This window comes from Streptomyces sp. NPDC002566, from assembly GCF_042889585.1.
Lineage (GTDB): Bacteria > Actinomycetota > Actinomycetes > Streptomycetales > Streptomycetaceae > Streptomyces.
On sequence record NZ_JBIARD010000002.1, the window covers coordinates 835,026 to 1,065,711 of the forward strand.

Sequence of the window (230,686 nt, forward strand, 5' to 3'; positions counted from 1 at the left end):
CCGAGGGACAACACGGCCACCCTCGCCAAATGCGAGCAAAGCTTCGCCGGAGTGCTGGCCGACATCGTCGGCACCGACCACGTATCGGTCGACAGCCACTTCTTCGACGACCTCGGCGCCGACTCGATGCTCATGGCCCGATTCTGCGCCCGAGTACGCAAGCAGCCCGACCTGCCCTCGGTATCCATGCCGGACGTCTACAAAAACCCGACGATCCGAAAGCTCGCAGCCGCCCTCACCAACAGCAAAAACAACACCAAAACCGACAGCAAAACCATGCCTGCCTCGCAGCAAGCAACTCCGGCGACTCTCAGTGAGACGCCGAGGCGGGCGCGCAATGGTGAGTACGTCCTCTGCGGGGCGTTGCAACTCCTGTTCCTCCTCGGCTACCCCGCCCTCACCACCATCGTCGCGGTGAAGGGCTACGAATGGGTTTCGGCCGGCCCGCACCCGATCGACATCTACCTGCGGGCGGTCGCGTACGGCAGCGCGATGTTCCTCGGCCTCTGCTGCCTTCCGATCATGCTCAAGTGGCTGCTTGTCGGCCGGTGGAAGCCCCAGCAGATCCGCGTCTGGAGCATGGCGTACTTCCGCTTCTGGCTCGTCAAGACCCTGGTCCAGCGGAACCCGATGGCGCTGTTCGTCGGTTCACCGCTCTACGGGCTCTACCTGAGGGCACTGGGCGCGAAGGTCGGGCGCGGCGCCGTCATCTTCTCCAGGAACGTGCCCGTGTGCACCGACCTGCTCAGCATCGGCGAGGGCGCGGTGATCCGGAAGGATTCGTTCTTCAACGGCTACCGGGCCCACAACGGCATGATCCAGACGGGCACGGTCAGCCTCGGCAAGGACGCGCTCGTCGGCGAGATGACGATGCTCGACATCTGGACCTCGCTGGGCGACGGGGCCAAGCTGGGGCACTCCTCCTCGCTGCACGCCGGACAGGCCGTGCCCGACGGGGAGCGCTGGCACGGCTCCCCCGCGCAGCCGACCGACGTCAACTGCCAGCGGATCCCCACGATGGACGTCAGCACCCGGCGACGGGTCGTCTTCTCGACCGTGCAACTGGTGAACCTGCTTCTGGTGGGTACGCCGCTGATGTTCGTCGTCGCGGTCCTCGCGCTCACGAAGATCCCGCAGCTCGTCACGCTGACGGCCGCGGGATCGGTCTCCTTCACAAGCTGGGCGTTCTACCGCGACGACGCGCTGGTCATATCCGCCGTGTCCTTCTTCGGCGCCTTGCTCGTCGGCCTCGTGTTCGTGGGAACCGCTCCGCGCGTGCTGAACCTCTTCATCAAGCCGGACAAGGTCTACCCGCTGTACGGGTTCCACTACTGGATCCACCGCGCGATCGCCCGTATGACCAACAGCAAGTTCTACCTGAATCTCTTCGGTGGCACCTCCTACGTCATCCACTACCTGCGTTGGCTGGGCTACGACCTTCGCGGGGTGCGGCAGACCGGTTCGAACTTCGGCGAAATGGTCAAGCACGACACCCCGTTCCTCAGTGCGGTCGGCAGCGGAACGATGGTCGCGGACGGGCTTTCCATCATCAATGCCGATTTCTCGAACACGTCGTTCCGGCTGTCCCGCGTGTCGATCGGGGCAGAGAACTTCCTCGGGAACCTGATCGCCTATCCGGCGCAGGGCAAGACGGGCGACAACTGCCTCCTCGCGACGAAGGTCATGGTTCCCGTCGACGGACAGGTGCGGGAAGGCATGGGCCTGCTGGGCGCGCCCAGCTTCGAGATCCCGCGGTCGGTCAAGCGTGACAAGCATCTGGACGTGGAGAGCAAGGACGAGCTGCGCCGCCGCCTCCGGGCCAAGAACGTCTACAACACCATCAGCATGGCGCTGTTCCTGCTGGCGCGCTGGCTTCTCATCTTCCTCGTCACCACGTTCTACCTGGCCGCCATCGACCTCTGGGCCTCCCTGGGTGCGTTCGCGTTCGCACTGGCCACCGCCGGGGTCTTCGTCGGCACCGTCGTCTACAACGTCCTGGTCGACCGGATGATCATTCCGCTGCAGGCCTTGCGGCCGCAGGGCTGCTCGATCTACGACCGCGCCTTCTGGCGGCACGAACGCTTCTGGAAAGTGACCACCCTCGGCTATGTCCTCCTCTTCAACGGCACCCCGCTCAAGAACGTGATCTGGCGGCTGCTGGGTGTGCGAATCGGCCGCCGGGTCTTCGACGACGGCCTCCGCATACCCGAGCGGACGTTCACCACGATCGGGGACGACTGCACCTTCAATGTGGACACCGTCATTCAGTGCCACTCGCAGGAGGACGGAGGATTCAAGTCGGATCACATCGTGATCGGTGCCGGCTGCACGCTCGGTGTCGGCACACTCGTCCACTACGGCGTGACGATGGGCGACGGCGCGGTGCTCGCCACCGGATCCTTCCTCATGAAGGGCGAGGAAATGCCACCGCACGCCCTGTGGGGCGGGAACCCGGCCAAGAAGATGCGTGAGCAGTCGGCTGACCTTCAGCTGCGCAGGAACGGTCTCGACGACCGCGCCGACGTGCTCGTCCGCGGCGACTGACACCCGGCAGACGTGGAACGTTGGGACGATTCGATGGACGATCGGATTGAGGCCGGCCGGGAGTTCTCGCGGGCTGTCCTGCGCACGGGCGGCGCGACCGCGATCCCGCGGTGCACGCTCGACCCGGCACAGGGCGTCGCCGAGCACATCGCGACCCTAGCGCGGCATGCGTGCGCCGGCCGGCCTGTGAGCTGGAGCTGCCGCTGCGCTGGGTGGCGCCGGCCGCGGACCTGGAACGCGCAGTCTCCTCGAGGACCTCACCACCACCCGGTCCTCGCCGACCTGGCCTGCCGGTCACGACAGGCTCGAGACGGCACCTTGCGGGCAGTGTGTCAACGAATCGGTGGCTCCGGCTCCTTCCCGAGTGGACATCGAGGAATCAAGGAGAAATGAGATGTCGACCTCTTCTCAGACGGCGCTGCTCGAGGTGGACCTGCAACCTGGCAAACCGCCGATCCTGCACACCGGGCCTGCCGGCGACGCGGTGCGCTGGGCAGCCGAGCACCGGACGGCGCTGCGCGCGGTGGTCACCGAGCACGGATCGGTCCTGGTCCGCGGCCTCGGGCTGCGCGACGCGGCCGAGACCGTCGCCGTCTTCCACCAACTGGCCCGCACCGGTCTGATGACCGAGAGAGAGGCCTTCGCCTCCCGGCGGACCTACGCGGAGGGCGTGTACTCCTCCTCGAAGTGGCCGCCGAACCAGCCGATGTGCATGCACCACGAACTGAGCTACCGGCTCGAGTTTCCCGGCCTGATCCTCTTCGCGTGTCTGTCCGCGCCCACCGAGGGCGGGGCGACCGGTGTGGCGGACTCGACGGCCGTGCTCGACGCGCTGCCCGGTGACCTCGTCGAACGACTAGAGCGGGAGGGCTGGATGCTCGTCCGCAACTACAACGAGGAGATCGGCACGTCGGTCGCCGAGGCGTTCGGCACCGAGGACCGTGGCGCGGTCGAGAGCTACTGCCGCGCCAACGCCATCGAGTTCGAGTGGCGACCCGATGGAGGGCTGCGCACCTGGCAGCGCCGCAGCGCGGTGGTGCGGCACCCGGTCACCGGGCGGCGGTGCTGGTTCAACCAGATCGCCTTCCTCAACGAGTGGACGCTCGACCCCGAGGTGCACGAGTTCCTGGTCGACACCTACGGCGCCGAGGGGCTGCCGTTCACCACCCGCTTCGGGGGCGGCGACCCGAAAGGCAGGGACGTCGTGCAGCTGCTCAACGAGGTGTACGAGGCCGAAACCATGCGGGAGCCCTGGCAGGTGGGCGATCTGATGCTCGTCGACAACATCCGCAGCGCACACAGCAGGGAGCCCTTCACCGGACCGCGTGAAGTCCTGGTCGGGATGGTCGACCCGGTACGCCTGGCCGACTGCTCGCCGACCGTCAAGGTGAACGCCGGATGACCACGTCGGACCAGCAGGGCAGGGGGTTGGGATTCGTCGGCTGTCAGGCAGAAGCGACGGAAAGGAATCCGCCGAAATGATCATCCGAGTGCCGGACCTCGTTGCGAGGTCCGCCCAGCGGAACCCCGGCGCACCCGCCCTGACCGCACGAACGACCACGATCTCCTATGCCGATCTGCACGAGCGGACGGAGCTCGCGGCCGTCGGCCTGCGCGACCTCGGCCTCGACGGTGGCGAGCGCGTCGCGGTCTTCCTCGACAAGAGGATCGAGACCGTCGTGGCGCTGCTCGCCTGCTCGCGGGCCGGTGGTGTGTTCGTCCCGGTGAATCCCGTGCTGCGGGCCAGGCAAGTGAGGCACATCCTCGACGACTGCGCCGTGCGGGTACTGGTGACATCCTCGGACCGGCTGCGGACCCTGCGCCCCGAGCTCGCCGCCTGCAAGTCGCTCTCCCACGTCCTGGTGCTGGGCGACTCGCTCGGGGAGGACGAGGAAGCCCCTTACCGCGTGCTCCCCTGGTCGAAGGTCGCCGAACCCGCGAGCCAGGCCGTGTGTCCTCCGACGGGCGGCGTCGACACGGATGTGGCCGCGATCCTCTACACGTCGGGGAGCAGCGGGGCCCCGAAGGGCGTCGTGCTGTCGCACCGAAACCTCGTCGTCGGCGCGGAGAGCGTCAGCACTTACCTGAACAACACGGCAGAGGACCGGATCCTGGCCGTTCTCCCGCTGAGCTTCGACGCGGGGCTGAGCCAATTGACGACCGGCTTCTGCGTCGGCGCCCATGTGGTGCTCTCCGACTATCTGCTGCCGGGGGATGTCGTCCGGCTGTGCGCGAAGCACCGCATCACCGGGCTGGTGGGCGTACCGCCGCTGTGGATCCAGCTCGCAGCCCAGACGTGGCCGTCCGAGGCCGTGGCCGGGGTGCGCTACTTCGCGAACACCGGGGGGCGGCTCCCGCGCGTCACCCTGCAACGACTGCGAGCGATCTTCCCGAACGCGAGGCCATACCTGATGTACGGCCTCACAGAGGCGTTCCGCTCCACCTATCTCGACCCGCGGGAGGTCGACCGGCGGCCCGATTCGATCGGCAAGGCGATCCCGAACGCCGAGATCCTCGTGGTCCGGGAGGACGGCGGCCTGTGCGGTCCGGGAGAGCCGGGTGAACTGGTGCACCGAGGTCCGCTTGTCACGTTGGGTTATTGGAACGACCCGGAGCGCACGGCCGAGCGGTTCCGGCCACCGCCGAACCGTCCGGCCGCGCTGTGTACGCCCGAACTGGCGGTCTGGTCCGGCGATGTCGTCGTCCGCGACGAGGAGGGCTTCCTGTACTTCGTCGGACGGCGTGACGACATGATCAAGACATCGGGGTATCGGGTCAGCCCGCAAGAGATCGAGGAAGTGGCCTACGAGACCGGCCTGGTCCAGGATGCCGTCGCGCTCGGTCTCGAGGACGAGGCACTCGGCCACCGGATCGTCCTCGTCGTGACGCCCTGCGATCCCGCCGGATTCGACCCGGCCGCGGTGACCGCACGCCTGCGGCAGGAACTACCCGGCTACATGGTGCCCGCCGAGGTGATGGTCCTTGATGTCCTGCCCCGATCGCCGAACGGCAAGTTCGACCGGGCATTCCTTCGCCACGAGCTCACCGCCTCCCGCCCGCAGGAGCCGGCATGACGTGCTCGCACGTGATGTCCGCGTGCCGAGTTCGGCGAGCGTCTGGCGGTCTTACAGGCCCGCGCCTACGGGATCACGGCCAGTCACACAGCGCCCCTCGGCCATCCGACGCCGACGGAGGTGATGGTGTAGATCCTAGGCCGCCGTATGTGTACGACGATGAGGAGAAGCCATATGACTCGCTCGCCAGAGATCTCGCAGGCTGTTTTCGAGGACGTCAAGGCCGTCGTAGTGGTCACGCTGGACATCGAGGACCGGGCCGACGACCTCGGGCCGGAGACGGAACTGTACGGCAATCTCCCTGAGCTCGACTCGCTCACCGTCGTCAAGCTCATCGTCGCATTGCAGAAGCGGTTCGGGATCGAGATCGGGATCGAGATCGTCGGTGAGACCTTCGAGACCCTCGGACGGCTAGCGGCCTTCGTGGAGTCGAAGGTGCGCTGAGAGCCGCACCGCCAGGCCGCTCTGTTCTCTGTCAGTGCAGTCCGCTGTAGGCGGCCATGATGATCTCCATGCCGCGGTTGTCCTCCTGCCGGTCCCGGTCGATCATCTGGTTCATGACATAGGCCACCGTCATGCGTGAGTCGGGGTCGCTCGCGACCAGCGAGCCGCCCCAGCCGCCCCAGCCGAAGGTGTTGCCGAACTTGCCGAAGCCCGCCGTCCAGGACATCGGGGTGCCGAGCACGCGGTCTCCGCCGCGGAACTCTTCCTGCCAAGCGGGCTCGCAACCCTGGGGGGACAGCAGGCGCACGCCGCCGGCCGAACCCCGGTTCGCCAGTACCGACTGGACCAGGGCGACGGAACGAGCGTTGCCGAAGCCGTTCACCGCAGGGATCTGCGCACGGCGCCAGGCCGCGGAGTTGGCGTCCTTGACCCGGATCGCGGCACCGGTGTTCTCCCGGGGTGCGCCATCCGGTCCGGGCGGTGCGGTGGCGGCGTACTCGTCGGTCAGTGACGGCGGCGGGATGAGCGGTGTGACGCGGTGGTCATGTTCGGGGGAGAGCCCGATATGGAAGTCCGCGCCGAGCGGTTCGGCCACTTCCTCGGCGAAGAACTCACCGAGGCTGCGGCCGGTGACGCGACGGACGATCTCGCCGACAAGGAAACCGAAGGTGAGCGCGTGATAGCCGGCGGACGTTCCCGGCACCCAATCGGGCGCCTGCGCTGCCAGAGCTGCGCACACGCTCTCCCAGTCGTAGAGCTCCTCGACCGCCGTCAGCCCGGACACGTCCGGCAGCCCTGCGGTGTGCGACAGCACGTGTCGCACCAGCACGTTCTCCTTGCCGGCCGTGGCGAACTCGGGCCAGTAGGCGGCGACCGGGGCGGACAGATCGAGCTCGCCCCGGTCGGCCAGGATCAGCGCGCACAGGGCGGTCATGTTCTTGGTCGTCGAGTTCACGCCGGTTATGGTGTCGCGCTCCCAGCTGACGGAGCGGTCGGCATCGGCGTACCCGCCCCAGATGTCGACCACCGGTTCGCCGTTGACGTAGACGGCCGCCGAGGCACCCACGTCGTCCTTGTCGAGCAAAGCTCCAAGAGCCGCCCGGACCGCCTCGAACCGCGGCGCGCAAAACCCCTTAACATCAGTCACGGGCGTAAGCCTCGTGCCAGGTCAGGGCTTCCTGCCCGACAATTCCCGCACTGGTTTTGTCGGGTGGGGCGCGATCCCGTCTTCTCTACTCCAGCAAGGCGGCCGCGAGCGCAGCGAGTCGCTCCGCCGTGGGTGTTCTGTGGCGGAGACAAGAACGGAGGGCGGATACGCGTGCTGGAGCGGCTGAATCAGGCGCTGGACCACCTGGAGGCCTGCCTCGACCGTGAGATCGACATGACGGAGGTGGCCCGGATCGCCGCGGTGTCGGAGTACCACTTCCGGCGGCTGTTCTCCGCGCTCGCCGGGATGCCGCTCCCGGTCTACGTGCGGCGCCGGCGGATGACGCTCGCCGGGGCTGAGGTGCTGGCCGGGGACCTGACGCTGCTCGATATCGCGGTGCGGTACGGGTACGGCTCGGGCGAGGCGTTCGCCCGGGCATTCCGTTCGGTGCACGGCATCGGCCCGGGCGAGGCCCGGCGCAGGGGCGCTGTGCTCACGGCACAGCCACGCATGTCGTTCCGTGTCGTCGTCGAAGGCAGCACGACCATGCGCTACCGGATCGTCGAGAAGGAGTCGTTTCGGGTCGTCGGCAGGAAGGCCCGGCTCCCACTCGTGTCGGAGGGGCTCAACACGGCGGCTGCGGCGCACTTGGAGAGCCTGGACGAGTCGGTGATCATGCGGATGAAGAACCTGGCCGGCCGGGAGCCGGACGGGATCCTGTCGGCGGTGGTGTACCTGACCGACAGCCGGGAGGAGGGCTCCGAGGCGGACTACTGGATCGGCGTGGTGACCGGTCCCGAGATGGCCGCCGAGGAGCTTGACGCCCTCGACGTTCCGGCCGGGACCTGGGCGGTCTTCGACAATCGCGGGCCCTATCCGAGTTCCCTCCAGGAGCTGTGGCGAGACGTGTTCACGCATTGGTTCCCCTCGAATCCGTACACGAGCAGACCAGGTCCGGAGCTCTTGCGGACGCAGCCGGTGGAGCTCGGCGCGGAGACCGACTCCCAACTGTGGATCCCCGTCGAGCGGGAGCGCGGCAGCGCCGGGGCCTGACGGCCTTGGCCTTGTCGACGCCGGTAACCCGCCCGTGGTTCAGCGGTCACCCCTCTTCTCGCAATCCGCTCGGAGTCCTTCGAGCGCGATGCAACGACAAGGCCTCGGATCAGGCGTTGTGCCGAAGCCTCAAACGCCCGGCGCTCACCCGCCGTCATCGCGCCCGACACCGAGCGACGAATCACGCTCAGCCCGTCCGCAGACCGACGACGTTTATCTCGGGGCATTCGCGGCCAAACTGGGTTGATGTCCGTCTCAGCGGACACCTACCGGGCGGGTGATGGCTTCGAGTGGGGAGGCTGCAGAGGCGTGGTCGAACTTATCGCGGCGGAGGGCGCGTCAAATCTTCCCTACGCGCGCCACCAAATGGCCCTGACGCTGGGCTGGCACATCATTTTCGCCTGTTTCGGCATCGCGTTCCCCGCGATCGTGGTGTTCACCGAGTGGCTGGGCCACCGGCGGGGCGACGAGGTACTGACGGGCCTCGCGCACACCTGGGCCAAGGCCATGGGCGTGCTGTTCGCGGCGGGTGCGGTCTCGGGAACGCTGTTGTCGTTCGAGATGGGCATCCTGTGGCCGGGCCTGATGGACCGCTTCGGTGAGGTGTTCGGTTTTCCGTTCGTACTGGAGGGATTCGCCTTCTTCGTGGAGGCGATCTTCGTCGGGGTGTACTTGTTCGGGTGGACTCGCCTGTCGCCGCGGGCGCACATGCTCAGCGCCCTGCCGATGGTCGTCGCGGGAATCGCGGGCGCGTTCTTCGTGGTCTCGGCGAACGCCTGGATGAACAACCCGACCGGGTTCCGGCTGGACGCCGAGGGGAACGTGGTGGGTGCCAGACCGTGGGCAGCGATGTTCGGCCCCTCCACATGGCCGCAGTTCACCCATATGTGGCTGGCCGCGTTCATGGTCACCGGCTTTCTGATCGCCTCGGTGTATGCCGTCGGGATGCTGCGCGGCCGACGCGACCGCCACCACCGGATGGGGCTGCTCATCCCGCTCACCGTTGCCGCGATCATCACACCGGTCCAGATCGGTGTGGGCGACTGGATCGCCAACACCGTCGCCGACAATCAGCCCGCCAAGCTGGCCGCCATGGAAGGCCTGTACAAGACCACTGCGGGCGCCGACCTGTCGCTCGGTGGGGTCTACGTCGACGAAGAACTGCGCTATGCCCTGGAGATCCCTCACGGGCTGTCGCTGCTGATCCACCATGACCCCGACGGCGTGGTGCCCGGCCTGGAGGAGGTGCCGCCAGACCAGCGGCCCCCGGTCAACGTCGTCCACATCGCCTACAACGCCATGGTCGCCATGGGCACCGCGCTGCTGGGGCTCGCCGCCTGGTTCGGCCTGGTGTGGTGGCGGCGACGGCGGCTGCCGCGCACCGCCTGGTTCTTGCGCGCCGTGGGCGTTTCCGGGGTCGCGGCCGTGGTGGCGATGGAAGGCGGGTGGGTCACCACCGAGGTCGGCAGGCAGCCGTGGATCGTCTACGGGCTCATGCGCACCGAGGAGGCGGTCAGCCCGGCAGGTGGTCTGGCCTGGGGCCTGGCGGCGGTGGCTGTCGTGTACAGCATGCTGACCTTCTTCACGGTGGTCGTCCTGCGCAGGCTGGCGCGCGGCCGGGACACCCTCGCGCCGCAGGAAGAGGGAGCGACACGATGACCCTCGCGTACGCGGTGCTGGGTGCGGCGTTCGTCGGCCTGATCGCCTACTCCCTGTTCGGCGGTGCCGACTTCGGCGGCGGCATCTGGGACCTGCTGGCCGGTGGCACCGAACGGGGGCGTGCCGTGCGAGAGCGGGTCGAGCACTCGATCGGCCCGGTGTGGGAGGCCAACCACGTGTGGCTGATCTTCGTACTGGTGGTCCTGTGGACGGGGTTCTCCGGAGGGTTCGCCGCCGCCGTCACGACCCTCTACATCCCGCTCACCCTCGCCGCGTTCGGGATCATCGCCCGCGGTGCGGCGTTCGCCTACCGCAAGAGTGTGGGAACCCTGCAGATGTGCCGCTTCTTCGGGGCGGCGTTCGCTCTGTCCTCCCTGCTGACCCCCTTCTTCTTCGGGGCGGTCGTCGGCGGGGTCGCCTCCGGCCGGGTGCCGCCCCGCATCGCCGGCGGTGACGTGGTGACCAGTTGGGCCAACCCGACCTCGATGCTCGGCGGCACCCTCGCTGTTCTGGTCTGCGCCTACCTGGCGGCGGTGTTCCTGTGCGGGGACGCCCGCCGCGACGGCGAGCCCGAGCTGGCCGAGGCGTTCCGCCGCCGCGCCCTGGCGACCGGCTTGGTCACCGGCGTGGTGGGTCTGGCCGGCATCGCGGTGCTGCGGGCGGACGCCCCCGTGCTTTTCGACGGGCTGACCGGCCGCGGCCTACCGGCGATGCTGCTGTCGGTCGTCGCCGGGCTGACCGCGCTCGGCCTGCTGCTGACCCGCCGCTACATCGCCGCGCGGCTCACCTCCGCGCTCGCCGTCACCGCGATCCTGGTGGGCTGGGCAGTGGGCCAGTACCCGTATCTCCTACTGCCCTCGCTGACCGTCGAAGAGGCCGCCACCGGCCGTTCCACCCTGCTGGCCCTGCTGGTCGCCCTGATCGTGGGCACGGTCATCCTCGTCCCGGCTCTGGTCTTCCTGTACACGCTGTTCCAACGCCCCCCTTACGCGCCCGAACCCCTGGACCGTTGACACCGTCAGAGACGCCAGGCCGAGGGCCACCCCAGCCTGACCGAGCCGCGAACCGGCGCCGATCTCGACGAGGACCGGAGGCCGGTTGGCCGGCCGACACCGACGGCCCACGCGCGTCGTCCCGCCCGCCGGTGTCACACAGTGCTGAGCGGGTGGGCCGCCGTGGCCGATCGTGGGGGCCAGGCGTGGGGCGCGAGTATGCCCAGGACGTAGGCGCGGGCCACGAGGGCCGGACGGGTGGCGGCGCCCAGCAGGTGCCGCAGGCGACTGAGGTGGTAGTCGAGCGTCTGCCGCGACAGTTTCAGCGAGGCGGCTATGTCGCTGTTGCTGCTGCCCTGCGCCAGCAGCGACAGGATGCGGATCTGCGCGGCGGTCAGCGGCGGATGCGCCTCATGGGCGAGGCTCTGATGGGTGATCACCGCCCAGACGTGCCGAGCCCGACTGGCGGAATGGCCGATAGTCGTCAGGTGGAGCTCCGCCCGCCGCTGCAGTCCGTGGGTGTCGACGAGCACGGCGGTGGTCTCGACACGTCGGGTGCGGCGGGCTATCAGACTGTTCCAGCGACGGTGCAACTGTTCGAGATCGGATCCCGGTCCGGGGGCCAGCAGTGTGTGGGCGCGGCGGCCCACGAGGTCGGTCAGGCCGAGGTGGAAGAGTTCGGCGGCCGCCACGCTCGCCTCGATCACGCGCCCGTTCGCCGACAACAGGGCGCAGGGCAGGCCGCTGTGGTCACGCAGGGCGCTGAGGTTCTCCTCGGCCTCCTGGCGCTGCGCCGTGGCCCGCACATGGTCGGTGATGTCCACGTAGATGCCGGCGATGCACGTACGGGACTGTCCCCGCACCGGGAAGCGGTGGCCGACCGCGCGGCCCGTGGTGCCGTCCTGACGCACGTAGCGCAGGGTGTGGCGGACGGGCGTGCCCCTGGTGAGTATCTGCTGGTCAAGTGCCCTGAACCGGTCGGCCTCTGCCGGGGCGTCGAAGTCCTCGATGTATCTGCCGACCAGCTGTTGCGGCACGGTGCCGTAGAGGTGCGCGTAGGCGTGGTTGGCCCACAGGTAGCGCCCGTGGCGGTCCCGGATGAAGGCGGCCGCCGGAGCGAGGTCCACGAGGTCCGCGAAGGCGGCGTAGCCGGAGGGCACCGCGAGTCCTGGTCCCTGCTGCCGCGGGTCCGGGGCATGCCGTGAGCCGCCCGGGTCGGCCAGGCCGCCGGTGTCGTCCGACCCACCTGTCCGTAAGGGCCCGTCGGCGTCCCCCTCCCCCGTCTGCCACGGCTCGTCGGCTTCCCTCCAGAACACGGGAAGGTTCTCGAGCAGTGTCTTGAGGCTTGGGTCGCCCACAACGGTCTCCGTTCGCATACGACTGTTTGACGCACAGTCACATGTCGTGGATATACCGCCCGGTAGAGAACACAAGCTCGATTCCCGGCCGACTTGCCGGGAGCTGCCCGGGCCTCGTCGCCTTACCGCTCGGGCCTGGTTCCGGGGACGAAACCCTGCGAATCACTTCGGCGACTCAGGCATTTGCCTGAGTCGTGAGCGCCCTCTGCGGCGATATGGACGGGTACAGCCTGGTCCCCTGGAGTGTGCGGGCGGACACGCCGGACGCCGTTCCCCGCCCGCGATCCCCGGGCCCGTCACCGCACCACCGGTGCCGAGGAGGGCCTCTGCCGACCAGGTGAATGGAGACGAATTCCTGTGAGCACGGTGCTGTTGGTGCATGCCAAGGGTGGTCCGCCGCTCGGCCATGTCCTGTCCCGGACGGCTGCGAGGGCGGACGTGCACCTGCTGGCGCTCAGCGCTCTTCCCGACGCCGTGGCGGGTTCCGCCGCCGGACTGTGCGCCTCGGTCACGACGCCGGACGACGCCGACCGCCGCGACCTGGTCTCCCTGATCGTCTCGCAGGCCCAGGAGGTCGGCGCGGACGCCGTGCTCACCTTCTCCGAGTACGCGGTCGTGGCCGTCGCCGAGGCCTGCGAGAAGCTCGCTCTGCCGGGCGCGGGCGCGGCCGCCGCACTCGCACGCGACAAACGGCTGATGCGCGGCACCTGGCAGCGAAGCGGCCTGCCGCAGCCCGCGTTCCGCCCGGTCGCCACGGAGGCGGATCTGCAGGCGGCGGTGAACGCCCTGTCCTGTCCGCTGCTGCTCAAGGCGGCCTGGAGCGCGGGATCCACCGCCCACCAGATCATCACCTCCCCCGATGAGGCGTCCGCCGCCTGGGCCCGCTCGCGCCAGGTCATGGCGGAGTCCGCCCGGTTGGGATACGCGGAGCTGCACGTCGCCGAGGCGAACGCCCACTTCGTGGTCGAGGAGATCGTCAGCGGCACCGCGGCGGACTGGTTCGACGAGCCCGGCTGGGGCGACTACCTCAGCGTCGAGGGCGTCGTGGCGAACGGCGTCTTCCACCCCGTCTGCCTCAGCGGCCGGATGCCCACCGTCGAGCCCTTCACCGAGCGCGCCGGCATCACCCCCGCCCTGCTCTCGCCGGACGCGCAGGAGCGCGTCGTGGACCTGGCGCGCCGCGCCGTCGACGCGCTGGGCCTGCGCGACTGCGGGACGCACACGGAGATCAAGCTCGGCCCCGACGGCACCATGTGGCTCATCGAGACCGCCGCCCGGTTCGGCGGCGCGATGACCGTGCCGCAGATCGAGGAGGTCTTCGAACTCGATCTGGTGGGCATGCTCGTCGACCACCTTCTGGGACGCCCGGTCGCCTGGCCGGAGCAGGCCCTGACACCGGCGCAGGCACGAGGGGCGGCGGGCTCCCTCGTCGTCCTCGCCGTGGACGGCCGCGGCGAGGCCTGGCGCGACCGCAGGTTCTGGGACTTCCCCGTGGTCGCGTCGGGCGTCCCGCTGAGCCCGGACAGCGAACTGTCGGTGGTGGCGGAGAGCTCCCTGCCCGACGGAAGTGTCGTGCCGGTCTACGACCCCGCCGCGGGCGCCAACACCATGGCGGCCCTGTGCCTGCTCTCCGCCGCCGACCCGCGGACGGTGCTGCGGGACTTCGAGACCCTGGTGGACGCCCTGCCCCGGGTGCTGCCCGCCGCGCAGTCCGAGGAGGTCCCCGCATGAGCACCCACCTGGCCACCGGAGCCGCCGAGACCGCCACCGACCGCACGGTCGTCGGCGAGAACCTCTCCCTGCCGCTCTTCCGCACGCTGTCGGGGGTCCTGGCGGGTCACCCCTACCTCAAGGTCGTCGTCGACCGCGCGGAGAACACCTGGCACCTGCTCGACACCGACGCGCACCCCTTCCACGTCAACTACATCGCCACCCGGGTGCTGGGGATGGACCTGGACGCGCTGGACGCGCAGCTGGACGCGTTCAACGCCTCCGTCTACACCGATCCCGAGCGCCGGTTCCTGCTCGGTGTGCTGTCCCTGCACACCGAGCAGGACGACGGCAGGGAGCGGCCGTTCCTCGTCCTGGAGACGACCGAGGCCGACACCATGCACGGCGAACTGCTCGCCCTCTTCTACGAGTTCGTCCGATCCCGGGTCGACAGCAGTCTCCCGCTGCTGCTCAAGCCCGCCAACCACGGACAGGAGGAGGAGCTGTCGGCGATCAGCGAACAGCGCGTGCCCCGCATCCTCAGCCACGAGCTGTTCGGCTCCCGGGAGCGCACACCGCTGAACCCCGGCGAGGCCACCGGGCGGCTGCGCTTCTTCCGGACGGCCGAGGAGTACAGGGCGGCGGAGTCCGGCCTGGGCTGGACTGACATCGTCGCGATGCCCTGCCTGCCCGACGACGTACCGCGCGTGGCCGGCTTCATCAACACCGCGCCGATCACACCGCTTTCGCACACCAACGTCCTCGCCTCCGGCTGGGGCATCCCCAACGCGATCGTCCGCGACCTGGGACAACTCGTCGACAACGACGGCCTCGACGACGCGTGGGTGCGCTACCGGGTCGGCGAGGACGACATATCCCTGCAGCGCCTCGACCACGAGCCCGACCTGCGGGCGCCGGCCTGGCACCAGCAGCGCATCCGACTCGAACCGCCGCTGCTCGAAGACGCCCCCGTGCTCTCCCTGCACCGCCTGCGCAGCGCCGACCGCGACCGCTACGGCACGAAGGCCGCCAACCTCGGCGAGCTGCACCACGTCCTCGACAGCCGCACGGTGGACCTGACCTCCTTCCACGGCCGGCCCCGCCCGCCGCGCGAGGACCTCTACGGCCACCTCGCCACCCGCCTCGGTCTCAGCGCCTTCACCGTGGAGCAACTGCGGTCAAGGGCGGCCGAGTTCGTCGCCGAGTCCGTCGGCGCCCCGGAGGGCGTCGCCCTCCCCTTCGCGCTCCAGCAGCAGTTCCTCGCCTCCTCTCCGGCCCTCCAGCAGGGCATCGGCAAACTGAAGATGGCGCTCGAACTCGACGCCACCGACGTCCTCGACTCGCTGTGCCTGCACCTGCAGCACCTGATCCGGCACGTCCCCGTCCCCGAGTCGGTCACCCGGCAGATCGACCAGGCCTTTCCCGCAGCGGCGGCCACGCGCGGACGGCTGGTGGTGCGCTCCTCCTCCAACGCCGAGGACCTCCCCGGGTTCTCCGCGGCGGGCGTCTACGACTCCGTCACCACCGTCCATGGCACGGGTGAACTCCTCGACGCCGTACGGCAGGTGTGGGCCTCCCTCGTGTCGCCGCGCAGCGTGCGGCTGCGCCACCAGGTCGGCATCTCCCTCGACGACACCTACATGGGCGTGATCATCCAGGAGTACGTGCCCGCCTCCCTGGGCGGCGTCCTCGTGACCTGCAACCCGACGCGCCGGGAGGACTTCCGCAACGTCTACCTCAACTGTTCCCCGGGCTCGCCGGAGCAGGTGGTCGACGGGACGGTGCTGCCGCAGCAGTACCTGTACAACACCGTGGAGGGCGGCGGCCGTACCGTCGCGCTGGGCTCGTGGAACCAGGGGCTGTCCGCCGCCGTCCGCGCCCGGCTCGCCGACCTGTCCCTGACCGGACGGCTCCTGCAGTCCCACTTCAGCGAGGCCGACGTGGACAAGCCCCTCGACATCGAGTGGCTGATGACCGAGCAGGGCGACTTCCGGCTGGTCCAGATCCGCCCCTACGCGCTGTGAGGGCGCTTCCCGGCCGGCCCCGCCCCGGCACCGCAGCGGGCACGGGTCTGACCGACACCGCCCGCCGGATCATCCGGCTCAACTACGGCTTCCAGCTGCTGTTCAACCTGCTGTGGTGGATGCCTGTGTTCTACGCCTACCAGAGGGCGGCCGGCCTCTCGGACGGGCAGATCTTCGGCATCCAGAGCATCTACTACGTGGCCTTCTGCCTGCTGGAGATCCCGACCGGGCTGATCGCCGACCGGATCGGCACCCGCAACTGCCTGCGCGCCGGCGCGGTGGTGATGACGGCCGCGAACCTGGCACCGGTCGTAAGCGCCTCCTACACGGGGTTCCTCGTCCACTTCCTGGCCATCGCCGCCGGCCGGTCGCTCACCTCGGGCGCGGCGAGCGCCTACCTGTACGACGGACTGCGGGCGGAACGGTGCGACGAGCACTATCTGCGCGCGGAGGGCACCGCGCGGGCACTGGGGCTGGCGGCGAAGGTGCTGTGCTGGCCGCTGGTCGGACCGTTGATGGCTCTCGCGCACCCGGCCCCGTACGTGCTCAGCGCCGTGAGTGCGGCGGGCTCCCTCGTCTGCGCCCTGCTGCTGCCCCGGCTCGCCGGAGCGGAAGCCGGAGCGGAGACAGGCCGGGGTGGCGGCGGGCGCCGGGGCGGCGCCTTCCTGCGGGACGCGGGAACCGCGCTGCGCTGCATCGCCTCCTCACCGTGGCTGGCCCTGGTGATGGTGCAGGGCGTGGCGGTCTTCACGCTGTCGCGCATCTGCCAGGTCAACCTCTTCCAGCCGATCCTGCTGGACCACGGCATCGGCGAGGCCTCGCACGGTGGGGTGCTGGCCGCGATGACCGTGGCGGAGGCGGTGGCGTCCGCCCGACCCCAATGGCTCAGCCGCAGACTGCCGCCGGTCGCCTGGGTGTCCGTCCTCAGCCTCGCGCTGGCGGGCGCCCTGGCGGCCATGGCCCTGGGCGGGCCGTGGACCGTCGTCGTGCTGCTCTGCCTGTTCGCCGCCGCCACCGGGTTCGCGTTCCCCGTCCAGCGCAAACTGGTCAATGACGCGATCCCCGCGCACGCACCGCGGGCCACCTTGCTGTCGGTGGAGAGCATCGTGGACCGCGCCGTGTGTGCGCTGGCCGCGATCGCCGCGGGCGCGTACCTGTCGGCCGGGCGTCTGGACGCCCTGCTGTGGCACAGCGCGCTGGCCACCGCGGTGTTGCTCGGGGTCTTCCAACTGCTGCTGCACAGCGGGGTGGTCGACCGTTCCGGCCAGGGCGGGAATCGGGCGATGCCGTCGCATCCGGGCGGCCGCGCGGGAGTCGGCACCGCGTCAGCGGGGGTGGGCGACGGTGCTCCCGACCCGGCGGACGCGGGCGCGACGGGAGAGACCGGCCGCGAGGGGGCCCTCGAACCGGACCAGGCCGCCCGGAGACCACGTACGACGTGACCGCCGGGTGATCGGACCCGTCGAACCCACACCGGGCCACCGGCCGACCAGACCCGCAACGGCCGCCTCCGAAACGGCAACCGTGGTGCAGGCGCCGATCCGTCGTCGTACGCCCGGACCAAGGGCGTACGACGACGGGGTATCTGCCCACCCCCGGCCGCCCTCCCTGCTGCGGCTACGGGCACAGCAGGACCGGGGCTGTGATCAGCCGGGGCGACGGCCGAGGAGTTCGACCAGTCCCGCCGGCAGGAACACGGGCCGGTTCGGCCGACCGACCTGGTACGACACGAAGCCCAGCGAGGAGGCGACGGACACCTCCTGGGCGGTCTCCGCCTGGTAGACGACCCGGCAACCGGCTGAGTCGTCCTTGGCCCGCTGCCACAGGACCGGGGACGGCTTGCGTTCGGCCTCGGTGCGCGGCGTACGGATCCGGTCGCCGAAGTCCGCCCAAGCGAAGGGCACCGGACCCCGCCATGTCGCGTCGACCTCGGTCCGGAGCCGGGCGGCGCGTTCAGCGTCGGTCGTGCCCCAGGAGGGCGGGACGTTGGTGATCAGGCCGACCCTGATGTGGCGTCCCCGCAGGCTCCGCAGGTACGAGGCCGCCCCGGGCAGGTAGGTGGTACTGCCGTCGTCGGCGGTGTGCACCAGGGTCTCCCCCAGGTCGAAGTACACGACAGGACAGGCCCGTTCCGCGTGTGCGGGCGTGGTGGCGGCCGCACCCAGGCCCTTGCCGGCCTCCTCGGGCGCAGCCGCGGTCGCCGGCGTGCAGAGCATCGCCGACACCAGGGCTGCGCCCAGTGCGAGGCCCGCACGGGCCGGCCTGTTGGAGGCGGATCCGTTCATGTGCACCATCACCCCTTCGCTGTCATAGACATGACACGCTAACGCTCCTGTGGTCCCTCGGTGGGCCGAGCACACGACTGGCTTGAACCCGCCCCTGGTCCGGGGCGGGTCTTGGACTGGCGCTGCTCCTGCGAGGGCCTCGGATGCAATGTCCAGCGGAAACAGCAGTACCTGGGTCGGTGGGCTGACGGCCCCCGGCCCAGGTACGGCCACTGCGGGTGCGCTATCGGGCCACCGCGCCGGTCGCCCTGCTCACCGCCGCCCCGTCCAGGTGCCCGGTACGGCGCGCGACCACCCGCACGGTGATCTTCTTGCCCTTCTGTGCCGACGCCAGTACGAGCGAGGACCTGGTAGCCCCACTGATCGCCGTGCCGTTCGCGTACCACTGGTACGCGAACGACGTGGCCGCCGGACTCCAGGTCCCGTTGACGGTCTTCAGCGTCCTGCCGACCTTCGCCGTGCCGCTGATCACCGGTGCCTTGGTCGCCCTGGGCGCGTCACCCTTGGTGACGGTGACCGCCGCCGAGGTCGCCGTCGCACCTGTCCAAGCGCTGCGGGCCGCGGTCACGGTCACCGTGAGTTTCTTGCCGAGCAGCGCCGGGGGCAGGGTGTACGAGGCGGCCGTCGCTCCCGCGATCGCCTTGCCGTCGGCCTTCCATTGGTAGGTGTAGGAGGAGGGGACCGCCGACCAGCCGCCCGGGGCGGCGGTGACCTTTGCGGCCACCCTGGCGGTGCCGGTCACCTTGGGGGCGGCGGTGTTCCTCAGGGCCGGCGGGGTCACCGTGAAGGCGTTCAGCTGGTACTGGACGCCGTGGGCGATGACGCTGACGCTCCAGGTGCCCGGGCTCACGCCGCTCAGGTCGACGGTTGCCGTCAGCGTGCGGTTGTCCGCGGACACCGACTCGGTTGTGGCCACCAGCCTCGTGCCGCCGTTGTCCAGCCGGACCACGGCATCCGGGCCGAGCGCGGTACCGGTGACCTTCAGGGTGACCTTGGAGCCGGCGGCGCCTGTGACTGGAGCAACCGCGGTTGCGCTCGGCCGGTCCGGGCCGCACGGCGCCCGAGTACAGGCCAGGCGCGCGCTGTAGGCGGTGCCGGACGCCTTCTCGGGAAGTCCGAGCAGGAACACGGTCGGAGTCGCAGCGGAGGACGAACCGCCGGCCGAGCACTGGTAGCCGGTGGGGTTGTGAAGCACGCAGCCGTTGCTCCACCGGCTGTTGTAGAGCACCGGCACCGCCGTGGTCGCGGCGCCGCCAGTGTCCGAGACCGTTGCGTCGAAGCTGTCGAACCCGGCGGTCGGCAGTACCGCGCACACCGCGCTGTGCGCCTCATCGAGGGTGCCGGTGACCGGCCCGTAGCCGTAGGCGACCGACGGGACCCGGGTGCACTCGGGAGCCGGACCTTCCGCCGTCGCTACGCGGAGCGCGTCCAGGTGGTACTCGGCTGCGGGCTTCTGCGTGACGGGGGTCTGCACGAGCACCTGGTGGGTGGTGGATCCGGTTGCGGTGCAGGAGGCGTTGCGAAAGGCGCATTCCATGACCCCGTCGCCGTTCAGCACCGCCGAGTTGGCGGTACCCAGCGCGTCCCGCACGTTGATGTGCAGGACGTCGGTGGCAGCACCGGTGGTGACTCGGTGACAGGAGATCGTGCCCGGGACGCCGGCCACGCCCTTCACGGACGCGCCGCCGACCTTGGCCGCCGCGGTCTTCACGCAGCCCGCCGAAGAGGCGGTGGCGGTGACGTCGCGCCGGGTCAGGGTGTACGTGGCCGCCTGGTCCCGGCCGGTCACCAGCACGGTGTGGGCGGCGCCCGGGGTCAGCCCGCAGACCGTCCAGCCGTTGGTGGTGGCCGCGCGGTCGCAGACCTTCCTGCCGGTGTCGTCGACGACCGAGAAGTTGGCGGTCGCGGTCCCGGAGGTGGCCACCAGCTGGAAGAGTTCGGCGGCCGAGTGGGCGTTCGCCGGGATGCTCAGGCACTGCGAGAAGACGCCACCGCCCGTGCCGAACGCGGCCTTGGCGCCGTCGGCGGCGAAACTGCCGGCGGGCAGCGCGGGGCAGCCACCCGGGGTGTCGGTGCGGTGGAAGGCGACGGCGTACGCGCCGGTGGCGTCGTCACCCTCGTCCTCGGTGTGCACCAGGGCTCGGTAGGGGGCCGTGCCGGTGAGGGCGCAGTCGCCGCCGGCTAGCCGGGACGCGTCGCACTGCCCGGTTCCGTTCCGGTCGACGACCTCGACGTCGGCGTCGACTCCGGCCGAGGAAAGGGGGGTGAGCGCCGCGATCCGGGCACCCTGTGGAGCGGCCAGAGTCAGGCAGTCGTACTGCCCCGCCGCGCTCAGCTCGCCCCTGTACAGGCCCGTTGAAACCGCCGCGCAGCCGGTGTCCGAGGCACGGTCGATGACGACCAGCCCGGCCCGGGTGTCCCGGAAGGGGTAGGTGCCGTCGAGGACGGCGGTGTACGTGCCCGGCGCCTCGACGGCGCACGGATCGGCCTCGTACCGGCAGACGCTCAGACCGGCCGCGTCGTACACCCGGGCCACCGCGACCTCGCGGTTCTCGGTCACCGAGTGCACCGTGTACGGACCCGCCGCACCGGCGGTGAAGGTGAAGCAGGGGTTGGCTGTGAGGTCCTGCCGCTCCAGCGGGCCGAACGGCCGGACCGGGGCGGTGGTGCAGCCCTGCGGGTCGTTGAGCCGGCGCACCTTCACCGCGTACGCGGCTGGAAACCCGCCCTCCGCACGCCAGACGGTGGAGACCACCCGGTAGGGGCCGTCGCCGGGCAGGACGCAGCTGTCCTCGCCGTCCTCGGGGAACCGCTCGCAGATCCGGGCGCCGGACGCGTCGGTGATCCAGGCGAGGGAGTCGCCGTACGTTTTCGAGCCATAGGTGAGCCGTACGCGGTCGCCGTGCTTGCCCTCGAAGGGCTGGCAGTCGACCTCCACGCGGCTCTGTGTCGTACGGGTGACGTCCGGCTGGTCCCAAGTCGTGCCGACCGGGTCCGCGCAGCCCGCGACCGAGCTGAGCGGCACCAGGGTGACGGACGTGGCCTTGTCCTCCCAGTCGTTGTTGACGACCTGCAGCGTGTAGGCACCGGCCGCGGGCACCGCGCACATGCCGTGCGTGGCGTACGCGTCGCCGTAGCAGTCCACATGGGAGCCGTCGGCGGCGAGCAGCCGACTCGTCACCGCGTTGCCGCTGTCGTCCCTCGCCGACGCCAGATACAGGCCGGGTGACCCGAGGGTGACGGTGTAACAAGCACTCGTGCCGGGAGCGACGGTCGCCCTGCCCACGGCATCCCCCGGATCACCGAACGGCGCCGTCGCGAGCGGCGCGCACGCCGGGTCGACAGGATCGTCGGCCCGCGCGGTGCCCGCTGCGGTGAGGCCGAGCAGCGAGGCGAAAAGCGGGACGGCGGCGAGCAGCGCGACGGCCCGCCGCCGTCTCGCAGGCGGACAGGAATCCGCTTCGGTCATCTGAATCCCCCCTGAAACAACGGTCGTTGAGGCGATGATCGCACACAGGTACGACACACCACTCGCGGGTTTCCCAGAGGGAGAGGGAGTCGAGGGCGGGTGGGTGCGCTGACGCTTCAGTGGCGGCCCGCCACCCGGTCGGTGATGCGGGCCAGGCGGGACGACGCCGTCGCGTGGCGGTCCGTCTCCCTGCGGTCCGCCGTTCGACGGATCGCACATAACTGGTCCTCACCAAGCCTCTGGACGTGGCGGTGAGTGATCAGGCAGACGACGAGACCGCCTCACCACGTAGGACACGGTCTTAAGGGCTTGCCGGTAATCAACACGTCGATTTGATCTTGGCGTTATCGGCGTCGAGGAATCTGGCGATATCTTCCGCCGTGCGAAAGCGGGCTGTTGAGGCGGGGAGACAGACACCGTTGGCTTCCAGCAGCGGGCGGACATCTTTCACTGCCCGGCTGATGGTCATGGCGGTGGTGTTGAACAGCTGGCCGAGAAGCTCCTGGAGAGAGTGTTTCCGCATGTAGAGGACGGTGACCAGGATCTGGTCGGCGGGAGTGAGTGTGGGTTTGCGGCCGGTGCCCGGGGCGACGCGGCGTGGTCCGCCGCGGGCTGCGTGGCGGACCTGCTCGCGACGCTCTTCCAGCCTGGGGATCAAGGAGTGGGTCAGTTCGCTGAGCTGCTTGCGGGCCATGCCGGTCAGCTCGGGGTGCTGCAGGTCGTGGAGTGTGAGTGGGCGAGAGCCCTCGGCTGACCATCCGCGTTGGCGGGGAAGGACTGGGCCCGGTTGGTGATCTGCGGGGTAAAAGGTGTAGTTCCAGTCTCCGTGGAAGCGGTGGCGTGTCATCGGCAAGGCGGCGATGGCTTGGTCGCTGACCCGGATGCCGGTGGGGTACTCACCGCGGTCGAGTTCGGCATGCACTGTCAGACCGGTGCGACTGGTAGTCGCGGAGATGGCCCGAAGCATGACTTCATGGCTGGTCAGGGGCCTGCCGCGCCAGTTCATGGTGATGTGGGAGAACAGCCGGTGTTCGATCTTGTTCCACTTCAACGTGCCCGGCGGCAGGTGACACACGGTGATCTCCAGGCCGGCCGGTCTCGGCGGCGAAGTCGGCCAGGTGGGTCTTCCAGCCGCGGGTGCGGTAGCCATTGGAGCCCCCGCCGTCGGCGGTGATCAGCAGTCGGCGGGCGCAGGGGTAGTCGTGCCGGCCCCGGGCCTGCCACCAGCGCTTGATCGAGGCGACGGCGAACGCCGCCGTGTCGTGATCGGTGCCGATGGTGACCCAGCCGGTGTTCGCCGCCATGTCGTAGATCCCGTACGGGATCGCCTTCTCTGCCTGGCCCGGGAAGTCGTGCGTGTTGACCCTGACGGGCTGCCCGGCAGGCCGCCATTCGTGCCCGGCGTTCTTGTACTCGCCGATCAGTTCCCTTTTCTTGGTGTCCACGCTGATCACCGGGTCCCCGGCGTCCCGGTGGTCGCGTGCCTGCTCGTTGAAATAGCGGAACTGGGCGTCTCTGTCTAAGTGTTGGGTGCCTTCGATGGTCTTGGCGTTGGCCTGCAGGCTGAAGCCTTCCTCCCGGAGCAGGCCGGCGACCGTGTCGGCGGAGACGCGATGGCCCCGCCGGGTCAGCTCCGCTGCCAGCTTCCGGGTCGACTTCGTCGTCCAGCGCAGCGGCGACATCGGATCGCCCCGCTCGTCGGGCTCGACCAACGCAAGCAATGCAGGCCGCAGCCCCGCATCCAGCTCGGTCGCCTTCTTCCTGCCTCCGCCCGCTCGGCGGACCCGTCCCAACGGTGCCTGGCCGGAATCCAGTTCCGCCACCCCGCGCGAGACCGTGCCCTCACGGACCCCGGCCGCAGCGGCGACGAGCCTGATCCCGCCATGCCCCAGCGACCGCGCTTCCGCTCCCATGGCCAGCCGCCGCTGACGCTCGTCCAGATGCGGTAACAGGGCCTGGAACTTCGCGGCCAGGATGGCCTCGATCCCCTCCGGTCTCCCCATACCAGAACAACGATCCCCGCTGCTGGAAGCCACGACTTGTTTCCCGGCAAGCCCTTACTGCCGGTGCGCAGAAAAGGCCTGGTCATGGCGACCGTGCTGTCCGCCCGCAGTCGCTCGGCTGCTCGGGCGAGTTCCGCGGGTCCCGCTGGGTCCACCGCGGTGCCCTCGTCCGCGAACGCCAGGCAAGGCAGGGCGAGTACGGCCGGCAGGGAGGGATCGTCGGCGTCCACGGCACGGACGGTGACGCCGTCGGGGACGGGCTGGGGCGACGGTCGGCGGTCCGCATCGATCACCATCAACGGCCTCTCCGACACCGGGAGTCCGGCCGCCTCGACGCGCTCGCGCAACGACGGCGTCACCTTCCTTCTCTGGACATCCGATGTCTGGCTAAGGGTCAGCATGCCGATCAGAAGCACATCCCGGAGTAGCCAATATTCTGTGTCGCACGACTGGACAGGGGCATCGTTCGTATCCGTTAATCCATCCCATGTATCTGTTGACGCGGCTGATGCGGTCGAGACCCCGACGCGCCCCAGCCGCGTTGCGATGCAGGGCTGCGCCGCGTCCGCCGCTGACGGCTCCGCCGGTCATGTCGCCGGCCTGTCACCTGAGGCGCCGCATCGGCAGCAGACGCCCCGTGGCGCATGGCACCCCACCATGGGACAGCGAACGCATCGACGATCAGACAGCACCCTTCCCTCACCGAGAGGTTGAAGATGTCCTCCTCCTTAAGCAGGCGACGCCTGCTGCAAGCAGCCGGGGCCACCGCCGCCGCCTCTGCCACCGGGTCCCTGGTCGGCGCATCTCCCGCCCACGCGGCGGCCGTCCCTCCCGCAAGGACCGACATCGGGGTCTCCGCGCACCCCTTCACACTCGGTCAGGTCCAGCTCACCGCGAGCCGGTGGCTCGACAACCAGAACCGTACGCGGAACTACCTGCGGTCCGTCGACGTCGACCGACTGCTGTACAACTTCCGAGCCAACCATCGGCTGTCCACCAACGGCGCTGCTGCGAACGGAGGTTGGGACGCGCCGACGTTCCCTTTCCGCACCCACGTGCAAGGGCACTTCCTCACGGCATGGGCACAGCTGTACGCAGTGACCGGGGACACCACCTGCCGGGACAAGGCGACCACCATGGTGGCGGAGTTGGCCAGATGCCAGGCCAACAACAGCGCCGCCGGTTACAACGCCGGCTACCTCTCCGGCTATCCGGAGTCCGACTTCACCGCGCTCGAACAACGGACCCTGAACAACGGCAACGTGCCGTACTACACCATCCACAAGACCCTCGCCGGTCTGCTGGACGCATGGCGCCACATCGGCAGCACGCGAGCACGTGACGTGCTGCTCGCCCTGGCGGGGTGGGTCGACCTGCGCACCGGCCGGCTGAGCAGGCAGCAGATGCAGGCCATGCTGGGAACCGAGTTCGGCGGCATGAACGCGGTGCTGACCGACCTCCAACAGCAGACAGGCGACGCGCGGTGGCTCGCTGTCGCCCAGCGGTTCGACCACGCCGCGGTGTTCGACCCACTGGCGTCCGGCCAGGACCAGCTCAACGGACTGCACGCCAACACCCAGGTGCCCAAGTGGATCGGGGCCGCACGGGAGTACAAGGCCACCGGAACGACCCGCTACCGGGACATCGCGTCCAACGCCTGGAACATCACCGTCGCCGCACACACCTACGCCATCGGCGGCAACAGCCAGGCGGAGCACTTCCGCGCCCCGAACGCCGTCGCCGGCTACCTGAGCAAGGACACCTGCGAGAGCTGCAACACCTTCAACATGCTCACCCTCACTCGGGAACTGTTCGCCCTGGACCCGAACCGAGCCGCGCTGTTCGACTACTACGAGCGGGCATGGCTCAACCAGATGATCGGCCAGCAGAACCCGGCCGACGAACACGGCCACGTCACCTACTTCACCCCGCTCAACCCGGGAGGCCGACGCGGTGTGGGACCGGCGTGGGGCGGCGGCACCTGGAGCACCGACTACGGCACCTTCTGGTGCTGCCAGGGCACGGGCCTGGAGATGCACACCAGGCTGATGGACTCCATCTACTACCGCAGCGACAACACGCTGATCGTGAACCTCTTCGTGCCCTCGGTGCTCAACTGGTCAGAGCGCGGAATCACCGTCACGCAGACCACGTCGTACCCCGTCAGCGACACCACGACCTTGCAGGTCACCGGCAACGTCAGTGGAACCTGGGCGATGCGCGTCCGCATCCCGAGCTGGACCGTCGGGGCCACCGTCAGCGTGAACGGCACCGCGCAGAACATCACCACCACGCCCGGCAGCTACGCCACCCTGACCCGTTCCTGGAGCTCCGGCGACACGGTAACCGTCCGCCTGCCCATGCGAGTGGTCATGCGAGCGGCCAACGACAACGCGAACGTCGCCGCGATCACCTACGGCCCGGTGGTCCTGTCCGGCAACTACGGTGATACCGCGCTCAGTTCACCCCCGTCGCTCAACACCTCCTCGATCTCACGGACCAGCAGCAGTTCGCTCGCCTTCACCGCCACCGCCAACGGCTCCACCGTCAACCTGGGACCGTTCCACGACGCACACGGCCACAACTACACCGTCTACTGGAACATCAGCGACACCAGCACTGTGCGTCTCGCCAACGCGGGCAGCGGTCTCGTTCTGGGCATCCAGGACATGTCCACGGCCGACGGCGGCCGCGCACTGCAGTGGAACGACTCGGGTACCCCAGACCACAACTGGCAGATGATCCCCGACGGAAACGGATTCCGCTTCCGCAACGCCAACAGCGGCAAGGTACTCGGCGTCCAGAACATGTCCACGGCGGACGGTGCGACGGTCCTGCAGTGGTCGGACAACGGCACGACCGACCACGTATGGACGCTGCTCGACCAGGGAGACGGCACCTGCAAGATCCGCAACGCGAACAGCGGCAGGCTGCTCGCCATCGCGAACAACTCCACCGCCGTCGGCGCGTTCGCGGTCCAGGACTCGGACAACGGCACGGCCGACAACCGGTGGCGCATCGTGCGGAACTGACGTCAACCGCACGGTGCCGACAGGGAACGCACGCCGCCGCCCACGCCGACCGTTCCTCCGCAGCGCGTGCTCGCGCTGCCGCTCCGGAGACGACGTGGCCGGCGTCATTCGCGACAGCCGTCGCGCGCCGGGCAGACACTTCCCGGACCCGCCGCAAGCGGGGTCGATCATGTTCGGACCCGGGCCGAGTACGGAGGACCGGCGGCCCGGCCCGGCTCAGCCCAGGAAGCTCAGCCGGACCTGACGGTTGACGTTGTCCTTGTTGGTGTCCACCAGGCAGACCGACTGCCATGTGCCCAGTTGCAGTCTTCCGTTGACGACCGGCAGGGTCGCATGGGGTGGGACGAAGGCCGGTAGGACGTGGTCGCGGCCGTGGCCGGGGCTGCCGTGGCGGTGTTGCCACCGGTCGTCGGCGGGGAGCAGGGTGTGCAGGGCGGCGAGGAGGTCGTCGTCGCTGCCCGCGCCCGTCTCGATCACCGCGATGCCGGCGGTGGCGTGCGGGACGAAGACGTTGAGCAGGCCGTCGCGGCCGGCCGCCTCCTCCCGGAGGAAGCCCTCGCAGTCACGGGTGAGGTCGACGACGCTCTCCTGTGAGCCGGAGGCGATGTGCAGGACTCGTGTGGTGAACGCTTCTGGCATGTTCCCATCCTGACCCGGATGCCGGATTCCACACCCGGCCGGCGGTGCGGCGAGTGGAACGGCAGTCCGATCCGCGAGACGGCGTTGACCATGGCCGGGCCGTCTGGCTACGTTCAGTGGCATGTTGCGTTCAGCCTTCCTCACCACGCGCGGTCATATCGACCTGCTGCGGGTGGCCTCCGCCGCGTGTCGTCGCGGCTGCTGACGCCTTCCCCTCTCCGCCTTCACGGTCTCTTCGCCTCCGCCCTCCTCTTCAGCTACGCCCTCGCGTGAGCCGGTCGGCCATGCCCCCGTGCCGGATGTGCGGGATTCACCCTCTCGGCCGTGCTTGCCGTCGCCCATCCGGTCGCGGTTGAAGTCGTCGATCCGATCGGGTTGCGCCCTGACGTGACCCGGCGGCACGGAGGCATGCCCCCCCACTGGTCGCCCCTCCTCCTGTGGAGCCCCCATGAGCATCAGTCACGCCCCACCCGAGTCTTCCGAATCCGATATTTCGCCTTTGTCGACCTCATCGTCTGCCGTCAAGTCGAGCGAGGCCCCTTCCGGGCGCGAAGACTCCCCCGAGCTCGAACCACTCCTCCCCCGCTCCGCTCGCCGCACCCGCGTGCCGCGCTGGCTACGCCGGACCACCGGACCGCTCGCCCTCCTGGCGTTGTGGCAACTCCTCAGCAGCACAGGTGTGTTGACGCCCGACGTGCTCGCCTCGCCTGGCCGGATCGCGCAGGTCGCCGGCGAGCTGGTCTCCGACGGCTCGCTCCCCTCCGCCATAGGCACCTCGCTTCAGCGCGTGGCCGCCGGGCTCGCGCTCGGCATCGTGGTCGGCACCGGACTCGCCCTGCTCTCCGGGCTGTTCCGGATCGGCGAGGACCTCGTCGACGCGCCGGTCCAGATGCTGCGGACGGTTCCCTTCGTCGGTCTCATTCCGCTGTTCATCATCTGGTTCGGCATCGGCGAAGCCCCGAAGGTCGCGATCATCACGCTCGGCGTGACCTTCCCGCTGTACCTGAACGTCTACGCCGGTATCCGCGGCGTGGACGACCAGTTGATCGAGGCCGGGGAGTCCCTCGGGCTGTCGCGCTGGGGTCTGGTGCGGCATGTCGTGCTGCCGGGCGCGCTGCCCGGGGCCATGACCGGCCTGCGCTATTCGCTCGGCATCGCCTGGCTCGCCCTCGTCTTCGCCGAGCAGGTCAACGCCGACTCCGGCATCGGGTTCCTCATCGGGCAGGCGCGGGACTTCCTGCAGACCGACGTGATCGTGGTCTGCCTCATCGTCTACGCCTTCCTCGGCCTCCTCGCCGACTTCGTCGTCCGTTCTCTCGAAAGGCTGCTGCTGCAATGGCGACCGACGTTCACCGGCCGGTGACCCCCACCTCGGCCGTGCGGGTCGAGGGACTGACCCGCTCGTTCGACGGCCGCGCCGTCATCGACGACCTCCGACTCGACATCCGGCCGGGCGAGTTCGTCGCGCTGCTCGGCCGCAGCGGCTGCGGCAAGTCCACTCTGCTGCGCATCCTCGCCGGGCTCGACCGCGACATCGAGGGCACCGTGCTGGTGCCGCGCCGCAAGGCCGTCGCCTTCCAGGCACCGCGTCTCATGCCGTGGAAGAAGGTGTGGCGCAACGTGCTGCTCGGCCTGCCGGGCCGTCCCGAACGCTCCGTCGCGGAGCGGGCGTTGGAGGAGGTGGGCCTCGGCCACCGCACCGACGCCTGGCCGAAGACCCTCTCCGGCGGCGAGGCCCAACGCGCTTCGCTGGCCCGCGCCTTGGTCCGCGAGCCCGATCTGCTGCTGCTCGACGAGCCGTTCGGCGCGCTCGACGCCCTCACCCGGATCAAGGCCCAGCGCCTGGTGGACGAGCTGTGGCGGCGGCGCGGGTGCGCGGTGCTGCTGGTCACCCACGATGTCGAGGAGGCGGTCCTGCTCGCCGACCGCGTCCTGGTGATGGACGACGGTGTCATCGCCCACGAGCAGCACATCGACCTCGAACGCCCGCGCGACATCGCCGACCCGCGCTTCGCCGAGCTGCGCGCGGAGCTGTTGCAACGGCTCGGGGTCGACGCCACGGCCGCCGAGGCTCCGGATACCGCCCAGGCCGCACAGGTCGCCAGGGCCGACGAAGCCGCCCGAGCCGCCGCCTGACCGGAGGAAGCGGCTCCGAGCGCCGCATCCTCCTGCCTCGCCTCCTCACCTGCCCGTCTCCTGTTCCCCTCCCCCCACGTCCACGAATCTCCCCAGTCCACGAAACGGATCCCCCATGCGACGCCCCCTCGCCCCCGCTGCCCTGCTGCTTCCCCTCGCTCTCCTGCTCACCGCCTGCGGTGGCGCCTCGTCGGCCAGCACGGGCACCGACGGCGGCACCGACGGCAAGGGCTCCGTCACTCTCAACGTCGGAGACCAGAAAGGTGGTTCCGAGGCCATCCTGCGGGCTGCCGGTGAACTCGACCATCTGAACTACAAGATCAAGTGGTCCACCTTCACCTCGGGGCCGCCCCTTCTGGAAGCCGTCAACGCCAAGGCCGTCGACGTGGGCGGCGTCGGCAACACCCCGCCCGTCTTCGCGGCCGGCGCCGGATCCGACATCTCGGTCGTCGCCGCCTGGCACGGCACGTCCAAGGGCGACGCCATCCTCGTCCCGAACGGCTCGAAGTTCACGCAGACCTCCCAGCTCAAGGGCAGGTCCGTCGCCGTGGCGCAGGGCTCCTCCGCGCACTACCAGCTGGTCGCGTCGCTGAAGGCGGCCGGGCTGAGCCTGAGCGACGTGAAGGTCAAGTACCTCCAGCCGGCCGACGCGCTCGCCGCGTTCACCTCAGGCAAGGTCGACGCATGGGCGGTGTGGGACCCGTACACCTCGCAGGTGCTCCAGGCGAAGCAGGGCCGGGTGCTCACCACCGGCGACGGCATCACCAACGGGCTCACCTTCCAGGTCGCCGCGCCCGCCGCGTTGAAGGACGCGAAGAAGGCCGCCGCCATCAAGGACTACCTGGACCGGCTGCGGCGGGCCACCGCCTGGGTGTACGACCACCAGGAGGAGTGGGCGAAGGTGTGGGCGAAGGACACCCGGCTGCCGTACGAGGTGGCGCTCGCGTCGGTGCGGCGGACGAACGCCACCCGGGTCGCGGTCGCCGTCGACCAGCCGCTCATCGCCTCCGAACAGAAGATCGCCGACGCGTTCACCGAGTTGAAGCTGATTCCGCGGAAGGTCGACTTCGGTGAGTTCGTCGACCGTCGGTACAACGGGAACCTGCCCGCCTCGACGAGCGCCCCGCACGCGTCGTCCTGACCCGCGGACACCTCGACGGGGTGCCGTCGTCGGCCGAGCAGGCGCTTCACACCTGGCGGAGGCGATCCCGCCCGCGCCGGGGAAGATCCACGCCCTCGGCACTGTTGGCAGAGGCGTGAACGACATACGCGAGGTCGAGGTGGTCGTGATAGGCGCCGGGCAGGCCGGCCTGTCCAGCGCCTATCACCTGCGGCGCACCGGGTTCGTCCCGGAGCGCGACTTCGTGGTGCTGGACCACTCCCCCGGCCCCGGCGGCGCCTGGCAGTTCCGGTGGCCCTCACTGACGTACGGCAAGGTGCACGGGATGCATGCCCTGCCCGGCATGGAGTTGACGGGCGCGGACGCTGCGCGGCCCTCGTCCGAGGTCATCAGCGAGTACTTCGAGCGCTACGAGCGCATGTTCGACCTGCGGGTGCGCCGGCCGGTGGACGTGCGGACCGTGCACTCGACGAGCGTCGACGCCGGCGCAGGCGGCGCGCAGGACGGGTCAGCGCCCCGGGGGCGGCTGCTCGTGGAGACTTCCGACGGTACGTGGTCCGCCAAGGCCCTGATCAACGCCACCGGCACCTGGGACCGGCCGTTCTGGCCGCGCTACCCCGGCCAGGAGACGTTCCGGGGACGGCAGTTGCACACCGCGCAGTACCCGGGGCCTGAGGCTTTCGCCGGCCTGAGCGTGGTCGTGGTGGGCGGGGGCGCGTCCGGCACGCAGCATCTGCTGGAGCTCGCCCCGTACGCGGCCGACACGACCTGGGTGACACGGCGGCCGCCCGTGTTCCGCGAAGGCCCCTTCGACGAGAACTCGGGTCGTGCGGCGGTCGCGCTCGTGGAGGAACGCGTACGACAGGGGCTGCCGCCGAAGAGCGTCGTCTCCGTGACCGGCCTGCCGCTCAACGACGCGATCCGCCGGGGGCTGGCGGACGGCGTGCTCGACCGGCTGCCCATGTTCGACCGGCTCACCCCGGACGGGGTGGAGTGGAACGACGGGCGGCACGTGAGCGCCGACGTCGTCCTCTGGGCGACCGGTTTCCGGCCCGCCGTGGATCACCTCACGCCGCTGAGGCTGCGGGAGCCGGGTGGCGGCATCCGCGTCGAGGGCACCCGCGCGGTCGCCGATCCCCGCGTCCACCTCGTCGGCTACGGTCCGTCCGCGAGCACCATCGGCGCCAACCGGGCCGGACGCTCGGCGGTACGGGAGATCGCCCGGCTGCTCGCGCAGGGCGGGGAAGAGCTGGAAGCGGCCGCTGCCGCGTGATGTTCTCTCGCGAGACCAAGACAACGCCGCGTTCGGGTCACCGGACCTTCGACGGACTCGGCGCGGCCTGTGCGCTCTGGTTCCGGTTGAACTCCGCGACGTTGCGCTGGTGTTCCTCGTAGCTCGCGGTGAAGCGTGTGTCGCCCGGCTTGACCGTGACGAAGTACAGCCAGTCGCCCGGCGTCGGGTTGATCGCCGCCTGCATCGCCTCCTCGCCGGGATTGTCGATCGGCGTCGGAGGCAGCCCCATGCGCTGGTAGGAGTTGTAGGGGCTCGCGATGCGGGTGTCCTTCTCCGTGGTTCTCACCGTGAAGCGGTTCAGGGCGTAGTTGAGGGTGGAGTCCATCTGCAGCGGCATGCCGCGCTCCAGACGGTTGATGACGACGCGGGCCACCTTGCCCATGTCGTCCTTGGTGGCCGCCTCGGCCTGGACGATGCTGGCGATGGTGACCGCCTGATAGACGTTCATGGCGTTGCGCTGCGCTCCCGCGGCGATCGGCGCGCCGTTGAACTTCTTGTTCGCCGTGTCGACCATCGACGCCAGGAGGGCTTGCGGGGTGGTCTTCTCCTCCAGCGGGTACGTCGCCGGGAAGAGGTAGCCCTCCGGGTTGCCCTCGGCGTCGTTCGGCAGTCGCAGGTCGGCGGCGGGCAGGGTCTTCCTGGTGGTGCCGGCGGGCAGGGCGAGGGCCTTGTCGACGGCCTCGTAGATCTGGTTCGCGCGCCAGCCCTCGGGGATGACCAGCGAGGTGGGGCGCTTCTCCTCCTTGTGGTCGTCCGGGGTCAGCAGCGGCACCGCCACGGCGGTGCCGGCCACGACGGCTCCGGTCGCGATGAGGGTGAGACGGCCCCGGCGGGTCAGTCGCATCGTTCTCCGTGACGGAGTGTTCCTTTGCATGCGGGCACGGTAACCCGCACATCGTCACAAACCTGACATCACCGGCCATATTTTCATCTTGTCGGCTCCAGTCGCGCGTCGCGCCGCACCAGGGCCGCGTACCGCCCTCCGCTCGCCAGCAACTCCTCGTGCGTGCCGCGTTCGGCCACCCGGCCCGCGTCGAGCACCACGATCTGGTCGGCGCTGCGGATGGTCGACAGTCGGTGGGCGATGGTGAGGGTGGTGCGGTTGGCGGAGAGCGCGTCGATCGCCTCCTGGACGGCGTGCTCGGTGCGGGTGTCCAGGGCGCTGGTCGCCTCGTCGAGGATGAGCACCGGCGGGTCGCGCAGGATGGTGCGGGCGATGGCCAGGCGCTGTTTCTCGCCTCCGGAGAAGCGGTGGCCGCGCTCGCCCACGACGGTGTCGTAGCCGTCGGGCAGTGCGGCGATGTGGTCGTGGATCTGGGCCGCCCGCGCCGCCGCGTGCAGTTCCTCGTCGGTGGCGTCCGGCTTGGCGAAGCGCAGGTTCTCGGCGACGGTGGCGTGGAAGAGGTACGTCTCCTGCGAGACGACGCCGACCGCGCGCGCGAGGGTGTCGAAGTCCAGGTCGCGGACGTCGACGCCGTCGAGGGTGACCCGGCCGCCGGTCACGTCGTACAGACGGGGCACCAGATAGCCGAGCGTGGACTTGCCCGCGCCGGTCGGTCCTACGACGGCGAGGCTGCCGCCGGCGGGGACGGTGAGGTCGATGCCGTCCAGCACGGGACCCGCCGTCCCGCCCTCGTTCCGCACGTCGCCGTCGGTCGTGCCACGCGCGTCCTCACGGCCACGCGCGCCGTCGTCGTACCGGAAGGACACGCTCTCGAAGCGGATCTCCCCCTTCACCTGGTCCAGGTGGACCGGGTCCTCGCGTTCGGTGATGTCGACGGGGAGGTCGAGGTACTCGAAGATCCGCTGGAAGAGCGCGAGGGAGGTCTGGATCTGCACACCCGTCGACAGGAGACTGACCGCTGGGCGGAACAGGCCCTGCTGGAGCGAGACGAACGCGACGATGGTGCCGAGGGAGACGTCGGGGCCGCCGAACTGGAGGGCCATGCCCGCAGTCCAGTAGATGAAGGCCGGCATGGCCGACATGACGATCCCGATCACGGCCATGCGCCAGCGGCCGGCCATGTTCGACCGGACCTCCAGGTCGACCAGGCGCTCGGACTCGTCGGCGAAGGACCGGGTGAGGGAGTCGGCGCGGCCCATGGTGCGGCCGAGGAGAATGCCGCTGACCGACAACGACTCGGTGACCGTGGCCGCCATTGCCGCCATCTGCTTCTGGCGCCGGGTGGTGATTCTGCGGCGCTCGTCGCCCACGCGGCGGCTGATCCACACGAAGACCGGGAGCAGCAGCAACGAGACGACGGTCAGGCGCCAGTCGAGGGCGATCATGGCGACGACCGTGGCGACGACGCTGGTGAAGTTCGAGACCAGGGAGGTCGCGGTCGAGGTGACGGTGGCCTGCATGCCGCCGATGTCGTTGGCGATGCGGGACTGCACCTCGCCGGTACGCGTGCGGGTGAAGAACGCGAGCGACATCCGCTGGAGACGGCCGAAGACGGCTGTGCGCAGGTCGTGCATGACGCGCTGGCCGACCGTCGTGGAGATCAGGGTCTGCAGGACGCCGAACACGCCGGACAGAACGGCGCTGAGGATCATGCCGAGGGCGAGCAGGCTCAGCAGGCCGGTGCGGCCCTCGGGGATGGCGACGTCGAGGATCTCCTTGAGGAGGAACGGCGTGGCCACGGAGACCAACGACGAGGCCGCGACCAGCACGCCGACGACCGCGAGGCGGGCTCGATAGGGGCGGAACAGCCGCAGTATGCGGCGCACTTGCCGGGGCTGCTGTGCGTCTGCCTCGGCGGGCGGGGACCAGAGCTCTGGCGTGTCGGGACGCATGGGCTCCTTCGAAGGTGAGTCGGGCGGATTTTGAGAGCGTAGCTCATTGTTACCTATACTCACAATGAACGGCGTCCTGATATTGTTCCCGCATGACCACCCCTGATCCCGAAGGCGCGCTCGCCGAGCAGCTGTTGCGGTTCACCCGCCGGGTGCACCGCATCCAGAAGCGCCATCTGGAGCTCTCCGACCTGGGCGTCACCCCGGCCCAGTCACGCCTTCTGCGCACGCTCAACCACTTCGGCGCGCCCCCGCGCATGGCCGATCTCGCGGAGCGGCTGGAGGTGGTGCCCCGCGCGGTGACCACACTGGTCGACGGTCTGGAGGCGAACGGCAAGGTGCGCCGGGTCCCTGATCCGACGAACCGCCGGGTCATCCGCATCGAGCTCACGGACGAGGGGCGCGAGACGCTCCGCGAACTGCACCGGGCGCGGCAGTCGGCCGCGCGGGAGATCCTGGCTCCGCTCACCGGCCTGGAGCGGGCGGTGCTCGGGGAGCTGCTGGACACGCTGGTCGACGGGGCCCCCTCCGCCCACTGTGGGATCCCGGAAAACGGCTGAATCCGGGCCCCAACGGGCCCGGACCAGCCTCGGTCGCACTTCCGTCAGAAGACCTCGGCAGCGGGCTCCTTGGCCGACGGCTGCGCCGGGATGCCCCCTCCGGCCGTCGCTTCCGCCTCGCCGGCGAGGGTCCTCTTCGTCTGCTCGATGTCCAGCGCGCCCTCCCACCGGGACACGGCGAAGACCGCCACGCAGTTGCCGAGGAGGTTCGTCACGACGCGCATCGCGTCCATGACGCGGTCCACGCCGAGCAGCAGGGCCACGGCGCCGGCCGGGACGACCCCGAGCGACGAGGCGGTCGCGGACAGGGCGAGAAAGGCCGAACCGGGAACGCCCGCCATGCCCTTGCTGGTGAGCATGAGCACCAGGACCACCGTGATCTGCTGGCCCAGGCTGAGGTCCACACCGACGGCCTGGGCGATGAACAGCGTGCCGATCGACAGATAGAGCGAGGCGCCGTCGAGGTTGAAGGAGTAGCCCGTCGGCAGCACCAGGCCCACGGCGTCGTCACGGGCGCCGGCCCTGCGCAGCTTCTCCATCACGCGCGGCATCACCGACTCGGTGGAGGCCGTGCCGAGGGCCAGGAGCACCTCCTCCCGGATGTAGCGCAGGAACTTCCAGAGGCTGATCCCGGTGAGCGCCTTCAGCACCAGGGCGAGCAGCGCGACGAAGAACGCGGCGGCCGCGTAGCACAGGATGATCAGTTCGCCGTAGGTCTTGATCACGCCGAGGCCGTACTGGCCGATCAGGACGCCCATCGAGCCGAACACCGCGAGCGGGGCGAGCCGCATCACGAAGCCGACGATCGCGAAGACGACCTCCTGGGCCTGCTCGACGGCGGGCAGGACCTGGGGCACCTTGGTGTGCCCGAGGTGCAGCAGCGCCGACCCCACCAGGCAGGCAAGGACGAGCACTTGGAGCAGCGAGTTCTCCGCGAAGGCGCCGACGAAACTGGTGGGCAGCGCGTCCAGTGCGAACTCCGTCGCCGAGGGCAGCGCACCGCCGCCCGTCTTGGCGTCCACGGCCGAGGCGTCGAGCGTGGAGGGATTCACACGCATGCCGGAGCCCGGCTGGACGACGTTGGCCGCGAGGAGGCCGATCAGCAGGGCGAGCGTGCTCGCGACCTCGAACCAGATCAGCGCCTTGAGTCCGATCCGGCCGAACGCCTTCAGGTCCCCGGCCTTGGCGATGCCGACGACGACCACGCAGAACACCAGCGGGGAGATGATCGTCTTGATGAGCCGGAGGAAACCGTCGCCGAGCGGCTGAAGGTCCGCGGCCACGCCGGGCCACAGCTTGCCGAAGACGATTCCCAGGACGAGTGCGCAGGCGACCTGGGCGAAAAGCGAGGTACGCAGCAGGCGTAGAACGCGCCGCGGCGGGGACGGGACGGACGGCGACACGGGCACTCCTCGGGGGACGGAGACGCGCGGAGGCACGACGAGACGATGAGGGGGGACGACTTCTGCGATACGGAAAGCGGCTTCCGTACCGTCACTCTGGAGGCGTCGTTGATCGCCCCTGAAACCACCGTGTTGCGACCGCGTAAAACCAGCCACGAGTGATGTCGTCTGATGCCGCCGCCCCTGGCGCCGCACACCTTCACTGCCGCGACAGCGTCGCTCGACGACACTCGAACTGCCGTGCTGCCGCTGGAAAAAACAGGTTGATTCCGAGCGCCCGTCAACGCGAACCTTTCACGGTTTGCTGCGAAGCCCGCGCGGACCCGTGCGTCCGCCTTCCTCTCCCCCACCTGACACGAGCCACTGGGACGTCATGCAGATCCAAGACCTTCCGTATCCCGACCCGGGTGTGCCGGACGCACGCTCGGGTCCCCGCTTCCTCTGGTGGCTCGGCCGCAACCAACTGGGCGGCCAGTTCAAGGCTTTGGCCTGGGGGCTGCTCCACTTCGTGTCCGTCTCGGCGCAGCCCTTCTGCGTCGGATACGCCGTCGAGGCCGCCGTCGACCGCTCGGGCTCCCGACTCGCCCTCGCCGGCGGGCTGATGCTCCTGCTCGGGGCCGCCATCGCCATCGGCGACACCTTCCTGCACCGGACCGCTGTCACCAACTGGATCACCGCGGCCGCCCGCGTCCAGCAGCTCCTCGCCCGCAAGGCCGCACATCTTGGCTCCGCGTTGAGCCGTCGGGTCGCCGCCGGGGAGGTCGTCGCCGTCTCCACCGGCGACGTCGAGAGGATCGGCTGGTTCGTGGAGGCGGTGTCACGCTTCACCGCCGCCGCCCTCACCGTCGTGCTCGTCTGCGTCGGCCTGGTCGTCTACCAGCCGGCCCTCGGGATCGTGGTCGCCGTGGGCCTGCCCGTGCTGGCGCTCGCCGTGCTGCCGCTGCTGCCCCGCGCCACACGCCGGGCCGACGACCAGCGCGCGAAGGCCGGACGTGCCACCGAACTGGCTTCGGACACCGTGGCCGGACTGCGTGTGCTGCGCGGCATCGGCGGCGAGGAACTCTTCCTCGACCGCTACCGGCGCGCCTCCCAGGAGGTCCGGCACGCGGCCGTCCGCAGCGCCCGCATGTGGTCCCTGATCAGCGCCATCCAGGTACTGCTGCCGGGCCTGCTCATCGTCGTCGTGGTCGTCTACGGCGTTCACCTGGCCCGCACCGGCAGCATCACCATCGGTGAACTCGTCGCCGTCTACAGCTCCGTCATGGTGCTCACCTATCCCCTCAGGCATTTCGAGGAGATCGCCATGGCCTACTCGTTCTCCCGACCGGCGGCGCAGCGCGCCGCCCGCGTCCTGTCGCTGCAACGGGCGACGGACACCGACGGCTCACGCGACGCCGACCTCCCCGGCGGCGACCTGTTCGACCCGGAGACCGGGCTGCTCGCCCCGGCCTCCCGGCTCACCGCCGTGGTGTGCGGCGACCCGGACGCGGCCGGTCTGCTCGCGGAACGCCTGGGCGGGCACTCCTGGCAGGACGGCCCGTCCGCACTGCTCGGCGGGGTCCCGCTGGACGAGCTGCCGCTGCACTGCGCGCGCACCGCCGTCCTCGTCCAGGACAAGGACCCGGTGCTGCTGTCGGGGTCCCTCCGCGACCTGCTGGACGTGCCCGCCTCGGGCGCCGTCGACGCGGCCGACGCGCTGGCGGCCGCCCAGTGCGGTGACGTGCTCGACGCACTCGTGCAGGGCTCGCTGGAGGCCGACGATCCCCTGGACGCGCGCATCACCGAACGCGGGCGCTCCCTCTCCGGCGGGCAGCGACAGCGGCTCGCACTCGCACGGTCGCTGTTCACCGACCCGGAGGTCCTCGTCCTGGACGAGCCCACCTCCGCCGTCGACTCGCACACCGAGGCCCGTATCGCCGAAGGGCTGCGCGCCTTGCGGTCCGGCCGGACGACCGTCGTGTTCACCTCTTCGCCGCTGCTCCTGGACCGCGCGGACCGCGTGGTCCTGGTGCACGAGGGCCGGGTCGAGGCGGTCGGCACCCACCGCGAACTGCTGGACACCGAAGCGCGATACCGCGCTGTGGTGACCCGGGAGACCGACGAGGACACCGCGCTGAGCGGCGCCCTCAAGGGACTCACCAACGACGAACTGCGAGAGATCGAGGAGACGGCATGATCGGCGTGGCGCCACCCGCCTACGACCCGGCGGCCCCCAGGACGGCGAGCACCCTGCCTGTCGGCGCCCCCGCGACCGTACGCGCCTACGTGGCCGAACTGCTGCGCCGGCACCGGCGCGCGTTCCTGCTTCTCGTGACCGTCAACACGGTCGCCACGATCGCCTCCATGGTGGGGCCGTGGATCCTGGGCGACCTCGTCGAACGGCTCTCCCAGGGGACGCGCGACCTCCGGCTGGAGCTCAGCGCCACCCTGTTCGTGCTCGGCCTGCTCCTGCACGCCACGTTCGTACGACAGGTGCGGCTGCGCGGCGCGATGCTCGGCGAGCGGATGCTGGCCGACCTGCGCGAGGACTTCCTCGTGCGGTCGGTCCGGCTGCCGCCGGGCGTGCTGGAACGGGCCGGGACAGGCGACCTGTTGTCCCGCATCACCACGGACATCGACCGGCTGGGCAACGCCATGCGTGAGGCCGTTCCCCAGCTGACGATCGGCGTGATGTGGGCGGCGCTGCTGCTCGGCGGACTGGTCGTCACCGCGCCGCCCCTCGCCGCTGCGGTGCTGGTGGCGGTGCCGTTGCTGGTGGCGGGCTGCCGCTGGTACTTCAAACGGGCGCCGGCCGGCTACCGCTCGGAGGCCGCAGGGTACGCCGCCGTGGCCGCCGCCCTCGCCGAGACCGTGGACGCCGGACGCACCGTCGAGGCCCACCGCCTCGGCGAGCGCCGCGTCGCGCTGTCGGAGCTGCGGATCGAGCAGTGGACGGCCTGGGAGCGGTACACACTGTGGCTGAGGTCGGTGCTCTTCCCGGTCATCAACATCGTGCACGTCACCGTCCTCGCCTCGGTGCTCATGCTGGGCGGGGTGTTCGTGCTGAAGGGCTGGATCGGCGTGGGCCAGCTCACCACGGGCGCGCTCCTCGCGCAGATGCTCGTCGATCCGGTGAACCTGATCCTGCGCTGGTACGACGAGCTCCAGGTGGCGCAGGTGTCGCTGGCCCGGCTCGTCGGTGTCCGCGACATCGCCTCGGACACCGGGGAGCCAGGGCTGGAACCGGCCGGGCGGGACGTGCTCGCCGACCGCGTCCACTTCGGCTACCGCGAGGGCGTCGACGTGCTGCGCAAGGTCTCCCTCGAGGTCGCCCCGGGGACCCGGCTCGCGCTGGTCGGCCCCTCGGGGGCGGGCAAGTCGACGCTCGGCCGGCTCCTCGCCGGGATCTACGCCCCGCGCGAGGGGCGGGTCGCCCTCGGCGGCGCGGAACTGTCCCGGATGACCGCCGAACGGGTCCGCTCGCACGTGGCACTGGTCAACCAGGAACACCACGTCTTCGTCGGCTCGCTGCGCGACAACCTCCGGCTCGCCCTGCCCCACTCCCGGCTCAGCGCTGAGGACGGCACGCCGGTGGACGGCACGGACACCGCGGCCACTGCGGACGCCGCCGACGCCGAGCTGTGGGCCGCGCTGGCCGCGGTCGACGCGGACGGCTGGGCCCGGGCGCTGGAGGACGGCCTGGACACCGAGGTCGGCTCCGGCGGGCTCGCGCTCACCCCGGCTCAGGCCCAGCAGATCGCGCTCGCCCGCCTGGTGCTGGCCGATCCGCACACGCTGGTCCTCGACGAGGCGACCTCTCTCCTCGACCCGAGGGCCGCCCGCCATCTGGAACGGTCCCTGGCGCGCGTCCTGGACGGCCGTACCGTCGTCGCCATCGCGCACCGCCTCCACACCGCCCACGACGCCGACGTCATCGCCGTCGTCGAGAACGGCCGGATCACGGAGCTGGGCAGCCACCCGGAGCTGGTCGCAGCCGACGGGGCGTACGCGGCGCTCTGGCGGTCCTGGCACGGGTGACGGGAGGCCGCCGCGCATCCGGCGCGCGCCCGGGGGCCGGGGAGCAGGCGGCACCGACGCCTGCTCCCGGGCCCCCGCCGCCTCTGCCGTTGCGCGCCACCGAACCGGGGTGGAACGCTGGAAAGCGGTACCCGCGCGGAGGGCAGCCGGACCGGTCCGTCCGGAGGGCGCCGCGCCCGGCCGGGGCTCCGTGCGGCTGTCTCCCGCAGCCCGCCCCGGTGAGGACGGGTCCGTCACCCCTTGGAGGTACCCGTGAACAGCGCCGACGGATGGGGGGACGACGTCTACCAGCCCGATGCCTCCGACATCCAGGACGACGCGGGACTGCTCGACGCGGAGGACACCCTGCTGGACGACGGGGTCGCCGACCCGCTCGACCGGGGCTGGTCGCCTCCGGAGCGGCCGTGGGCCGTCGAGCACCTCGGTGTGACGGCCGCGGAGCGCCGGCAGGGCGAGACCCTCGACCAGCGGCTCGCGGAGGAGTTGCCGGACCTCGCGCCGCAGGACGGCGACGGCATCGGCGACTGCGACGGCACCGACGGGGAACTCCTGGACAACGAGGTCGGCTCCGCCCGCTCCGGCCGGCTCCTGGCGCCGGACGAGGGAGCCCACGAGGACGAGGAGAGCGCCCTGATCGCCACGGACGTCGGCATCGACGGCGCGGCCGCCTCCGCCGAGGAAGCCGCGGTGCACATCGTCGACGAGGACACTCTGTACGGCTGACCCGGCCACCGCCGGCGTGACGACGGCCGGGGGTGGCGGCAGGACCGCCCCGCCCCGGTCCCACGACCCGGTTCCGCTCCCGCGCCGGGAGCGGCCCCCTCCGTACGAGGAGTACGCATGCAGCAGGACAAGCACCCCGACTACCACCCGGTCGTCTTCCGGGATCGCGCCGCCGGATACGCCTTCCTGAGCCGGTCCACCGCGACCAGCGATCAGACCATCGACTGGGACGACGGCGAGACCTACCCGGTGGTGGATGTGGAGATCTCCTCGGAGAGCCACCCCTTCTACACGGGCAAGGCTCGCACAGTGGATTCGGAGGGCCGCATCGCACGGTTCGAGCGGCGCTACGGCGAAGGCTCGACGACGGCCTGAGCCGGCGACTGCCGCGGCGCGCCTCAGTGGAGTCAGATGAAGTTGAGCGCCGCCGCGCCGCCCACCCCGCCGAGCAGTATGAACACCGGCATCAGCACCTTCAGTTCGACCCAGCTGCCTGCCCGGAACCGCAGCGCCTTGGGCGGGCCGATCGGGTACCAGCGCTTGCGCCCGATCGGGATGGGCCACAGCACCGGGCAGCCCGAGACGGTCAGCGCGTCCCCGATGTCGTGCACCAGCGCGCCCAACAGGATGGGCAGGCCCAGCCACAGGTACTCCTGGCCGGGGTCGGTGAAGAGCCAGTCGGAGCCGTTGCCGGGCTTGTCCAGGATCCCGGCGACTATCCACGCGCTGGTGGCCGCCAGCAGCCACACCAGCACGTCGCTGCTGGATCCGCGCGTCGCCCGCCACAGCAGGCCTTCGATGGCCAGCACCAGGTGCACGAAGAGAATCGCCAGCACCGCCCAGCGGCCGCCGGTGATCGCCAGCGCCGAGGCGCCCGCGCCGATCAGGACCGCCCACAGCCAGGTGTGCGTCAGGGTGCGGTGCCCGCCGGAGCGGCGCGGGTCGCCCTGCTTCCTGGTGGCCTTGTAGACGGCGTAGGAGAGCTTGTCGACGATCTCGCACACCCAGCGCGATACCGGCCCGAAGGCACGGGAAATCGTCGCGGCCTTGTGGTCGAGGTCCGGGGCGAGCGCGGCCCCGGCGCAGATCAGCGCGCCCGACAGCAGGACCGGCCAGGGCATCGTGTGGCCGGAGGCGGCCGCCGCCGCTCCGACCCCGAGCCAGGCGGCGGCGCCCGACAGTGAGTGTGCTGGTCCCATCATGGCCGTTGCCCGCCCTGTTCCTCGTGTGCCGCTGTCCAGTTGACCGGGTGCGATGACGCTCCGTCGGCGACACAGAGTATCGGCCGTGATCTTCGGTCCGGCAGCCGATTCCCGCCTCGGGCACCTGGGCAGGCAAGATGGGGGCGTGACCCTCATCGATCAGCTGCCGCCGACCGCAGATCCCGACGCCCTGTACGAAGCCTTCGAGTCCTGGGCCGAGGAGCGGGGTCTCACGCTCTACCCCCACCAGGAGGAGGCGCTGATCGAGGTGGTCTCCGGGGCGAACGTGATCGTTTCGACGCCCACCGGCTCCGGAAAGAGCATGATCGCGGCGGCCGCGCACTTCGCCGCCCTGGCCCGGGACGAGGTCACCTTCTACACCGCCCCGATCAAGGCGCTGGTGTCGGAGAAGTTCTTCGAACTGTGCAAGATCTTCGGCACGGAGAACGTCGGCATGCTCACCGGCGACGCGTCCGTCAACGCCGACGCCCCGGTCATCTGCTGCACCGCGGAGGTGCTCGCCTCGATCGCGCTGCGCGACGGCAAGGACGCCGACGTCGGCCAGGTCGTCATGGACGAGTTCCACTTCTACGCGGAGGGCGACCGCGGCTGGGCCTGGCAGATCCCCATCCTGGAGCTGCCGCAGGCGCAGTTCGTCCTCATGTCGGCGACGCTCGGCGACGTCTCCTTCTTCGAGAAGGACCTCACCCGCCGCACCGGCAGGCCCACCGCGGTGGTCCGCTCGGCCACCCGGCCCGTGCCGCTGTCCTACGAGTACCGGTACACGCCGCTGACCGAGACGCTCACGGACCTGCTGGAGACCAAGCAGGCCCCCGTGTACATCGTGCACTTCACGCAGGCCCAGGCGGTGGAGCGGGCGCAGGCGTTGATGAGCATCAACATGTGCTCGCGGGAGGAGAAGGAACAGATCGCCGAGCTGATCGGCAACTTCCGTTTCACCACCAAGTTCGGCCGCAATCTCTCGCGGTACGTGCGGCACGGCATCGGTGTGCACCACGCCGGCATGCTACCCAAGTACCGGCGGCTGGTGGAGAAGCTCGCCCAGGCCGGCCTGCTGAAGGTGATCTGCGGAACGGACACGCTGGGCGTGGGCGTCAACGTGCCCATCCGCACCGTGCTGTTCACCGCGCTCACCAAGTACGACGGCAACCGTGTGCGCACGCTCCGGGCGCGCGAGTTCCACCAGATCGCGGGCCGCGCCGGCCGGGCCGGGTTCGACACGGCGGGCTTCGTGGTCGCGCAGGCGCCGGAGCACGTCATCGAGAACGAGAAGGCGCTCGCCAAGGCCGGCGACGACCCGAAGAAGCGCCGCAAGGTGGTGCGCAAGAAAGCTCCGGAGGGCTTCGTCGCCTGGACGGAGAACACCTTCGAGAAGCTGATCGACTCCGAGCCGGAGCCGCTGACGTCCCGGTTCCGGGTGACGCACACGATGCTGCTGTCGGTGATCGCCCGCCCCGGCAACGCCTTCCAGGCCATGCGGCATCTGCTGGAGGACAACCACGAGCCGCGCAAGCAGCAGTTGCGGCACATCCGGCGCGCCATCGCCATCTACCGATCGCTGCTCGACGGCGGCATCGTGGAGAAACTCGACGAGCCGGACGCCACGGGCCGCGTCGTACGTCTCACCGTGGACCTGCAGCAGGACTTCGCGCTCAACCAGCCGTTGTCCACCTTCGCACTCGCCTCGTTCGAGCTGCTCGACCCGGAGTCGCCGTCCTACGCCCTCGACATGGTCTCGGTCGTGGAGTCCACCCTGGACGACCCGCGCCAGATCCTGGCCGCGCAGCAGAACAAGGCGCGCGGAGAGGCCGTCGCCGCGATGAAGGCGGACGGCGTCGAGTACGAGGAGCGCATGGAGCGCCTCCAGGACATCACCTACCCGAAGCCGCTGGAGGAGCTGCTCTTCCACGCGTACGACACGTACCGCAAGAGCCACCCGTGGGTCGGCGACCATCCGCTGTCGCCGAAGTCGGTGATCCGCGACATGTACGAGCGGGCGATGTCGTTCACCGAGCTGGTGTCCTACTACGAGCTGGCCCGCACCGAAGGCATCGTGCTGCGCTACCTGGCCAGCGCCTACAAGACCCTCGACCACACCATTCCGGACGACCTGAAGTCCGAGGACCTCCAGGATCTGATCGAGTGGCTGGGCGAGATGGTGCGCCAGGTCGACTCCAGCCTGCTGGACGAATGGGAGCAGCTGGCCAACCCGGAGGAGATGACCGCCGAGGAGGCTCAGGAGAAGGCCGACGAGGTCAAGCCGGTCACCACGAACGCGCGCGCCTTCCGTGTACTCGTCCGCAACGCGATGTTCCGCCGCGTCGAGCTCGCCGCCCTGGACCGCGTGGACGAACTGGGCGAGATGGACGCCGAGTCCGGCTGGGACGCCGACGCGTGGGGCGAGGCGATGGACAAGTACTGGGACGAGTACGACGACCTCGGCACTGGCCCGGACGCCCGTGGCCCCAAGCTGCTGGTCATCCAGGAGGAGCCGCAGAACGCGCTGTGGCGGGTCCGTCAGATCTTCGACGACCCGAACGACGACCACGACTGGGGCATCAGCGCGGAGGTCGACCTCACGGCCTCGGACGCCGAGGGTCGCGCGGTGGTCCGCGTCACCGGCGTGGGCCAGCTGTGAGCACCGGACCGGCCGCCCGCCGGGATGTGGGGGCACGCGTCGGAACACGGTCAGGAACAAGGTCGCAAGCAGGCGCGGAACAAGGCGCCGGAGCAGGCACAGGAGAAGCACACCGATGACGAATCCCGCCGAGAGGCTCGTCGACCTGCTCGACCTGGAGCAGATCGAGGTCAACATCTTCCGCGGCCGCAGCCCGCACGAGTCCCTCCAGCGGGTCTTCGGCGGCCAGGTGGCCGGCCAGGCGCTGGTCGCGGCCGGCCGCACCACGGACGGGGACCGGCCCGTGCACTCGCTGCACGCGTACTTCCTGCGTCCGGGCCGGCCGGGCGTGCCGATCGTGTACCAGGTCGAGCGGGTGCGGGACGGGCGGTCGTTCACGACGCGCCGGGTCACCGCCGTGCAGCAGGGCCGCACGATCTTCAATCTCACCGCCTCCTTTCACAAGCCTGAGGAAGGTCCTTTCGAGCACCAGCTGCCGCCGGCCCGGGAAGTCCCGGACCCGGAGTCCCTGCCGACGGTCGCCGAGGAGGTCCGGGAGCATCTGGGTGCGCTGCCCGAGCAGTTGGAGCGGATGGCGCGCCGCCAGCCCTTCGACATCCGGTACGCCGACGGGCTGCGCTGGAAGCCCGAGGAGATCAAGGACGCCGAGCCGCGCAGCGCGGTGTGGATGCGCGCTGTCGGTCCGCTGGGAGACGACCCGCTCGTGCACACCTGCGCGTTGACGTACGCCAGCGACATGACGCTCCTCGACGCCGTGCGGCTCCCCGTCGAACCGCTGTGGGGGCCGCGGAACTTCGACATGGCGTCTCTGGACCACGCGATGTGGTTCCATCGGCCGTTCCGCGCGGACGAGTGGTTCCTGTACGACCAGGAGTCGCCGATCGCGACGGGCGGGCGCGGTCTGGCCCGCGGGCGGATCTACGACGTTCAGGGGCGCCTGCTGGTGTCCGTCGTGCAGGAGGGCCTCTTCCGCGCTCTGTAGGCCGACGGTCTCAGCGTGGTGGGTTTGTTCATGCGCCTCTGCGGCGAAGCCACCCGAGCAGACCGCCGCGCGCGTTCCACCGCTCGTCGGGCGTCGTCACTCGCTCCACCGATGTGGGTGCCGGAGTGACGACGGCCGGGTCGGCTTCCGATGGGGTCGCCTTCGCCGGGCGTGGCGCCGGATGGTGGGTTCGGGCCTCCTCCAGTGCCCGGGCCAGGTCGGACCTCAGCCAGCCGATCTCGTCGGGATCGTCCGCTGTCGTGATCTTCTCGACGAGATGCGCGGCCGGTGATCCCGGCACCCCGTGTGCCGGCGGCGCGGGCCGGAAGCGGTTCAGGTGGCTGCGTTCGTAGGGATCGCTGACGATCTTCGCGACCTGCGCCGGGTCGAGGAACGCGGCCAGTGCTCCCGCCTGCTGCCACGGGCCCTCGGCCTGCCGCAGGAGGAAGCCCAGATGGCGTCCTCGCCAGTTGCGGGGCCGCAGGTCCTGCCCGGCCGCCAACTGCCCCCGGATCCAGTCGGGCGTGCGCCCCGAAAGCAGGAACGCGTTGTCCCCGTCCTGCGCGAACTGGCGAAGTTCCTCGGCCAGATACAGCCAGACGACAGCTCGATAGCGGTTGAGGTAAAACTTCACCGGAACCACCAGCCCCACCTTTGCCAGGCGGGTGAAACGAGCGGGCGGCACCCCCACGATCTGAGCGCCCTCGGTGGTGCCGACGGCCTGGACACTGTCGGCCAACGTCTCGGGAAAGCCGGGCGACCGCAGCAGCCGGTCGATCTCGGCGCACGCCACCCGGCGGCCCCCGCCGCCCTCGTCGGGCACGGTCCTGATACGCCCGAGGTTCACGGCGAGATCGAACTCGCTGCGCTTCAGACCCAGTTCTCGTGCCGCACGGCTGAAGCTGCGGGCCGGAGCGTGCGCCGGCATGACGGTGTGACCGGACATGGTCGTCTCCCCCGTGGAGTACGGTGCCCCCGCGCCGTCCGCGGTGGCCTGGGAAAAACCGTATCCGGATTCACGCAGAGCGTGGCAAGCCTGTGGATAACTAAGAAAACTTCCCGAAAGTCGCGGAAAGTGCAGGTCAGAGGTCCGTGTACGGTGCCGACCCGGGTCGGCGGGCGTCGACGGTCAGGTGTTCTCCGACCCGATTGACGAGCAGAGCCATCTCGTAGGCGATCTGTCCCATGTCGGCCTCCGCGCCGCTGAGCACGCACAGGCAGCTTCCGGTGCCGGCCGCCGTGACGAACAGCAACGCGTCGTCGAACTCGATCATCGTCTGACGCACCTGGCCCGCCCCGAAGTGCCTCCCGGACCCCTTGGCCAGACTGTGCAAGCCGGACGAGACCGCCGCGAGGTGCTCGGCGTCCTCGCGACGCAGCCCCGTACTCGCGCCCGCCACCAGCCCGTCGTTGGAAAGGACCAGCGCGTGACGGACGTGACCGACCCGTTCGGTCAGGTCGTCCAGCAGCCACCCCAGCCCTTGCTTCTGCGCCATGTCAGCGTCTCCCCGTGTCACGTTCCCCGTGTCGTGTCCCCCTGCCGGAGCGCGGGCACGCCCTCGGCCCCGAGAGCCTGTCCGCCAGCCTTCCCCACCATCGGCCGACGGGCAAGGAGTATGGGGTCATGGCACACAAGATGACCGATGAGGAATGGCGGGCGTTCGTCTCACACGGCACCCGCACCGGAAAACTGTCGACGGTCCGTGCGGACGGCAGTCCGCACGTGGCGCCCATCTGGTTCCTGCTCGACGGGGACGAGGTGGTGTTCAACACCGGCAAGGGCTCGGTGAAGGGGCGCAATCTGGCGCGGGACGGCCGGGTCGCGCTGTGCGTGGACGACGACCGCCCGCCGTTCGGCTTCGTGGTGCTGCGGGGCAACGCCAGCATCTCCGAAGATGTCGACGAGGTGCGCCACTGGGCGACCCGTATCGCGGGGCGCTACATGGGTGAGGAGCGCGCCGAGGAGTTCGGCGCGCGCAACGGCGTCCCCGGCGAACTCCTCGTCCGGGTCACGATCGACAAGGTCCTGGCGCAGTCGGCCGTGGCCGACTGAGAGCAGCCGTGGCCGACTGAGACGGCCGGACACGCGGTCGTACGTGGCGTGGGTCGTCAGCTGACGGAGTCGAGCAGCCGGGCGGCGTGCATCCGCCCGGCGTACTCGACGAGTTGGATCAGCACCTCCTTCCCCGAGGCCCGGTCACGCGCGTCGCACATCACGACGGGGGTGCCCTCGTCGAGGTCGAGGGCGCGGGAGACCTCGGGGGCTGCGTAAGCGCGCGCTCCCGTGAAGCAGTTGACGGCCACCACGAACGGGATGTGCCGGTGCTCGAAGTAGTCGACGGCCGGGAAGCAGTCCGCCAGGCGTCGCGTGTCGGCGAGGACCACCGCGCCCAGCGCCCCCTGTGACAGTTCGTCCCACAGGAACCAGAAGCGGTCCTGGCCCGGGGTGCCGAACAGGTACAGGGAGAGCCCGGAGCGAATGGTGATCCGGCCGAAGTCCATGGCGACGGTCGTCGTGACCTTCTGGTCCACGCCGTCGGTGTCGTCAACCGACTGGCCCGCTTCGCTCAGGAGTTCCTCGGTGCGCAGCGGCTTGATCTCGCTGACCGCGCCCACCAGCGTGGTCTTGCCCACGCCGAAACCGCCGGCGACCAGGATCTTCAGCGCCAGCGCGGCCGTGTCGCCGCCCGTGGCCTCGGAGTGCTCGGGGACCATGGATCACTTCTCTCAGGACGGTGTCGGTCGGTGGGTTTCGGGATGGAGCGCCGCGTTCGTCTACAGGGCCCGCAGCCCCGCGATGACCTCGCGCAGGATCCGCTCGTCGGGAAGTTGCGCCGGCGGCACCGGGCGGCTGACCGTGACGCGGCCGCGTTCCAGCAGGTCGCCGAGGAGGACCCGTACGACGCCCACGGGCAGGTCGGCGCCGGCGGCGAGTTCCGCGACGGACTGCGTCTCCGCGCGGCACAGGTCGACGAGGGTCCGGTGCTCCGGGCCCAGCCCTGTGTCACCGGCGTCGGCTCCCCCGGGAGTCGGGGTGATCAGGGCGATCAGGTCGAAGTCGACTCCGGCGGGTCCGGATCTCGTCCGTCCGCCGGTCATCGCGTAGGGGCGGACGATCGGCCCGGCCTCGCTGTCGTACCATCGGCTGCCCTGTTCGTTCAGCGCGGCGGCTGGGTCCTCGGTCATCCGCACGGGTCGCTCTCTCGCCTCAGCCGGCGGTGTGCGGCCGCGAGGAGAGTCGCGGCGGCGTGTAGAGGTGCTCGCCGACGCGTTTGACCAGCCGGGCCATCTCATAGCCGACCAGGCCGATGTCGGCGGTCACGGCGGTGAGGACGGCGAGGCAGGAGCCGTCGCCCGCGGCGGCCACGAACAGGAAGCCGTCGTCCATCTCGACCATGGTCTGCCGGACGCCCCCGACCCCGAAGTGCCGGCCGGCGCCCTTGGCGAGGCTGTGGAATCCGGAGGCTACGGCGGAGAGGTGTTCGGCGTCCTCGCGGCTGAGGGCGCTGGAGGAGCCCACGGCGAGGCCGTCGTTGGACAGCACGACCGCGTGCCGCACCTCGCTGACGCGCATCACCAAGTCGTCCAGCAGCCAGTCGAGTTCACCGGAGCGGCCGGCCGGTCTCGTGCTCGGGTCCTGGATCATGCGGAATCTCCTTCGCTGCTTTCGCTGCCCGGTTCGGGGTCCGGGGTGGCATCGCTGCCGGGTCGCCTGCCGCCGCCGCGCGCCCAGCCGTCCTGGTAGGCGGCCATCCGGTCGCGCACGAGTTCGGGGGTGCGCCGCTCGCCGCTGTGTCGGCCCGGTGCCGCCCCGGCGGGGCCCTCGGTCGGTGACCTGCGCAGTTGCGGGGCCAGACTCGCCTGCCGTACCCGGCGCGGGAGGTCGTCCGATCCGGCGGGTTGTCCTCCGGACGGTCCGGCGGCGGGTGGTTCGGCCTGGCGCCCCGGGGTCGGGCGCGCGGGTGCCCCGGCATGAGGTCCGTCCGACGGCCTCGCGGGGGGCCCGGCGTGAGGTCCCCTGAACGGTCCGGCGGGCGGTTCGGACCGACGTCCCCCGGAGGGTCTCGCGGGCGGTTCGGACTGACGTCCCCCAAAGGCTCTGGCGGAAGGCCCGATCGGGCGCTCTCCGGAGTGTCCTGCGGCCGGTCCGCCCCGTCCGTCCGGGGCGCCCGAGTCGTCCGGTGGGCGGTGCAGGCGCAAGGCGGTGACTCCGGAAGGTGGGGTGTCGGCTTCCGCCGGCCCGGCGGCGGCCCGGACGGCGGGACCCTCCGCGGGGGCGGCCGGCGGGGGAACCGTCTGGGCGGAGGCCGTCTGGGCGGAGGCCGTCTGGGCGGAGGCCGTCTGGGCGGAGGCCGTCTGGGCGGAAGCTGTCAGAGCCGGTCGGTCGGCGGTCGCGGGCACGGCCTCCCGGTGCCGGTCGGCACCGGGCACACGTGCGTAGGCGCGTTCTTCCGGTTGTCCCGCGTCGGCCCCCTCGTGGGCGGGGCGTTCCGGGTTGCCGCCGTGCAGAAGGGCGGTCGGCAGCAGGACGACCGCCGTGGTGCCGCCGTAGGGCGAGGTCCGCAGGTGCACCCTGACGTCATGGCGGGCGGCGAGCCTGCTGACCACGAACAGTCCGAGCCGGTCGCTGTCGAACAGGTCGAGGGCCTGGGACTGGGCGATGCGCCGGTTGGCCTGCGCGAGGGTCTCCTTGCCCATGCCCAGTCCCCGGTCCTCCACCTCCAGGACGTAGCCGTTGCCGACGGGCTCGCCGGTGACGCGTACGCGTGTGTGCGGGGGCGAGAACTGGGCGGCGTTCTCGACGAGTTCGGCCAGGAGGTGGGTGAGGTCGGCGACGGCGGCGCCGTCGACGGACGCCTCCGGGAGCCGGCCCACCTCCACGCGCGCGTAGTCCTCGACCTCGGAGACGGCGGCACGGACGACGTTGGTCAGTGACACGGGCATCCGCCAGGCCCGGCCGGGGGCCGCCCCGGAGAGGATGATCAGGCTCTCGGCGTGACGCCGCATGCGCGTGGTGAGGTGGTCGAGCCGGAAGAGGTCGCTGAGCTCGTCCGGGTCGTCCGAGCGGCGCTCCATGCTGTCCAGGAGGCTGAGCTGACGGTGGACGAGGATCTGGCTGCGGCGGGCGAGGTTGACGAACACCCCGGAGATGCCGCTGGCCAGCTCGGCACGTTCCACGGCGGCCTCGAGGGCGGCGCGGTGGACGGTGGCCAGCGCCTCGGCGACCTGGCCGGTCTCGTCCTCTGCGGGCGCCCCGGGCGGCACCTCCGCACGCACGTCGATCTCCTCGCCGGCGCGGAGTCTGCGCATGGCCTCGGGGAGTTTGCGCCGGGCGATCTCCAGGGCGCTGTTGCGCAGGCCGACCAGTTCGACGACGAGGGCGCGGCCGATGCGCACCGAGATGACGAGCGAGGCGGCGACGGCGGCGAGACCGAGCAGCACGGCCGCGCCGGCCGGGGTGAGCAGGCCGCGGGTGAACGGGTCGGCACGCTCGGCGACCCGGCGCGCGGCGTCCGCCTCGACGGCCCGCATGCCGTCCTGTACACGCGCGTGTGCCTGGCGCCAGGCCGTCTCGGGTGCGGCGGCGACGGCCGGGGCGCCGGGCTCCGCCGCGAGCACCCTGTCCTCGGCGGCGTTCACGACGGTGTACGCGCCGCTGGTGGACAGGTTTCGCCAGGCAGCGCGCTCAGGGCCGCCGAGGTCGGCCGTGGCCGACTGGGTGAGGGCGCGGCGCGTATCGACGGCGCCGGTGAACAGGCGCAGGCGGGCGCCGTCGAGGCCGCCGGCCAGACGTGCGCTGCCGAGGACGACGTCCTCCTGGGCCAGCGCCTCTCCGGCTCGGCCGAATTCGAGGAGCACGCGCGCGTCGGAGCCGAGTTCGGCGTCCTGAATGCCGGAGAGGGAGCCGCCGACGGAGAAGGCCGCCGAGATCGTCCGGGTGTAGGTCCCGTAGACCTCGTCCCAGTCCGCGTCGCCGTCGATCACGGCGGTCCGCAGGGCGGGCAGCGCCTCAGCCCCGGAGACGAACGCCGCCAGACGTCGGGCGACATCGGCGGGCAGCTCCTGACCGTCGGCCACGGTGCTGTCGTCGCCGAGCCTGAGCCTGGCCACCGCGCGGTCCGTCCGCTCCCCGAGCTCCTTCAGCTCGGCCTCCTGCTCGGCGGCCGGGCGGGTCGCACGACGCACGGCGGCGGCCCGCTCGGTCTGCAGCGCCGCGACCGCGTCCGTGACGGGCGTACGGAGCTGTGCGTCCACGCGCTGCACCTGGCGCAGTCGGGCGATGTCCTGGGCGGTGCTGACGGTGGCGTACCCCCACAGTGCCAGCAGGGAGACGACCGGCACCATCAGCAGGCAGACGATCTTGGCGCGGACGGTGCGCGGGCGGAGCCGTCGGCGTCCCGCGCGCGTGAGGGCCGCGGTCGCCGGTGTTCCCGCCTGCCCGTCCGGGCCTTCGTCGGCGGGCGGTCCGGCATGGGCGCGGCGGCCGCGCACGGGGGGTGGCAGCTCGGCATCGCCCGTGGAGGTGCTCCGGGGTGTGCGCATGGCCTCCTCGCTCGGAGTCGTCGGGACGTGCGGTCCTGTGCGGATCCGGCCCCGTGCGGTACGTGCGGTCGTGTGCGCGGACCACGGGCCCCATACGGGAACTGGCGGTCCGTTGTCGGAGGTGCGGTGGGTTGGAGGACGCGCGGTCCGGCGGTGGGCCGCGCGGGTCGTACGGGAGTCACGGACGTGCCGGTGATGAGGGCAGCCGACGGCACGGCCCTCCGCGGTCACACGGCCCGGGTCTGCCGACCGCCGCCGGTGACGCGGTCGGGAAGCTGCTGGGCCGAGGCGGACGCCTCGCGTTCCCCCGTGGTGGGCGACAGGGCGACGAAGGCCGAGGTGAGGAAGAGGTAGGACCCGAGACCGACGGCGAGGGGGAAGATGAACTGCATCGCCGTGGCCCCGGGCAGCGCCTCGCCGGACGGCGTGACCCGCACGTGCACGGCGAACATCGCCGTGTAGTGCATGCTGCTCACCGCCGCGCCCATGACGAGGGAGGCCAGGGTGACGGCGACCGGGGACCTGATGTTCAGTGCCGCCCAGAGTGCCGCGGTCGCCGCCACCACGGCGATCAGGACGGAGAGCCCGACGCGCGTCGGGTCGTACGTCACGTCGCCGTGCAGCCGTACGGCGGCCATGCCCAGGTAGTGCATGCTCGCCACGCCCAGGCCTGTGGTGAGTCCGCCGATCAGCAACGCGCGCGTGCGGCCGCGGCCGTAGCCGACGGCGAAGACGCCGGCGCAGACGACGATCATGGCGACGAGGAGGCTGAGCACGGTCAGCGGGACGTCGTAGCGGATGTCGGTGCCGCTGACGGCGAAGCCGAGCATGGCCACGAAGTGCATGGTCCAGATGCCGGTGCCGATCGAAGAGGCGGCCGTCACCAGCCAGTTGCGGCGCGAGCGGCCTGCGGTGCCCAGCGCGCGGACCGTGCAGCGCAGCCCGAGGGCGGCGCCGACGCAGGCCATCGCGTACGACAGCACGGGGGTCAGCCAGCCGAAGGCGGCGTGGTCCAGGTGTCCCATGAACCCGGGACGCTAGTGGGGGCACAGGAGCGCAATGGGGGCGCATTTCGAAAGGTGCCGCAATCTGACATGGATGTGCACCGGCTCGATCGCCCCACGCTCGAACATGCGCGCCGTCATCTCCTCCTCGGGGGTGAGGAATCATGCGGTGCATGAGCGACGACCACACACGCGTGCAGGAGTTCTTCACCACCCGTGCCGCGGACTGGGACCGCAGGTTCCCGGACGACGGCCCCGCCTACGCGGCCGCCGTCACCGAACTCGGTCTGCGCGAGGGCGACCGCGTACTGGACGCGGGCTGCGGTACGGGACGGGCCCTGCCGCCCCTTCGCGCGGCCGTGGGGGCCTCGGGAGCGGTCGTCGGAGTCGATCTGACGCCGGCCATGCTGGAGGCCGCCGTACGCGCCGGACGCCACCGCGACGGGCGACTGCTGCTGGCCGACGTCGCCGCGCTCCCTCTGCGCTCGGGGTCGCTCGACGCCGTGTTCGGGGCGGGCCTCATATCGCATCTGCCTCAACCGGCGGCGAATCTGCGGGAGTTGGCCCGGGTGGTGCGCCCCGGCGGCATGTTGGCTCTGTTCCACCCGATCGGCAGGGCAGCGCTCGCGGCTCGGCACGGCCGGAAGATCACCGCGGACGACCTGCGCGCGGAGGCGAACCTGCGTCCCCTGCTGGCCGGTTCCGGGTGGCGCATGACGTCATATGTCGACGAGGACACCCGTTACCTGGCCTTGGCCGTGCGGGAGGCCTGAGGCCGCCGCGCACTTGCACACCCTCGCGCGCGGGACGACCCCGGGCCTCACGCTTTTCCGGCGACCGCCTCGACGAAAGCGTCGGGGTTGTCGAACATGACGTTGTGCCCGGCGTCCGGGACCGTCACCACGCGCACGCCCGCGCGCTCCAGGGCGTCCGCCCCTTCGAGCGCCCCGCTGAGTTCGCCCTGCAGGTAGACGCGGTTTACGGCGGTCAGCCCCGTCAGCATCTCCCGCATGACCGGCTCGGATCCGCGCCTGAGCCCCACGGCGCTGCGGTGCAGGGCGCGCGGGTCCGCGAGCCGCATGGTCGCCGCCCACAGGGGGCCGACGCTCTCCAGCACGCGCGCGTGGCCCCCGTCGACGAACTCGTCCTCGGAGTGGCTCGCGATGCCGCTGCTGCCCGCGGTCGGCGGCGGGAAGGCGTCGAGGTTGGCCTCCGTCAGGACGAGCCGGGAGACCAGGTCGGGACGGCGGTGGGCGAGCACAATGGCCACCGAGCCGCCCATGCTGTGGGCGACGAGTTCGGCCTCGGCGACGCCCGCCGAGTCCAGCGCGGCGGCCAGCGCGTCGGCGTGCTCCTCGAGCGTGTAGCCGAAGTCCGCGGGCCGGTCGCTGATGCCGTGTCCGGGCAGATCCACGAACAGGCTTCGCCGGCCCGCGAGTTCGGGCCGGGACGCCACGTGCGCGTGGTAGACGGCCGAGGTCGCGCCCAGCCCGTGGACGTACACGCGCGCGGGCTCGGCGCCCGGCGTCTCCGTCCACCGGATGTGGCTTCCGCCGCCGAACTCTGCCTGCCGCATGACTGCCTCCTCGGAACATCTGCTCGGCCGACTCCGCGATGACCATACATCGGTTACGAGGTACCACGTCAACGTAATACCCGAGCTCCGAGATACCGCGGACGTGCGGCAGAATGCGGGCATGCTGGAGCTCTCCATCCTCGGTTTCCTGTACGACGCCCCCCTGCACGGCTATGAGCTGCGCAAGCGCATCACGGCCCTGACCGGGCACGTACGTCCCGTCGCCGAGAGCACGCTGTACCCGGCGATCAAACGCCTGGAGAACGCAGGCCTCCTGGTGCGCACGACGGAACCGGGCGCCGCGGCAGCGCCCCGGCACGTGCTGAGCCTCACCGAGGAGGGCCGGCGCGAGCTGCGCCGGCGGCTCGCCGAGCCCGGCGACCGGGACGTCACCGACGAGAACCGCTGGTTCACCCTGCTCGCGTTCCTGCGGCACCTTGACGACGCCGAGGCCCAGGCGGCCGTGCTCCGCCGTCGGCTCGCCTTCCTGGAGGAGCCGGCGAGCTTCTTCTACGACGGCGACCGGCCGCTGCGCGCGGAGGAGCTGGACGACCCCTTCCGACAAGGGATGCTGACGATCGCGCGCGCGACCTCTCGTGCCGAACTCACCTGGCTGCGCGGCACACTGCGCTCACTGGGCGGCTGACCCGTCCTCACCGAGGCCGACATGGCGCACCGGGCACCCTCGCACGCCGGGCACCGGCCGGGTGCCCAGGTCCGCGAGCCGGTAGCCCTGCGGGTACCCCTTGATCTCCCGGTTCTGGCGCGCGAAGTGCGGCGCTCGGCGCGGCGGCAGCAGGCGGACGGCGCGCCCACGCGCGCGGACCGCCCGACGCACCAGCGCGCGCGTGAACGGGCCGGGCGGGGTGTAGCGGAAGGCCTTCAGCAAAGGCCCGTCGAGCAGGGCGAGGGTCGTGGCGCGCAGCACGGGGGCGAGCGGCCGCGGGTACCAGGAGGCCATCAGCGCGAGCGTCGCGTCCGAGACCCGCCTGGCCCCCTCGTCCCACCCGAAACGGGCCTCCTCGTAGGCGTCGAGACAGGCCTCGAACTCCTCGTAGGTCTCGGGGATGTCCTTGATCCCCATGCGCTGCCCGAGGGTGCGGTAGTGGACGGTGGAGGCGACGATCTCGTGGCGCGACAGCCGGCGCCATCCGTAGGCGTCGATCCAGCGCTTGGGCATCACGACGAACGTGCAGAGCACGTAGCGCATGTCGTCGTCGGCGATGTCGTAGCCGCGGTGCATCTGGTTGATGCGGCGGACGGCCGTGCGGCCCTCGTCGCTGCCGAAGCCGTGCTCGACGATGGCGTCGAGGAGCAGCGAGGTGTCGTCGTAGCGTTTCTGCGTGCGGTCCGTGAGCTCCGCGGTACGCGCGAGCAGGCTTCCGATGCTGGGGACCGCGTAGGTGCGGTACAGGGCCAGTTCCAAGGCGCGCGCGAAGTCCCAGGGGAACTCGTACGCCACGGAGAGCCGGTAGATCTCGGAGGCGTTCTCGTAGGGGTCCATACGCCGGATCTGTGCGAGTCGCTCGTAGCGCTTCACCACGCTGCCCCCTCCGCCCCGACAACCCCGGCTTCCCCGACTTTACGTCGCCGAGCGGGAGATGAACGCCTCCGGATGGGGGAATCACGCAGGGGAAGGGCGGTGGAGCATGTCAGAGGGCATACGCAAGACCTGGGGAAGAGTCCTCGCCGGAACGCGTGCGCAGGCACGTCGGGACGGAGGGCGAACCGACGGCGGGCGCGACGAGGGTGAGCGGCGCCCCGGCCGGAAGCGCGCGCACAACCTCTTCGAAGCGGCCGCCGTGTACGTCTCGGGCTGCGCGGAAAACGATCAGGACCGGGTCGATGAGGCGGCCGGCTGGGTGTCTCCGGAGGCGCTGTCCTTCGGGGTGAACGAACTGGCGTGCCGGGCGGTCATCGCGCTCGCGCGGGAGCGCGGCGAGTCCCCTCGGACGGTGGCCAGGGAGCTGCTGGGGCTGCCGCCCGCCTGACATTCGCCGACAAGCGAGGCGATTCGCCCCGTCGGAGGAAAACTGCAGCTCCGGGTATGTCCCGGGGTCGTGACAAGCGCCTTCCCGCCGCACTAGGGTGCGCGCGATTGGACGAACCCTGGGGAGGCTGGGATGGCCGGGACGGACGAGGACGCCGTCACCGCCGCGGACGAGGCGCTCTACGTGCTGACGGCGGTACTGCTGACGCCGGCGAAGTTCCCGAGCGTGCTGGGCGACGACTACCCGGAGGCCTGTGCGGCGCTCGGCCTGGCGCCGCTCGCCGACGGGTACGGCCTGGTGCTGGGCCAGGACGGCGAGGGCGCGCGGTGGACGGTCGTCATCGACGACGTGTCGCTGGTGGCGGTCGCCATCGCGTCGTGGGACTGCGGCATGGAGTACGACCTGTCCCCCGACGACCGGACGGTGGTCGCGGCGCTGCCCGGATGGCCGCTGGCGGTCGCCGTGGCCGCCCCCGGGGTGCCCGCGCCGCACGACCCTGACCCCGAGGTCGCGGACCGGCCCCCTCTCTCGCCGCCGGACACGACGGTCTGGGGCCCGGCCCAGCGGAGGCTGGGAGCCGACGAGATCGCGCTCCAGTGGGCCCAGTGGCGCGAGCAGATCGACGACTCCAAGTTCCCGCCCGCGCGGGACGGATCCGAGTCCGCCGAGGCCGCGGAGGGGACCAAGGACGCCGAGGCCGCGGTAGGGGCTGAGAAGCCTGCGCCGCGGGGGCACAGTGGCGTCCGGCGCGTCCTCGCGGAGGCCCGCACCTATGTGGACACCCCGCCCCCGCTGGGCCGTGTGAGGTCCTCGTTCGCCCCGGGTGACGCGCGCACCCTGCGCGCCGACGGCCCCGGCTGGTCGCTGGTGGCCCGCACCGACGACATCGCGTTCGTCCTGCTCGACGACGAGCCCGGCGAGGTGCTGCCGGTCGGCCGGGGCCCCGAACTGCCGGGCCTGCTCGAAGCGCTCGACAAGATGGCTGTGCGCCCGATCTGAGCCCCTGAGGGGAGCGGACGACGGGGCCGCGCCGCGGCCCCGTCCGTCAGCGCCCGAGTTCCTTGCGGGTGACACGGCGCAGTCTGCGCCGCTGCGAGGGGTCCAGCGTGAGGTACGCCGCTGCGGGAACCCCGAGCACGATCAGAAGAGACGCCCACCAGGGCAGCCAGATCAGCAGAAGCAGCCCGACCGCCACACCTCCCGCGGCGATCTTCGCGTTCTTCGACATGTGCGTCGCCTCCTTCGCGGCCGTTGCCGCTCTCCGTCTGCGAAAACCGCTTCTTGTCTGTGAAACGGCTCCCCGCGACGCGCGGTTCCGGGCTCGTCCCTGAGCCTTCCCTGATCCGCGTCCCCTAGGTACTCACCAGGGAGAGGTCATCCAGGGGAAATCCGGTGCTCGTTCCCCCGCGGAGTGCTGTACCCTCGGCGATCGACCTCCAGTAGTCAAATTTGAGGAGTGAGTTCATCACAGTGCGCCGGGTCCCCGCGGAAGCACCGCCCGAGAGCTTCGAACTGCTTTGCCGTCCTGCCGTCTTCCTGCCCGGCGCCCCCTCACGCACAGGCGAGTTCGCCTTCTGGGAGCCGGCCGGGAGCGCCGCCCCGCCCGACGGCACACCATGGCCGCCCGCCGGCGCGTCGGGGCCGCCCACTCTCACGTCGGCATCGTGCCGCGCGCTGTCCGTCGTCAGCCTCGCGGACGACGGCGGCGTGGAGCACGTACGCGTGCCCGCGGTCCATGTCCCCCTGGGCGAGGCACTGTCCTTCCTCACGCGCGCGTGGGCCGCGTCGGGCGCGCACCGGGCCGTCGCCTTCTGGGGTGCGGCGACGCTGACCGCCCTGGAGTTCGTCGCCCGCGGCCTGCTGTTGCCGGGCCTGTCCGAGGACGATCACGACGCCTGGCGTGCGGGGCCCCTGGGCCCCGACGACGTCGACCGGGTGCGCCGTCTGGCCGCGGCGATGCCGCCCGAGGCGCATGCCGTGCCCCTTGACGACGGCCCGTCCTTGCGGCTGCCCGACCCGGAGCGCTTGCTGCGCGCCTTCCTCGACGCGGTCGCGGACACCCTCCCCCGCTCCCCCGCCGCCGCCCTGCTGACGGGCGGACCGGCCTACTCCGGACAACAGCCCGTACACGCACCGCAGTTGCGCGCGTGGGCCGCCGACGTCGCCGCCGGACACGACGCCGGGGTGCGCGTCTCGTTGCGCATCGAGGTGTCCGGGCTGTCCGCCTCGGCACCGAACGAGGCGGCGCCGGTGTTCCGGGCCGTGCCGCAGGTGCACGGCGTCGGCGATCCCGCCCTCGTCGCGGACGCCGCCGAGGTGTGGCGGGAAAGCGGTCCCGCGCACCGGGCGTTCGGTCCGCACGGGCGCATGGACACGTTGCTCGCGCTGCGCCGTGCCGCACGCGCGTGGCCCGCACTCACGCCCTTGCTGTCGGCGGCCGTCCCGGACGCCGTGGAGCTCCATGACGAGGAGGTCGCGGAACTCCTCGGGGAGGGCACGCGCGCGCTGGCGGGCGCGGGTGTCGAAGTGCACTGGCCGAAGGAACTGGCCCGCACATTGACGGCTCACGCCGTGGTGGGACCTCCGGAGGACGGCGAGAGCCCGGACAGGTCCGGCTCCGCATTGCCGTCGTTCCTGTCCGCCGACGCCCTGCTCTCCTTCTCCTGGCGGTTCGCGCTGGACGACAGGGGCATCACGCGCGAGGAGCTGGACCGTCTCGCGGAAGCCCATCGCCCGCTGGTGCGGTTGCACGACCGGTGGGTCCTGATCGACCCCGAGGAGCTGAGTCGGGCCCGGGCACGACAGGACCTCGCGATCACCCCGATCGACGCGCTGGCAGCCTCTCTGACGGGCTCCGCCGAGGTGGACGGCCGCCAGGTCGAGGTTGTTCCCACCGGCTGGCCGGCGACCCTGCGGGAGCGGCTGGCCCGCACCGACGGGCAGGAGCCGGTGGCACCGCCAGCCGCGCTCGACGCGACGCTGCGCGACTACCAGCGGCAGGGACTCGACTGGCTGGCCCGGACGACGTCGTTGGGGCTCGGCTGCTGTCTGGCGGACGACATGGGCCTCGGCAAGACCGTCACGCTGATCGCCCTGCACCTGCACCGCCAGACGGACTCCTCGGCCGCCGGGCCGACCCTGGTGGTGTGCCCGACGTCGCTGATGGGCAACTGGCAGCGGGAGATCGAGCGGTTCGCGCCCGGCACCCCGGTGCGCCGCTTCCACGGGCCGCGACGCGACCTGGAGGCCCTGGCCGACGCCGAGTTCGTGCTGACGACCTACGGCACCCTGCGGCAGGACGCGCCTCGCCTCGCCTCCGTGCCATGGGGCCTGGTCGTCGCGGACGAGGCACAGCACGTGAAGAACCCGTACTCGGAGACCGCACGGGCGCTTCGCACGATCGGGGCACGCGCACGCGTGGCGCTCACCGGCACTCCGGTGGAGAACAACCTGTCGGAACTGTGGGCGATCCTGGACTGGACGACGCCTGGCCTGCTGGGGCGGCTGGGTGCTTTCCGCGCGCGCTACGCGCGTGCCGTCGAGGCCGGCGGGGACCCGGCCGCAGCCGAACGTCTGGCGCGACTCGTGGGCCCGTTCCTGTTGCGCCGCCGCAAGTCCGATCCGGGCATCGCCCCCGAACTCCCCCCGAAGACCGAGACCGACCGGCCGGTGTCCCTGACACCGGAGCAGACGGGTCTGTACGAGGCCGTGGTGCGGGAGACGCTGGCGGCGATCGCCGAGGCCGACGACATGGCACGGCGCGGTCTGGTCGTGAAACTCCTGACCTCGCTCAAGCAGATCTGCAACCACCCGGCGCAGTACCTCAAGGAGGAACGGCCGACGACCTCCGGGCGTTCGGGAAAGCTGGAGCTCCTGGACGAGCTGCTGGACACGCTCCTCGCCGGGGAGGCGAGCGTCCTCCTCTTCACGCAGTACGTCGGCATGGCACGCATTCTCGAACGGCACCTGGCGGCACGCGGCGTGCCCACGCAGTTCCTGCACGGCGGGACGCCCGTGGCCGAACGCGAGGCGATGGTCGCCCGCTTCCAGGCGGGTAAGGCGCCGGTGTTCCTGCTGTCCCTGAAGGCGGCGGGCACCGGCCTCAACCTCACGCGCGCCGAGCACGTCGTGCACTACGACCGCTGGTGGAACCCCGCTGTCGAGGCGCAGGCCACCGACCGGGCGTACCGCATCGGCCAGACCCGGCCCGTGCAGGTGCACCGGCTGATCGCGGAGGGGACGGTCGAGGACCGCATCGCCGCCATGCTGCGCCGCAAGCAGGATCTCGCGGACGCCGTGCTCGGCGCGTCCGGCGAGGCGGCGCTCACGGAGCTGACGGACGCCGAGCTGGCCGAACTGGTGGAACTGCGAGGGGGAACGCCGTGAACCGGTACGAGGACTACGAGAACTACGGGGACTACGGGGACGCCGAGAGCGGCGACCTGGATCGCCGTCACCACAGCGCCCACGACGGCGACGGGGAGCGCACGTTCGCCGCGCTGCCTCCCGCACCTGGGAGGGGGTTCGCGCAGACCTGGTGGGGGCGTGCCTGGCTGGCGGCCCTGGAGGACGGGGCGCTGGACGCCGAACAGGTGCGGACGGGGCGCAGGTTCGCGCGCGCGGGAGGCGTGGGCGCGATGTCGGTGCGGCCGGGTCGCGTCACCGCCGTCGTCCAGGGCCGTGACGGCGCGTCGCACCGGGCCGACGTACTGCTCGACGTCCTGTCGGACGCGCAGTGGGACCGGTTCCTCGACCTCACCGTGCAGCGCGCCGGTCATGTCGCCGCCCTGCTCGACCGCGAGATGCCGTCGCATCTCGTCGAGGACGCGGAGACGGCCGGCGTCGATCTGCTGCCCGGCCTGGGCGATCTGGAGGCGCGGTGCGACTGCGGCGCCTGGGACCACTGCGGTCACACGGCGGCGCTGTGCTACCAGGTGGCGCGGCTGCTCGACCAGGACCCGTTCGTCCTGCTCCTGCTCCGGGGACGCCCCGAACAGGCTCTGCTGGGCACTCTCCAGGCTCGCGCCGCCGCCCCGACCGGGGCTGCCTCCGCACCGCCGGAGGGGGTGGACGCGGCGGAGGCGTACCGCGACGGGCGTGCCCTGCCTCCGCTGCCCGCCGTGCCCGAGCTGCCGGCGCGGGCGGGCATGCCGCCCTCGTGGGACGCGGACGTTCCGCCCCCTGCGGACGTGGATCCGGCGGCGCTGCGAGCCTTGGCGGCGAGCACGGCGGCGGAGGCCTGGCGTCTGCTGGCGGGGGCGTTGAGCGAGGGGCCCGAACGGCACGCGTGGGCAGCGGGGTTGACGACTGCTCAGGACGCCGTGCGGCTGGCGGCGATTCGTGCCGACGACGCCGTTCCGCCGGACGCCGTGACCCAGCGCCTGGCCGTCGGCTCGGGGCGCAGTCCCGAACAGCTGGCCTCGGCGGTGCGGGCCTGGCGGCTCGGGGGCGTGGCCGCCCTCTCGGTGCTGGAAGAGGAGTGGAGCGTCAAGGGCGAGACGCTCGCACGCGTGCGTGCCGCTCTCCGGTCCGCCTGGGACGACGACCAGCGGCCACCGCTGACGGCGAGGGCCAACCGGTGGACCGTCACCGGGACGTCCTCACAGTTGAGGCTGGGCCGCGACGGCCGCTGGTGGCCCTACCGCAAGGAGCACGGACGCTGGACGCCGGCGGGCGCCCCCGCACTCGACCCGGCCACGGCACTGGCTTCGATCGGCACCGAGGGCGAGGACGGCGGGTGAGGCGGAGGGCGGGGCCGGACCTCGGGTGACGACGGAACCGGGACCCCACGCGTGCCCGTCGGGCAGGGAGCCGTGGACAGGGCGAGATCGACCGACAGTCGCCGCTCGTACCCGCGACCGACGTCGGCCGGGATCGCGGGCGCCGGTGGTCCGCCGCCCTGGCCGAGGGGCCGTTCTACGTATCGTTCACGTTGATCACTATGGTCATGCTTCCGCTGACCGCGGAACGAAACGATGCATCACGAGAACGGGGAACCGATGACGCTGACCGGCTTCGACAAGTGCGAACGGCTGATATGGGCGGGCCGTGGCGCCGCCTACGCCGCCAGTTACGCCAAGCTGTGCGCCCATCCGGTGCCACTGCTGCTGGACGCCGTGGAGGCGGGGCCCGGCGTGCGGCTCCTGGACGTGGGGACCGGGCCGGGCACGGTGGCTGCCGCCGCCTGTTCACGAGGCGCGACGGTGACGGCCGTCGACGCGGAGCCCAGCATGATCGAGCTGGCCGAGCAGGCAGCGCCGACCGCACACGTACGCGTGGCCGCCCTGCCCGAGCTGCCCTTCGCCGACGACGAGTTCGACGCCGTGGTGGCCAACTTCGTGTTGAACCACGTGGGCCGACCCCAAGTCGCCCTGGGAGAGTTGCGCCGCGTCCTGAAGCCCGGGGGCAGGATCGCGCTGACCATCTGGGCCGCGCCGCCTGCACCGGGGCAGGCCCTGCTCGGCCGCGCGATCCAGGCCGCGGGTGCGGAGCGTCCGCCCCACCTGCCCACGGGGCTCGCCGCCGAGGACGACTTCCGCCGTGACGAGAGCGGCCTGGCCGACCTGTTGACGGCGGCGGGGTTGCGGGAGGCGGACTGCGAGACCTTGCGCTGGGACCACCGCACGAGTGTCGACGAGTGGTGGAGCGGTCCCGCGAGCGGCGTGGCGTTCGGCGGCCAGATGGTGCAGAGCCAGACCCCTGAGGTCCGCGCCGAGATCAGGCGCCACTTCGAGCTCTTCGCTTCGGAGTTCGCCGACGACACGGGCGGCCTGACGCTGCCCCACGCCGCGCTTGTGGCTCGCGCGCGCCGCTGACGTCGTAAGGCAGCACGCATACGCTCGGGGCACGCGTACGCGTACGGCAGCCGCACGCGCGCCACGCGTGCGTGCGGGCCTCGCATGGCACACACGTGCGCGTGCCGCGTGGTGCACCGGACGGCACTCGGCTACGGCAGTGATCCGCCCAGGGAGGGCAGAAGCGATTCGAGGTCGCTCGGCAGCTCGCTCGGAAGCTCTGTGGGCAGCTGTGTCGGCAGCTCGGTGGGGAAGCCGGACGGCAGCCCGGTCGGGAGGCCTGAGGGCAGTTCGCTCGGGAAGCCGCTCGGCAGTTCCACCGGGAGGCTGGCCGAGGGCGCGGGAGAGGAACTGCCGCTCGCGGGAGGGCCGTCGTCCGGCGAGTCGCCGCCGCCGGTGGCCATCACCACCACGGCGACGACGGCCACGGCGAGGGCCAGCAGCGCCAGCACGGCGATGAGCGGGTTCCTCCGCCTACCCGGGTCGCTGGGCGGGTCCGGCGGCGAGGAGGGCGGCCCGAAGCCGCCCCAGGGCGGCGTGTCGTCGGGCCCGGAAGGCCCGGGCGGTCCCGACGACCAGGGCGGACCAGGAGGGCCAGGGGGGCCGGGAGGGCCCGGCGGCTGGGGCGGTACGGGCGGCGTGGCCATGCGTCCAGCGTCGCCGCGCACCGCCCGGCGCGCGACCTCCGCACGGAAGTTGGTACGCGCTCATGCCACGGAAGGCATGATTCCGGCGTATTCCGTGCGGAGCCCGCACCTTTCCGTGCAGAGGCCGCCATGACGGGCATCCGCCTCGCGGCCGGCTCACTGCGGCCGGCACGACCCCTCGACCGACCGGCCGACCGGCCCGCACGCACACGCGTGCGTGATCAGCCCCTGGCGCCCAGCAGATGGTCCATGGCCAGCTGGTCAAGCCGCTCGAAGGCCATCCCGCGGGTGGCGGCCGCGTCGGCGTCGAAGTCCTCGAACGCCGTGCGGTCGGCGAGCAGGCCCTGCAGACCGTCGGCGGCGGTGGCCTGGGCCAGCTCGTCGAGGCGGGAGGCGCGCAGGGCCTCCTGGACCTCGGGGTCGGCGCGGAAGGCGGCGGCGCGCTCCTTGAGGATCAGGTAGTTGCGCATGCAGCCCGCGGCCGACGCCCACACGCCGTCCAGGTCCTCGGTGCGCGGCGGCTTGAAGTCGAAGTGGCGGGGGCCGGTGTAGCCGGCGCTCTCCAGCAGGTCGACGAGCCAGAAGGCGGAGCGCAGGTCGCCGGCGCCGAAGCGCAGGTCCTGGTCGTACTTGATGCCGGACTGGCCGTTGAGGTCGATGTGGAAGAGCTTGCCCGCCCACAGCGCCTGCGCGATGCCGTGCGGGAAGTTCAGGCCCGCCATCTGCTCGTGGCCGACCTCCGGGTTGACGCCGTACAGCTCGGGCCGCTCCAGACGCTCGATGAACGCGAGCGCGTGGCCGACGGTCGGCAGCAGGATGTCGCCGCGGGGCTCGTTCGGCTTGGGCTCGATGGCGAAGCGCAGGTCGTAGCCCTGGGAGGTGACGTACTCGCCGAGGAGGTCGAACGCCTCCTTCATGCGGTCGAGGGCCGCGCGCACGTCCTTGGCGGCGCCGGACTCCGCGCCCTCACGGCCGCCCCAGGCGACGTAGATCTTCGCGCCGAGCTCGACGGCCAGGTCGATGTTGCGGATCGTCTTGCGCAGGGCGTAACGGCGTACGTCACGGTCGTTCGCGGTGAACGCGCCGTCCTTGAAGACGGGGTGGGTGAACAGGTTGGTGGTGGCCATCGGCACGGTGAGGCCGGTGGTGTCCAGGGCCTGGCGGAAGCGCTTGACGTGCTCCTCGCGCTCGCTGTCGGAGGACCCGAACGGGATCAGGTCGTCGTCGTGGAAGGTCACGCCGTAGGCGCCCAGCTCGGCCAGGCGCTGCACCGTCTCGACCGGGTCGAGGGCACGCCGCGTGGCGTCGCCGAACGGGTCCCGTCCCTGCCAGCCGACGGTCCACAGACCGAACGTGAACCTGTCCTGCGGGGTGGGCTGGTAGCTCATGCCACGGCTCCTTGCTCGAAGACTGTCTCGCCACTGTCTCGACGACTGTTCGCCGACTATTTCGTCATGGCCGTTTACAAATTAGTATGCGGACGCATCTCTGGGAAGACAGATCCCGCAGAGCCGCGCAAAAACTTGAGGAGAGCCCGATGTCAGCAGCCGAGGGTCCGCTCGTCGTCGGCGTGGACACGTCCACCCAGTCCACCAAGGTGCTGGTCGTCGACGCGGCCACCGGGCAGGTCGTCGCGAGCGGCCAGGCGCCGCACACGGTGACCTCCGGCGCCGGCCGGGAGAGCGACCCCCGCCAGTGGTGGGACGCGCTGCGGGAGGCGCTGCGTCAGTGCGGCGACGCGGCGCACGAGGTGGCCGCCGTGTCCGTCGGCGGCCAGCAGCACGGGCTGGTGACACTGGACGAGCACGGTGAGCCGGTGCGTCCCGCACTGCTGTGGAACGACGTGCGCTCGGCACCTCAGGCGAGCCGGCTCGTGGAGGAGCTGGGCGGGGCGAAGGCGTGGGCGGAGCGCACCGGTTCCGTCCCGGCGGCCTCGTTCACGGTGACGAAGTGGGCGTGGCTCGCCGAGCACGAGCCGGACTCCCTGCGGGCGACGAAGGCCGTACGGCTCCCCCACGACTACCTCACCGAGCGGCTCACGGGCGAGGGCACGACCGACCGGGGCGACGCCTCCGGCACCGGCTGGTGGGCGTCCGGGACGGAGGGCTACGACGAGGAGATCCTCGCCCATGTGGGTCTCGACCCCGCGCTGCTCCCGCGTGTGGTGCGGCCCGGCGAGGTGGCGGGCACCGTACGCGACAGCCACGACCTGCCGTTCTCCAAGGGCACCCTGGTGGCTCCGGGCACCGGCGACAACGCGGCGGCCGCGCTCGGCCTCGGGCTGCGTCCCGGCACCCCGGTCCTGAGCCTCGGCACCTCGGGCACGGTGTACGCGGTGTCGAAGCGGCGTCCCGCCGATCCCACCGGCACGGTCGCCGGCTTCGCCGACGCCCACGGCGACTGGCTCCCCCTGGCCTGCACCCTGAACTGCACGCTCGCCGTCGACCGCGTCGCGGCCCTGCTCGGCCTGGACCGCGAGGCCGTCGAGCCCGCCGCCGGACTCACCCTCCTCCCCTACCTGGACGGGGAACGCACGCCGAACCTGCCGAACGCCTCCGGCCTCCTGCACGGCCTGCGCCACGACACCACCGCCGGCCAGCTCCTCCAGGCCGCCTACGACGGCGCCGTCCACTCCCTGCTCGGCGCGCTCGACCTCGTCCTGGAGGAGGACGCGGACCGCTCGGCGCCGCTGCTCCTGATCGGCGGCGGCGCCCGGGGAGCGGCCTGGCAGCAGACGGTGCGCCGGCTGTCCGGGCGGCCTGTGCAGATCCCCGAGGCCAAGGAGCTCGTGGCGTTGGGCGCGGCGGCGCAGGCGGCCGGACTGCTGACCGGCGAGGACCCTGCCGCGGTCGCCCGGCGCTGGAACACCACGCGGGGCCCGGTCCTGGACGCCGTGGAGCGGGACGAGGCGACGCTCGCGAGGATCGCCGGGGTACTCTCCGACGCGTCCCCGCTGCTGGAGCGGTCCGAGCGGAGCACGACCGTCCGCTGAACATCAGACTCACCGGTGAAGCGACAGACACACCGGTAAAGCGATAAAGGTATGTCGGTATGACCGCACCGCCACACGACGCCCGCCCGACCGGCCGCGCCCGCGCGCTGCCCGACACGCAGCAGGGCATGCGCCGGCGCAACCTGGCCCGGGTGATGCACGCCGTCAGCGCCGAGGGGTCGCTCTCGCGGGCCGCGGTCGCCTCACGCATCGGTCTGACCCGGGCGGCGGTGTCGACCCTCGTCGACGAGCTCATACGCTCCGGCCTGATCGAAGAGCTGGGCCCGGAGCGGCCCGGACGCGTGGGCCGGCCGGGCTCGGCGCTCGCCGTGAGCGGGCACGGCCCGGCGGGCATCGGCGCCGAGGTCGGCGTCGACCACCTGGCGGTGTGCGCCGTCGATCTGCGCGGGGAGGTCCGTGCGCGTGCCGTGCGGCACGGCACGAACCGGGGCCGGGCCCCCGAGCCGGTGATCGGGGAGCTGACCGGCCTGGTGCGCCAAGTCGTCGCGGAGGCGGAACGCGAGGGGCTGTGGCCTGCCGGGCTCGCCGTGGCCGTCCCCGGCCTCGTCGCCCGGGACGGCCGCACGGTCGTCCGCGCGCCGAACCTCGGCTGGAACGACGTGGATCTCGGACCGCTGCTGCCCGACGCGTACCCGCTGACGGTGGACAACGAGGCCAACTTCGGCGGGCTGGCCGAGCTCTGGCTGGTCGAGGACACCCCGCGGGACTTCGTGCACGTGTCGGCCGAGATCGGCATCGGCGCGGCGCTGGTCGTGGAGGGCAGTCTGCTGCGCGGCACACGCGGGTTCGCGGGCGAACTGGGCCACGTACCGGTCCGCCCCGACGGCCCCGCGTGCGTGTGCGGGGGGCGGGGCTGCCTGGAGCAGTACGCCGGCGAGGAAGCGGTGCTGCGCGCGGCCGGCCTGGAGCCGGGCGGGGACCGCGTGGGCCTGCTCGCCGGCCGGGCGACGGACGGCGACGAAGACGTACGGCGCGCCCTGCGCGAGGCGGGCACGGCGCTGGGCATCGCCCTGACCGGGGCGCTCAACCTGCTCGACCCCGAGGGCGTCGTGCTGGGCGGCGCTCTGGCGGGGCTGGCGCCGTGGCTGCTGCCGTCACTGGAATCGGAGCTGGCCCGGCGCACCGCAGGCCCCCCGTGCCCCGTCCTGGTCTCCCGGCTGGGCCCGGAGGGACCACTGCTGGGAGCGGCGCACTCCGTGGTACGGACCGTGCTGGACGATCCGGCGGCGCTGTCGGGGCGGTGACGGGCTCCTCCGCCCCCTCCCACCCGTCAACGGCACCTGCCGTGACGTGAACCGCGTAACGCAGTTGCAACCCGCGCCGCACACCCCCGCCCCGAACGGTTGTCTCGGCGCGCACTCGGAGTGACGATGTCCCCAGCATCGCCTTCGGGAGGCCGACTTGACCGATCCCTGGGTGGCCCTGGAGCCGGGGGCCGACCCCGCCGAGCGGGTACGGACCCTGCGGCGTGCCCACGAGACGTTCACCGCGGCGGGCACGGTGCCCCGGCCGGTGCGGGCCGTCGTGGCCGACTCGTGGCGGCGTTCGGCGCGAGCAGGCGTGGGCCCCGACGGTACGGCGGACGTGGAGTTGACCGACGGCGACCTCGGCGCCCATCGGGCCGAGCATCCGCTGGCGCGGGTGATGCCGCTGTTCCGCGAACTCATGGGCACGTTCGCCGCCGACGGGGAGCACCTCCTCGCGGTGTGCGACGCACACGGCCGGCTGCTGTGGGTCGAAGGCCACCCGGCGACGCGACGGCAGGCGGGGCGCATGAATTTCGTGCCGGGGGCGCGATGGGCGGAGAACGCGGTCGGGACGAACGCGCCGGGCACGGCCGTCGCCGTGGACCGTCCGGTTCAGGTGTTCGCGGCCGAGCACTTCATCCGCCGGGTACAGCCGTGGACGTGCGCCGCGGCCCCGGTGCACGACCCCCGCACCGGGCGGGTGCTGGGCGCGGTGGACATCACCGGAGGGGACGGGCTGGCGCACCCGCACAGCCTGGGTTTCGTCCAGGCGGTCGCGCGCGCCGCGGAGTCCCAACTCGCGTTGCTCGCGCCGGAGCGTCCACGGTCCACCATGCTCGAGCTGGCCGCGCTGGGCCGGGAGGAGGCGCAACTGATCTTTGCCGGAAGGACGTTGAGGCTGAGTCCCCGGCACAGTGAGATCGTGGTGCTGCTCGCGCACCATCCGGAGGGTCTGACCGGGGACGAGCTGCTGTGCGCGCTGTACGAGGACGAGTCGGTGACGCCGGTGACACTGCGCGCCGAACTCGCCCGGCTGCGCGGGGTGTTGGGTCCAGGGCTGTTGGCCTCCCGCCCGTACCGACTGACGGCGGCCGTCGAGTCGGACGTCACGGCCGTCGAACGGCGCCTGGCGGCAGGAGCGGTGACGGCGGCCGTTTCCGCCTACGCGGGGCCGCTGTTGCCGGCGTCGCGGGCGCCGGCGGTCGTACGGCTCAGGCGTCGCCTCGCCGAAGCCCTGCGCGCGGCGCTGATCGCCCGCAGCGACCCAGATCTGCTGGCGGACTGGGTGTACACGCCGTGGGGCGAGGACGACCTCGCCGTGTGGCGGGCGCTGGCGGCGGCCCGTCCCACGGCGGCGATCCGGGCGCGCCTGTGCGCGCTGGAGTCGGAACTCAGGGCGCCGGGGCACTGGCCGCGCGTGTAGACGTGCCGCTGCCGCGGGAGCACGGCGACCGCCGCCGCCCTCGCAACGTCCCTGCAACCTCCGCTTCCCTAACCTCCGGCGGAGAGCTGCCCGACGGCGGGCAGCGCTGCTGAGGGAGGCAGGCCACCATGACCCGTTTCGCGGCGCCCGGCACCGAGGGCGCGATCGTCTCCTACCAAGCGCGTTACGACCACTTCATCGGCGGCGAGTACGTACCGCCGGCTCGAGGGCGGTACTTCGAGAACCCGAGTCCGGTGAACGGGCAGCCTTTCACCGAGGTGGCGCGCGGTACGGCGGAGGACGTGGAGCGGGCGCTGGACGCGGCGCACGCGGCCGCGCCGGCCTGGGGCCGCACCTCGGCGACCGTGCGGTCCGACGTCCTGCTGAAGATCGCCGACCGCATGGAGGCGCATCTGGAGTCGCTCGCCGTCGCGGAGAGCTGGGAGAACGGCAAGCCGGTGCGCGAGACGCTGGCCGCGGACATCCCGCTGGCCATCGACCACTTCCGCTACTTCGCCGGCGCGGTCCGCGCCCAGGAGGGCGCCCTCAGCGAGGTGGACGACGACACGGTGGCGTACCACTTCCACGAGCCGCTGGGTGTCGTCGCCCAGATCATCCCGTGGAACTTCCCGATCCTGATGGCCGCTTGGAAGCTCGCTCCCGCGCTGGCGGCGGGGAACGCGATCGTCATCAAGCCGGCCGAGCAGACTCCCGTCTCGCTCCACTACTGGATGAGCCTGGTGTCCGATCTGCTCCCGCCGGGCGTCGTGAACATCGTCAACGGCTTCGGGGAGGAGGCGGGCAAGCCGTTGGCGTCGAGCCCGCGGGTGGCCAAGGTGGCCTTCACGGGTGAGACGTCCACGGGCCGGCTGATCATGCGGTACGCGGCGGAGAACCTGAAGCCAGTCACCCTGGAACTGGGCGGCAAGTCGCCGAACATCTTCTTCGACGACGTGTGGGACAAGGACGACGACCTGCGCGACAAGGCCCTCGAAGGGTTCACGATGTTCGCGCTGAACCAGGGCGAGGTGTGCACCTGTCCGTCGCGCGGCCTGATCCAGCGTGGCAACTACGGCGACTTCCTGCGCGCGGCCGTCGCCCGCACGGAACTGATCAAACCCGGCCACCCCCTCGACACCGACACGATGATCGGCGCCCAGGCCTCCGGCGACCAGCTCGCGAAGATCCTCTCCTACATCGACATCGGCAGGCAGGAGGGCGCGAAGGTCCTCACAGGCGGCGAACGGGCTGAGTACGACGGCGAGTTGAAGGGCGGTTACTACGTCCAGCCGACGGTCTTCGAGGGCCACAACCGCATGCGCGTCTTCCAGGAGGAGATCTTCGGCCCGGTGGTATCCGTCGCCTCCTTCGACGACTTCGACGACGCCATCGAGATCGCCAACGACACGTCGTACGGCCTCGGCGCCGGCGTCTGGACCCGGGACATCAACACGGCGTACCGCGCGGGCCGGGCGATCCAGGCGGGCCGCGTCTGGACGAACTGCTACCACGCCTACCCGGCCCACGCGGCCTTCGGCGGCTACAAGCAGTCGGGGATCGGGCGCGAGACGCACAAGATGATGCTGGAGCACTATCAGCAGACGAAGAACCTCCTGGTGTCGTACTCGCCGAAGAAGCTGGGCTTCTTCTGAGACGCGAAAGAGGCGCCTGAGCTGGGCCTTTGCCCGTCAGGCGCCTCGCTCTCGGGGCGGTCGGCATCGAGCCTGGTTTGCGAGGCGCGCCTCCCGATGTCTCCGACAGCTGAGGTGGAGTCAGGTGAGGTTCCACTTCTGGTTGGTGCCGCCTGTGCAGGTCCACAGTTGGACCGGGGCGCCGTTGGCGGTGGAGGCGCCGGTGACGTCCAGGCACAGGCCGGACTGCACGCCGGTGACGGTCCCGTCGGCGTTGAGGTTCCACCGCTGGTTGGCCCCGCCGTTGCAGGGCCAGGTCACCACCTTGGTGCCGGCGGTGGTCTGGTGGTTGTAGGCGTCCAGGCACAAGGTGGTCCCCGACACGGTCGCCGTCAGCTGCCCGGATGCGGTACGGGTCCAGATCTGGCCGGCCCCGCCCTGGCAATCCCGGATCTGCAACTGCGTACCCTCCGTCGTCGATGCGTTCGGCACGTCCAGGCACTTGCCCGCGCCCATCGCACGCAGCGCACCGGAGGTGCTGGGTGGCGGGGTGGTGCCGCCGCCGTCGAGACCGAGGAAGGTGACGGCGTAGGCGAGCATGCCGGGCTGCGGCAGGGTGTGACCCGTGCCCGCGATGCTGATGCCTTCGACCGGGGACTGCGGGCCGGTGCCGCCGTAGCGGGTGCGGGTCCAGGAGGACCGCGGCTGATCGGTGACGGCGGGTGTCTGGCTCAAGGCGTGGAGGTTCGTCCACTGCTTGATCTCCTCGCCGAAGTTGGGATAGGCGAGGGTCGTGTCGGTGGTCCCGTGCCACAACTGCATGCGCGGGTAGCGACCGGTGTAGCCCGGATACATGGAGCGGGCCAGGTCCCCCCACTGCTGAGCCGATTTGACGACGTTTCCGCCGGAGCACTGGCTGTTCCACTGGGAACCGTCCCTGGTGGCGAAGCAGCCCGCCGGCACGCCGGAGAACGCGGACGCGGCACTGAAGACGTCGGGGTACTCGGCGGCCAGCACATTCGCCATCATGGCTCCCGACGAGAATCCGCTGACGACGATGCGGGCCGGGTCGACGTTGTAGTGCTGCCGCGTGTAACCGACCATCGACATGATGCCGGTGGAGTCGCTGCCGCCGTTGCGCTTGAGTGCCGCCGGTGACGAGACGTCGAAGCAGTGCCCGCTGCGGGTGGCCTCGGGCAGGACGACGATGTAGCCGTACCGGTCGGCGGCGCTGACGTAGTCGTGTCCGTTGCCGCCGAAGATCGCCCCCGCCGAGCCCCCGCAGTAGTGGACCAGGACCAGCACGGCGGGCTTGGAGGCCAGGCGGTCGGGCACGTAGAGGTACATGCTGAGGTTGGTGGGATTGTTCCCGAACCCGGTGATGTGGGTCAGGCTCGCCGCGGCCGCGGGTTGGGGCACAAGAAGCGTGAAGGCCGCGGCCAGTGGCAACAACAGCATCGCCAGGACCGCGCGCAGAATGCGTCTCACGAGTGACCTCGTTTCGGTGATCGGTATGGGCACGGTCTTGCCTGCCTGGAGCGGCACGATGGCGCCGTAGACGCGCAGAAGGTGCCGACGCTGCGGGTTGCGCCCCGGTTCGTATGCGGGGCCAGGCCCGTTGGATGCCGTGCCTGGCCCCGGGGTGTGTCAGTTCTCCAGGCGCCACCGCTGGTTCGCGCCGCCCGAGCAGCTCCACAGCTGGATCTTCGTCCCGTTGGCGGTCGCCTGGCCGCTGGCGTCCAGGCAGAGTCCCGACTGCGCCGCGGTGATCGTGCCGTCGGGACTGATGTTCCACTGCTGGTCCGCCTGACCGTTGCAGTCCCAGATCGCCGCCGGCGTGCCGTTGCCCGCCGCCTGGCCCACGCCGAGGCACTTGTTGCCGTAGACCACCAGCTGCTTTCCGGTGCTGTAGGTCCACCGTTGGTTGGAACCGCCGTTGCAGTCCCACAGTTGTGCCTGCGTGCCGTTGGTCGTGGTCAGGTTGTTGATGTCGAGGCAGCGCCCCGACTGCTGGCCGATGATCTTCTGGTTGCCGGAGGGCTGCGGATCCGGCGGCGTCGTGCCCGAGCCGAACTGTGTGAAGAACTGCCACACCGCCGCCGACGTCCAGGTGCGCCAGCCGCTGCCGGTGGAGCCCTCCACGGGACCGGGGTCATGGCCGCCGTCGAACGCGGCCCAGACGACCGGGTATCCGGACCGGCACCCGGAGTACGTGGTGATGATGTGCGTCAGGCTTCCCTGACGGGGCTCGGGCGGGTTCTGCCGGGTGCAGCCGTTGTTGCGGACGAAGGTGTCGCGCAGTTCCCGTCCCAGCGAGATGGGCAGCACGTTGTCCCTGATGCCGTGCAGACCCATGTAGGCGATGGGCTGTGTGCCGCCGTTGCACCCGCTGAGGTTGGCGCCGGAGTAGACCGCGACCGCGCGGAAGACCGTGGCCCGGGAGCAGGCGAGAGCGTACGACATCCCGCCGCCGTAGCTGAAGCCGCCGGCGAACACCTGGGTGGTGTCGACGCACAGGCCGGCTTCGATCTGGTTGACCAGGGCGTCGACGAAGGCCAGGTCCTGGCCGCCGGGGTTGGCCCAGCCGTTGCCGTTGCCCTGAGGTGCGACGAAGATCGTGCCGTTGTTCGCGTTGTCCGCCAGGCGCCTGAGGCCGTAGTAGGACCAGTTGTACCCGTCCGTTCCGCCCGAGTCGACGTCGTTCGCGGTGCCGCCCCGCCAGTGGAAGCCGAAGATCAGCCGGTAGGGGCGGTTGCTGTCGTAGCCGGCGGGGACCCGCAGGATGTAACTGCGGTTCTGGCCGCCGCTCTGGATCGTGTGGTTTCCACTGGTCAGCGCCGGGGGCTTGCCACAGCCGGGGCTGGCCGCGGCGGCCTTCGTCACCGACGCGGGTGCGCCGAGGCCGCTGCTGAACGACGTGCCCGCGGCCGCCAGGACGAGAAGCAGCGCGGCCACGAGGGACATCAAGAGCGGTTTGCGTTTCATGCTCTCCTTCTTCCGTGGTCAGGGGAGTGACAGGGAGCGCCGGTGCTCATAGGGGGGTGATGGTCCACTGGTTGTTGGTGCTGGAGTTCGGCGTCCACAGCACCGTGGTCGAGCCGGACGTGGTGCTGCCGCTGCCGTCGAGGGCGGTGCCGGTGGCGCGGTTGACGATCTGGTAGCGGTTGTTGCCCAGGCTGCCCAGCGACCACTGCTGGTTGTTGCCGCCGTTCCACGCCTGCTGACGGGCGGGAGCACCGTTGGCGGAGTTGCCGTAGCTGTCGGCGACCATGCCGTTGGTGCGGTTCACGATGCGGTAGTAGCCGTTGCCGAGGTCGATCAGCTGCCACTGCAGGTTGGGGCTGCCGTCCGGGTTCCACTGCTTGAGGTTGGATCCGGAGGCGACGTTGCCGCCGCTGTCGAGCAGCAGCCCGCTGGTCACGTTGGTGATCGTCACCCAGGTGGTGGAGCCGCCCGGCGCGCCCAGGACGGGGATCTCCCCGGAGAAGGTGAGCTTGACCGTGTACGCCAGGGCGCTGAACGGCGGGTTGGACGAGGGCATGGTGAGGTGCAGGCCCGAGGCGTCCTGAGTGGGGGCGGGCAGGTCGATGTAGGCGCCGGCGGTGTTGCCCAGCAGTTGCGCGCGCGTCAGGCTGCTGAGGTTGATCTGGTTGGAGTTGAGCGTCGTGATGTTCATGGTGCCGCCCTGCCAGCCCAGCGCGGTCGCGTAGAGAACCTTGTTGTCCTTGCTGCGGGTGAACCGGATGTCCTGCGGTTTGCCGGCCACCGGTCCGCTGAACGAGCCTCCGCCCATCTTGGTCGGGCCCTCGCCGTAACTGGACCAGGAGCGGGTGGAGTAGACCGCCTCCCCGAAGCGGCCGAGCCAGTCGCCCATGGCGAGCAGGATGGACTGCTGCCCGGAGGGGATGGTGCCGTCGGCCATGGGGGCGATGTTCAGCAGCATGCTGCCGCCCTTGCTGACCCGGTCGATCAGCGAGTGGAGCATGGCCTGCGTCGAGTAGTAGCCGATGCCGACCGTGTAGCACCAACTCGATGACGAGATGCTGTCGTCGGTCAGCCAGTAGGGGGTGAGCAGCCCCGCCGGGCCGCCGCGCTCGAAGTCGAAGACCTCACCCTTGTTGTTGAAGCCGTCCTTGTAGGTGGCGACGACGTCCTTGTTCCACGCGACCGCCTGGTTGTAGTAGTGCGCGAGGAACTGGAGCCGGTAGGACTCCTGCACCTGGTTCAGGGCGAAGTCCTGCCAGACCAGGTCCGGTTGGTAACCGTCGACGACCTCGATCAGCTTGTCGTACCAGAGCTTGTTCTCCGCGGACGCGCCCTGCTGGCCGTACAGGATGCGGAGCGTGGGGTTCGACTGGTACGGCACCTGGTCGTAGAAGCCGGTGAAGTGATAGGCGTGGTGCAGCGAGGCCATGAACTTCAGCCCCTGCGCGCGGATGGCCTGAGCGTGCAGCCCCACCAGGTCGAGCCGGGGACCGTGCTGGACCGAGTTCCACGGGTTGGAGCGGCTGTTCCACATGGAGAAGCCGTCGTGGTGTTCGGCGACCGGGCCGGCGAACCTGGCGCCCGCGGCCTTGAACAGACGCGCCCAGGCGTCCGGGTCGAACCTGCCGCCCTGGGAGGCGAGTTTGGGCGCGAACTGCACGAAGTTGCCGGCCTTGTCGCGGGCGCCGTCGATGAAGTTGTGGTACGGCCACGCCGAGGGGTCGCCGTAGGTGGCGATGTGGTGCCGGTTCTCGGCTGAGCCGCCGATGTACATGTTGCGCGGATACCACTCGTTCCCGAACGCCGGGACGCTGAAGGCGCCCCAGTGGTAGTAGATGCCGAACTTGGCGTCCTGGAACCAGGCGGGGGCCGGGGGGTGCTGGTCCACGGAGGACCAGCTCGGGGTGTAGCTCTGGGGGCCCTCGGTCGCGGCGGCGTCGGGTGCGAACCGCAGCAGGCCGACGGCTGTCGCAGCGCCGGCCGCCGCCAGCAGACGGCGCCGGCTGAGCGGTGAGGAAGGTGAGGACATGCGGGTGCCTCTCAGGGGGAGTTGACGGAGGTGGGGCGGGAGTCGGCGAGTGTGGCGGTCACCGGATCAGTCGCGCGTCCACTTCTGGCTGCTGCCGCCGTTGCAGGTCCACAACTGCAGCGGCGTGCCGTTGGCCGTTCCGGCGCCGGTGGCGTCCAGGCAGAGACCGGACTGGACACCGGTGATGGTGCCGTCGGCGTGGAGCGTCCACTTCTGGTTGGCGCCGCCGTTGCAGCCCCAGATGGTCGCCTTGGTGCCGGGGCTGGTGCCCTGGCCGGCCGCGTCCAGGCAGTCGCTGCCGTAGACCCGCAGCTCACCGGCCGAGGTGTTCGTCCACTGCTGGTTGCTGCCGCCGTTGCAGTCCCACAGCGCCACCTGGGTGCCGGCCGTGTGCGACTGGTTCGGTACGTCCACGCACCGGCCGGAGGCGGCCCCGACGAGCGCGCCGGTCGTACCGCCGTCGTTTCCGCCGCTGCCGGGGGTGATGGACAGGTTGTCGAACTGCGCCGTCTCGCCCTGGCTGGTCCCGTAGCCGATCTGCCCGGTCGCCCAGGTGCTGTCGTTCGCGGACCCGACCGTGGCACCGTCGACGACCGCGGTGATCGTGGTGCCGGAGAAGCTGAGGCCCAGGGTGTGCCACCGGTTGGTGCCCAGCGCGGCGGTCGTGCCGCGGGCCAGGGTGGAGACGGTGCCGTTGGTGTTCGAGTTGAGGATCGACCAGGCCCCGGTGTCGCTCACCCGCAGCCGGTAGGCGTTCTGCCCGCCGGTACGGTCGTAGTCGTGCCCTCCCGCACGGCCGATCAGCTCGACGTAGCCGGGCTGTTCGAGCAGCACGTCCGACGAGAGCGTGTAGTTGCCCCAGCTCACGTCGCCGAGCAGGGCGTGCGGATCGGTCAGCGTGTCCCAGGTGATCGGCTTCTGCGGGCTCATCTGGCGCACGCACATCCCGCCGCGGCCGCCGCCGCAGCCCACCGCCTCGAAGGCACCCTGCCAGTCCATGAGGTACTTCGCCTCGGTGCCGGTGGCGTTCCTGTCGAAGGAGTCGCTGTACGGCAGCTTCAGCGGGGCCTTGGCCGGGCCGGTGGCGGTGCCCTTGCCCTGTCCGGTCGTGGTGGTCAGGGTGTACATGTGCCCGGGCCGGACGGTCAGGCTGAAGGTGCCGCCGGACGGGGTGATGTCGGTGGCGTGCACGAAGTGGTCGGCCGTGTTGCCGGACCTGACGTCGGTGGACCAGACGTGGACGGTTCCGGTGGACAGCCCTCCGGCGACGTTGAAGTTCAGCGTCTGGTCGCCGCCGGCGTCCATCGTCTCGATGACCGTGGAGTAATCGGAAGTGTTGGGTGACTTCAGCGACACAAAGCTTCCGTTGGCGCGGTTGCCGCCGATGTAGCCGCTGGAGGAGTCGAGGTAGCGCCATCCCGGGGCGGTGAACTGGCTGGTGTGTGCCATCACCCAGGCGTTCTTGCCGATCGAGTAGGCGCCGGACCACGGCTGCGAGGCCAGGGCGAGACCCATCGTGGGGTACGGCAGGTTGGGCGTGAGGGCGGCGACCACCGGCCAGTTGAGGTAGGCGGTCATCCGCCCGTCGATGTACCCGCGGTTGATGCCGCGGGCCACGGCCTGCGCTCCCCCGTTGTAGTCGTCGGAGCCGTTCTCGCTCGCCCACAGGGGCTTGCCGGACGCCAGGGCCGCCGACGGGACCGAGCAGTTGGACTGGGCCGACCGGTAGCCGCAGGGATAGTGCGTGCCGATGGCGCTCACCCCGGCGGCGAACGCCGGGTTGGAGTTGACGTCGTTCGCCACGGCCCAGTCCGAGTCGGCGGCGACGATCTTGACGCTGCCGTAGCCGTTGCTGTTCAGCGCGCCGCGCAGCTGCTGGTACCAGGAGACGTTGTAGCCGCGCTCGTTCCAGCCGCCGAGGTAGTCGATGCTGAGCCCGTGCTTCTTGGCGCAACCGAGCCAGGACAGCGTGTAGTTGACCATGTCGGTGGACCAGAAGTTCCCGCCGCCGATCCAGCCGGGCGCGCCCCAGGCGAGCCCGTACAGCTTGAGGTTCGGGTTGCGTGCCTTGGCCTGCTCCATCAGCCACCATTCGTAGCCGCGGTCGCAGTTGAGGTCGGACCGGGTGTGCTGGTGACTCGGTTCGGCCCCCGAGGTGGAGTTGGTGTCGCCGCCGATCTCCGCCTTGAGCATCTGGAGGGAGGCGCCGTAGCCGGGCCGGAACAGGTAGTCGAGGATCTGGCCGCGCTGGGGCTCGGGGTAGTCGATCAGGAGCCTGCTGTTGCCGCCCCCGCCGCTGATCGCGCCGACGCCGTCGAAGGTCCGGCCGCCGGACGCGCCGTTGATCGTGACGGAGGTGGCGGCCTGGGCCGGCGCGGCGGCCGTGCCGACGATGCCGCCGGCGGTCAGGAGGAGGCCCGCGAGCACGGCCGCTCCGGCGCGCAGGCGCCGTAACGGCCGTCGGAATGCTGACACGGTGGGGTTCCTTTCGCAGGTGGGATGGTCCGTGGCCGGTGGTGGCGGGTCCGGCCGCAGGGTGCGACGGCTGTGCGGTCAGCGGACGAAGAAGTCCTGGTTGGAACCCGGCGTGTTCTTGCACTGCCACTGGTCAAGTCGCCGGCCCGGGTTGCCGCCGGCGCCGTGGACGTCCAGGCACAGACCGCTGTTCCTGTTCCGGAACGCGTAGGAACCGTCGGACTGCCGCACGGGCAGCCACAGGCTGCTCGCCGTCGTGCCGGGAGCCTGCTGGACGATGTTCGGGACGCCCGCCGCCGTGGAACCGCCGGCCACCGCGATGTCCAGGCCGGAGTGCCGGGCCCGCAGCTCGCCGTAGCCGCCCGAGGCGGGCACGAACCGGAACTGCTGGTTGCCCTGCCCATTGCAGGTCCACTGGTCGATCGCGGCACCCGGGTCGACGGAGTCGCCGTACACGTCCATGCACAAGTTGTCGTGCGCCACCACGAGTTGGTGGTATCCGTCCGGGAAGCCCCCGCCGCCGGACGAGGCGGGGGTGAGATACACGGCGAAGGCGTCGTGCGGGCCCTGGAACATGAACGGCACGGTGATCGAGCCACCGGCGGTGCTCACGTCCTGGTCGTACACGGTCTGGGGAGCTGCGAGGGGTGCCTGGTCCGGGATGCGGTGCACGGCGACGTGCACGCTGCCCTCGTTCGTGAGCCAAGGGACGGACGACAGCCCGTTGAAGGCCACGGACGAGGCGCCGGTGTACCCGTCGGAGTCGCCGACGACCGCGACCGCTCGCCTGGCGGAGGCGTCCACGGCGGCCGAGATCGCCGTCGAGCCGATCTGGCCGGAGGTGTCGACGAGGGTCCCGGTCATGTCGGCGTAGTCCCGGAGCGCCCACCAGTTGCCGGTGGGCTGCCAGCTGCCCCCGCTCTGGGTGAGGACGCCGGTCAGGTTCGGCGTGACGCAGCACACCCAGTTGCCGCGCATCGCGTTGGTGTACCCGGACTGTGCGAACCGGGCGAGGTACCAGGCCGTCACCCCGGCGGTCTGCCGGTCGGCGGGCTGGTACTCGTTCGAGGACAGCGGCAGCGGGCCGATGCCCGCCGAGGTCAGGGCGCCGTTCAGAGCGCGCGCGACGGTGACCGGGTCGTCGACGTCGCCCTCGTTGTGATTGGCGATCATGTCCGGCACCGTCCCGGCCGCCTTCACGTGCGCGAGCCAGGTCCGCCATTGCCCCGGGTTGCGTTCCGGGGTGAACGCGAATGACGGGCCCACGATCTGAGCCCCGGGGGCGACACGCCGGATCTCGCGGTAGGCGGTGTCCCACATCTGGAAGTACTGGGCGCTGTTCACACCCCGGGTCCAGAAGGCGGAGATGTCGGGCTCGTTCCAGATGTCGTAGGAGAACGTGAGCCCCGAGGCCTGCAGTGCTCCCACCGTGGAGTCGATGAAGCGCACCCAGTTGGAGCAGTCGCCGTTGTCGCACGGGTACCTCGTGTTCGACGGCTGTCCGCCGTTGGCGCCGTAGATGTCGCTGATCAGCACCTGGTACTGAGCGTGGTAGGGCGGCCGGGTCAGGCGTTTCCCCTGCGCGACGATGGAGTCGAGGTCGGCCCGGGTGGCCGGGCCGTTCTGGTAGCCGTCCCTGATCCAGCCGCCGGAGAACCATCCGCCGCCGCGGAAGGCGTTGATGCCCAGCGGCTGGAGGAACTGGTCCACCGGCTTGCTGCCGTCCTCGCTGATGCCGTAGAGGAACCCCTCCCCCACGCCCGTCGACGGCCCGCGGGTCGACGCCAGGTTCACGCTCAGCGCCTTGCCCTCGGCGGCCTGACTCACGGGCGTCGACAGCAGCGGCAGCACGAGTGCCAGGACGATGCCGGCAACCAGTACCCGAAGACCCCGTCTCACTGTCGTCCTCATGCGCTCCTCCTGCGATGGGGCGTGAAATGAGCTCAGCGGTAGCCGGCCGCGGTGATGCTGGCCTGTACGGCGTTGTCGGTCGCGTCGGAGGGGTAGCCGGCGACGATGGCTCCTTCATAGAAGGTGCCGGCGCTCAGGTTGGCGCCGCCGCCGGGCTTGCAGCAGTCGCCGCCGCTCCCCAGGACGATGGCCCCTTGCTTCTTCATGGGGCTGTATCCGCCGGGAAGTGCGCCGTCCCACAGCGTGGTCAGACCGCCGGACTGCGCGTTGCCGCCCTTGAGGGCGAATCTCGACGTGCCGTTGTTCTTCAGCATCGCCGTCACGAACTTGCTGGTGAACGCCCGCTGGTTGGGGTTCCAGGACTGGCTGCCGCCGGGGTACAGGCCCCACTCGAGATCGGCCTGCACCCAGGGGCCGCTGCCGGCGCACCCGCCGAACCAGCACTGGGTGCCGAAGTTGATCGCGTCCATCGCGCCGGCGGCGTCGGCCTTCCGGGTCGTCTCGCTGTTGCCGTAGTCGAAGCAGCAGCCATTGTTGACGTGGGTGCCGCTGGTCACCATGTACGCCCCTTCGGGTGCGGCACCGGTCGGCACGCCCGTCAGGTGGCCGTCCCGCCAGTAGCTGTTCCCGGGGTTGATGTACAGCGAGTAGGCCTTGGTGCCCCCGGCCGTGAGCGACTCGGAGGTCGCCTTCGCGGGGCTGCTCTGACTCGACCCGGGAACCTGGGCCGATCCCTGGTACCACAGGTCGTTGCCGTGTCCGGACTGGTCGCGTACGACGGTGATCACGCACGAGGTGCCCGCGCAGAACGAGTCCTGCGCCGCCGCGTCGGCGAAGCCGCCGGGCGCCAGCACGCCGATGTCCCTGGTGGCGTTGTCCGAGGAGCGCCTGACCTGGTACAGGGAGCCGTTGTACGAACGCTGCAGTGCCCGCACCGTGCTGTGCGCGGCCACGCACGGCGTGCCGCCCGCGGCGTAGATGTCGCAGGGACCGGACCCGCCGGGCGGAGGCGGGGGCGGAGGCACCGGGGTGCTCCACTTCTGGTTGCTCTGGCCGTTGCAGGCCCACAGGATGACCGCGGTGCCGTTGGCCGTTCCCGCTCCGCTGACGTCCAGGCAGAAACCGGATGCCGCACCGGTGACGGACCCGTCGGAGTTCCGTCGCCACACCTGGGCCGGCCGGCCGTCGCACGCCCGGATGACCACCGGGGCTCCGGGAGTCGTCCGGTTGTCGTAGGCGTCCACGCACCGGGTGCCGCCCATCGTCCTCAGCTCACCCGCCGACGTGAACTCGAAGGCCTGATTGGCCTGGTCGTTGCAGTCCCAGATGTCCAGCGCCGTTCCCGCCGTGTCGACGTTGCCCTTGACATCCAGGCACCGCCCCGACGCCGAGCTCACCAGGGTCGCCGCAGACGCCGCTGACGGCCAGGACGGCGCAGTCGCGAGCAGGATGGCCAGCAGTGCCATGACGCATACGGTGGCGGCCGCCGGTAAGCGTCGTCCGAGAGCCGCGGGGCTCCGGGGCGGGACGAATGAAGGCTGCATTCTGTTCCTTGAATATGTGGGGGAAGGGGACAGAGAGTGCCGTGCCTGTCCGAAGGGGCCAGGACGCTCTGGAGCATCCACAGGGAACCCTCAGACATCCCATGTCGATAGTGATTCCACACGCCTCTCGCGCTGTCAATAGACGTGTCGCCCTACGTCAGAACCCCATCCATCCCATGTATACGCGGGGCTGACCCGCTGTCAGGGCATGGCGAAACCCGCGTCCGGCGACGGCCGCCGTGCCGGGCGCGGGTGGTTCGTTCACCTCACCTGAGGTTCACCGGGTCAGGAGACCGGCAGAGCCGTCCACTGCTGGTTGGCGCCGCCGTTGCAGTCCCACAGGACCAGTTGCGTTCCGTCGGCGGCGGACCCGCCGGGGATGTCGAGGCAGCGGCCGGAGACCGGGTTGCGGTAACCGCCGCTGTACGCCTGCCACTGCTGGTTGGTGCCGCCGTTGCAGTCCCAGACGGCGATTCTCGTTCCGTTGGCGGTACCGCGGCCGGTGGCGTCGAGGCACTTCCCGAGGGCCCGCAGGGTGCCGTCGGAGCGAGCGGACCAGAGCTGGGCGTCGGAGCCGTTGCAGGACCGGATGTCCACCGCGGTCCCGTTGGCGCTGTTGCCGCCGTCGACGTCCAGGCACTTCCCGGCGATCCCCGAGCGCACCTCGCCGCCCGCGGAAGCCGGCGGCTTGATCCAGCCGGCCGCGTCCGCGGCCTGGATTCCGGCGTTGAAGGCGTCCGCCATCTTGCGGTAGCCGGTGTCGTTGGGGTGCAGGGCGTCAGCCAGGTCGGCTCTGGTCAGGGCGCTCATGTCCACCAGGCGTACGTGCTTGCCGGCGGCCTGCGCGGCCTGGACGATCCCGGGGATCCTGGCGTTGAACGCGGGCCGGTTGGCCTCCTCCGTGCCACTGGTGGAGATGATCACGGTGCCGACCAGGACGGTCGCGTCGGGGGCGGCTCTGGTGATCCGGTCGATGAGCGCGCGCAGTCGGTCGGGGGCGGTCGGGATCTGGTAGTTGCCGTTCAGGTCGTTGGTGCCGATCTCCAGAGTGACCACGTTCGGGCGGTACCTGGCCAGCACGGAGTCCGCGATGCCGGTGATCTGGTCGATCCGCCAGCCGGAGTGGCCTTCGTTGTCCGGGTCGGACATGGTGCCGTTTCGACCCGAGCCGACGAAGTCCGGTGCGTGTCCCTCGGCCGCGAGCTGGTTCCGCAGGAAGCTGCGGTAGCCGTTCCCCGACGAGCTGCCGACGCCCCAGGTGATGGAGTTCCCCAACGGCATCAACCGCAGGGCGGTGGGCGCGGCGGCCCGTACGGCTGAGGGCGGCGACTCGGTGCCGGTGGCGGCCGCAGCGGGCAGGGCGGCGCCCAGGCCGAGCGCGGTCGCCAGCGCCGCGACCCAGGGTGCCAGGTACTTCTTCATCAGCGTTCCTCACTGGTGCGGGTCAGTGGGTGGGGGTGAACGAGCACGCGGGCCGGTCAGCGGGGCGTGAAGTCCTGGTTGCTGCCGGCCGTGTTCTTGCAGGGCCACTGGTCGAGCTGCTGGCCGAGGTTGCTGCCGCCGCCGTAGACGTCGAGGCAGAGGCCGCTGTTCTTGTTCTGGAAGGAGTACGAGCCGTCGGACTGCCGCACCGGCAGCCACAGACCGCCGGCCGCTCCGTCCGGGGCCTGCTGCACGATGTCGGGCGTACCGGCGGTCGTGGAGCCGCCCGACACCGCCACGACGTGTCCGGAGTGCTGCGCCCTCAGCTGCCCGTAACCGCCTGAGACCGGCACGAACTCGAACTGCTGGTTGCCCTGTCCGTTGCAGGTCCACTGGTCGATCGCGGCGCCCGCGGCGGTGGAGTTGCCGTACACGTCCAGGCACAGACTGTTGCTGCCGATCACCAGCTGGCGGTAGCCGGTGGGGAAGCCGCCACCGCCGCCCGTCGGCTGGACGCCGGCCTGCTGGATGACCTGCCTGGCGCCCTGCGGCCAGTTGGTGCCGCTGACAAGGACGTTGCCGGTGAGGACGTTGTTGTGCGGCGGACCGGTGGCCACGTAGGTGTTGCCGCCGTTGTACCAGTTGCCGGAGAAGGTGCTGTCGTCGGTGTGGTTGTTCGCGTTGGCGTTGGTGAGCGCCCAGTTGCCGGCGTCCTGCACGACATTGTCGGCCACCCTCAGGTACCGGGAGCCCTCGTCGAGGTACAGCGCGGTGGTGCGGTTGTTGTCGTACATGTAGTTCTCGGAGATCACCGAGCCGGGCATGGCGGACAGGGCGTAGATGCTGCCGCCGTCGTGCATCGCGTTCTTGGTGTCGAAGACCAGGTTGTGGGAGACGGTGTTGTTCTTCAGCGTCGTGGGAGTGCTGTAGACGGGCTGGTAGTTGTACGTGCCCCGGTTGGCGTAGTCCTGGCTGCCGCCGGGGTCGTTCATCCCCCAGCCCCAGCCGATGTCGATCCCGTCGTAGGGCAGGTGGTCGCACTGGTTGTGGGTGATCGTCGCGTTGGTGACGTAGGTGGACAGGATTCCCGCGGTCTCCTTGTAGTCGGTGCCCACCCCGCTGACCCTGTTGTTGCTGATGGTGATGTTCTGGTTGGTCATCTGCGGGTTGCCGGGGTGGTGCGCGTCCGGCTGGATCCCGCCGACCTGGATCCCGCTGCCCGCGATGTCGGTGAACGTGTTGCCGGTGACGGTGACGCCGTTGGCGCCGAGTCCGATGCCGGACGCCGTGGCGACGCCGTCGTTGCCCACGCCCAGTCCGGCCTGCCCGAGTCCGGAGAAGGTGTTTCCGGAGAACGTGATGCCGGTGGCGGCGGAGACCTGTACGGCCGCGGGCATCTGCACCCAGTGGTTGCGGGTGGCCTCGAACTGGGTGCACCCCGACTTGCAGGTGCTCAGCCAGTTGGCGGGCATCGCGAAGGCACCGGTGATGTGCGCGCCGCTCTGCTGGTCCGCGTAGCCGTCGGGTCCGCTCGGGCCGAGCCAGGAGGTTCCCGTGAACCGGATGCCGGTGAACTTCAGGCCGGCCGCCGGTGAGCCGTAGCTGCCGCTGATGCCGAGCAGGCTCTGCAGCCGGGGCAGCTCGACGTCGAGACTGTTCGGGTTCTGCCCCGGCTGGGCCCGGTAGTACAGGTCGCCCGTGGACGAGTCGAGGTACCACTGTCCGGCCTGCTTCAGGAACGCGTAGTTGTTCTCCAGGTACATCGTCCCGCCGGCGAACGGCGCGTTGATGGTGTCGTAGCCCCAGGAGTTGTTGTTCCATGCGGGCTGCTGCATGGTGATCGTTCTGCCGCTGATCGACTTGACCGGCGCATAACGGTCGGTGAAGGAGTTGAGGCTCTCGACTTCCATGTGGCTCTGGTCCGAGAGGCCGGCCAGGTAGTCGAGGGAGGAGTCGGTGATGGTCAGGCCGGTCTGGGTGAAGGTGAAGCCGGCGCGGGGCACCTGGATCGCCGCCCGCGGCGCCTGCTTGCCGTTCACGTACAGCTGACGCGTGTTCACCCCCGTACCGACATGGGCCGACCAGATATTGCTGTTTTGATCATGCACCTGCCAACCCGATACGCGTTGGGCGCCGCTCAGGACCGGCTGCGTCCCGGCCATGGCCTGGTAGGTGACGGTGTGGCCGTTCTGGCCGCTGTCGCCGGATCCGAACGTCAACGGCTTGGACAACCGGTAGGTGCCACCGGCCAGGTGGACCACGACGTCCGTATCCGCCGAGAGCCGGTGCGCGGGCTGCCGCGCCTGCTCGATCGTCGCGAACGGCTGCTCGGCGGTGCCGGTCCCGCCGGGGGCCGCACCCGGATCCACGTACAGGGCGGCGGCACGCGCCTGGCGCTCGGCCGGTACCGCGAACGCGTCCGGGGCTGTGGCCAGGCTCCCGGCCAGTAAGGCGAGCAGAGCTACCGGGGCGGCCCACCGGCCGCGGAGCACTTCGGCTCTCGACATGGTCATCCTTCAGTGATGGCGCGTGAGGGCCCCGCCGCACGGTTCTCGTCCGATCTCCTACCGTGCCGGCGCAACCCGGTCGGGTCGTGCGGTGACGCTGGGGGCCGCGAGATTGCAGAGAGGTTTCGGGGGGAGACGGTGCTCCCGGCTCCGCGGGCTGTCAAGGTCGCGGGACGGTCTGTCGCGAACCTTGTCGCGGAATCGATTCGACGGCTGATTCTGCCGGTCGGAAGCGTTCGGCAGCTCGAAAGGTTTCGCGTGAACGCGCATCGGTTCGCGTCCCGCCGTCCGGTGTCCGGAAGAGGGCGACGCGCACCCGCGCCCGGCTGCGGACCCGTGGTCGCGGGCTATCCTGTCGGCCTCCGGGTGGGTTCTTGGGGGCGGCATGAACATCGGGGAGATCGCTCGGCGCGCCGGCGTGTCACGCAGCACGGTGTCGTACGCGCTCAGCGGCAAGCGACCCGTCGCGAGCAGCACCCGAAGACGGGTCCAGGACGTGATCAACGAGTTGGGATATCACCCCAACGCGACCGCGCGGGCCCTCAAGGAGGGCCGGACCCGGACGATCGGTCTCGTCATCCCGCCGGCCGGCAACAGGCTCACACACATGCAACTGGACTTCGTGGCCAGCGTGGTCGACGCCGCCGCCCGGGTCGACCTGGATGTGCTCCTGTCCCCCTCCGGCGCGGACCACGACCGCTCCTTCGAGCGGTTGGTGTCGGAGAGCCGCGTGGACGGCGTCATCCTGATGGAGATCCGCCTGGAGGACCCTCGCGTGGATCGCCTGCGGGATTCCGGACTGCCCTTCGTCGGCATCGGGCACACGGCCGGCGACCAGCAGATGTCCTGGATCGACGTCGACTACGCCGGCCTGGTCCGGCACTGCGTGCGGCACCTCGCCGATCTGGGGCACCGCCGAGTGGCTCTGATCACGCGTTCCGCCGAACTCGTCGCGGCGGGCTACGGCCCGGCGCGCAGAGCCAGAGAGGGCTTCGAGGCCGCCGTGGCCGAACGCGACCTCGACGGCATCGAAGTGCCGTGCGGGGACGACGCCCGCTCAGGTCAGGAATGCGTCGAGGCACTGCTGCGCAGATGCCCGGACCTCACCGCCGTGACCACCATCAACGAGGCCGCCCTGCCCGGCATCCAGCGCGCGCTGGCGGACACCGGCCTCGACGTGCCGTACGACTTCTCCATCACCGGCGTGGCGGCCAGGACCTGGGCCGAGGACTTCCGCCCGCCGCTCACGGCGGCGGACGTACCGGCCCTGGAAATGGGTGAGAAGGCCGTTGCCCTTCTGGTGGAACGCATCACCGCGCCGGACGCCCCGCCACGGCACATCCTGTTGACCCCACCGATCTCGCTGCGCTCCAGCACAGCCGCCGCACGCACCGGCCGGCAGGCGTCACCCGACCGCGGGGCGCGCTGAGCCGTACGGGCACCGCGATCCCGTCCGCAGGACGCCCTGCTCCCCTCGTGGCGCCGGGCGGCCGGCCAGTCCCAGGGACCCCATCGGTCGGGGGTGGAGCCAGGATGATCCTGGCTCCACCTCATGGTGCCGGCGTGTCACTGGAACTGTGCGAAGAACCTCCAGACCCCATCAGGTGCGGGTCCAGCGCTGGTTACTGCCGTTCGAGCAGGAGTACAGCTGGATCAGGGTGCCGTTGGCGGTGCCGCTCCCGACGGCGTCGAGGCAGAGGCCGGACTGGACGCCGACGATGGATCCGTCGGAGTTGAGGCGCCATTTCTGGTTGTCGCCGCCCCAGCAGGCGTAGATCTGGACCTTGACGCCGTTGCCGGTGCCGGCGGCGTCCAGGCACTTGTCGCCGTAGACCCTGAGCTCGCCGGCGGCGGTGTACGTCCACTGCTGGTTGGCGCCGTTGTGGCAGTCCCACAGATTGAGCTGCGTGCCGCCGGTGGTACTGGTGCCGGGCACGTCCAGGCAGCGGCCCGAACCGACGCCCCTGACCGGTCCGGAGTCCGAAGGCGTGGGGGGATTCGGGGTGGAGCCGCCGTTGAGGGCGTTGAGGACGGCGGTGTAGGCGGGCTTCTTGCTTCCGTTGCCGTTGAACAGCAGCGGCGTCTGCTCCGACCGCCAGGAGTCGGTGTCGCGCACACCCCAGACGGTGATGCCGAGGCAGCGCGAGACGGCCAGGCAGTCGTTGGTCACGTTGGCGTAGGTCGTGGCCGAGGCGCCCTGGATGTCGAGCTCGGTGATGGCCACATCGACGCCGAGGGCCGCGAAGCTCTGCAGGGTGGTGCGGAAGTTGCTGTTGTACGGGCTGTCGTTGTTGAAGTGCGACTGGAAGCCGACGCAGTCGATCGGCACGCCGCGCTGCTTGAAGTCGCGGACCATGTTGTACACGCCCTGGGTCTTGGCCCAGGTCCAGTTCTCGATGTTGTAGTCGTTGTAGCAGAGCTTGGCGGCCGGGTCGGCGGCGCGCGCGGTGCGGAAGGCGACCTCGATCCAGTCGTTGCCGGTGCGCTGCAGGTTGGAGTCGCGCCGACCTCCTGAATTGCCGTCGGCGAAGGCCTCGTTCACGACATCCCACTGGGCGATCTTGCCCTTGTAGTGGGCCATCACGCCGTTGATGTGGTTGATCATCGCCTGGCGCAGTGTGCTGCCGCTGAGGCTCTGCATCCAGCCGGGCTGCTGGGAGTGCCAGGCCAGAGTGTGGCCGCGCACCTGCTTGCCGTTCTGCACCGCCCAGTTGTAGACACGGTCGCCGGCGCTGAAGTTGAACTGGCCCCGCTGCGGTTCGGTGGCGTCGATCTTCATCTCGTTCTCGGCCGTCACCGAGTTGAACTCACGGCTCGCGATCGTCGTGTACGCCGAGTCGCCCAGCCTGCCCGAGGCGATAGCGGTGCCGAAGTAGCGGCCGCTCTGCGCCGCCGCGGCGCCGAGCGTGTTCTCGGCGGCGTGTGCGGTCGGCGGCGCGACCAGGGCGGCGACCACTCCGAGGACACCGACGACCAGCGCCCACAGCAGGCCGCGGACCTTCCTGACAACGGGTCTGGCAAGGGCATACGAACCCATGAATGTGCCTCCAGGGTAGGCGTCGAAGAAGGACTGAAACGCGGCGGCCAGCACACGGTCCGCCGCATCGCGAGGGAATGCGTCGCCGCTCCCCCTCGCGGACGGACGGGGCGGTCCGAACCCCGGGCAGCTCGGAACCACCGGACACCGCGCTCAGGGGACGGGGACGCTCTCGACCGGCACGGACGGCACGCGGCCGGTCGTCGGGTGACGTACGGCGGGTGGAACGTGAAGGGGTCACGGGCTTTGGTGTGCGGATCTGTCGTGCAGCTGTGCCTGGATCTGCTCTGCAGCACTGAATCGGTTCGACGGCGCGAACTATGAGCGGCTCCTCAGCCAGGGATGATTGAGGCATTGACGATGCGACGTCAATACTCACCGCAGAAGAAGTTTCGGTCCCTCGACCGAAACTTCCGGGACCCCGGCAAGCCGAGTGGCGAACCCAGGGCACCGCCGTCGACAGCTGCCGCCGGGCCGGGGCCGCGTTGCCGGCCGGTTCGACAGCTTGCCCGTCCCGAAAAGAGGCGCTGTTTGTGGACAGATCGGTGACAGGCCTTGACCAGAGGGCCCATCATTTCTAGCTTGTGGCGTCAAAGCTTCCGGGAGGTTTTCGAATGTTTCGAGATCCCCCCTCCTCTTCCCGGAACGTCAGCTCCGTCGTTCACCGGGGTCACCTCACCCCGCCCCCCACAAAGGAGGCGCCCTCTTATGTGGTTTCGCCACCCACCACCGGTCCGCATGAGGCGATTACTCGCCGTTCTCGCGCCTTTGCTGCTCGTATCCACCTTCCTCGGCGCCCAGCCCGCCGCCGCGGCGACCGTGGACCCCAACGCCTCGTATGTGCTGGTCAACCGCAACAGCGGCAAGGCCCTGGATGTGTACAACATGGCGACCGGCGACGGCGCCCGCATCACTCAGTGGACCAGGAACGATCAGAACCAGCAGCAGTGGCGGTTCGTCGATTCCGGGGGCGGCTACTACCGCATCGTGTCCCGCCACTCAGGCAAGGTCCTGGACGTCCAGAACAGGTCCACCGCGAACGGGGGCCCGATCGTCCAGTGGGCCGACCTGAACGGCGCCAACCAGCAGTGGCGGCTGTCCGACAGCTCGGACGGCTACGTGCGGCTCGTCTCGCGCCACAGCAACAAAGCCCTCGAAGTACAAGGCGCCTCCACCGCCGACAACGCGAACATCGTCCAGTACGACGACTGGGGCGGCACCAACCAGCAGTGGCAGCTCGTCAAGGTCGGCGCCGACACCCCCGGCCCGTGCGATCTTCCGTCGACGTACCGCTGGACATCGACGGGCGCGCTGGCACAGCCCAAGCCGGGATGGGTCTCACTCAAGGACTTCACCGTCGTCCCCTACAACGGCAGGCAACTCGTCTACGCCACGACGCACGACACGGGGACGCGTTGGGGTTCCATGAACTTCGGCCTGTTCACCAACTGGTCGGAGATGGCCTCAGCCGGCCAGAACACGATGTCGGCCTCCACCGTCGCGCCCACGCTCTTCTACTTCGCACCGAAGAACATCTGGGTGCTCGCCTACCAGTGGGGCGGGACCGCCTTCTCCTACCGGACGTCGAGCGACCCCACCAACCCCAATGGCTGGTCGGCCCAGCAGGTGCTCTTCTCCGGAGGCATCTCCGACTCCGGGACAGGACCGATCGACCAGACGCTCATCGGTGACGGGACGAACATGTACCTGTTCTTCGCCGGTGACAACGGCAAGATCTACCGGGCCAGCATGCCGATCGGGAACTTCCCGGGCAGCTTCGGGTCGACCTCGACCGTGGTCATGAGCGATTCGACGAACAACCTGTTCGAAGCCCCGCAGGTCTACAAGCTGCAGGGCCAGAACCGCTACCTCATGATCGTCGAGGCGATCGGCGCGCAGGGCCACCGTTACTTCCGCTCCTTCACGGCCACCAGTCTGAACGGCTCATGGACACCCCAGGCCACGACCGAGAGCAACCCCTTCGCCGGCAAGGCCAACAGCGGCGCCACCTGGACCAACGACATCAGCCACGGCGAACTGATCCGCACCAGCCCCGACCAGACCATGACCGTCGATCCCTGCAATCTGCAGTTGCTCTACCAGGGCCGCAGCCCCGACTCCGGCGGCGACTACGGCCTCCTGCCCTACCGCCCGGGTCTGCTGACACGGCAGCGCTGACGGCGTGACACGAGTTCGGCTTCGGTAGGGAGCCGACCCGGGCGGGCTCCGCGCAAGGCCGAGCCCGCCCGGGTCGGCAGACTTCTCGACTGGGGTTGGGCATCCCGGTCGGGTTGCGGTTCGGAATCCGGCGTCGACATCAGCCTTCTGGTTCTCTACGAGCTCGTCTCCGGGAGGCGGGGACGCTCGCTGATCATCAGGGAAAACTGGTGGACGCCGTCGGGATACTGCCGTCATGGCCGTCACTCAGCAACTCGCCCGCGTCCCGGCGGAGTATCTCGCCTCCTGTCGCCAGTCAGCAGACGCATCGCCGGACGGAGATCCTCTCTGGGATCCACCGTCGACGGATGTCCTGGACCTGGACTGGGCGCCGTTCCTGGTCGAACGGGTCTGCGAGCTGGGAGGTCTCGACGACGTCCGTCGGAGTGCTCTCCGGCAGGCTCTCGACGGCGACACTGCCATCGACCTCGGCTTCCTCAACACCCATCCGCATGCCATCGGCTCCTTCGGGCCGGCCCCCACGGCCCTCTCAGCGGCTCAAGTGGCTCGCGCCGCGGAACTGCTCGGGCAGATCGACTTTCCGGCTCTTCTGGACGCCCTGCCGACAGACGAAGCAGAAGCCGCTTCCTTGATCGGCAGCGGAGCGGACAAAATCGTCGGTGGCCCGAAGAAGTACGTGCTGAGGCACTTCACCGCCCTGCGCGAGTTCTACCGCGGTGCCTCCCGACGGCAGCTTCTCGTCGTGCTCTGGTGGGACTGACACGGACTGCCTCACCGCCGGCTCGACCGGTCCGGCCCGCCCGAGGGCGAACGGATACAGTGCGCGGGACGGCAGACTCGTCAGGGAGGGCAAGCGTGACCGACACCAGCAGCACCCGGCCCGGCGAGGGTGAGACGCAAGCGCTGCGGAAGAGCCGACTGCACCGCCTGATGCGCTACATCCCCCTGATCGCCCCCGTCCTGCTGTGGGCCGTGCCCTGCTGGGTGCTCCTGCACTCCGGCCAGCACTGGCCGCTCCCCGTCACTCTGACCGGCACAGCCCTGTTCGCACTGGGCCTCGTCGGTATGCCGTTCGCGATGGCGCGCGGCCACGGCCGGCGCCAGCAGGACCGGGACGCGATCATCGGCGACACCCTGCTCGGCACCAGTTGGATCCTGTTCACCTGGTCCGTTCTGCTCGGCGTCTTCCTGCGGCTCGCCCTGACCGTGGCCGGCGTCGGCGAAAGCCAGGACCGGGCCCGGATCGTCACCTGGGCCGTCCTCGGCGTGACCGCCGTGTTGCTCGCATGGGGGTACGCCGAGGCCCGCCGCGTGCCACGCGTGCGCCGGCTCGACGTGCGACTCCCGCGGCTGGGCCCCGGGTTGGACGGCCTCCGCGTCGTCCTCATCACCGACACCCACTACGGCCCACTCGACCGCGCCCGCTGGTCGGCACGGGTGTGCGAGACGGTGAACACCCTGGAAGCCGACCTGGTCTGCCACACCGGCGACATCGCGGACGGGACGGCCGAACGACGCCGGGCCCAGGCCGCCCCACTCGGTACCGTGCGGGCGACCCGGGCCCGGGTGTACGTCACCGGCAACCACGAGTACTACAGCGAGGCCCAGGGCTGGGTCGACCTGATGGACGAGCTGGGCTGGGAGCCGCTGCGCAACCGCCATCTGCTGCTGGAACGCGGAGGCGACACCCTCGTGGTCGCCGGCGTGGACGACGTCACCGCCGAGTCCTCCGGCCTGGCAGGTCACCGCGCCCACCTCGCCGGAGCGTTGCACGGCGTCGACCCCGACCTGCCCGTCCTGCTCCTGGCGCACCAGCCCAAGTTCGTCGACCGGGCGGCAGCCGCCGGCGTCGACCTCCAGCTCTCCGGTCACACCCACGGCGGCCAGATCTGGCCTTTCCACCACCTGGTCCGCATCGACCAGCCCGTCGTCGCGGGCCTGAGCCGACACGGCGCCCGCACCCTCCTCTTCACCAGCCGCGGCACCGGCTTCTGGGGCCCGCCGTTCCGCGTCTTCGCCCCCAGCGAGATCACCCTGCTCGTGCTCCGCACGCAGCTGCCCACCTCGCCGTAGCGCCAGGTGTGCCACGCAAGTGGCCGGGCAGGGACGGAAGTCGGTAGAGGCCTTGTCAGCCGCTCTGTTACGGTCCTGTCGCCGGCCGCGGGACTCCGGTGCGACTTCCGGAACCTGCCTATGAAGCAATGATTCGCAGCTCGTGCCCCCATTCCCCGGCCGGCATCGCACGCGTGAGGAAGATTCGGATGGATTCGTACGGGGACCTCGTCGCGGCTGAGGACGTGCTGCTCTTCGTCAACGCGGCGATCACCTCCACCGGCCAGCGTGAGTTCCACAGCGACGCGGACGAGCAGCGGCTGTCCTTGGATTTTCTCCACGCGTACATGCTGGGCAACTACCGCGACCTCTACGCCGGAGTCCTTGCCCTCGACATCAACGACCACAACGCGGGCCTCATCATCCGGCGTCTGCTGGAGACCGCCCATGAGGCCACCGCCGGCCAGCGTCGCAGCGAGGGCCGTCTGATCGCGGCCCGTCTGGCGACGCTGCCGCCGCAACGCGTGTACCGGCTGTTCGACGCACTGCGCCGGGCCAGGGTGAACAACCGCCGCACCCGCGCGATCATGCGTGACTGGCTGTCCGCCCGCCCGGACCTGGCGTTCGACGCCGTGAAGTACCGCAGCGGGCTCAAGCGGGCGCTTCGCCACGCCCATCTGGCCCCCGCCGCCGAGGAGTTGGGACCGTTCGTCTTCGCGCCGCTGACCCGCACGCGCTATGCGACACCCCTCCTGGAGACATGGCGCCGCGCGCACTACGAGAAGGCTGCGCTGTACGAGCTGCCCTTCACGGCCGCCGAGGGCTTCGCCGCCCAGCACGGCATCCCCCGGGACGTCTTCCTGCAGCGCATGGCTCCCCGCATGACCCGGCTGGAGACGCTGCGGCTGCAGGAGTCCGCGCACCAGCGCGGGGCCACAGGTGTACAAGCGGACCTGACCCGGATGCCCCTGACCAGGCTGGCCGCCTATGTGCTGTCGCTGCCGGTCGCGGACCGCCTGCGCCGACGCCATGAGCTCACCCACGCTCTGGAGTCGGCCGCGGCTCGGGTGGCCGGCTCACACAGAGGGAGCTGGGGCAAGGTCACCGCCGTCCTCGACGACAGCTTCTCCGCCTCCGGCTCGGCCCCCAAGCGTCGTCGACCGCTGGCCGTTGCCCTTGCCTGCCACTATCTGCTCGCAGCCCTCGCCGACGACTACACCGCGCTGTGGACATCGGGGCGGACCGACGCCCTGCTGACCCATCCGAACGGGCCCACGCCGCTGGGGCGGCGGATCCTCGACGCGCTGGACACCGCCCCGTCCAGGCTGGTGATCGTCTCCGACGGATGGGACAACGCACCCCCCGGCCTGGCGGGCGAAGTGCTGCGCATCTGGCGGACCCGGCTCGACCCCGAGCGTCGCACCAGCGTCGTGCACGTCAACCCCGTCCATGACGCGGCCGACTTCGACGTGCGCCGACTGTCCGCGACGGTGCCCACCGCGGGCATCCGTGACGCCGAGGACCTTCCCGCTCTTGTGGAACTCGCCCAGTTCACGGAAGGCCGGACGGGTCTGGCCGAACTGATCACTTACATGGACACCCGTGCGGCCCGCATGCTGAGCGGCCACGACCACGAGCAGGCGCGATGACCACGCTGGACCTGACCGGACTGGAAACGCGCCCCTCCCAGGTCTGGGGCGCCGTCCGCCTGGTGCCGCTCGTGCGCGACGAACCTCTCCACGATCTCCGTCTGCGCCCGGAGCTCTACGGCGACGTGGCAGGTCTGGTCGAGGTCGGCCCACGCCACGCCTACGTCTCCTACATCCCGCACGGATTCGTCGCCACGTGGACCGACGACGGTACGCCGGCAGCCGCCTACGGCACTCAGATGTCCGCCGGCGGCAACGAGGCTCCCGCTGCCACGATGCGCCTGCGTTTCCACCGCAGAATGGCCCGTCGGCAGGCCAAGGACCGGCTGCGGTTCCTCCCCGTGCACCTGGCGCTGGAGGGTTACCTGGCACTGCACTTCGGCGGACCGTCGATCGCCTGGGAGGAGTGGTCGCAGCGGGCGATCCGCCAAGGGCTCTCCCCTCGCGTCGAAGAAGCGTACGTGGGCGCCGAAGTACACGGACTCGGCGACGCACTGCGCGTCTTCGAGATCCACCCCGGCCAGTGCGGCGTGATGCTCTACGTCGCCGACGCACTCGCGGCCGTGTTCGCGGTCCCGCATCCCGACGACTACCGCGCGCTCCACCCGACCCTCCTGCAGGATCTGTACGGCGAACTGATCCACCACTACGCCACGCTGATGCCGCCGGTGCAGGAGTTCCGGGCGCGCATCCCCGACGCGCGGATCCGCTCCCTGGCCCACCTGCGCAGGGCAGTCGCCGACCAGGAACGCGCCTGGACGCGTTTTCACGACACGACCATGGCCACCGGCCTGCTGGAGCACGCGTACACCTGGCAGACGGTCCACCGGATGGAACGCTTCACCCTCTCCCGCTTCCTGCCGACGTTCCGTCCCAAGCAGGAGAACCACATCGGTGAGGCCATCACCGACGACAGGGGCAGGATCGCCTACCTCAAGACGTTCCGGCTGTCGGAGAACCAGGTCCGTCGCGGCCACCTTCTCAGCCGGCTGGCGGCCAAGGACTGGCATCCGGCGGACACCGCAGCCGACTTGGGCATCGACGAGGCCCAACTGGGCCTGCGGCTGGAGTCCGCGGGCTTCGGCTTCCTGCTCCGCCAGGACGTCCTGGACGCATACCGCAAGCGGGAGCGGACCCGGTCGCGCTGATGGGTCCTCAAGTGAGTTGTGCGACAGTGCCGTTGCCGCCCAATCGATCCCGTGCGGCAGCAGTGCCCGGCATCCGATGTCAGGACTTCGCGCCGGGGGAAGGGGCGGTCCGGGAGCGGAAGGTGCGGCGGTAGGTGTCCGGGGGCACGCCGAGGGTGCGGTTGAAGTGCCGGCGCAGGGTCGTGGCCGTGCCCATGCCGGTGGCCGCGGCGATGGCGTCGATGCTCTCGTCGGTCTTCTCCAGCAGTTCCTGGGCGTGGCGGATGCGTTGGGTCAGCAGCCATTGCAGGGGCGTGGTTCCGGTCGCCGCCTGGAAGTGGCGGCCCAGGTGACGTGAGCTCATCCGTGCGTGGCGGGCCAGGTCCTCCACGGTCAGCGGCTGGTCGAGCCGTTCGATGATCCAGGGGAGCAGGGCGGCGAGCGGGTGGTCGTCCTGGGTGGGCACCGGGGCGGTGACGAACTGGGCCTGGCCGCCGGCTCGGTGCGGTGGTACGACGAGGCGGCGGGCGACGGCGTTGGCGATCGACGAGCCGTGGTCGAGGCGGACGAGGTGCAGGCAGAGGTCGAGTGCGGCGGCCTTGCCCGCTGAGGTGAGCACGCTGCCGTTGTCCACGTAGAGGACGTCCGGGTCGACCTCCACGTCGGGGTGGCGCGCGGCCAGGACGTCGGTGTGCGCCCAATGGGTGGTGGCGCGCCTGCCGTTCAGCAGACCCGCGGCGGCCAGCACGAACGCACCCGTGCACAGGGAGACCACGCGGGCGCCCGCGTCGTGGGCCGCGCGCACCGCCTTGACCAGTTCGACGGGCGGGGCCACGTCGACGTCGGCCCAGCCGGGGACGATCACGGTGTCGGCGCCCCGGAGCCGGTCGAGGCCGTGGTCGGGCTCCAGCCGGAACCGGCCGAACCGCACCGTGCCCGGCCCGCAGACGGAGACGTCGTACCAGGGGACGGTGACTCCGGCCGGGGCGGAGCCGAAGACTTCGTGCGCCACGGACAGTTCGAAGTGCAGCATCCCGTCGGTGACGGCCAGCGCGACAGTTTTCATGTCCGGAATTGTATGGGGCATGTCGTTCCAGACACTCACGGTTGCGTCTTCGAACCCGCCAAGATCGTCGCAGTGGATCGGTTCGAGCACAGGGGAGACGTCATGGCGACGGGGCAGACGGTGACGGTGTACGGCGCGTACGGGCACACCGGACGGTTCGTGGTGGCACATCTTCGGGAGCGCGGGTTCGTCCCGGTGCTGTCCGGCCGCGACGCCCGCAAGCTGAAAGGGCTGGCGGACGAGTACCCCGGGGTCGAGGTCCGCCCTGCTTCGGTCGACGACCCGGCGTCCCTCGACCGCGCGCTGGCGGGTGCGGCAGCCGTCATCAACTGTGCGGGTCCCTTCGCCACGACGGCCGCCCCGGTGATCGAGGCGGCCCTTCGTGCGGGGATCCCGTACGTCGATGTGGCGGCCGAGATCGAGGCCAACGCCGACACGTTCGCGCAGTTCGCGGACCGTGCCCGCGCCGCGGGGACGGCGATCGTGCCCGCGATGGCCTTCTACGGCGGTCTCGGCGACCTGCTGGCCACCGCGGCGATGGGCGACTGGACCGAGGCGGACGAGGTCCACATCGCGTACGGGCTGAACGGCTGGGCGCCCACGGACGGGACGCGCGCCGCAGGCAAGGTCTCCGTCGAGCGCCGCAACGGCCGCCGTGTCCGTTTCACGAAGGGGCGGCTGGAGTACCACAACGACGACCTGCCCACCCTTCAGTGGCCTTTCCCCGACCCGCTGGGGCCCCGAGACGTCATCGGCGAGTTCACCATGGCCGACGTCGTCACCGTCCCCAGCCATCTGCCCATCGCCGAAGTGCGCACCTACATGACGACCGAAGCGGCCAGGGGCGTATCGGCCCCGGACACGCCGACTCCCACCGCGGTCGACGAACACGGGCGGTCCGCGCAGACCTTCCTCGTCGACGTCGTCGTGCGCCTGGGCGTCAGGGAACGGCGCGCCGTGGCCGGCGGGCAGGACATCTATGCCGTCACCGCACCCCTCGCGGTCGAAGCGGTCGACCGCATCCTCACGGGCCGGACGAGGACCGTCGGCGTCGCCTCCGCCGGCGAGATGTTCGACGCGACCGACTTCCTCCGCGCGCTGTCCCCGCACATCGCCTTGAAGCCGGCGCCCTAGGTGTATTGATCATGAGCGTTGTTGACAGTCGCGGTCGTTCGACCGGTCAGCCGTACATCGCCGCGTGACAGAAGGCCGCGAGCGCGCCGTCGATGGGGTGGGGCTGTGGCATGCCCGAGGGGTCGAGCCTGTTCCACCTCTGCAGGTTCACGGCGACGGCCATCTGCCGCTCGCCGTCGGCGCGGATCGTGGCCAGCGTGGTTACGCCGTATGCCTCGTCGAGGAACTCCTTGCCATGGAGGTTCCGTCACGCCACCGCGCCGGGCCGTGCACCGTCCCCCACGGGCGCTGTACAAGGTCACGCCTCGCCGCGTTGCCCCTTGGCGATGGCCACGAGGTCGGAGTAGCGCACGACTGATCCGCTCGCGCCCCAGGTGCCGTCGGGCTGCTCGTGCACCAGGACCCACACCCGCGACGCGTCGGACTCGGCAAGCCCGGCGGCGGACAGCACGGTCTCGGTGGAGTGCTTCACCAGGTCGGCCTTGCCCTGCTCCGACAATGCGCCCAGGGGGACCGTGACGTCGATGAGGAAGCGGGGGGCGTCGTCCTCGGCGGTGGTCTGCGCTCCTTCGGGCAGTTCGACGAGGTAGCTCCACAGCTGGGCGCGGAAGAACGACGTGTCGGGCGCTCCTTCCGCACGCAGCAGGACGCCGGCGAGGTCACGCTGGACGGTCTTGCGCCCTTCCTCCGTGAGGCAGCCGGACGGAACGGTGAGCCGGATCATCGACATGCCGAAGTCTCCTTTGTCCGCCGCACGCACCATCGTTGTACGAACGGCCACGTTGCGCCGTCGCGCGGCAGAATCGTAGCGCTTTCAACTTCCCTGCCGGCGGGGGCTGCCGCGGTGGAGCGGTCACGACAGAGGCCCGGTCAGGGGGAGCCGAAACCCTGTGGAGCCCAACCTGCGTGGCGTGGAATGCTCTTGGGCGACTGCTGACGGAAGGGAAGGTTGAGAAGGTGTACGTCCCGTCATCTGCACGGCCTCTCGACGATGACGAGCGTGAGCTCGTGGAACTGGCACGCCGCACCATCGACGCGCAGACCGATGCCGGGCCGAACGAAGACGGGATCCACACGATGGGCGCCGCGGTCATGGCCGCCGACTACCGGATGTTCGCCGGCGTGAACCTTTACCACTTCACCGGCGGACCCTGCGCCGAACTCGTGGCTCTGGGAGCCGCGCGAGCCCAGGGCGCCCGCCAGATGCGCTGCATCGTCGCCGTGGGAAACCACGGGCGCGGGGTCATCGGCCCGTGCGGGCGCGATCGGCAGGTGTTCGTGGACTACTACCCCACCATGCGCGTCATCGTGCCCACGCCTGAGGGGCTCAGGTCCGTTCTCGCCGCCGACCTGATGCCGCTGGTTCAGCGATGGACCCCGGAGGCGGGCATGAACGGTCTCGACCCGTCTCTCTACCAAGACCCCGAGACAGCAGGTCCGCCGATCATTCGGTTCAACCCCCGCTACCTCGACGTCGTCCGCTCAGGCGCCAAGACCAAGACCACCCGCTTCCGTGACCCGGCCCGGCTCGGGCCGGCACGGCTGGTGTTCGAGAGCGACCCCGAAGTCGTCCTGTCGGCAGAGGTGACCGACATCAGGCACTGCCCGGTCAGCGACCTCACCGACCAGGACGCCCAAGCCGAGGGCCTGACGACCGCAGCCGAGCTCCGGGACGTCCTCAAGGGCCACTACCCGGATCTGGCGGGAACCGACGAAGTCGACGTCATCACCTTCCAGGTCAACGATCAGACGGGCGCTGCCTGAATCCGTCCGTGGAAGGCTATGAGGCCGACTGGGGCGGGCGTCACCCGGGCGGTGGAACCTGCGGCTCGAAATACACGCCTTTGCGGGTCAACGGCGCAAGGCTGTCTCTGTCGGTCGTCGACACGGCGGCCGCTTCGCACCGCGTACCCCCACGGCCTGATGGAGCTGAGATGTCCCACGTGCCCAGCGATCTCAAGTACACCGACGAACACGAGTGGGTCCGCACCGAGGGCGGGACCGTCACCGTCGGCATCACCGATCACGCCCAGAAGACCCTCGGCGACATCGTCTTCTTCGATCTGCCCTCCGTCGGCAAGGTGGTCGAGGCGGGGGACCCCGTCGGCACCGTGGAGTCGGTCAAGGCGGCTTCCGACCTGTTCAGCCCGGTCGGCGGGGAGATCGTCGCGGTCAACGAGGATGCCGTGGACAATCCCGAGGAGGTCAACAGCGACCCGTACGGGACGTGGCTCTACAAGATCAAGGCCACTCCGGGCCCCTTCGAGAACCTGCTCGACGCCAAGGCGTACCAGAAGCTCGTCGGCGGGGAGTGACCCCCCCGCGGTGTCCGCGTCCGGCGGCCGGCGCCTCTCAGCGCCGGCCGCCCCAGGCGCAGCCCGCCGTCCGGAGCTGCCGTCGAGGTCCGTTCGGCTCCAGGGTCAGCGGATCGTCGTGCCGTCGGGCTCGTCGAACAGGCCGAGTTCGTCCCGTGTCGGCAGGCCCTCCCAGTCGCCGCGGGTGGCGACGGCGAACGCCGCGGTGGTGACGGCGCGGTGCAGACGGGCGGGGACGTCCGCTCCGTCGAGGAGGGCGGACAGGTATCCGGCGACGAAGGCGTCGCCGGCGCCGACCAGGTCGACCGCGTCGACCCGGCGGGCCTCGCGGTGGGTCGGCCCGTCAGCGGTGTAGGCGGTCGCGCCGCGTGCGCCACGCTTGAGGACCACCTCGCCGACGCCTTCGGCCAGAACACCGCGCACCGCCGCCGCCTCGTCCGCTCCCGCGCGGGCCGGCACCAGCGGCAGTTCGTCCTCGGAGGCGATGAGGAGATCGATACGGGCCAGCAGCGGCCGGAGCGCCGCTCGGGCGTGGTCGGCGGTCCACAGCCGGGAGCGGTGGTTGACGTCGAGGCATACGGTGATGCCGGCGTCGTGGGCGGCGATGGCGGCTGCCAGGACTGCCTCGGCCGCCGACGCGCTGAGCGCCGGTGTGATGCCGGTGAGGTGCAGAAGGCGGGTTCCGGGGGTCAGCGCCGGCAGTACGTCGGCCGGTGAGAGGGCCGAACCGGCGGAGCCGGAGCGGTAGTAGCTGACGCGGGTGAGGGTGCCCAGGCGGGGTTCGGTCAGCAGAAGTCCCGTGGGGCGGCCGGTGTCGTCGGTGATCGCGTGGCCGGTGTCGACCCCCTCGGCGCGCAGCGTGCGCAGTACCAGGGCGCCGAGTTCGTCCGCGCCGACCCGGCCGGCCCAGCGCACCCGGTGTCCGAGCCGGGCGAGGCCGATGGCGACGTTGGACTCGGCTCCGGCCACGGACAGGCCGAGGCTGCCGCCGAGTCGCAGCGCGCCCTGCGCGCGGAGCGCCGCCATCGTCTCGCCGAAGGTCACCACCTCGGGCGGGGCCTGGGTCTCCGGCGCGGTCATGCCCCCTCCCCCGCGACCGCCCTGCGGAACTCCGCTGCACGGGCACGGAGTTGCTCCAGGTCGCCGCCGTCGGCCGCGTCCCCGACGAGGGGTGAGCCGACGCCGACGGCGATGGCGCCGTGGGCCAGGTGGTCGCGGGCGGCCGAGGCGTCCACTCCACCGACGGGCACGAAGGGCACCTCGGGGAAGGGGTCGCGCAGGGCCCGTAGATAGCGGGGGCCGCCGAGGACGCCGGGGAAGAGTTTGATCGCGGCCGCGCCCCGGGCGAGGGCGAGTTCGATCTCGGTCGGTGTCAGGGCTCCCATCAGCACGGGCACGCCGTAGGGCTCCAGTCCGTCGACCAACGCCGGGGTGACGAGGTACGACGCGCCGGCCTCGACGGCGTGGGCCGCGTCCGCCGCCGAGCGCACGGTACCGGCGCCGAGGAGGGCGTCGGGGCCCAGTTCGGCGCGGGCCCGCCGGATCACCGTGAGGGCGTCGGCCGTGGTCAGCGAGACCTCGACGGCCGCGATGCCCTCCTCGGTGAGGGTGCGTACGGTGCGCAGGGCCGCGGCGGGGTCCTTGCCCCGCACGATCGCGAGCAGGCGGTGGGTTCGGAGCGATTCCACCAGGTTCATGGGAGCGGGTTCCCCTCGGAGGTGGCTCGGGTGTGCGGGTCGGGGGCAGGGCCGGCGGTGGTCGTCATTCGGTGAACGCCCCGCCGGGCGGCGTGACCGGGTCGCACGGTGGTCACCATTCGGTGAACGCCCCGTCCGGGCCGCGCCAGACGGGGTTGCGCCAGCGGTGTCCGGTCTCGGCGGCGTGGCGTACCGCCTGCTCGTCGATGTCGACCCCGAGGCCGGGGCGGGACCCGGCCACGGCGTGTCCGTCCTGGAAGCGGAAGGGCTCGGGGTCCATCACGTACTCCAGCAGGTCGCACTGCCGGTTGTAGTGGATGCCCATGCTCTGCTCCTGGATGAGGAAGTTCGGCACGGAGAAGGCGATCTGCAGGCTGGCGGCCAGCGCGACGGGGCCGAGGGGGCAGTGCGGGGCCAGTGCGACGCCGTACGTCTCCGCCATGGCGGCGATGCGGCGGACCTCGGAGATGCCGCCGGCGTGCGAGACGTCGGGCTGGGCCACGGCGATGCCGCTGGCCATCACCTCGCGGAAGTCCCAGCGGGAGTAAAGGCGTTCACCGGTCGCGAGCGGGATGTTGGTGGACTCCACCAGGCTGCGCAGATGGCCCGAGTGTTCCGGTGCGACGGGTTCCTCGACGAACAGGGGGTGCAGCGGTTCCAGCAGGGGCAGCAGCCGGCGGGACATGGCGGGAGAGGCCCGGCCGTGGAAGTCGACGGCGATGTCCCGTTCGTCGCCCAGGACTTCGCGGACGGCCGCGACCCGCTCCAGCACCTCGGCGGTGCGGGCCGGGGTGTCGACGGGGGCGAGTTCGGCCGAGCCGTTCATCTTGACGGCGGTGAAGCCCGCCTTCATCTGCTCCCCGGCCAGCGCCGCGACATCGCCGGGCCGGTCCCCGCCGATCCAGGCGTACATCCGGACGCGGTCGCGTACGGGGCCGCCGAGGAGACGGTGGACGGGGACGCCGTAGGTCTTGCCGGCGATGTCCCACAGGGCCTGGTCGATGCCGGCGACGGCGCTGGACAGGATGGGGCCGCCCCGGTAGAAGCCGCCCTTGGTGAGCACCTGCCAGTGGTCCTCGATGCGCAGCGGGTCCCGGCCGACGAGGTGGTCGGCCAGTTCGTGGACCGCCGCGCGTACGGTCTCGGCGCGGCCCTCGATCACGGGCTCGCCCCAGCCGATGACGCCCTCGTCGGTGGCGACGCGCAGGAACAGCCAGCGCGGGGCGACCAGGAAGGTCTCAAGTCCGGTTATCTTCAAGCAGGTTCCTCGGGGAGCGGACGGGTCGCGCCGTCGTCGTGGTCCTCCCGGGCCTGTACGGCCGCCAGGTCGTGGGACGCCTGCGCCAGCAGTGACTCGACGGCGGTCACGGCCGCGTCGGGGTCGCCCGCCTCCACCGCCTCCAGCAGTTCCTGGTGCACGGGGATGGAGTCGGAGAAGTGCCGGGCGCCGTGCACGATCCGGTCGCGCACGCGCAGACCGGCCTCGATGACGACCTCCATGCGGCTGAGCAGTTCGTTGTGCGCGGCGTCCAGCAGGGCGCGGTGGAAGGCCAGGTCCGCCTCGACCATCGCGTCGGCGTCGGTGCCGGCCGCCGCCATCGCGTCCAGTGCCTGCCGCATGGCGTCCAGGTCGGCCGTGGTGCGGCGGGACGCGGCGAGGCGGGCCCCGGCGGGCTCCACTATCGCGCGGACCTCGGCGAGGTCCTCCAGGAAGCCGTCGGTGGGGGCGCTGCTCCCCTGCCAGCGCAGCAAATCGCTGTCGAGCAGGTTCCAGTCGGCGCGGGGCCGGATGATCGTCCCGCGTTTCTGCTTCGACTCCAGGAGCCCCTTGGCCGCCAGCACGCGCAGCGCCTCACGGACGACGGTCTTGCTGACGCCGAGTTCCGTCTCGAACTTGACCGGGTCCACCACGGAACCCGGGGGGTAGTCGCCGCGGATGATGCGCCGGCCCAGTTCCTCCACCGCCTGGCCGTGCAGCCCCCTGCCGGGATGGGTCACCACGTTCTCCGTTTCCGTTCCGTTCCTGTTCGCGCGTGCCGGGTACGGCTCGCCGCGGGGTGCGCGGCGCTCACGAGGACTCCTTCTTGACGCTCCATCCTCCATCGACGACCAGGCTCGCTCCGGTCACGTACGAGGCGTCCGCCGACGCCAGGAAGGCGACGGCCGCGGCGACCTCCGCCGGCTGCCCGAACCGCCCGGCCGCGGTGGCGGCCACGCTGCGCGCCCGCTCGGGCTCCGGGATGCCGTCCCAGGCGGCGGTGAGGATGGGGCCGGGGAGCACGGTGTTGACGCGGATGTCGGGCCCGTACTCGACGGCCAACTGCCGCCCCAGGGAGCACAGGGCGCCCTTCGCGGCGGCGTAGGCGGCGTGGCCGGGCAGGCCGATGACCGCGTGCACGGAGGAGGTGAGGATCACCGCGCCCTTCGCCTCGCGCAGCGGGGCCGCGAAGGTCCTCATGCCGCGCCAGGCCGGCTTGAGCAGGACGGCCATCTGACCGTCCCACTCCGCCTCGCTGAGCTCGTGCGCGGGCTTGTTCAGCTGGGCGAAGGCGTTGCTGTGGAGCACGTCCAGCCGACCGTGGTGTTCGCGGACGTGGCCTGCGAGGTGCTCCCAGTCGGCGGCCGAGGTCACGTCGCACCGCACGTACCGCGCCCGTCCGCCCATGTCCTCGATGCCGGCGGCGAGCGCCTCGCCCGCGGCGTCGTCGACGTCGGTGACGACGACGCTCGCGCCCTCGTCGGCGAGCCTCCGGGCCGTGGCCGCGCCTATCCCGTGCGCCGCGCCGGTGATCACCGCCACGCGTCCCGCCATCCTGCGGCACTCCGTCATCGTGCGCGTCTCCCGTCTGAGGCCTGCGCCCAACCTAGCTGTTTCAATTAATTATGAATATATCTTGACCGGGTGGCGATGCCGATCCAAGACTGACCGGCATGACTCAGGCACCCTCCGTACCGACCGACGCCCGTCGGCGCCTGCGCCCCGCCGGGATCGCCTTCGGCGCCGACTACAACCCGGAACAGTGGCCGGAGGAGGTGTGGGCCGAGGACGTCGCGCTGATGAAGGAAGCCGGCGTCTCCATGGTGACGGCCGGGATCTTCTCCTGGGCCAAGTTGGAACCGAGGCCCGGGGACTACGACTTCACCTGGTTCGACCGGGTCATGGACAACCTCGCCGGAGCGGGCGTGGCCGTGTGCCTGGCCACCATGACGGCCTCGCCGCCGCCCTGGCTGTCCCGGCTGCACCCGGAGATCCTCCCCGAGACCGCCGACGGCCGGCGGATGTGGCCCGGCGGACGCCAGCACTACTGTCCCTCCAGCGCGGTGTACCGCGAGTACGCCGCGCGTCTGGTCGAACGGCTCGCCACCCGCTACGCCGACCATCCGGCGCTGGAGATGTGGCACATCGGCAACGAGTACGGCTGCCACACCCCGCAGTGCTGGTGCGACGAGTCCGCCGCCGACTTCCGCCGCTGGCTGGCCGACCGGTACGGCCACGTCAAGGCACTCAACGACGCCTGGTCGACGGCGTTCTGGGCGCAGCGCTACGACAGCTTCGACGAGGTGCTGCCGCCCCGGCTCGCACCGACCTTCCCCAACCCGGCCCAGCAGCTGGACTTCGCGCGGTTCTCCGACGACGCGCTCCTTCGGTGCTGTCTGACGGAGAAGGAGGTGCTGCGACGGATCACGCCCGACGTGCCCGTCACCACCAACTTCATCGGCGTGCACAAGGCCGTCGACTCCTACCGCTGGGCCGCAGAGGAGGACGTCGTCTCGGTCGACGTCTACCAGGACCCGCACGACGAGGCCACGCACGTCTCGGCCGGGTTCATCTTCGACGTCACCCGTTCCGCCCGCTCCGGCCAGCCGTGGATGCTGATGGAACAAGCCCCGAGCGCGGTCAACTGGCGTGAGCGCAACGGGCCCAAGCCGCCGGGTCGGATGCGGCTGTGGAGCTGGCAGGCGGTCGCCCAGGGCGCGGACGCGGTGCTGTACTTCCAGTGGCGACAGTCCCGGGGCGGTGCCGAGAAGTACCACTCGGCGATGGTCCCGCACGGCGGCACCGACACGCGCATCTTCCGTGAAGTGAGCGAGCTAGGGCGGGAGTTGGCCTCCCTGCCGCAGATCGCCGGGACCCGCTCGACCGCCCGGGCCGCCCTGGTGCTGGACTGGAACAGCTGGTGGGCCCTGGAGCTGGACTCCCATCCCTCCACCGCGCTGAACCAGACGGACATCGCGCTCGCCCACTACCGGCCCCTGTTCGAGGCGGGGATCGCCTGCGACGTCATCCCCCCGGACCGGGATCTGAGCGGCTACCGCCTCGTCGTCGTGCCCAATCTGTGCCTGCTGAAGGAGACGGACGCCGAACGCCTCACCGGGTTCGTGCGCGACGGCGGCCGGCTGCTGGTGTCGTTCTTCTCCGGCATCGTCGACGAGTGCGACCGGGTGCATCTGGGCGGGTATCCCGCACCTCTTCGCGAGGTACTGGGCCTGCGCGTCGAGGAGTTCTGGCCGCTGGCGGAGAACGCGACGGTGGACGTACGGCACTTGGGCGGCGACGTCAGCCGCGCCGACCTGTGGTCGGAGGTCATCGTGCCCGAAGGGGCCGATGTGATCGCCGAGTTCGGCTCCGGGCACCTGGCAGGGATGCCGGCCGTCACCCGGCACTCCTTCGGCGAGGGAGACGCGTGGTACGTCGCGACACGCCTCGCCCCCGAGGCCATGCGCGCCCTCGTCGACGACGTGTGCCGTGCGGCGTCCGTAGGCCCCGTGCTTCCCGGACTGCCCGAACACGTCCAGGCGACCGTGCGCGAGGGCGACGGCGGGCGGTTCGTCTTCCTGCTCAACCACGGCCGCGAGGAGGCGGTGGTCACGCTGCCCGAGCCGATGACCGACGCCCTGAGCCCGGGCGGGACCCCGTCCGACCGCATCACGCTGCCCCCCGCCGGAGTGGCCGTACTGACCGCACCGTAGACCAAGCAGAAGGGCCGCACATGAGGTCCGTACTGCGACGGGGCGCAGGGGCGTTGGCCACGCTCCCCGCGCACACGCCTGCGGCCAGAGGGCGTCAGTCGTCGCCCTTCGTGGCGACGACTGACCAGGCGCTGTGCGGCGCGGTGGCCCGTGGTCGGCTGCCTGGACGGCACGGAGGAGGCCGTCCCCCGTGCCGTCCCGGCCGGCCGCCCCGGTCCCGCCCGTGGGCGGTACTCGCGGCGATGCCTAGTCGTACTCGGGACACTCCCGGGTGCTTCCGCCGTCGGACAGGACGTCGTCGCGGACCCATCCGTACGTGTCCGGGCTCCGGGTGTCGTTGCGCAGGTAGGTCCAGGTGTAGCCGTCGCTGCCGTAGGTGTAGCAGTGGTAGTCCAGCCGATCGCCGGGGCGGGCGGTGCTGTTGATCCTGGTGCAGCTCGTGCTGGAGCCGTTGCGCATCCGGCTGTCGCTGCCTGTGGCGTTCCAGGCGCTGGAGTCGTGGTCCCCGGGCGCGGCCGAACCGCATGGAGCGTGGGCCGATGCCGTGCCGGCCCCCGTGAACCCCAGCACGGTGGGGACGACGAGCGCGGCAACGCCCAGCATCAAACGTTTCCTCATGAAGCCTCCTCGGCATCGTGACGGGTGCGCCGGCGCGAAGCGCCCTACGGCTCCACATCGGCTTGATGTCAGGTTCTGTTCAAGCGGCGGCTCTGTCACGCTCCTTTGAGTCAGGTGAAAAGTCCTAGGTGGGAGAGGCAAGAGGGACGGGATGCTCCGCTTTCACTTCACGGCCGAAGACCTGACCAGGATCCGGGTGGCGACGGCACCCCATCCGTTGTGGGAGATCGCTCTCAGCCTGCACCGATTGCAGACCAGGGACGGCCGCTGGGCCTACGCGCACTGGCACCGCACCGCCCGGGTCCGGCTCCGGGACGCCGGCCTCGACCAGGTGGTGCAGGGCTTCCTCCTGCCGGTCTTCCCGCGGGCCAGTTACTTTCCCGACTTCCTCACCCCGGCAGAGGGCGCGGAGGGTCTGGACGCCGGTCTGAACGCCGTGCTCGCGGCCCGCCGACGGCAGGTGGCCGAGGAGACGGCCATGCTCGCCGGAAGGGTCGGCGCCCCGAGCTGGGTCACCCGCCTCGTCGGCAGCGACACACGGGGCCAGTTGGTGCGGGCTCTGCGCGCCTACCACGAGGCCGTGATCGCCCCTCATGAAGAGCGCATCGGCGAGTGCGTGCAGGCGGAGCGGATCCGCCACTCCCGGTCCCTGCTCGACCATGGCACCGGGGGGCTGCTCAGCAGCCTCGGGCCCACGATCCGCTGGCGCCACCCCGTGCTGGAGATCGCTCACTATCCCGAGGAGCGCGACGTGCGTCTCGAGGGCAGGGGGCTGCTCCTGATCCCCTCCTACTTCTGCTGGGGCAACCCCGTGACCTTGGCCGATCCCGAGCTGCCGTCCGTGATCGTGTACCCGCTCCAACGGGACCCGGGCCCGGACCCGGTCAGCGAAGGGCAGCCGCTGGAGGCCCTTCTCGGCCGCACCCGCGCGAGCATCCTCCAAGTCACCGCCACCGGAGCCACCACGACGGAGGCCGCCCAGCGTGCCGGGGTCTCCCCGGGCACCGCCACCCACCACACCACGGCCTTGCGCAACACCGGACTGATCAGCAGCGCACGCTGGGCCAACACCGTCCTGCACACCGTCACACGCCTCGGCGCCGCTCTCCTCACCGGCAGCTCACCGGATCGGCCGTGAGCGCCTGAGCGGTCGCGTCGTACGCCCGCCCGGCGCTCACGCCGTCTCGCAGGAGTCAGCCGGTCACCGTGAGCGTGGAGTTGCCGCTGCTCCGATAGCCCTCGGTGGCGAGGATCATGTAGTACCGGAAGCTGCCGAGAGGCATCCCGGCCCTGGCCCAGGCGTCGAAGTGGTTGCCGGTGGTGATGCTTCCGCCCGTCCTCCTCGACTGGCGGACGCTCCAGTACTGGTCGAACGTGCGGACCCCCTCCACCGAGGGGGCGTTGTAGCGCGTCGTGCGGTAGATGTCGTACGTGCCGCCGTCGCTGGTGACGGTGCCCCGGTAGGTGCCGGTCGGCCGGTAGGAGCCCCAGTTGTCGACGATGTAGTACTCGACCAGCGGGTTCGACGTCCAGCCGTAGAGGGCGAGGTAGCCGTTGCCGGACGGGGAGAAGCCGCCCGAGTAGCGGACCGTCCTGCGTCCGCCGTTGCTCCAGCCCTTGCCGCAGACGAAGTTGCCGCAGTTGGTCCACGAGGTCCGGTAGGCGCCCCCGGACGACAGCGTCATGGAGACGGCGCCACCGCCGTCGGTCCAGAACGAGTAGTAGTAGCCGTTGTCGAAGCCCGTCCGGTTGGTGGTGATGGTCGTGTCCGCGCGGGCCGTGCCGGGCAGGATCAGTCCCGACGTGACGGCGAGCGCGGCGGCTCCCGCGCCGCCGATGAATCGCCTGCGGCCCAGCCCAAGAGGCGGTATGTCACCGTTGTGCATATCTGCTCCTCGTGAAAGCCGACGGAGGACACGGCCCGACGGAGTTGATCGTGGATCCAGCCGCGGCTGCGCCGATCCGGCGGTCGGTGGGGGGTCTGTCGCCGTCGCCAGTGTTGGACCGGCCTGATGGACTGTCAACACTTTCGACGCGGGGACCGAATGTTTCGAACCGGCTCAGCGACTCCGTACGGCGCCGACGGCCCTGAGTGTGCGCACCGCCGCCCGCTTCAACGACGGGTGCTCCCGCACGAGTCGGTGCGCGGCCCTCGTCGGTTCGCTGCGGAGCCAGTGCAGGGTGCCGCCGGGGCCGGTGGTGCGCAGGGCCCCCTCGTGGACGAGGAGGTCGCCGGTCTTGAAGGAGTTCTTGTAGGCGGCGTCGCCTCGTCCGAAGTCGAACAGGCGGATGCCGGACGCGGCGGCGGCTTCGATCATGCGGAGGTAGAGGACGCGGCCGGGCGAGTAGGTGGCCAGGCTGCGGTCGTAGGAGGGGAACCAGCAGGAGAAGACGGTCTGCGAGCGCAGGCCGAAATGTGCGGCGACCGGTCTGTCGGCCGCGTACAGCACGGAGAGGATGCCGGTGCAGTGCGGTGAGGCGGTGTGGGCGAGTCGGTCGACGAGGTCGGTGATCCAGGGCTGGGCGAAGGGATCGCGGCGGCCCGTGCGCCGGTAGTGGGCGGACTTCCAGGTCAGGAGTGTGCGCAGGGCCTCGGGGTCGCGTTCGTCGTGGACGAAGCGCAGGGGCCCGAGTTGGCGGCTCATCCGGCGTTCCTGGGCACGTGCCGCCTTGAGGAAGCGGCGCGAGTGCGTGCGCAGATGGTCCTCGTACCGTGCGAAGCCGTGCGTGAGGTCGACGACCGGTGAGGCGAACTGGCCTGTCGCATAAGGGAGGAAGAGGTCCTGGCCGCTTTCGAGGTGGTTGAACTCCCAGGCGTTCAGGGAGCAGGCGCGCATGAGGTGCAGCGGGTCGAGCTGGGTGTCGGGGTGCAGCACGGCGCCCTGGCAGTCGGAGACGCCCAGACCGACCGCACGGCCGTGGCCCCATCTGCTGCGCTGGTAGGGGAAGTAGCCCAGCCGTTCTCTTCTGCGGTGCAGGACGGCCACCCGTGTGTCGGGCCGGACCTGGCCCATGGCACGGGTGAACTGCGCGCTCATGAAGGGGTTCACCGCGTCCGCGGTGGCGGTGCTCAGTTCGCCCCACAGTTCGAGGTCCCCTGGTGTCAGGTCGTCGGGGTGCACGACGTGGATGCGCGGGAGGCGGGGTGTGGACATGTGGGCTCCTGGTTCGGCGGCAGAGCGAGTGGTGCGGCTTCGCCGGGGGAGGTGCGCCGGCGGCCGCCGCCGAGGGCGGCTGCGGGCGCGCGAGGGTGCCCCGTGTCGAGCACGGGGGAACGCCGGCAGACGCCGAGGGGCTCGGCGGTGTGCGGAGTCGCTCGCGGCAGGACGGGCGCGGTCAGCGCTCGGTGACCTGCCCGGGTGGTGCGGACGCGCTGTGCTTCGGGGGAGGGCCCCGACGTGCCGCCGCACCGGTCGGCAGCGCCTCGGGAACGGGCGTGTCGTGGCGGTCGCCGCCGGCGCCGGTGAGCGGGCCGCTCCGGGCGCCGGGTGCCGGGGTCCGTGCGGACGCCAGGGCGCAGAGCCGGTGGGCGAAGGCTCTCAGCGCTTCCTGCATCCTGACGGACAGCGGCGGCCCGGAGGGCGCGGCGGCGCGCAGGGCGCCGGTGGTCACCAGCGTCATCACCAGGTAGAGGGCCGCTCCCATCTCCCCGTGCAGCGCGGCGGCCGCGGGGGTGGGGTCGCTGAGACACGCCAGCCAGCAGCAGGCGGACGCCTGCGCGAGAAGCATGGCTCCGAGATCCGCGGCGAGGGACCGTTCCCTGGGCGGGCGCAGCAGACGGCCCACGAAGAGCACGATCGCCACGGCGAGGTGTCCTGCGACGGGGGCCGTGCTCGCGAACGCCAGGTGGTGTCCGGCGGCTGCCAGGGGTGTCGCCAGCGCCGCGAAGGAAGCGGCCCCCAGCACTCGGGTCCGGGCCGCTCCGCTGGGCAGCGGGCGGCTCGGCCGGGTGAGGAGGCATGCGTGCGGGCTCATGACGTGACCATCGTCCGTGAGATGTCGGGTCGGCGTTCCTGAACGGAAAAACTTCCCCACGCGAACGTCCGATCGAAGGCTCACCTGTACGGGTGAGCCTCCCGGCCGTCCGGATCCGCTTGGGGCGGAGGGTGTGCAGGCGCCCGCCTCACCTCTCGGTGCCCGCCTCACCTCTCGGTGTTCGTCACTTCGCGCCGGTTCCCTGCACCGTCCGCTCCCCCGCCCGGGCCTCTCGGCGCCGGCAGTGGTCGCGGGCCAGCAGGAGGTAGCTGCTCGCGGTCCAGGTGTAGGCGCGGTCGCGGAGGCCCTGGCCGGTCAGGGCGTCGAAGTTCTCGGCGAAGCCGGAGGTTTCGCACAGGGCGCGGAAGCGGGCGCTGATCTCGTCGGCGAGGCGTTCGTGGCCGGCGCGGCGCAGGCCGTCCTCGACGAGGACCGTGGCCGGCGCCCAGATCGGGCCGCGCCAGTAGCCGTCGGACTCGTAGTGAGGGGAGCCCGGTTGTTCGGTCGCCAGGCCGAACTCGGTGAGATGGGTCTCGATCCGCTCGGCGAGCCGGTCGCGGACCTCCGGGGGAAGGCGGTCGCCGAGCACGACGGGCATCAGGTCGAGCAGGCCGGCGCTGTAGGAGGGGGGTCCGCCGTCGGCCGGGCGGCTGGTGAACCGTTCGCCGTCCCACAACTCCTCCACCAGGGCGGCCTGGAGGGCGTCGGCCGTCCCGGCGCGACGCCCGGCTTCGTCGTGGAATCCCAACTCCGCTGCCATGGAAGACAGTTCGTCCAGCTGGAGGATCAGCACGGCGGCGAGGTCGGCGGTGACGGCCACGCGGGCGGGGTCGAAGGTGGTGGCGTTGTCCCAGCCGCTGTCGTTGCCGTGCTGGTAGTGCGGGAGGGCGGCGGAGGGTGCGCGCCGCGCGGTGAGCCAGAAGTCGGTCCAGCGCGCCAGCCTGCCGTACGCCTCGGTCAGTTCGGCCGGACCGAGGGGCGCGGGGAGCCGGTCGCGCAGGCCGCGCAGGGCCCAGCCGTGGATGGGCGGTTTGACGAAGTTGTACAGGACCTCGGAGTGGGTGACGGAGTCGGGCAGCGCCCCCGTCTCGTCCTGGTGGTCGAAGGGCAGGGCGAACTGGTCCCAGGCGAGCCCGGGGCAACCGGGGGCCAGGGCGAGGGCGTTGAAGCAGTGGTCCCAGCTCCAGACCTTGTCCATCCAGTGCTTGGACATCAGTACGGCGGGCCGGGTGACCAGTCCCGCCGGGGCCACGGTCGCGGACCACACCACGTAGGCGGCGAGTTCGGCTGCCGGGGTGTCGGCCGAGCGCCAGGGGGCGACCGCGTCGGCGAACTCGGCGAAAGACCGCCGGGCGGTCTCCGTGATCTCGGCGAACGTCGCCGACGGGCGGTGGGGCGGTCGTGCGCTGTCCAGTTCCTCGACCGCGATCTCCCACGGGCCGCCGGACTCGGCGGTGACCGTGAGACCGCGGTCGCCGGCGCCGAGGGCTTGGGAGCCGGACACCTCGGCGACCGCGCCGGACAGCACGGTGATGCGGTAGCGGCGGCCGGTCTCGTAGGAGGTGAACGTGTGGGCGCCGTCGACCGGGTCCCGGAAGAAGTAGGTCCCGCTGAAGGGGGTGAGGGTCCGCGCCGCCGCGGTGACGCGCAGGCCGAGCCCTTCGCCGCGCACGCGTACGGTGTCGGGCGAGGCGTAGGCGAGGTCGATGCGGCCGCCCGCACCGGTCCAGGTGAGCAGGCTCGGGGTCGCCCGCACATCGGTGTGCGCCCGCCCTGCGGTGGCCGGGTCGAGGGGGACGAGGCGCAGGACGGCGTGCATGCCGTTCTGGTGCGAGACGAGGTGGAGGTCCTCGGCGCGGGTCTTCTCCGCCAGCACGGGTGAGATGCCGAACCAGGAGCCGTGTGTGCTGAACGGGATGTCGTGGACGGAGAAGGCCGGGCCGGACGGGGCGGCGGTCATGGCGCTGACTCGTTTCTCGAGCGGGGGCGGGGCACGGTGGGCGGCTCAGTCCTTGACGGCGCCGGTGGTCACTCCGGCGGCCACGTAGCGCTGGGCGAGGACGAGGATCACCGCGGCGGGCAGTGAGGCGACGACGGCGGTGGCCATGATGGCGTTCCACTCCTGGTTGTTGTTGCCGATGTAGTGGTAGACGCCGAGCGTGATCGGCTCGTGGGCGCCGCCGTTGACGAGGGTGTTGGCGAAGACGAAGTCGGACCAGGACCACCGGAAGGCGAAGAGCGAGACCGTGACGACGGCGTTGCGGCTCATGGGCAGGACGACGGACCAGAAGACGCGCCCGGCTCTCGCTCCGTCCATCTGCGCGGCCTGGAGCAGTTCGCCGGGGATGCCGGACATGAACGCGGTGAAGATCAGGACCGCGAACGGGACGGCCAGGGTGGAGTCGGCGACGATGAGGCCGGGGACGGACTGGAGCAGGCCGAGCCGGAGGTAGACGGCGTAGAAGCCCATCGCCATGATGATGCCGGGGATCATCTGCGCGGCCAGCAGGAGGAAGCTGAGCAGACCGCCGCCGCGTGGGCGCAGTCTGGCCAGGGCGTAGCCGGCGGGTGCGGCGAGGGCCACGGTCAGCGCGACGGTGCCGAGGGCGACGACGAGACTGGTGGCGAGGTAGGGCAGTTGCTCGTCGAGGACGGTGCGGTAGCCGGCCAGGGTGCCGTGCAGGGGCAGCAGGTCGGGCGGGCTCTTGCGCATGTCCTGGTCGCGGGTGAGGGACACGTTGATCATCCAGTAGACCGGGAAGAGCATGATCCCGGTCAGCAGCAGGCCGACGGCGGTCTTCCATCCCGTGCGGCCGGGGCCTCGGTTCATGACAGCGCCTGCTTTCGCTGGATGCGGAGGTGGATCAGCCCGAAGACGAGGGCGGCGACGACGAGCAGGTTCCCGACGGCCGCGCCCGGGCCGAAGGCGGGCAGGAGGTTGCCGAAGCCGAGCCGGTAGGACCAGGTGGCGAAGGTGGTGGAGGCGTCCGCGGGGCCGCCCTTGGTCATGATCCAGATGATGTCGAAGACCTTGAGCGTGTACACGAGTCCGAGCAGCAGGGTGATCGCCGAGACCGGGCGCAGCAGCGGGAAGGTGATGCGCCAGAAGCGCTGCCACGCGTTCGCCCCGTCGAGGGCCGCGGCCTCGTACAGCGCCGCGGGGACGGACTGCAGGCCGCTGTGGAGCACGACCAGGTTGAAGGGGACGCCGATCCAGATGTTCGCGATGATCACCGAGGTCAGCGACCAGGTCGGCGAGGTGAGCCAGTCGACCGGGCCGACGCCCACGGCGTGCAGGGCGGCGTTGACGATGCCGGAGTCGCTGTTGAGCATCCACGACCAGGTGGAGGCCGACACGATCAGCGGCAGCAGCCAGGGCACCAGGAACAGGGCGCGCAGGGTGGCGGAGAGCCGGAAGTGCTGGTGGAAGAAGACGGCTAGGGCCAGTCCGATGGCGTACTGGAAGACCAGGCACACGGCGGTGAAGACGACGGTGTGCAGCAGGGCCGGCGCGAAGGTCGGGTCGGCGAGGACCTTGCGGTAGTTGTCCAGCCCGGTGAAGGGCGCGTCGCCCTGGACGAAGGAGCGGACGGTGTAGTCGCGCAGGCTGAGGTCGAGGTTGCGGTAGAGCGGATAGGCGTAGAAGCAGGCCAGGTAGAGGGTCACCGGGGTGAGGAAGGCCCAGGCGGTCCACTGGGGGGAGGCGGGGCGTCGCGGGGGTCGCGTCCGTGCCCGGGTCGGGGCGGCGGTGGCCGCCTCGGTGGGACGGTGTGCGGGCCGTCGTCGCGGCAGCTGTGTCGTGTGGTTCATCCTGGGGCCGCGATCCCGGATCACTTGACGGCCGACTGGGCCTCGGCCAGCGCGTCCTTCGGCGACCGGGCGCCGCTGAGCGCGGACTGGACGGCCTTCCACATCTGCTCGGAGATCTTGGGGTAGCGGGTGCCCAGGTCGTCGCTGGTGCGGCCCCTGGCTCCCTTGACGGCCTGCACCCACGGCTTCAGTTCGGCGTTCGCCGCGACCTGCTTGTCCTGGACCTCGCCGGTGGGCGCCACGTACGACAGGGTCGTGTCGGTGTCGTAGAGGTTGTCGGAGCTGGTCAGGCAGGTCACCAGTTTCCGCGAGGCGGCGTAGCGGGCGGTGTCGCCCTGGACCGGCAGGGTGACGAACTCGCCGCCGGTCGGGGCCGCCGCGGCGCCGCCGGTCTGGGCGGGGACGGGCAGGACGCCGTACTCGAAGCCGGTCTTGTGGGCGGCCGCGAGCTGCCAGGTTCCGTTCTCCGCGAAGGCGTAGTCGCCACTGGCGAACTCCTGCCAGCTGGTCGTCTGGGTGTTGTTGAGCACGGAGTTGGGGGCGTAGCCGCTCTTCAGCCAGTCCTTCCACAGCGACAGGGCGGACACGGCCCGGGCGGAGTCGAGTTCGGTGAGTTTCGCGCCCGAGCCCCAGAACCAGGGCAGGAACTGGAAGCTGCCCTCCTCCGTGCCGATCGCCGAGAAGGTGATGCCCTTCTTGCCCGCCTTCTCGACCTTCTCCAGCGCGGCCGTCAGCGACTTCCAGTCCTTGACCGAGGCGATGTCCACCCCGGCCTCCTCCAGCACCTTCTTGTTGTAGTAGAGGGCGAGGGTGTTGGCGCCGATCGGCGTGCCGTACGTCTTGCCGCCCGCCCGGCCCGCGGCGAGCAGGTTGGGGTCCACCTTCGAGGTGTCCAGCTTGTTGTCGTCGGTGGTGGTGAGCACGCCCGCCTCGGCCAGGGTCGACACCACGGGGTTGTCGACGATGAGGACGTCGGGCGAGTTGCCCTGCTGGGCCGCCAGCAGGGTCTTGTTGGCCAGGTCGCCGGTGTCGAAGGCGGTCCGCTTGACCTTCACGCCGGCCTGGGCGCCGCACCGGTCCAGCAACCGCGTCCAGGCCGACCCCTTGGCGAACTGCGGGTAGGGGTCCCAGACGGTGTACGTGCCGCTGTCGGCGTTCTTCGACCCGGCGGCGCCCGAGCCGGAGGAACAGGCGGTGGCGCCGGCGGCCACTGTCAGGAGGGTCAGGGCGGCGGCGGTCAGACGGCGCTGTCCGGAAGTGCTGGGCATGGCGGATCCTTCACTTCTGGGCACGGATGTGCCGCGGGAGGGTGACGGACGGCAGGAGGAGGGCGCGGCGAACCGCGGCGGGGGCAGGGGGTGCCGTAGGGCTGTGCGGTCGGCCCCCGAAGCGGTGGCGGTGGCTGTGAGTCGACCCCCGAAGCGGTGGCGGTGGCTGTGAGTCGGCCCCCGAAGCGGTGGCGGTGGCTGTGAGTCGGCCCCCGAAGCGGCGGCCGTGGCTGTGAGTCGGCCCCCGAAGCGGTGGCGGTGGTTGTGGAGTCGGCCCGGAGCGGAGGCAGTAGGGCTGTGGGCCGGCCCCGGAACCGAGGGCATGGAGCCGGCTGTGCGGTCTGTCCTCGCGGCGCGGATGCGAGGCGCGGTGTGAGGCCGCGGGGCTCGGAGGGGAGTCGGGCGTCGTGCGGACTTCGGGTCTCAGGCCGTGCCGGCGGCGGGGCCGGTGCTGCCCCGCAGTGAGATGGGCGGGGTGAGGAGGTGGTGCCGGGGCGGTGCGTCGGGGTGGTCGAGCCGTTCGACGAGGAGGTCGACGGCGCGGCGGCCGAGCTCCCGCGCCGGCACGTCCGCCGCGGTGAGCTGCGGGGTGACCGTCTCCGCCCACCGGCCGGCGACGACTCCGGTGACGGAGAAGTCGCGCGGCACATGGCGGCCCGCCCTGGCGAGCCCCCGGTACAGACCGCCGAGGGCGGCCTCGTTCAGGGTGACCAGACCGGTGGTGGCCGGGTCGTCCCGCAGGATCCGCTCCACGCACGCCTGGCCCGACGCGGCGTCGTCCCCGCAGGTGTACGTACGTACCGTCAGCCCGCGTTCGGCCGCGGCCTTGGTGAAGCCGTCCAGGCCGCGGTGCGCCGACTCGTATCCGGCCCGCAGGAGTTGCTCGGGCCGGTTGACGAGGGCGACCGTGCGGTGGCCGAGGTCGGCGAGGTGGTGGACGCAGGCCGCCGCGAGCGCGGTGTGGTCGAGGCTCACCCACCAGCCGCCCTCGGGGCGGGCGGTGCGGCCGATGGTGACGGAGGGGAAGTCCAGGGCGGCCAGGTGGTCGGCCCGGTCGTCCTCCAGCCTGATCTCCATGAGGATGGCGCCGTCGACGCGCCGCTCCCCCAGCATCCGCTGGAACGAGCGGTCGCTGTCGACGCCGCTCGGGGACAGCAGCACGTCGTAGTCGCGGGCCGCGGCGGCTTCCACGACGCTGCCGATGAAATCCAGTTGCATTCCGGTGTAGTGGTCGCCAGCCGGCGGGAAGACCAGGCCGATCGTGCTGGTCCGGCCGTTGGCGAGGGCGCGGGCGCTCGCGTTGGGCCGGTAGCCCAGCTCGTCGATGACCCGCTGGATCTTCCGCCGGGTGCCGTCCGACACGGGGCGTTTGCCGCTCAGCGCGTAGGACACGGTGCTCCGCGAGACACCGGCCCGCCGGGCGATCTCACCGATGTTCACGGATGACTCCTTCGTCGCACCGGTTCGTCCGCGACCGGCCGTCGAACCGGTTCGCGTGAAGTGAACGTAGGAACAAGCCGGGCGGCTGTCAACATCCGCGACAGCACTCCCCCCGCATCTTGCCGAGAGCGCTCCACCACCGGACTCGGCTCGTGTCCGGGGTATTGCTGAGGGATTTTCCCGGGTGCTAGCTTCCAGCGAACCGGTTCGATGAAGTGATCGTTCCGGCGGCCCCGGAACCCTCCTCGCCGACGGCGGCACGCCGATGCGCGGCCGGCCCCGCGGGCCGGCCGGACCCGTTGCTCAAAGGATTGAGGACGCACTCCATGTCATCCGCTGACAGTTCCGCCCGCCGCCGGAAGGCACCGGCCGCCGTGGCCATGGCTCTCGGCGCGGGGGTGCTGGCCGCCCCGGCCGTCCCCGCGCAGGCGGCCGGCGCGCCCCCGCCCACGGTCCGCTACACCTTCGACCAGGACGACCTCGCCTCGGGAAGGATCGTCGACAGCTCCGGCAACGGCCTGACGGCGAGCCTGGTGAACGGGGCCACCGCACGGTCCGTCGAGGGCATGGACGGCGGCAGGGCGCTCGCCCTGCCCGGCGGCGCGCCCACCTCCGACGGGGCGTACGTCCGGCTGCCGCGCGGGGTCCTCGCGGACGCCACCGACCTGACGGTGTCCGCCCGGGTGCAGTGGGGCGACGACCGGTCGCCCTGGCAGCGGATCTTCGATCTCGGCACCGGCACCGGCAAGTACCTGTTCACCACCCCGTCCCACGACGGTGGTGTCCTGCGCACGGCGGTGACCACCGGCGGAGGGGGCGGGGAGGCCCGGGTCTCCGGGTACGCGGCGCTGCCGGCCGGCGCCTGGCGGACGGTCACCGTCACTCTCGACGCCTCCGCGGGCCGGGTCACGACCTATCTCGACGGTGTGGCGGTGTCCTCCGCCGCGACGACCGTCAAGGCCGGTGACCTGCTGGACGGTTCGGCCGCGGCCGCCGGATACATCGGCAGGTCCTTCTACCCGGACCCGCTGCTCAAGGGCGCGATCGACGACTTCACGGTCTGGCACGCGGCGCTCACCCCCGAGCAGGTCGCCGGCACGGTCGCGAACCCGCCCGGGCTCCGGGAGCTCTCGCGGACGTCGTTCGCGGTCCGTACGACGGCCGGTACGGCTCCCTCGCTGCCGGCATCGGTCCGCGCGTCGTTCTCCGACGGCTACGACCGTGACACGCCCGTCGTCTGGGACGCCGTGCCGCCGGAGAAGTACGCGCGGCCCGGCACGTTCGGCGTGGCGGGGACGGCGGCGGGGCGGGCGGTGGAGGCGTCCGTCACGGTGGTCCGCGAGGGGCAGTTGACCGTCGACCTCGGCTCGGACACCGGCGCGTTCCACGGCGGCGCGTCCGGCACGCTGTACGGGGTGTACGGGCCGGACGTCCCGACCGGCAACCTCATCGAGGGGATGGGCCTGCGCACGGTCTCCACCAAGGCGCAGGACGGCCCGCAGCATCCGGGGGCGGACGCGCTGGAGGTGGTGAGGCCGCTGGCCGACTCCACCGACGGCGACGTGTACATCTACATGACCGACATCCACCGCGGCTTCCCGTACGAGTGGCCCGGCGGCACCCCCGCGGAGAAGCTGAGGCTCTACCAGGAGAAGATCGCCAAGCAGGTCGACCATGTGCTGAAACTGCCTGCGGAGTACCAGGACAACATCGTCTTCGTGCCGTTCAACGAGCCCGAGGGCAACATGTTCGGTACCGGACAGTGGAGTTACGACAAGGTCAGCTGGCTCGACGACCCCGACGACTACTTCGCCGCCTGGGACAGCTCCTACCGGATCGTCAAGGACAGGATGCCCGCCGCCCGGATCGCCGGGCCCAACACCAGCATCCTCTACGACCAGGTGAAGGGCTTCCTCTCCCACGCCCTGGCCGCCGGCACCCTCCCGGACGTCATCACCTGGCACGAGCTGAGCCACCCGGAGGCGGTACGCGACAGCGTCGCCAAGTACCGGGCGTGGGAGCGGGAGTTGTTCGAGGGGACGGACAGGGAAGGCAGCCGGCTGCCCGTCAACATCAACGAGTACGCCTTCAACTACCACACCTCCGTGCCGGGTCAGATGATCCAGTGGGTGTCCGCGATCGAGGAGTCCAAGGTGGACGCCGACATCGCGTACTGGAACATCGACGGCAACCTCTCCGACTCCGCCGTGCAGTCCAACCGCGGCAACGGCCAGTGGTGGCTGCTGAACTCGTACGCCTCGATGAGCGGCCACACGGTGCGGGTGACCCCGCCGTTCCCCGGCGAGAACTACACCATGCAGGGCGTGGCCACGCTCGACGCGGCGAAGAGGCAGGCGCGGCTGATCTTCGGCGGCTCCACCGGCAAGGGGCACATCACCTTCGCGGGCGTTCCGCGCGAGCTCTTCGGTGACCGCGTCCACGCCTGGGTCCGCGAGATCGAGTGGACCGGGCAGGTCGGCGACTCCACCGGCCCGAAGCTGCTCAAGGAAACGAACTTGACGGTCGATCAGGACGGCGCTGTGGTGGTCGATTTCGGTGACGGGGCGCTGCCCGCGCTGGAGGAGTCCTCCGCGTACGAGATCGTCCTCAGCCCGGCCGGTTCGGCGAAGGCGGCGCAGGCCGCGCCCGTGCGCTGGAAGGGGTCGTACGAGGCGGAGGACGCCGCCCACACCGGGTCCGGCCGTTCGAAGAACGGCCCGGAGGGCTCCCCGCGGGACGTGTCGAAGTTCTACACCTCCGGCGGCTACGACGTGGGCGGCCTGCGCACCGGCTCCGACCTCACGCTCGACTTCGCCGTGGACGTCCCCGAGGACGGCGTGTACGACCTGAGCGTCTTCGCCAACTCCCTCAACACCTATGACAAGGTCGCCGAGCAGGGCCCCACCAACGTGTTCCTGCGGGTGGACGGGCAGGCGGACAGCGAGCAGGAACTGCATCTGCCGCTCGGCTACAAGTGGGTGGTGTGGGACCACACCGACACCAAGGTGCGGCTCACCGAGGGCAGGCACACCCTGACCCTCGCCGCGAGGAGCGCCGACGGGAGCCGCGCCACGAAGGGCGACGCCATCGTCGACCGTGTCACCCTCGCTCTTCCCGAGGCGTCCGCGGACACGCGGGTGTACGAGGGCGAACTCGCCTGGCTGGGCGGCGGAGCACGGCCCGTCTACGACCTGCCGGAGAAGGCCGACAGGCCCGCCACCGGCTCGGGCGGGGCCCTGATCGCGCGGGACCAGAGCGCCACGTTCTGGGTGTACTCCCCCGCCGACCGCGAGGCCACGCTCCGGGTCGACACCCTGGACGGCGGCAAGGGCGCCCGGCTCTCCGTCAACGGGCATGAGGTGCTGCGGCCGGCCAAGAGCCGGACCAGCGTGGCGGTTTCGCTCTCCGGCGGCGTCAACAAGGTCACGTTGACGGGAGGTTCGTCCGCCACGCTCGTCGACCGGCTGACGGTCACGCCCACCGACGGCGTGCTCGGCTCACGGACGTACGAGGCTCAGGACGCGCGGCTCGCCGGCTCGGCGACGCTGATCCCGCTCTCGCTCGCCACGAAGGGCAGCGCGATCACCGGCGTCGGCGGCGACCCGGGCAACGGCAACACGGCCACGTTCACCGTCACCGCGGACAAGGCCGGTCTGCACGCGCTGCGCATCCGCTACTCCAACCCCGAGCAGTCCCCGGCCACCCACTACAACCCGGACCCGCTGGCCCGTTACGCCGACCTCACCGTCAACGGCGGCGCGACACGGCGCGTGGGCTTCCCGCACACCTTCCACCAGAACAACTTCTGGGAGCTGACCGTCCCGGTCCAGCTCGGAAAGGGACGGAACACGCTCGTCTTCCGGGGCGAGGAACTGCCGAACTTCGACGGCACGACATACGCCTCGGACACCTTCCCCGGGGTCCTGCTCCGCTCCCGCTACGCACCCCTGATCGACCGCATCACCGTCACGCCGTTCGCGAAGGAGGTGCGGTGAGGTGATCCGCGGGCACGGCGGCCGTCCTCATCCCTCGCGCAGCGCGGGCCCGAGCGCCTTCAGCCAGGTGTCGCGGACGGCGGCCCACTCCTCGGCGCAGCCTCGGGCACGGGCGAGGGGGAGGACGTCCGGGCGTACCAGGTCCTGATGCCGGCCGGGAGCGGAGCCGTAGAGGTGGCAGAACGCGCTGACGGCACGCTCCCGGTCCGGGGAATGCTCGTCCTCGGCGTCGCCGTCGGCGTTCTCGGCCGTCGCAGCCAGCAGGCTCCACGCATCGGCGGCGGCGCGCAGGCGCCGCTCCCCTGCGGCGCCCTGCCGCAGCAGCATCAGGGCGGCGAACTGGTCGGCGAAGTCCTCCTCCCGGCCCGTCGTCCGCACGTCGAGGGCGTCGACGACGGCGTGGGCGGTCTCGTGGAAGACCGTCTCCTGGAGCACCGCCGCGACCGCGTCGTCCGTGTCCTGCCGCCCGGCCCGCGCGAACAGGGCCTGCGCTTCGGAGACTTCCTCGTAGCAGATGTCGATCCGGCGGGATTCGGGGTCGTAGGAGGAGCCGTCACCGTCGCAGGACCGGACGACGAGGGGGACCGGCCGGTCCAGCGTGAGGAGGTCGGTGACCGCGGCGGCGGCCTGTGTCACCGGTCCGCGCTCCCGCAGGAAGGCGGCGGACGCCCGGTCGGAGGGTGCCGGTTCCTCGAACCGGACCACGACGGCCGGGTCTTGGGCGCCGGGACCGGGCACCGCGGCGTTCCCGCACGCGGCGCCTCCGGTCAGGGCGGCCAGCGCCACCAGCCACGCGCGCGACCGGCCCGTCAGGGTGGCCCGGCTCCCCTGTGCTCTCGCTCCCGTTCGCACGGCTCCCCCGACTCCCGGTCCCGGACGGTCCGTTCGCTCAGCCGCGCTGTGCGGTGTCGTAGAGGGCCTGGGCGGTCTTGTCGAAGGCCGGGCCGTACATCGGGGAGCCGCCGTCGCCCGCGCCGTGGCTGTTGACCGAGACCAGGGTGCCCTTGCCGGTGGCGGAGTCGAAGCCGGCGAGCCAGGGGCCGCCGCTCGCGCCGCCGCCGAGGTCGCAGGGGACGCGCTGCTCGTTCTCGGGCGCGACGGCGGACGTGCCGACGCAGTACAGGAGTTGCTCGCCCCGCTGGGGCGTCGTCCCCGGGTAGCCGAAGGTGACGATCCGCTCGCCGGCCGCGCGGCCGAAGGCGATCTTCTGCTCCCCCACCGCGTCGGTGAGCCGCTTGCCGCCGGCCGGGGTGGCGACGACCATCGCCGCCACGTCGCCGACCGTGTTCTCGACCCAGGAGCGCGGTGTCATCGTCGCCTTGACGGCGTAACGGCCGTACGGCGTCTTGCCCTTGGCGTAGCCGGGGGCGAAGACCATGTCGGTGAAGGTGTTGAAGGACGACGAGCCGACGCGTGCGCAGTGGGCGGCGGTCATGATCACCGAGCGGTTGCCGCTGGTGACGGCGCTGGCCGTGCACCAGCTGTCGTCGCCGCGCGAGTTGACGAAGAAGAGCCGGCCGATGCTGGGGATCGCCTTGCCGGTCCAGGTCTTGGTGAGCGGCCCGGTGGCGCCCAGGTCTACGGTGCGGCCGGCCTGCGCCATCCGCGCGGGCGTCCAGTACGACAGGGCGGCGCTCTGCTCGGCCGCCGTGTAGGCGACCGTGCTGACCTGCCCGGTTCCGGCGGCGGCCGCGGCCGGCGCGGCCGGGACCGCCAGCGGTCCGGCCAGGGCCAGCAGGGCGGCGGTGGCGAGACCGGAGACGGCGCGGCGGACGCCTCGGGACGGGGTGTGCGGCATGGATGTCCTCTCGGGTGATCAAGATCGTGCGATCACCCGGGAGGACGTCATCCGGGCGGGCGGGGTGCATCCGCCGGGGGTACTTTTCGTGGGGGTCACGTGGGATCGGGGACGAAGAGGGACACGCGGTAGAAGGCCGGCTGCGGCGGGCGTCCGCACGCCTTGTCGATGCGGACCGTGGTCAAGTCGACGGGTTCCGCCCCCGTGCTCAGGCGGCGCAGGTGGTCGCGCAACTCCGCCGCGTCCTGCGTCTCGAAGACCGCTTCCCGGCGTCCCGGTCCGTTGGTCGGGGACCGTCGCCTGGCGTCTTCCTGCTGTCGCTTCCTCTTCCGTCGTCCCGGCACGGGCCCACCCTGGCCGAACGGGGCCGCAGGGGCGAGCAGTCCGGTCCGGACCCGGGCGTCGACGGCGGCCCGTCCGCTGGCGGGGGCGCTTCGGGGGCGGGATCATGAAGATCTCGTGGGTCTGGTGGTGAGAGGCATGGCGTCTGCGGACCGGCAGGAAGCGTTCGGGCCGGCGACGTCGGCGATCGGCGGCCCCGGCGCCGTCGAGCCGACGGAGGCGACCGCCGTCGTCACCGCCGCCGGCGAGGTCATCGGCTGGACTCCGGGCGTGGAGGAACTCCTCGGGTACGCACCGGAGGAGGTCGTCGGCCGCTCGGGGGCGTTCCTGTTCGCAGGGTCCGAGGACCGCGCCCGGACGGCGAGGATCCTCGAGCGGTGCCGCACGGGGCCGGGGTGGAGCGGCGTGACGACGGCCCGCCGCCGCGACGGCCGGAGGATCGAGGTCGCCGTGCAGGTCTCCGCCGCGTTCCGGCTGGCCGGCCAGGAGTGCTTCCTCGTCTCCGGCCGGGAGCGGCGGCCGGAGTGGACGATCGGCCAGTCCGTGCTCGACGGGTTCCTGACCCGCTCCCCGATCGGCATGGCGGTCATGAGCCCGGACCTGCGGTACGTCTGGCTGAACGACACCCTGGAACGCTTCGGCGGGGTGCCCCGCGAGCAGCGGATGGGCTGCCGGCTCAGCGAGGTGGTGCCCGGTCTGGAGGCCGAGGCCATCGAGGCGATCATGCGCCGGGTGATGGACACGCGCGTGCCGGTGGTCGACTACGAGTACCAAGGCTGGAGCTGGGCCGACCCGCACCGCCGGCACGCCTACTCCACCTCCTTCTTCCCGCTGGTGGACGCGCAGGACGTCATCACCGGCGTGTGCTACATGGTCACGGACGTCACCGACCGCTGGAACGCCCAGCAGCGCCTGGCCCTGATGAACGACGCCGGGGCCGGCATCGGCAGCACCCTGGACGTGATGCGCACGGCTCAGGAGCTCGCCGACGTCACCGTGCCGCGCTTCGCCGACTTCGTCGTCGTCGACCTGCTGGAGTCGGTGCTCAGCGGCGAGCCCACGGCCCCCGCCGCCCTCGGGGACGAGCCGCCCGAGAGCACGCCGAGGATGCGGCGGGCCGGGATGAGGTCGATCCACGAGGGCTGTCCTGAGGCGGTCGTCCAGATCGCCGAGCCCGTCGACTTCACGACCCCGCGGTACGACGCCAGCCACATGTTCCACGGCGAGGCCGTGTTCATACCGACCCTCGACCCGCTGGACGAGGCCTGGGCGACCGAGCAGCCGGAACGGGCCGCCAACATCCGCCGGTTCGGTCTGCACACGCTCATCTCGGTGCCGCTGCGGGCGCGGGAGACGGTTCTGGGCGTGGCGACGTTCATGCGGTCGGAGAACCTGGCCTCCTTCGAGCGGGACGACCTGCTGCTCGCCCAGGAGCTGGTCGCCAGGGCGTCGGTGTGCATCGACAACGCCCGCCGCTACAGCCGGGAACACGCCACGGCCCTCGCGCTGCAGCGCAGCCTGCTGCCGCGGACCCTCGCCGGCAGTCCGGTGATGGAGGTCGCCTCGGCCTACCTGCCCGCGGACGCGAAGGACGGCGTCGGTGGCGACTGGTTCGACGTACTGCCGCTGTCGGGCGCGCGGATCGCCCTGGTCGTCGGTGACGTGGTCGGGCACGGCATCACCGCCGCGGCGGCCATGGGACGGCTGCGCACCGCCGTGCACACGCTCGCCGACATGGAACTGCCGCCGGCGGAGCTGCTGGCCCACCTCGACGACCTGGTGCTGCGCCTGACCGACGAGGAGCCCGAGGACGAGCCCACCCGCACCGCCGTGCTCGGCGCGACCTGCCTGTACGCGGTCTACGACCCCGTCACCCGGCACTGCGAACTCGCCCGCGCCGGGCACCCGCCGCCCGTCCTGGTGGGCCCCGACGGGACGGCCGGCTTCCCCGACCTGCCGTTCGGCCCGCCGCTGGGCCTGGGCGGTCTGCCGTTCGAGGCGGCCGATATGGAGGTGCCCGAGGGAAGCACGATCGGCCTGTACACCGACGGTCTCATCGCGGCCTCCGGCCAGGACGTCGACGCGGGGATGGCCCGCCTGGGGCAGGCCCTGGCCCAGCCGGGTCTGGACCTGCGGGAACTGTGCGACGCGGCGGTGGGACGACTGCTGCCGGGCCCGCAGCCCGACGACGTGGCGCTGCTGCTCGCCCGGCCCCACCCGCTGACCCCCGAGCAGGTGGTCACCTGGGACGTCCCCGCCGATCCCGCCGCCGTGGCGGCCGCCCGGTCCCTGGCCGCGCGCCACCTGGACGGCTGGGGCCTGGGCGAGCTGGCCATGACGACCGAGCTGATCGTCAGCGAGCTGGTCACCAACGCCATCCGCCACGCCACCGGACCCGTCCGGCTCAGGCTGCTGCGCCAGCCGCTCCTGATCGTCGAGGTGTCGGACGCCAGCAGCACCTCGCCGAGGCTGAGGCATCCCCGGACCACCGACGAGGGCGGCCGCGGTCTCTTCCTGGTCGCTCAGCTCGCCCGCCGCTGGGGCACCCGGTACACCGACAACGGCAAGATCATCTGGGCGGAGCAGGACCTTCCGGCCGGCGCACCCACGACCGACGCGCTCAGCTCCGGCCCACTGCCCGCGAGGCATCCCCTGTCCGGCGGCGAACCGGCCGCCGCCGTGCTGTAGCCGAGCCGGGGATCGCCGCCCGCGTACGCACGAAGCCGCACGTGAAACGCGCAGACCGTGCATTGATGGGATTCATTCAGGGGCGGGTGCGGTACAGGCCGGGTACACCCGGGGAGCCGAGTGCCGTTTTTTCAGGGCTTCTCCCGTCGGACATCTAGACAGCCCGTCCGCGCTGCCCCTATAAACATCCCATCTCTCCATGAGCGACATCCCACCGTCGCACCGTGCACCACGCCGCTTCGGGACCAGCGCGAGGAAGTACCGATGAGACTCAGAACAGTCCTCTGCTCCACCGCCTCCGTAGTCTCCGCCCTGGCGCTGCTCAGCGCCTGCGCCGGCGGCTCCCCAGCCGCGTCGTCGGGCGAGCCGCTCGTGGGCGTCGACTACCCGCGGTCCGACACCGACTTCTGGAACTCGTACATCAAGTACACGCCCCAGTTCGCCAAGGAGCTGGGCCTGAACCTGAAGACCACCAACTCGCAGAACGACGTCGCCAAGCTGACCGCCGATGCCCAGACGTTCATCAGCCAGGGCGTCAAGGGCGTGGCGATGGCCCCGCAGGACACCGCCGCCATCGCGCCGACCCTCGCGCAACTGGAGGCGAAGAAGATCCCGGTGGTCACGGTGGACACCCGCCCCGACACCGGCAAGGTCTACATGGTCGTACGCGCCGACAACCGCGCCTACGGCGAGAAGGCCTGCCGGTTCCTCGGCACGAAGCTGGGCGGCAAGGGCAAGGTCGTCATGCTCCAGGGCGACCTCGCGTCCGTCAACGGCCGTGACCGCACCGAGGCGTTCAACGACTGCATGAAGAAGGAGTACCCGGACATCAAGGTGTTCGGCGAGGCCACCAACTGGGACGGGGCCGTCGCCGCGCAGAAGCTCCAGACCGACCTGACCGCCCACCCGGACATCAAGGGCGTCTACATGCAGTCCAGCTTCGCCCTGTCCGGCACCCTCCAGGTGCTCAAGCAGAAGGGCCTGCTGGTCGGGCCGCAGGACGAGAAGCACGTGTTCGTGGTCTCCAACGACGGCATCCCCGAGGAGCTGAAGGACATCGCCGCCGGCAAGATCGACGCCACCGTGTCCCAGCCGGCCGACCTCTACGCCAAGTACGCCCTGTACTACCTGAAGGCGGCGATCGGCGGCAAGACGTTCCAGCCCGGCAGGACCGACCACGACAGCACCATCATCCAGGTCCGTGACGGACTGCTGGAGGACCAGCTCTCCGCGCCGCTCGTGACGGCCGACGGCGCCACCTACGGCGGGGTCGCCAGCCTCAAGAGCGACGACAAGTCCCTGTGGGGCAACAACCTCGGCTGACCCGCTCCCATCAGGCAGCCAACGGCTATGGAGAACAAGGCGGTTGAGATGAGCGACGGGGAGCGGGAAGTCACCCCCGCGTCCGCCCCGGCGGACGGCGGACGGGCCCCGGTGGACCCGGCCGTCGTCGAGGCGGCGGGCATAGTCAAACGATTCGGTCCGACGGTGGCCCTGAACGGCGCACGGATCACCATCAGGCCCGGCGAGACCCACGCACTCGTCGGCCGCAACGGGGCCGGCAAGTCGACCCTGGTGTCCGTGCTCACCGGACTCCTGGCCCCCGACGAGGGCACGGTCTCCTTCGGCGGCGTCCCGGCGCCGCGGCTCGCCGACCGCGACGGCTGGCGGCGACGGGTGGCGTGCGTCTACCAGAAGTCCACCGTCATCCCCACGCTGACCGTCGCCGAGAACCTCTTCCTGAACCGGCACGACCACGGCCGGGGCCGCCTGATCAGCTGGCGGGGCGTACGCGGCCGCGCCCGGGACCTGCTGGCCGCATGGTCGGTGGACGTCGACCCGCAGACCCTCGCCGGCGATCTGGACGTGGAGCAGCGGCAGTTCGTGGAGATCGCCCGGGCGCTGTCCTTCGGGGCGCGGTTCATCATCCTCGACGAGCCGACGGCACAGCTCGACGCGGCGGCCATCAACCGCCTCTTCGACCGCATCCGCGATCTGCAACGCCAGGGCGTCACCTTCCTGTTCATCAGCCACCACCTCCAGGAGGTCTACGAGATCTGCGACATGGTGACGGTGTTCCGCGACGCACGGCACATCGTGACCGCGCCGGTCGCGCAGCTGCCCCGCACCGACCTGGTCGCCGCGATGACCGGCGAGGCTGCCGCCGGCCGGCGTGAGGACCGGGCGAGCAGTCATGTGCCCGCCGCCGAGGCCGCGTTGAGCGTGCGCGGGCTGAGCGGCGAGTCCTACGGCGACGTCGGCTTCCGGGTCGGCGCCGGTGAGATCGTCGGGCTGGCGGGGGCGGCCGGCAGCGGACGCACCGAGGTCGCCGAGACCGTCGTGGGGCTGCGTTCGGCGGCGGCGGGCGAGGTGGAGATCGCGGGGACGCGGCCCCGGCCGGGCAGTGTGCCCGCCGCGCTCGCGGCCGGGGCGGGGTTCGTCCCGCAGGACCGGCACCACCAGGGCTTCGTCCCGGACATGTCGATCGCGGACAACGCCACGCTGTCCGTGCCGAAGCGGCTGGGCCGCGGCGGGCTGCTGGACCGCGGCCGCCGGGACCGGCTCGCCGAGGTCATGATCGAGAAGCTGGCGATCAAGACGCCCGGCCCCGATCTGCCCGTCTCCGCCCTGTCCGGGGGCAACCAGCAGAAGGTCGTGATGGCCCGCGCCCTCGCCGACGACCCACGGCTGCTGGTCCTGATCAGTCCCACCGCGGGCGTGGACGTGCGCTCCAAGGAGTTCCTCCTCGGCAAGGTCGAGGAGATCGCGGACACCGGGACCGGGGTGCTCATCGCCTCCGACGAACTCGACGACCTGCGTATGTGCGACCGGGTCCTGGTGATGTTCCAGGGCCGGGTGACGACCGAGATGGCCCGCGGCTGGCACGACCACGACCTCGTGGCCGCGATGGAAGGAGTGGACCTGCATGCCTGAGGCAGTGCCTGAAACGGTCCTCACGCACCCGCCCGCGCCCCCGGCGGCGAAGCCGCGGCTCAAGCGGACCGCGCTGCTGGGCGGCCGGGTGCCGCTGGCCCGGCTGCGCGACCTGGCGCTGGTTCCCGCGATCGTGGTCATCGCGATCGTCGGCCAGATCGTCAACCCGGTCTTCCTGCAGACGGACAACCTGATCAACGTCCTGCAGACCATGTCGGAGATGGCGCTGCTGGTCCTCGCCCAGACGATGATCCTGATCGTCAAGAAGATGGACCTGTCGCTGGAGTCCACGATGGGCCTCGCGCCCGGAATCGCGGCCTGGCTGGTGGTCCCGGTCGGCGCCGGGCACGGGCTGGGCCTGCTCTCCGGAGCGTGGGCCGTCCCCGTGACGCTCGCCGTGGGCGCGCTCGTCGGCGTGCTCAACGCACTGCTGATCATCCGCTTCGGCCTCAACGGCTTCATCGTCACCCTCGGCATGCTGATCGTGCTGCGCGGCGTCCTCACCGGTGTGTCCGGCGGCCAGACGTTCTTCCAGCTGCCCGAGTCGATGCTGTACCTGGGCACCGCGCAGTGGTTCGGGATGCCGGCGTCGATCTGGATCTGCCTGGCGCTGTTCGCCGTGGCGATCGTGGTGCTCGGCTGGACGAGTTTCGGCCGGTCCCTGTACGCCGTCGGCGGCAACGTCGACGCGGCGAAGGCGGCCGGCATCCGCACCGACCGGGTGCTGTGGATCGTCATCGTCACCGGCAGCGTGCTCGCCGCCCTCGCCGGTCTGATGCTCTCCGGACGGCTCGCGTCGGTCGCCTCGGCGCAGGGCAACGGCTACATCTTCACCGTCTTCGCCGCCGCCGTCATCGGCGGGATCAGCCTCAACGGCGGCAAGGGCACCATGTTCGGGGCGTTCAGCGGCATCCTGCTGCTGTTCATGATCCAGAACGTGCTCACCCTGGCCGGCGTCCCCGCCCAGTGGATCGGCGCCCTCAACGGCCTGATCATCCTGTTCGCCCTGATGATCTCCCGCATCACCGGCGGCAAGGTCCAGGACTGACCGGGCGGCCCGCGCCCCGAGCCGTCTTCCCATGTCCCGTCGCGAGGGGCCGCACGCCTCTCGCCCCTCACAGGAGTTGCCGCCATGTCCTCCGCTGTGTCCCCTTCTCCGGCGTCTGCCCGCATCACCGCCCTGGACGTGCTGGACGTGCGCTTCCCGACGTCCGAGCATCTCGACGGCTCGGACGCGATGAACCCCGAACCGGACTACTCGGCCGCCTACGTCGTCCTGCGCACCGACGCCGGCGACGGTCTCGAGGGCCATGCGCTGGCCTTCACCACCGGCCGGGGCAACGACGCGCAGGCCGCCGCCATCGCCACCCTCGCCCCGTATGTGGTGGGCCTGTCCGTCGAGCAGGTCTGCGGGGACCTCGGCGCGTTCGCGCGCGGTCTCGTCCACGATCCGCAACTGCGGTGGCTGGGGCCGGAGAAGGGCGCCATCCACATGGCGACCGGCGCGGTCGTCAACGCGGCCTGGGACCTCGCCGCCAAGCGGGCCGGGAAGCCCGTCTGGCGCTTCCTCTCCGAGATGACGCCCGAGGAGCTCGTCGCCCAGGTCGACTTCCGCTGGCTGAGCGACGCCCTCACCCCCGAGGACGCGCTGGAGATCCTGCGCCGTGCCGAACCGGGCCGCGAACGGCGTACCGGCCTGCTGATCGACGAGGGCTATCCCGCGTACACGACCACCCCGGGCTGGCTCGGCTACTCCGACGAGAAGCTGGCCCGTCTCGCCCGCGAGGCCGTCGCCGACGGCTTCACCCAGATCAAGCTGAAGGTCGGGGCGTCGCTGGCGGACGACACACGTCGTATGCGGGTGGCGCGTGAGGCGGTGGGGCCGGACGTCCGCATCGCCGTCGACGCCAACCAGAGATGGGACGTGGGCCCCGCCGTCGACTGGATGCGGGAGCTCGCCCCGTACGACCCGTACTGGATCGAGGAGCCGACCTCCCCCGACGACATCCTCGGTCACGCGGCCGTCCGCGAGGCGCTGGCGCCGATCAAGGTCGCCACCGGTGAGCACGTCGCCAACCGGGTCGTCTTCAAGCAGCTGTTGCAGGCGCGCGCGGTGGACGTGGTGCAGATCGACTCGGCCCGGGTGGGCGGCGTCAACGAGAACATCGCGATCCTGCTGCTTGCGGCGAAGTTCGGCGTGCCGGTCTGCCCGCACGCCGGCGGGGTCGGCCTGTGCGAGATGGTGCAGCACCTGTCGATGTTCGACTACGTCGCCGTCACCGGCACCACCGAGGACCGGGTCATCGAGTACGTGGACCATCTGCACGAGCACTTCGTCGACCCGGTGCGCGTCGTCGACGGCCGGTACCTCGCGCCGACGCGGCCCGGGCTGAGCGCGCAGATGCACCCGGAGACGCTGAAGGAGTACCTCTACCCCGACGGCCCGGTCTGGTCCGCCCGTGTCTGAGCCGCTGCCTCTGGTCGACGCCCACCACCATGTGTGGGACCTGGACCGACGCCCCCAGCCCTGGCTGGACGAGCCCGGCCTCGAACCGATCCGCCGCACGCACGGCATGGGAGACCTGCGGCGGGCCGCGGGCCGGCCCCTCGCGGGACGGCGGCTGACCCGGACGGTGCTGGTCCAGTGCGTGGCCTCGGTCGACGAGACGAGGGAGCTGCTGGCCCTCGCGGAACGGGATCCGCTGATCGGCGCGGTCGTCGGCTGGGCGGACCTCGCCTCGCCCACGGTCGGCGACGTGCTCGACGAACTGCGTGCCGGGCCCGGCGGCGGGCGGCTGCGGGCCCTGCGCCACCTCGTCCAGGGCGAGTCGGACCCGCGGTGGCTGCAGCGGCCGGCCGTCGAACGGGGCCTGCGCGCCGTACGGGAGCGGGGGCTCGGGTACGACGTGCTCATCCGCGGCCACCAGTTCCCGCAGGCCGTCCGCCTCGCCCGGCGCTTCCCGGACCTTCCGCTGGTCCTGGACCACGCCGGCAAGCCGCCCGTCGGCCGGTCCTCGCTCGCCGAGTGGACGCGGCAGGTGCGCGCGCTGGCCGACTGCCCCCAGGTGCGGTGCAAGGTCTCCGGGCTGATCACCGAGGCCGACCACCGCACCTGGACCCTCGACGACATCCGGCCCGTGTGGGACACCCTGCTGGCCGCCTTCGGCCCCGACCGGCTGATGTTCGGCTCCGACTGGCCCGTGTGCGTCCTCGCCGGCGGCTGGGACCGCTGGGCCGGCGCCGTCGAGGAACTGCTGCACGACTGCTCCACCGACGAGGCCGGGATGATCCTGGCCGGCGCCGCGACCGAGTTCTACCGTCTGAAGGACGCACCGTGCTCCTGACCGAACTGCTGCACCCCGGCATCCTCGAAGCGCTCGCGGGAGCTGGGCACGGCGCCCGCGTCCTGCTCGCCGACGGGCACTACCCCGCGAGCACCGCCGTCGGGGAACGGGCGCGGACCGTCCACCTCAACCTCTCCCCCGGCGTCCTCGACGTCACCACCGTCCTCGGGGTGCTGCTGCGGGCCCTGCCCGTGGAGTCGGCGCAGGTGATGGTGCCGCCCGAGGGCGAGCCGGAACCGCCCGCCGTCGCCGAGTACCGCTCGCTGCTCGCGCCCGTCGCCGTCGACGCCCTGGGCCGCTTCGCGTTCTACGACGCCGCCCGCTCACCCGACCTGGCCCTGGCGATCGTCACGGCCGACACACGGACCTACGCCAACCTGCTGCTGACCATCGGCGTCCGCGCTGAAGGGACCCTGACCCCGCGATGACACTCGCCGTCCGCTACACCCGCGCCCGCACCCTGGACACCGCGCCCGCGCCCGTCGCGCCGCCCGGCCCCGGTGAGGTGGAACTCGCCCCCGCCTACGTCGGCATCTGCGGCACCGACCTGCACATCTTCCACGGCGACATGGACGCCCGGGTCGCCGCGCCCGCCGTCCTCGGGCACGAGATGTCCGGCCGGGTCGTCCGGGTCGGACCCGGCGTCGAAGGATGGCGGCCCGGTGACGCGGTCACCGTGATGCCGCTGCGCTGGGACGACTCCTGCCCTGCCTGCCGGGCGGGTCATCGGCACATCTGCCGGCACCTGGACTTCATCGGCATCGACTCCCCCGGCGCGATGCAGCAGCGGTGGACCGTCCCCGCCTCCACCCTGGTACGGCTGCCCGACTCCCTGCCCCTGGACCAAGGCGCCCTGGTCGAGCCCACCGCGGTCGCGGTGCACGACGTGGGCCGGGCCGGGGTAAGCGACGGCGACCGGGTCGTCGTGGTCGGCGGCGGTCCGGTCGGCGTCCTCATCGCGCTGGTGGCGCGGGCCGCCGGCGCCGACGTCCGCGTGGTCGAACTCAACGCCCACCGGCGGCTGCTCGCCGAGGACCTCGGCCTGACCGCCTGGGACCCGGCCGCCCACGACATCCCCGAACTCGTCGCCCGGTGGACCGGCGACGCGGGCGCGGACATCGCCTTCGAGGTGTCCGGCGCGGCGGGCGGCGTGGACACCGCGGTGGAAGTCCTCGGCGCGCGCGGACGGTTGTGCCTGGTCGCCATCCACCCCAGGCCCCGCGAGGTGAACCTGCACCGCTTCTTCTGGCGTGAACTCACCCTCGTCGGGGCGCGGTTGTACGACCGCTCCGACTTCGAGCAGGCGGTCACCCTGGTCGCCGACGGCACCGTCCCCGCCCAGCGCCTGATCAGCAAGGTCGTGCCCCTCACCGAGGCGTCCGCCGCGTTCGAGGCGCTGGAGAGCGGCGGCGACGTGATGAAGATCCTGCTCGACTGCGCCAACGCCCCGCGGGGAGCCGCCGTATGAACGCCTTCGACCTCACCGGCAGGCTCGCCGTCGTCACCGGTGCCCGGCGCGGGATCGGCCGGGCCATGGCCCGCGCGCTCGCCGAGGCCGGCGCGGACGTCATCGGCGTCAGCGCCTCGCTGGAGGAGTCCGGCAGCGAGGTGGAGAAGGACGTCACCGCCGCCGGCCGCGCCTTCGAGGCGATCCGCGCCGACTTCGCCGACCCCGACGCAGTCCGCGCCCTCGGAGCCGAACTGGCCGCGCGGGAACGCCCGGTGGACATCCTCGTCAACAACGCCGGCACGATCCGCCGCGCACCGGCCGCCGAACACAGCGACGCCGACTGGGAGTTGGTGCTCCAGGTCAATCTGAGCGCACAGTTCGCCCTCACCCGTGCGGTCGGGGCGGCCATGGTCGCCCGCGGACACGGCAAGATCGTCTTCACCGCATCGCTGCTCAGCTTCCAGGGCGGCATCACCGTCCCCGGCTACACCGCCGCCAAGCACGGCGTCGCCGGCCTCACCAAGGCGCTGGCCAACGAGTGGGCGCCGCACGGCGTCAACGTCAACGCCATCGCCCCCGGATACATCGCCACCGACAACACCCGGGCACTGCAGGACGACCCCGCCCGCAGCAAGGCCATCCTCGACCGCATCCCGGCCGCCCGGTGGGGGAACGCCGACGATCTCGCGGGCGCCACCGTGTTCCTCGCCTCCGACGCGGCCGACTATGTCCACGGCGCCGTCATTCCGGTCGACGGCGGATGGCTCGGCCGATGAGCGGCGCCGGCATGACGGCCGTACTGGCGGGGTCCCGGCTGCTGCCCGTGCTGACGGTCGCCTCCGCCGCGAGCGCCGGTCCGCTGGCCGACGCGCTCGCGGCGGGCGGCGCCCGGTGCGCCGAGGTCACCCTCCGCACGCCCGACGCCGAACAGGCCCTCAAGGCGATGGCGGCGCACGGCGCTCTGACCGTCGGGGCCGGCACCGTGCTCACACCGGACCAGGCGGAGCGAGCCGTGGCGGCCGGCGCGCGGTTCCTCGTCTCCCCCGGTTTCGACGCCGAAGTGATCGACAAGGCAAAGGAGTTGGGCGTGCCGGTCGTGCCCGGTGCGGCGACGGCGACCGAGTTGATGTGTGCGCTGAAGGCGGGCCTGGACACGGTCAAGCTGTTCCCCGCCGAACCGCTCGGCGGCACGCGGATGATCCGGGCCCTCGCGGCGCCCTTCCCACAGGCGCGGTTCGTGCCCACCGGCGGCATCGGCCCGGACCGGTTGGCCTCCTACCTGGCCCATCCGGCGGTCCTGGCCGTGGGCGGCAGCTGGATGGCGGCCGACGGCCACCTGGAGCGCGGTGAGTACGCGGAGATCCGCCGGCTGACCGCCGAGGCCGTGGCGAGGAGCACGCCGTGACCGACGTGATCGCCCTGGGCGAGGTGATGCTGCGCTTCGACCCCGGAGAGGGACGCATCCGCACCACCCGCTCCTTCCGGGTCTGGGAGGGCGGCGGGGAGTACAACGTCGTACGAGGGCTGCGCCGTTGCTTCGGGTGGCGTACCGCCGTGGTGACCGCGCTCGTCGACAACGCGGTGGGCCGGCTCGTCGAGGACCTCGTCCTCCAGGGCGGTGTCGACACCTCGCTGATCCGCTGGACGCCCGACGACGGCGCCGGCCGCACCGTGCGCAACGGCCTCAACTTCGTCGAGCGCGGTTACGGCGTCCGGGGCGCGCTCGGCGTCAGCGACCGGGCGAACACCGCCGTGTCCCGGCTGCGCGAGGGGGACGTCGACTGGGACGCCGTGTTCTCCGGCCCGGTGCGCTGGTTCCACACCGGGGGCGTGTTCGCCGGCCTGTCGGACACCACCGCCGACGTCGCCGACGAGGCGATGGCCGCCGCCCGCCGCCATGGGGTGACGGTCTCCTACGACCCCAACTACCGCCCGAGTCTGTGGGCCGGCCGGGGCGGGGCCGACCGGGCCCGCGAGACGGACCTGCGGCTCGCCCGGCACGCCGACGTCGTCGTGGGCGCCCTGGGGCTCGCGGGCGCCGGGCCTGACGCCGGCCGTCTGACACGGAACGAGGTGCCCGACGCGCTGACCGAGGTCGCCGGTCTGCTGCCGGGCGCCGGGGTGCTGGCGACGACCCTGCGCGAGGTCCCCTCCGCCGGGGTCAACGACTGGTCGTCGGCCGCCTGGTCCGCCGCGACCGGCGTGGTGACCGGCCCCCTCATGCCCGGCCTGCACGTCCTGGACCGCATAGGCTCGGGAGACGGGTTCGCCGCCGGGCTCGTCCACGGTCTGCTCACCGGCGCCGGCCTGGAGCGCGCCCTCGCCTACGGCACCGCGCACGGCGCGCTCACCATGACCACGCCCGGGGACGTCTCCATGGCCACCCTCGACGAGGTCGAGGCGCTGGCCGCCGGCGCCACGGCCCACGTCCGACGCTGACCGGACGACCCGCACCCGGAACCAGCCTGCACCCGCACCCGCACGACCGAGGAGAACGTCTTGCACCACCGGAAAATCCGCGGCACGGCGGTCACTGTCTCCGAACTCGGCTTCGGCGGCTCGGTGATCGGCAACCTGTACCGCGTCACGCCGGCCGAGGAGGCGGCCGCCGCCGTCGACGCGGCCTGGGACGCCGGCATCCGCTACTTCGACACCGCGCCGCACTACGGCCTCGGCCTGTCCGAACGGCGTCTCGGCGCCGCCCTGCGCGGCCGGCCCCGCGGCGAGTACACAGTCTCCTCCAAGGCGGGCCGGCTCCTCGTCCCCAACGAACAGCCCCGGGGCGTGGACAGCGAGGGCTTCGCCGTCCGCGACGACCTGTGCCGCCGGTGGGACTTCAGCCGCGACGGCGTACTGCGCTCACTCGACGACACGCTGGAACGCACCGGCCTTGACCGGATCGACGTCGTCTACCTGCACGACCCGGACGACCACTGGCGCCAGGCCGCCGACGAGGCGATGCCCGCCCTCGCCGAACTCCGCGACCAGGGCGTCGTCGGCGCGATCGGCGCGGGCATGAACCAGTCCGCCATGCTCGCCCGCTTCCTGCGGGAGACGGCCGCCGACGTCGTCATGCTCGCCGGCCGCTACTCCCTGCTCGACCAGTCGGCCCTGGACGACGTCCTGCCCGCCGCGCAGGAGCACGGCAAGAGCGTCGTCGCGGCCGGCGTCTTCAACTCCGGTCTGCTCTCCCAGGACCGGCCCGCCGAGGGCATGAAGTACGACTACCAGGACGCCCCGTCCGGCCTCGTCGCGCGGGCCCGCGCGCTCGCCGAGGTCTGCGAGGCCCACGGCACCACCCTCCCCGCGGCCGCCATCGCCTTCCCCTGGACGCACCCCGCCGTCGTCAATGTCACCCTCGGCATGCGCGACCCCGGCGAGGTCGCCCGCAACGCACGACTCCACCGCGACGCCGTCCCCGACGCGCTGTGGGACGACCTGCGCGACCGGGGACTGATCAGGGCCGACGTGCCCTCCGGGAGGAACTTCCCGTGTCCCTGACCGACAAGGCGATCACGAGGATCCGCGAGCTCATCGCCACCGGCGCGCTGCCCCCGGGTTCCAAGCTGCCTCCGGAGCAGGAGCTGGCCGCTCAGCTCGGCCTCTCCCGCAACCTCGCCCGGGAGGCGGTGAAGGCCCTCTCCGTGGCCCGTGTGCTGGAGGTCAGACGCGGCGACGGCACCTATGTCACCAGCCTCCAGCCGAGCCTGCTCCTGGAGGGCCTCGGCGGCGCGGTGGAACTCCTCCAGGGCGACCCCGGCGCGGTGCTGGACCTCATGGAGGTACGGCGGCTGCTGGAGCCCGCCGTCGCGGCGCTGGCCGTCGCCCGGATCTCGGACGACGGGCTGGCCGAGGTGAGGCGGCACCTGGACGCCATGCGGGCGGCGCGCGACGACATCGAGCGGCTGACCGTCCACGACGCGGCGTTCCACCGGGCCATCGCGGACATCACCGGCAACGAGACGCTGATCATGCTGCTGGAGGGCATCGCGGGGCGCACCCTGCGGGCCAGGATCTGGCGCGGCCTGGTGGACACCCGCGCCGCGGGACGCACCCTCGCCGAGCACGAGGCGATCTACGCGGCGCTGGCCGCGCGGGACGCCGGCCTCAGTCAGGCCGCCGCGCTGCTGCACGTCAGCAGCACCGAGCAGTGGCTGCGGGAGCACCTGGCGGCCGGCGGCGCCCGGCGCGAGACGGCCGCCGCGTCCGGGCCGCCCTCGTGACACCGGACCGCCGTACACCGCCGCCTTCGCACGAGCGGAACGGGGTCGGGCCGCCGACAGGACGGCCTCCGATCCGCGCCGGGCGCACGGCTATCATCGACGTCACACTTCAGGGCCTTCCCGCCCGGGACTCGACGAGACGAACAGGGCCCGTGCGCGCGGCGCACTCGCGGAAAGGAGCTCCCGTTGTCCCTGACCGACAGGGCCATCGAGCAGATCCGTGAACTGATCCGCTCGGGCGCGCTGCCGCCGGGAGCGAAGCTGCCGCCGGAACCCGAGCTGGCGGCGCAGCTGGGCCTCTCGCGCAACCTGGCCCGCGAGGCGGTCAAGGCGCTGGCCGTCGCCCGGGTCCTCGAAGTCAAGCGCGGTGACGGGACCTACGTCACCAGTCTCCAGCCGAGCCTGCTCCTGGAGAGCCTCGGCGGCGCGGTGGAACTCCTCCAGGGCGACAACGGGGCGTTGCTGGACCTGATGGAGGTGCGGCGGCTGCTCGAACCGCTCGCCACGGGGCTCGCCGCGAGCCGGATCTCGGACGCTCAACTGGGCGAGGTCGAGCGCCACTTGGACGCCATGCGCGAGGCGCGTGACGACGTGGAGCGACTCAACGCCCATGACGCGGCCTTCCATCGCGCCGTCGTCGCGGCCACCGGCAACGAAACGCTGCTCACGCTGCTGGAGGGCGTCTCGGGCCGCACCCTGCGCGCCCGCATCTGGCGCGGGCTGGTCGACGACCAGGCGGCCGGGCGGACCCTCGCGGAACACGAGGCGATCTTCGACGCGCTCAGCGCGCGTGACGCCAACCTGAGTCAGGCCGCCGCCCTGCTCCACGTCGGCAACACCGAGCGCTGGCTGCGCGAGCACCTGCGCTCCGCCGGCTTCGAGCAGGAGCCGCGCTGACGGTCGACGCATGTCGTCGACGAACCCGCCTCGACCGGTCGTCGCCCGAGAGAGCGGTCACGGGGCGGCGCCCTTCTCGCAGACGAGGCGGGCCACCTCGCGGAGTTTGACGTTGTTCTCCTGGGAGTAGCGGCGCAGAACGTCGAAGGCCTGTTCCTCACTGAGCTGGTGACGGCCCATCAGGATGCCCATGGCCTCGCCGATGAGGTGGCGGGTGGCGATGGCCTGCTCCAGCTGGGCGTGGGTGCGGGCACTGGAGAAGGCGACCGCCGCGTGGGAGGCGAGCAGCCAGCCGGACAGCTCGCTGGCCTCGGTGAACGCCCCGGGGCGGCGGGAGTAGAGGTTGAGCGCGCCGAGGTCCTCCTCCTCGGTGAACAGCAGGAAGCCCATCATGCTGCCCACGCCGAGGGCGCGGGCGCGCGGGGCGTAGGCGGGCCAGCGGGGCTGCTCGGCGGTGAAGTCGGCGATGCGGAAGACGCGCTCGCCGGTCGCGGTGCGGGCGGCGTCGAAGCAGGGCCCCTCGCCCAGCCGCGCCTGCAGCAGGTCGCTGTCGACGACGAGCTGGTCGGTGGCGGCGAGGGTCTCCACCTCGGAGCCGCGCAGCAGGAGGATGCCGGCCGCGTCGCACCCGTCCACCAGTTCGATGGCGGACGCGGTGATCCGCTCCAGGGTCGCGCCGACCGACTCCTGCGCCAGGAGGTCCCGCGCCATCGACGCCATCTTCTGCGCGAACCGGTCCCAGTCCACCGCTGTCCTCCCTCGCTCTCCGTCGGGCAGACGTACACCCGACGGTGAACCTCATACCCGGCTTCCCGCCTCCCGCCTCATGGCGGGTTTCTCAGTCGTCGTAGTCGGGGGTCCACTGGGCGGCGTCGATCGCGGCGCGCAGCTCGTCCTCGGTGGCCTTCGGGGCGACGCCGTCCTCGACGGCCGCGAGGGCCGCGGCGAGGGCGATCTCACGGGCGGCGTCCCGCATCCGGCCCAGCGGCGGCAGCAGGGGTGCCGGGGAGCCGTCGTCCGGTGCGGAGCGGGCGGCGCAGCGGCCCACGGCGCGGGCCGCGGCGACCATCATCCGGTCCGTCACCCGGGTGGCGCGGGCGGCGGTGACGGCGAGGCCGATCGCGGGGAAGACGTACACGTTGTTGGCCTGCGCGACCGGCACGTCACGGCCGTCGATGCGCAGCGGCGGGAACGGGGACCCGGTCGCGACCAGCACCTTCCCGTCGGTCCAGCGGGCCAGGTCGGCGGGGTCGGCCTCAGCGTGCGAGGTGGGGTTGGACAGCGGGAACACGACCGGGCGTTCGCAGCCGGCGGCCATGTCCCGCACGATCTCCTCGGTGAACGCCCCGTGCGCGGTGGACAGCCCGATCAGCACGGTGGGCCGCACGCGGCGCACGACCTCGGCGAGGCCGGGCGCACCGTCGCCGTCCCAGTCGCCCACCTCGTCGTCGTCGCGGACGTAGGTGCGCTGCTCCTCGGTGAGGCCGGACCGCGACGCGAGCAGCAGTCCGTCGACGTCCACGAACCAGAAGCGGGAGACGGCGTCGTCCGCCGACAGGCCCTCCTCTTCGAGGGCGGCGCGGATCATGTCGGCGACGCCGACGGCCGCGGACCCTGCGCCGAGCACCACGAAGCGCTGGTCGGACAGGCTGCCGCCGGCGATCTCGGTCGCCGTGGTGAGCGCGCCGAGCGCCACGGCCGCCGTTCCCTGGATGTCGTCGTTGAAGGTCAGCAGCCGGTCCTGGTAGCGGGTGAGGATCGGGCGCGCGTGCGCGGTGGCGAAGTCCTCCCACTGGAGGAGGGTGCCGGGCAGTTCCGCCTCGACGGCCGAGACGAACAGCTCCACCAGCTCGTCGTACTCGTCGCCCGTGACCCGGCGGCCGCGGGTGCCGAGGTAGTGCGGGTCGGCCAGCAGTTCCTCGTTGTCGGTGCCGACGTCCAGCAGGACGGGCAGGGTGCGCGCCGGGTGGATGCCGCCGATGGCGGTGTAGAGGCTGAGCTTGCCGATCGGGATGCCCATGCCGCCGACGCCCTGGTCGCCGAGGCCGAGGATGCGCTGGCCGTCGGTGACGACGATGACGTCGACGTCGGCGTGGGGCCGGTTGCGCAGGATCTCCCGGAAGCGGTGCCGGTCGTCGTACGACAGGAACAGTCCGCGCGGCCTGCGGTAGATCTCGCTGAAGCGGCGGCAGGCCTCGCCCACCGTGGGGGTGTAGACGACCGGCAGCATCTCCTCCAGGTGCCGGGTGACCAGCCGGTGGAACAGCACCTCGTTGGTGTCCTGCAACTGGCGCAGGTAGATGTGCCGGTTGAGCGGCTTGTCGTAGCCGAGGAACGCTTCGTAGGCACGGTCGGCCTGCTCGTCGAGGGTTTCGACGGCGGGCGGGAGGAGCCCGTCGAGGCCCAGTTCGGCGCGGTCGCGCCGGCTGAAGGCGGTTCCCCGGTTGCGCAGGGGGTCGCAGAGCAGTGCCGTGCCACGGGTGGTGTCGCTGGCTGTCATGCCCGTCTGCTGCCCGGGATGTCGGGGTCCGCACCCAAAAACTCGGTAAGGCACGGGGGCCCGGCCGTCACAGGAAGCGGCGTACGGGCTGTACGACGGTTTCGTAGGCGCGCTGCCGCAGCGGGCGCTTCTTCCAGCGGCCGGGCACGATCGGCGTGCTGACCGCGGTGTCCTCGTCGAAGTGGGCGTCGAGGACGGCGGTGAAGCGTTCGTCGAGCACGGCGAGCATGACCTCTTCGTCGTGGTCGAGGGAGCGCCGGTTGAAGTTGGTGGAGCCGACGAGGGCGGCCGTGCGGTCCACGGTGACGATCTTGGCGTGCATCATGGTCGGCTGGTACTGGTGGATCTTCACTCCGCAGGCGAGGAGGTCCTCGTAGAAATGCTGGCCCGCGAGCTGGCAGACGCGCTTGTCGGTGTGCGGGCCGGGCAGCAGAATCTCCACCTCCACGCCGCGGCGGGCGGCGGCGCACAGCAGCTCGACGAAGTACGCGTCCGGGGAGAAGTAGGCGGTGGCCAGCCGGAACCGCTGCTCGGCGGACTCGATCATCACGCGCATCAGGGTCTGCATGTCCTGCCAGCCGAAGCTCGCGGAGCCGCGCACCACCTGGACGACGGCGTCGCCCTGCGGGCGGTGCCCGGTGAAGCGGTCGCGGTCGTCGAACAGCTCGTCGTGGCATTCGGCCCAGTTCTGCGCGAACGCGGCGGCGACGCCGTCGACCGCGGGACCGGTGAGCCGTACGTGCGTGTCGCGCCACTCGCCCGGGTTGCGGGCGTCGCCGCACCACTCCTCGGCGATGCCCACCCCGCCGGTGAAGGCGACCTGTTCGTCGACGACGAGGACCTTGCGGTGGCAGCGGTGGTTCTGTTTCAGCGGGGACAGGTAGAGCGGTCTGCGGAACCAGGCGACCTGTACGCCGGAGCGGCCCATCTCCTCCAGCAGGTCCTTCTCGATCAGGCGGCTGCCGAAGCCGTCGAGCAGCAGCCGCACCCTGACGCCCGCGCGGGCCCTCTCGGACAGCGCGCGGGCGAACTGGCGGGCGATGTCGCCCTTCCAGTACACGAACGTCATCATGTCGACGGTGTGCTCGGCGGACCGGATGCTCTCCAGCATCGCGGGGAAGATCTCGTCCCCGTTGCGCAGGACGACCAGGGCGTTCCCCTCGGTGGCCGCGATGCCGATGAGCCGTTCGAGCCGCCGCCGTATCCGGGCGGCCCGCTCGGCGAAGTCGGACCGCCCGGCGGCCACGGACTCCCCGGCCTCGCGGGTGGACACGACGGGCGCGTTCTCCTGTGTGCTGGTCATCCCTGACCCTTGCTCTGCCGGCCCGACATGAAACAACCGCGGCCGCCGGCGGGGCCCGGCGCGGTACACGCGACTGTAGCGCCGGGCCGGCCGGGGGTGTCGGGAGGCCTGGTTGCGAGACGGATCACCTGGCGGTACGGGGAGCGGGGTCGCGGCGCGCGGCCGCTCAGCGGTCGCCTGGAGCGGGCTCCACCGGCTGACCGGCGAGGTCCCTCACCGTCAGCCGGTGGCCGCCTCGCTCGCTCCGCGCGCCCGCTGCCAGGCGCCCTCCGTCAGCAGGCGCAGGCCGTTGAGGCCGACGAGGACGGTGGAGCCCTCGTGCCCGGCGACGCCGAGCGGCAGGGGGAGGGTGCCGAACAGGTCCCACAGGACCAGGGCGGCGATGAACGTGCCCGCGATCACCAGGTTCTGCGCGACCAGGCGGCGTGCGCGCCGGGAGAGCGCGATCACGGCGGGGACGGCGGCGAGTTCGTCGCGGACGACGACGGCGTCGGCCGCGTCCAGCGCGAGGTCGGAGCCGGTGCGGCCCATCGCGACGCCGGTGTGCGCGGCGGCCAGGGCGGGCGCGTCGTTGACGCCGTCGCCCACCACCAGGACCCGGCGTCCCTCGCCCTCCAGCCCGCGCACGGCGGCGACCTTGTCCTCGGGCAGCAGCCCGGCGCGCACGTCGGTGATGCCGACCTCCTCGGCGAGGCGACGGGGCGCGCGCGGGTTGTCGCCGGTGAGCAGGACGGGCGGGCGGCCGGTCAGAGCGGTGAGGCCGCGGGTGGCCCGGCCGGCGTCGGTCCGCAACCGGTCGGCCACGCCGAGGAGGCCGGCTGGCGTGCCGTCGACGGTGACCAGGACGGCCGTGCGGCCCTCTTCCTCCAGTCGCCCGGCCGCGGCGCGCGCGGGGTGCCCGTCGGGCAGGAGCCGGGCGGGGCTGCCGACGCTCACGGTGCGGCCGTCGACGACGGCGGTGACCCCGGCGCCGGGCACGGAGCGGAACCCGGTCGCCTCGGGCGGGGTCAGCCGGCGACTGCGCGCGGCCTCGGTCACGGCGCGGGCCAGCGGGTGCTCGCTGGCGTGCTCGGCCGCCGCGGCGAGCAGGAGCAGCTCGTCCGGGTCCGTGCCCCCGTCGGGCAGGGGGCGTACGTCGGTGACGCGGGGCGCGCCCTGGGTGAGGGTGCCGGTCTTGTCCAGGGCGACCGCGTCGACCTGCCCGAGGCGTTCCATGACGACGGCGGACTTGACGAGGACCCCGTGCCGGCCGGCGTTGGCCATGGCCGACAGGAGCGGCGGCATCGTCGCGAGGACGATGGCGCAGGGCGAGGCGACGATCATGAAGGTCATGGCCCGCAGGAGCGCGTCCCGCAGATCGGTGCCGAGCAGCAGCGGAACGGCGAAGATCAGGACGGTGGCGGCGACCATGCCCACGCTGTAGCGCTGTTCGACCTTCTCGATGAACAGCTGGGTGGGCGCCTTGGTCTCGGCGGCCTCCTCGACCATCTTCACGATGCGGGCCAGGACGGAGTCGGACGGGTCGCGTTCGACGCGGACGCGCAGGGCGCCGGTGCCGTTGACGGTCCCGGCGAAGACCTCGTCGCCGGGTTCCTTGGGGGCCGGCAGGGGCTCGCCGGTGATGGTGGCCTGGTCGACCTCGCCGGCGCCCGCCACGACGCGGCCGTCGGCGCCGATCCGCTCGCCGGGCCGGACGAGGATGACGTCGCCGGGGGCGAGGCGGTCGGCAGGGACGGTCTCCTCGCCGCCGCCGGTGAGCCGGGTCGCGGTGTCGGGCGCGAGGTCGAGCAGCCCGCGCACGGAGTCGGCGGTGCGGGCGGTGGCCACGGCTTCGAGGGCGCCGGACGCGGCGAAGATGACGATCAGCAGCGCGCCGTCCAGCACCTGGCCGATGGCCGCCGCGCCCAGCGCCGCGACGACCATCAGCAGGTCGACGTCCAGGGTCCTCTCCCGCGCGGCCCTCAGCCCCTCCAGGGCCGGCTCCCAGCCGCCGGTGACGTAGACGGCGGCGAACAGCGGTCCCCACGTCCACCCGGGCGCGCCGAGCAGGTGCAGCGCGAGGGCGGGGAGGAACAGGGCGAGCGCGGCCAGCGCCCACCGGGCCTCCGGCAGCGCCAGCAGGCGGGTGCGCCGCCCGGGCGGCGCGGGGCTCGGGCGCGGGCCGGTCAGGCCCGGGGCGGGGCGCTGGTCCACGGCGGAAGGCATGACGATCGACCCCTCGGGGGCACGGCGGCAGGGACCCCCACACCATACAGGAACATATGAACAGGTCTTCATATGTCGTCGGTATGCTGTCCCCCATGGGCCATGGAAGCGTCACCACCAGCACCGCGACCACCCGCGAGCGTCTCGACGCCGTCGGCACCGCGGACGTCGCCGCCACCCTCCAGGCCCTGGCGACCCCGTCACGACTGCACATCCTCGCCCGGCTCCAGGAGGGCCCCTGCTCGGTCGGGGACCTGGCCGCCGCCGTCGACATGGAGCCGTCCGCCTGCTCCCACCAGCTGCGACTGCTGCGCAACCTCGGCCTGGTGACGGGGGAACGCCGGGGGCGGTCCATCATCTACGCCCTCTACGACCGGCACGTCGCCGAACTGCTCGACCAGGCGCTGTACCACGTGGAGCACCTGCGCATGGGGATCCGCGACATGCCGGCCCCGGGCTCCGCCGACGCCCCGGACCCCTTGGACTGACGCCTTCGGGGCCCACCCCTTCCCCGGCCTGGCTCAGTCCGCGGCCGCCCGCTCTCCCGCCGGACGCCTGCGCAGCGCGGGCTCGGTGAGCGGGCGGGGCTGCCAGACGCCGTCGGCGCGGTACAGGTCCGTGCCGGGCGTCACGATCTCGTCGATCCGGTCGAGCGTCTCGTCGTCGAGCAGCAGATCGGCCCCCTTCAGCAGCGAGGTCAGCTGGTCCATGGTGCGGGGGCCGATGATCACCGAGGTGACGGCCGGGTGCACGAGCGGGAAGGCCACGGCCAGTTCCGGCAGGGTGCGGCCCAAGTCCTCTGCCAGCAGGGCGAGTCGCTCGGCGGCCGCGAGCTTCTCGGCGTTGCCGGGGACGGCGGGGTCGAAGCGGTGCGGGGTGAGCTTGGCGCGGCCGGCGGTGAGGTCGACGGGGCGGCCCTCGCGGTAGGCGCCGGACAGGAATCCGGAGGCGAGCGGCGCCCAGGTCAGCACGCCCATGCCCAGGCGGTGCGCGGTGGGCAGCACCGACCGCTCGACGCCGCGCGCGAGGATCGAGTACGGCGGCTGCTCGGTGCGCAGTCGCATCAGGCCCCGCCGCTCCGCGACGTGGTGCGCCTCGACGAGGTCCTCGGCGGGGAACGTGGAGCAGCCGAACGCGCGGATCTTGCCCGCCCGCACCAGATCGCTGAGGACGGACAGGGTCTCCTCGATGTCGGTGGTGTGATCGGGGCGGTGCACCTGGTAGAGGTCGATCCAGTCCGTGTCCAGGCGGCGCAGACTGTCCTCGACGGCCTTGAGGATCCAACGGCGGGAGTTCCCGCCGCGGTTGCGGCCCTCCCCCATCGGGAAGTGCACCTTCGTGGCGAGCACGACGTCGTCGCGCCGTCCCTTGAGCGCCTTGCCGACGATCTCCTCGCACTCCCCGGCCGAGTACATGTCGGCGGTGTCCACGAAGTTGACGCCGGCGTCGAGGGCGGCGTGGACGATGCGCGCGCTGTCCTCGTGGTCGGGGTTGCCGACGGCGCCGAACATCATGGTGCCGAGGCAATGGGTGCTGACCTCGATGCCGGTGGTGCCGAGGACTCGATAGCGCATACCGCTTCTCCGTGTCGGGTAGGGCCAACTGGGAGCGTCACTGTAGGAGTTGGAGCGCACTCCAGCGCAAGGGCGTCGAGAGCGGAGTGGAGGAGGCGGGATGCTCACGTTGGCGGAGGTCGCCGCGGAGCCCGCGCTCCTCACCCGGCGGGTGGGCCTGGGCGACGGCACCGAGGTCGTCTTCCGGCCGCTCACGCACGCCGACGCGGAAGGACTCGCGGAGTTCCTGCGGGGACTGTCCCCCGAGTCACGGCGGTTCAGTACGTTCGGCGGGTACGACCTCGCGTTCGCACGGGAGTTGTGCGATGCCATCGCCCGCTACGACAAGCTGAGGCTGGTGCTGGAGGAGGCGGAGTCCGGCAGGATCGTCGGCCTGCTGGAACTCGCCCTCGATCTGCACCCGTCGGACATCGCCCGTTACCGCGAGGCCGGCATCGTCCTTACGGCGGCGGACTGCCGTTTCGGCCCGACCCTGGCCGACGACCACCAGGGCAGGGGCGTGGGCACCCTGGTCTTCCCGCTCGTCGCGGACGTCGCCCGGCGGTTCGGCAGGACGCGGATCGTCCTGTGGGGCGGCGTCCTCGCCGACAACGCGCGCGCCGTCCGCTTCTACGAGAAGCAGGGCTTTCGGACCGTGGGCGCGTTCACCGAGGCCGACGGGACGCGTGCGCTCGACATGATCCTGGACCTGCCCGCGCCGCCGGACGGCTGACGCCGCCTCACGCCACCACCCGCCGTCTCATGCCGCGGGGGCGAGCCCCGCCTCGATCAGCGTTTCGAGTTGCTGTGCGACCTGGTCCAAGGGGTACGCGTCGCGCTTGGCGCGGCACATCGCCGGCGGGACCTCGTCGGGCTGCGGTTTCTCGACGGAGACGGCCGGCACCGGACAGCCCGCGCGGAAGCCGCTGTCGACGACGCCGCGCCACGGGGCCAGGAACACCCGCAGTCCCGCGACCGGGCCCGCGTCCCGTTCCCGGCGCAGGAAGCCGGTGACCGCCTCGCCCGCGTACCGCACGGCCTCGGTGGCCGGTTGGCCCTTGCCCTGCGGGCAGCAGTGGCAGGTCGAGCCGAGCGGCGCTCCGGCGTGTGACCGTCATCGGCCGGCCCGCCGCAGCGCCAGGAGCGCGACGTCGTCGATGCGTTGGGCGCCGACGCCGGCCTGGCCCAGCAAGGTGTCGACGAGCGGGTCGAGGTCCTCTTCGCGGGCCAGTGCGAGATGGCGGGCGAGGTCGGCGATGGCGTCGTCCAAGTCGACGCCGGGCCGTTCGACGAGCCCGTCGGTGTAGAGGACGAGCATCAGCCCGGCGGTGAGCGGCAGCTCGGTGACGGGGAAGACGGCGTCGGGGTCGATGCCCAGCAGCGGGCCGGGCGGGACGTCCAGGGGCCGGGCATCGCCGCCGGCCGGGCGCACCAGCGGCGGCGGATGGCCGGCGCTGGCCAGCGTGGCGCGGCCCGCGGCGAAGTCGAGATGGGCGTAGAGGCAACTGGTGAACAGGTCGGGGGCGAGGTCGGTGAGGAGGCGGTTGGTGCCGGACAGGACCGTGTCCGGGGCGCCGGCGACCGAGGTGGCGTGGACGGCCGTGCGCACCTGCCCCATCAACGCCGCCGCGGCGACGTCGTGGCCCTGGACGTCGCCGATGACGGCGGCGACGGCGGTGTCGCCGAGCCGGATCAGGTCGTAGAAGTCCCCGCCGATGTCCATGCCGTGGGTGGCGGGCAGGTAGCGGGCGGCGACGTCCAGTCCGGGGACGGCGGAAAGATCGTGCGGGAGCAGGGCCTGCTGGAGACCGTGGGCGAGCTCGTGCTTGACGTCGTAGAGGCGGGCCCGGTCCAGGGCCTGGGCGATGAGCCCGGCGAGCGCGGTCATGACGGCGCGGTCCTCGGACGGGAACTCGCGGGGTTCGTCGTAGGACAGGACGCAGATGCCGACCGGCCGGCTGGAGATGATCAGGGGGAGGAAGGCCCACGCCTTCTTGCCGCTGACCTGCTGCGCCTCGGGGTAGATGCGCCGCAGCTCCTCGGGGTTCGCGAAGAACGCGGGGATGCCGCTGCTCAGGGCGCGGCCGGCGGGGGTGAACGAGGTGGCCAGCGGCAGGCCCTGGAGCCGTTCGATGGCCTCGGGGGGATAGCCCCGGTACCCGGTGATCCGCAGCCGGCCCGCCTCGGCGCTCGACAGGACCAGGCCCTGGGCCCCGAAGGCGGGCATGATCTGCTCGGCGACCAGGTCGACGACGTCCTGGACGCCGACGACCTCGGTCAGCGCGGCGGCCAGGTGGGTGAGCTGGTAGAGCCGGCCGGCCCGGGCCGGCATGGTCGGCTGCGCGGGACGGTGGGGGGCGGGCGAGGCCGGCGGGGGGTCGCCGTTGGGGACGATGCGGACGCTGATGCCGCTGGCGTCGGGGAAGAGGTGGAAGTCCAGCCAGTGGTCGGGCGGGCGGCACGCGGTGAAGGCGACGGGGGCGCGGCTGATCACGGCGGCGCGGTAGCGGTCCTCGTAGGTCGGGTCGTCGAGCCAGGGCAGGCTCTGCCAGGGCAGTGTGCCCAGCAGCCGGCCGGCGTCACGGCCGAGCAGTGCGCAGGCGCCCTCGCTGAGATAGGTGAAGTGCCCCTGCAGGTCCAGGGCGCAGCTGCCGCCGGGCAGGCGTTCCACGAAGTCGGCGGCGGCCGCCTCGGAGCCCGACCGCAGCCCCGCCCCCGTGGGCAGCGCGCGCGGGGGCCCGGTACAGGCCGGCGGTTTGCCGTGGTCGAGGGCTTGCTCCAGCAGCCGCGCCAGCCGGCGGCAGCTCGCGAGGACGTGGTTCTCCTCCCGCCGGGTCATCCGGGGCGGGCGGGTGGCCGGCCACATCAGCAGCAGCGACCCCCAGGTGCGGACGCCGGTGACCGGGGCGGCGGCCAGCGACAGCGGGTAGGGCAGCGCCATCGCCGTACGGGGGTAGGAGTGGGCCAGCTCCCCCTGGTCGGCCATCCACACCAGGCGGTCCTCGCGGACGGCGTCGGCCACCGGCGCGGGCGACGCCGTCGCCACCCTGGTCCACGGCGCGGCGAAGTCCGCGGGCGCCCCGCACAGCACGTCGAGGCAGAGCACCTGCTCGTCCGGCGCCAGCAGGTACAGGGCGCCGATGGACGCGCCCGTCCTGCGGACCGTCTCCGCCAACGCGGCGTCGAGCCCGTCGGCGGGGGCGGCGTCGAAGCCATCCGGGCCGCTCACTCGGCACCTCCAGCACGTGAGGCGTTCACCGCGGCGTCGTTCTCCCGCCCACGCGCTTCCCGGCCTCACCCACCTGTGGACGCTACGCCTGTGCACGGCTGTCGGCACCCCGCGCCGCCACAGCCCCCGACGAGCGGTGCCGGGCGCGCGCACCACGCGCCCAGCGCCGACGGCACTGCGGGGTCAGCCCGTTCCCGACTGCCCCCGTGCCTCGTCGGCGACCTGCCCACCCGATCGGCGTGCCTGATCCGTGAGCTCGGCCGCCTGGTCGCGGGCCTCGTCCTGCGTGGTGCGGGCGGCTTCCTGGGCGGTGCCCTTCACCTCCTGCATCGCGCCCTGCGCGACGTCCTTCGCACCCTCCCGCAGGTTCTGCGCGGAGTCGGCGGCGGCCTCCTTCAGCGGCTCCAGTGCCTCGCCGCCGCGTTCCATCAGATCGGCGGCCTTCTCCTGCTCCACCTGGGAGGCCGGGAGCAGCGAGGACGCCAGCATGCCCGCGCCGAAGGCGATCAGCCCGGCGGCCAGCGGATTGCCCTGCGTGCGGCGCATCGCCTGGTCGGGTGCCTGCCTCACCGCTTCGCCGGCCTGGCCTGCCGCTTCGCCCACCTGGCCTGCCGCGTCGCGCGCCGTGCCGGCCGCTTGCTGGGTGCCCTCCTGCAGCGAGCCGACCGCCGACTGAGCACCGCTCTTGACTTCGTGGGCGGTGTGGGCGGCCGTTCCCATGACCCTCTCGCGCACACCGGAGACGGCGCCCCGCATCCTGCGGGTGCGACGACGCACCACGCGCCGGGGGCTGGTCCGGTCCGCGAGCCGGTCCACGTCCGCGGACAGCCGCTCCCGGGTGGCGCTTATCTCTGCCCTCATCTGGTCGGGTGACGTGCCCATTCCGCATTCTCCTTCATCGTCTCGACTGTCCGCTCCGGCTTGGGCGCCACGGCGCGCATACGGGTGCGGCCCCGCTGGTAGAGCACGGCTGCGATCACCGCCCAAACGGCGGCGACGATCAGAGCGGCCCAGCCTCCGTCCATCACGTTGGCCAGCCCGAGCACGGCGGCCAGCGACAGGAACAGGAGCACCATGTATCCGCCGAAGCCGGCGCCGCCGTACATGCCGGCGGCCTTGCCCGCCTTGGTCGCCTCCTGTCTGACCTCGGCCTTCGCGAGTTCGACCTCCTGATGGAACAGGGTCTGCACATCCGACGTGACGACGGACAGCAGCTCGCCCACCGAGTCGCCCCCGGCGCGCGGCGGCGCCGGGTGGGACGGGAGAGAGGTCATGGATCACACCCCCGGAACGGGCCGGCCCGGCATGTCGCCGGAGGGCGCGCCGACGGACGGCGGGTACTCCGGGACGGCGGGCGCCGCCGGTGTGGCGGTCTGCGCGACGTCCGTGGCGGAAGCCGCCGGGACGGCCGCGGCCGGGTCGCTCAGCGTCATCTGCTGTGTGTCGGCGGCGAGTTCGCGCCGTCCCGTCCCGGACGACGTGTCGGCGCCCGAGGACATGTCGGCCTTGGCCGCCACCTTCATCAGCCGGCCGACGGCCATCCCCGCCAGCAGGGCGCCGCCGAGGAACGCCCCCGGACGACGGCGGGCGAAGCCCTGCACGTCGGAGAGGATGCCTTGGACTCCCTGCTTCTCCAGGTAGTCGGCGGCACGGTGTCCGCCGTCCGCCGCATGTGTCGCGAGACTGCGGGCGGGCGAGTCGCCCGGGGCGTTCTCCGCCAGGCCGGCGAGGTCGTCCGCCCAGTGGTGCAGCGTGCCGGCGGCCCGCCGGGTCTGCCCCTGGACCTCGTCCATGGCGCGGCTCCGCAGGTCGCCCGCGGCTGCGCCGACCTGCTGCCGCGCCTCCCCCGCCACGGACTTGGCCTGCTCCACGGCGGTGCCCGCGACCTGACCGGCGGCCTGCTTGGCCTGACCGGCCGTGGCGGAGGCCTCCGCTCTGGCCGTCTCACCGGTCTGCCGCATTCTCGTCGTGTCGCCCTGCACTGTGTCACTCATCAGCCACGCCTCCCAGCATCGCGTCAGTGATATATCTGCTCTGCAAACGAGTGACTGTTTTGCCCCGGTTCACACACATATGACAATCGAAACTGAGGGCTCCTGACGGACCCGCGCCCCGGTACGTCCCACAGCGCACGGCCATGGTTTGCCGGGGAGGCGAGCGCGGCACTCGGAGCACCCCAGGGCGTGCACCCCTCGAGGGTCGGAAACAGAGGCGGCCGATGACGACGATCGGTGTGGAAGAGGAGTACCTGCTGCTCGACCCGGTCACGGGACTGCCGGTGCCCCACGCGGACAAGGTGCGCGTCGCCGCGGGGCTGGGGTCGCTCACGGCGGACCGGGAGGTGCAGAGCGAGCTGCTCCAGGCGCAGGTCGAGGTGGCCACGCCGGTCTGCGGCGACCTGGAGGAGGTCGGCGGGCATCTGCTGCGGCTGCGGCACGCGGTCGGGGCCGCCGCCGAGGCGCACGGCTGCCGGATCGCGGCCTGCGGGACGCCGCCGCTGCGCCACGGCAGGCCGGTGGCCGTCACCGACCACGCCCGCTACCGCGCCATGGCCGTCCAGGCGCCCCAACTGGTGGCGGAGCAGCTGGTCAACGGCATGCATGTGCATGTCGCCGTGCCCAGCCGGGAGGCGGGCGTGCAGGTGCTGAACCGGATGCGGGTGTGGCTGCCGACGCTGACGGCGATGTCGGCGAACTCCCCTCTGTGGGACGGCCACGACACCGGGTTCGCCAGCTGGCGAACGGTGATCTTCAGCCGGTGGCCGGTGAGCGGCGTCCCCCCGTTCTTCCGCGACGCGGCCGACCACGACCGGCGGGTGGGGCGCCTCCAGGAGAGCGGTCTGATCTCGGACACGGGCCAGTTGTACTGGCAGGCCCGTCTGTCGGACCGGTATCCCACGGTGGAGGTGCGGTGCCTGGACGTGCAGCTGCGCGCGGACGACGCGGTCATGTTCGCCGGCATCGTCCGCGCGCTGGCGGAGACCGCGCTCGCCGAGGCCTCCGCCGGGGCGCCCGCCCCCGACTGCGCCCCCGAGCTGCTCCAGGCCGCGATGTGGCACGCGGCCCGCCACGGCCTGAGCGACGCCTTGATCGATCCCGCGGGCGGCCGGAACCGGGCCGGTGACGTGCTGTACGAGCTGATGCGGCACATCGGCCCCTCCCTGGAGGCGGCGGGCGACACGCGCGAGGTGACGGCCCTGATCCACCGGCTCCTCCAGGACGGCACCGGAGCGGACCGCCAGCGCACGGCCCTCGCCACCGGAGGCCTCCGGGCGGTCACCGACCTGATCTCCGTCGAGAGCACGACCCCGTGAGCCGAGAGCACGGCCTCGTGCGCGCGGGCCGCAAATCGGTGCGTCGGGTCGTGCACCGGCTGGCCGCGACCCCCCGGCGCCGGCCGCGTCTGCGCTTCGACGGCTGGATCGCGGGCGTCGGCACGTCCTCCGGGACACGGATCGTGCTGGGTCACTGGCAGCGCTCGCCGTTCGGCCCGTTCAGCGACGTGATGCTCGAACGGCCGGACGGGCGACGCCTGTTGCTGGCGCCCACCCGGCGGACGGCCGACTTCATCGGTACGGCGTACACGTTCGACGCCGTCGAGGTCACCCCCGTCGACGTACGCGTCGCCGGCGACACCTGGACGGTGTCCGCCGGGCCGCTGGAGCTGCGTCTCGTCACCGGGCGGCGGGGGCTCCTGGGGTGCCTGCTGCGGGCGGTGCCCGGCGGACTCGCCGGCCGTCCGGCGTGGAGCGCGCTCACGGACACGGTCGCCCGCGTCCTGCTGCCCGGGGTGCGCACGCGCGGCAGGGGCGCGTCGGGGCGTCGCGCCTGGTACGGCGCGCGGGACTTGCGCCCGATCCGCGGTGTGTCGGCGTCCTACGAGGGCCGCGACCTGGGCCCGGCGGCACCCGTCGACCCACCCGTCCGCTTCGGATTCGGATCGGCGCCGCGCACACCGGCGGTCACCCGCGTCACCACGACGGTGGAGGCGTGAGGGCGCCGGGTGAGCTCCCCCGGACGAGTGGATCACCAGGCCGTTCGGCGCAGGAACCGCGGTCTGCGGGAGACGGCCGCACCGCGCCGAGGCTAGTTTCCGCTGGGCTGGTCACGCGCGGCCCACCGCTCCCACGTGCCGCCCACCACCGCGTACCCATCGAGGGGAACCATGGCGACCTATACCGAGCCCGTCTCTCCGGTGCCGGCGGCGGAACGCCGCGGCCGGGGACAGGTGATCGTCTCCTGGCTGAGCACCACCGACCACAAGAAGATCGGCCACCTCTACCTGATCACCTCGTTCGGCTTCTTCCTCGTCGGCGGGTTGCTGGCGATGGCGATCCGGGCGGAACTCGCCCGGCCGGGCATCCAGATCCTGTCCCAGGAGCAGTACAACCAGGCGTTCACGATGCACGGCACCGTCATGCTGCTGCTGTTCGCGACCCCGACGTTCGCGGGGTTCGCCAACGCGATCATGCCGCTGCAGATCGGCTCCCCGGACGTGGCGTTCCCCCGGCTGAACATGTTCTCCTACTGGCTGTTCCTCTTCGGCGGCCTGACCGTCGTCAGCAGCATCATGGTCCCCGAGGGCGCCGCCGACTTCGGCTGGACCGCGTACACGCCGCTCAGCGGCGGCGAGCGCACCACCCAGCTGGGCGCCGACCTGTGGATCATGGGCCTTGCGTTCGCCGGGTTCGGCACGATCCTGGGCGCGGTCAACTTCGTCACCACCATCATCTGCATGCGCGGCCCCGGCATGACCATGTTCCGGATGCCGATCTTCACCTGGAACGTGCTGCTCACCTCGGTGCTGGTGCTGCTCGCCTTCCCGGTCCTCGCGGCCGCCCTGTTCGTCCTGGAGGCGGACCGCAAGTTCGGGGCGCACGTCTTCGACCCGGAGAACGGCGGGGCGGTGCTGTGGCAGCACCTGTTCTGGTTCTTCGGCCACCCCGAGGTCTACATCCTCGCCCTGCCGTTCTTCGGCGTGGTCACCGAGATCCTCCCGGTGTTCTCCCGGAAGCCGATCTTCGGCTACATGGGGCTGGTCGGCGCGACCATCGCCATCACCGGCCTCTCCGTGACGGTGTGGGCGCACCATATGTTCGCCACCCAGGCGGTGTTGCTGCCGTTCTTCTCCTTCATGAGCTTCCTGATCGCCGTGCCGACGGGGGTGAAGTTCTTCAACTGGATCGGCACGATGTGGAAGGGCTCGATCTCCTTCGAACCGCCGATGCTGTGGGCGTGCGGCTTCCTCGTGACGTTCCTCTTCGGCGGCCTGACCGGTGTTCTGCTCGCCTCGCCGCCCATGGACTTCCACGTCACCGACAGCTACTTCGTCGTCGCGCACTTCCACTACGTGCTGTTCGGCACGATCGTCTTCGCGATGTTCGGCGGGTTCAGCTTCTGGTGGCCGAAGATGACCGGCACGATGCTCGACCACCGGATGGAGAAGGTCCACTTCTGGACGCTGTTCGTGGGCTTCCACACCACCTTCCTCGTCCAGCACTGGCTGGGCGCGGAGGGCATGCCCCGCCGCTACGCCGACTACCTCGCCGCCGACGGCTTCACCGCGCTCAACACCGTCTCCTCCATCGGCTCGTTCCTGCTGGGCCTGTCCACGCTGCCGTTCCTCTACAACGTGTGGCGGACCGCGCAGCGGGGGCAGCGGGTGGAGGTCGACGACCCGTGGGGGTACGGCCGCTCCCTGGAGTGGGCGACCTCGTGTCCGCCGCCCCGCCACAACTTCGTCACCCTGCCGCGCATCCGCTCCGAGTCCCCCGCGTTCGACCTGCACCACCCCGACCTGGCGGAGGCGGAGTACCTGGAGCACGGCGGCCGGCGCGACGCGCTGGACGCGGAGAGCCACCGGGGCGAACCGAAGTGAGGCGCGGTGGGCGGCCGGCCTCAGGCGAGGACGCCGGCGGTGCGCTGGCCAACACGGTCGAGGGGTACCTCCTCGCGCGCGCCCACCACGACGAGGCACGCCACGAGGCGGAGGAACTGTGCGGCCGTCTGCCCTGGCTGACGACGGCCCAGGCCGAGGACGTCAGCCGCCACTACGTCCGTCAGCGCATCGACCTGACCCGCCGGATGCTGCGGACGACGGTCGACCGGGCGGCCGAACTGCGCCAGGAGTACGAGGCCCGCTACGCCGCCCTGCGGCGCGAACTGCTCCGGCGCCACGTCGCGTTCGCCTCCGCGACACTCGCCTGCGCGGCCGGGATCGGCGTGCTGGCCGGCCTGCTCAGCCGCTGACGCCGTACACGACGGGGGTCGCGGTCAGCCGGTGCGCCCCTGGGTGCCTTGCGTCGCCTTCCCGCTCCACTTGCCGTTCGCCTCGCGCAGGCCGTCGCGCCTGAGGCGCACCTCCACGTGGCCGTCGGTGATGCGGGTGTCGAAGGCGGGCTGGGGTGCGGTGGCGGGGCCGCGGACGTTCCAGCCGTCGGAGAGGCGGAAGACGCTGCCGTGCCAGGGGCATTGGACGCACCCGTCGGCGACCGTGCCCTCGGACAGCGGTCCGGCGAGGTGGCTGCACCGTTCGGCGAGGGCGTGGATCTCTCCGCCGGTCTCGCGGACGACGAGGATCGGCACGTCGTCGACGACGCGCCGTACGGGCTCGCCGGCCGGGAACTCGGCGACCGCGCCGACGCGGTGCCAGGTGTCCCGGATCACGTGCGGGACCTCTTCGGCGTGGTTGGCGCCTGAGGCCTGGCGGTAGGCGAGGTGCCCGCCGAGCATGCCGCCGACCCCGACCGCCGTCAGCCCCAGGAAGCCGTACGCGCGGCCGGCCGCCGTGCGGCCCTTGACGCGGCAGACGAGGGAGGTCGCGTACAGGCCCACGGCCGCCCAGTTGGCCACCGCGTGGACCAGTCCCACGCGGGACTGCTCGCGGTGGAGATCTGCCCAGTCCACGGCCCCCGCCAGGGCCGCGGGAGCCGCCGCGGCGAGACCGACGCCCACCAGGAGACCGGCCTCACGGGAGCGCCCCGGCCGCGTGTCGAGAACGGCGGCGGACATCCAGCTGCCCACCGGTACCTGGACCAGCAGCGGGTGGACCGGGTGCCCGAGCCACCTGCCGTGCAGCAGGTCCCGGCCGCGCCCGAGCGGCAGGGAGCGGATCCCCGACTGGAGGGTGTCGATCAGCCGGTCCGCCCTCGGTTCACGCTCCAGGCGGTCCAGGAGGGCCAGCACTCGGTTCTGCTTCGTCCGACGGCGACGATGCGTTGCGCTCATGCGCCGCCGAGTTCCCCGCCCGGCCCCGGACAAACGGAGCGGACGGGGAGGAAGGGAGGTGAAGCCCTGCGGCGAGGCCGGTTCACCGTGTCATGTCGTGGGCCATCCTGGTGGAACGGCCGCGGCCGCCCCGGTCGGTGTCGCCCGCCGCCATGGCAGCCGCGAGGGCGAGCACCAGGGCGATGGCGCCGACGATGACGTTGTTGACGATGGTCCGCGTGGTGTCCACCTCTCCGGCGACCGCCCACGGCGCGATGACGGTCCAGGCGCCCAGCACGACGGCCGCCCAGGCACGGGCGTGGGTGCGTTCGTAGGCGTGCCCGAAGCCGCTCAGGAGCAGCGCGTAGGCGATGCCGGTGATCAGGTTGTTGACGGTCAGCGTGGTGAGGCCGTTGAAGCCCGCGATCCAGGGGGATGCGGCCAGGTAGAGGCCGGTCAGCATGGCCATCGCCTCGACGGCCTGGCCTTGCTGGGTCGACGCGGCCCGCTCGGCCCGCTCGTGGCGCTCGCGCATCTCCAGGATGTCCGGGTGCGACTCCATGGTCGTATGGGTCCGGTCGGTCATGATCGCCTCCAGGCGAGGGTGTGCGGTTCCGGGGCCCCCATTGCTGCCCGGGTACCCATCGGACCGCCCCCGCCCCGGCCACCGCACACCGAATTTCCAGCGCGCCGGACGGCCCTCAGCCGTCGCCGTTCATCGCCTTGCGCACCGCGTCCTTGGTGCGGTCCATGAGGGCGGCGACGGGTCCGAGGGCGACGTTCTCGGCGGCGGACTCCACACCGGGGTGGGGGCGGGTGGGCGCCATCGCCTCGGCCGCCTTGACGCCCATGGCCATGGCGGCCAGGGTCCCGGCGTCGGCGGTGCGCCGCAGATGGCTGAACTCGTACCGTTCCTCGGCCCGGGCGTGGCTCTGGACGTCCTGGCGCAGGTCGAGGAGTCGAGGAAGGAACTTCGGGTCGTCGGTGTCCATGTCGTCCAGCGCGGCGAGCGTCTCCTTGGCCTGCTTCTCCTCCTCCAGGCGTTCGGCCACCACCTGCTCGCCGCCGGCGACCTTGCGCCGGACGTAGGGGTGGACCACCTCCTCCTCGGCGGTCTCGTGCACGGCGAGGAGCCGTACCAGCCGGTGGAAGGCCTCCCTGCGCTCCTCGCCCTCACCGCGCTCCACCTCGTCGAAGAGGTTGCGGATGTCGCCGTGCTGGCGCATCAGGAGGGAGACGACGTCGGCGTCCGAAGCGTGGTCGGCTCCGGCGTGCGGGGTCTGCTGCTGGCTCATCGGTCCTCCGTCGTCAGTGGGCGCGCAGCTCGGGGACCGGGTGCTCGCCCTCGGTCTCCTGGCGGTACTCGCGTCCGAACATCGCGTCGTGCTCGGCCATGACCCGCTCGCTCGGCGGCTCCTCGCCCCCGTGGATCTGCTCCTGCAGCTTCTCGAACCGCTCGTGCGCGTCGCGCACGTATCCGGCGCCGAGCGTCGTGAGGTCGATCTGGGTGGCGAGCAGCTCGCGCAGGTAGTCCTTGTTCGGCTCGAAGGTGAGGACGTTCGGCAGCTCCGGCGCGAGGACCTCCTCCGGGTCCCGGCCGTCGAAGCGGCGCATGAAGTCGCAGGCGATGTGCAGGTGCTCCAGCTCCTGGTTGAGGTGCAGCTCCCAGATCGACTTCACCTTGGGATCGCTCTCCTGCTCCATGAAGGAGTGGTACAGATAGCACTCGTTGTACTCGTGGTTGACGAGCTGCTCCCACCAGGTCTCGCCGGGGTCGACGAGCGACTCGTAGTGGGTGACGTGCTCCTCCTCGATGAGGCCGATCTCCTGGTAGAGCTGGCGGGCGATCGGCTCCATGTAGGTGGGGCCGGTGTTCATGTAGAAGTTCATGGTCTGCTGCTCCGCCGACATGATCGTCAGCGCGTGCAGCTTGGACAGCGGGTCGGTGCGGGTGCGGTCGTAGAAGTCGCGCACGTTGTCCACGGGGTGGCGGTGGTGGTACTTGGTGGGGCGGCCGGGCATGACCTCGGTGAGCTGTTCGACGATCGCGTCCGCCTTGCGGTGCTCGATCATCTCGTACAGGTTGGCGTACCGGTACAGGTGGTCGAAGTCCTCCAGCACGCCGAACTGGTAGGCCTGCTTCAGGTACGGGTCGGGCTCCATGCGGGCCACCCATGCGGTGAGGTCGACCGCGACCTGCTCGTAGGCGATGGTCGTCTCCAGCACCGAGGAGAGGCCGGGCAGCAGCCAGTTGACGGCCTTCTGCTGCTGGGCCTCGATGTAACGGGTCTGCGCGAGCTGCCGTTTGACCTCCGGGTCGACGGTGTTCCGCGCCAGCTGGTGGCTGAACATGATGGCCTCGACCTCGATGCCGTTCATCGTGATGATGCGACAGCGGGTGTACGGGTCGCAGTGGTCCGGGTCGATGGGGTCGACGTTCAACTCGCGCCAGTTCCTGAGCTGCCGGTCGAGTGGGATGCCGCGCTGTTCGAGGGGGTTGAACGTCACGATGGCCTCCTGAGGCGAGAGCTTGCCGGAGTGCCCCTCGGTTCCGGCCGGAACCGTACGGGCGGCGGGGCGTCGGCCCATGCTGTGCGGATTCGGCCACGATCGCGGGGAGGCGCTTCGGCCCTTCCCTCCACCGGCCCGGCATCGGCCCGCCAGGTCACCCGGGTGGGCTCATACCGGCCGGGCCACCGTGGGCGCGCCGCGCCGGCGCGGCCGGTGGCGGTGTACCACTGGGCGGCCAGGGCGACGGCGAGGGCCGGCTCGACCAGGTCGCCGCCGTAGTACATCAGCTGGGTACATCAGCTGGGCGCCGGCGGCGAGCAGGGCGGCGCCGCGCACGGCGAGGCCCCAGCGGTGGCGCACGGGGTCCACCTGGCAGACGGCGAAGGCGAAGAGCGCACCGGCGGCCCACAATGTGCGCCAGCACTGCGGTGTGCGCCGCCGGGTGGTGCTGTGCGGCGGCGAAGAGGCCGGTGCGGTACCGCGTGCGGTCAGAGGTCGGGTGCCGGGCGGATCGTCACGTCCTGGTGGACGGTGACCTGGTCGATGTCGGTGAGGCGGACCGTGAGAGCCATCGTCCAGGCGCCGGGCAGGGCCAGGCGGAGCCGGTCGGCGGCCCAGTAGCCGTCGCGGTCGACGAGTTCGGCGTCCAGCGGGCCGATCTGCTGCTCGCGGTGGGTCAGCGTGAGCCGGACCTCGGGGACCGACAGGATGCCGCCGTCCGCCCCGTACACGAGGGCCTCCACCGTGTTGTCGCCGACGCGCGCGGGGGCGAACGTGATCTGCACCTTGCCGCTGCCGTTCGCGATCCCGGTGTCGAAGGGCACCATCACCACCCGCGCCGTCGGCGCGTGGGCCTCGGCGGCCATGGCGGCGTTGCGGACGGCGGCCCTGCTGGGCTCGGTGCCGGTGAGCAGCGTGGTGATCGCCAGGACCAGGACACCGAGGACGGCTTCGAAGGCGACCGAGCGGCGCAGGGAGCGGCGGTGGCTCGCGAGGTCGGGGGCCGGCTCATCGGGGGCCGCCCGGCCGGGTGCCGGGCCGGCGGGGTCCGCCGGCGTCGGCTCGGTGCCGGCTGCGGCGCCGGCTTCGACGGGGGTGGCGGCTTCGACGGGGACGGCGGCTCCGGTTTCCGCCTCGACGGAGGCGGGGGTGGCGGCTTCGGAGGGCGTGTCGGCGGGCGGAGGGCCGGCCGGGACGGTTTCCGCCACCCGTCGGCGGGCCGTGTCCGGGACCGCCTCGGGGGCCGCTTCGGGGACGACCTCGGGTGCCAAGTCGTGGGCAGTCCCCGCCGGTTGCGGCTGGAGGAGCCGGGCGGTCAGCTGGCGGGAGAAGGAGGCCACCGTCAGCACCAGGACCACGGCGCCGGCCTTCAGGGTGAGGAGCCGGCCGTAGTCGGTGGTGCTCAGGGCGTCCAGCGAGCCGACCTGCCGCCAGGAGTGGTAGAGGCCGGTCACCACCAGGACGACGACCGAGGCGAACGCCAGCCGGGAGAACCGGGCCACCGCCGGCGCCGGGACCTCGGAGCCGGCGGGCGCCCGGTACAGGGCGACCGCCAGCGCGGCCAGGCCGCCCAGCCACACCGCCATGGCCAGCAGGTGCAGCACGGACACCGGGATCGCCAGCGGGACCTGGATGCCGGCGGACGCGTGCTCGGCGGCCGCCCAGGTGAGGGCGAGGGCTACGGTGGTCAGCGCTCCCGCGGCGCGGACGCCAGCGCCCGTCGCGTCGCCGAGCCGGCCGCCGTACTTCCTCAGCGCGACGCCCACCGCGGCGAGCAGGACCAGCCGGGCGCCGAGCGCCAGCCCCGTCCTGCCGGTGAGCGTGCCTTCGAAAAGCGACGGGTCGAAGACGGAGGCGAGGCCGCCGCCGGACTCGTAAGGGCCGCGCAACAGCAACAGCAGGGCGGTGGCGGCGGTCAGCGTGGCCCAGCCGGCCGTCATCAGCCGGCGCAGCGGACGCAGGCCCGCTCCTGCCGGCCAGCACGCCGCCACGAACAGGGTGATGCCGATCAGCAGCGCCAGGCCGCCGTAGGCGACGTAGCGGACGGCGTCGTAGAGGCGGGAGGCGGCGGTGCCGTCCGTGGATTCGGCGGCCGGCACGGCGGTGGAGAAGGAGGGCCGGCCGAGCGAGAAGGTGAAGGCGCCGGAGATCGGGTGGCCGTCGGCGGAGACGACCCGCCAGCCCACGGTGTAGGTGCCCTCGGGCAGCTTGTCGGCCAGCCTCACCTCGGCGGTGTCGGCGGTGCCGGGCGCGTGCCGCACGGGCCCTTCGTCGACGCGCAGACTCTCCGGGGACAGCACGCGCAGGGAGCCCGCGGAGAGGCCGACGGTCTCGGAGAAGGTGAGGGTGATCCGGTCGGGCGCGGTCTTGATCACCGAGGAGTCGGCCGGGACGGCGCGCACGAGCGTGGAGTGGGCGGCGGCCGGGCTCGCGCCGCCGGCCAGGAGGGCGAGCACGGCGCCCGCCAGGAGCAGGAGGGCGGTCAGCCGGGAGCGGGACGACCGGCGCGCTGCCGGGGCGGCGACGGCGGCCGTCATGACGCGCTCGGGGCGGTGGTCGGGGCGGTGGTCGGGGCCGTGGTGGGTGCGGTGGTCGGGGCCGTGGACGAGCCGATTCCGCCCAGTCGGCGGATCGTTCCGCCGAGCTTGGTGCGGAACCGTTCCAACATCTCGGGCTCCTTCGCGCTGACGATCCACCGGGGGCCGACGAGGTAGGTGCCGCCGTAGATGGCGGCGGAGTCCAGCCAGGCCTCGGTGAACCGGTCCTCGGGGAAGGTGGTGATGAGGTAGTCGATCTCCGGGGTGTGGCAGACGCCCTGGCGCAGTTCGTCCGCCCCGATGCGGATCTTGGGCGTGCAGCCGGTGAGGCCGGCGATCACCTCGACCTTCGCGGGCGCCACGACGCCGGCCGCGGGGGCGGCGGAGATCTTCGCGGGATCGCCGTCGCCGGCCGCGTTCTTGTCCGTGCCGCCGTCGGCGCCGCTGCACGCCGTGGCCAGGGGCAGCAGGGCCAGGCTCAGGGCAAGGGCGAGGGCTGCGCCGCGTATCGAGCGGGCGGGGTGGGGGGTCCGGCCGGTGCGTCCTCGCTGCGGCTGTCGTGGCACGTGCCTCTCCGTATCAGGTGGGGGCCTGCCCGTGAGGGCGGGCAGGGGGGCGGCTGTTGCAGGGGGTACGGATGAACGGGATGCGGCGTTCACCCCGGTATGTGACCCCGGTATGTCACCCAGGTGCCGTGAAGGGGCGGGTACCGGGAGCGAGGGGGCGGGCGAGCGGGGGTGCGCGGACGCCGCTGAAGGGGGTGCGGGGGCGCGACGGCTCAGCGGCGGAAGGACTGCAGGGCGCTCAGCGCGGGCGCTCGGCCGCCGCCCGGGTCGCGGACGTCCCGCGCGGCACGGGAGTGCGCGGGGCCGAGCGCGGCGGCGGACGCGTGGGCCTCGTCCGCGCACACGTCGGCGGCGAGCGCGGGCGCCCCGTCGGGGTGGCCGGAGCGAGCGGGCAGGACGAGGGCGTCGGACTGGGCCTCGTGGTGCGGGGCGCCGAGGGCGCCGCCGTGCAGCGCCGCGGCCACGGGCATGTGGCCGGCGTCGGACCTCTCGGACCCGGGCGGGCCGTCGTGCGTCGTGCTCTCCCCGTCGCCGGGAACGACGGTCGCCGCCACCGGGTTCACCGGGGCGGCGAAGAAGTGATGCGGTGTGCCGAGGTGCAGCAGGACGGCCGCGGCGAGCAGCACCACGGCTGCGGCCATGCGACGTACCACCACTGACGCCCCGACTCCTCGACCTGCTCGTGAGCGCTGAACGCTCTCGGCCGCCGGCTGGTGCCGACGGCCTGAAGGTTACCGGTCCGGGCCCTGCGGTCAGCGCGAACGCCCGGGGAGCGGGAGTGACTTGGACAACAGCGGCAACGCCACGGGGTCAGACCACGGGTTCGCGGGCGACGTAGCAGTCACCGTCGTCGTCGGCGACGGCGCTTCCCGCCGCCCCGCCGCCGCTCGTCCCGTCGCCTGCCGATCCTCCCCCGGCCGGCGGCGTCGCGTCGTCGGCCGGGGGCAAAGGGGGGAACTGTGGGGTACGCGCCGCCTCGGCCAGGACACGTACCTTCAGGCACTCCGGCGGGGGGCGGGAGGCCGCGAGGGCGAGCCAGGCCGCGGCCTCCTGGTGCCGGACCGTCTCACGGGTGCACTCGGGGCACTCGGCGCAGTGGCGGCGGAAGGCCTCCCGTTCCTCCTGCTCCAGCGCGTCCATGGCATAGGCGCCGCTGAGGTCGATCGCGTCGTCCTTCGTCATCGGGGGGCTCCCAGGCAGTGCCGCATATGGGTCAGTGCCCTGCGCAGACGGCTCTTGACGGTGCCCAGCGGCAGGGAAAGGACTGAGGCGACCTCCGCGTGGGTCAGGCCCCGGTAGTAGACGAGCAGCACCGGCTGAAGGAGTTCGGTGGTGAGCTGCCGCAGGCAGGTGCGGACCTCCTCGCGTTCGCCGAGCGCCTCCACGGCTTCCGCGACGTCGTCGAAGGCGGGCACCGACTCCCGCTGGGAGACGGTGCGTTCGCGTTCGGCGGCGCGGCGAGCGGTGCGGACGCAGTCGACGGCGCGGTGGTGGGCGATGGTCATCATCCAGGTCATGGCGTGCCCGCTCTCCGGCCGGTAGCGGGGGGCTGTCTGCCACACCTCGAGCATGACCTCCTGGGCGACCTCCTCGGCGCGGGCCGGGTCCCGCAGGACCTGGCAGGCGATTCCGTAGATCGGGCCGGCGACCGCGTCGTACAGACGGGTGAACGCGTCCTGGCTGCCCTCGGCCACGGACAGCAGCAGCCGGTCGGTCTCGGAGGCACCGATGTGCTGGGCCCGGGAGGCTTGTCGCTTCGCCACACCCTCTCCCGCCTGCGCGCCTGCCCCGGCCTCGCCGCCGGGTTCATGTGTCCCTCCTCACAGTCTCCGAGGCACGGCCGTCGACCGCATCTCGCAGGGGCGCGGCGTCCGCCGTCCGGGAACCGGTCCAGGCGTCGTCGTCCTGGAGGGGGCGGCCGGTCCACAGGTCGGGGGAGGCGACGGGGGGCGCGGTGCGGGCGGCCAGGGAGCCTGCGGCGTCGGACTCGACGGGGCCGAGGACCTCGTCGCCGAACAGGGCCTGCACCCAGTTGGCCTGGTAGACGGTTTCGAGGTAGCGCTCCCCGAGGTCGGGGGCGATGGCGACGGCGGTGAGGCCGGGTGTCCCGTGCCGGGCCAGCCAGCGCATCGCTCCGCTGACGACGGTGCCGGTGGAGCCGCCGAAGAGGAATCCGCGCCGGGCCAGCCGGCGGCAGGCGCGGATGGTGTCCGCCTCCTCGACGTGGACGGCCTCGTCGACGTACCCCTCGTCGAGGAGCGGGGGGCGGACGCTCATGCCGAGGCCGGGGAGCATCCGGCGGCCCGCCTCGCCGCCGAAGGTCACCGAGCCGACGCTGTCCACGGCGACGATGCGGACGGGGCGGTGCCATTCGCGGAACCAGCGGGCGCAGCCCATGAGGGTGCCGGTGGTGCCGGCGCCGATGAACAGCACGTCCAGCCGGGGGAACGAGCGGGCGATGGCGGGGGCGGTCTGGTGGTAGTGGGCCTGCCAGTTGCCCGGGTTGGTGTACTGGCTGAGCCACAGGTAGCGGTCGTCCGAGGCGCAGAGCGTGCGGACGTAGTCGAGGCGCGCGCGCAGGAAGCCGCCGTGGGCGCTCGGCTCGGTGATGACGTGGACGTGCGCGCCGAGGGCCTCCATCAGGAGCCGTGTGGACAGGTTGCAGCGGGAGTCGGTGACGCACAGGAACGGGTAGCCCTTGCTCGCGGCGATCGTGCTGAGGGCGACGCCCATGTTCCCGGAGGAGGACTCGAGCAGGACGGACCGCGAGGTCAGGGCTCCCTGGCGTTCCGCGGACTCCACCATCTCCACGGCGGGCTTCAGCTTGATCGACCCGGCGAAGTTGAAGCCCTCGCACTTCAGGAAGAGTTCGCCTCCCAGCACCGATCGGAGATCGACGTAGAGGTCCTCCTCGTTGAAGGTGTAGGGGTCCGATATGACTGACACGATGGCCTCCGCGGGTTGAGGATCGGCCCGGGGCCGGATGGTGTTCATCCGTACCTGTTCAGTTCGTGGAAGAAGTCGTCGACTATGTGCAGCTCCCGGGAGGCGGCCACCTCGTCGTGGACGTACTTGCCGACCGCGAGGTCGAGCACTCCGAGGCCGAAGGGCGAGAACACCGTCGTCCGGTCCGTCGGGGGCGTGAGGCGTCCGGCCAGCACGTCCGCCAGGGTCCCGGTGACGAAGTCGCGTCGGCCGGTCAGCTGTTCGGCGAGGTGGACGGAGGTCTGCGCGGTCAGGCAGTGGTCGATGTCGTCGACGAGGTTGGCGGAGGCGAGGACGACCTCGGGGGCGAGGTCGCGCAGGGACAGGTGCAGTACGAGCGGGTGGTGGGCGAACCACGAGGGCGCGTGGATGTGCGGCCGGGCGGCGACGGTGGCGAAGACGACCAGGTCGCTCGCGCGGATCAGCGCCTCGGGGCTGTCGTGCACGACGATGTCGCCCGGGGCGCCGGACCTCTCCAGGTAGCCGCGGAACCCGTTCGCGCTGTCGGCGGACAGGTCGTGGACGCCGATGGCGTCGAAGGACCAGCCGGTGCCGGTGAGGAAGGTGTGGACGTAGCGGGCGATCAGGCCGCAGCCGATGAACCCGACGTGGGACGGGCGGGGCCGGCCGGCGCTGAGCCGGTCCGCGGCCAGCGCCGCGGAGGCCGCCGTGCGGGTGGCGCTCACGATGGAGGCTTCCATGCAGGCGAAGGGGTAGCCGGTGTCGTGGTCGTTGAGGATGAGCACCGCCGACGCCCTCGGCACTCCGGCCGTCACGTTCTGCGGGAAGCTGGAGATCCATTTGATTCCGTCCACCGGTGTCCGGCCGCCGATCGAGGCGGGCAGCGCGATGATCCGCGAGGTGGGGCGGTCGGGGAAGCGCAGGAAGTTCGACGGCGGGTTCACCGTGTCGCCGGCGTCGTGGAGCCGGTAGACGGCCTCGACGAGTTCCACGATCTGCTTCTCCCGCCCGCGCAGCGCGTCGCGGACCTGTGCGCCGGGGACGACCGCGAAGGGCGGCACGGCGGCCGGGGTCGCGTCGTCGCGGGGGGCCGTCGTCATACGGGGGTCACCTCCACGGTGGGCGAGCAGTCGGCCAGCCGGACGGGGTCCGCCATCGCGGCGAGCACCTCGCGCGGCCCTTCGTAGGGCTCCCGGCTGTGGGCGGTGCGGACGTTGTCGACGAGCATGAGGTCGCCGGACTGCCACGGCTCGCGCACGGTGTGCGCCTCGTACACCTCGTTGAGCAGGCGGACGGTGTCCTCCTCCAGGGGTGTGCCGTCCCCGTAGCGGGTGTTGAACGGCAGCCCGGCGGCGCCGTAGACGTCCACCAGGTACTCGCGGACCTCGGGGGCGAGGGTCCACTCGTTGAGGAAGGCGATCTGGTTGAACCAGCAGCGCCGGCCGGTGACCGGGTGGCGTACGACGGCGCTGCGGCGCTGCCGGGTGCGCAGTCCGCCGTCGGGCTGCCACTCGAAGGCGATGGCCGAGGCGCGGCAGTAGGCCTCGATCGCGGCGCGGTCCTCGGTGCCGAAGGAGTCGGCGAGGGAGGCGCCGATGTCCTCGTTGTAGGTGCGGGTGAGGAGCCAGCCCTGCCTCAGGAAGCGTTGGACGAGGTCGGTGGGCAGCGCGCCGAGGACGGTCGGCGCGTCGGCGAGTGCGGTGGCTCCGCCGGTGGCGGGGGCCTCGATGCAGGCGAACAGCATCAGCCCGGGGAACTCCAGGGTGTAGCTGAGTTCGTGGTGCATGCACATGGGCTGGCTGGGCGGCCACTTGGTGGAGGAGTAGACGCCGCCGGGGTAACTCCGCCGGGCCGCGAAGGCCTCCTTCTCGGTCATGGGCGGGCCGCCGGCCAGCTCGCGCAGGACGGCCCCGGCCGTGTCCGGGTCCCCGAGCGCGAGGCCGCGGACGAGGACCGCGCCGTGCTCGCTGACGACGGCGCGCAGCGAGTCCCGGTGCTCGGCGGCCCAGCTCGCCGCGTCGCCGGTGAGGTCGGCGCGCAGGACGGGTGGTCTGCCGGGACGCAGGTCGACGCCGGGCGGCGACAGGGGGATCGAGGACGGCATCTCTGTCTCCTTCCGGAGGCGGTGGGGCCGGACGGTGGCGTCCGGGCCGTGTGGTCCGCGCCGTGCGGTCTACGTCGTGGTCGTACGGTCCGGGCGGCGCGGATCGGGGGAAGCGGGTGCCGGCGTGGTCTGCCGTTCGTCGACCGTGCGGGCCAGGTCGGCGAGGACCGGGTGGCGGGTGAGGTCGGTGAGGTCAACCGCACGGTCGAGGGCGATCGCGAGCCGGACGGCGGCGAGGGAGGTGCCGCCCTGGTCGAAGAAGTGGTCGTGGCGGCGTACGCGGTGCTCGGGTACGTCCAGCACCTGGGCCCATGCGGCGGCCAGGCGCCGCTCGGTCGGGGTGCGGGGGGCGTCCCGGTCCGGGCCGTCGGCGCCGGACGCGGTGGTGGGCGCGCCGGTGGCGGGTTCCTCCGCGCCGAGCCGGGCGGCGAGCGCGGTGAGCGCCTTGCGGTCGGTCTTGCCGTTGGCGGTCAGGGGCAGTTCCGGCTGCCAGTGGAAGTCGGAGGGGACCATGTAGGCGGGCAGCGACTCGCCGAGCCGGGCGCGCAGGGCGGCGTCGTCCAGCGGGTGCGGGCCGGCGTAGAAGGCCGCCAGGCGTCCGCCCCTTCCGGCGCCGTCGGCGGCCACCACCGCCCCGTCGCGCACCGCGGGTATCCGCAGGAGGGCGTTCTCGACCTCGCCGATCTCGATGCGGAAGCCGCGGATCTTGACCTGGTTGTCCCGGCGGCCGAGGAAGTCGAGCTTCCCGTCGGGCAGCCAGCGGCCGTGGTCGCCGCTGCGGTAGAGCCGTTCGCCGGGGCGGTGCGGGTCGGCGGTGAAGGCGAGCCGGGTCCGCTCGGGATCGTTGACGTAGCCGCGTCCGACGCACACCCCGGAGAAGACGATCTCGCCGGGCGCGCCCAGCGGCACCGGTGCCAGGTGCTCGTCGACGACGTACACGCGGACGTTGTTGACGGGGCGGCCGAGCGGGACGCGGTCGCCGTCGGGCGGCCGGTCCATCACCTCGTGGTTGGTGTCGTCGGAGGTCTCGGTGAGCCCGTAGGCGTTGACCAGCGGGATCCAGGGCTGGGCCGCGAACCAGCGCTGGGCCTGCTCCTTCTTCAGTGCCTCGCCGGTGACCGACACGCGGCGCAGGGCGGGCAGGGCCCGCGGGTGGCGTTCCAGGTAGGCGAGGACGGCGTCGAGGTACGAGGGGACGACCTGGAGCACGCCGACGCGGCCGTGCTCGACGGTGTCGACGAACCGGGGGACGTCGAGGATCGCCTCCTGCTCCACCAGCAGGGTGCTTCCGCCGGCCAGGAGCCCGGCCAGCAGTTGCCACAGGGAGATGTCGAAGCACTGGGGCGCGGTCTGGGCGACCACGTCCTTCTCGCCGATGCCGAGGTCGTCGATCTTGGCATGGAGGTGGTTGAGCAGGCCGGCGTGCTCGCACATGGCTCCCTTGGGTTCGCCGGTGGAGCCGGAGGTGAAGAAGAGGTAGGCGAGCTGTCCGGCGGCGACGGGCACGCCGAGGTCGCCGGCGGGGTGGTCCTCCGCGTACGCCTCGCTGACGGGCAGCGCCCGGACGCCGGGCAGGGCGTCCAGGGCCCGGTCGAGGGCGGCGGCGGCGCCCTCCTCGGTGAGCACCAGGCGGCAGCCGGCGCGGGAGAGCATGGTGGCGATGCGGTCGGCCGGGAAGTGCGGTTCCACGGGCAGGTAGGCGCCGCCCGCCTTGAAGACGGCGAGGACGCACGCGGCCCAGTCGAGGGTGCGTTCGGTCACCACCGCGACCACGTCCTCGGGGCGGAGGCCGCGCGCGAGCAGGGCGCGGCCCAGCCGGTTGGCCCGCTCGTCGAGTTCGCGGTAGGTCCAGCGGCGGTCGCCGCGGGCGACGGCTACGGCGTCGGGGTGGGCGCGGACGCGTTCCTCGAACAGTTCGTGGACGCGGCGGTCGGGCAGCTCGCGGCGGGGGCCGGCGAGGCCGTCGAGCTGGAAGCGGAGCTCCTCGGGCGAGAGCAGGCTCTGCCGGTCGTGCGGGGCGTCCGGGTCGGCGGCGATCAGGCGGAGCGCGGTGAGGTGGTAGCCCGTGATGCGGGCGGCGCTCCCGGCGTCGAGCGCGTCGGTCCGGTAGCGCAGGCGCAGCAGGGGGCGGCCGTCGTGTCGTGGGAGTTCCAGGCGCAGCACGGCGTCCTCGGGCAGTTCGCCCGCCGCGCCGGTCGGGTCGAACACGGCCTCGGTCGAGGGTCCGGTGCGGCCGAGTTCCCTTCGGAGCGCGTCCACGGGGAAGTCCTGGTGGATCACCAGGGCGACGGCGGCGCGGTGGGCGTGTTCCACGAGCGCGCGCCAGGGGCCGGGGTCGACGGTCAGCCGGCAGGGCAGCGGCCGGCCGCCCTCGGCGACGACGTGGGCGGTGGTGACCTCCCGTTCGCCGGAGAGGGCGGCGAGCACCTTGGCGTGGGCGGCCAGCAGCACCGAGCCGAGGAGCGGGTCGCCGGGCAGGCCGGTCGTCCGGAGCGCGGTGAGCAGGTCGCCGGGGATCGGGGTCTCGTGCACGGCGGTCCCGCGGGCGGCCGGGCGGCCGGCGCCGGGGGTCCGCCACCGGGGGACGGTGGTGGCCCCGCCCGAGGCCAGGACGTTCTGCCAGTGCTCCCGGCCGGCCTGGGTGATCAGCATGGGTGTCGATGTCGCCATGCGGACCTACCTCCCCTCGAAGCGGACGTAGGCGAGGCTCCGGACGCGGATCTCCTGGGGCTTCCACCGGCCGACGAGCGCCCACTTGGCGACGACGGGCGGCGCGCACAGGGTCACGAGGAAGTGGGCGTCGGCCGGTATCCGCTCCATGCGGACGACGTCGGCCAGTACGGGGGTGAGCTCTTTTTCGAGTACGGCCGGGTCGCCGTACCCGTGCAGCAGGACCGTGGACATTTCCCGTGCGGGGGGCAGTGTCTCCCCCGGCTCGTCCGCCATGTCAGCTCCGAAGGTTCCGAGGAAGTGCCGTTCGGCACTGGCCGGTTCGCGTGGCACACCGGTGTCGGCCAGGGTCGTGGTCGTACCCATGTCCTTCATTCGGCGCAGAAGAGTGAGCAGATCTCCAAAAAGGTATTTTTCTCGCATTCCGGACATCGTCTCGTGTGATGGGACGGCGTTACCGTGCCGCTGCGCGGCACGGTTTCCGGTGGTCCCGGTCGTGGACGGTGCGGCAGGTGGGGTTCACAGGACCGCGCGGACCGGCGACCGGGCGACCGGGCGACCGGGCGACCGGGCGGTGCTCGCAAGATCGCAGCGACGGGTGGCGCGTTTGTCACCGGTCGCCGACCGCGCCGTGGGAGCGGTTCCCGCCCGCCGTCTTGACGTGTTCATTTCTGTCGTCAAGCATGCCCTGAGCGCGGTTCCTTCTGATCGGTTCTGTTCGCCCTCGTGTGGTGAAAGGGAGTGTCGTGACTCGACGGCAGCTCATCGTCAGGGGCTTGGCGGCCGCGGTTCCTCTCGTGCTCGGCGCGGGACTGGTCGCCGCGCCGACGGCGACATCCGCGGCGTCGGCCCCGTCACCACCGAACGCGGTCACCGTGCGCGTCGACCCGTCGTACCGCCAGCAGAAGTTCGAAGGGTGGGGGACGAGCCTCGTGTGGTTCGCCAACGCCACCGGCGGCTACCCGGACGCCCTGCGCAAGAGACTCGTCGACCTGCTGTTCGGCGAGGACGGGCTGCGGCTGAACATCGCGCGGTACAACATCGGCGGCGGCAACGCGCCCGACGTCCGGACGGACTACATGAAGGCCGGCGCGACCATGGAGGGCTTCTGGAAGGCCCCCGCGGGAACCACCCGGCAGGACATGGACTGGTGGAACCCCGACGACCCCGGCCACTGGAACTGGAACGCCGACGCCGGCCAGCGCTGGTGGGTGAACCAGGTCAAGGACAAGGTGACCCGCTGGGAGGCGTTCAGCAACTCGCCGCCCTGGTTCCAGACCGTGAGCGGCTACGTCTCCGGGGGCTTCGACTCCGGCGCGGACCAGATCCGCCCGGACCGCGTCGACGAGTTCGCCACCTACCTGGTGCGCGTCACCGAACGCCTGGAGCGTGAGCACGGCATCTCCTTCGACACCATCGACCCGCTCAACGAGCCCAACACCACCTACTGGGGCACCCAGTTGGGCATCGACGGTCAGCCGACGGGCGGACGCCAGGAGGGCGCGCACGCCGGTCCGGCGCTCCAGCAGAAGGTGATCCTCGCCCTCGACGAGGCGCTGAAGCACACCACCACCGGCGCGAAGGTCTCGGCGATGGACGAGACCAACCCCGGCATCTTCACCCAGAACTGGAACGCCTACGCCGCCCCCGCACGCGCCGCCGTCGACCAGCTCAACGTGCACACCTACGGCACCGGCATGCGCACCAGCGCCCGCGACATCGCCAAGGGCGCCGGGAAGAAACTGTGGATGAGCGAGGTCGAGGGCACCTGGGGTACCGGAACCGACTTCACCGGCATGGAACCCGGCCTCGGGATCGCCACCCGCATGGTCGACGACATGCGCGAACTGGAGCCTTCCGCCTGGGTGTTCTGGCAGCCGATCGAGGACGCCCTGCCGCAGGCCGCGGCCGGCAAGAACTGGGGCAGCATCCACGTCCCCTTCAACTGCACGGCCCGGGACACCCCGCAGACCTGTCCGATCCGCACCAACTCCAAGTTCCACACGATCCGCAACTTCACCCACTACATCCGCCCCGGCGACCGCTTCGTGAAGGTCGACGACACCGACACCGTCGCCGCGGTGCGCGCCTCGGGCGACGCGGCGAGCGTGGTGCACGTCAACAGCGGCACGACGGCACGCTCGGTCACCCTCGACCTCTCCCGCTTCCGGAAGATCTCCGCGCAGGCCACCGTCACGCCCGTGGTGACGAGCGCCGAAGGCGCCCTCGTGCGGGGCGCCCCGGTCGCGGTCGCCGGCGGCTCGGCCACGCTCACCGTCCCCGCCAAGTCGGTCACCACCTTCCTCGTCGACGGCGTCAGCGGCGTGGCGAAGGACGCCGCGCTCGTCCAGCCCGGACACGTCTACCGGCTCACCGGAGTGCAGAGCGGCAAGTCGCTCGCACCGGCCGCCGACGGCAGCGGCGTCGCCGTCCGCACGACCGACCCGGCCCGCGCCGAGCAGCTCTGGAACGTCATCCCGTCGGCCGGAGCCGACCACCGGGCGCGGTACTCCCTCACCGGCGCGAGCACGGGCCGCAGGCTCGCCGTGCGGGACGGCCGGGCCGTCCTGGTGGACCCGGCGGCCGCAGCGGCCGACGACGCGGCGCAGTGGATCATGTCGACCACCGGCGACGGCAGTTGGACGTTCGTGAACGCCGCGACCGGCGGACTGCTCGACGTCAGCGGCCAGTCCACGGCCGACGGCGCCAAGGTGTCGGTGTACACACCGACTTCGGCGCCGAACCAGCGCTGGACGGTGACCGACGAGACGGTGCGGAGCACCGAGACCGCCGAGGTGTTCACCGTGCCCGGGCTTCGGCCCGCGCTGCCGTCCACGGTCACGCCGGTGTTCCCGGACGGCGCCCGGGGCTCCCTCCCCGTGGTGTGGCGCCTCCCGGCGGACCGGGCCTGGCGCAAGCCCGGCAGCGTACGCGTCAAGGGCCGGGCGACCGACGCGCTCGGGCGTGAGATCGCCGCGACGGCGGTCGTCACCGTGGACCGGATCGTCTCGACGCTCCCGGGGGGCGCCACGACCTACGCGGGCGGACGGCCGGAGCTGCCCACTACCGTCGTCGGCGTCGGCTCGCAGGGCGGCCGGGCCGTCCTGCCGGTGACCTGGGACCCGGCGCCCGAGGGCGCGTTCGACACGGTCGGCGTCGTGACCCTGCACGGCGTCGCACGGGTCGTCGACGGGAGCACGGTCGACGCGAGCGTCCAGGTGCGGATCACGGAGGCGGTGGAGACCAACGTGGCTCCGGACGACGGCGTCTCGGTCGACGCCACGTTCACCGAGAGCGGGTACTCGGCGGAGCGGCTGCGCAACGGCGACCTCACCGAGAAGGCCTGGTCCAACTGGAAGCCGGGGACCGCCAAGAACCCCTCCGACACGATCACCTTCACCCTGCCGAAGGCCCGCGATCTCACCCGGATCGTCGCCCGCTTCCACCGGGACGGCGCCAACGCCTCCTTTCCCGAGAGCCTCAAGGTGCAGGCGCGGTCGGCCGACGGCGTCTGGAGCGACGCGAGCGACGCCGTCCCGGTCGGCGTCGAGGGCGCACCGGTCGTCTCCGTACCGGTGTCGGCCGCTCCCGCGACCGCCGTCCGCGTGGTCATGACCGCCCGCCCGGGCGGATACATCACCCTGAGCGAGATCGAGGTGTACGCCAAGGCGCCCCTCACCCGGTGACGCGGCCCTCCGGACGCCGGTCGGCGTCCCTGAGCAACTCGTCACCGAACGTCCGCGCGGCGGAGGTGAGGGGGGCGTACGCGGGGAGCAGGGTCAGGGGGATGTCGTCGCGGAGGACCTTGGCGGTGACGGCGCGCAGGGTGTCGTACTGCTCCTCCCGGAGGTTCCAGCGGGGGACGGCGCGGCCCCGCTCGGGCCGCAGTCCGGCGCCGAGGTCGGCCAGGGCGCGCAGGAGCGGGGAGTCGACCGGCCGCCGGCGGGTGTCGAGGACGATCCGGTCCGCCGAGGGCAGTCGTCCCACGGCGGCCAGCAGGGCGCGGGCGACCGGCGCGGCCTCCCGCTCCCCCTGCTGCCCGGCGGGCCCGCCGTCCCAGACCACCAGACCGTAGTCGACGAGACTGCCCAGCTGGTTCTGCTTCAGCTTCGGCCGGATCTCCACCGAGCGGAGCCTGCGCCAGTCCCCGCCCGTCGCGCGGTGTCGCTCCGGGCGGGTCAGCCACTCGGTGACGAGCGCCTCCACGTGCAGCGAGCTGACGGCGCGGTCGCCGAGCCGGCTGAGGAGGTAGGCCTGCCATCCCCGGCTCAGGCCGAAGGCCTGCTGCGGAATCCGGGTGCCCAGAGAGCACGCGGCGAGGGCGGGGGCGAGGTCGACGGGGGCGTCGCGTTGCAGGACGAAGTCCATGCCCTCCGGAGAGCGCAGCCAGTCGAGGACGGCGCGGACGGCCTGCTCGTGCACCTCGGCGGTACGCGCCGCCTCGTCCGCGGGGCCGTCGGGGCCGTCGGGGCCGTCGGGGCCGTCGGGGCCGTCGGGGCCGTCGGGGCCGTCGGGGCCGTCGGGGCCGTCGGGGAGGGTCTCCGTCGCACCCATGGCGTGCAGCAGGAGGTGCGCCGGGGAGGGCGCTGGGTCGGTGGGCGCCGTGCCCCGCCGGCCCTCGTCCATCGCCGCCCCGTACTCGGCGAACCTCGGCGGGATCAGGTTCGGCCGCGCTTCCGCCTTCGCGAGCTGATGGGGGACGTACAACTCGCCCAGCGAGTTGGACATCCACACGGGCAGATCGACCACCGTCAGCCTGCTGCCCTGTTCGACGAGGCGGAGGGCGGTGCGGCCGGGGCGGCGTTCCAGGCGTGACACCTCGGCCATGAACGTCTCGCCGGGCGCCGGAAGTGCGTTGCCGTCGGCGGGCGTGTACTCGGCGAGCATGCCGAGCGGCTCGACCGAGACCAGGCAGCGGCCGGTGGCCTGCGACGCGTCGGCCGCGGCAGCGCTCTCGTCGTCGCCGGCGTCCGTGACCGGCGCGGCGGTCTCGGACAGGACGACGCGGACGTGGCGCAGTTGTCCGGGCTCCAGCCTGTCGTACTCGCGGGCGACCGGCGGATGCCCGCACAGGGTCACCGTTCCCGTTGCGCCGCGCAGGGCGGGCAGGTGCTTCACGGTGCGCAGGTGGGCGAGGAGGACCTCACCGCGGATGTGACGGGTCCAGGCGGCCTCGCCGGCCGGCAGCCAGCACAGCTGCTGGGTCTGTTCGTCCCGGCAGACGAGACCAAGGCAGCCGTCCTGCGGGGTGTCCACCGCGGCCAGCGGGACCACGCTGGTCTCTCGCCGGTCCCGGTCCTGCGGTCCCGCCTCGGGGCCGCAGGTGAGCGTGATCGTCTTCGGGTCCCAGTGCAGGCGGAGCAGTCCGCCCCTGGCGACGAGCGCCGCGGCGGCGGCCGACGCGGCGGCCGTCCCGCTGGGCAGGCCCCGCAGGAGCGTGCGGACGCGGACATGGATCAGGGCGGAGCCCGACCGCACCGCCAGGTCGCCCTTGCCCAGGTCGGCGACCGGCTCGGCCAGCACGGAGCCCTTGGGCCAGGTGCCGCGCGGCTGGGCCCGCCGGGACACGGTGAGCACGGGCTCGGCCCCGGCTTCGACGCGTTCGACGGTCATGGGCACACTGCCGAGTTTCGCGAGCAGCCGGCCCGTCCCGGCGGCGACCGCCGCCAGCGCGTCGCGCAGCCACCGTGTGCGGGGCGGCCAGGCGCCCTGCGCCGATTCCGGCGCCAACCTCACCCGCGCCGCGGGCAGTCCGAGGACGCGCAGCTCACCGGGCGCGTCCGACGCGGCGACGAACACGACGTCGCCCTCACGCACGGGCGACTCGTCCAGCGGGGTCAGCGTGTTGGCGTCGTCGAGCCACACGGCGCTCCCGGCCGGGTGGGCGTCCAGGACGTCCCGTGCCGCGGGATGGCGGACGGTCATGGGGCCTTCGCCCAGGTGCAGGGCTCCCTTGACCTCGTCGATCTTGTCGACAGGGAGGAGCATCCGGCGGGCGGCCGACCCTGCGAAGGCGCCGCGCGGGCCCGGCCGCCACCGGGTGAGGACCAGGTGACCGCACTCGTTCACCCCGCCCTCCACCCGTCCCTGTACCAGGTCGCCCGGGCTGAACAGGGAGCAGTCGAGGTCGGCGAGGGAGCGTCCGTCGGCGAACTGGAGGAGTTCGGCGGACACTTCGGCGATGCGCCCCGGGGCCAGCTCCAGCCAGAGGCTGTCCCGGCCGCCGGCGGCGACGGCCCAGCTCCCCCGGGTCCGCGAGGCGCTGTCCTGGTGGGTGCCTTCCAGGAGTTCCGCCGCGGGGAAGCCGAACTGGCGCAGGCTGTTCTTCCGGTGCCGCAGCGTCCAGCCGGCGGCGGTGCGGGAGAAGAAGACCGGTTCCTCCACGGAGCGGGCGGGCTGCCTGAGCCAGGGGCGGTCGTACTTCTTCCGGGCCGGCAGCCAGGTCCTGGTCCGGGTGTCGTGGTAGAGCCAGCCCCGGTCGTGGCAGGCGGCGGCGACCTCCTCCGCGGTGACGTCCATGAACGACAGCCGGGCCCACGGCACGACCGTGTCGGAGGCGGCCGGTTCGGTGCCGGCGGCACCCTTCCAGAGCACCCGCGCGCCCTGCACGGCCTGCCCCTTCACGCAGGAGACGACACCGCCCTGCCCCTGTCCGAGTGGCACCAGCCGTACCTCGAGACGGCCGCCGTCCGACCTCTCGCGGACCACTCCCGCGATCTTGGGATGGTCGCCGCACAGCAGGACCTTCGCCAGATTGCCCGGCGCGGTGGCGCTGATGCCGGGCAGCCCGGCGACGGTGAAGCCGCCGTGACGCGTCCCCGCCTTCAGGTAGTCCTGCTCGGTCCGGAAGTCGTCCTTGGGGAACACCACGGCGGGACGCGGGCGTTCGTCGAGATAGCTGACTTCCGATGCCATCGCCTGACGCGCGGTCACCCCGTCGGTCCCGTGGAGCCGCAGGCGCACCACGGAACGGGGGGCGAGTCGGTACGGGGTGTGCATGCCGGCCACCGGGAAGAGCACGCCGGGACGGACCTCCACCTGTTTGCCGGTGTCGGTGACCACGGCGAAGCAGTCGCCGCCGCGGCTCACGAGATGGCTGCGCAGAATGTCGAGGCGGCGTTCGGGCGCCTGTTTGGTCGCGCCGTACCAGTGGTTGTCGCCGCCGGGCCCGCGGTCGGTGAGGCGGACCAGCATCTTCGCGTGCTCGTACTGTTTCTCCATGGCGAGCCGCAGGGCGCTCTCCCGGTACGAGAAGTACCGCCGGCTCACGGTCACCTGCAGCGGGTCGCCGTCGACGGCGGCGAGTTCGGGAAGGGTGAAGGGCAGCAGACGGTCGTTGTCCGTCGGCACGATCCGGCCGGCGACCAGGTAGAGGCTGTCGCCGGCGCGCAGTCCGGGCTCGTCGCCGCCCTCGGGCGCGGCCCGCGGGGGGACGAGGACGAAGCCGAGCCGCGGCCCGGAGTCCCCGGCCCGCCCGGGGCGGACCCTGGCCAGGACGCACTGCTTGCGGCCGGCGTCGGGGCCGAACAGGGTGATCAGTTTGCGCATGCTGTCGTCGTCGAGGAAGGCGCTGATCTTCACGGCTTTCACCTCGGCGTCCTCACCACGCCGGGCGCGCTTCGGGTTCGCCGTGTGGGCGCTCAGGACCAGGACCCGGCTCCTGGCGTGGTCGATCTCCACGTCCAGCAGATGGACGACGGGCCCGCGCTCGCGGGTGCCTTCCAGATAGAGGTGGTGCTCGTCGCCCTTGTCGATGTCCCCGGGAGCGATGTCCACGGTGACGGCTCCGGCCGCGGCGGGATCGTCGCCGGGGTGGAAGGACATGGCGTCAACGCGGTCGCCGTGGAAGAGGGTGATGCCGGTGGGGTCGACGGGTTCCCCGCCGACGGTGAGCTTGTCCCCGGGGATGTCGAGGAACCAGCCGTACCCGAACTCGAAGCGGTGCACGGTGTCCTGGCCGACGGCGGTCGTTCCCACGTAGTAGGGGCGGCGTTTCCTGCCGTGCTGGTCCTTGATCTCGTGACGTCGTCCGTCGACCCGCGCTCGCGGCATGACCTCCTTCATGAACTCCGCGAGGGACACCGGCGGTACGCGCAGGAAGGACGCCCGGGCTCCGCGGCCGTGTGCCACGGGCACGGCGCGGACAGGATCGGTGAGGTAGTCCTCGAGGGCCCGCCCGGCGACCAGCGTGCGCGGCTCGTCGCACAGCGCCAGCCAGGGCTGGTGGCGGCCGTCGTCGTCGGGGGCCAGGCGGGGGGCGGGGGCGCTCGGTTCCACCCGGTTCCAGGCGAGGGGGCCGGTGACCGTGGGCGCGGGTCCCGCCATGAACAGGTTCCACTCGGAGGCCGGGTCGAGGACGCGCCGGGGCGCGGGCTTCGGCGCGGCCGACCGTGACCGGGCGGCGGGCGAGAGAAGGAACATCCTGCGGACGTCCAGGTGGCCGGCCGGCACCTGCGACGCGGCGTCACCATGCCCGTACGCCTCCAGCCAGGTCCGCTCCACACGCACCGGCTGGAAGTCATCCGTCAGGTCGACGCCGGCGGCTTGCCCCACCAGGTGGTGGCCGTCTTGCTGCACCACCGCGGGGACACCGTCCTGCCGCTGCGCCTGCCCGCGCCGACCGGCCTTGGCTCGGGTGACGGCGGCGGTACGGGAGGCCGCGGACGGCCCATAGGCGAGTGCGGCCCGTTCCGGGGCTTGATAGATCTCGCGGTCTCCGTCCTGGGACCGGCCCACGGGGGACCAGTCTTCGGGTGCGGGTTCTTTCGACAGCTCCCAGAGTGCGCGGAGCTTCAGCTGCCTGGGGTGAACGAGAAAGATCCAGCCCTGGGCGGTGCGCTGTATCACCAGGTGGTCGCCGACAGAAGGCTTTTCGTGGTCGAAGCAGTGGACAGGGACACGTGCCTCGACGACCCGGGCGCCCAGGTTCAGCCAGACTTGCAGATGGGAGATCTTGTACGTGGTCCTGTCCTGGATGCGGGTGGCGAGCAGGCCGCGCAATCGTTCTGGAGCCCGGCCCGTCGGAAGTGCCCAACCCGGGCACTGCGCGTCGAGTTCATGGGCGGGGAAGGGGACCGGCTCTCGCCTGGAACGGCCCCTCAGAGGTGTCGGCGTGGGGTCTTCGACGACAACGGCCGGACGTGTGGTCGTGCTTGAGCACAACGGGAAGGCCCCGGTCAGGGTGAGCGAGTCGGTGGCGGCGTGACCGCCCAGCCCCGAGTCCAAGCGGACGTAGTTCTCGGTCCGGGAATCCATTCTGCCCGTTTCCACGAGTGTCACCACGCTACCGGGACGAAGCGCCAGCAGCTCCCGGTACCGCTGGAGGTCCGGTGGGCCGGCGATGCCCTTTTCCGTGAAGAGGTTGACCGCGACCCGTGCCTGGCGGGCCTCGGGTTCCCGCCAGGCCTCCACACTGCACAGCGCCGGTGTCCTCTCGGATCTACCGGCCCTTCCACGTAGAACGGCGGTCACCCACCGGGGGAACCCGTCGATCGCCTGGACCTCGATCTGCCAACTGTCGCGGTCCACCCGGTGCGCCAGCCGAGTGTCTGCTTCGGGCGTCTGCTCGACCTCGGCGCCGGTTTCGAACGCCGAGAGCCAGCGGATGTTGCGGTCGTCGAAGTACGGGCCGCCGTCGGGGGACGCCGTCAACCGCAGGCGGCTCTCGCCCGGCGGGAACTCGGCGTGCACGATCAGTCCGACAGGATCCCGCAGACACGCCACCCTGAGAGCCTCCCAGTCGGCCGGCTCCCATGCGGTGGGGCCGAGCACGAAGCATCGTCCCGGCAGGGTGACGAAGCGATGGGCAGGCCCGAATCCGGAGCGGTCGGTGGCGTGGCCGCAGAACACCAGGCGTACCCGCGCACGTCCGGGCCGGCCCGTCGCACCGGTCGTCGCCGCCTCCACGGCCAGGTCGGGCAAACCTGCGTCGAGCGGCAACCAGTGCAGGAGCCGGGCGTCCCACCTGGCCAGCGTCGTGTGCGCAACGCATCCGCCGCTGTCGTCGGCAAAGGCCCGGGACAGGTCAGGGTCCCACAGTCGCCGGGCAGCGATGTCCCGGCCCGTACGGCTTCTCTCGGCGCTGCTTCGGTACCGCTTGCCGTCGGGGTAGGAATAGTCGCCGGCGCCGGCGACATCCAGTCTGAGCCAGGGGAACTCGCCGATCGGCGCGAGGGCGACCGTGCGCACCTCCCCGTCCTCCTGCTGCGGAGCCGCGAGAGGGGCGACCTGCGATGCCCCGGCCTCTCCGGGGCTGAGGTGCACGGCCAGGTTCTGCCCCACACGCCAGCGCCGGTCCTGCGGGGAGTCACCCAGGATTGCCTCGACCGGTTCGGCGAGCCCGCAGTTGATCCACAACCGCCGCTGGGTGTCCTCCTCGCGCAGGGCGCACACGGCCCCGAGCACGAAGCCACCGCCCTTGGGGAGCCCACCGTCGGCTCCGGTGACGAAGAGGTCCCGTACCTGTTCCAGTTCTCCGTCGACCACCGCTTTGTCGAGTCGAGCGGGCTGCCGGTAGATCACGGCCTGCCCCGTACGGCGGTCGAGTGTGACGGCCGCCACTCGCGGGTCGGCGGTGAGCGCGTCCGCATCCTCACGGTGCGGTGGCAGGGACGCGGGTCTGTTGCTCTGCTGCCAGAGCGCGCTCATCAGGGTGGCAAGAGAGCTGCCCGCCGCCTGCACCTGCGAGTCAGCTGTTTCGCGCAGGAACTCGGTCAGGGCCGCCTCGGTGCCCCGCGCGGTGACCCTGCTCCTGTACACCTCGAAGGGGTCGCCGCGTTCGGCTGCCAGCGGTCCGTGCCCCCACTTGCGATAGAGCGACTCGACGGTCAACAGGCGCAGACGGTTGGCGCTCTCGCCGCGGAGGTTCTCGGCGGCGGCGAGTTCCGCGAAGAGACGCTCGTAGAAGAACTGCGCCCGGCCACTGATGTCGACGATGGCCCTGACCACGTGTTCGAGCACCCGCAGAAGTCGCTGCTGGGAACCGCGACCGAGCACGGGAGACCGGAACATCTCCAGCATTCTGCTGCGCACCGGGCGCGGCAGATGCGCCGCGTCGTTGAGGGAGCCCACCAAGTCGACCCAGTCCGTGACCCACTCCTCGTGGCGTCCGACGTCCCCGAGTTCGGGGTCCCGGAGCAACGACGCCAGTCGCTGGGTGCTCAGCGTGATGGGGGTGACCCCGTGGATGTCCGTGGGCGCCACCAGGTCATGGAGCGCCTTGTTCATGCGTTCCCACTCCGCCACCGAGAAGAAGGTGCGGTTCTCGTCGGCGGGGCCGCTGAGCACCAGCGGCCGGGGAAGGAGATCGAACCCGCCCTTCGGCGGAGGCTTCACGAACCGCGGGCCTGCCCCTGTCCACGCCCATCGCAGCAGCCCGGTGTCGTCGTCGTCCCTGGCGTAGATCTCCCGGTGGAGCAGGGCCGCATCGATGGCTGTCTTCGTGTACCGCTTCGCCTTTTCCTGTGCCAGGTCCAGCAGCACTTGAGCGGGCGGCGGCTTGTCACCGCTGAACCATCGTCCGCCGGCCTCCGTCCGGTGCGGGCCGACTCCGCCGGAGGAGGTTTCGAGCACCCACAGCAGCGCCGCGTTCAGGGCCTGCCCGTTGCGCACCAGCAGGCGTTCGAGCGCGCCGGCTCCGGGGGCGTCCGGCTTCGCCGTGTAGAGGCCGGTGATGACGCGCACGATCTCGTCCGGTGGGACCATCGGGCGCTGTCCCTTGCCGATGCGGTCCACCTGGCTTCTGACATGCAGGAGCAGCGGGGCGAGGTGGCCGGTGAGTTCGCCGTAGCGGCGGGCGTCGGACTGGGCCAGGGCGAGCAGCGCGTTGCGGCGGCTCATGATGTCCCGGATGTGGACGACGAGCAGCAGCAGATGGTCGGGAAGCGGGCCGGGGCCCGCCGTGACGGTCAGGAGCCGGGCCGTCAGCATGCCGGCGGCGAGCAGTCGCACGAGCTGCTCGGGTTCGACGCCGCCGAGCCGGAGCTTGGCGTTCTCCTCTTCCTCCCTCCGCCTGCGTTCCTCTTCGTCGGGCAGGGAGTCGGGGTCCGCTTGGGTACCCTGGGAGGCGGGGGGCGTCCAGGTCGGCGGGAGGATCCAGGGCGACCAGACCGACGCGGCGTCGCGTGCCGTGGTCTCGGCGGCGGGGCCGTCGGTGAGCAGCAGGCTCGGCAGCTTCTGGTGCGGGGCGCGCAGCCGGTGCAGTCCGCCCACGTGTTTCTGTACCAGGGCGTGGTCGTCGGAGGGGACCGAGATCCGGCACGGCTGCTGGTTCTGGATCTGCTTCGGCTTCGTGGGCGGGGTGTCCGGTGCCTGCCACCAGCGGGCGAGACGGCGGGCCGTCGCCCTCGGGGCGAGTTCGGCGGACAGCGTCCACAGCGACGCCTGCCACAGCACCGACGGCATGGCCGAGTGCTGCTGTGCGCCGGTGCCGCCCAGCCGGGCGTAGGCGGCTTGCCGTGCCCGCAGGGTGTCGGCTCGCCTCGGGGCCGCCTTCGACGACCGCCACGTCTCCAGCCTGCGCAGTAACCGGGTGCCTGCCAAGGCCTCGGTCTCCAACGCGTCGAGGATCTCGGCCGGTACGCCGGTCTCGTCCTCCGCGTCATCGGTTTCCAGCGGCACTTCGGAGTCCCTGGCGTGCGGGACGGTGTCGGGCGCGAACATGACCCGGGCGACCGTCATGAGGAGGTCGGGTTCCAGGTCGAGCGCGCCCTGCGAGGCCTTGGCCAGCTTCTCCCAGACCTGGTCGGCCTCGTCCGGGGCGAGTGCCGTTCGCAGCTCCGCCGCCTGGAGCAGGGCCAGTCGGCCGTGCTCGCCGGCCAACGCCCGTTCCACCAGGGACCCGTGTTCATCGACGGTCTCGCGGATCGCGCGCGGGTCGAGTCGGGCCAGGAACCGGGCGACGATCAACGCCACTGTGGGCAGCGTCTGTTGCAGCAGGTCGAGGTAGGGGCGGGCGGAGGTGCTGTGGGCGTCCGCTTTCCCCGAAGCCGCCTTCAGGACGGCGCGCAGCAGCTCGGCCGCCTCCGCCGGCGTGCCGCAGGCTGCGGTGCGAAGCAGGTTCGCCGTACGGTGCTGTGCCTGGGACGGGACCAGGGAGGCGAGGTCGCGGTAGAGGTCGCCGGCGTGGTCCGAGACCTCCCTGCTGACGTCGGCGAAACGGGCGTGGTCCGAGACCTCCCTGCTGATGTCGGCGAAGCGGTGGTGTGCGGCGAGGACATGGGGCAAGGCGTGCAGCACGGTCGCCGTCCCCGCCCGGCCGAGTTGGTCGAGGGCGGCGCAGACGACGCCGTCGGCGTGGTCGGCGTCGGCCGGCTCGCCCAGGGCGGCGATGACGTCGAGATGGGCGGCGGCGTCCTGGGGGGAGAGGCCTAAGGCGGCACAGAAGTACCAGTTGTCGAGCACGCGCGTCCCCTTCGCGTTCCGGCAGATCCGCGTCCACTACCAGGCGGCTGATGATGTCTTTTGGTGATGCCTGATCAGAATATGGAGTGAACTTCGGCCAAACATCACTTTCTTCCGGATTGACCACGGGAAGCGGTGTATCAGGTAAGGTGCGGCAGCTCCGGCCGGAAAGCGGTCCGGCACTCGTGGAGGTCCTCTTCGAGCTGGTAGTCGTAGTCCCCGGTGTCCGGTTCCAGTTTGGCGAGACGACGCGGGGCGGGCACCATGCCCCACAGCCACTCCGCGTCCTCTTCAGTCGGCTGCCGCCGGGCCAGCAGCGCCCAGCTGCCGGGTCGCAGGCCTTCGGGGTCGAGTTGCCGGAACAGGGCGGGGAGGAGCCGGGCCCGGTCGAGCGCGATCGCGCGGTCCGCGTCGCTCAGGTCGTCTGCGGTCAAGGTCACGCGGCCCTCTTCCGCGTCCGTGGCCGCCGCCGCGACGTCCATGGCCCACCGCACGGGTTTGGACGGTCCCTCGTTCGCCCATGCGGCGAGCGCGGCCTTCCAGCCCGGGGCGTCGGCGCGGAGCAGCGCGAGGACCACCGCGTCGATGACGGTGGAGGGCACCTTCAGCCCGCGGAAGTCGCCGGGCACGTGCAGCCTGCCTTCACGCGCCGCGGCCGCGCTCAGCCAGCGGTCCAGTTCCGCGTCGTCGGTAGCCGCGAGACACAGGGAGTCAAGGAGGGCGGCTCCCGCGCGGCCACCGTCGTGCCCGCCCACTCCCTCACCGCCCGGCGCGTGCGCCTTGACGACGTACTCGGGCAGCCCCAGCTCCCGGGCCACGGTGTCGGCAGCCCGCCGGACCGTGTCGATGCACTTGCCGGGATCGTGGAGCTGGACGACGATCATCCGCAAGTCCCAGTCCAGCATGGGAAGTTTCCGCAGGTCCCGCACGAAGCCGGGGAGCGTCGCTTTGGCGGCCTCCTTCCGCACGACGAGGCCGATCCCGCGGTGCGGGGGCTCGTCCCGGTGCCGCTGCCTGGGGCGCGGCCGGTACGGCTCCACCAGGGCGCGGGCCAGTTCGTCATGCCCGTTCGGCAGGCGTCCGCCCTGGGCGTCGTGGTCGAAGGTGTACCAGTGGCGCGGTTCGCGGAGCGGCCGATCGCCGCCGCGTCCCGCCCGGTGCAGCATCTTCTCCCACTCGTTCACCGGCTCCGCGAGATCGCCGCATGAAGGATCGGCCAGGACGTCGTAGACGCACGGCTGACCCTCGTCCGGGGTGAACAGAGTCCAGCGTGTCTCCACGGAGACCCGGAACCGTTCGTCGGGAAGCACCGGTTCCTCGGAGCCCTGAGCGACCCGGTGGGCGTCGGTGGAGCCGGGCGGTGTGGGGCGGGGTGTCTTGTCGAGTGCGATGGACATCCGCCGGCCGCGACCGCTGTAGAGGACCGGCCGGGCGGTGGACCCGGTGAAGACGTGGGACGAGGCAGCGAGCGCCACGTCGATGTCTTCCTCGGCGGCGAGACTCGCGAAGAACGAGCCGGCGAAGTCGGCTGCCTGTCGGTGACTCACCGTGCCCCGGACGGCGACCACATAAGGCACACCGTCACGCGCCATTCGCTCGGCGAGGGGAAGGGGCCTCGTCCCGCCGTCAGGTTGCGCGGCCGGGCCCGCGCTGTCGCAGGCGAGCAGCACCGCGAGGGGCACCTGGAACTCCAGCAGCCACTGGGTCAGCGTGCCGCCGTCGAGCAGCGCGGCCTCGGTCGAACCCGGGCGGTCGGCGACGACGAGCCCGCCCTCGACGTGGTGCCCGCCGAAGTAGAAGGCCCCCGCCCCGGCGACGAGCCATCGGCGGATGGTGTCAGCCGTGGCCGGCGACGGGACAGCGTCGGCCTTCAGGGGCGAACCGTCGAGCACCGATCTCACCAGCCCGCTGTCGGTTGCCGCCGCCTCTCGGTCACCGGGCCGCTTGACGGTGTGCGTCCCGGAGGGGGTGTCCACACGTCCGTGAACCTCTGTTGCGTCGGCGATCACGACGCGGCCGTACGCGCGCGACGTACTCGTGGTGCCCCGCCCGGCGGGTTGGACTTCCCGGACCAGGGTGAACCGCTCGTCTCTTCCCAGTTCGGCGAAGGGTATGGGCGACCGCTCCAGGTCGCGGACCCAGCCGTCCCAGACGCCGGGGCCCGCGTCAGGTCGGGGCACCCGCACGGCCTCCCAGGGCAACTCCGCCAGCGAGAAGGGCTGTTCGCCCGTCGGTGTCGGCAATCTCAGCCGGATGCGGAGTTTTTTGTCACGGCCCCGCGCCTCCACCGCGGCCCGGAAGCGGGGCCGGGTGCTCGGCGGGAACAACGCCTTCCCCAGGCGCGTGCGCAGGAGTTCGTTGTCGTCGGAGCCCCACAGGTCCCGCAGCGCCGCGCCGACCCGCGCAGGGGGGTCCGGCGGCGGACGGTCGTCGCCGTCCACCACGACGGCCGTGATCCGGCGCGGGCCACTGCCCGGTTCTTCGAGCTGGATGATCAGCTCGTCCACAAGACCCACCACGCCCTGCCTCCCCCGGCACCGCACCCGTGCGCCGTGTCGGTCATCGCCCGCAGAGGCGAAAACAGCTCATCTGCACCTGTGTTGTTCCTTCACCATGCCATCATCACTCCATCCCCGCCCGTCACCGCCGTCCGGTCGGCGCACATCTCTTCAGGGAGTGCAGTTACATGACCGCCCTCGCCTATCCCTGGGAACCGCGGTGCGCACTGGAGACCGAACTGCGCGCGTTCAGAGCCTCGGACCGCTTCTGGGGCGACGAGGACCTGGAGGACGAGGCACGCCAGGAGCTGGAAGCCCTGCTGATCGACCCGAACCTGTCGCCGGAGTCCCTCCAGGACGCGCTGGACGGCATCTGGGTCGACCACCTGGGAGCGGCGAAGCTCTGGAACACCTTCCACCGGCAGTATGAGCAGGAGCACCGATCGGCCACCCCCACCGACCCGCCCCTCTCCACCGTCACCACCACCTCGCGCCTTGCCCTGGAAGACCTCGACGGCTTCGACGTCGTGGGCGACGCCGCGCTCCCGTCCGAGGACACGGCGGCCGACCGTTTCCTGAACCTCTGGCTGACCTGGCCCCTGTCCCAGGCCCGGGTCCCCGCGGACCGGTGCCTTGCCGTCGGACGGCGTTACGAACTGCTCATGAACATCGGGGAGTCACTCGCCGAGAGCCTCCTGGCCGGGTCGGCCCAGCCGTTCCCCGACGATCTGCTGGACCCGGCCGACGGGCATTGGCTCACCGTCTCCGTGTGCAGCGACGACTTCTCGGTCTCCCCCGCTCACCATCACGTCTTCCTGCCGAAGGAAGGCGGCAGTTGGGTCTGCGAGTGCCCGCCCGACGGCCCGGGGCACGTCTGTGAGAACGAGCACCGTGGGCCGTACCTGCGCGTTCCCGTGGTCGCCCCGCCGGAGTCGGGCCCCGCCCGGTTGCGGCTTCTGGTCGCTCATCGCGGGCACCAGCTGCAGTCAGCGACGCTCACCGCCATGGTCGCGCCCCGCGAGACGCGGCTCGAAGGCGCCGAACTCGTCTCGGCGAAGATCGACTACACGCTCACGCCCGGCTTCATGGGCATCGCCGCTCTGCCGCCGCGCACCGCCGCCATCCGGATCTCGCAGGCGGGCGACCGCTCGCTCACGGTCGACATCGACGGGGCGAGCGGCGTGGTGAGCACCTTCCGGCTCGGCGAGCTGCAGACAGCCGGGGCACTGGACCAGGCCCGCACGGCGCTCATGGCCGTCCACGCCGAGGTGAAGGACGGGAGTCGCGTGAACATGCTGACCCCGGACAATTACAAGTCCGAAGAGGCTTTCATCACCGACTTGGAGAACCTGGCGGGCATCGGCTGGGACCTGTTCGTCCTGATCGCCCCGCGCAGCGCCCAACGACATGCCCTGCGCGACGTCCTGGGCGGCGCGGCACAGGTGCAGATCTGCCGTCAGGAGCACATGGACCTGACCTTCCCCTGGGCCCTCGTCTACGACATCCCGGTCGTGCGGGGCAGCCGCTGGGTGCACTGCAAGCAGGGGCTGAACCGGAAACTGCCCTTGGGCACCCGGGAGTGTCCGGGCGCGGACGGCCATCAGCTCAACACCCTGTGCCCATTCGGCTTCTGGGGTTACCGGCACATCATCGAGCAGCCGCCGTCCCGCTCCGAGGGACAACGCCTCGCCTTGGTGGCGGGGAGCGGCGAGGGCGATCCCGCCATGACGGCCGCCCTCAGCACCGCCCTCGACTTCGAGGAGACGGAACGCCATGTGACGGACCTCCACCGGCGGTTCGGCGGACGACTCACCGACCACACCGCGAAGGAGGCACTGTTCGACGCGCTGGTCGACGCTCCGGACTGCCTGTACTTCTACTGCCACGGTCGTGAGCCGCAGAAGGGCCGTGAGGCGCCCGGCCACACGGTCCTGGAGATCGGCAAAGAGGACCGGATCGTGCCGAGTGATCTCCGCGCCCTGGACAACAGCTGGGCGAGCTGGCGCGACGTGTCGCCGCTGGTGTTCCTCAACGGCTGTCACACGGTGGACAGCGGGCCCGCCACCTGGCTTTCCTATGCCGACGCCTTCACCGACCTGCACGCCTCGGGTGTCGTCGGCACCGAGATCTCGGTGGCGCAGACGTTGGCGAGCGAGGTCGCCCAGCTGTTCTGGCAGGACATGCTGGACCGGGGGTCGGTGGGTTCGGCGCTGCACTCGGTGCGCATCACCCTGCTCAACAAGCGCAACCTGCTGGGGCTCGCGTACACCGCATACTGCTCCAGCTCGCTCACCCTCAGGCCGACGGCGGCCGCCGGCTGACCGGTAGCCCGCTCGCTCCGTCCGCGGCAGTCGCGCGGTCAGCCGGTGTCGCCGTCAGCCGCCGTCAGCCGGTCCACGGCCGGCCGGCGATCACCGTCAGCTCGTCGCCCGCACCGCGTCGCGGATCAGGTCGGCGACCTGCTTCGGCTGGGAGATGGCCACGGCGTGCGAGGCGCCCTCCAGTTCGACGACCGTCGCGCCGGCCCGCTTGGCGCCGAAGCGCTGGACCTCGGGGTTGATCGCCTCGTCCGCGGCGGCGACGAGCGCCCAGGACGGCTTGGTCTGCCAGGCGGCCGTGGCCGCGGTCTCGTCGAACACGGCGGCGGCCAGCGGGCGCTGGGCGGCGGCGAGCACCTTGGTGACGTCCGTGGGCACGTCGGCGGCGAACACCGAGGGGAACGCGGCCTCGGCGATGGTGACCTCGACGGCCGGCTCGCCGCCGGGACCCGGGTACGTCCACTCCTTGAGGTTGCTGACCAGCGGGGCGAGCGGGAAGCGGCCCTGCAGCGCGCCGAGGCTCTCGCCCTCCTCGGGGACGTACGCGGCGACGTAGACGAGGCCGACGACGTTCTCGGTGGCGCCGGCGACGGTGATGACGGCGCCGCCGTAGGAGTGGCCGACGAGGACGACGGGACCGTCGATCTGGGCGGCCACGGAGGCGATGTAGGCGGCGTCGGAGGCGAGTCCGCGCAGGGGGTTGGGCGGGGCGATCACCGGGATGCCGTGGCCCTGGAGTTCGGCGATGACGCCGGACCAGCTGCCGGCGTCTGCGAACGCGCCGTGGACGAGGAGGACGGTAGGGGTGGTGGTCATGTGAGGCTTCTCCCGGAAGGTCAGGCGGTGTGCAGGGCGGTGCGCAGGGTGCCGACGGCCAGGGTGATGGCGGCCTCGGCGGCGAACGTCGAGCGCAGGGCGTCGAGCATGACGAAGTCGTGGATGATGCCCTGGAAGCGGACGGCGGTGACGGGGACGCCCGCGGCGCGGAGCTTGTTGGCGTAGGCCTCGCCCTCGTCGCGCAGGACGTCGGCCTCGCCGGTGATGACGAGGGCCGGGGGCAGGCCCTGGAGCTGCTCGGAGGTGGCGCGCAGGGGGGAGGCGGTGATCTGGGCGCGTTCGGCGGCGTCGGTGGTGTACTGGTCCCAGAACCACTGCATGCCGTCGCGGCGCAGGAAGTAGCCCTCCGCGAACTGGTGGTAGGAGCCGGTGTCGAAGGCGGCGTCGGTGACCGGGTAGAACAGCACCTGCTGCACCAGCGGGATGCCGCCGCGCTGCTTCGCCATCAGGGTGAGGGCGGCGGTCATGTTGCCGCCGACGGAGTCGCCGGCCACCGCGAGCCGCGTCCCGTCGAGGTTCTTCGTCGTCCCCTGGTCGACGATCCACTGTGCGACGGCGAAGTTCTGCTCGATGGCGACCGGGTAGCGGGCCTCGGGCGAGAGGTCGTACTCGGGGAAGACCACCGCCGCGCCGGCGCCGACGGCGAGTTCGCGGACCAGGCGGTCGTGGGTGTGGGCGTTGCCGAACACCCAGCCGGCGCCGTGGATGTAGAGGATCACCGGCAGGACGCCGCCGGCGCCGGCGGGCCTGACGATCCGGGCGCGGACGCTGCCGGTGGGGCCGCCCTGGACGGTGATCCACTCCTCGTCCACGGCGGGCTTGTCGATCCCGCCGGACTGCACCTCGTCGACGGCCTTGCGCCCTTCCGCCGGGGGCAGTTGGAACAGGTAGGGCGGGTTGGCGGTCGCCTCAGCGAACGCCGCGGCCTCGGGCTCCAGAACCGGCTTGACCGGTTCGACGACGTCGGACATGGGCATCTCCTGCTGTGATCGGTGTGCTGAGCGGTGGTGCGGTGTGTCGCGCCGTCACGCTAGACGCGGCCGTCGGCCCCCAATTGCCCGTGGGTGCACGGCCGTTGTGCTCACAGTGCACACCAGGCCATGCGCTGTGGGGAACCCCCCGGTGCGCTCCGGGAACACACGGGCTGCGGCGGCGGGGGTGGGATCGCTGAGTCCCTTCATCACCACTGTGCCGAAAGGTTCTCACCATGGTCGACATCTCCGAGGTCACCGCGTCCCCCAGCCCCGACCTGCTCACCCCGGACAACTGCGCGATGCTGTTCGTGGACCACCAGCCGCAGATGTTCTTCGGCACCGGCAGCGGGGACCGCACCGCGATCATCAACTCCACGGTGGGTCTGGCGAAGGCCGCGAAGGCGTTCGACGTGCCGGTGGTGCTGAGCACCGTGGCCGCCGACTCGTTCTCGGGCCCGATCCTGCCGCAGCTCGCGGACGTCTTCCCCGAGCAGAAGATCGTCGACCGGACCACGATGAACGCCTGGGAGGACCTCGCCTTCGTCGAGGCCGTCAAGGCGACCGGCCGCGAGAAGCTGGTGATCGCCGGTCTGTGGACCGAGGTGTGCGTGGTCCTGCCCGCCCTGTCCGCGCTCGCCCAGGGCTACGAGGTGTACGTCGTCACCGACGCGTCCGGCGGGGTCAGCCCGCAGGCCCACGAGCACGCGGTCCAGCGCATGGTGCGGGGCGGCGCGGTCCCCGTGACCTGGGTGCAGGTGCTGCTGGAGCTCCAGCGGGACTGGGCGCGCACGGACACGTACGAGGCCACCACGGGCGTCGTGAAGGAGCACGGCGGCACCTACGGTCTCGGCATCGTCTACGCCGAGGCCCTCCTCGGCGCCCACGCGGCGGGCTGACCTACGCACGGCGCTTATGGGATGTCCCGCCACTGGCTGGGGGACATCCCGTAGGCGGCGCGGAAGACGCGGCTGAAGTGCGTGGCGCTGGTGAAACCCCAGCGGCCGGCCACGGCCGCGATGGTGCGGCTCCCCCGGCCGTGCCGTCTCAGGTCGCGCCGGCACTCCTCCAGGCGGCGGCGCAGGATCCAGCGGCCGACCGAGGTGCCCTCGTCCTGGAACAGCTTGTGCAGGTAGCGCACGGAGATGTGGTGCGCGCGGGCGATGCTCTCCGGCGACAACCCCGTGTCGGTCAGATGGAGTTCGACGTACTCCAGAATGCGGCCCAGCACCGGCGGCTGTCCGTCCGGCGCTCCGGGCCCGCCCGCGCCCAGTTGCTCGGCGGCGAGGGTCGCCACGAGGTTCACCGCGTTCCAGGCGAGCATCTCGCCGACCGGCGGCCGGGCCTTTGCAGCGGTGCGGGCGAGGTCGGACAGCAGCGGTGACAGCAGTGCGCCGAGCCGGGAGGCGCGGGTCACCGGCGTGCGGGTGAGACGCCGTACGTCCAGTGGCGTCAGCCCCAGCAGATCGCCCGGGACGAGGAACACCGTCGCCCGGAACCGCTCGGGGAAGTCCAGCGCCGGCGGGCGGTGGACGTCGTAGAAGCAGACGTCGCCCGGGGCGAGGCGGGCGCTGACGGGCTCGGCCCCGACGGGCGGGGCGGGCGGGGAGGGCGTGCCGCGCAGGCCCACGAACAGGTACTCGCCGCCCTCGCGGGCGTGTAGCCGCTGCCGAGGGTGCGGTGGGCCCTCGCCCGGCAGAAGGCCGGGGCCCCGCTCGCCGGTGAGGATCTCCACGCCGGCGGGCGTCGGCCGTACGGGGGCTTCGATGGTGCTGGTGATGGACATCTTCCGCTGATGCCTCCTGAGCGACGGTCGGTCCGGTCGCTGGGACGGTAGGTCGGCGGAGGTGCAAAAGGAGTGACAGTGAAGTGACAACGCCTGGTGGGGCGGCTGCCGTTGCCGTCAGTTCGACTCGAACGGGTCGTCGGAGGAGCCGAGTTCGGTGGCGTGGGCGCGCAGCAGGGGGTGCAGGGTGTAGCGGGCGGGCGCGTGCTCGGTGACGAGGTGGGCGTCGGCGAGTTCGCCGAGGAGGATCCGGGCCCGGCGCAGGGGCAGTCCGGCGAGGCGGGCGGCTGCCGTGGCGGTGAGGTCGGGGCCCGGGTGGCGGGGCAGGAGGCGGAACAGGCGCTCGCCCTGCGGGGAGAGGCGTCGGGACGAGGCGAGAAACGCCGTGCGGACGTCGGGTGTTGCGCCGGTGACGTCCTCGAAGGCGTCCAGATCGCTTTCGTGGGCGCGCAGTTGCGCCGCCAGGGCTGCGAGGGTGGTCTCCGGGCGGTGCGTGAGGCGCTCCGCGACGGCGGTCAGGGCCAGGGGCAGGCGGCCGCAGCGGGCGGCGATCTCGTCGGCAGCCGCGGGTTCGGCGGCCACCCGGCCGGCGCCGAGCCGCCGGGTGAGGATCTCGCGCGCGTCGGCGGCGGTCGGCGGTTCCAGGCGCAGCGGGCGGGCGCCCGAGGCGATCAGGCCGGGCAGGGCGTCGCGGCTGGTGACGAGGGTGAGGCAGCGCGGCGAGCCGGGCAGCAGCGGTCCCGTCTGCTCGGTCCCGGCGGCGTCGTCGAGGAGGACGAGGACGCGGCGGTCCGCCAGCAGGGTGCGGTAGAGGCCGGCGCGCGCGGCCTGGCCCTCGGGGACCTCCGAGGCGGGGACGCCCAGCGCGGTGAGCATCGTGCGCAGCGCCTCCCCGGGGTCCAGGGCGGGCCGTGCGGGGTCCGTGCCGCGCAGGGGGACGTACAGCAGGCCGTTCGGGTAGCGGCCGGCGATCCGGTGCGCCCAGTGCACGGCGAGGGTGCTCTTGCCGACGCCGGCCATCCCCACGACCGCGAGTACCGTCGGCCCCGGCTCCGCCGACCGCGCGGCCAGCCAGTCCAGTTCGGCTCGGCGACCGACGAACTCAGGGGCATCGACGGGCAGTTGAGTGGACGGGTGGGAGTCCGGCGGAGTCCTCAGGTGGACGACGGGTGCCGCGCGGTCGAGGCGCACGGTCGGTCCGGAGCGCAGCCGGCCCACTTCCTGGCGGAGGACGCTCGTGTGGGCGGCGGCGAGTTCGGGGCCCGGGCTGACGCCGAGGTCGGCCGTCAGACGCCGGCGGACGTCGTCGTACGCCGCCAGGGCGTCCGCCTGGAGGCCGCAGGCGGCCAGCGTGCGGATCAGACGCGCGTGCAGGGGTTCGTCGAGCGGGGCGAGCGCGGTGGCCCGGCGCAGGGCGGGCAGGACCTGGTCGGCCCGGCCGCACCGCAGGGCCGCGTCGGCGGCGAGGACGGCCGTGTGCAGGAGTTCTTGTTCGACGGCCGTGAACTGCACGTGCTGGCGGGCTCTTTGGGGGATGCCCATGGCGATGACCGGGCCGCGCCACTCGCTCAGCGCCTCGGTGAAGCGTCCGGCCGCCGTCTCGGGCCGTCCGGTGGCCGCCGCGCGCTTGCCCTGCCGGGTCAGTTCCCGGAAGCGCAGCAGGTCGACCTCGTCGTGGGCCGCCTGAAGCAGATAGCCGCCGGGGCGGCGCAGCAGTCGTCCGCCGGGGGCGCGGGGCGGCGACTCCGGTTCCAGCAGCCGCCGCAGCGCGGCCGCGTAACGGTGCACGACGTTGTGCGCGCTGGCGGGCGGCCGTTCGGCCCAGAGCACGTCGAGGATCTCGGACGTCGGCACGGTGCGGCCCGCGTGGGCCAGGAGCAGGGCGAGCAGGGCGCGTTGCTGGGGGAACCCGAGGCCGAGTTCGCGGTCCGCCCTCATCACCCGTACGGGGCCGAGCAGTTCGAAGCGCAGCTCTTCCCTGGAGTCAGCCGGCACCGGCGCGTCCGTCCCGTCCGGTGAGGCGGGCCTCGACCCGTTCGGCGTCGGGGTGGCCCAGGTCCCTGAGGAGGGTGAGCGCCTGCCGCCAGGCGGCACGGGCGCTGTCGTGGTCGCCCATGGCCTGGTGGGTGTCGCCGACGCGGGAGAGGATGTCGGCCTCGACGTAGGGCGCGCCGAGGTCGCGCAGCAGGGTCAGGGCGTTGCGGTAGCCGAGCAGGGCGTGCGGGTGGCGGCCGAGGTGCTGGTGGACGTAGGCGATGCTGTCCCAGGTCGCGGCCTGGCCGTAGCGGTCGCCGAGGGCCTGGAGCATGGGCAGGGCCTCGAAGCAGTGCGCGAGGGCCTGCCGGTGCTCGCCGAGCAGGGCGTGGTACCAGCCGACCGAGTTCAGGACGCTGGCCTGCGCGGCGCGGTCGCCGAGCGCGCGGAACAGGTCGAGGGCGAGCTGGTTGTGGTGCAACGCGCCTGGCAGGTCGCCGAGTTGCTCGCGCTCCCAGCCGAGGCTGCGGTGGGTGTTGGCGCGGCCTGTGTCGTCGCCGAGCCGCACGAACAGTCGCAGGGCCTGTTCCAGGCGGGAGACGGACTGCGTGTGCAGGCCCAGCCGGCCTTCGACGCGGGCCAGTCCGCGCAGTCCGCGGGCCTCCAGGGCCGGTTCGGCGAGCCTGCGGGCGGCGGCGAGGGCGGTGCGCTGGACGGTGAGCCCGTCGTGCCAGTGGCCGCGCCGGTCGAAGAACGGCTCCAGGGACCAGGCGAGATGGCAGGCGACGCGTTCCTGCCCGGAGGCGGCGGCCGTGTCGACGACGGCCAGCAGCACGGCGTGCTCGGCGGTGAGCCAGGCCAGGGCCCGGTCGTCGTCCGCGAGGTGTTCGGGGTGCACGCCCTCCGGGGCGGGGGGCGGGGGCAGCGGGTCGGAGGTGGGGGCGAGGAGCCGGTCGGCGGTGTGCGCGGTGTGCAGGTAGTGGTGGTGCAGCCGGTGCAGGGCCGTGTGCCGTTCGCTCTCGGTGCGGTGTTCCTCGACGAGTTCGGCGGCGTGGGCGCGGAGCAGGTCGTGGAAGGAGTAGCGGGCGGGGCTGTGTTCGGCGACGAGGAGCAGGCCGGTCAACTCGGCGAGCAGCGGGCGTGCTCGGCGTGCAGGCAGGCCGGCCAGGGCGGCGGCGGCCGGCAGGGAGAAGTCGGGGCCGGGGTGCAGCGCGAGCAGTTCGAACAGCCGCCGGGCGGGGGGCGACACGGCCCGGGAGGACCAGGAGAACACCGAGCCGACGTCCACGGACGCGTCGGAGCGGGCGAAGGCGTCGAGGCTGCCGTGCGCCTCGCGCAGTTCGGCGGCGACGGCGGAGAGGGGGAAGCGGGGGTGCGCGGCGGCGCGGGCGGCCACACAGGCGAGGGCCAGCGGCAGGCCGGCGCACAGCTCGCCGATCTCGTCGGCGGCCCCCGGCTCGGCTTCGACCCGCTCGGCGCCCAGCCGGCGGACCAGGAACGTCCGCGTCTGACCGGCGTCGAACGGGCGCAGGCCCAGCGCGTGCGCGCCGTGGCCGGCGACCAGCCCCGACAGCTCGTCGCGGCTGGTGACGAGGGTGAGGCAGCCGGGCGAGCCCGGCAGCAGCGGGCGGACGTGGTCGCTGTCGCGGGCGTTGTCCAGGACGACGAGGACGCGGCGCCCCGCGAGCACGCTGCGGTAGAGCGCGGCCTGCGCGTCCAGGCCGCGCGGCACCCGGTCGGGCGGCACCCCGAGTGCGTCGAGGAACCCCCGCACGGCCTCCCCGGGCTCCATGACCGCGCCGGAAGGGTCGAAGCCGCGCAGATTGACGTAGAGCTGCCCGTCGGGAAACCGGCCGGCGACCCGGTGCGCCCAGTGCACGGCCAGCGTGGTCTTGCCGACCCCGGCCATACCCCCGATCACCACGACCCGCCCCTCCCCCGCCGCGAGCACCCCGTCGACTTCGTCCCCGCGCCCGGCGAAAACGGCTACGTCGTGGGGCAGTTGCCTGGGGACGGAGGCTGAGTCAGGGTGAGCACCCGGCGCGGATGCCGGGGCGGCGACCGGCAGCGGAGTCGTGCCCGGGGCGGAGGCGTCGCCGCCCTCCCCGGAGCCCGGCGCCCCGCCGACCGCAGCCCCTGCCCCCACCCCTCGTACCGTCTCCCCCGCCTCACGGAGTTCCGGTCCCGGGTCGATGCCGAGTTCCTCGGAGAGGCGGGCGTGGACGGCGTCGTAGGCGGCGCGGGCCTCCCCGTGGCGGCCCGTCGCGGCGAGGGTGAGGATCAGCGCGGCCTGGGCGGGCTCGTCCAGCGGGTACGCCGCTGCGGCCCGGTACAGCTCGGGCAGGACGACGTCGGGCAGCCCCGCGCGCAACGCCGCGTCGGCGGCGGCCCGTACGGCGGTCAGGCGCTCGCGGTCGGCCGCGCCGAACGCCGGGTGGGCGCGGGCGTGGTCGGGGAGCCCGGCCGCGGCCGGCCCCCGCCACAGCGCCAGCGCCTCGGTGAACAGCTCCACCGCCCGCCCGGGCGACTCCCCCGCCGCCCGCCGCCCCGCCTCGCACAGTTCCCGGAACCTCAGCAGGTCGAGGCAGTCACCGTGGGTCACGAGGCGATAGCCGCCCGCCGCCCGTACCAGCCACCGCCCCTCCGCGCGCACGGCGAGCCCCGGCTCCAGCAGACGCCGCAGCGAGCCCGCGTGCCGCCGGATCACGTTGACCGCGCTGCGCGGCGGCTCCGCCCCCCACAGCGCGTCGACTATCTCCTCAAGGCCGACCGGATCTCCAGCTCTGACCAGCAGCAACGCAAGGAGGGCGCGCTCCTGCGGCCCTCCGGGATCCAGCTCCGTCTCTCCCCGCCACACCCGCACGGGCCCCAGGACCGCGAACCGCACGGACTCCAGCGGCACGTCATTCCCCCTCCGGTGTTCCGCTCCCCGCAGTGGACTCTACGTCAGGGAGAGCGTCACCGAGAGTCAGTGGGAGTCAGCGCGGGAGCCGCCCCGGGAGCCGACGCCCGGGTCGGCCAGGGAGCCGACGCCGGAGCCCAAGCCTGAGTTCCCACCGGAGCCCACGCCGGAGTCCTCCCCGGCACCGGATCGCGGGTCCGTGCGGCTCAGCGCCGAGACGAGCGCGTGATGGATCTCGTCGGGCAGCCAGCCGCAGTGGGCGCCCTGCACCACGTACTCCGCGACCTCCCGCAGCTTGGTGTTGGTGTGCTGGGAGATCTCCTTGAGGACCTCCCAGCCCTGCTCGGGGCGCAGACGCCCGACGGCGATCACGACACCGATCGCCTGGTCGACGACCGCGTGGGAGGCGACGGCCCGCTGAAGCTGGTCGACCTCCGCCTCCAGGGCGGCGATCCGCTCCTCGGACTGCTCCCGGGCACCACCCGTCACGAACCGTCTTCTTCCCTCTCGCGCGCCCTCACACCCGTCAGCCCTCTCCGTCATCTTTCCCAGCTTTCAGGCCGAGCCGGGCTCCGGCCGCACACAGAACGAACGACACCGCCGGGGCCGTCCGAAAAACGAATGCGATCCCGTTTGCGGGGCATCTGAGGTACGCCGGCGGCCGGCGGTCGCCGGTCGTCTCCGCACCGCGCGGGACGTCTGACATCGAAAGGACCCGGTATCCGGGATGGACACGCTGTTCTTCGACAGTGACGACTTGGGCCGGACGGAGGACTTCCTCAGCCAGGCCTACGCCAGGATGCGGATCGGCAGCGGCACCGCAGAGGCGGGCCGCGCGCAGATCAGCCGCAGCGCCATACCGTCGGTGACCGTCGACGAACTCGACCTCGACTTCGAGATGAGCTACTCCGTCACCCCGCTGGGCAGGATCTGCCTCTGCCTGGTCCACGACGGGACGGTCGAGGACCACGCCTTCGACGGCGTCCAGGACTCCTTCGGCCCCGGTGACGTGGTGTCCTTCGCCCCGCCGGACCTGCCCTACTCCGGCCGGATCTGCAACGCCCGCTACAACATCACGATGCTGGACACCGATCTGCTCGCCCAGGTCGCCTCCGCCGCGCCCGGCCGCAGACCCGAGCCGGTACGACTGACCGGCCACCGGCCCCACTCCGCCGCCGCGGCCCAGCACCTGCGGCGCAGCATCGTGTACGTCCGCGACCACATCCTGACCGAGCCCGAGCTCGCCGATCAGCCCCTGGTCGCCTCCACCGCCGCCCAGGGCCTGGCCGCGGGCGTGCTCGCCGCCTTCCCCAACACCGCGCTCACCGAGCCCACCGCGACCGACCGCAACGACGCCCGCCCCGCCGTGCTGCGCCGTGCGCTGGCGTACATGGAGGCCCACGCCGGCGAGCCCGTCACCGTGGCCGAGATCGCCGCGGCCGCCCATGTCACGGTCCGGGCGCTGCAGTACGCGTTCCGGCGGCACATGGACACGACCCCCCTGGCCCATCTGCGCCGGGTGCGGCTCTCCCACGCACACGCCGACCTGGTCGCCGGGACACCGCTGGACACCACGGTCACCGATGTCGCCGCCCGCTGGGGCTTCTTCCACCCGGGCCGCTTCGCCACCCTCTACCGCGCGTCCTACGGCCGCCCGCCCCACCGCACCCTCGGCGAGGACTGAACCCCCCACGGGCGGCCCACCCCCGGCGGACCCTATCCGTCCTCCGCCCGCTGCCGGTCGTCCTCGTCCGTCTCCCGCCGCTGGTCCTCCTCCATCCGCCGCTGGTCCTCCTCGGTCCACGCGCGCGTGTCACGCGGCGGCACGTAGGGCTCCTCGTCGTCGGGCAGTCCACCGGCGACGGCGCGCTGCCGCGCGAGTTCCGCGTCGAACTCCAGGCCGAGCAGAATGGCGATGTTGCTGATCCACAGCCACACCAGGAACACGATCACGCCGGCGAGCGTGCCGTAGGTCTTGTTGTACGAGGCGAAGTTGGCCGCGTAGAACGCGAAGCCGGCGGAGGCGACCAGCCAGATGAGCAGGGCGAGCACACTGCCCGGGGTGATCCACTTGAAGCCGCGGCCCTTGACGTTCGGCGTCGCCCAGTACAGCAGGGCGATCATGATCGTCACGAGGACGACCAGCACCGGCCACTTGGCGATCGACCACACCGTCAGCGCGGTGTCGCCGATGCCCAGCGTCTCGCCCGCCCGGCGGGCCAGGTCACCGGTGAAGACCACGATCAGCGCGCTGATCACGGCCAGCACGAGCAGCGTCACCGTGACGCCGACACGGACCGGCAGCACCTTCCAGACGGGGCGGCCCTCCGGCATGTCGTAGACGGCGTTGGCGCTGCGGATGAACGCGGCGACGTAGCCCGAGGCCGACCACACGGCGAGGACGATGCCGACGACCGCCATGATCGAGCCGACCCCGCCGCGGCCCTGAAGCTGAGTCACCGCATCGCTGATGATGTCCCGGGCCGAGCCGGGGGCGAGCTTCCTGACGTTCGCGAGGACCTCGTCCGTCGCCGACTTGCCCGCGACGCCCAGCAGGGACACCAGCACCAGCAGGGCGGGGAACAGCGACAGGATGCCGTAGTAGGTCAGCGCCGCCGCCCGGTCGGTGAGCTCGTCGTCCTTGAACTCCTTGACCGTCCCCTTGAGCACCGCCCCCCAGGAGCGTTTGGGCAGCTGCGTGGGCTCGTCCGGTGCCCGCCGTTCCACCGACTCGTCCGGGCCGGGCTCGCGCTCCCGGCCGGTCTCGGTGGGGCCCTCGATGCGGTGATCGGATTTGGATGTCCGTGCCATAGCACCGGAGTAACCCTTTGGGCAGTGGAATAACATGCCCGCTTGCCAGCACGTTTATATGGGCACTACTGTCACCACGCCTTGGTGAACGGGAAATCCGGTGTGATGCCGGTGCGGCCCTCGCCACTGTGATCGGGAAGTCTGGCTCCGGCCCTCACGGGCAGCCACTGGGTCCTCGGACCCGGGAAGGCGGAGCATGGGCGGTGGTACCCGTCAGCCAGGAGACCGGCCAGGGCGCGTCAACCATCCACGAGGTGCTGGAGAGGGTCTGCCAAGCCATGCACATTGCCGAAGGTTTCCTTCCTCCGGCGCACGCGGTCGCCTGGGGTGTCGCGTCGGCGCCGTTCGTCGTCCACGGAGTGCGCTGCCTCAACCGTGAAGTGCGCGAACACCCCGAGAGCACCCTGCTCCTCGGCGCGTCCGGAGCCTTCACCTTCGTCCTGTCCGCGCTGAAACTGCCGTCCGTCACCGGGAGCTGCTCCCACCCGACCGGGACGGGGCTGGGCGCCATCCTCTTCCGGCCGCCGATCATGGCGGTGCTGGGCACGATCACCCTGCTCTTCCAGGCGCTGCTGCTCGCCCACGGCGGTCTGACCACGCTCGGCGCCAACGTGTTCTCCATGGCGATCGTCGGCCCCTGGGCGGGCTACGGCACGTACCGGCTGCTGCGCCGCTTCGCCGTGCCGCTGATGGTGGCGGTGTTCTTCGGCGCGTTCGTCGCCGACCTGTCCACCTACTGCGTCACCAGCGTCCAGCTCGCGCTGGCGTTCCCCGACCCCGGCAGCGGGTTCCTCGGCGCGCTGGGCAAGTTCGGCTCGATCTTCGCCGTCACGCAGATCCCGCTGGCCGTCAGCGAGGGGCTGCTCACGGTGCTCGTGATGCGTCTGCTGGTGCAGTCCAGCAAGGGCGAGCTGACCCGGCTCGGCGTGCTGGTCGCCGGCCGGAAGACCGAGGCCGGCGCCGAAACCGACAGCGACACCGAGGCGGTGGCCCGGTGAGCCGCAACACGAAGATCAACGCGCTGCTGCTCCTCCTCGTCGTCGCGCTGGCCGTGCTGCCGCTGGCCCTCGGGCTCGGCGACCACAAGAAGGAGCCGTTCACCGGCTCGGACGCCGAGGCGGAGACCGCGATCACCCAGATCGAGCCCGACTACAAGCCCTGGTTCTCCCCGCTGTACGAACCGCCGTCCGGCGAGATCGAGTCGGCCCTCTTCGCGCTCCAGGCCGCGCTCGGCGCGGGCGTCCTCGCCTACTACTTCGGGCTGCGCCGCGGCCGCCGCCAGGGCGAGCTGCGGGCCCTGGCCCGGGCGGACGGCCCCGACGGCACGCCGTCCGAGGCCGCCTCGGCGCGGTCCGCCTCCGAACCGGCCTGAGCGCCCCGTGCTGCCGATCGACGCGGCGGCGCACAGCAGTCGCTGGCGCCGCCGCCACCCCGTGGACAAGGCCGTGCTCGGCCTGGGGCTGACCGTACTGGCGATTTCGCTGCCGCCGTGGCCGGGAGCGGCCCTGGTCCTTGCGGCGGCGCTTGCCGTGCTGCTGGGCCCGGCGGGCGTCCCGGCCCGCCGGCTGTGGCGCGCCTACCGGGTGCCGCTGGGCTTCTGCGCGACCGGCGCGGTCACCCTGCTGGTGCGGGTGGGCGGGCCCGGCGGATGGGTGGGCTGGGCCGACGGCGGGCCGGCCCGCGCCGGGGAGCTGATGCTGCGCACCTCGGCGGCCTCCCTCGGCGTCCTGCTGTTCGCGTTCACGACCCCGATGTCGGATCTGCTGCCCCGCCTGGTGAAGGCCGGGGTGCCGGCGCCGGTCGTCGACGTCGCGCTGGTGACGTACCGGATGAGCTTCCTGCTGCTGGACTCGGTGCGCCGGATCCGGGAGGCCCAGGCGGCCCGGCTCGGGCACACCGGCCGGGCGGCGGAGTGGCGTTCGCTCGCCGGGCTGGGCGCCACCGCGTTCGTGCGGGCCTTCGACCGGGCGACGCGGCTTCAGGCCGGGCTCGCCGGACGCGGCTACGACGGCACCCTGCGCGTGCTGGTGCCCGAGGCGCGCGTCTCCGTCCGTTTCGTGGCGGCCGCCCTCGGGCTCCTCGGGGCCCTGGCCGTCCTGACCCTGATCCTGGAAAGGCCCCTGACATGAGCGAGCTGGTCGCGCTGCGGGGCGCCTCCTTCGCGTACGAGGACGGCCCGACCGTGCTCGACGGTCTCGACTTCGAGGTCCGCGAGGGGCGCGCGCTCGCCCTGCTGGGCCGCAACGGCAGCGGCAAGACGACGCTGATGCGGCTGCTCAGCGGTGGACTGCGGCCCCGCAGCGGGGAGTTGAGGGTCGAGGGACGGCCGGTGTCGTACGACCGCAAGGGGCTGACCCGGCTGCGGACGACCGTCCAGCTGGTGGTGCAGGACCCGGACGACCAGTTGTTCGCCGCGTCCGTCTCCCAGGACGTGTCGTTCGGGCCGCTGAACCTCGGCCTGTCCGACGGTGAGGTGCGGGCCCGGGTGGACGAGGCGCTCGCCGCGCTGGACATCGCCGCGCTGGCCGACCGGCCCACCCATCTGCTGTCGTACGGGCAGCGCAAGCGGACGGCGATCGCGGGCGCCGTCGCGATGCGGCCCCGGGTGCTGATCCTGGACGAGCCGACGGCCGGGCTCGACCCGGACGGCCAGGAGCGTCTGCTGGCCACGCTGGACTCGCTGCGGGCGTCCGGCACCACGGTGGTGATGGCCACGCACGACGTCGACCTCGCCCTGCGCTGGGCCGACGACGCGGCCCTGCTCACTCCGTCCGGCGCCCACACCGGTCCCGCCGCCGAGGCCCTGGCCCGCACGGACCTGCTGCGGCAGGCGGGGCTGCGGCTGCCATGGGGCGTGGCGGCGGCGCGACTGCTGCGCGCGCAGGGCCTGTTGGACGCGTCCGAGCCGGGTCCGCGCAGCCCCGATGAGCTGAACGCCCTGACGGCGGCGCCCCTCGCGGCCCCGGGTCCGGCCGACTCCTGACGGCCGGACCGCGGAGGTCCGCGGCGGGAGGCCCGTGTCAGCCGCTGTGGACGCCGACCTCGTGGAGCGAGTAACCCCATTCGGTGCCGCGGGTGACGCCCTGGACGCGGACGTAGCGGGCCGGGGTGGCGGTGAAGCGGGCCGTGTCCAGGCCGCCGTCGCCGGCCGTGGTCGACCAGGCGGTCCGCCAGGTCACGCCGTCGGTGGAGAGCTCGATCCGGTACGCCTTGCCGTAGGCGCGCTCCCATTGCAGGGTGACGCGGCTGACCGGGTGGGTGGCGCCCAGGTCGATGCGCAGCCACTGGTCGTCGCTCCAGTCGCTGGCCCAGCGGGTGCCGGCGTCGCCGTCGACGGCGCGGCCCGGGGCGTAGCTGGTGAAGAGGCTGAACTCGGCCGAACTTGCCGTCGCTGACGCCCCCTTGGCGAGGTCGACGCCGGCCTGGTGCCGCTCGGTGCCGCCCCAGGTGCCGAGGTAGGACTCGGCGCCGCGCAGGAGGTCGTCGACGACGTCCCGGCCGCCGACGAGCCGGATGTCCTCGATCCAGTCGGGGATCATGCCGGCGTGGGCGGCGCCGTCGGTGTTGAAGTCCCAGGTGCGCTGTCCTGTGGTCTGCCGGTCGATGACGGAGCCGCCGTCGGCGCTCTTGAAGGGGTAGACGACCTTGTCGGCCGCGTCCGCGCCGCGCGGGGCGGGGTGGTCGCCGATGCCGTTGAAGTCGGTGCCGTAGCCGTAGCCGACGCCGTACTTGTCCCGCAGCGCGTCGGTGCGCTTCGCCTCGGCGCTGAACTCCTTGGAGCCGTGCATGTACTGGGCGACGAAGCCGCCGACGGCGTAGACCCGCTCGGTCCAGTCGGCGTCCATCCAGCTGTGCGAGGAGATGACGCCGGGGTAGGACTCGGCCTCCAGGATGTCGAGGACCCGGCCGGTGGCCTTCACGCTCATGTGGTCGATCTCGACCATCATCTTGCGCTTCATCAGGCCGCGCAGGGCGTACTCGCCGAGGCCGGTGAGCCCGCGGACGTTGCACCGGGCGTCGGCCGCGTAGCGGGGCGCCTCGGTGCCGGCCGGGAGGTCGGCCGCGGCCTTCGAGGCCGCCACGTCGCCGATGGGGTTGTCCTTCTGCGGGCCGGTGCACTTCTCGGTCTTCCAGAAGGTGCCCGTGGACAGGAACTGGCCGACGTTGATGGCGGTACCGAGGCCGTGCTCGTCGAAGCGGACGCCGCAGAGCGCGTTGTCGAGCTTGTGGCACAGGAACATGCTGCGCACGCCCAGCGCGTACAGCTCGTCCAGGCCCTTGTCGATGTCCTCCTTGCTGCACTGCGCGATGTCCAGGATCTGCTTGCAGCCGAACGGCTCGGAGGTCTCCACGCCCAGTACGACGGCGAGTTTGCCCTGCTGGATGACCTGGCGGGCCTGCGCGCTGTCGGTGACGACGCGGAACCACCCCTTGCCCGTGCCGCCGTACATCTTGTCGACGTAGGCCTGGAGGTCGTAGGTCAGCTTGGCCTGGAGCCGGATGGAGGTCATCTCGTCGCAGCCGCGGTCCTTGAAGAAGTAGACCGAGCAGATCACGCCGTTGGTGACGAGGTCGTTGACCAGGACGCGCTGGCCGCCGCGCCAGGCGCGCTCGACCCAGGCGTAGTAGTTCGCCTGGTGGGTCATCGAGTCGTAGGCGGGCCAGTCCTTGAAGGTGGGCCAGCCGGCCGGGTCGTGGCGGCCGTCGCCGCCGTGGGTGATGTAGTCGAAGACGGCGAGGGTGCCGTCCGGGTAGTGCTCGGGACAGTCCTTGAGGGCGTCGGCGACGCCCGCGGCGGAGAACGGCTTGCCGCAGATGAGGCGGCCGCCGAACGCCTCGTTGGACATCAGGTGGTTGTGCGCGTCGACGAACCCGCGCACCTTGCCCTGGGCGTCGGTCCCGGTGAACGGCTCACCGGTGACGTCGATACCGGAATCCGGCGCGGGCCGGGCGGTGGGCGTCCACCAGTCGGCCGCGGCGGCCGAACTAGGGGTGGGTCCGAGCACCGTGGCGAGCACCAGGAGGAGCAGCGACACGACGGTGACGTCTTTGCGTCCGCGGTGCGGGCGTCGAGCCTTGGTCACTGCTCACGTCCTTGGGTTGTCATGACCGGTACAGATATGCGACGAGGATCACCACTGCGGCACGCCGCGTCAAGAGGTCGAAACGGAACGGGAGTTGATCGATCAGCGCGGCATGCGCGAGCCGGCCCGCCCGAGGCGGCGGGCGACGGCCGGGCAGGGCCGCGGGCGGGACCGTCAGAGCCGGGAGGCGCCGTCCGGGGTGAGGTCCTGCTCGGCCCAGATGCACTTGCCGTCGTCCATGTAGCGGGCGCCCCAGCGGCGGGAGAGCGCCGACACCAGGTACAGGCCCCGCCCGTTCTCGTCGGTCTGCGCGGCGCGGCGGATGCGCGGCGTGGTGAGGCTGCCGTCGTACACCTCGCAGACCAGCGACCGGCTGCGCAGCAGCCTGAGGCTTATGGGCCCCTTGGCGTGCCGGATCGCGTTGCCGACGAGTTCGCTCACCACCATCTCGGCGGTGGCCTCCAGTTCGTCGAGCCCCCACTCCGCGAGCTGGCGCCGGACGTGCCGCCGGGCCTCGGCGGCGGCCCTCGGGTCCGCCGGGAGCGGCCAGGAGGCCACGTCGCCGGGGGCGGCGGCCCGGGTGTGGACGAGGAAGAGGGCGGCGTCGTCGACGGCCCGCGGCCGGTCGCCGGTCAGCGCGGCGGTGACCATGCCGCACAGTTCGTCGAGGCGCTCGCCGGCGTCGGCGGCCTCGTCGGCGGGGCGCCCGGTCGCGAAGTAGCCGGTCCGCGCCACGGCGTCGCGCACGGCCCGCGTCAGCCGGTCGACCCCGTCCTCGCTGTCCCCGCCCACCGAGCGGACCAGCCCGTCGGTGAAGAAGACGAGCACGCTCTCCTCCGGCAGGCGCACCGCGCCGGTGTCGAACGGCGGGCAGGCGGCCCCCAGCGGCGGGTTCGCGGCCGGCTCGGGGTGGTGGACGCTTCCGTCGGGGTGGACGACGACGGGCGGCGGATGGCCGGCCCGGCAGAAGGTGCAGATCCGGCCGACGGGGTCGAACACCGCGTACAGGCAGGTGGCGTAGCTGTCCTCGCCGAGCTCCTCGACGAGGTCGTTGAGGTGGACGAGCACCTCCTCCGGGGGGAGTTCGAGGTCGGCGAGGGTGCGCACGGCGGTGCGAAGCCGTCCCATGGTGGCGGCCTCGGCGATGCCGTGGCCCATCACGTCGCCGACGACCATGGCGACCCGGTCGGCGGACAGCGCGATGAGGTCGTACCAGTCGCCGCCCACCGCGGCGCCCTCGCTCGCCGGGAGGTAGCGGGCGGCGGCCGTCGCGGCCGGCAGGGAGGGCAGGGACCGCGGCAGCAGCCCGCGTTGCAGGGACTGCGCGCGGTCGTGCTCGGCGTCGTACAGCCGGGCCCGTTCCAGCGCCTGGCCGACGAGCCCGCCGAGGGCGGCCAGCAGGGTGCGCTCCTCGTCGCTGAAGGTGCGCGGCAGGGCGAAGGAGACGACGCAGCAGCCGATGTCGCGGCCGGACGCGACGAGCGGCAGGAACGCCCACGCGTTCTTGTCGGGGTGCGTGAGGGCGCGCAGGCCGGGGAAGCGGCGCAGGAACTCCTGGGTGCTCTCGACCAGCAGCGGGCGGCGCAGCCGCAGCACCTCGGCGACCAGGGCGTTGGAGTCGGTCGGCACTCCGTCGATGTGGCGGTCGAGGAAGTCCTGGCTGTAGCCGACGGACCCGACGACACGCATGCGGCCGTTCTCTATCGCCTGGATGACGAGCCCGTCGGCGCCGAACGGGCCGAGCACATGGCGGGCGACGGTGTCGACGACGTCGGTCGCGGTGACGGCCTCGGCGAGCGCTGAGGTCAGCTCCGTCATCCGGGCGGCCCGCAGCGCCCCGCCGAGCACGGGGTACGGCCGCCGCCCGAGCCGGCCGGCCATCCAGCGCGCCACGGCGGTCAGGAAGGACCGCTGGTGGGCGTCGGGCGCCTGGGCCTGCCACAGCAGCAGGGTGAGGACGCCGAGCCGCCCGTCGGCACCGTGCAGCGGCACGGACACCATGGCGCGGCAGCCGCTGCGCGCGCCCTTCACGGCGTCCCAGTGCAGCGAGCCGTCGCGCATGGTCCGCGCCGGAGTGGTGTCGCTGTCCGCCGACAGGTGCGCCCACTCCTCGACGAGCCGGTCCGGGAGACCGCCGGCCACCACCAGGCGCATTCCGGCGTCCGTGTCGCTGCGCAGATGGACGAACCCGCCGAGGGCGCCGGTCCCGGCCGTCGCCTGCTGGAGGGCCAGCGTCAGCGCCTCGTAGGGCGAGAGGTCGTGGCTCTGCGCCTCCAGGAGGGCCAGCCTGGCCGCCGCGGAGGGTTCCGTGAGGGTGAGAGGTGCGTCGTCCGTCGTCATCGGGTCACCCGTCCGGGCCGCGGCTTCGCGCCGGCGTGGACGGCTGCCGGGGCATCGCGTTCATCGGACTGCTCCAGCTTACGACGGGGGGCGCGGGCCGACCCGTCCAGCGGCCGGGGCGTGAACGTGTTGCCCCGGCGTGCGTACTGTGACTCAATCGGATAGCTGACTGCACGGATCTCGGCGGTACCCCTCGCCGCGCCGGCGTGCCGGAGGGAGCGGCTCGTATGTACGGGGATGTGACCGAGGGCGGTGACGAGATCACGGCGGCGCCCAGCGGGCTGCTGGACCTCCTCAAGGTCGCCGCGGTGGTCCTCGACGCGGTGGGGAACATCGCGCTGTGGAGCCCCGAGATCGAGCAGCTGCTCGGCTACCCGGCCGAGGAGGCGCTCGGGCAGCGCGGTGACCTGCTGCTGGTCGCTCCCGAGAACCGGCAGAAGGTCCGGGAGCTGTTCGCCCAGGTCCGCTCCGGCGCCCGGTGGGCGGGCGTGTTCCCGCTGCGGCACCGGGACGGCACGGAACGCGCCGTGGAGTTCCGCACGATGCGTCTGCTGGACGCCGAAGGCCAGCCCCATCTGCTCGGGCTGGCGACGGACGCGCGGACCGTGCGGGTGGTGGAGCGGGACCTGGCCCTCTCCCACAGCCTCGTCAACCAGACCCCGCTGGGCATCGCCGTCTTCGACAACGACCTGCGCTGGGTGGGCGTCAACCCGGCGCTGGAGCGCATCAACGGCCTGCCGGAGTCGGCCGTGGTGGGCCGCCGGGTGGGCGAGGTGCTGCCCGGCCTTGACGTCGAGGCCATCGAGAACCGGATGCGGCACGTCCTGGCGACCGGCAGGCCCCTGCTGGACCAGCAGACGGTCGGGCGGACGGCGGGGGACGTCCAGGATCGCGCGTACTCGGAGTCGTACCACCGCATCGAGGACACCAACGGCCGGGTCCTCGGTCTCGCGATGGCCGTCCTGGACGTCACCGAACGCCAGCAGGCGGCCACCGAGATCGCCCACGCGCGGCAGCGGCTGTCGGTGCTCGCGGACGCCGGGGTGCGGATCGGCACCACGCTGGACCTCCAGCAGACCGCGCGGGAGCTCGCCGGGGTGGCCGTGCCGCACGTGGCCGACCTGGCCGCCGTCGACATCCTGGAGTCGGTCGTCGCGCACGAGACGATCACGCCCGTCAGCGGCGACGCCCCCGCGGAGTTCCGGGCGCTGGCGGTGGCGGCCGGGTACGCCACCGACGCCATCCACGCCGCCGACCCGGTCGGCGAGCTGGCCACCTACGGCCCCTCGCGGATCATCACCCAGTGCGTCCGCGAGGCCCGTCCGGTGCTCGTCGAGCGCGTGGACGGGCGGACCATGCGGCGCATCGCCCGGGACGGGCGGGCCGCGCAGGCGCTGCACGAGGCGGGTGTGCACTCGTACATGGCGCTGCCGCTGCTGGCGCGGGGCAAGGTGCTCGGCACGCTCAGCCTGTACCGCACGGTCAACGAGTCGCCCTTCGACGAGCAGGACCGCGTCCTCGCCGCGGAGATCGCCGCCCGGGCCGCGATCTCCATCGACAACGCCCGCCTCTACGGCCGTGAGCGCGCCACCGCCCTGACCCTGCAGCGCAGTCTGCTGCCCTCCGCGCCGGCCCGGCGGGAGGGCCTGGACATCTCCGCCCGCTACCGGCCGGCGCTGAGCGAGGTCGGCGGCGACTGGTACGACGTGCTGCCGCTGGGGCCCGGACGGACCGGGCTCGTGGTGGGGGACGTCATGGGCAAGGGTGTCCAGGCCGCCGCGATCATGGGGCAGTTGAGCACGGCCACCCGGGCGCTGGCCCGGCTGGACCTGCCGCCGGCCGAGCTGCTGCGGCACCTCGACGACATCGCCGGCTCGCTCGGCGACGCCATCGCCACCTGTGTGTACGCGGTGTGCGATCTGCGGGTCGGCAGTTGCGCGCTGTCGAGCGCCGGTCATCTGCCGCCGGTGCTGGCCTCGGCGGGGGGCGAGGCACGGCTCGTCGATGTGCCGGGCGGTGTGCCGCTGGGGGTGGGCGGGGTGGACTTCGGCACCGTGGAGCTCGAACTGCCGCCGGGTTCGCTGCTGGCCCTGTACACCGACGGGCTGGTGGAGAACCGGGCCGAGCCGATCGACGCCGGCCTCGGCACGCTGACCCGCCTTCTGTGCAGCCCCGCTCCGAGCCTGGAGCGCACGAGCGACGCCCTGCTGGACGCGCTGCGCCCGGAGCCCGACGACGACGTGGCGCTCCTGCTGGTCCGCACCCGGAGCTGAGCGCCCGCCTCCCCGGGTGTGCGGGGGCCTCAGTCGAGGAGCCCGGCCCGGTCGCAGGCGGTCCGCAGCTGCCGGGTGCAGATCTGGGCGACGGTGTAGGCGCCGGAGTCGACGAGGGCGCGCTTGACGGTGCGCGCGGTCACCGGGGTGGCGTTGAGCAGCACGGCCGGGATGTCCTGGTCGGTGGGGCTGTCGATGGTCGTCGTGGCGACCTTGCTCAGGTCCTGGCCGCGGCCGAGGGCGACGGCCATGGCGGCGGCCGCGTCGGCCTCCTTCTCGAAGGGCTTGTAGACCGTCATGTACTGCTCGCCCTTGACGATGCGCTGCACGGCGTCCAGGTCGGCGTCCTGGCCGGTGACAGGCGGCAGTTCGGCGACGCCGGCGCTCTTGAGCGCGGAGATGACACCGGAGGCCAGAGCGTCGTTGGCGGCGAGGACGCCGTCGATCCGGGCGGCGCCGAGGGCCGCGAGGGCCGCCGTCATGTCGGCGTGGGCGTTCTGCGCGGTCCAGCCCTCGGTGTCGTAGGACCGGGCGATGCGCACCCGGCCGGTGAGGACGGACAGCGCGCCCTTGCGGAACCAGGCGGCGTTGGCGCTGGTGGGGTCGCCGTTCATCATGACGACGCTCGCCTTGTCGGCGGGGCCCGCGGTGCCCGTGGGGCGCTTCGCGTCGACCGCGCCGAGCAGCGCCTCGCCCTGGAGCCGGCCGATGTGCCCCCCGTCGAAGCTGACGAAGCCGGAGATCGGGCCCTCGGCGAGCCGGTCGTAGGCGAGGACGGGGACGCCCGCCTTGCGGGCCTCCTGGATCGAGGAGCGCAGCGCCCTGGTGTCGGCGGCGTCGAGGATGAGGACCTTGACCCCCTTGGTGATCATGGAGAGCATCTGCTGCCGCTGGCGTGTGACGTCGCCCTCGGCGTTGGCGTGCTCCATGGTGCAGCTGGGGCACAGCTCCTTCACCCGCTTCTCGATCAGCGGTTTGTCGTGGTTCTCCCAGCGGGGCGTCACCCGGTTGGGGAGGAGCAGGCCCACGGCGAAGCCGTCCGCGCGTGACTGCTCCTCTCCCCCGCACGAGGCCAGGGACAGGGTCATCAGCGCGGCGGCGAGGGCCGCGGCGAGGTGCCGGGCGCGGGCTCTCACGGCGGGCCTCCCGGGTGCGGGCGGGATCCGGCGCCGGTCCGGGCGGGCTCGCCGTCGGGCGACGGCGGCACGGAGATCTCGCAGTAGACCTGTTTGCCGCCGGCCACCGGCACCGACCCGAAGGACTCCGACATCGCCTCGACCAGCAGCAGACCCCGGCCGCCGGTGGACTCCCAGTCCACGATCACCGGTTTGGCGGGGGCGCGCGGCGAGGAGTCGCTCACCGAGACGCGCAGCCGGTCCCCGCGCAGCATCAGGTCCAGCCGGACCGAACCCTGGGTGTGCACCAGGGCGTTGGTGACGAGTTCGGAGACGACGAGGAGGACGGCGTCGGCCGCCTCCCCGACCTTCCAGCGGCGCAGGGTGCGGGCGGTGAAGCGGCGGGCGTGCATGACGGCGTCGGGGAGGCGCCAGACCATCCAGCCGGACCGGATCGGCCGGGTCTTCATGCCGTCGTAGCGCAGCAGGAGCAGCGCCACGTCGTCCTCGCGCCGGCCGATGTCGCCGAGCAGGTCGTCGGCCGTGCGCCCGAGGTCGGCGGGATCGGCGGCGGCGAGCGCGACGCGGGTGCGCCGCATGCCCTCGTCCAGGGGGAGGTCGGCGGCCTCGACGAGGCCGTCGGTGATCAGGGCGAGGACGGTGCCGGGGGCCAGTTCGACGGCGGTCATGGGGAAGTCCGCCTCGGCGACCACGCCCAGCGGGGGGCCGCCCTCGACCTCCACCTCCTCGGTCGTGCCGTCGGGGCGGCGCACCAGCGGGGAGAGATGCCCGGCCCGCACCACCAGGGTGGTGCCCTCCTCCGTGTCGAGTTCTACGTAGCAGCAGGTCGCGAAGAGGTCGGTCTCCATGCCGACGAGGAGGCGGTTGGCGTGGGAGACGACCACGTCGGGCGGGTGGCCCTCCATGGCGTACGCGCGGACGGCGGTGCGCATCTGGCCCATGATGGTGGCGGCGCCGGCGCTGTGGCCCTGCACGTCGCCGATGACCAGCGCCACCCGGTCCTCGGACAGGGCGATGACGTCGTACCAGTCGCCGCCGACCTGGAGGCCGCGCCGGGCGGGCAGATAGCGGGCGACGGCGGCCCCGCCTGGCAGTTCGGGCAGCCGCCGGGGCAGCAGGCTGCGCTGGAGCATCGTCGCGAGTTCCTGCTCGGCGTCGTGGGCGTGGGCGCGTTTGAGGGCCTGGCCGACGAGGGCGGCGGTGGCGGTGAGCAGGGAGCGCTCCTCGGGCACGAACTCGTGCGGCTGGTCCCAGCCGACGATGCAGACACCGGCGACGCGGCCCTTGGCGGGCAGCGGCAGGACGGCCAGTCCGCCCGCGCCGACCTCGGCGAGGCCGGGTTCCAGGGCGGTGCCGGCCGGCCACAGGTCCATGCGGCCGTCGGCGAGGGCGGAACGCAGGGTGGGCAGGGCGCGGACGGGCGCGTCGGGCCATTCGCTGCGCCACTCCGCCCGCCACGCCTCGGGCCAGGCGGCGGGCTGCGGCGGGTCGAGCAGGGCGACCATGAGGCGGTCGTCCTGGAGGGCGGCGAGCGCCACATGGTCCGCGCCCAGCGGCTCGCGCAGGGCGGCGACGACGACCTGGCCGACGTCGCTGACGGTGACGGCCTCGTCGAGGGCGGCGGTCAGCCACTGGATGCGGGCGACGTCGTCGGTGCCGCGGGGCAGCACCGGGGTGGCGGTGACCACGCCGAGCACCCGCTCCAGCCGCTCCCCGGCGGCGGGTTCGACCCGGCAGCTCATGCTCAGCCAGCGCGTCTCCCCGGTGGGGCAGCGGACCCGGAACTCCAGTTCGCGCCGGCCGGAGGTCTGGGCGGACGGTTCGAGGACCGACATCAGCGCGTGCATGTCCTCGGGCAGGGCGTGCGCGAGGAGGGTGTCGGCCTTGCCGTCGAAGTCGTCGGGGGTGATGCCGACCAGGTCGAGGAGGGTGTCGTCGGCCTCGACCAGACCGGTGTCGGGGACCAGGGCGAAGGCGCCGACGCCGAGGCTGCGCAGGGCCGGCCCGAGCAGCGCCGGCGGCGGGCCGGCGCCGGAAGGGAACAGGTCGGTGACGGCCTCGGCGTACCGCTCCAGGAAGCGGCGCTGCTCGGGCTCGAAGCCGTCCGTGACCTCGGGGGGCGTCCCCACGACGACCAGGCAGCCCCGGCGGGGGCCGTCCGCGCCGAGGGGCAGCGCGCCGAGCGAGGCCCCCGCGCGGGGCGGGACGGGGCCGCCCTCGGGGCACAGGGAGAGCGCCTCGGGGTTCAGCCACAGCGGCCGGCCGGTGCGGAAGGCCTGGGCGGCCGGCGAGCGGCCGGCCAGGGACAGCCGCTCGGGCAGGTGCGATCCGGGCAGGGGGGAGCCGGCCGTGTCGACCAGCCGGAGTTCTCCGGCGCCGGCGCCGAGCGCGTAGACCGCGGCCAGCGTGGCTCCGGCGAACTTCAGGGCCCACTCCCCGGGGCCGGTCCGCGCCGAGGGCCGGACGCCGGTGTCCGCCGGCCCGGCCTCGGACGCCCACAGCTGTGAGACCCCGGCGTGGGCGCCGCCGTCGTGAGGCATGTCCGCTACGACCTCCCGTCCATGCCGCAGGTGCCGGGTTGAGATCGGGGCACCCGCACACCAGAATCGCATATACGGACCAACTGAACATTTCCACCCTATGGCCGTCGACGGCAGACGCCCGGCGGCCGCCCGGCACTCCTGTGAAACCGTCCCATGAGCGCGATCCCGTCCCATGCGCCCCTCCGGCCACGCCACGCGAGGAAGGACGAGGGCGGACGAGGGAGGCATCACATGAAGGCCCGCATCCACCCCATCCCCCGCCTCAGGGGGGCGGCCGCCGCCGTGACCGCGGTGTCGGCGGCCGTCGCCCTCGCGGCCTGCGGATCGGAGGCCGCGGACGGATCCGGCGAGGGCGGCGCGCCGAGGATCGCGGTGCTGCTGCCGGACAACACCACGGCCCGCTGGGAGACCCAGGACCGGCCGCTGCTGGAGAAGCGGATCAAGGAGCTGTGCGCCGACTGCGTGATCGAGCACGTCAACGCCAGGGGTGAAGTCGCCGTCCAGCAGGCGCAGATGGACTCGATGATCACCAAGGGCGTGGACGCCATCGTGCTCGTCGCCGTGGACGCCCGCTCGCTCGGCGCGACCGTCGCCCAGGCCCAGCGGGCGGGCATCCCCGTCATCGCCTACGACCGTCTCGCCCACGGCCCGATCTCCGGTTACGTCTCCTTCGACGGCGTGGAGGTCGGCAGGCTCCAGGGCCGGGCGCTGCTGCGGGCCATGGGCGACAAGGTGCCCGGCGGCCAGATCGTCATGATGAACGGCGACCCCAGCGACCCCAACGCGGTGTCCTTCAAGGAGGGCGCCCTGTCCGTGCTGCGCGGCAAGGTGCGGATCGGCAAGTCCTACGACACCGCGCAGTGGCGGCCCGAAGCCGCGAACACGAACATGGCCGCCGCGCTGTCGAGCCTCGGCGCGGACGCCGTCGACGGGGTGTACGCGGCCAACGACGGTCTCGCCGCCGGAAGCGTCTCCGCCCTGAAGGCGAACAAGGTGGCCCCGCTGCCCCCGGTCACCGGGCAGGACGCCGAACTCGGGGCGGTGCGGCGGATCGTGGGCGGCGACCAGTACATGACGGTCCTGAAGGAGTTCGAGCCGGAGGCCTCCGCCGGCGGGACCATGGCGGTGGCCGCGGCGCGCGGCGAGCGCCTCACCGAGACGGCCACGGGCGAGGTCCGCACGAGCGACGGGCACAGCGTCCCCGCCGTGCTGCTCACCCCCGTGCCGGTCACCGTCGACAACATCAAGGAGACCGTGGTGAAGGACGGCGTCCACACGATCGGGCAGATCTGCGTCCCGGACCTGCGGGCCGCCTGCGAACGGGCGGGACTGACCTGACGCGAGGACGGGACGCGCCCCGCGCGGGGACGGCGGCGCGAGCGGCCTCCCACTCGTGCGCCGCCCCGGGAAGGAGATGGTGTCCGTGCCGGACCCCCCTCTGCTGGCTCTGCGCGGCGTGTGCAAGCGCTTCGGCGTCGTCGAGGTCCTCACCGACATCGAGCTGGAGATCCACGCCGGTCAGGTCGTGGCACTGCTGGGGGACAACGGGGCCGGCAAGTCCACCCTGGTCAAGGTGATCTCCGGGGTCCTTCCCGCGGAGAAGGGCGTCATCGAGTGGGAGGGCCGGGCGGTCCACATCCGCCGCCCGCACGACGCCCGCGACCTCGGCATCGCCACCGTCTACCAGGACCTCGCGCTGTGCGGGAACCTCGACGTCGTCGCGAACCTCTTCCTCGGCCGGGAGATCCGCCGGTACGGGTTCCTCGACGAGGTCGAGATGGAGCGCCGCACCCGGCAGCTCCTGGAACGGCTCACCAGGCGGCTGCCCGACCTGCGCGGCCCCGTCGTCTCGCTCTCCAGCGGCCAGCGGCAGACCGTCGCCATCGCCCGCTCGCTGCTGGCCGAACCGCGGGTGCTGCTGCTGGACGAGCCGACCGCGGCGCTGGGCTTCGAGCAGACCACCGAGGTCCTCGACCTCGTCGACCGGCTCCGCGACCGCGGCCTGGGCGTCCTGCTCATCAGTCACAACATGGGCGACGTGAAGGCGCTCGCCGACCGCGCGGCGGTGCTCAGACTCGGCCGCAACAACGGCTTCTTCGACGTGAACACCGTCTCGCAGGAGCAGATCATCTCCTCCGTCACCGGCGCCACGCAGAACATGCCCCGCAGGACGGCCTCCCGGGAGGCGCGGTGGTGAAGAACATGCGCGACCGGCGTGAGGCCCGAGAGGCCACGGACAGTGCCCGGGCCGAACCGGTCGCGGGCGGCGCCGCACCCCGCTGGCCGCGCGCCGGGCACGCCCTGGTGAGGGCCGCCGAGGGCGCGGTCGGGGTCGTACGGCGCAAGCTGAGCGCCGGCGAAGTGGGCTCGCTCCCGGTGGTGCTGGTCCTGGCCGTCGTCTGGATCGTCTTCCAGTCCATGAACGACAACTTCCTCTCCCCGCGGAACCTGTCCAACCTCAGCGTCGACATCGTCGGCACCGGGCTGATCGCCGTCGGCATCGTCTTCGTGCTGCTGCTCGGCGAACTCGACCTGTCCGTCGGCTCGATCAGCGGCCTCGCGGCGGTCGTCTTCGCGGTGCTCAACGTGCAGCACGGGGTGCCGGAGTGGCTCGCCCTGGTCATGGGGGTGCTCGCGGGCACCCTGGCGGGCACGGTCCAGGGCTACTCCATCGCCCGGACCAGGGTGCCGGCGTTCGTGGTCACGCTGGCCGGACTGCTCACCTGGAACGGGCTGATGCTGTCCGTCCTCGGCGACAGCGGGACCGTCAACCTCGACGAGAACGGGCTGGTCGCCCGGCTGACCAGCTACTACTTCACCCATGACGCCGTCGCCTACGGGGTGGCCGCCCTCGCCGCGAGCGCCGTCTTCCTGGTGGCCGACCGGGACCGGCGCCGCCGCAGAGCCGTCGGTATGCCGCACCGCTCGCTGCGGGACATCGCGGTCCGCTCGGGAGGGCTCGCGGTGCTCGCCTTCGCGATCGCCTATCTCCTCAACCGCTTCCAGGGCCTGCCGCTCGCCCTGCTGATCTTCCTGGTGATCGTGGCCGGCCTGGACGTGCTGCTGCGCCGCACCCACTACGGGCGGCAGGTGTACGCGCTCGGCGGCAGCCTCGAGGCGGCCCGGCGCGCCAGCCTGAGCGTGACCCGGGTGCAGACGGCGGTCCTCGCGGTCTCGGGCACCATGGCCGCCGTCGGCGGTCTCTTCCTGGCCTCGCGGATCACGTCGGTGAGCCAGAGCTCGGGGCAGGGCGTCCTGCTGGTCAACGCCATCGCCGCGGCCGTCATCGGCGGCACGAGCCTGTACGGGGGACGCGGGACGACCTGGTCGGCGGTGCTGGGCATGCTGGTCATCCAGTCGATCGCCTCCGGCATGGCGATCACGGACACACCGACCGCCGTCCAGTTCGTGATCACCGGCGGGGTGCTGTTCGCGGCGGTCGTCATCGACTCGCTGTCACGACGCTCGCAGGAGGCGCACGGGCGGGCCTGACCGGGGGCGCGCGACAGGCGCGACAGGCCTGACCGGGGGTGGCGCGACGGGCCTGACCTGCGGGAGCGGAGCCCACGCTTCCTCACCCTGGGTAGGAGCTCCCCGCGCCCCGTGTGCCATACTCGGCGCCGCTTGTCGCAAGATCCGACCGGGGGGCTTTTCGTAATGCATGCCGTTTCTCTGGATGCCCCCTACCTGGACACGGACGCGGATCAGCTCTGCTTCTCCCTGGACCTGCCCGAACGGCCCGCGCTCGCCGAACGCGAGGTGAGGGTGGGCGGACTCGACGTCCGGCTGCGCCTGCTCGGCGCCTCCCACCAGGTCTTCGCCGGCCCCGTACGCGAGACGGTGGCCTGCCTCCAGGGGGCCGACCGGGGCCTGCCGGACAGCCACACCCGCGAACTGCCGGGCTGGAGCTACGAGTTCAGCGCGCACACCGCCCGGCTCGGCCCCGAGGAGTTCAGCGCCCGGGTGGCCCGCGTCCTCGACCTGGTCGACGCCGACCCCAACAGCCTGTGCGGGGTCTTCCCCGGCTCACCGGAAGCGGTGACGGCGGTGGTCGTGGAGGCGGTCGGCACGGCCCCGGACAGCGCGCAGACGGGCGCGCGGGCGGCCAGCGGCGGGCTGCTCTGGCGCACCTGGCACACGTACCCGCAGCACGGCCAGATCGTATCGACGTACACCCGGCTGGAGGCCCGATGAGAAGCGCCCGACTCGTCCGCGCGGGGATGGCGGCCACGCTGTCCGCGGTCCTGCTGACCGCCTGCTCCTCCTCCGACGGACAGAACGGCGTCCCGCTCGGCTGGATCAAGAAGACGTACACCACCAGCGGAACGTCCTGGATCGCCCCCCACAGCGCGCCCGCCAAGGTCGCCGACGCCATCCACCGCAACCGCGCGGCGCTCGACCGCGCCTCGGGCGACCGCATGGAGTTCCTGCGCTACGGCGACGACATGGTCACCGTCTCCCCGTACCGCAGCGGCAGCCGCATCGAGATCGAGGACTACCGGGGCGGCTACCGGCGGCACAGTCGGTACCTCGGCCTCTGGCCCGACCCGAACAGCTCCAGCTTCCGGGGCGGCGGCCCCGGCGAAGGCAAGTGACACCCGCCCGGCCCCCCTCCCGCCCCACCGACGCGCTTCGAAGAAAGGCAACGCAGTGACCGAGATCCTCGAGTCGACCGGCCAGGCCCTGCTCTACGGAGTCGTGGGCCTCGCGGTGATGGCCGTCGGCTTCATCGCCCTCGACCTCGTCACGCCCGGCAAGCTCTTCCACGTCGTGTGGACGGACCGCAACCGGGGCGCGGCCGTCCTGCTGGGCAGCCAGTCCCTCGCCGTCGGCCTCGTCATCATGGAGGCCATCCAGGCCAGCGAGTCCGAGCAGGGAGTCGGCAGGGGTCTGCTGAGCACGCTCCTGTACGGGCTGGCCGGAGTGCTGGTGATGACGGTCGTCGGCATCGTGATCGGCCTGCTCACCCCCGGCCAGATGGGCGCCGTCGTCCTCGACGACCGTGAGGACCGCCCGCACCCCGCCGCCTGGGTCCAGGCCGGCATGTACCTCGGCACCGCCTTCATGGTCGGCGCGGCACTCTCCTAGGCAAGGCCCCATGACCGGCACCGCACCCACGTCCCCCACCGCCGCGGACCCCGCACAGGCCGCCGACGCCCCGCACGGTCCCGGCCCCGCCGGCCCCCCGGCCCCACGCCACACCCGCGGGGCGCGTTTCCTGCTGCTGTTCGCCGTCTTCCTCTGCGCGGCCTGCGGCCTGGTGTACGAGCTGGCGCTGACCGCGCTGGGCAGCTACCTCATCGGCAACTCCGTGCTGCAGACCTCCGTGGTCATCTCCGTGATGGTCTTCGCGATGGGCGTCGGCTCGCTCGCCGCCAAACCGCTGCGCCGCCGCCCGGTGGGGGCGTTCGCGCTGGTGGAGGGGCTGCTGGCGCTGGTCGGCGGACTGTCGGTGCTGGTGCTGTACGCGGCGTTCGCCTGGCTGCGGCTCTACACCCCGGCGATGGTCGTCGTCGCCCTGGTGGTCGGCCTGCTCATCGGGGCCGAGATCCCGCTGCTGATGACGCTGCTGCAGCGGATCCGCCGGCAGGAGGCGGGCAGCGCCGTCGCCGACATGTTCGCCGTGGACTACATCGGCGCGCTGGTCGGCGGACTGTGCTTCCCGCTGCTGCTCCTGCCGACGTTCGGGCAGCTCAAGGGCGCGCTGGTGGTGGGCGCGGTCAACGCGGTGGCCGGCGTCATCGTGGTGGTGTTCATCTTCCGCCGGCAGACCCGGCGGCGTGTGCGGATCGGTCTGCTCGCTTTCGTGACGGCGGTCCTGGGGGTGCTCGGCACGGCGTACGCGTTCGCGGACGACCTGGAGGTCACCGCGCGCCAGCAGATGTACCAGGACCCGATCGTGCACGCCGAGACCACCCCTTACCAGGAGATCGTCGTCACCCGCTCCACCTCCTTCACGGGCGCGGCGGACATGCGGCTCTTCCTCAACGGCGACCTCCAGTTCAGCTCCGTCGACGAGTACCGGTACCACGAGTCGCTCGTCCACCCCGCGCTGTCCGGCCCCCGGGGGGACGTCCTGATCCTGGGCGGCGGCGACGGGCTCGCCCTGCGCGAGGTGCTGCGCTACGACGACGTACGGCACGTCACCCTCGTCGAGCTGGACCCGGCGATGACCCGGCTGGCGCGGGACTTCCGGCCGCTGCGGGAACTGAACGGCGCTTCGCTGACCGACCCGCGCGTGAAGGTCGTCAACGCCGACGCCTTCAACTGGCTGCGGGACGCGCGCGGGACGTACGACGCGGTCGTCATCGACTTCCCGGACCCCGACACGGCAGCCCTGGCCAAGCTGTACTCGGTGGAGTTCTACCATCTGCTCGGCCAGGTCCTGACTCCGCGCAGCAGGGTGATGGTGCAGAGCGGTTCGCCGTTCTTCGCGCCGAAGACGTACTGGTCGATCGACAGGACCATCCAGGCGGCGGGCTACGCGACGACCCCGTTCCAGATCGACGTGCCGAGCTTCGGCAACTGGGGCTTCGTCCTGGCCGCCCCCCGCACCGCCGCTCCCCCGCCGCTGCGGCTCGCGCCGGACACTCCCCCGCTGCGCTACCTGGACGACGCGGTACTGAAGGCGGCCACCGTGTTCCCGCTGGACCGCCGCCGCCAGGACGTACGGCCGAGCACGCTGATGGACCCTGCGGTGCTGGAGTACGTGCAGAACGAGTGGGAGAACTACTGAGCCGTCGGCCGGGAAGGCCGGTTCAGGGGCCGGGCGTCCCGTCGTCGAGGTGCGTCGCCGGGGCCCCGCGCGCGGGCACGGCGACACGGCGGTACGCGGCCCGGGCGTGGCGGAAGCGGGCCAGCGCGGTGCCGAGGAGCGTGGCCGCGCACAGGCAGCCGAGCCAGAGGGCGTCGCGCTGTCCGGCCCAGGTGAGGGTGCCCAGCGGCGGGATCGCGAAGCCGTTGAGCAGCAGCCAGCACAGCAGTGCCGTGCCGGGGGCGGCGGTGAAGCGGGCGCAGCGTCCCAGCAGCGCCGCCAGCAGGCACAGCGCGGCCAGCGCGGGCCCGGGGCGGCCCGGCCCGAGCAGCGCGTAGTGGACGGCCAGCAGGACCACCGCGCCCCCGGAGGCCGTCGCCCACACCAGCGGCGTGGCGACGGGCTGGGGCACAGGCCTGGCTCCCACCCTCATCGGCACCCAGTCGACCATCTCCCCTCCTCCTTCCGCTCCCCGGATTCTCCCACCCGCCGCCTTCCGCCCGGCTTCCTCCAACCGGTCAAAAACCAGAGGCAGTTCGAGTCGGGCGAGATCGCGGTCCGAGAAGCGGCTGCGCTCCATGGTCGACCGGCACGGCGTCCACGTCGTCACCCCGGCCGCGCTCAACCCGGACGCGTCCGCCGCCCTGCTGGAGACGCTGGCCCGGCACAGGCCGCCGGTGCGCAAGGCGCTCCGTGAGATCGCCCGGCATCCCCGGGCCGGCGCTCCGGCGCTGCTCGTCTGCCTGACGGACCGGCGGGCCCGGCCCCTGGCCGCCGCGCATCCCGCGCTCCCGCCGCACGTCGTCACTAAGTTGCTCTCCGACCCCGACGAGTCGGTGGCTGAGGCGGCGGCCGCCAATCCGGCGCTGCCGCTCACCGTGATGCTGGCGCTGATCCCCTGATGCGGCCGGGCATGGGTGGACGGGTCAGGAGATCAGCGAGCGGCTCGTGGGGGACAGCAGGAGCAACTGGGGCGGTGCCGTCTGCTCGCGCTCGATGCCGGGCAGGATCTCGTCCCGGGTGCGGGGGTGGGCGTGGACCGCGGTGAGGTGGCGGCGGTGCGCGTCCGCATCGGGGTAGGAGGCGATGACCACGACGACGTTCTCCCCGGTGCGCACCGGCAGCCTGGGGAAGGTGTTCGGCGATGTCTCGCTGGTCAGGGCGGCGACAGGCGCGGGCCCCGTCTCCCGGAGCGCGGGGAGGAGTCCGTCACGGACCAGTTCGACGCCGGCCTGCCGTGCGGGAGGGAAGGAATAGACGGTGGCGGTCACGAGCCGGGCGGGGGCGGGAGCACCGGGCCGGGGGCGCTGGGAGGGGTGGACCTCGATGCCGCTCCCGGCCGTCAGGGGCCGCAGCAGGAGGACGTCGTCGGAGTCGACCATGGTGGCGTTCGCCCGCGGACCGTGCTCGGCCCACACGGGTCCGTCGTAGAAGTCCGTCAGTGCGCGTCGGCGCGCCGCCATGTCGGGGAAGCCGCGCAGCCAGACGAAACGGTCGGGATCGCCGAGATCCCTGAACTGTCCGAGCACGGTCATCCCGGTCTCTTCCTGGGTCTCGACGAACTCACGGTCGAACAGCTCGATGAGCTCGTCGCGTCGGCCGGGACGCAGGGTGTACTGACGCAGCTCCAACACGGCGGGGCTGACGACGAGGGGGGTCGGTGGCACGGGGGCTCCTGTTCGGTGCTCGGCTCCGGGCGCGGGTCGCGGGTCGTTCGACGGCGACCGGGTCGACGCTAGGACGGCTGTGTGCCAGGTGCTGTCAGGGTTTCCGAGGAGAATGCCGGCATGTCTGCCGCTCGCCTGCTGTCCCTGCTGCTCCTGCTGCAGTCCCGGAGCCGTATGTCCGCGCGGGGGATCGCCGACGAGCTGGGGGTGTCGGTGCGGACCGCCTATCGGGACCTGGCGCGGCTGCAGGACGCCGGGGTGCCGGTGTACGCGCTGCCGGGCCGCGGGGGCGGCTACCAGCTGCTCGACGGCTATCGCACCCGCCTCACCGGGATGAGCGAGGGCGAGGCGCGGGCGCTGTTCTTCGCCGGGCTGCCCGGCCCCGCCGCCGACCTGGGGCTGACGGCGGAGGTGACGGCGGCACGCCTGAAGCTGCTGGCCGCGTTGCCGGCGGAACTGCGCGAGGAGGCGACGCGGACCGCGGCGGTGTTCCACCTGGACGCTCCCGGCTGGTACCGGGAGCCCGAGGAGACGCCGCATCTCCCCCTGCTGGTGGACGCTGTGCTCACCCGGCGCGCGGTGGACGTGCGCTACCGCCGCTGGCGCGCCCCTCAGGAGGTGACCCGCCGCCTCCTGCCCTACGGCCTGGTCCTGAAGTCGGGCGTCTGGTACCTCGTCGCCGCCGGCGGGAGCGGGACCGCGACCTACCGGGTCGCCCAAATCCTCGACGCGGCGCCGGGCGACGAGCGGTTCGACCGGCCGGAGGGCTTCGACCTCGGCGCGTACTGGGCCTCCTACCTGGACGAGTTCCGCACCCGCCGGTACACCGGCACAGCCACCGTCCGCCTGTCCCGGCAGGGGCGCCGACGCCTGCCCGACAACGTCCCCGCGGAGGTGGTGGCGGCGGTCGAGGCCACCGCGACCCCCGAGGGCGACGACGGGTGGATCGAGGCGGTCATCCCGACCGAGAGCACCGAGCACGCGTGCGGCGAGCTGCTGCGGCTCGGCGTCGACGTCGAGGTCCTCGCACCCCCGGAACTGCGCGAGGCCATGGCGGCCACGGTCCAGGTGCTCTCCCGGGCCTACGGACCGGGGTGACCAAGTGGCCTTGTGGCGCTGACTTCCGTGCGCGGCTCTGGCCCGGCCGCGCGGCGCGTGACATGCTGGCGCGGTCGCTTCCACGGCGTCGCCGGGGCGCCCGAGGCCGTCGGCCGAACCAGCGGGAGTAAGAGGCGGTGCAGGCGGCAGCCGCACGCGTGGCGCACGATCGGCGTCCTGAGCAGTCCCCGTTGGAACCCGGCACCTTCCCTCCGGATGCCCGCACCTTCCCTCCAGAACGCCAAAATTGGCATGATCACGTAATCATAATCTTTTGGTTTTATAATGAGTGCCCCATGTGTCGGTTATCGTCCGCTGAGGGCAGGATGGGCGCGATGACGCGATCCGGAACCACCGGGAACGGGCCTGCGGCGCCTCCGGCGCAGGCAGACGGCGGCACGACCACCGCGAGAGCGGTCGTGGACGCGTTCGGTGTGGTGACCGGATGGAGCGAGGGCGCGCAGCGACTGGTGGGGTACCGGGCCTCGGAGGTCACGGGGCGGCCGGCGACGGTGCTGCTCGCCGACGGCCTCACCGGTCCGGCGCTGAGTTCCATCGTGGGCACGAGCCGCTGGAACGGCACGGTGAACCTGCGGCACCGCGACGGCCACCTGCTGGCGGTCAGCCTGCTCGCCCACCGCCGTGAAAGCGGCCCCGCCGCGAGCCATGAGTGGCTCATCGTCGCGCCGATGCCCCCCTCCCGTCCCGAGTTCGACGAGGAGCACCTGCTCGCGTGGTCCATGGTCCACTCCCCGTGCACCATGGCGCTCTACGACACCGGGCTGCACCTGCTGCGGGCCAACGCCGGCATGGAACGCGTACTGGGCCTGACGGAGGCCGAGATCCGGGGGCTGCGCGTCTCGGAGATCGTCCTGGACCCGGAGAGCGAGCGCACCGAGCGCCTGATGCGCCGGGTCGTCGAGACCGGCGAGCAGCAGCACCTGCGGGCCGCCCTGCGACTGGCCGGCGACCGGCACGAGAGCGCGTGGTCGGTGTCGCTCGCGCCGGTGCGGGACGGGAACGGCACGGTGCGGGGCGTCCTGCTGTCCGCGCACAACACCACCGAGGAGCACCTGGCCAGACAGCGGCTCGCCCTGGTCGCCGAGGCCGGGGTGCGCATCGGCACCACCCTGGACCTGACCCGCACCGCCCAGGAGCTCGCCGACGTCGCCGTGGGACAGCTGGCGGACTTCGTCACCGTGGACCTGCTGCCCGACATCGACGACGACCAGGAGCTGCGCGCGGAGTCGCTGCCCAGTCCGGTGCTGCTGCGCCGCGTGGCCAACCAGTCGGTGCTGCCCGGCTGCCCCGAGGCGGTGGTGCCGCTGGGCGCGGTGGCCGTCTACCCGTCCACCTCGCCGGCCGCCGAGTGCCTGGCCTCGGGAGAGGCCGCCATGCACCAGGTGACCGTGGCGGGCATGGCGAAGTGGGCGTCCGAGGCGCCGGAACGGGCGGAGAAGATGCGCCGGTTCGGCTTCCACTCGGTGCTGGCGGTGCCCATGCGCGCGCGGGGCATCACGCTCGGCGTGGCGACGTTCTCCCGGCACCGGCACCCGGACCCCTTCGAACAGGACGACCTGCTGCTCTGCCACGAGATCACCGCCCGGGCCGCGCTCAGCATCGACAACGCCCGCCGCTACTCACGGGAGCGGGCCACGGCCCTGACCCTGCAGAGCAGCCTGCTGCCTCAGCGCCTCCCGCGGCAGCTCGCCGTCGAGGTCGCCACCCGCTATCTGCCGGCCAGCGCGCAGACCGGTGTGGGCGGCGACTGGTTCGACGTCATCCCGCTGTCCGGGGCGCGGGTGGGGCTCGTCGTCGGCGACGTCGTGGGGCACGGCATCCAGGCCTCCGCCGCGATGGGCCGGCTGCGCACCGCCGTACGCACCCTGGCCGACGTCGACCTGCCGCCCGACGAGCTCCTGACCCACCTCGACGACCTCGTCAACCGGCTGTCCGCCGAGAACGACGACCCGACCGGCAGCGCCGCCGACATCGGAGCCACCTGCCTGTACGCCGTGTACGACCCGGTCAGCCGGCACTGCTGCATGGCGCGGGCCGGACACCCGGCGCCGGCGCTGCTCACCCCCGGCAGACCTCCGGAACTGCTGGACCTGCCGGCCGGGCCGCCGCTCGGGCTCGGCGGTCTGCCGTTCGAGGCCACCGAGTTCGAACTGCCCGAGGACAGTCTGCTCGCGCTCTACACCGACGGGCTGGTGGAGGCCCGGGGCCGGGACATCGACGAGGGCGTCGACATCATGCTGAAGGTGCTGGGCCGGGCGACCTCCTCCTTGGAGAACACCTGCGACACGCTGCTGCGGGCCCTGCTCCCGGACAAGCCCGACGACGACGTGGCGCTGCTGCTGGCGCGTACGCACGCCCTGGACTCCCGTCATGTGGCCGCCTGGGACGTGGCCCCGGAGCCGGAGGCGGTGGCCGAGACCCGCAGCCGCGCCACCCGGCAGCTGCACGAATGGGGCCTCGAGGAAGCCTCGTTCGTCACCGAGCTGGTCGTGAGCGAACTGGTCACCAACGCCATCCGGTACGGCGAGCCGCCCATCGAGCTGCGACTGATCCTGGACCGCAGTCTGATCTGCGAGGTCTCCGACGCGAGCAACACCGCACCGCATCTGCGCCGGGCCCGTGACTACGACGAGGGCGGCCGGGGCCTGCTCCTGGTCGCCCAGCTGTGCAGCAGCTGGGGCGCCCGGCACACCTACCGGGGCAAGACGATCTGGGCGGAGCAGTCGCTGTCGACGGGCTGACTCCCACTCGGTGGGCCCTTCGGGCACGGTGGGCACTGCGGACTGACAGGTACACAGAGGGAACGCAGGGCGTGCGCGGAGGGTCAACCGCGGCGCGGGACAGCCGGACGTCGCAGGACGCCATCAACCCGCACAACCTCGTCAACGCGCTGGGGTCGCTGCGCAACGCGCCGCGCTGCATCGAGACGCCCGCCGGCCGTGAGACCCTCGGCCGCAACATCGTGCGGATCATCCAGGCCACGGCGGAGACCGCCCGCTTCGCCACCCTCCAGGCGCTGCTCGGCTACCTCGGGTACATGGAGCTGTACTCCGGATCCCGCCCCCGCCCCTGACGGGACCGGGGCACCCCGCCGGCGGGGTCACTCACGCGCGGACTCCGTGCCGCGGGAGACGAGGGTGACCTGGGCGGCGCCCGTCCGCTGCACGTGAGGCCGTCGGCGAGGTGGAGGTCGGTGCGGGCCGGTCCGGTCGTTCCACCACGGCTCCTCCACGGGTCGTACCTGCGCGCGGCGAGTACCCCGCCCCGCGGGTGGCAAGAATCCCCGCACCGTCCGCTGTCCGTCCCAGGAGGCCGCCCATGCCGCACGTCCCCACACCGGACGACCCGGAGGCCGCCAACGCGGCCTGCTGGCAGGCTTACGCCACGCATCACCTGCGGCGCGGCACGGTCGTCGAGGAGGTCGAGCGGATCGACTGGGGGTTCCCCGGCGCGGGGCCCGACGACGCGTTCCTCGGGGAGCTGAAGGGGCGGCGGGTGCTCGACCTGGGCTGTGGGACGGCCCGGCACGCGGCCCACTTGGTGCGCTCGTACGGCGCCGAGGTGGACGCCGTGGACTCCGCGCCCGGCCAGATCGAACGCGCCCGGGCCCGCTACGCCTCCCTCTCCGGTCTTCGTCTGGTGCACGCGGACGCGGTGACCCACCTGCGCACCGCCGAGCCGTACGACGTCGTCTACGCCGTGGGCGCGGTGCCGTTCGCCGACCCGCGCCGGCTGCTGCCCGCGCTGGCGACGGCGCTGAAGCCCGGCGGGACGCTGTGCTTCTCCGCGCTGCACACGAACTCGCACGGCGACGGTCCGTCCTCCGAGCTCGTTCCCCGGCCGGAGACGCTGCACTTCGCGGGCGGCGGCAAGACGACGGGCTACATGTGGGTGCCGACCGAGGAGCGGTGGCGGGAGCTGCTCACCGGTCACGGCCTGGACGTGGAAGAGGTCGTGACGGTGAGGTCGCCGGACCCCGGGAATCGCGCCGAGTACCGCGTCTTCCGGGCGCGGCGGCCGGTGCGCGTGTCCTCCCGGCCGCGCTCGGCGCAACCGCCCGCCGCGCACGCCGCCCTGGGGGTGGGCGTCGTCGTGCACGGCCCGCGCGGGCTGCTCCTCGGCCGGCACCGCCGGGGCACCTGGGAGCTGCCCGGCGGCACGGTGGAGCCCGGGGAGTCGCTCCAGGAGACGGCGGTGCGGGAGCTGGAGGAGGAAACCGGGCTGCGGGTGGACGCGGCGGACGTGCGGTTGCTGGGAACCCTCCTCGACCACAGCGAGGGCGTCGTCCGCATGACCGTCGCGGCCGTCGTCACCGCCTGGCACGGCGAGCCCGCCGACCAGCCGGGCGAGCGCGTCGGCGACTGGCGCTGGTATCCCCTGGACCGGCTGCCGCCCGCGCTGTTCGTGTGCAGCGCCCAGGCCCTCACCGCCTGGCGTCCCGACCTGCCGATCGATCACGCACCGGCCCACTTCACGCCGTACGCGCCTCGGTGATGCGTGACAGGCGACGCCGCTCGCGTGTTCACATGCGGCGAACCTCGCCCCGCCGCGCCCCCTCTCCCTCAGGCCGCGTGTCCCGTCCGACATGGCCGGCTGCGCGGCCTCGCTCGCGCTGGTGCACGAGCACAGCGGCTACTCGGTCGACCGGCCTGACTGTCCCGAGGCGTCGCTGACGCCGCCCGCGTTCCTCGCCGCGAGGAGGTCCGCTCCCGCGGTCTGCAGCCCGTGTCGGAGGTGATCGCCACCGACCCGGCGGCCGCCTTCTACAAGCGTCTCGGCTGGGAAGCCCAGGGCGAGGTGGAGGAGTTGTGGCCGTCGGACCAGCGCGTCCGGCTCCGCTGCCACGCGGCCCCCGCCCACGGCGACCGGCTCGTCTAGCACGTCCTCGGCTCCGGTGCGGGTCGGGTCGAGGGGAAAGCACTCGGATCCGTGTCTTTTCTCATCCCTTCTCGTGGTGCCCGCGCCGATGGGCCCGGGTGGGGCCCGCGACCCGTGTGAGAGTTGCCGCTCGCACGAGTTCTGGGGGATGTGTGACACGTACTCAGAAGGCCTCGCGGGCGCGCCGGATGCGGCGGATCCTGCTGACGGCGCTCGCCGCGCTGGCCGGCGCGGCCCTGACGGGGGCGGCGTCCGCGGGCGCCGCGACCGGGGCGGGCACCGCCGTCGCGCCGGGGGTGGTGTACCGCCAGTACGACCTGCGGGCGACGGCCGGGCTCACCCATGTGCACGTCGTGAGCGTCGATCTGACGCACGCCCGGGTGCGCCTCGGGCTGCTGCACCCGGGGAAGGTGGCGGCGCGCGCTCCCCTGTCCCGGCTGGCCGCGGCGCGCAAAGCCGTCGCCGGCGTCAACGGCGACTTCTTCGACATCAGCGAGGCCCAGCATCCGGGCGTCGCCGCGACCGGCGCGAGCGTGGGCCCGGCGATCGCGGACGGCAGGGCGCTCAAGGGCGCGGTGCCCACGGCGCAGCGCTTCGGCCCCGAACTGCCGCCGGGCACGGACACCGACGCCGTGTTCGGCGTGGGCTCCGACGGCCGGGCCCACATCGACGCGCTGACGCTGAGGGGATCGTTCACGGTCGACGGCCGGCGGCAGCCGCTGGGCGGGCTGAACCAGTACGCGCTGCCGGAGAACTCCGTCGGCGCGTACACGCCGGACTGGGGCGGCGTCTCCCGCAAGCGCGCCACCTGCGGCTCGGACGCCGACCGGGCCGCGGCGTGCGGGACGCGGACCTACGAGGTGACGGTGAAGGCGGGCAGGGTGGTGTCGGCCTCGGCCGCGCCGGGCGCCGGGCCCGTCGCGGCGGGCAGCACGGTGCTGCTGGGCCGGGAAGCGGGCGCCCGGCGGCTGCGCGGGCTGGTCCTGGGCC

General features: G+C 72.0%; 178 protein-coding genes, 2 pseudogenes and 1 riboswitch (1 of these 181 running past the window's edge). Of the genes and pseudogenes, 90 read left to right on the forward strand and 90 right to left on the reverse strand.

Annotation, left to right across the window (positions count from 1 at the left end):
- From ACFYXA_RS10835 to ACFYXA_RS10850, 4 genes are all read left to right on the forward strand, one after another.
- The coding region (locus tag ACFYXA_RS10835; RefSeq protein WP_389030788.1) for a Pls/PosA family non-ribosomal peptide synthetase at positions 1 to 2,544 on the forward strand (2,544 nt) is incomplete at its 5' end.
- A gap of 394 nt (positions 2,545 to 2,938) precedes the next feature.
- Positions 2,939 to 3,946 (forward strand): TauD/TfdA family dioxygenase, encoded by a 1,008-nt coding sequence (locus ACFYXA_RS10840; protein WP_389030791.1) that lies wholly within the window; start codon positions 2,939 to 2,941, stop codon positions 3,944 to 3,946.
- Between the two features lie 76 nt (positions 3,947 to 4,022).
- The gene (locus ACFYXA_RS10845) at positions 4,023 to 5,618 is read left to right on the forward strand and encodes an acyl-CoA ligase (AMP-forming), exosortase A system-associated (RefSeq protein WP_389030794.1); all 1,596 of its coding nucleotides are present in this window, start codon (positions 4,023 to 4,025) and stop codon (positions 5,616 to 5,618) included.
- A gap of 174 nt (positions 5,619 to 5,792) precedes the next feature.
- Positions 5,793 to 6,062 carry an acyl carrier protein gene (locus ACFYXA_RS10850; RefSeq protein WP_352247080.1) on the forward strand — a complete coding sequence of 90 codons (270 nt, stop codon included), beginning with the start codon at positions 5,793 to 5,795 and terminating at the stop codon, positions 6,060 to 6,062.
- Positions 6,063 to 6,093: 31 nt separating this feature from the next.
- Here the strand turns inward: ACFYXA_RS10850 and ACFYXA_RS10855 are convergent, their stop codons facing one another.
- On the reverse strand, positions 6,094 to 7,209 hold the full coding sequence (locus tag ACFYXA_RS10855; protein ID WP_389030797.1) for a serine hydrolase domain-containing protein: 1,116 nt from the start codon (positions 7,207 to 7,209) through the stop codon (positions 6,094 to 6,096).
- A 171-nt stretch (positions 7,210 to 7,380) separates the two neighbouring features.
- On the opposite strand from ACFYXA_RS10855, the gene ACFYXA_RS10860 reads away from it, so the two are divergent.
- The 3 genes from ACFYXA_RS10860 to ACFYXA_RS10870 all read left to right on the forward strand — a co-directional run bounded on the left by ACFYXA_RS10860 (position 7,381) and on the right by ACFYXA_RS10870 (position 10,934).
- On the forward strand, positions 7,381 to 8,262 hold the full coding sequence (locus tag ACFYXA_RS10860) for a GyrI-like domain-containing protein (protein WP_389030800.1): 882 nt from the start codon (positions 7,381 to 7,383) through the stop codon (positions 8,260 to 8,262).
- A gap of 246 nt (positions 8,263 to 8,508) precedes the next feature.
- Positions 8,509 to 9,921, forward strand: coding sequence for a cytochrome ubiquinol oxidase subunit I (locus ACFYXA_RS10865; RefSeq protein WP_389030803.1), 1,413 nt, complete (start codon positions 8,509 to 8,511; stop codon positions 9,919 to 9,921).
- Positions 9,918 to 10,934, forward strand: coding sequence for a cytochrome d ubiquinol oxidase subunit II (locus ACFYXA_RS10870; RefSeq protein WP_389030805.1), 1,017 nt, complete (start codon positions 9,918 to 9,920; stop codon positions 10,932 to 10,934). The genes ACFYXA_RS10865 and ACFYXA_RS10870 overlap by 4 nt, the downstream gene beginning before the upstream one ends.
- Before the next feature lie 134 nt (positions 10,935 to 11,068).
- Here the strand turns inward: ACFYXA_RS10870 and ACFYXA_RS10875 are convergent, their stop codons facing one another.
- Positions 11,069 to 12,229 carry a PAS domain S-box protein gene (locus ACFYXA_RS10875; RefSeq protein WP_389030807.1) on the reverse strand — a complete coding sequence of 387 codons (1,161 nt, stop codon included), beginning with the start codon at positions 12,227 to 12,229 and terminating at the stop codon, positions 11,069 to 11,071.
- 399 nt (positions 12,230 to 12,628) lie between these two features.
- Here ACFYXA_RS10875 and ACFYXA_RS10880 point away from each other — a divergent pair, with 399 nt between their 5' ends.
- The 3 genes from ACFYXA_RS10880 to ACFYXA_RS10890 are packed head-to-tail and all read left to right on the forward strand — an operon-like array spanning position 12,629 to position 17,447.
- Positions 12,629 to 14,002 (forward strand): acetyl-CoA carboxylase biotin carboxylase subunit family protein, encoded by a 1,374-nt coding sequence (locus ACFYXA_RS10880; RefSeq protein ID WP_389030809.1) that lies wholly within the window; start codon positions 12,629 to 12,631, stop codon positions 14,000 to 14,002.
- Positions 13,999 to 16,005 carry a PEP/pyruvate-binding domain-containing protein gene (locus ACFYXA_RS10885; protein ID WP_389030811.1) on the forward strand — a complete coding sequence of 669 codons (2,007 nt, stop codon included), beginning with the start codon at positions 13,999 to 14,001 and terminating at the stop codon, positions 16,003 to 16,005. Before ACFYXA_RS10880 ends, ACFYXA_RS10885 begins: the two co-directional genes overlap by 4 nt.
- Complete coding sequence (locus tag ACFYXA_RS10890) at positions 16,002 to 17,447, forward strand: MFS transporter (protein ID WP_389030814.1); 1,446 nt, start codon at positions 16,002 to 16,004, stop codon at positions 17,445 to 17,447. The genes ACFYXA_RS10885 and ACFYXA_RS10890 overlap by 4 nt, the downstream gene beginning before the upstream one ends.
- Positions 17,448 to 17,651: 204 nt before the next feature.
- On the opposite strand, the gene ACFYXA_RS10895 is transcribed toward ACFYXA_RS10890, so the two are convergent.
- The 3 genes and pseudogenes from ACFYXA_RS10895 to ACFYXA_RS10905 all read right to left on the reverse strand — a co-directional run bounded on the left by ACFYXA_RS10895 (position 17,652) and on the right by ACFYXA_RS10905 (position 23,762).
- A complete protein-coding gene (locus tag ACFYXA_RS10895; protein WP_389030817.1) occupies positions 17,652 to 18,290 on the reverse strand; it encodes a hypothetical protein in 639 nt (212 codons plus the stop codon).
- Positions 18,291 to 18,513: 223 nt separating this feature from the next.
- The gene (locus tag ACFYXA_RS10900; RefSeq protein WP_389030820.1) at positions 18,514 to 21,759 is read right to left on the reverse strand and encodes a Tat pathway signal protein; all 3,246 of its coding nucleotides are present in this window, start codon (positions 21,757 to 21,759) and stop codon (positions 18,514 to 18,516) included.
- Between the two features lie 319 nt (positions 21,760 to 22,078).
- A pseudogene (locus ACFYXA_RS10905) lies at positions 22,079 to 23,762 on the reverse strand (ISAzo13 family transposase).
- A 716-nt stretch (positions 23,763 to 24,478) separates the two neighbouring features.
- On the opposite strand from ACFYXA_RS10905, the gene ACFYXA_RS10910 reads away from it, so the two are divergent.
- Positions 24,479 to 26,794 carry a beta-L-arabinofuranosidase domain-containing protein gene (locus ACFYXA_RS10910; RefSeq protein ID WP_389030823.1) on the forward strand — a complete coding sequence of 772 codons (2,316 nt, stop codon included), beginning with the start codon at positions 24,479 to 24,481 and terminating at the stop codon, positions 26,792 to 26,794.
- Positions 26,795 to 27,010: 216 nt separating this feature from the next.
- On the opposite strand, the gene ACFYXA_RS10915 is transcribed toward ACFYXA_RS10910, so the two are convergent.
- Complete coding sequence (locus tag ACFYXA_RS10915) at positions 27,011 to 27,433, reverse strand: secondary thiamine-phosphate synthase enzyme YjbQ (protein WP_130440234.1); 423 nt, start codon at positions 27,431 to 27,433, stop codon at positions 27,011 to 27,013.
- A 121-nt stretch (positions 27,434 to 27,554) separates the two neighbouring features.
- Between ACFYXA_RS10915 and ACFYXA_RS10920 the strand changes: the two genes are divergently transcribed.
- The 5 genes from ACFYXA_RS10920 to ACFYXA_RS10940 all read left to right on the forward strand — a co-directional run bounded on the left by ACFYXA_RS10920 (position 27,555) and on the right by ACFYXA_RS10940 (position 31,962).
- Entirely contained in the window at positions 27,555 to 27,638 is an 84-nt protein-coding gene (locus ACFYXA_RS10920) for a putative leader peptide (protein ID WP_351089754.1), read from the forward strand.
- Between the two features lie 243 nt (positions 27,639 to 27,881).
- Positions 27,882 to 28,796, forward strand: coding sequence for an ABC transporter permease (locus ACFYXA_RS10925; RefSeq protein ID WP_389030826.1), 915 nt, complete (start codon positions 27,882 to 27,884; stop codon positions 28,794 to 28,796).
- Positions 28,769 to 29,569: an ABC transporter ATP-binding protein gene (locus ACFYXA_RS10930; RefSeq protein WP_352247092.1), complete on the forward strand. Its 801-nt coding sequence runs from the start codon at positions 28,769 to 28,771 to the stop codon at positions 29,567 to 29,569. The genes ACFYXA_RS10925 and ACFYXA_RS10930 overlap by 28 nt, the downstream gene beginning before the upstream one ends.
- Positions 29,570 to 29,684: 115 nt before the next feature.
- Positions 29,685 to 30,710, forward strand: a complete 1,026-nt coding sequence (locus ACFYXA_RS10935; protein ID WP_352247093.1) for an ABC transporter substrate-binding protein — start codon at positions 29,685 to 29,687, stop codon at positions 30,708 to 30,710.
- Positions 30,711 to 30,825: 115 nt separating this feature from the next.
- Positions 30,826 to 31,962 (forward strand): NAD(P)-binding domain-containing protein, encoded by a 1,137-nt coding sequence (locus tag ACFYXA_RS10940; protein WP_389030829.1) that lies wholly within the window; start codon positions 30,826 to 30,828, stop codon positions 31,960 to 31,962.
- Between the two features lie 37 nt (positions 31,963 to 31,999).
- Here ACFYXA_RS10940 and mltG read toward each other — a convergent pair whose 3' ends face one another.
- Together mltG and ACFYXA_RS10950 are read right to left on the reverse strand one after the other, a co-directional pair.
- The gene (gene mltG, locus ACFYXA_RS10945) at positions 32,000 to 32,857 is read right to left on the reverse strand and encodes an endolytic transglycosylase MltG (RefSeq protein ID WP_352247095.1); all 858 of its coding nucleotides are present in this window, start codon (positions 32,855 to 32,857) and stop codon (positions 32,000 to 32,002) included.
- 53 nt (positions 32,858 to 32,910) lie between these two features.
- Positions 32,911 to 34,779 carry an ABC transporter ATP-binding protein gene (locus tag ACFYXA_RS10950; RefSeq protein WP_352247096.1) on the reverse strand — a complete coding sequence of 623 codons (1,869 nt, stop codon included), beginning with the start codon at positions 34,777 to 34,779 and terminating at the stop codon, positions 32,911 to 32,913.
- A gap of 92 nt (positions 34,780 to 34,871) precedes the next feature.
- Here ACFYXA_RS10950 and ACFYXA_RS10955 point away from each other — a divergent pair, with 92 nt between their 5' ends.
- Positions 34,872 to 35,339 (forward strand): MarR family transcriptional regulator, encoded by a 468-nt coding sequence (locus tag ACFYXA_RS10955; RefSeq protein ID WP_352247097.1) that lies wholly within the window; start codon positions 34,872 to 34,874, stop codon positions 35,337 to 35,339.
- Positions 35,340 to 35,383: 44 nt separating this feature from the next.
- On the opposite strand, the gene ACFYXA_RS10960 is transcribed toward ACFYXA_RS10955, so the two are convergent.
- Positions 35,384 to 36,742: a cation:dicarboxylate symporter family transporter gene (locus ACFYXA_RS10960; protein WP_389030834.1), complete on the reverse strand. Its 1,359-nt coding sequence runs from the start codon at positions 36,740 to 36,742 to the stop codon at positions 35,384 to 35,386.
- A 373-nt stretch (positions 36,743 to 37,115) separates the two neighbouring features.
- Here ACFYXA_RS10960 and ACFYXA_RS10965 point away from each other — a divergent pair, with 373 nt between their 5' ends.
- From ACFYXA_RS10965 to ACFYXA_RS10980, 4 genes are all read left to right on the forward strand, one after another.
- Positions 37,116 to 38,918: an ABC transporter transmembrane domain-containing protein gene (locus ACFYXA_RS10965; protein WP_389030837.1), complete on the forward strand. Its 1,803-nt coding sequence runs from the start codon at positions 37,116 to 37,118 to the stop codon at positions 38,916 to 38,918.
- Positions 38,915 to 40,759, forward strand: coding sequence for an ABC transporter ATP-binding protein (locus ACFYXA_RS10970; RefSeq protein ID WP_389030840.1), 1,845 nt, complete (start codon positions 38,915 to 38,917; stop codon positions 40,757 to 40,759). Before ACFYXA_RS10965 ends, ACFYXA_RS10970 begins: the two co-directional genes overlap by 4 nt.
- Positions 40,760 to 41,011: 252 nt before the next feature.
- Positions 41,012 to 41,482, forward strand: a complete 471-nt coding sequence (locus tag ACFYXA_RS10975) for a DUF5709 domain-containing protein (RefSeq protein ID WP_351340591.1) — start codon at positions 41,012 to 41,014, stop codon at positions 41,480 to 41,482.
- Between the two features lie 117 nt (positions 41,483 to 41,599).
- Positions 41,600 to 41,857 carry a type B 50S ribosomal protein L31 gene (locus ACFYXA_RS10980; RefSeq protein ID WP_352246969.1) on the forward strand — a complete coding sequence of 86 codons (258 nt, stop codon included), beginning with the start codon at positions 41,600 to 41,602 and terminating at the stop codon, positions 41,855 to 41,857.
- Between the two features lie 32 nt (positions 41,858 to 41,889).
- Here the strand turns inward: ACFYXA_RS10980 and ACFYXA_RS10985 are convergent, their stop codons facing one another.
- Positions 41,890 to 42,684 (reverse strand): metal-dependent hydrolase, encoded by a 795-nt coding sequence (locus ACFYXA_RS10985; RefSeq protein ID WP_130440212.1) that lies wholly within the window; start codon positions 42,682 to 42,684, stop codon positions 41,890 to 41,892.
- Positions 42,685 to 42,829: 145 nt separating this feature from the next.
- Between ACFYXA_RS10985 and ACFYXA_RS10990 the strand changes: the two genes are divergently transcribed.
- Together ACFYXA_RS10990 and ACFYXA_RS10995 are read left to right on the forward strand one after the other, a co-directional pair.
- Positions 42,830 to 45,343, forward strand: coding sequence for a DEAD/DEAH box helicase (locus tag ACFYXA_RS10990; protein ID WP_389030846.1), 2,514 nt, complete (start codon positions 42,830 to 42,832; stop codon positions 45,341 to 45,343).
- Positions 45,344 to 45,458: 115 nt separating this feature from the next.
- Positions 45,459 to 46,325, forward strand: coding sequence for an acyl-CoA thioesterase (locus tag ACFYXA_RS10995; RefSeq protein WP_389030849.1), 867 nt, complete (start codon positions 45,459 to 45,461; stop codon positions 46,323 to 46,325).
- Between the two features lie 28 nt (positions 46,326 to 46,353).
- Here ACFYXA_RS10995 and ACFYXA_RS11000 read toward each other — a convergent pair whose 3' ends face one another.
- On the reverse strand, positions 46,354 to 47,271 hold the full coding sequence (locus tag ACFYXA_RS11000; protein WP_389030853.1) for a DUF6397 family protein: 918 nt from the start codon (positions 47,269 to 47,271) through the stop codon (positions 46,354 to 46,356).
- A 136-nt stretch (positions 47,272 to 47,407) separates the two neighbouring features.
- The gene (locus tag ACFYXA_RS11005) at positions 47,408 to 47,821 is read right to left on the reverse strand and encodes a roadblock/LC7 domain-containing protein (protein ID WP_351088782.1); all 414 of its coding nucleotides are present in this window, start codon (positions 47,819 to 47,821) and stop codon (positions 47,408 to 47,410) included.
- 128 nt (positions 47,822 to 47,949) lie between these two features.
- On the opposite strand from ACFYXA_RS11005, the gene ACFYXA_RS11010 reads away from it, so the two are divergent.
- A complete protein-coding gene (locus tag ACFYXA_RS11010) occupies positions 47,950 to 48,378 on the forward strand; it encodes a PPOX class F420-dependent oxidoreductase (RefSeq protein ID WP_352246965.1) in 429 nt (142 codons plus the stop codon).
- Positions 48,379 to 48,434: 56 nt separating this feature from the next.
- Here ACFYXA_RS11010 and ACFYXA_RS11015 read toward each other — a convergent pair whose 3' ends face one another.
- The 5 genes from ACFYXA_RS11015 to ACFYXA_RS11035 form a co-directional block, all read right to left on the reverse strand.
- The gene (locus ACFYXA_RS11015; RefSeq protein WP_130440202.1) at positions 48,435 to 49,040 is read right to left on the reverse strand and encodes an ATP/GTP-binding protein; all 606 of its coding nucleotides are present in this window, start codon (positions 49,038 to 49,040) and stop codon (positions 48,435 to 48,437) included.
- A gap of 60 nt (positions 49,041 to 49,100) precedes the next feature.
- Positions 49,101 to 49,511, reverse strand: coding sequence for a DUF742 domain-containing protein (locus ACFYXA_RS11020; protein WP_352246964.1), 411 nt, complete (start codon positions 49,509 to 49,511; stop codon positions 49,101 to 49,103).
- 22 nt (positions 49,512 to 49,533) lie between these two features.
- Positions 49,534 to 49,971, reverse strand: coding sequence for a roadblock/LC7 domain-containing protein (locus ACFYXA_RS11025; RefSeq protein ID WP_352246963.1), 438 nt, complete (start codon positions 49,969 to 49,971; stop codon positions 49,534 to 49,536).
- Positions 49,968 to 52,868, reverse strand: coding sequence for a nitrate- and nitrite sensing domain-containing protein (locus tag ACFYXA_RS11030; RefSeq protein WP_389030860.1), 2,901 nt, complete (start codon positions 52,866 to 52,868; stop codon positions 49,968 to 49,970). Before ACFYXA_RS11030 ends, ACFYXA_RS11025 begins: the two co-directional genes overlap by 4 nt.
- A gap of 227 nt (positions 52,869 to 53,095) precedes the next feature.
- Positions 53,096 to 53,893: an MHYT domain-containing protein gene (locus tag ACFYXA_RS11035; protein WP_389030863.1), complete on the reverse strand. Its 798-nt coding sequence runs from the start codon at positions 53,891 to 53,893 to the stop codon at positions 53,096 to 53,098.
- Positions 53,894 to 54,045: 152 nt separating this feature from the next.
- Between ACFYXA_RS11035 and ACFYXA_RS11040 the strand changes: the two genes are divergently transcribed.
- The gene (locus ACFYXA_RS11040) at positions 54,046 to 54,645 is read left to right on the forward strand and encodes a class I SAM-dependent methyltransferase (protein ID WP_389030866.1); all 600 of its coding nucleotides are present in this window, start codon (positions 54,046 to 54,048) and stop codon (positions 54,643 to 54,645) included.
- A 47-nt stretch (positions 54,646 to 54,692) separates the two neighbouring features.
- Here ACFYXA_RS11040 and ACFYXA_RS11045 read toward each other — a convergent pair whose 3' ends face one another.
- Positions 54,693 to 55,448, reverse strand: coding sequence for an alpha/beta fold hydrolase (locus ACFYXA_RS11045; protein WP_389030870.1), 756 nt, complete (start codon positions 55,446 to 55,448; stop codon positions 54,693 to 54,695).
- A 121-nt stretch (positions 55,449 to 55,569) separates the two neighbouring features.
- On the opposite strand from ACFYXA_RS11045, the gene ACFYXA_RS11050 reads away from it, so the two are divergent.
- Positions 55,570 to 56,094 (forward strand): PadR family transcriptional regulator, encoded by a 525-nt coding sequence (locus ACFYXA_RS11050; RefSeq protein WP_389030873.1) that lies wholly within the window; start codon positions 55,570 to 55,572, stop codon positions 56,092 to 56,094.
- Here the strand turns inward: ACFYXA_RS11050 and ACFYXA_RS11055 are convergent.
- A complete protein-coding gene (locus ACFYXA_RS11055) occupies positions 56,080 to 56,988 on the reverse strand; it encodes an oxygenase MpaB family protein (RefSeq protein WP_389031687.1) in 909 nt (302 codons plus the stop codon). The genes ACFYXA_RS11050 and ACFYXA_RS11055 overlap by 15 nt on opposite strands.
- Positions 56,989 to 57,097: 109 nt before the next feature.
- On the opposite strand from ACFYXA_RS11055, the gene ACFYXA_RS11060 reads away from it, so the two are divergent.
- Entirely contained in the window at positions 57,098 to 57,439 is a 342-nt protein-coding gene (locus ACFYXA_RS11060; protein WP_389030876.1) for a hypothetical protein, read from the forward strand.
- A 132-nt stretch (positions 57,440 to 57,571) separates the two neighbouring features.
- Complete coding sequence (locus ACFYXA_RS11065) at positions 57,572 to 58,438, forward strand: hypothetical protein (protein ID WP_389030879.1); 867 nt, start codon at positions 57,572 to 57,574, stop codon at positions 58,436 to 58,438.
- A 46-nt stretch (positions 58,439 to 58,484) separates the two neighbouring features.
- On the opposite strand, the gene ACFYXA_RS11070 is transcribed toward ACFYXA_RS11065, so the two are convergent.
- Positions 58,485 to 58,667 carry a hypothetical protein gene (locus ACFYXA_RS11070; protein WP_130440180.1) on the reverse strand — a complete coding sequence of 61 codons (183 nt, stop codon included), beginning with the start codon at positions 58,665 to 58,667 and terminating at the stop codon, positions 58,485 to 58,487.
- A gap of 242 nt (positions 58,668 to 58,909) precedes the next feature.
- Between ACFYXA_RS11070 and ACFYXA_RS11075 the strand changes: the two genes are divergently transcribed.
- The 3 genes from ACFYXA_RS11075 (at position 58,910) to ACFYXA_RS11085 (ending at position 64,254) form a co-directional block, all read left to right on the forward strand.
- Complete coding sequence (locus tag ACFYXA_RS11075) at positions 58,910 to 61,825, forward strand: DEAD/DEAH box helicase (RefSeq protein WP_389030882.1); 2,916 nt, start codon at positions 58,910 to 58,912, stop codon at positions 61,823 to 61,825.
- Positions 61,826 to 61,881: 56 nt separating this feature from the next.
- Positions 61,882 to 63,180, forward strand: a complete 1,299-nt coding sequence (locus ACFYXA_RS11080) for an SWF or SNF family helicase (protein WP_389031690.1) — start codon at positions 61,882 to 61,884, stop codon at positions 63,178 to 63,180.
- Between the two features lie 234 nt (positions 63,181 to 63,414).
- Positions 63,415 to 64,254 (forward strand): class I SAM-dependent methyltransferase, encoded by an 840-nt coding sequence (locus tag ACFYXA_RS11085; protein WP_389030885.1) that lies wholly within the window; start codon positions 63,415 to 63,417, stop codon positions 64,252 to 64,254.
- A gap of 131 nt (positions 64,255 to 64,385) precedes the next feature.
- On the opposite strand, the gene ACFYXA_RS11090 is transcribed toward ACFYXA_RS11085, so the two are convergent.
- Positions 64,386 to 64,685 (reverse strand): hypothetical protein, encoded by a 300-nt coding sequence (locus ACFYXA_RS11090; protein WP_389030889.1) that lies wholly within the window; start codon positions 64,683 to 64,685, stop codon positions 64,386 to 64,388.
- Between the two features lie 416 nt (positions 64,686 to 65,101).
- Complete coding sequence (gene xylA, locus ACFYXA_RS11095) at positions 65,102 to 66,268, reverse strand: xylose isomerase (protein ID WP_389030892.1); 1,167 nt, start codon at positions 66,266 to 66,268, stop codon at positions 65,102 to 65,104.
- 149 nt (positions 66,269 to 66,417) lie between these two features.
- Here xylA and xylB point away from each other — a divergent pair, with 149 nt between their 5' ends.
- The 4 genes from xylB (at position 66,418) to ACFYXA_RS11115 (ending at position 72,215) form a co-directional block, all read left to right on the forward strand.
- On the forward strand, positions 66,418 to 67,872 hold the full coding sequence (gene xylB, locus ACFYXA_RS11100; protein ID WP_389030895.1) for a xylulokinase: 1,455 nt from the start codon (positions 66,418 to 66,420) through the stop codon (positions 67,870 to 67,872).
- Positions 67,873 to 67,931: 59 nt separating this feature from the next.
- A complete protein-coding gene (locus ACFYXA_RS11105; RefSeq protein WP_352246948.1) occupies positions 67,932 to 69,137 on the forward strand; it encodes an ROK family transcriptional regulator in 1,206 nt (401 codons plus the stop codon).
- Between the two features lie 157 nt (positions 69,138 to 69,294).
- Positions 69,295 to 70,563, forward strand: coding sequence for a GAF domain-containing protein (locus tag ACFYXA_RS11110; protein ID WP_389030898.1), 1,269 nt, complete (start codon positions 69,295 to 69,297; stop codon positions 70,561 to 70,563).
- A gap of 128 nt (positions 70,564 to 70,691) precedes the next feature.
- Positions 70,692 to 72,215, forward strand: coding sequence for an aldehyde dehydrogenase family protein (locus ACFYXA_RS11115; RefSeq protein ID WP_389030901.1), 1,524 nt, complete (start codon positions 70,692 to 70,694; stop codon positions 72,213 to 72,215).
- Positions 72,216 to 72,335: 120 nt separating this feature from the next.
- Here the strand turns inward: ACFYXA_RS11115 and ACFYXA_RS11120 are convergent, their stop codons facing one another.
- From ACFYXA_RS11120 to ACFYXA_RS11155, 8 genes are all read right to left on the reverse strand, one after another.
- Positions 72,336 to 73,682: a PHB depolymerase family esterase gene (locus tag ACFYXA_RS11120; RefSeq protein ID WP_389030904.1), complete on the reverse strand. Its 1,347-nt coding sequence runs from the start codon at positions 73,680 to 73,682 to the stop codon at positions 72,336 to 72,338.
- Positions 73,683 to 73,841: 159 nt separating this feature from the next.
- Positions 73,842 to 75,158 carry an RICIN domain-containing protein gene (locus tag ACFYXA_RS11125; RefSeq protein WP_389031693.1) on the reverse strand — a complete coding sequence of 439 codons (1,317 nt, stop codon included), beginning with the start codon at positions 75,156 to 75,158 and terminating at the stop codon, positions 73,842 to 73,844.
- 67 nt (positions 75,159 to 75,225) lie between these two features.
- Positions 75,226 to 77,208, reverse strand: coding sequence for an alpha-L-fucosidase (locus tag ACFYXA_RS11130; RefSeq protein ID WP_389030907.1), 1,983 nt, complete (start codon positions 77,206 to 77,208; stop codon positions 75,226 to 75,228).
- 66 nt (positions 77,209 to 77,274) lie between these two features.
- Complete coding sequence (locus ACFYXA_RS11135; protein ID WP_352246944.1) at positions 77,275 to 79,683, reverse strand: ricin-type beta-trefoil lectin domain protein; 2,409 nt, start codon at positions 79,681 to 79,683, stop codon at positions 77,275 to 77,277.
- A gap of 78 nt (positions 79,684 to 79,761) precedes the next feature.
- Entirely contained in the window at positions 79,762 to 81,594 is a 1,833-nt protein-coding gene (locus tag ACFYXA_RS11140) for an RICIN domain-containing protein (RefSeq protein WP_352246943.1), read from the reverse strand.
- A gap of 32 nt (positions 81,595 to 81,626) precedes the next feature.
- Positions 81,627 to 83,060: an arabinofuranosidase catalytic domain-containing protein gene (locus tag ACFYXA_RS11145; RefSeq protein WP_352246942.1), complete on the reverse strand. Its 1,434-nt coding sequence runs from the start codon at positions 83,058 to 83,060 to the stop codon at positions 81,627 to 81,629.
- 363 nt (positions 83,061 to 83,423) lie between these two features.
- Positions 83,424 to 84,560, reverse strand: a complete 1,137-nt coding sequence (locus ACFYXA_RS11150) for a ricin-type beta-trefoil lectin domain protein (protein ID WP_352246941.1) — start codon at positions 84,558 to 84,560, stop codon at positions 83,424 to 83,426.
- A gap of 56 nt (positions 84,561 to 84,616) precedes the next feature.
- Complete coding sequence (locus ACFYXA_RS11155; RefSeq protein ID WP_352246940.1) at positions 84,617 to 87,067, reverse strand: RICIN domain-containing protein; 2,451 nt, start codon at positions 87,065 to 87,067, stop codon at positions 84,617 to 84,619.
- 385 nt (positions 87,068 to 87,452) lie between these two features.
- Here ACFYXA_RS11155 and ACFYXA_RS11160 point away from each other — a divergent pair, with 385 nt between their 5' ends.
- Complete coding sequence (locus ACFYXA_RS11160) at positions 87,453 to 88,496, forward strand: LacI family DNA-binding transcriptional regulator (RefSeq protein WP_352246939.1); 1,044 nt, start codon at positions 87,453 to 87,455, stop codon at positions 88,494 to 88,496.
- Positions 88,497 to 88,667: 171 nt separating this feature from the next.
- Here the strand turns inward: ACFYXA_RS11160 and ACFYXA_RS11165 are convergent, their stop codons facing one another.
- On the reverse strand, positions 88,668 to 90,104 hold the full coding sequence (locus tag ACFYXA_RS11165; RefSeq protein ID WP_389030914.1) for an endo-1,4-beta-xylanase: 1,437 nt from the start codon (positions 90,102 to 90,104) through the stop codon (positions 88,668 to 88,670).
- A 708-nt stretch (positions 90,105 to 90,812) separates the two neighbouring features.
- On the opposite strand from ACFYXA_RS11165, the gene ACFYXA_RS11170 reads away from it, so the two are divergent.
- The 5 genes from ACFYXA_RS11170 to ACFYXA_RS11190 all read left to right on the forward strand — a co-directional run bounded on the left by ACFYXA_RS11170 (position 90,813) and on the right by ACFYXA_RS11190 (position 97,131).
- Complete coding sequence (locus ACFYXA_RS11170; protein ID WP_352246937.1) at positions 90,813 to 92,282, forward strand: non-reducing end alpha-L-arabinofuranosidase family hydrolase; 1,470 nt, start codon at positions 90,813 to 90,815, stop codon at positions 92,280 to 92,282.
- Between the two features lie 235 nt (positions 92,283 to 92,517).
- Positions 92,518 to 93,042 (forward strand): DUF1877 domain-containing protein, encoded by a 525-nt coding sequence (locus ACFYXA_RS11175; RefSeq protein WP_389030917.1) that lies wholly within the window; start codon positions 92,518 to 92,520, stop codon positions 93,040 to 93,042.
- A gap of 95 nt (positions 93,043 to 93,137) precedes the next feature.
- Positions 93,138 to 94,355: a metallophosphoesterase gene (locus tag ACFYXA_RS11180; RefSeq protein WP_352246935.1), complete on the forward strand. Its 1,218-nt coding sequence runs from the start codon at positions 93,138 to 93,140 to the stop codon at positions 94,353 to 94,355.
- A 188-nt stretch (positions 94,356 to 94,543) separates the two neighbouring features.
- Positions 94,544 to 95,983 (forward strand): hypothetical protein, encoded by a 1,440-nt coding sequence (locus tag ACFYXA_RS11185; protein WP_352246934.1) that lies wholly within the window; start codon positions 94,544 to 94,546, stop codon positions 95,981 to 95,983.
- Entirely contained in the window at positions 95,980 to 97,131 is a 1,152-nt protein-coding gene (locus tag ACFYXA_RS11190) for a hypothetical protein (protein WP_352246933.1), read from the forward strand. The genes ACFYXA_RS11185 and ACFYXA_RS11190 overlap by 4 nt, the downstream gene beginning before the upstream one ends.
- A 79-nt stretch (positions 97,132 to 97,210) precedes the next feature.
- On the opposite strand, the gene ACFYXA_RS11195 is transcribed toward ACFYXA_RS11190, so the two are convergent.
- Complete coding sequence (locus ACFYXA_RS11195; protein ID WP_352246932.1) at positions 97,211 to 98,176, reverse strand: helix-turn-helix domain-containing protein; 966 nt, start codon at positions 98,174 to 98,176, stop codon at positions 97,211 to 97,213.
- A 102-nt stretch (positions 98,177 to 98,278) separates the two neighbouring features.
- Here ACFYXA_RS11195 and ACFYXA_RS11200 point away from each other — a divergent pair, with 102 nt between their 5' ends.
- On the forward strand, positions 98,279 to 99,310 hold the full coding sequence (locus ACFYXA_RS11200) for a saccharopine dehydrogenase family protein (protein ID WP_389030923.1): 1,032 nt from the start codon (positions 98,279 to 98,281) through the stop codon (positions 99,308 to 99,310).
- Between the two features lie 46 nt (positions 99,311 to 99,356).
- On the opposite strand, the pseudogene ACFYXA_RS11205 reads toward ACFYXA_RS11200, so the two are convergent.
- Both ACFYXA_RS11205 and ACFYXA_RS11210 read right to left on the reverse strand, forming a co-directional pair.
- Positions 99,357 to 99,521 (reverse strand): annotated as a pseudogene (locus ACFYXA_RS11205) (hydrolase); the annotation flags it as partial.
- An 87-nt stretch (positions 99,522 to 99,608) separates the two neighbouring features.
- Entirely contained in the window at positions 99,609 to 100,040 is a 432-nt protein-coding gene (locus ACFYXA_RS11210) for a tautomerase family protein (protein ID WP_352246929.1), read from the reverse strand.
- A 278-nt stretch (positions 100,041 to 100,318) separates the two neighbouring features.
- Between ACFYXA_RS11210 and ACFYXA_RS11215 the strand changes: the two genes are divergently transcribed.
- Positions 100,319 to 101,074, forward strand: coding sequence for an ASCH domain-containing protein (locus tag ACFYXA_RS11215; RefSeq protein WP_389030927.1), 756 nt, complete (start codon positions 100,319 to 100,321; stop codon positions 101,072 to 101,074).
- A 170-nt stretch (positions 101,075 to 101,244) separates the two neighbouring features.
- Complete coding sequence (gene gcvH / locus ACFYXA_RS11220; protein WP_352246927.1) at positions 101,245 to 101,625, forward strand: glycine cleavage system protein GcvH; 381 nt, start codon at positions 101,245 to 101,247, stop codon at positions 101,623 to 101,625.
- Positions 101,626 to 101,730: 105 nt separating this feature from the next.
- On the opposite strand, the gene ACFYXA_RS11225 is transcribed toward gcvH, so the two are convergent.
- The 5 genes from ACFYXA_RS11225 to ACFYXA_RS11245 all read right to left on the reverse strand — a co-directional run bounded on the left by ACFYXA_RS11225 (position 101,731) and on the right by ACFYXA_RS11245 (position 106,134).
- The gene (locus ACFYXA_RS11225) at positions 101,731 to 102,705 is read right to left on the reverse strand and encodes a sugar kinase (RefSeq protein WP_352246926.1); all 975 of its coding nucleotides are present in this window, start codon (positions 102,703 to 102,705) and stop codon (positions 101,731 to 101,733) included.
- Positions 102,702 to 103,322, reverse strand: a complete 621-nt coding sequence (locus ACFYXA_RS11230; protein ID WP_352246925.1) for a bifunctional 4-hydroxy-2-oxoglutarate aldolase/2-dehydro-3-deoxy-phosphogluconate aldolase — start codon at positions 103,320 to 103,322, stop codon at positions 102,702 to 102,704. The genes ACFYXA_RS11225 and ACFYXA_RS11230 overlap by 4 nt, the downstream gene beginning before the upstream one ends.
- 112 nt (positions 103,323 to 103,434) lie before the next feature.
- On the reverse strand, positions 103,435 to 104,580 hold the full coding sequence (gene dgoD / locus ACFYXA_RS11235; RefSeq protein ID WP_352246924.1) for a galactonate dehydratase: 1,146 nt from the start codon (positions 104,578 to 104,580) through the stop codon (positions 103,435 to 103,437).
- Positions 104,577 to 105,323, reverse strand: a complete 747-nt coding sequence (locus ACFYXA_RS11240; RefSeq protein WP_352246923.1) for a FadR/GntR family transcriptional regulator — start codon at positions 105,321 to 105,323, stop codon at positions 104,577 to 104,579. The genes dgoD and ACFYXA_RS11240 overlap by 4 nt, the downstream gene beginning before the upstream one ends.
- Before the next feature lie 67 nt (positions 105,324 to 105,390).
- A complete protein-coding gene (locus ACFYXA_RS11245) occupies positions 105,391 to 106,134 on the reverse strand; it encodes an SDR family oxidoreductase (protein ID WP_352246922.1) in 744 nt (247 codons plus the stop codon).
- A gap of 119 nt (positions 106,135 to 106,253) precedes the next feature.
- Here ACFYXA_RS11245 and ACFYXA_RS11250 point away from each other — a divergent pair, with 119 nt between their 5' ends.
- Positions 106,254 to 108,293: a beta-galactosidase gene (locus ACFYXA_RS11250; protein ID WP_352246921.1), complete on the forward strand. Its 2,040-nt coding sequence runs from the start codon at positions 106,254 to 106,256 to the stop codon at positions 108,291 to 108,293.
- Between the two features lie 246 nt (positions 108,294 to 108,539).
- Here ACFYXA_RS11250 and ACFYXA_RS11255 read toward each other — a convergent pair whose 3' ends face one another.
- A complete protein-coding gene (locus ACFYXA_RS11255; RefSeq protein ID WP_351093487.1) occupies positions 108,540 to 108,911 on the reverse strand; it encodes an SH3 domain-containing protein in 372 nt (123 codons plus the stop codon).
- 151 nt (positions 108,912 to 109,062) lie between these two features.
- On the opposite strand from ACFYXA_RS11255, the gene ACFYXA_RS11260 reads away from it, so the two are divergent.
- Positions 109,063 to 110,049 carry an ArsR family transcriptional regulator gene (locus ACFYXA_RS11260; RefSeq protein WP_389030935.1) on the forward strand — a complete coding sequence of 329 codons (987 nt, stop codon included), beginning with the start codon at positions 109,063 to 109,065 and terminating at the stop codon, positions 110,047 to 110,049.
- 55 nt (positions 110,050 to 110,104) lie between these two features.
- On the opposite strand, the gene ACFYXA_RS11265 is transcribed toward ACFYXA_RS11260, so the two are convergent.
- The 8 genes from ACFYXA_RS11265 to ACFYXA_RS11300 form a co-directional block, all read right to left on the reverse strand.
- Positions 110,105 to 110,797: a glycoside hydrolase family 11 protein gene (locus ACFYXA_RS11265; protein ID WP_352246899.1), complete on the reverse strand. Its 693-nt coding sequence runs from the start codon at positions 110,795 to 110,797 to the stop codon at positions 110,105 to 110,107.
- A gap of 174 nt (positions 110,798 to 110,971) precedes the next feature.
- Positions 110,972 to 112,066 carry a GNAT family N-acetyltransferase gene (locus tag ACFYXA_RS11270; protein ID WP_352246898.1) on the reverse strand — a complete coding sequence of 365 codons (1,095 nt, stop codon included), beginning with the start codon at positions 112,064 to 112,066 and terminating at the stop codon, positions 110,972 to 110,974.
- A gap of 181 nt (positions 112,067 to 112,247) precedes the next feature.
- Positions 112,248 to 112,886, reverse strand: coding sequence for a hypothetical protein (locus ACFYXA_RS11275; RefSeq protein WP_352246897.1), 639 nt, complete (start codon positions 112,884 to 112,886; stop codon positions 112,248 to 112,250).
- Between the two features lie 184 nt (positions 112,887 to 113,070).
- Positions 113,071 to 114,846 (reverse strand): amylo-alpha-1,6-glucosidase, encoded by a 1,776-nt coding sequence (locus ACFYXA_RS11280; RefSeq protein WP_389030940.1) that lies wholly within the window; start codon positions 114,844 to 114,846, stop codon positions 113,071 to 113,073.
- A gap of 45 nt (positions 114,847 to 114,891) precedes the next feature.
- Positions 114,892 to 115,716 (reverse strand): carbohydrate ABC transporter permease, encoded by an 825-nt coding sequence (locus tag ACFYXA_RS11285; RefSeq protein ID WP_389030943.1) that lies wholly within the window; start codon positions 115,714 to 115,716, stop codon positions 114,892 to 114,894.
- On the reverse strand, positions 115,713 to 116,696 hold the full coding sequence (locus tag ACFYXA_RS11290) for a sugar ABC transporter permease (RefSeq protein WP_352246894.1): 984 nt from the start codon (positions 116,694 to 116,696) through the stop codon (positions 115,713 to 115,715). Before ACFYXA_RS11290 ends, ACFYXA_RS11285 begins: the two co-directional genes overlap by 4 nt.
- A gap of 20 nt (positions 116,697 to 116,716) precedes the next feature.
- Positions 116,717 to 117,964: an extracellular solute-binding protein gene (locus ACFYXA_RS11295; RefSeq protein ID WP_389030947.1), complete on the reverse strand. Its 1,248-nt coding sequence runs from the start codon at positions 117,962 to 117,964 to the stop codon at positions 116,717 to 116,719.
- 423 nt (positions 117,965 to 118,387) lie between these two features.
- Positions 118,388 to 119,404, reverse strand: coding sequence for a LacI family DNA-binding transcriptional regulator (locus tag ACFYXA_RS11300; protein WP_389030950.1), 1,017 nt, complete (start codon positions 119,402 to 119,404; stop codon positions 118,388 to 118,390).
- 326 nt (positions 119,405 to 119,730) lie between these two features.
- On the opposite strand from ACFYXA_RS11300, the gene ACFYXA_RS11305 reads away from it, so the two are divergent.
- Entirely contained in the window at positions 119,731 to 123,399 is a 3,669-nt protein-coding gene (locus ACFYXA_RS11305; RefSeq protein ID WP_389030953.1) for a LamG-like jellyroll fold domain-containing protein, read from the forward strand.
- Between the two features lie 27 nt (positions 123,400 to 123,426).
- Here the strand turns inward: ACFYXA_RS11305 and ACFYXA_RS11310 are convergent, their stop codons facing one another.
- The 3 genes from ACFYXA_RS11310 to ACFYXA_RS11320 all read right to left on the reverse strand — a co-directional run bounded on the left by ACFYXA_RS11310 (position 123,427) and on the right by ACFYXA_RS11320 (position 125,541).
- The gene (locus ACFYXA_RS11310; RefSeq protein WP_389030956.1) at positions 123,427 to 124,251 is read right to left on the reverse strand and encodes a DUF4344 domain-containing metallopeptidase; all 825 of its coding nucleotides are present in this window, start codon (positions 124,249 to 124,251) and stop codon (positions 123,427 to 123,429) included.
- Positions 124,252 to 124,288: 37 nt separating this feature from the next.
- Positions 124,289 to 125,197, reverse strand: coding sequence for a trypsin-like serine peptidase (locus ACFYXA_RS11315; protein ID WP_389030959.1), 909 nt, complete (start codon positions 125,195 to 125,197; stop codon positions 124,289 to 124,291).
- A 95-nt stretch (positions 125,198 to 125,292) separates the two neighbouring features.
- The gene (locus tag ACFYXA_RS11320; protein WP_389030962.1) at positions 125,293 to 125,541 is read right to left on the reverse strand and encodes a hypothetical protein; all 249 of its coding nucleotides are present in this window, start codon (positions 125,539 to 125,541) and stop codon (positions 125,293 to 125,295) included.
- Positions 125,542 to 125,677: 136 nt separating this feature from the next.
- Here ACFYXA_RS11320 and ACFYXA_RS11325 point away from each other — a divergent pair, with 136 nt between their 5' ends.
- From ACFYXA_RS11325 to ACFYXA_RS11390, 14 genes are all read left to right on the forward strand, one after another.
- The gene (locus tag ACFYXA_RS11325; RefSeq protein ID WP_389030965.1) at positions 125,678 to 128,227 is read left to right on the forward strand and encodes a SpoIIE family protein phosphatase; all 2,550 of its coding nucleotides are present in this window, start codon (positions 125,678 to 125,680) and stop codon (positions 128,225 to 128,227) included.
- Positions 128,228 to 128,491: 264 nt separating this feature from the next.
- Positions 128,492 to 129,550, forward strand: coding sequence for a sugar ABC transporter substrate-binding protein (locus tag ACFYXA_RS11330; RefSeq protein ID WP_352246886.1), 1,059 nt, complete (start codon positions 128,492 to 128,494; stop codon positions 129,548 to 129,550).
- A 48-nt stretch (positions 129,551 to 129,598) separates the two neighbouring features.
- Positions 129,599 to 131,161: a sugar ABC transporter ATP-binding protein gene (locus ACFYXA_RS11335; RefSeq protein ID WP_389030969.1), complete on the forward strand. Its 1,563-nt coding sequence runs from the start codon at positions 129,599 to 129,601 to the stop codon at positions 131,159 to 131,161.
- 4 nt (positions 131,162 to 131,165) lie between these two features.
- Entirely contained in the window at positions 131,166 to 132,209 is a 1,044-nt protein-coding gene (locus tag ACFYXA_RS11340; protein ID WP_389031696.1) for an ABC transporter permease, read from the forward strand.
- An 84-nt stretch (positions 132,210 to 132,293) separates the two neighbouring features.
- Positions 132,294 to 133,628 carry an L-fuconate dehydratase gene (locus ACFYXA_RS11345; protein WP_352246883.1) on the forward strand — a complete coding sequence of 445 codons (1,335 nt, stop codon included), beginning with the start codon at positions 132,294 to 132,296 and terminating at the stop codon, positions 133,626 to 133,628.
- On the forward strand, positions 133,621 to 134,505 hold the full coding sequence (locus ACFYXA_RS11350) for an amidohydrolase family protein (protein ID WP_389030973.1): 885 nt from the start codon (positions 133,621 to 133,623) through the stop codon (positions 134,503 to 134,505). Before ACFYXA_RS11345 ends, ACFYXA_RS11350 begins: the two co-directional genes overlap by 8 nt.
- Positions 134,496 to 134,933, forward strand: coding sequence for an RbsD/FucU domain-containing protein (locus tag ACFYXA_RS11355; RefSeq protein WP_389030976.1), 438 nt, complete (start codon positions 134,496 to 134,498; stop codon positions 134,931 to 134,933). The genes ACFYXA_RS11350 and ACFYXA_RS11355 overlap by 10 nt, the downstream gene beginning before the upstream one ends.
- Positions 134,930 to 135,973, forward strand: coding sequence for a zinc-binding dehydrogenase (locus tag ACFYXA_RS11360; RefSeq protein WP_389030979.1), 1,044 nt, complete (start codon positions 134,930 to 134,932; stop codon positions 135,971 to 135,973). The genes ACFYXA_RS11355 and ACFYXA_RS11360 overlap by 4 nt, the downstream gene beginning before the upstream one ends.
- Positions 135,970 to 136,731 (forward strand): 2-dehydro-3-deoxy-D-gluconate 5-dehydrogenase KduD, encoded by a 762-nt coding sequence (gene kduD / locus ACFYXA_RS11365; RefSeq protein WP_389030982.1) that lies wholly within the window; start codon positions 135,970 to 135,972, stop codon positions 136,729 to 136,731. The genes ACFYXA_RS11360 and kduD overlap by 4 nt, the downstream gene beginning before the upstream one ends.
- Before the next feature lie 11 nt (positions 136,732 to 136,742).
- A complete protein-coding gene (locus ACFYXA_RS11370) occupies positions 136,743 to 137,360 on the forward strand; it encodes a bifunctional 4-hydroxy-2-oxoglutarate aldolase/2-dehydro-3-deoxy-phosphogluconate aldolase (RefSeq protein WP_389030985.1) in 618 nt (205 codons plus the stop codon).
- Positions 137,357 to 138,394, forward strand: coding sequence for a PfkB family carbohydrate kinase (locus tag ACFYXA_RS11375; RefSeq protein ID WP_389030988.1), 1,038 nt, complete (start codon positions 137,357 to 137,359; stop codon positions 138,392 to 138,394). Before ACFYXA_RS11370 ends, ACFYXA_RS11375 begins: the two co-directional genes overlap by 4 nt.
- Before the next feature lie 60 nt (positions 138,395 to 138,454).
- Entirely contained in the window at positions 138,455 to 139,456 is a 1,002-nt protein-coding gene (locus ACFYXA_RS11380) for an aldo/keto reductase (protein WP_389030991.1), read from the forward strand.
- Positions 139,447 to 140,178 (forward strand): FadR/GntR family transcriptional regulator, encoded by a 732-nt coding sequence (locus ACFYXA_RS11385; protein ID WP_389030994.1) that lies wholly within the window; start codon positions 139,447 to 139,449, stop codon positions 140,176 to 140,178. Before ACFYXA_RS11380 ends, ACFYXA_RS11385 begins: the two co-directional genes overlap by 10 nt.
- A gap of 186 nt (positions 140,179 to 140,364) precedes the next feature.
- On the forward strand, positions 140,365 to 141,075 hold the full coding sequence (locus tag ACFYXA_RS11390; protein WP_130440091.1) for a FadR/GntR family transcriptional regulator: 711 nt from the start codon (positions 140,365 to 140,367) through the stop codon (positions 141,073 to 141,075).
- Positions 141,076 to 141,132: 57 nt separating this feature from the next.
- On the opposite strand, the gene ACFYXA_RS11395 is transcribed toward ACFYXA_RS11390, so the two are convergent.
- From ACFYXA_RS11395 to ACFYXA_RS11410, 4 genes are all read right to left on the reverse strand, one after another.
- Positions 141,133 to 141,822, reverse strand: a complete 690-nt coding sequence (locus ACFYXA_RS11395) for a GAF and ANTAR domain-containing protein (RefSeq protein WP_389030998.1) — start codon at positions 141,820 to 141,822, stop codon at positions 141,133 to 141,135.
- A 91-nt stretch (positions 141,823 to 141,913) separates the two neighbouring features.
- Entirely contained in the window at positions 141,914 to 143,575 is a 1,662-nt protein-coding gene (locus ACFYXA_RS11400) for an NAD-dependent malic enzyme (protein WP_389031002.1), read from the reverse strand.
- 67 nt (positions 143,576 to 143,642) lie between these two features.
- Positions 143,643 to 144,878, reverse strand: coding sequence for a phosphatidylserine/phosphatidylglycerophosphate/cardiolipin synthase family protein (locus tag ACFYXA_RS11405; protein WP_389031005.1), 1,236 nt, complete (start codon positions 144,876 to 144,878; stop codon positions 143,643 to 143,645).
- Positions 144,879 to 145,097: 219 nt separating this feature from the next.
- The gene (locus ACFYXA_RS11410; RefSeq protein ID WP_389031009.1) at positions 145,098 to 147,083 is read right to left on the reverse strand and encodes a heavy metal translocating P-type ATPase; all 1,986 of its coding nucleotides are present in this window, start codon (positions 147,081 to 147,083) and stop codon (positions 145,098 to 145,100) included.
- A 95-nt stretch (positions 147,084 to 147,178) separates the two neighbouring features.
- Here ACFYXA_RS11410 and ACFYXA_RS11415 point away from each other — a divergent pair, with 95 nt between their 5' ends.
- Entirely contained in the window at positions 147,179 to 147,571 is a 393-nt protein-coding gene (locus tag ACFYXA_RS11415) for a metalloregulator ArsR/SmtB family transcription factor (protein WP_351093537.1), read from the forward strand.
- Between the two features lie 33 nt (positions 147,572 to 147,604).
- Here ACFYXA_RS11415 and ACFYXA_RS11420 read toward each other — a convergent pair whose 3' ends face one another.
- Entirely contained in the window at positions 147,605 to 148,657 is a 1,053-nt protein-coding gene (locus tag ACFYXA_RS11420; RefSeq protein WP_389031013.1) for an aldo/keto reductase, read from the reverse strand.
- Between the two features lie 100 nt (positions 148,658 to 148,757).
- Between ACFYXA_RS11420 and ACFYXA_RS11425 the strand changes: the two genes are divergently transcribed.
- Positions 148,758 to 149,369: a GNAT family N-acetyltransferase gene (locus tag ACFYXA_RS11425; RefSeq protein WP_389031016.1), complete on the forward strand. Its 612-nt coding sequence runs from the start codon at positions 148,758 to 148,760 to the stop codon at positions 149,367 to 149,369.
- Positions 149,370 to 149,396: 27 nt separating this feature from the next.
- Here ACFYXA_RS11425 and ACFYXA_RS11430 read toward each other — a convergent pair whose 3' ends face one another.
- From ACFYXA_RS11430 to ACFYXA_RS11450, 5 genes are all read right to left on the reverse strand, one after another.
- Positions 149,397 to 149,672 carry a hypothetical protein gene (locus ACFYXA_RS11430; protein ID WP_389031019.1) on the reverse strand — a complete coding sequence of 92 codons (276 nt, stop codon included), beginning with the start codon at positions 149,670 to 149,672 and terminating at the stop codon, positions 149,397 to 149,399.
- A 78-nt stretch (positions 149,673 to 149,750) separates the two neighbouring features.
- On the reverse strand, positions 149,751 to 151,865 hold the full coding sequence (locus tag ACFYXA_RS11435) for a SpoIIE family protein phosphatase (RefSeq protein WP_389031022.1): 2,115 nt from the start codon (positions 151,863 to 151,865) through the stop codon (positions 149,751 to 149,753).
- 183 nt (positions 151,866 to 152,048) lie between these two features.
- The gene (locus tag ACFYXA_RS11440) at positions 152,049 to 152,747 is read right to left on the reverse strand and encodes a DUF3618 domain-containing protein (RefSeq protein WP_389031025.1); all 699 of its coding nucleotides are present in this window, start codon (positions 152,745 to 152,747) and stop codon (positions 152,049 to 152,051) included.
- Positions 152,723 to 153,139 (reverse strand): phage holin family protein, encoded by a 417-nt coding sequence (locus tag ACFYXA_RS11445; protein ID WP_389031028.1) that lies wholly within the window; start codon positions 153,137 to 153,139, stop codon positions 152,723 to 152,725. Before ACFYXA_RS11445 ends, ACFYXA_RS11440 begins: the two co-directional genes overlap by 25 nt.
- A gap of 3 nt (positions 153,140 to 153,142) precedes the next feature.
- On the reverse strand, positions 153,143 to 153,859 hold the full coding sequence (locus ACFYXA_RS11450; protein ID WP_389031031.1) for a hypothetical protein: 717 nt from the start codon (positions 153,857 to 153,859) through the stop codon (positions 153,143 to 153,145).
- A 224-nt stretch (positions 153,860 to 154,083) separates the two neighbouring features.
- Between ACFYXA_RS11450 and ACFYXA_RS11455 the strand changes: the two genes are divergently transcribed.
- The 4 genes from ACFYXA_RS11455 to ACFYXA_RS11470 all read left to right on the forward strand — a co-directional run bounded on the left by ACFYXA_RS11455 (position 154,084) and on the right by ACFYXA_RS11470 (position 158,113).
- Positions 154,084 to 155,178, forward strand: coding sequence for a glutamate--cysteine ligase (locus ACFYXA_RS11455; RefSeq protein ID WP_389031034.1), 1,095 nt, complete (start codon positions 154,084 to 154,086; stop codon positions 155,176 to 155,178).
- Positions 155,179 to 155,237: 59 nt separating this feature from the next.
- On the forward strand, positions 155,238 to 155,858 hold the full coding sequence (locus ACFYXA_RS11460; protein ID WP_389031699.1) for a hypothetical protein: 621 nt from the start codon (positions 155,238 to 155,240) through the stop codon (positions 155,856 to 155,858).
- A gap of 171 nt (positions 155,859 to 156,029) precedes the next feature.
- Positions 156,030 to 157,742: a cytochrome c oxidase subunit I gene (ctaD, locus tag ACFYXA_RS11465; protein ID WP_389031037.1), complete on the forward strand. Its 1,713-nt coding sequence runs from the start codon at positions 156,030 to 156,032 to the stop codon at positions 157,740 to 157,742.
- Positions 157,739 to 158,113 (forward strand): hypothetical protein, encoded by a 375-nt coding sequence (locus ACFYXA_RS11470; RefSeq protein WP_389031040.1) that lies wholly within the window; start codon positions 157,739 to 157,741, stop codon positions 158,111 to 158,113. Before ctaD ends, ACFYXA_RS11470 begins: the two co-directional genes overlap by 4 nt.
- A gap of 24 nt (positions 158,114 to 158,137) precedes the next feature.
- Here ACFYXA_RS11470 and ACFYXA_RS11475 read toward each other — a convergent pair whose 3' ends face one another.
- The 14 genes from ACFYXA_RS11475 to ACFYXA_RS11540 form a co-directional block, all read right to left on the reverse strand.
- Complete coding sequence (locus ACFYXA_RS11475) at positions 158,138 to 159,091, reverse strand: Rieske 2Fe-2S domain-containing protein (RefSeq protein WP_389031043.1); 954 nt, start codon at positions 159,089 to 159,091, stop codon at positions 158,138 to 158,140.
- A gap of 82 nt (positions 159,092 to 159,173) precedes the next feature.
- Positions 159,174 to 159,656 (reverse strand): SPW repeat protein, encoded by a 483-nt coding sequence (locus ACFYXA_RS11480; protein ID WP_389031047.1) that lies wholly within the window; start codon positions 159,654 to 159,656, stop codon positions 159,174 to 159,176.
- Positions 159,657 to 159,771: 115 nt separating this feature from the next.
- Positions 159,772 to 160,365, reverse strand: a complete 594-nt coding sequence (locus ACFYXA_RS11485; protein ID WP_389031050.1) for a hemerythrin domain-containing protein — start codon at positions 160,363 to 160,365, stop codon at positions 159,772 to 159,774.
- A gap of 13 nt (positions 160,366 to 160,378) precedes the next feature.
- Positions 160,379 to 161,578, reverse strand: a complete 1,200-nt coding sequence (locus ACFYXA_RS11490; protein WP_389031053.1) for a hypothetical protein — start codon at positions 161,576 to 161,578, stop codon at positions 160,379 to 160,381.
- 491 nt (positions 161,579 to 162,069) lie between these two features.
- Entirely contained in the window at positions 162,070 to 164,118 is a 2,049-nt protein-coding gene (locus ACFYXA_RS11495; protein WP_389031056.1) for a copper resistance protein CopC, read from the reverse strand.
- Positions 164,115 to 164,684: a hypothetical protein gene (locus ACFYXA_RS11500; RefSeq protein ID WP_389031059.1), complete on the reverse strand. Its 570-nt coding sequence runs from the start codon at positions 164,682 to 164,684 to the stop codon at positions 164,115 to 164,117. Before ACFYXA_RS11500 ends, ACFYXA_RS11495 begins: the two co-directional genes overlap by 4 nt.
- A gap of 212 nt (positions 164,685 to 164,896) precedes the next feature.
- Positions 164,897 to 165,340, reverse strand: a complete 444-nt coding sequence (locus ACFYXA_RS11505) for a hypothetical protein (RefSeq protein ID WP_389031062.1) — start codon at positions 165,338 to 165,340, stop codon at positions 164,897 to 164,899.
- A 154-nt stretch (positions 165,341 to 165,494) separates the two neighbouring features.
- Complete coding sequence (locus tag ACFYXA_RS11510) at positions 165,495 to 165,866, reverse strand: zf-HC2 domain-containing protein (protein ID WP_389031064.1); 372 nt, start codon at positions 165,864 to 165,866, stop codon at positions 165,495 to 165,497.
- The gene (locus ACFYXA_RS11515) at positions 165,863 to 166,447 is read right to left on the reverse strand and encodes a sigma-70 family RNA polymerase sigma factor (RefSeq protein WP_389031067.1); all 585 of its coding nucleotides are present in this window, start codon (positions 166,445 to 166,447) and stop codon (positions 165,863 to 165,865) included. Before ACFYXA_RS11515 ends, ACFYXA_RS11510 begins: the two co-directional genes overlap by 4 nt.
- 43 nt (positions 166,448 to 166,490) lie before the next feature.
- On the reverse strand, positions 166,491 to 167,630 hold the full coding sequence (gene sbnA / locus ACFYXA_RS11520) for a 2,3-diaminopropionate biosynthesis protein SbnA (RefSeq protein WP_352246852.1): 1,140 nt from the start codon (positions 167,628 to 167,630) through the stop codon (positions 166,491 to 166,493).
- 44 nt (positions 167,631 to 167,674) lie between these two features.
- Positions 167,675 to 168,730, reverse strand: a complete 1,056-nt coding sequence (gene sbnB, locus ACFYXA_RS11525) for a 2,3-diaminopropionate biosynthesis protein SbnB (RefSeq protein ID WP_389031071.1) — start codon at positions 168,728 to 168,730, stop codon at positions 167,675 to 167,677.
- Entirely contained in the window at positions 168,727 to 169,734 is a 1,008-nt protein-coding gene (locus ACFYXA_RS11530) for a TauD/TfdA family dioxygenase (RefSeq protein ID WP_389031074.1), read from the reverse strand. Before ACFYXA_RS11530 ends, sbnB begins: the two co-directional genes overlap by 4 nt.
- 69 nt (positions 169,735 to 169,803) lie before the next feature.
- Positions 169,804 to 172,404, reverse strand: coding sequence for an amino acid adenylation domain-containing protein (locus ACFYXA_RS11535; protein ID WP_352246849.1), 2,601 nt, complete (start codon positions 172,402 to 172,404; stop codon positions 169,804 to 169,806).
- A 6-nt stretch (positions 172,405 to 172,410) separates the two neighbouring features.
- The gene (locus ACFYXA_RS11540) at positions 172,411 to 172,770 is read right to left on the reverse strand and encodes a hypothetical protein (protein WP_352246848.1); all 360 of its coding nucleotides are present in this window, start codon (positions 172,768 to 172,770) and stop codon (positions 172,411 to 172,413) included.
- Positions 172,771 to 173,150: 380 nt separating this feature from the next.
- On the opposite strand from ACFYXA_RS11540, the gene ACFYXA_RS11545 reads away from it, so the two are divergent.
- Entirely contained in the window at positions 173,151 to 176,090 is a 2,940-nt protein-coding gene (locus ACFYXA_RS11545) for an RICIN domain-containing protein (RefSeq protein ID WP_389031078.1), read from the forward strand.
- Here the strand turns inward: ACFYXA_RS11545 and ACFYXA_RS11550 are convergent.
- Together ACFYXA_RS11550 and ACFYXA_RS11555 are read right to left on the reverse strand one after the other, a co-directional pair.
- The gene (locus tag ACFYXA_RS11550) at positions 176,080 to 185,805 is read right to left on the reverse strand and encodes a hypothetical protein (protein WP_389031081.1); all 9,726 of its coding nucleotides are present in this window, start codon (positions 185,803 to 185,805) and stop codon (positions 176,080 to 176,082) included. The two genes, ACFYXA_RS11545 and ACFYXA_RS11550, sit on opposite strands and share 11 nt — an antisense overlap.
- Before the next feature lie 140 nt (positions 185,806 to 185,945).
- The gene (locus ACFYXA_RS11555) at positions 185,946 to 188,324 is read right to left on the reverse strand and encodes a CHAT domain-containing protein (protein ID WP_389031084.1); all 2,379 of its coding nucleotides are present in this window, start codon (positions 188,322 to 188,324) and stop codon (positions 185,946 to 185,948) included.
- A 167-nt stretch (positions 188,325 to 188,491) separates the two neighbouring features.
- Between ACFYXA_RS11555 and ACFYXA_RS11560 the strand changes: the two genes are divergently transcribed.
- Positions 188,492 to 190,624 (forward strand): CHAT domain-containing protein, encoded by a 2,133-nt coding sequence (locus tag ACFYXA_RS11560; protein ID WP_389031087.1) that lies wholly within the window; start codon positions 188,492 to 188,494, stop codon positions 190,622 to 190,624.
- Positions 190,625 to 190,720: 96 nt separating this feature from the next.
- Here ACFYXA_RS11560 and ACFYXA_RS11565 read toward each other — a convergent pair whose 3' ends face one another.
- Complete coding sequence (locus ACFYXA_RS11565; RefSeq protein WP_389031090.1) at positions 190,721 to 191,437, reverse strand: alpha/beta fold hydrolase; 717 nt, start codon at positions 191,435 to 191,437, stop codon at positions 190,721 to 190,723.
- A 20-nt stretch (positions 191,438 to 191,457) separates the two neighbouring features.
- A complete protein-coding gene (locus ACFYXA_RS11570) occupies positions 191,458 to 192,429 on the reverse strand; it encodes an alpha/beta hydrolase (protein WP_351335533.1) in 972 nt (323 codons plus the stop codon).
- A 236-nt stretch (positions 192,430 to 192,665) separates the two neighbouring features.
- Between ACFYXA_RS11570 and ACFYXA_RS11575 the strand changes: the two genes are divergently transcribed.
- Complete coding sequence (locus ACFYXA_RS11575; protein ID WP_389031094.1) at positions 192,666 to 193,328, forward strand: hydrolase; 663 nt, start codon at positions 192,666 to 192,668, stop codon at positions 193,326 to 193,328.
- Positions 193,329 to 193,342: 14 nt separating this feature from the next.
- Here ACFYXA_RS11575 and ACFYXA_RS11580 read toward each other — a convergent pair whose 3' ends face one another.
- The 4 genes from ACFYXA_RS11580 to ACFYXA_RS11595 form a co-directional block, all read right to left on the reverse strand.
- Positions 193,343 to 194,215, reverse strand: a complete 873-nt coding sequence (locus ACFYXA_RS11580) for a helix-turn-helix domain-containing protein (protein ID WP_389031097.1) — start codon at positions 194,213 to 194,215, stop codon at positions 193,343 to 193,345.
- A 117-nt stretch (positions 194,216 to 194,332) separates the two neighbouring features.
- Positions 194,333 to 196,210: a BTAD domain-containing putative transcriptional regulator gene (locus tag ACFYXA_RS11585; protein ID WP_389031100.1), complete on the reverse strand. Its 1,878-nt coding sequence runs from the start codon at positions 196,208 to 196,210 to the stop codon at positions 194,333 to 194,335.
- Positions 196,200 to 199,091: a BTAD domain-containing putative transcriptional regulator gene (locus ACFYXA_RS11590; RefSeq protein WP_389031103.1), complete on the reverse strand. Its 2,892-nt coding sequence runs from the start codon at positions 199,089 to 199,091 to the stop codon at positions 196,200 to 196,202. Before ACFYXA_RS11590 ends, ACFYXA_RS11585 begins: the two co-directional genes overlap by 11 nt.
- Positions 199,092 to 199,157: 66 nt before the next feature.
- Entirely contained in the window at positions 199,158 to 199,580 is a 423-nt protein-coding gene (locus ACFYXA_RS11595) for an ANTAR domain-containing protein (protein WP_389031106.1), read from the reverse strand.
- 238 nt (positions 199,581 to 199,818) lie between these two features.
- On the opposite strand from ACFYXA_RS11595, the gene ACFYXA_RS11600 reads away from it, so the two are divergent.
- Positions 199,819 to 200,775, forward strand: a complete 957-nt coding sequence (locus tag ACFYXA_RS11600) for a helix-turn-helix transcriptional regulator (protein ID WP_389031109.1) — start codon at positions 199,819 to 199,821, stop codon at positions 200,773 to 200,775.
- A 32-nt stretch (positions 200,776 to 200,807) separates the two neighbouring features.
- Here the strand turns inward: ACFYXA_RS11600 and ACFYXA_RS11605 are convergent, their stop codons facing one another.
- Positions 200,808 to 201,902, reverse strand: coding sequence for a YihY/virulence factor BrkB family protein (locus tag ACFYXA_RS11605; protein ID WP_389031112.1), 1,095 nt, complete (start codon positions 201,900 to 201,902; stop codon positions 200,808 to 200,810).
- Positions 201,903 to 201,954: 52 nt separating this feature from the next.
- A riboswitch (cobalamin riboswitch) is annotated at positions 201,955 to 202,151 on the forward strand.
- A gap of 29 nt (positions 202,152 to 202,180) precedes the next feature.
- Between ACFYXA_RS11605 and ACFYXA_RS11610 the strand changes: the two genes are divergently transcribed.
- Genes ACFYXA_RS11610 through ACFYXA_RS11625 form a run of 4 tightly spaced genes read left to right on the forward strand, consistent with a single transcriptional unit; the run spans position 202,181 to position 204,885 of the window.
- Positions 202,181 to 202,900 (forward strand): energy-coupling factor ABC transporter permease, encoded by a 720-nt coding sequence (locus ACFYXA_RS11610; protein ID WP_352253154.1) that lies wholly within the window; start codon positions 202,181 to 202,183, stop codon positions 202,898 to 202,900.
- The gene (locus tag ACFYXA_RS11615) at positions 202,897 to 203,274 is read left to right on the forward strand and encodes an energy-coupling factor ABC transporter substrate-binding protein (RefSeq protein WP_389031115.1); all 378 of its coding nucleotides are present in this window, start codon (positions 202,897 to 202,899) and stop codon (positions 203,272 to 203,274) included. The genes ACFYXA_RS11610 and ACFYXA_RS11615 overlap by 4 nt, the downstream gene beginning before the upstream one ends.
- A 7-nt stretch (positions 203,275 to 203,281) precedes the next feature.
- Positions 203,282 to 204,031, forward strand: coding sequence for a cobalt ECF transporter T component CbiQ (cbiQ, locus tag ACFYXA_RS11620; RefSeq protein WP_130440010.1), 750 nt, complete (start codon positions 203,282 to 203,284; stop codon positions 204,029 to 204,031).
- Positions 204,028 to 204,885 (forward strand): ATP-binding cassette domain-containing protein, encoded by an 858-nt coding sequence (locus tag ACFYXA_RS11625; RefSeq protein WP_352253148.1) that lies wholly within the window; start codon positions 204,028 to 204,030, stop codon positions 204,883 to 204,885. Before cbiQ ends, ACFYXA_RS11625 begins: the two co-directional genes overlap by 4 nt.
- A gap of 37 nt (positions 204,886 to 204,922) precedes the next feature.
- On the opposite strand, the gene ACFYXA_RS11630 is transcribed toward ACFYXA_RS11625, so the two are convergent.
- Both ACFYXA_RS11630 and ACFYXA_RS11635 read right to left on the reverse strand, forming a co-directional pair.
- Positions 204,923 to 206,986, reverse strand: a complete 2,064-nt coding sequence (locus ACFYXA_RS11630) for a discoidin domain-containing protein (RefSeq protein WP_389031119.1) — start codon at positions 206,984 to 206,986, stop codon at positions 204,923 to 204,925.
- 174 nt (positions 206,987 to 207,160) lie between these two features.
- Positions 207,161 to 209,326, reverse strand: coding sequence for a SpoIIE family protein phosphatase (locus ACFYXA_RS11635; RefSeq protein ID WP_389031122.1), 2,166 nt, complete (start codon positions 209,324 to 209,326; stop codon positions 207,161 to 207,163).
- A gap of 227 nt (positions 209,327 to 209,553) precedes the next feature.
- On the opposite strand from ACFYXA_RS11635, the gene ACFYXA_RS11640 reads away from it, so the two are divergent.
- Positions 209,554 to 211,599: a SpoIIE family protein phosphatase gene (locus tag ACFYXA_RS11640; protein ID WP_352253140.1), complete on the forward strand. Its 2,046-nt coding sequence runs from the start codon at positions 209,554 to 209,556 to the stop codon at positions 211,597 to 211,599.
- Between the two features lie 29 nt (positions 211,600 to 211,628).
- Here ACFYXA_RS11640 and ACFYXA_RS11645 read toward each other — a convergent pair whose 3' ends face one another.
- Together ACFYXA_RS11645 and ACFYXA_RS11650 are read right to left on the reverse strand one after the other, a co-directional pair.
- Positions 211,629 to 212,735 carry a sugar ABC transporter substrate-binding protein gene (locus ACFYXA_RS11645; protein WP_389031126.1) on the reverse strand — a complete coding sequence of 369 codons (1,107 nt, stop codon included), beginning with the start codon at positions 212,733 to 212,735 and terminating at the stop codon, positions 211,629 to 211,631.
- A complete protein-coding gene (locus tag ACFYXA_RS11650) occupies positions 212,732 to 215,275 on the reverse strand; it encodes a SpoIIE family protein phosphatase (RefSeq protein WP_389031129.1) in 2,544 nt (847 codons plus the stop codon). Before ACFYXA_RS11650 ends, ACFYXA_RS11645 begins: the two co-directional genes overlap by 4 nt.
- A 234-nt stretch (positions 215,276 to 215,509) precedes the next feature.
- Here ACFYXA_RS11650 and ACFYXA_RS11655 point away from each other — a divergent pair, with 234 nt between their 5' ends.
- From ACFYXA_RS11655 to ACFYXA_RS11685, 7 genes are all read left to right on the forward strand, one after another.
- Positions 215,510 to 216,616 (forward strand): substrate-binding domain-containing protein, encoded by a 1,107-nt coding sequence (locus ACFYXA_RS11655; RefSeq protein ID WP_352253134.1) that lies wholly within the window; start codon positions 215,510 to 215,512, stop codon positions 216,614 to 216,616.
- A 76-nt stretch (positions 216,617 to 216,692) separates the two neighbouring features.
- Complete coding sequence (locus ACFYXA_RS11660) at positions 216,693 to 217,475, forward strand: ATP-binding cassette domain-containing protein (RefSeq protein WP_389031133.1); 783 nt, start codon at positions 216,693 to 216,695, stop codon at positions 217,473 to 217,475.
- The gene (locus ACFYXA_RS11665; RefSeq protein WP_389031136.1) at positions 217,469 to 218,770 is read left to right on the forward strand and encodes a sugar ABC transporter permease; all 1,302 of its coding nucleotides are present in this window, start codon (positions 217,469 to 217,471) and stop codon (positions 218,768 to 218,770) included. Before ACFYXA_RS11660 ends, ACFYXA_RS11665 begins: the two co-directional genes overlap by 7 nt.
- A 165-nt stretch (positions 218,771 to 218,935) precedes the next feature.
- A complete protein-coding gene (locus ACFYXA_RS11670) occupies positions 218,936 to 219,472 on the forward strand; it encodes a DUF2617 family protein (protein ID WP_352253132.1) in 537 nt (178 codons plus the stop codon).
- Positions 219,469 to 219,873 (forward strand): DUF4247 domain-containing protein, encoded by a 405-nt coding sequence (locus ACFYXA_RS11675; RefSeq protein WP_352253130.1) that lies wholly within the window; start codon positions 219,469 to 219,471, stop codon positions 219,871 to 219,873. The genes ACFYXA_RS11670 and ACFYXA_RS11675 overlap by 4 nt, the downstream gene beginning before the upstream one ends.
- A 55-nt stretch (positions 219,874 to 219,928) precedes the next feature.
- Positions 219,929 to 220,366, forward strand: coding sequence for a DUF350 domain-containing protein (locus tag ACFYXA_RS11680; RefSeq protein WP_130439986.1), 438 nt, complete (start codon positions 219,929 to 219,931; stop codon positions 220,364 to 220,366).
- Between the two features lie 10 nt (positions 220,367 to 220,376).
- Positions 220,377 to 222,014 (forward strand): polyamine aminopropyltransferase, encoded by a 1,638-nt coding sequence (locus tag ACFYXA_RS11685; protein ID WP_352253128.1) that lies wholly within the window; start codon positions 220,377 to 220,379, stop codon positions 222,012 to 222,014.
- A gap of 22 nt (positions 222,015 to 222,036) precedes the next feature.
- On the opposite strand, the gene ACFYXA_RS11690 is transcribed toward ACFYXA_RS11685, so the two are convergent.
- Positions 222,037 to 222,483 (reverse strand): hypothetical protein, encoded by a 447-nt coding sequence (locus ACFYXA_RS11690; protein ID WP_389031142.1) that lies wholly within the window; start codon positions 222,481 to 222,483, stop codon positions 222,037 to 222,039.
- Between the two features lie 127 nt (positions 222,484 to 222,610).
- Here ACFYXA_RS11690 and ACFYXA_RS11695 point away from each other — a divergent pair, with 127 nt between their 5' ends.
- Positions 222,611 to 222,934: a hypothetical protein gene (locus ACFYXA_RS11695; RefSeq protein ID WP_389031145.1), complete on the forward strand. Its 324-nt coding sequence runs from the start codon at positions 222,611 to 222,613 to the stop codon at positions 222,932 to 222,934.
- A 24-nt stretch (positions 222,935 to 222,958) separates the two neighbouring features.
- Here ACFYXA_RS11695 and ACFYXA_RS11700 read toward each other — a convergent pair whose 3' ends face one another.
- Complete coding sequence (locus tag ACFYXA_RS11700; protein WP_389031148.1) at positions 222,959 to 223,699, reverse strand: NIPSNAP family protein; 741 nt, start codon at positions 223,697 to 223,699, stop codon at positions 222,959 to 222,961.
- Positions 223,700 to 223,819: 120 nt separating this feature from the next.
- Between ACFYXA_RS11700 and ACFYXA_RS11705 the strand changes: the two genes are divergently transcribed.
- The 6 genes from ACFYXA_RS11705 to ACFYXA_RS11730 form a co-directional block, all read left to right on the forward strand.
- Positions 223,820 to 224,797 carry a helix-turn-helix transcriptional regulator gene (locus tag ACFYXA_RS11705; RefSeq protein WP_389031151.1) on the forward strand — a complete coding sequence of 326 codons (978 nt, stop codon included), beginning with the start codon at positions 223,820 to 223,822 and terminating at the stop codon, positions 224,795 to 224,797.
- A 335-nt stretch (positions 224,798 to 225,132) separates the two neighbouring features.
- Positions 225,133 to 227,559: a SpoIIE family protein phosphatase gene (locus ACFYXA_RS11710; protein WP_352252697.1), complete on the forward strand. Its 2,427-nt coding sequence runs from the start codon at positions 225,133 to 225,135 to the stop codon at positions 227,557 to 227,559.
- A gap of 71 nt (positions 227,560 to 227,630) precedes the next feature.
- Positions 227,631 to 227,891: a hypothetical protein gene (locus tag ACFYXA_RS11715; protein ID WP_389031155.1), complete on the forward strand. Its 261-nt coding sequence runs from the start codon at positions 227,631 to 227,633 to the stop codon at positions 227,889 to 227,891.
- Between the two features lie 245 nt (positions 227,892 to 228,136).
- Positions 228,137 to 229,312 carry an NUDIX domain-containing protein gene (locus ACFYXA_RS11720; RefSeq protein WP_389031158.1) on the forward strand — a complete coding sequence of 392 codons (1,176 nt, stop codon included), beginning with the start codon at positions 228,137 to 228,139 and terminating at the stop codon, positions 229,310 to 229,312.
- 231 nt (positions 229,313 to 229,543) lie between these two features.
- Positions 229,544 to 229,696, forward strand: coding sequence for a hypothetical protein (locus tag ACFYXA_RS11725; RefSeq protein ID WP_389031161.1), 153 nt, complete (start codon positions 229,544 to 229,546; stop codon positions 229,694 to 229,696).
- Positions 229,697 to 229,848: 152 nt separating this feature from the next.
- Positions 229,849 to 230,686, forward strand: the 5' portion of a protein-coding gene (locus tag ACFYXA_RS11730) for a phosphodiester glycosidase family protein (RefSeq protein WP_389031164.1). The gene runs 398 nt beyond the window's last position; the window shows 838 of its 1,236 coding nt (coding positions 1-838); its start codon is at positions 229,849 to 229,851; the stop codon falls past the right edge of the window.

Excerpts from the sequence above, each read along its gene's own strand:
- ACFYXA_RS10840 (WP_389030791.1), top strand. The coding sequence starts at position 2,939 with ATGTCGACCTCTTCTCAGACGGCGCTGCTCGAGGTGGACCTGCAACCT.
- ACFYXA_RS10845 (WP_389030794.1), top strand. The coding sequence starts at position 4,023 with ATGATCATCCGAGTGCCGGACCTCGTTGCGAGGTCCGCCCAGCGGAAC.
- ACFYXA_RS10850 (WP_352247080.1), top strand. The coding sequence starts at position 5,793 with ATGACTCGCTCGCCAGAGATCTCGCAGGCTGTTTTCGAGGACGTCAAG.
- ACFYXA_RS10865 (WP_389030803.1), top strand. The coding sequence starts at position 8,509 with ATGTCCGTCTCAGCGGACACCTACCGGGCGGGTGATGGCTTCGAGTGG.
- ACFYXA_RS10870 (WP_389030805.1), top strand. The coding sequence starts at position 9,918 with ATGACCCTCGCGTACGCGGTGCTGGGTGCGGCGTTCGTCGGCCTGATC.
- ACFYXA_RS10885 (WP_389030811.1), top strand. The coding sequence starts at position 13,999 with ATGAGCACCCACCTGGCCACCGGAGCCGCCGAGACCGCCACCGACCGC.
- ACFYXA_RS10895 (WP_389030817.1), bottom strand. The coding sequence starts at position 18,290 with ATGAACGGATCCGCCTCCAACAGGCCGGCCCGTGCGGGCCTCGCACTG.
- ACFYXA_RS10900 (WP_389030820.1), bottom strand. The coding sequence starts at position 21,759 with ATGACCGAAGCGGATTCCTGTCCGCCTGCGAGACGGCGGCGGGCCGTC.
- ACFYXA_RS10910 (WP_389030823.1), top strand. The coding sequence starts at position 24,479 with ATGTCCTCCTCCTTAAGCAGGCGACGCCTGCTGCAAGCAGCCGGGGCC.
- ACFYXA_RS10915 (WP_130440234.1), bottom strand. The coding sequence starts at position 27,433 with ATGCCAGAAGCGTTCACCACACGAGTCCTGCACATCGCCTCCGGCTCA.
- ACFYXA_RS10920 (WP_351089754.1), top strand. The coding sequence starts at position 27,555 with ATGTTGCGTTCAGCCTTCCTCACCACGCGCGGTCATATCGACCTGCTG.
- ACFYXA_RS10925 (WP_389030826.1), top strand. The coding sequence starts at position 27,882 with ATGAGCATCAGTCACGCCCCACCCGAGTCTTCCGAATCCGATATTTCG.
- ACFYXA_RS10930 (WP_352247092.1), top strand. The coding sequence starts at position 28,769 with ATGGCGACCGACGTTCACCGGCCGGTGACCCCCACCTCGGCCGTGCGG.
- ACFYXA_RS10935 (WP_352247093.1), top strand. The coding sequence starts at position 29,685 with ATGCGACGCCCCCTCGCCCCCGCTGCCCTGCTGCTTCCCCTCGCTCTC.
- mltG (WP_352247095.1), bottom strand. The coding sequence starts at position 32,857 with ATGCAAAGGAACACTCCGTCACGGAGAACGATGCGACTGACCCGCCGG.
- ACFYXA_RS10950 (WP_352247096.1), bottom strand. The coding sequence starts at position 34,779 with ATGCGTCCCGACACGCCAGAGCTCTGGTCCCCGCCCGCCGAGGCAGAC.
- ACFYXA_RS10955 (WP_352247097.1), top strand. The coding sequence starts at position 34,872 with ATGACCACCCCTGATCCCGAAGGCGCGCTCGCCGAGCAGCTGTTGCGG.
- ACFYXA_RS10965 (WP_389030837.1), top strand. The coding sequence starts at position 37,116 with ATGCAGATCCAAGACCTTCCGTATCCCGACCCGGGTGTGCCGGACGCA.
- ACFYXA_RS10970 (WP_389030840.1), top strand. The coding sequence starts at position 38,915 with ATGATCGGCGTGGCGCCACCCGCCTACGACCCGGCGGCCCCCAGGACG.
- ACFYXA_RS10980 (WP_352246969.1), top strand. The coding sequence starts at position 41,600 with ATGCAGCAGGACAAGCACCCCGACTACCACCCGGTCGTCTTCCGGGAT.
- ACFYXA_RS10985 (WP_130440212.1), bottom strand. The coding sequence starts at position 42,684 with ATGATGGGACCAGCACACTCACTGTCGGGCGCCGCCGCCTGGCTCGGG.
- ACFYXA_RS10995 (WP_389030849.1), top strand. The coding sequence starts at position 45,459 with ATGACGAATCCCGCCGAGAGGCTCGTCGACCTGCTCGACCTGGAGCAG.
- ACFYXA_RS11000 (WP_389030853.1), bottom strand. The coding sequence starts at position 47,271 with ATGTCCGGTCACACCGTCATGCCGGCGCACGCTCCGGCCCGCAGCTTC.
- ACFYXA_RS11005 (WP_351088782.1), bottom strand. The coding sequence starts at position 47,821 with ATGGCGCAGAAGCAAGGGCTGGGGTGGCTGCTGGACGACCTGACCGAA.
- ACFYXA_RS11010 (WP_352246965.1), top strand. The coding sequence starts at position 47,950 with ATGGCACACAAGATGACCGATGAGGAATGGCGGGCGTTCGTCTCACAC.
- ACFYXA_RS11015 (WP_130440202.1), bottom strand. The coding sequence starts at position 49,040 with ATGGTCCCCGAGCACTCCGAGGCCACGGGCGGCGACACGGCCGCGCTG.
- ACFYXA_RS11020 (WP_352246964.1), bottom strand. The coding sequence starts at position 49,511 with ATGACCGAGGACCCAGCCGCCGCGCTGAACGAACAGGGCAGCCGATGG.
- ACFYXA_RS11025 (WP_352246963.1), bottom strand. The coding sequence starts at position 49,971 with ATGATCCAGGACCCGAGCACGAGACCGGCCGGCCGCTCCGGTGAACTC.
- ACFYXA_RS11030 (WP_389030860.1), bottom strand. The coding sequence starts at position 52,868 with ATGCGCACACCCCGGAGCACCTCCACGGGCGATGCCGAGCTGCCACCC.
- ACFYXA_RS11035 (WP_389030863.1), bottom strand. The coding sequence starts at position 53,893 with ATGGGACACCTGGACCACGCCGCCTTCGGCTGGCTGACCCCCGTGCTG.
- ACFYXA_RS11040 (WP_389030866.1), top strand. The coding sequence starts at position 54,046 with ATGAGCGACGACCACACACGCGTGCAGGAGTTCTTCACCACCCGTGCC.
- ACFYXA_RS11045 (WP_389030870.1), bottom strand. The coding sequence starts at position 55,448 with ATGCGGCAGGCAGAGTTCGGCGGCGGAAGCCACATCCGGTGGACGGAG.
- ACFYXA_RS11050 (WP_389030873.1), top strand. The coding sequence starts at position 55,570 with ATGCTGGAGCTCTCCATCCTCGGTTTCCTGTACGACGCCCCCCTGCAC.
- ACFYXA_RS11060 (WP_389030876.1), top strand. The coding sequence starts at position 57,098 with ATGTCAGAGGGCATACGCAAGACCTGGGGAAGAGTCCTCGCCGGAACG.
- ACFYXA_RS11065 (WP_389030879.1), top strand. The coding sequence starts at position 57,572 with ATGGCCGGGACGGACGAGGACGCCGTCACCGCCGCGGACGAGGCGCTC.
- ACFYXA_RS11070 (WP_130440180.1), bottom strand. The coding sequence starts at position 58,667 with ATGTCGAAGAACGCGAAGATCGCCGCGGGAGGTGTGGCGGTCGGGCTG.
- ACFYXA_RS11085 (WP_389030885.1), top strand. The coding sequence starts at position 63,415 with ATGCATCACGAGAACGGGGAACCGATGACGCTGACCGGCTTCGACAAG.
- xylA (WP_389030892.1), bottom strand. The coding sequence starts at position 66,268 with ATGAGCTACCAGCCCACCCCGCAGGACAGGTTCACGTTCGGTCTGTGG.
- xylB (WP_389030895.1), top strand. The coding sequence starts at position 66,418 with ATGTCAGCAGCCGAGGGTCCGCTCGTCGTCGGCGTGGACACGTCCACC.
- ACFYXA_RS11105 (WP_352246948.1), top strand. The coding sequence starts at position 67,932 with ATGACCGCACCGCCACACGACGCCCGCCCGACCGGCCGCGCCCGCGCG.
- ACFYXA_RS11115 (WP_389030901.1), top strand. The coding sequence starts at position 70,692 with ATGACCCGTTTCGCGGCGCCCGGCACCGAGGGCGCGATCGTCTCCTAC.
- ACFYXA_RS11125 (WP_389031693.1), bottom strand. The coding sequence starts at position 75,158 with ATGTCCCTCGTGGCCGCGCTGCTTCTCGTCCTGGCGGCCGCGGGCACG.
- ACFYXA_RS11130 (WP_389030907.1), bottom strand. The coding sequence starts at position 77,208 with ATGTCCTCACCTTCCTCACCGCTCAGCCGGCGCCGTCTGCTGGCGGCG.
- ACFYXA_RS11140 (WP_352246943.1), bottom strand. The coding sequence starts at position 81,594 with ATGAGGACGACAGTGAGACGGGGTCTTCGGGTACTGGTTGCCGGCATC.
- ACFYXA_RS11145 (WP_352246942.1), bottom strand. The coding sequence starts at position 83,060 with ATGGCACTGCTGGCCATCCTGCTCGCGACTGCGCCGTCCTGGCCGTCA.
- ACFYXA_RS11150 (WP_352246941.1), bottom strand. The coding sequence starts at position 84,560 with ATGAAGAAGTACCTGGCACCCTGGGTCGCGGCGCTGGCGACCGCGCTC.
- ACFYXA_RS11155 (WP_352246940.1), bottom strand. The coding sequence starts at position 87,067 with ATGTCGAGAGCCGAAGTGCTCCGCGGCCGGTGGGCCGCCCCGGTAGCT.
- ACFYXA_RS11160 (WP_352246939.1), top strand. The coding sequence starts at position 87,453 with ATGAACATCGGGGAGATCGCTCGGCGCGCCGGCGTGTCACGCAGCACG.
- ACFYXA_RS11165 (WP_389030914.1), bottom strand. The coding sequence starts at position 90,104 with ATGGGTTCGTATGCCCTTGCCAGACCCGTTGTCAGGAAGGTCCGCGGC.
- ACFYXA_RS11170 (WP_352246937.1), top strand. The coding sequence starts at position 90,813 with ATGTGGTTTCGCCACCCACCACCGGTCCGCATGAGGCGATTACTCGCC.
- ACFYXA_RS11175 (WP_389030917.1), top strand. The coding sequence starts at position 92,518 with ATGGCCGTCACTCAGCAACTCGCCCGCGTCCCGGCGGAGTATCTCGCC.
- ACFYXA_RS11185 (WP_352246934.1), top strand. The coding sequence starts at position 94,544 with ATGGATTCGTACGGGGACCTCGTCGCGGCTGAGGACGTGCTGCTCTTC.
- ACFYXA_RS11190 (WP_352246933.1), top strand. The coding sequence starts at position 95,980 with ATGACCACGCTGGACCTGACCGGACTGGAAACGCGCCCCTCCCAGGTC.
- ACFYXA_RS11195 (WP_352246932.1), bottom strand. The coding sequence starts at position 98,176 with ATGAAAACTGTCGCGCTGGCCGTCACCGACGGGATGCTGCACTTCGAA.
- ACFYXA_RS11200 (WP_389030923.1), top strand. The coding sequence starts at position 98,279 with ATGGCGACGGGGCAGACGGTGACGGTGTACGGCGCGTACGGGCACACC.
- ACFYXA_RS11210 (WP_352246929.1), bottom strand. The coding sequence starts at position 100,040 with ATGTCGATGATCCGGCTCACCGTTCCGTCCGGCTGCCTCACGGAGGAA.
- gcvH (WP_352246927.1), top strand. The coding sequence starts at position 101,245 with ATGTCCCACGTGCCCAGCGATCTCAAGTACACCGACGAACACGAGTGG.
- ACFYXA_RS11225 (WP_352246926.1), bottom strand. The coding sequence starts at position 102,705 with ATGACCGCGCCGGAGACCCAGGCCCCGCCCGAGGTGGTGACCTTCGGC.
- ACFYXA_RS11230 (WP_352246925.1), bottom strand. The coding sequence starts at position 103,322 with ATGAACCTGGTGGAATCGCTCCGAACCCACCGCCTGCTCGCGATCGTG.
- ACFYXA_RS11245 (WP_352246922.1), bottom strand. The coding sequence starts at position 106,134 with ATGGCGGGACGCGTGGCGGTGATCACCGGCGCGGCGCACGGGATAGGC.
- ACFYXA_RS11250 (WP_352246921.1), top strand. The coding sequence starts at position 106,254 with ATGACTCAGGCACCCTCCGTACCGACCGACGCCCGTCGGCGCCTGCGC.
- ACFYXA_RS11255 (WP_351093487.1), bottom strand. The coding sequence starts at position 108,911 with ATGAGGAAACGTTTGATGCTGGGCGTTGCCGCGCTCGTCGTCCCCACC.
- ACFYXA_RS11260 (WP_389030935.1), top strand. The coding sequence starts at position 109,063 with ATGCTCCGCTTTCACTTCACGGCCGAAGACCTGACCAGGATCCGGGTG.
- ACFYXA_RS11265 (WP_352246899.1), bottom strand. The coding sequence starts at position 110,797 with ATGCACAACGGTGACATACCGCCTCTTGGGCTGGGCCGCAGGCGATTC.
- ACFYXA_RS11270 (WP_352246898.1), bottom strand. The coding sequence starts at position 112,066 with ATGTCCACACCCCGCCTCCCGCGCATCCACGTCGTGCACCCCGACGAC.
- ACFYXA_RS11275 (WP_352246897.1), bottom strand. The coding sequence starts at position 112,886 with ATGAGCCCGCACGCATGCCTCCTCACCCGGCCGAGCCGCCCGCTGCCC.
- ACFYXA_RS11280 (WP_389030940.1), bottom strand. The coding sequence starts at position 114,846 with ATGACCGCCGCCCCGTCCGGCCCGGCCTTCTCCGTCCACGACATCCCG.
- ACFYXA_RS11285 (WP_389030943.1), bottom strand. The coding sequence starts at position 115,716 with ATGAACCGAGGCCCCGGCCGCACGGGATGGAAGACCGCCGTCGGCCTG.
- ACFYXA_RS11290 (WP_352246894.1), bottom strand. The coding sequence starts at position 116,696 with ATGAACCACACGACACAGCTGCCGCGACGACGGCCCGCACACCGTCCC.
- ACFYXA_RS11295 (WP_389030947.1), bottom strand. The coding sequence starts at position 117,964 with ATGCCCAGCACTTCCGGACAGCGCCGTCTGACCGCCGCCGCCCTGACC.
- ACFYXA_RS11305 (WP_389030953.1), top strand. The coding sequence starts at position 119,731 with ATGTCATCCGCTGACAGTTCCGCCCGCCGCCGGAAGGCACCGGCCGCC.
- ACFYXA_RS11315 (WP_389030959.1), bottom strand. The coding sequence starts at position 125,197 with ATGCCGCACACCCCGTCCCGAGGCGTCCGCCGCGCCGTCTCCGGTCTC.
- ACFYXA_RS11325 (WP_389030965.1), top strand. The coding sequence starts at position 125,678 with ATGGCGTCTGCGGACCGGCAGGAAGCGTTCGGGCCGGCGACGTCGGCG.
- ACFYXA_RS11330 (WP_352246886.1), top strand. The coding sequence starts at position 128,492 with ATGAGACTCAGAACAGTCCTCTGCTCCACCGCCTCCGTAGTCTCCGCC.
- ACFYXA_RS11335 (WP_389030969.1), top strand. The coding sequence starts at position 129,599 with ATGAGCGACGGGGAGCGGGAAGTCACCCCCGCGTCCGCCCCGGCGGAC.
- ACFYXA_RS11345 (WP_352246883.1), top strand. The coding sequence starts at position 132,294 with ATGTCCTCCGCTGTGTCCCCTTCTCCGGCGTCTGCCCGCATCACCGCC.
- ACFYXA_RS11360 (WP_389030979.1), top strand. The coding sequence starts at position 134,930 with ATGACACTCGCCGTCCGCTACACCCGCGCCCGCACCCTGGACACCGCG.
- kduD (WP_389030982.1), top strand. The coding sequence starts at position 135,970 with ATGAACGCCTTCGACCTCACCGGCAGGCTCGCCGTCGTCACCGGTGCC.
- ACFYXA_RS11370 (WP_389030985.1), top strand. The coding sequence starts at position 136,743 with ATGACGGCCGTACTGGCGGGGTCCCGGCTGCTGCCCGTGCTGACGGTC.
- ACFYXA_RS11400 (WP_389031002.1), bottom strand. The coding sequence starts at position 143,575 with ATGACAGCCAGCGACACCACCCGTGGCACGGCACTGCTCTGCGACCCC.
- ACFYXA_RS11405 (WP_389031005.1), bottom strand. The coding sequence starts at position 144,878 with ATGACCAGCACACAGGAGAACGCGCCCGTCGTGTCCACCCGCGAGGCC.
- ACFYXA_RS11410 (WP_389031009.1), bottom strand. The coding sequence starts at position 147,083 with ATGCCTTCCGCCGTGGACCAGCGCCCCGCCCCGGGCCTGACCGGCCCG.
- ACFYXA_RS11415 (WP_351093537.1), top strand. The coding sequence starts at position 147,179 with ATGGGCCATGGAAGCGTCACCACCAGCACCGCGACCACCCGCGAGCGT.
- ACFYXA_RS11420 (WP_389031013.1), bottom strand. The coding sequence starts at position 148,657 with ATGCGCTATCGAGTCCTCGGCACCACCGGCATCGAGGTCAGCACCCAT.
- ACFYXA_RS11425 (WP_389031016.1), top strand. The coding sequence starts at position 148,758 with ATGCTCACGTTGGCGGAGGTCGCCGCGGAGCCCGCGCTCCTCACCCGG.
- ACFYXA_RS11440 (WP_389031025.1), bottom strand. The coding sequence starts at position 152,747 with ATGGGCACGTCACCCGACCAGATGAGGGCAGAGATAAGCGCCACCCGG.
- ACFYXA_RS11445 (WP_389031028.1), bottom strand. The coding sequence starts at position 153,139 with ATGACCTCTCTCCCGTCCCACCCGGCGCCGCCGCGCGCCGGGGGCGAC.
- ACFYXA_RS11450 (WP_389031031.1), bottom strand. The coding sequence starts at position 153,859 with ATGAGTGACACAGTGCAGGGCGACACGACGAGAATGCGGCAGACCGGT.
- ACFYXA_RS11455 (WP_389031034.1), top strand. The coding sequence starts at position 154,084 with ATGACGACGATCGGTGTGGAAGAGGAGTACCTGCTGCTCGACCCGGTC.
- ctaD (WP_389031037.1), top strand. The coding sequence starts at position 156,030 with ATGGCGACCTATACCGAGCCCGTCTCTCCGGTGCCGGCGGCGGAACGC.
- ACFYXA_RS11475 (WP_389031043.1), bottom strand. The coding sequence starts at position 159,091 with ATGAGCGCAACGCATCGTCGCCGTCGGACGAAGCAGAACCGAGTGCTG.
- ACFYXA_RS11480 (WP_389031047.1), bottom strand. The coding sequence starts at position 159,656 with ATGACCGACCGGACCCATACGACCATGGAGTCGCACCCGGACATCCTG.
- ACFYXA_RS11485 (WP_389031050.1), bottom strand. The coding sequence starts at position 160,365 with ATGAGCCAGCAGCAGACCCCGCACGCCGGAGCCGACCACGCTTCGGAC.
- ACFYXA_RS11495 (WP_389031056.1), bottom strand. The coding sequence starts at position 164,118 with ATGACGGCCGCCGTCGCCGCCCCGGCAGCGCGCCGGTCGTCCCGCTCC.
- ACFYXA_RS11510 (WP_389031064.1), bottom strand. The coding sequence starts at position 165,866 with ATGACGAAGGACGACGCGATCGACCTCAGCGGCGCCTATGCCATGGAC.
- sbnB (WP_389031071.1), bottom strand. The coding sequence starts at position 168,730 with ATGACGACGGCCCCCCGCGACGACGCGACCCCGGCCGCCGTGCCGCCC.
- ACFYXA_RS11530 (WP_389031074.1), bottom strand. The coding sequence starts at position 169,734 with ATGCCGTCCTCGATCCCCCTGTCGCCGCCCGGCGTCGACCTGCGTCCC.
- ACFYXA_RS11535 (WP_352246849.1), bottom strand. The coding sequence starts at position 172,404 with ATGGCGACATCGACACCCATGCTGATCACCCAGGCCGGCCGGGAGCAC.
- ACFYXA_RS11540 (WP_352246848.1), bottom strand. The coding sequence starts at position 172,770 with ATGGGTACGACCACGACCCTGGCCGACACCGGTGTGCCACGCGAACCG.
- ACFYXA_RS11560 (WP_389031087.1), top strand. The coding sequence starts at position 188,492 with ATGACCGCCCTCGCCTATCCCTGGGAACCGCGGTGCGCACTGGAGACC.
- ACFYXA_RS11565 (WP_389031090.1), bottom strand. The coding sequence starts at position 191,437 with ATGACCACCACCCCTACCGTCCTCCTCGTCCACGGCGCGTTCGCAGAC.
- ACFYXA_RS11570 (WP_351335533.1), bottom strand. The coding sequence starts at position 192,429 with ATGTCCGACGTCGTCGAACCGGTCAAGCCGGTTCTGGAGCCCGAGGCC.
- ACFYXA_RS11575 (WP_389031094.1), top strand. The coding sequence starts at position 192,666 with ATGGTCGACATCTCCGAGGTCACCGCGTCCCCCAGCCCCGACCTGCTC.
- ACFYXA_RS11580 (WP_389031097.1), bottom strand. The coding sequence starts at position 194,215 with ATGTCCATCACCAGCACCATCGAAGCCCCCGTACGGCCGACGCCCGCC.
- ACFYXA_RS11600 (WP_389031109.1), top strand. The coding sequence starts at position 199,819 with ATGGACACGCTGTTCTTCGACAGTGACGACTTGGGCCGGACGGAGGAC.
- ACFYXA_RS11605 (WP_389031112.1), bottom strand. The coding sequence starts at position 201,902 with ATGGCACGGACATCCAAATCCGATCACCGCATCGAGGGCCCCACCGAG.
- ACFYXA_RS11610 (WP_352253154.1), top strand. The coding sequence starts at position 202,181 with ATGCACATTGCCGAAGGTTTCCTTCCTCCGGCGCACGCGGTCGCCTGG.
- ACFYXA_RS11625 (WP_352253148.1), top strand. The coding sequence starts at position 204,028 with ATGAGCGAGCTGGTCGCGCTGCGGGGCGCCTCCTTCGCGTACGAGGAC.
- ACFYXA_RS11635 (WP_389031122.1), bottom strand. The coding sequence starts at position 209,326 with ATGACGACGGACGACGCACCTCTCACCCTCACGGAACCCTCCGCGGCG.
- ACFYXA_RS11640 (WP_352253140.1), top strand. The coding sequence starts at position 209,554 with ATGTACGGGGATGTGACCGAGGGCGGTGACGAGATCACGGCGGCGCCC.
- ACFYXA_RS11650 (WP_389031129.1), bottom strand. The coding sequence starts at position 215,275 with ATGCCTCACGACGGCGGCGCCCACGCCGGGGTCTCACAGCTGTGGGCG.
- ACFYXA_RS11655 (WP_352253134.1), top strand. The coding sequence starts at position 215,510 with ATGAAGGCCCGCATCCACCCCATCCCCCGCCTCAGGGGGGCGGCCGCC.
- ACFYXA_RS11660 (WP_389031133.1), top strand. The coding sequence starts at position 216,693 with ATGGTGTCCGTGCCGGACCCCCCTCTGCTGGCTCTGCGCGGCGTGTGC.
- ACFYXA_RS11670 (WP_352253132.1), top strand. The coding sequence starts at position 218,936 with ATGCATGCCGTTTCTCTGGATGCCCCCTACCTGGACACGGACGCGGAT.
- ACFYXA_RS11675 (WP_352253130.1), top strand. The coding sequence starts at position 219,469 with ATGAGAAGCGCCCGACTCGTCCGCGCGGGGATGGCGGCCACGCTGTCC.
- ACFYXA_RS11685 (WP_352253128.1), top strand. The coding sequence starts at position 220,377 with ATGACCGGCACCGCACCCACGTCCCCCACCGCCGCGGACCCCGCACAG.
- ACFYXA_RS11690 (WP_389031142.1), bottom strand. The coding sequence starts at position 222,483 with ATGGTCGACTGGGTGCCGATGAGGGTGGGAGCCAGGCCTGTGCCCCAG.
- ACFYXA_RS11695 (WP_389031145.1), top strand. The coding sequence starts at position 222,611 with ATGGTCGACCGGCACGGCGTCCACGTCGTCACCCCGGCCGCGCTCAAC.
- ACFYXA_RS11705 (WP_389031151.1), top strand. The coding sequence starts at position 223,820 with ATGTCTGCCGCTCGCCTGCTGTCCCTGCTGCTCCTGCTGCAGTCCCGG.
- ACFYXA_RS11710 (WP_352252697.1), top strand. The coding sequence starts at position 225,133 with ATGACGCGATCCGGAACCACCGGGAACGGGCCTGCGGCGCCTCCGGCG.
- ACFYXA_RS11720 (WP_389031158.1), top strand. The coding sequence starts at position 228,137 with ATGCCGCACGTCCCCACACCGGACGACCCGGAGGCCGCCAACGCGGCC.